This window comes from Streptomyces daqingensis, from assembly GCF_014645895.1.
Classification (GTDB): Bacteria; Actinomycetota; Actinomycetes; order Streptomycetales; family Streptomycetaceae; genus Streptomyces; species Streptomyces daqingensis.
In genome coordinates this window covers 115,344-345,085 of sequence record NZ_BMMP01000005.1, presented here as the reverse complement: position 1 = coordinate 345,085, position 229,742 = coordinate 115,344, and the positions used below count along the sequence as shown (strand labels likewise).

The 229,742-nt window shown below is 71.4% G+C and carries 184 protein-coding genes, 5 tRNA genes and 1 pseudogene (1 of these 190 only partly in view); 72 read left to right on the top strand and 118 right to left on the bottom strand.

Going from position 1 to position 229,742, the window contains the following annotated elements; translation table 11 throughout:
- Positions 1-136: 136 nt before the first annotated feature.
- From era to IEY56_RS10110, 11 genes are all read right to left on the bottom strand, one after another.
- Positions 137-1,105 carry a GTPase Era gene (era, locus tag IEY56_RS10160; protein WP_189036790.1) on the bottom strand — a complete coding sequence of 323 codons (969 nt, stop codon included), beginning with the start codon at positions 1,103-1,105 and terminating at the stop codon, positions 137-139.
- 40 nt (positions 1,106-1,145) lie between these two features.
- Complete coding sequence (locus IEY56_RS10155) at positions 1,146-1,517, bottom strand: cytidine deaminase-like protein (RefSeq protein ID WP_373292056.1); 372 nt, start codon at positions 1,515-1,517, stop codon at positions 1,146-1,148.
- Positions 1,518-1,599: 82 nt separating this feature from the next.
- Positions 1,600-1,962 carry an MmcQ/YjbR family DNA-binding protein gene (locus IEY56_RS10150; protein WP_189036788.1) on the bottom strand — a complete coding sequence of 121 codons (363 nt, stop codon included), beginning with the start codon at positions 1,960-1,962 and terminating at the stop codon, positions 1,600-1,602.
- A gap of 72 nt (positions 1,963-2,034) precedes the next feature.
- Positions 2,035-3,372 carry a hemolysin family protein gene (locus IEY56_RS10145; protein WP_189036787.1) on the bottom strand — a complete coding sequence of 446 codons (1,338 nt, stop codon included), beginning with the start codon at positions 3,370-3,372 and terminating at the stop codon, positions 2,035-2,037.
- Positions 3,369-3,869, bottom strand: coding sequence for an rRNA maturation RNase YbeY (gene ybeY / locus IEY56_RS10140; protein ID WP_189036786.1), 501 nt, complete (start codon positions 3,867-3,869; stop codon positions 3,369-3,371). Before ybeY ends, IEY56_RS10145 begins: the two co-directional genes overlap by 4 nt.
- Before the next feature lie 12 nt (positions 3,870-3,881).
- A complete protein-coding gene (locus IEY56_RS10135) occupies positions 3,882-4,967 on the bottom strand; it encodes a PhoH family protein (protein WP_189036785.1) in 1,086 nt (361 codons plus the stop codon).
- A 150-nt stretch (positions 4,968-5,117) separates the two neighbouring features.
- Positions 5,118-6,257 (bottom strand): carbohydrate kinase family protein, encoded by a 1,140-nt coding sequence (locus IEY56_RS10130; protein ID WP_229711760.1) that lies wholly within the window; start codon positions 6,255-6,257, stop codon positions 5,118-5,120.
- 251 nt (positions 6,258-6,508) lie between these two features.
- The gene (locus IEY56_RS10125) at positions 6,509-7,882 is read right to left on the bottom strand and encodes a cation:proton antiporter (protein ID WP_229711759.1); all 1,374 of its coding nucleotides are present in this window, start codon (positions 7,880-7,882) and stop codon (positions 6,509-6,511) included.
- Positions 7,883-8,325: 443 nt separating this feature from the next.
- Positions 8,326-9,855, bottom strand: coding sequence for a potassium/proton antiporter (locus IEY56_RS10120; protein ID WP_189036784.1), 1,530 nt, complete (start codon positions 9,853-9,855; stop codon positions 8,326-8,328).
- Between the two features lie 43 nt (positions 9,856-9,898).
- Positions 9,899-10,294 (bottom strand): hypothetical protein, encoded by a 396-nt coding sequence (locus tag IEY56_RS10115; RefSeq protein WP_189036783.1) that lies wholly within the window; start codon positions 10,292-10,294, stop codon positions 9,899-9,901.
- 158 nt (positions 10,295-10,452) lie between these two features.
- Positions 10,453-11,751, bottom strand: a complete 1,299-nt coding sequence (locus tag IEY56_RS10110) for an ArsB/NhaD family transporter (protein ID WP_189036782.1) — start codon at positions 11,749-11,751, stop codon at positions 10,453-10,455.
- A gap of 380 nt (positions 11,752-12,131) precedes the next feature.
- Between IEY56_RS10110 and IEY56_RS10105 the strand changes: the two genes are divergently transcribed.
- Both IEY56_RS10105 and IEY56_RS10100 read left to right on the top strand, forming a co-directional pair.
- A complete protein-coding gene (locus tag IEY56_RS10105) occupies positions 12,132-13,085 on the top strand; it encodes a HAMP domain-containing sensor histidine kinase (RefSeq protein WP_189036781.1) in 954 nt (317 codons plus the stop codon).
- Positions 13,082-13,750 (top strand): response regulator, encoded by a 669-nt coding sequence (locus tag IEY56_RS10100; protein WP_189036780.1) that lies wholly within the window; start codon positions 13,082-13,084, stop codon positions 13,748-13,750. The genes IEY56_RS10105 and IEY56_RS10100 overlap by 4 nt, the downstream gene beginning before the upstream one ends.
- A gap of 80 nt (positions 13,751-13,830) precedes the next feature.
- Here the strand turns inward: IEY56_RS10100 and IEY56_RS10095 are convergent, their stop codons facing one another.
- Positions 13,831-14,919, bottom strand: a complete 1,089-nt coding sequence (locus IEY56_RS10095; protein ID WP_189036779.1) for an S-(hydroxymethyl)mycothiol dehydrogenase — start codon at positions 14,917-14,919, stop codon at positions 13,831-13,833.
- 252 nt (positions 14,920-15,171) lie between these two features.
- Between IEY56_RS10095 and IEY56_RS10090 the strand changes: the two genes are divergently transcribed.
- Both IEY56_RS10090 and IEY56_RS10085 read left to right on the top strand, forming a co-directional pair.
- Positions 15,172-16,059, top strand: a complete 888-nt coding sequence (locus IEY56_RS10090; protein WP_189036778.1) for an HAD family acid phosphatase — start codon at positions 15,172-15,174, stop codon at positions 16,057-16,059.
- A 132-nt stretch (positions 16,060-16,191) separates the two neighbouring features.
- Positions 16,192-17,184, top strand: coding sequence for a threonine ammonia-lyase (locus IEY56_RS10085; protein WP_189036777.1), 993 nt, complete (start codon positions 16,192-16,194; stop codon positions 17,182-17,184).
- Positions 17,185-17,372: 188 nt separating this feature from the next.
- Here the strand turns inward: IEY56_RS10085 and IEY56_RS10080 are convergent, their stop codons facing one another.
- The 8 genes from IEY56_RS10080 to hrcA all read right to left on the bottom strand — a co-directional run bounded on the left by IEY56_RS10080 (position 17,373) and on the right by hrcA (position 24,355).
- Positions 17,373-17,642: a hypothetical protein gene (locus IEY56_RS10080; protein WP_199810807.1), complete on the bottom strand. Its 270-nt coding sequence runs from the start codon at positions 17,640-17,642 to the stop codon at positions 17,373-17,375.
- Positions 17,643-17,835: 193 nt separating this feature from the next.
- Positions 17,836-18,696 carry an alpha/beta fold hydrolase gene (locus IEY56_RS10075; protein ID WP_229711758.1) on the bottom strand — a complete coding sequence of 287 codons (861 nt, stop codon included), beginning with the start codon at positions 18,694-18,696 and terminating at the stop codon, positions 17,836-17,838.
- Between the two features lie 30 nt (positions 18,697-18,726).
- Positions 18,727-19,683 carry a ribonuclease Z gene (locus tag IEY56_RS10070; protein ID WP_189036776.1) on the bottom strand — a complete coding sequence of 319 codons (957 nt, stop codon included), beginning with the start codon at positions 19,681-19,683 and terminating at the stop codon, positions 18,727-18,729.
- Between the two features lie 12 nt (positions 19,684-19,695).
- Complete coding sequence (locus IEY56_RS10065; protein ID WP_045863322.1) at positions 19,696-20,073, bottom strand: histidine triad nucleotide-binding protein; 378 nt, start codon at positions 20,071-20,073, stop codon at positions 19,696-19,698.
- A 122-nt stretch (positions 20,074-20,195) separates the two neighbouring features.
- Entirely contained in the window at positions 20,196-20,951 is a 756-nt protein-coding gene (locus IEY56_RS10060; RefSeq protein WP_189036775.1) for a 16S rRNA (uracil(1498)-N(3))-methyltransferase, read from the bottom strand.
- A complete protein-coding gene (locus IEY56_RS10055; RefSeq protein WP_189036774.1) occupies positions 20,948-22,048 on the bottom strand; it encodes a nitronate monooxygenase in 1,101 nt (366 codons plus the stop codon). The genes IEY56_RS10060 and IEY56_RS10055 overlap by 4 nt, the downstream gene beginning before the upstream one ends.
- Positions 22,049-22,204: 156 nt before the next feature.
- Entirely contained in the window at positions 22,205-23,338 is a 1,134-nt protein-coding gene (gene dnaJ / locus IEY56_RS10050) for a molecular chaperone DnaJ (protein WP_189036773.1), read from the bottom strand.
- Positions 23,339-24,355: a heat-inducible transcriptional repressor HrcA gene (gene hrcA / locus IEY56_RS10045; protein WP_189036772.1), complete on the bottom strand. Its 1,017-nt coding sequence runs from the start codon at positions 24,353-24,355 to the stop codon at positions 23,339-23,341.
- 209 nt (positions 24,356-24,564) lie between these two features.
- Between hrcA and IEY56_RS10040 the strand changes: the two genes are divergently transcribed.
- The 3 genes from IEY56_RS10040 (at position 24,565) to hemW (ending at position 27,573) form a co-directional block, all read left to right on the top strand.
- Complete coding sequence (locus tag IEY56_RS10040; RefSeq protein ID WP_189036771.1) at positions 24,565-25,338, top strand: MBL fold metallo-hydrolase; 774 nt, start codon at positions 24,565-24,567, stop codon at positions 25,336-25,338.
- A gap of 11 nt (positions 25,339-25,349) precedes the next feature.
- The gene (locus IEY56_RS10035; protein WP_189036770.1) at positions 25,350-26,204 is read left to right on the top strand and encodes a DUF3097 domain-containing protein; all 855 of its coding nucleotides are present in this window, start codon (positions 25,350-25,352) and stop codon (positions 26,202-26,204) included.
- A 130-nt stretch (positions 26,205-26,334) separates the two neighbouring features.
- Positions 26,335-27,573, top strand: a complete 1,239-nt coding sequence (gene hemW / locus IEY56_RS10030; RefSeq protein ID WP_189036769.1) for a radical SAM family heme chaperone HemW — start codon at positions 26,335-26,337, stop codon at positions 27,571-27,573.
- 57 nt (positions 27,574-27,630) lie between these two features.
- On the opposite strand, the gene IEY56_RS10025 is transcribed toward hemW, so the two are convergent.
- The gene (locus IEY56_RS10025) at positions 27,631-29,571 is read right to left on the bottom strand and encodes a SpoIIE family protein phosphatase (protein ID WP_189036768.1); all 1,941 of its coding nucleotides are present in this window, start codon (positions 29,569-29,571) and stop codon (positions 27,631-27,633) included.
- 179 nt (positions 29,572-29,750) lie between these two features.
- Between IEY56_RS10025 and IEY56_RS10020 the strand changes: the two genes are divergently transcribed.
- Positions 29,751-32,408, top strand: coding sequence for a hybrid sensor histidine kinase/response regulator (locus IEY56_RS10020; protein WP_444544888.1), 2,658 nt, complete (start codon positions 29,751-29,753; stop codon positions 32,406-32,408).
- Positions 32,405-32,944, top strand: a pseudogene (locus IEY56_RS10010) (response regulator); the annotation flags it as partial. The gene IEY56_RS10020 and the pseudogene IEY56_RS10010, both read left to right, overlap by 4 nt.
- A gap of 281 nt (positions 32,945-33,225) precedes the next feature.
- Here IEY56_RS10010 and IEY56_RS10005 read toward each other — a convergent pair.
- Positions 33,226-35,145 (bottom strand): AMP-dependent synthetase/ligase, encoded by a 1,920-nt coding sequence (locus IEY56_RS10005; RefSeq protein WP_189036766.1) that lies wholly within the window; start codon positions 35,143-35,145, stop codon positions 33,226-33,228.
- Positions 35,146-35,391: 246 nt separating this feature from the next.
- The gene (gene lepA / locus IEY56_RS10000) at positions 35,392-37,263 is read right to left on the bottom strand and encodes a translation elongation factor 4 (protein WP_189036765.1); all 1,872 of its coding nucleotides are present in this window, start codon (positions 37,261-37,263) and stop codon (positions 35,392-35,394) included.
- 218 nt (positions 37,264-37,481) lie between these two features.
- On the opposite strand from lepA, the gene rpsT reads away from it, so the two are divergent.
- Positions 37,482-37,748: a 30S ribosomal protein S20 gene (gene rpsT / locus IEY56_RS09995; protein ID WP_189036764.1), complete on the top strand. Its 267-nt coding sequence runs from the start codon at positions 37,482-37,484 to the stop codon at positions 37,746-37,748.
- A 432-nt stretch (positions 37,749-38,180) separates the two neighbouring features.
- Here the strand turns inward: rpsT and holA are convergent, their stop codons facing one another.
- Positions 38,181-39,170: a DNA polymerase III subunit delta gene (gene holA / locus IEY56_RS09990; RefSeq protein ID WP_189036763.1), complete on the bottom strand. Its 990-nt coding sequence runs from the start codon at positions 39,168-39,170 to the stop codon at positions 38,181-38,183.
- Between the two features lie 55 nt (positions 39,171-39,225).
- On the opposite strand from holA, the gene IEY56_RS09985 reads away from it, so the two are divergent.
- Together IEY56_RS09985 and IEY56_RS09980 are read left to right on the top strand one after the other, a co-directional pair.
- Positions 39,226-39,474, top strand: a complete 249-nt coding sequence (locus IEY56_RS09985) for a hypothetical protein (protein WP_189036762.1) — start codon at positions 39,226-39,228, stop codon at positions 39,472-39,474.
- Between the two features lie 453 nt (positions 39,475-39,927).
- Positions 39,928-40,611 carry a TetR/AcrR family transcriptional regulator gene (locus tag IEY56_RS09980; protein ID WP_189036761.1) on the top strand — a complete coding sequence of 228 codons (684 nt, stop codon included), beginning with the start codon at positions 39,928-39,930 and terminating at the stop codon, positions 40,609-40,611.
- Between the two features lie 64 nt (positions 40,612-40,675).
- Here IEY56_RS09980 and IEY56_RS09975 read toward each other — a convergent pair whose 3' ends face one another.
- The 6 genes from IEY56_RS09975 to IEY56_RS09950 all read right to left on the bottom strand — a co-directional run bounded on the left by IEY56_RS09975 (position 40,676) and on the right by IEY56_RS09950 (position 50,253).
- Complete coding sequence (locus tag IEY56_RS09975) at positions 40,676-43,216, bottom strand: ComEC/Rec2 family competence protein (protein ID WP_373292059.1); 2,541 nt, start codon at positions 43,214-43,216, stop codon at positions 40,676-40,678.
- A 68-nt stretch (positions 43,217-43,284) separates the two neighbouring features.
- Positions 43,285-44,100, bottom strand: a complete 816-nt coding sequence (locus tag IEY56_RS28390; RefSeq protein WP_308424132.1) for a ComEA family DNA-binding protein — start codon at positions 44,098-44,100, stop codon at positions 43,285-43,287.
- A gap of 982 nt (positions 44,101-45,082) precedes the next feature.
- A complete protein-coding gene (locus IEY56_RS09965) occupies positions 45,083-45,952 on the bottom strand; it encodes a DegV family protein (protein WP_189036759.1) in 870 nt (289 codons plus the stop codon).
- A gap of 20 nt (positions 45,953-45,972) precedes the next feature.
- On the bottom strand, positions 45,973-46,608 hold the full coding sequence (locus IEY56_RS09960; RefSeq protein ID WP_189036758.1) for a hypothetical protein: 636 nt from the start codon (positions 46,606-46,608) through the stop codon (positions 45,973-45,975).
- A 139-nt stretch (positions 46,609-46,747) separates the two neighbouring features.
- Positions 46,748-49,621: a leucine--tRNA ligase gene (gene leuS / locus IEY56_RS09955; RefSeq protein WP_189036757.1), complete on the bottom strand. Its 2,874-nt coding sequence runs from the start codon at positions 49,619-49,621 to the stop codon at positions 46,748-46,750.
- 559 nt (positions 49,622-50,180) lie between these two features.
- Positions 50,181-50,253 (bottom strand) — tRNA-Ala (locus IEY56_RS09950).
- A gap of 167 nt (positions 50,254-50,420) precedes the next feature.
- On the opposite strand from IEY56_RS09950, the gene IEY56_RS09945 reads away from it, so the two are divergent.
- On the top strand, positions 50,421-51,749 hold the full coding sequence (locus tag IEY56_RS09945) for a glycosyltransferase 87 family protein (RefSeq protein ID WP_229711755.1): 1,329 nt from the start codon (positions 50,421-50,423) through the stop codon (positions 51,747-51,749).
- Between the two features lie 54 nt (positions 51,750-51,803).
- Here the strand turns inward: IEY56_RS09945 and IEY56_RS09940 are convergent, their stop codons facing one another.
- From IEY56_RS09940 to IEY56_RS09910, 8 genes are all read right to left on the bottom strand, one after another.
- The gene (locus IEY56_RS09940; RefSeq protein WP_045863337.1) at positions 51,804-52,037 is read right to left on the bottom strand and encodes a hypothetical protein; all 234 of its coding nucleotides are present in this window, start codon (positions 52,035-52,037) and stop codon (positions 51,804-51,806) included.
- Positions 52,038-52,043: 6 nt separating this feature from the next.
- Positions 52,044-52,238, bottom strand: coding sequence for a hypothetical protein (locus tag IEY56_RS28385; RefSeq protein ID WP_229711754.1), 195 nt, complete (start codon positions 52,236-52,238; stop codon positions 52,044-52,046).
- A gap of 508 nt (positions 52,239-52,746) precedes the next feature.
- Positions 52,747-52,819: transfer RNA gene (locus tag IEY56_RS09935), tRNA-Ala, on the bottom strand.
- A 144-nt stretch (positions 52,820-52,963) separates the two neighbouring features.
- Positions 52,964-53,638 carry a histidine phosphatase family protein gene (locus tag IEY56_RS09930; protein WP_189036756.1) on the bottom strand — a complete coding sequence of 225 codons (675 nt, stop codon included), beginning with the start codon at positions 53,636-53,638 and terminating at the stop codon, positions 52,964-52,966.
- A complete protein-coding gene (gene rsfS / locus IEY56_RS09925; protein ID WP_189036755.1) occupies positions 53,635-54,093 on the bottom strand; it encodes a ribosome silencing factor in 459 nt (152 codons plus the stop codon). Before rsfS ends, IEY56_RS09930 begins: the two co-directional genes overlap by 4 nt.
- Before the next feature lie 141 nt (positions 54,094-54,234).
- Entirely contained in the window at positions 54,235-55,980 is a 1,746-nt protein-coding gene (locus IEY56_RS09920; RefSeq protein ID WP_189036754.1) for an LCP family protein, read from the bottom strand.
- Complete coding sequence (nadD, locus tag IEY56_RS09915) at positions 55,977-56,603, bottom strand: nicotinate-nucleotide adenylyltransferase (protein WP_045863341.1); 627 nt, start codon at positions 56,601-56,603, stop codon at positions 55,977-55,979. The genes IEY56_RS09920 and nadD overlap by 4 nt, the downstream gene beginning before the upstream one ends.
- A gap of 159 nt (positions 56,604-56,762) precedes the next feature.
- Entirely contained in the window at positions 56,763-56,930 is a 168-nt protein-coding gene (locus IEY56_RS09910) for a hypothetical protein (RefSeq protein WP_045863342.1), read from the bottom strand.
- Positions 56,931-57,174: 244 nt separating this feature from the next.
- Here IEY56_RS09910 and IEY56_RS09905 point away from each other — a divergent pair, with 244 nt between their 5' ends.
- Positions 57,175-58,260 (top strand): M48 family metallopeptidase, encoded by a 1,086-nt coding sequence (locus IEY56_RS09905; protein ID WP_189036753.1) that lies wholly within the window; start codon positions 57,175-57,177, stop codon positions 58,258-58,260.
- 291 nt (positions 58,261-58,551) lie between these two features.
- On the opposite strand, the gene IEY56_RS09900 is transcribed toward IEY56_RS09905, so the two are convergent.
- The 4 genes from IEY56_RS09900 to IEY56_RS09885 form a co-directional block, all read right to left on the bottom strand.
- Positions 58,552-59,718, bottom strand: a complete 1,167-nt coding sequence (locus tag IEY56_RS09900) for an SCO2583 family membrane protein (RefSeq protein ID WP_189036752.1) — start codon at positions 59,716-59,718, stop codon at positions 58,552-58,554.
- Positions 59,719-59,867: 149 nt separating this feature from the next.
- Entirely contained in the window at positions 59,868-60,698 is an 831-nt protein-coding gene (locus IEY56_RS28380) for an SCO2584 family spore wall biosynthesis protein (protein WP_308424131.1), read from the bottom strand.
- Positions 60,699-60,811: 113 nt separating this feature from the next.
- Complete coding sequence (locus IEY56_RS09890) at positions 60,812-62,071, bottom strand: glutamate-5-semialdehyde dehydrogenase (protein WP_189036751.1); 1,260 nt, start codon at positions 62,069-62,071, stop codon at positions 60,812-60,814.
- A 209-nt stretch (positions 62,072-62,280) separates the two neighbouring features.
- On the bottom strand, positions 62,281-62,850 hold the full coding sequence (locus IEY56_RS09885) for a YceI family protein (RefSeq protein ID WP_229711753.1): 570 nt from the start codon (positions 62,848-62,850) through the stop codon (positions 62,281-62,283).
- Positions 62,851-63,029: 179 nt separating this feature from the next.
- Between IEY56_RS09885 and IEY56_RS09880 the strand changes: the two genes are divergently transcribed.
- The gene (locus tag IEY56_RS09880; RefSeq protein WP_189036750.1) at positions 63,030-64,265 is read left to right on the top strand and encodes a sensor histidine kinase; all 1,236 of its coding nucleotides are present in this window, start codon (positions 63,030-63,032) and stop codon (positions 64,263-64,265) included.
- 1 nt (position 64,266) lies between these two features.
- Positions 64,267-64,926, top strand: coding sequence for a response regulator (locus IEY56_RS09875; RefSeq protein ID WP_189036749.1), 660 nt, complete (start codon positions 64,267-64,269; stop codon positions 64,924-64,926).
- A 46-nt stretch (positions 64,927-64,972) separates the two neighbouring features.
- On the opposite strand, the gene IEY56_RS09870 is transcribed toward IEY56_RS09875, so the two are convergent.
- A complete protein-coding gene (locus IEY56_RS09870) occupies positions 64,973-65,389 on the bottom strand; it encodes a DUF8830 family protein (RefSeq protein WP_189036748.1) in 417 nt (138 codons plus the stop codon).
- Between the two features lie 312 nt (positions 65,390-65,701).
- Positions 65,702-66,841, bottom strand: a complete 1,140-nt coding sequence (gene proB, locus IEY56_RS09865; protein WP_189036815.1) for a glutamate 5-kinase — start codon at positions 66,839-66,841, stop codon at positions 65,702-65,704.
- A 465-nt stretch (positions 66,842-67,306) separates the two neighbouring features.
- Here proB and IEY56_RS09860 point away from each other — a divergent pair, with 465 nt between their 5' ends.
- Both IEY56_RS09860 and IEY56_RS09855 read left to right on the top strand, forming a co-directional pair.
- Positions 67,307-69,415, top strand: a complete 2,109-nt coding sequence (locus tag IEY56_RS09860; protein WP_189036747.1) for a CDP-glycerol glycerophosphotransferase family protein — start codon at positions 67,307-67,309, stop codon at positions 69,413-69,415.
- A 440-nt stretch (positions 69,416-69,855) separates the two neighbouring features.
- On the top strand, positions 69,856-70,158 hold the full coding sequence (locus IEY56_RS09855; RefSeq protein ID WP_189036746.1) for an SCO0607 family lipoprotein: 303 nt from the start codon (positions 69,856-69,858) through the stop codon (positions 70,156-70,158).
- Positions 70,159-70,252: 94 nt separating this feature from the next.
- Here the strand turns inward: IEY56_RS09855 and IEY56_RS09850 are convergent, their stop codons facing one another.
- Positions 70,253-71,035: a response regulator gene (locus IEY56_RS09850; RefSeq protein ID WP_373292058.1), complete on the bottom strand. Its 783-nt coding sequence runs from the start codon at positions 71,033-71,035 to the stop codon at positions 70,253-70,255.
- A 5-nt stretch (positions 71,036-71,040) separates the two neighbouring features.
- On the bottom strand, positions 71,041-72,072 hold the full coding sequence (locus tag IEY56_RS09845) for a HAMP domain-containing sensor histidine kinase (protein ID WP_189036745.1): 1,032 nt from the start codon (positions 72,070-72,072) through the stop codon (positions 71,041-71,043).
- Between the two features lie 289 nt (positions 72,073-72,361).
- On the opposite strand from IEY56_RS09845, the gene IEY56_RS09840 reads away from it, so the two are divergent.
- The 4 genes from IEY56_RS09840 (at position 72,362) to IEY56_RS09825 (ending at position 74,913) form a co-directional block, all read left to right on the top strand.
- Complete coding sequence (locus IEY56_RS09840) at positions 72,362-72,688, top strand: TraR/DksA family transcriptional regulator (protein ID WP_189036744.1); 327 nt, start codon at positions 72,362-72,364, stop codon at positions 72,686-72,688.
- Positions 72,689-72,755: 67 nt separating this feature from the next.
- Positions 72,756-73,223, top strand: a complete 468-nt coding sequence (locus IEY56_RS09835) for a TraR/DksA family transcriptional regulator (RefSeq protein WP_189036813.1) — start codon at positions 72,756-72,758, stop codon at positions 73,221-73,223.
- Entirely contained in the window at positions 73,220-74,041 is an 822-nt protein-coding gene (locus tag IEY56_RS09830) for an acetate and sugar kinases/Hsc70/actin family protein (protein ID WP_189036743.1), read from the top strand. The genes IEY56_RS09835 and IEY56_RS09830 overlap by 4 nt, the downstream gene beginning before the upstream one ends.
- 251 nt (positions 74,042-74,292) lie before the next feature.
- On the top strand, positions 74,293-74,913 hold the full coding sequence (locus IEY56_RS09825; protein WP_189036742.1) for an Rv1733c family protein: 621 nt from the start codon (positions 74,293-74,295) through the stop codon (positions 74,911-74,913).
- A gap of 70 nt (positions 74,914-74,983) precedes the next feature.
- Here IEY56_RS09825 and IEY56_RS09820 read toward each other — a convergent pair whose 3' ends face one another.
- The 3 genes from IEY56_RS09820 to IEY56_RS09810 all read right to left on the bottom strand — a co-directional run bounded on the left by IEY56_RS09820 (position 74,984) and on the right by IEY56_RS09810 (position 77,467).
- Positions 74,984-75,829, bottom strand: coding sequence for a DUF1206 domain-containing protein (locus IEY56_RS09820; RefSeq protein WP_229711751.1), 846 nt, complete (start codon positions 75,827-75,829; stop codon positions 74,984-74,986).
- Between the two features lie 224 nt (positions 75,830-76,053).
- Positions 76,054-76,986, bottom strand: a complete 933-nt coding sequence (locus IEY56_RS09815; RefSeq protein ID WP_189036741.1) for an aminoglycoside phosphotransferase family protein — start codon at positions 76,984-76,986, stop codon at positions 76,054-76,056.
- Positions 76,987-77,041: 55 nt separating this feature from the next.
- Positions 77,042-77,467 (bottom strand): hypothetical protein, encoded by a 426-nt coding sequence (locus IEY56_RS09810; protein ID WP_189036740.1) that lies wholly within the window; start codon positions 77,465-77,467, stop codon positions 77,042-77,044.
- A 205-nt stretch (positions 77,468-77,672) separates the two neighbouring features.
- Between IEY56_RS09810 and IEY56_RS09805 the strand changes: the two genes are divergently transcribed.
- Both IEY56_RS09805 and IEY56_RS09800 read left to right on the top strand, forming a co-directional pair.
- Positions 77,673-78,437, top strand: coding sequence for an ArsR/SmtB family transcription factor (locus tag IEY56_RS09805; RefSeq protein WP_189036811.1), 765 nt, complete (start codon positions 77,673-77,675; stop codon positions 78,435-78,437).
- Between the two features lie 136 nt (positions 78,438-78,573).
- On the top strand, positions 78,574-79,632 hold the full coding sequence (locus IEY56_RS09800) for an aldo/keto reductase (RefSeq protein WP_189036739.1): 1,059 nt from the start codon (positions 78,574-78,576) through the stop codon (positions 79,630-79,632).
- 38 nt (positions 79,633-79,670) lie between these two features.
- Here IEY56_RS09800 and obgE read toward each other — a convergent pair whose 3' ends face one another.
- From obgE to IEY56_RS09760, 8 genes are all read right to left on the bottom strand, one after another.
- Positions 79,671-81,113: a GTPase ObgE gene (gene obgE, locus IEY56_RS09795; RefSeq protein WP_189036738.1), complete on the bottom strand. Its 1,443-nt coding sequence runs from the start codon at positions 81,111-81,113 to the stop codon at positions 79,671-79,673.
- A 237-nt stretch (positions 81,114-81,350) separates the two neighbouring features.
- Positions 81,351-81,608, bottom strand: a complete 258-nt coding sequence (rpmA, locus tag IEY56_RS09790; RefSeq protein WP_045863360.1) for a 50S ribosomal protein L27 — start codon at positions 81,606-81,608, stop codon at positions 81,351-81,353.
- Positions 81,609-81,621: 13 nt separating this feature from the next.
- The gene (rplU, locus tag IEY56_RS09785) at positions 81,622-81,948 is read right to left on the bottom strand and encodes a 50S ribosomal protein L21 (protein WP_189036737.1); all 327 of its coding nucleotides are present in this window, start codon (positions 81,946-81,948) and stop codon (positions 81,622-81,624) included.
- Positions 81,949-82,321: 373 nt separating this feature from the next.
- On the bottom strand, positions 82,322-86,803 hold the full coding sequence (locus tag IEY56_RS09780) for an Rne/Rng family ribonuclease (protein WP_189036736.1): 4,482 nt from the start codon (positions 86,801-86,803) through the stop codon (positions 82,322-82,324).
- 265 nt (positions 86,804-87,068) lie between these two features.
- Positions 87,069-87,827: a TIGR03936 family radical SAM-associated protein gene (locus tag IEY56_RS09775; RefSeq protein ID WP_189036735.1), complete on the bottom strand. Its 759-nt coding sequence runs from the start codon at positions 87,825-87,827 to the stop codon at positions 87,069-87,071.
- A 123-nt stretch (positions 87,828-87,950) separates the two neighbouring features.
- On the bottom strand, positions 87,951-89,186 hold the full coding sequence (locus IEY56_RS09770; RefSeq protein ID WP_189036734.1) for a hypothetical protein: 1,236 nt from the start codon (positions 89,184-89,186) through the stop codon (positions 87,951-87,953).
- A gap of 77 nt (positions 89,187-89,263) precedes the next feature.
- Positions 89,264-91,186: a TIGR03960 family B12-binding radical SAM protein gene (locus IEY56_RS09765; RefSeq protein WP_189036733.1), complete on the bottom strand. Its 1,923-nt coding sequence runs from the start codon at positions 91,184-91,186 to the stop codon at positions 89,264-89,266.
- Between the two features lie 84 nt (positions 91,187-91,270).
- Entirely contained in the window at positions 91,271-91,738 is a 468-nt protein-coding gene (locus IEY56_RS09760; protein WP_189036732.1) for a MarR family winged helix-turn-helix transcriptional regulator, read from the bottom strand.
- 57 nt (positions 91,739-91,795) lie between these two features.
- Here IEY56_RS09760 and IEY56_RS09755 point away from each other — a divergent pair, with 57 nt between their 5' ends.
- Positions 91,796-92,383: an SgcJ/EcaC family oxidoreductase gene (locus IEY56_RS09755; RefSeq protein WP_189036731.1), complete on the top strand. Its 588-nt coding sequence runs from the start codon at positions 91,796-91,798 to the stop codon at positions 92,381-92,383.
- Here IEY56_RS09755 and rodA read toward each other — a convergent pair.
- From rodA to IEY56_RS09710, 9 genes are all read right to left on the bottom strand, one after another.
- Positions 92,355-93,554, bottom strand: a complete 1,200-nt coding sequence (gene rodA / locus IEY56_RS09750) for a rod shape-determining protein RodA (protein ID WP_189036730.1) — start codon at positions 93,552-93,554, stop codon at positions 92,355-92,357. The genes IEY56_RS09755 and rodA overlap by 29 nt on opposite strands.
- On the bottom strand, positions 93,551-95,713 hold the full coding sequence (gene mrdA, locus IEY56_RS09745; RefSeq protein ID WP_189036729.1) for a penicillin-binding protein 2: 2,163 nt from the start codon (positions 95,711-95,713) through the stop codon (positions 93,551-93,553). Before mrdA ends, rodA begins: the two co-directional genes overlap by 4 nt.
- On the bottom strand, positions 95,710-96,468 hold the full coding sequence (mreD, locus tag IEY56_RS09740) for a rod shape-determining protein MreD (RefSeq protein WP_189036728.1): 759 nt from the start codon (positions 96,466-96,468) through the stop codon (positions 95,710-95,712). The genes mrdA and mreD overlap by 4 nt, the downstream gene beginning before the upstream one ends.
- Positions 96,469-96,471: 3 nt before the next feature.
- A complete protein-coding gene (gene mreC / locus IEY56_RS09735) occupies positions 96,472-97,410 on the bottom strand; it encodes a rod shape-determining protein MreC (RefSeq protein WP_189036727.1) in 939 nt (312 codons plus the stop codon).
- Between the two features lie 147 nt (positions 97,411-97,557).
- On the bottom strand, positions 97,558-98,577 hold the full coding sequence (locus tag IEY56_RS09730; protein WP_045863550.1) for a rod shape-determining protein: 1,020 nt from the start codon (positions 98,575-98,577) through the stop codon (positions 97,558-97,560).
- A 303-nt stretch (positions 98,578-98,880) separates the two neighbouring features.
- Complete coding sequence (ndk, locus tag IEY56_RS09725) at positions 98,881-99,294, bottom strand: nucleoside-diphosphate kinase (protein ID WP_189036726.1); 414 nt, start codon at positions 99,292-99,294, stop codon at positions 98,881-98,883.
- Between the two features lie 90 nt (positions 99,295-99,384).
- The gene (locus IEY56_RS09720) at positions 99,385-99,735 is read right to left on the bottom strand and encodes a DUF4233 domain-containing protein (protein ID WP_189036725.1); all 351 of its coding nucleotides are present in this window, start codon (positions 99,733-99,735) and stop codon (positions 99,385-99,387) included.
- Positions 99,735-101,282 carry a bifunctional tetrahydrofolate synthase/dihydrofolate synthase gene (gene folC, locus IEY56_RS09715; protein ID WP_189036810.1) on the bottom strand — a complete coding sequence of 516 codons (1,548 nt, stop codon included), beginning with the start codon at positions 101,280-101,282 and terminating at the stop codon, positions 99,735-99,737. Before folC ends, IEY56_RS09720 begins: the two co-directional genes overlap by 1 nt.
- Before the next feature lie 210 nt (positions 101,283-101,492).
- Positions 101,493-104,135: a valine--tRNA ligase gene (locus tag IEY56_RS09710; RefSeq protein WP_189036724.1), complete on the bottom strand. Its 2,643-nt coding sequence runs from the start codon at positions 104,133-104,135 to the stop codon at positions 101,493-101,495.
- 161 nt (positions 104,136-104,296) lie between these two features.
- On the opposite strand from IEY56_RS09710, the gene IEY56_RS09705 reads away from it, so the two are divergent.
- Together IEY56_RS09705 and IEY56_RS09700 are read left to right on the top strand one after the other, a co-directional pair.
- The gene (locus IEY56_RS09705) at positions 104,297-105,232 is read left to right on the top strand and encodes a hypothetical protein (protein ID WP_189036723.1); all 936 of its coding nucleotides are present in this window, start codon (positions 104,297-104,299) and stop codon (positions 105,230-105,232) included.
- A 78-nt stretch (positions 105,233-105,310) separates the two neighbouring features.
- Positions 105,311-106,045 (top strand): hypothetical protein, encoded by a 735-nt coding sequence (locus IEY56_RS09700; RefSeq protein WP_189036722.1) that lies wholly within the window; start codon positions 105,311-105,313, stop codon positions 106,043-106,045.
- Between the two features lie 120 nt (positions 106,046-106,165).
- On the opposite strand, the gene clpX is transcribed toward IEY56_RS09700, so the two are convergent.
- The 6 genes from clpX to IEY56_RS09670 all read right to left on the bottom strand — a co-directional run bounded on the left by clpX (position 106,166) and on the right by IEY56_RS09670 (position 111,744).
- Positions 106,166-107,452 (bottom strand): ATP-dependent Clp protease ATP-binding subunit ClpX, encoded by a 1,287-nt coding sequence (clpX, locus tag IEY56_RS09695; RefSeq protein WP_189036721.1) that lies wholly within the window; start codon positions 107,450-107,452, stop codon positions 106,166-106,168.
- 151 nt (positions 107,453-107,603) lie between these two features.
- Positions 107,604-108,320: an ATP-dependent Clp protease proteolytic subunit gene (locus IEY56_RS09690; protein WP_229711750.1), complete on the bottom strand. Its 717-nt coding sequence runs from the start codon at positions 108,318-108,320 to the stop codon at positions 107,604-107,606.
- A gap of 67 nt (positions 108,321-108,387) precedes the next feature.
- Complete coding sequence (locus IEY56_RS09685) at positions 108,388-108,990, bottom strand: ATP-dependent Clp protease proteolytic subunit (RefSeq protein ID WP_107068703.1); 603 nt, start codon at positions 108,988-108,990, stop codon at positions 108,388-108,390.
- Positions 108,991-109,222: 232 nt separating this feature from the next.
- A complete protein-coding gene (gene tig, locus IEY56_RS09680; RefSeq protein WP_189036720.1) occupies positions 109,223-110,668 on the bottom strand; it encodes a trigger factor in 1,446 nt (481 codons plus the stop codon).
- A 107-nt stretch (positions 110,669-110,775) separates the two neighbouring features.
- A tRNA-Pro gene (locus tag IEY56_RS09675) sits at positions 110,776-110,852 on the bottom strand.
- A gap of 262 nt (positions 110,853-111,114) precedes the next feature.
- Positions 111,115-111,744, bottom strand: coding sequence for a DUF4232 domain-containing protein (locus tag IEY56_RS09670; RefSeq protein WP_189036719.1), 630 nt, complete (start codon positions 111,742-111,744; stop codon positions 111,115-111,117).
- Between the two features lie 866 nt (positions 111,745-112,610).
- Here IEY56_RS09670 and IEY56_RS09665 point away from each other — a divergent pair.
- Positions 112,611-112,684 (top strand) — tRNA-Gly (locus IEY56_RS09665).
- 92 nt (positions 112,685-112,776) lie between these two features.
- On the opposite strand, the gene IEY56_RS09660 is transcribed toward IEY56_RS09665, so the two are convergent.
- Positions 112,777-112,971: a hypothetical protein gene (locus IEY56_RS09660; protein WP_189036718.1), complete on the bottom strand. Its 195-nt coding sequence runs from the start codon at positions 112,969-112,971 to the stop codon at positions 112,777-112,779.
- 623 nt (positions 112,972-113,594) lie between these two features.
- Here IEY56_RS09660 and IEY56_RS09655 point away from each other — a divergent pair.
- Positions 113,595-114,965, top strand: a complete 1,371-nt coding sequence (locus IEY56_RS09655; RefSeq protein ID WP_189036717.1) for an acyltransferase family protein — start codon at positions 113,595-113,597, stop codon at positions 114,963-114,965.
- Positions 114,966-115,208: 243 nt separating this feature from the next.
- On the opposite strand, the gene IEY56_RS09650 is transcribed toward IEY56_RS09655, so the two are convergent.
- Positions 115,209-116,366 (bottom strand): PP2C family protein-serine/threonine phosphatase, encoded by a 1,158-nt coding sequence (locus IEY56_RS09650; RefSeq protein ID WP_189036716.1) that lies wholly within the window; start codon positions 116,364-116,366, stop codon positions 115,209-115,211.
- 148 nt (positions 116,367-116,514) lie between these two features.
- On the opposite strand from IEY56_RS09650, the gene IEY56_RS09645 reads away from it, so the two are divergent.
- Complete coding sequence (locus tag IEY56_RS09645; protein WP_189036715.1) at positions 116,515-117,753, top strand: GNAT family N-acetyltransferase; 1,239 nt, start codon at positions 116,515-116,517, stop codon at positions 117,751-117,753.
- Positions 117,754-117,835: 82 nt separating this feature from the next.
- On the opposite strand, the gene IEY56_RS09640 is transcribed toward IEY56_RS09645, so the two are convergent.
- The 3 genes from IEY56_RS09640 to IEY56_RS09630 all read right to left on the bottom strand — a co-directional run bounded on the left by IEY56_RS09640 (position 117,836) and on the right by IEY56_RS09630 (position 119,953).
- Positions 117,836-118,732 carry an Fpg/Nei family DNA glycosylase gene (locus IEY56_RS09640; RefSeq protein WP_189036714.1) on the bottom strand — a complete coding sequence of 299 codons (897 nt, stop codon included), beginning with the start codon at positions 118,730-118,732 and terminating at the stop codon, positions 117,836-117,838.
- A 5-nt stretch (positions 118,733-118,737) separates the two neighbouring features.
- A complete protein-coding gene (locus IEY56_RS09635; protein WP_189036713.1) occupies positions 118,738-119,223 on the bottom strand; it encodes a ribose-5-phosphate isomerase in 486 nt (161 codons plus the stop codon).
- A gap of 112 nt (positions 119,224-119,335) precedes the next feature.
- Positions 119,336-119,953: a biotin transporter BioY gene (locus tag IEY56_RS09630; protein ID WP_189036712.1), complete on the bottom strand. Its 618-nt coding sequence runs from the start codon at positions 119,951-119,953 to the stop codon at positions 119,336-119,338.
- Positions 119,954-120,264: 311 nt separating this feature from the next.
- Between IEY56_RS09630 and IEY56_RS09625 the strand changes: the two genes are divergently transcribed.
- Complete coding sequence (locus IEY56_RS09625) at positions 120,265-121,734, top strand: amino acid permease (protein ID WP_189036711.1); 1,470 nt, start codon at positions 120,265-120,267, stop codon at positions 121,732-121,734.
- Between the two features lie 134 nt (positions 121,735-121,868).
- Positions 121,869-122,510, top strand: a complete 642-nt coding sequence (locus IEY56_RS09620; RefSeq protein ID WP_189036710.1) for a superoxide dismutase — start codon at positions 121,869-121,871, stop codon at positions 122,508-122,510.
- A gap of 169 nt (positions 122,511-122,679) precedes the next feature.
- Here IEY56_RS09620 and IEY56_RS09615 read toward each other — a convergent pair whose 3' ends face one another.
- Positions 122,680-123,312, bottom strand: coding sequence for a mycothiol-dependent nitroreductase Rv2466c family protein (locus IEY56_RS09615; RefSeq protein ID WP_189036709.1), 633 nt, complete (start codon positions 123,310-123,312; stop codon positions 122,680-122,682).
- Positions 123,313-123,468: 156 nt separating this feature from the next.
- Here IEY56_RS09615 and pepN (IEY56_RS09610) point away from each other — a divergent pair, with 156 nt between their 5' ends.
- Positions 123,469-126,144 (top strand): aminopeptidase N, encoded by a 2,676-nt coding sequence (gene pepN / locus IEY56_RS09610; RefSeq protein ID WP_189036708.1) that lies wholly within the window; start codon positions 123,469-123,471, stop codon positions 126,142-126,144.
- 77 nt (positions 126,145-126,221) lie between these two features.
- Here pepN (IEY56_RS09610) and IEY56_RS09605 read toward each other — a convergent pair whose 3' ends face one another.
- Positions 126,222-127,229 carry a LysR family transcriptional regulator gene (locus tag IEY56_RS09605; protein WP_189036707.1) on the bottom strand — a complete coding sequence of 336 codons (1,008 nt, stop codon included), beginning with the start codon at positions 127,227-127,229 and terminating at the stop codon, positions 126,222-126,224.
- Between the two features lie 190 nt (positions 127,230-127,419).
- Between IEY56_RS09605 and snpA the strand changes: the two genes are divergently transcribed.
- Positions 127,420-128,079: a snapalysin gene (gene snpA, locus IEY56_RS09600; RefSeq protein WP_189036706.1), complete on the top strand. Its 660-nt coding sequence runs from the start codon at positions 127,420-127,422 to the stop codon at positions 128,077-128,079.
- A gap of 322 nt (positions 128,080-128,401) precedes the next feature.
- Here snpA and pepN (IEY56_RS09595) read toward each other — a convergent pair whose 3' ends face one another.
- Together pepN (IEY56_RS09595) and IEY56_RS09590 are read right to left on the bottom strand one after the other, a co-directional pair.
- A complete protein-coding gene (gene pepN, locus IEY56_RS09595; RefSeq protein WP_189036705.1) occupies positions 128,402-130,993 on the bottom strand; it encodes an aminopeptidase N in 2,592 nt (863 codons plus the stop codon).
- 245 nt (positions 130,994-131,238) lie between these two features.
- Positions 131,239-132,219, bottom strand: a complete 981-nt coding sequence (locus tag IEY56_RS09590; protein ID WP_189036704.1) for a LysR family transcriptional regulator — start codon at positions 132,217-132,219, stop codon at positions 131,239-131,241.
- A 106-nt stretch (positions 132,220-132,325) separates the two neighbouring features.
- Between IEY56_RS09590 and IEY56_RS09585 the strand changes: the two genes are divergently transcribed.
- A complete protein-coding gene (locus IEY56_RS09585; protein ID WP_308424130.1) occupies positions 132,326-133,378 on the top strand; it encodes a DMT family transporter in 1,053 nt (350 codons plus the stop codon).
- A 9-nt stretch (positions 133,379-133,387) separates the two neighbouring features.
- Entirely contained in the window at positions 133,388-134,512 is a 1,125-nt protein-coding gene (locus tag IEY56_RS09580; protein ID WP_189036703.1) for a serine hydrolase domain-containing protein, read from the top strand.
- Positions 134,513-134,594: 82 nt separating this feature from the next.
- On the opposite strand, the gene IEY56_RS09575 is transcribed toward IEY56_RS09580, so the two are convergent.
- The 3 genes from IEY56_RS09575 to IEY56_RS09565 all read right to left on the bottom strand — a co-directional run bounded on the left by IEY56_RS09575 (position 134,595) and on the right by IEY56_RS09565 (position 136,627).
- On the bottom strand, positions 134,595-135,722 hold the full coding sequence (locus IEY56_RS09575) for an amino acid adenylation domain-containing protein (protein WP_189036702.1): 1,128 nt from the start codon (positions 135,720-135,722) through the stop codon (positions 134,595-134,597).
- Between the two features lie 270 nt (positions 135,723-135,992).
- Entirely contained in the window at positions 135,993-136,172 is a 180-nt protein-coding gene (locus IEY56_RS09570; protein WP_229711767.1) for a hypothetical protein, read from the bottom strand.
- A 146-nt stretch (positions 136,173-136,318) separates the two neighbouring features.
- Positions 136,319-136,627 carry a hypothetical protein gene (locus IEY56_RS09565; RefSeq protein WP_045863390.1) on the bottom strand — a complete coding sequence of 103 codons (309 nt, stop codon included), beginning with the start codon at positions 136,625-136,627 and terminating at the stop codon, positions 136,319-136,321.
- Positions 136,628-137,390: 763 nt separating this feature from the next.
- Between IEY56_RS09565 and IEY56_RS09560 the strand changes: the two genes are divergently transcribed.
- Complete coding sequence (locus tag IEY56_RS09560) at positions 137,391-140,660, top strand: glycoside hydrolase family 84 protein (RefSeq protein ID WP_189036700.1); 3,270 nt, start codon at positions 137,391-137,393, stop codon at positions 140,658-140,660.
- Between the two features lie 161 nt (positions 140,661-140,821).
- On the opposite strand, the gene IEY56_RS09555 is transcribed toward IEY56_RS09560, so the two are convergent.
- Positions 140,822-141,361 (bottom strand): HNH endonuclease, encoded by a 540-nt coding sequence (locus IEY56_RS09555; RefSeq protein WP_045863392.1) that lies wholly within the window; start codon positions 141,359-141,361, stop codon positions 140,822-140,824.
- 380 nt (positions 141,362-141,741) lie between these two features.
- On the opposite strand from IEY56_RS09555, the gene IEY56_RS09550 reads away from it, so the two are divergent.
- The 5 genes from IEY56_RS09550 (at position 141,742) to IEY56_RS09530 (ending at position 148,200) form a co-directional block, all read left to right on the top strand.
- The gene (locus IEY56_RS09550) at positions 141,742-142,773 is read left to right on the top strand and encodes a mechanosensitive ion channel family protein (protein ID WP_189036699.1); all 1,032 of its coding nucleotides are present in this window, start codon (positions 141,742-141,744) and stop codon (positions 142,771-142,773) included.
- A 270-nt stretch (positions 142,774-143,043) separates the two neighbouring features.
- Positions 143,044-144,336: an ROK family transcriptional regulator gene (locus tag IEY56_RS09545; RefSeq protein WP_189036698.1), complete on the top strand. Its 1,293-nt coding sequence runs from the start codon at positions 143,044-143,046 to the stop codon at positions 144,334-144,336.
- A gap of 103 nt (positions 144,337-144,439) precedes the next feature.
- Complete coding sequence (locus IEY56_RS09540) at positions 144,440-145,720, top strand: 6-phospho-beta-glucosidase (protein ID WP_189036697.1); 1,281 nt, start codon at positions 144,440-144,442, stop codon at positions 145,718-145,720.
- Positions 145,711-146,742, top strand: a complete 1,032-nt coding sequence (locus IEY56_RS09535) for an N-acetylglucosamine kinase (protein WP_189036696.1) — start codon at positions 145,711-145,713, stop codon at positions 146,740-146,742. Before IEY56_RS09540 ends, IEY56_RS09535 begins: the two co-directional genes overlap by 10 nt.
- 42 nt (positions 146,743-146,784) lie before the next feature.
- The gene (locus IEY56_RS09530) at positions 146,785-148,200 is read left to right on the top strand and encodes a serine hydrolase domain-containing protein (protein WP_229711749.1); all 1,416 of its coding nucleotides are present in this window, start codon (positions 146,785-146,787) and stop codon (positions 148,198-148,200) included.
- Positions 148,201-148,255: 55 nt separating this feature from the next.
- Here the strand turns inward: IEY56_RS09530 and IEY56_RS29205 are convergent, their stop codons facing one another.
- From IEY56_RS29205 to IEY56_RS09500, 6 genes are all read right to left on the bottom strand, one after another.
- A complete protein-coding gene (locus tag IEY56_RS29205; RefSeq protein WP_189036695.1) occupies positions 148,256-149,776 on the bottom strand; it encodes an FHA domain-containing protein in 1,521 nt (506 codons plus the stop codon).
- 63 nt (positions 149,777-149,839) lie between these two features.
- Positions 149,840-151,204 carry a vWA domain-containing protein gene (locus IEY56_RS09520; protein WP_189036694.1) on the bottom strand — a complete coding sequence of 455 codons (1,365 nt, stop codon included), beginning with the start codon at positions 151,202-151,204 and terminating at the stop codon, positions 149,840-149,842.
- Between the two features lie 413 nt (positions 151,205-151,617).
- Positions 151,618-153,324 (bottom strand): PP2C family protein-serine/threonine phosphatase, encoded by a 1,707-nt coding sequence (locus tag IEY56_RS09515; protein WP_189036806.1) that lies wholly within the window; start codon positions 153,322-153,324, stop codon positions 151,618-151,620.
- 667 nt (positions 153,325-153,991) lie between these two features.
- Positions 153,992-155,317, bottom strand: a complete 1,326-nt coding sequence (locus IEY56_RS09510) for a coiled-coil domain-containing protein (protein WP_189036693.1) — start codon at positions 155,315-155,317, stop codon at positions 153,992-153,994.
- Between the two features lie 781 nt (positions 155,318-156,098).
- Entirely contained in the window at positions 156,099-156,836 is a 738-nt protein-coding gene (locus IEY56_RS09505; protein WP_189036692.1) for a sulfite exporter TauE/SafE family protein, read from the bottom strand.
- A 120-nt stretch (positions 156,837-156,956) separates the two neighbouring features.
- Positions 156,957-157,901, bottom strand: coding sequence for a methyltransferase domain-containing protein (locus tag IEY56_RS09500; protein ID WP_189036691.1), 945 nt, complete (start codon positions 157,899-157,901; stop codon positions 156,957-156,959).
- Positions 157,902-157,972: 71 nt separating this feature from the next.
- On the opposite strand from IEY56_RS09500, the gene IEY56_RS09495 reads away from it, so the two are divergent.
- The 3 genes from IEY56_RS09495 to IEY56_RS09485 all read left to right on the top strand — a co-directional run bounded on the left by IEY56_RS09495 (position 157,973) and on the right by IEY56_RS09485 (position 160,345).
- A complete protein-coding gene (locus IEY56_RS09495) occupies positions 157,973-158,701 on the top strand; it encodes an ABC transporter ATP-binding protein (RefSeq protein ID WP_189036690.1) in 729 nt (242 codons plus the stop codon).
- Positions 158,698-159,777, top strand: coding sequence for an ABC transporter permease (locus IEY56_RS09490; protein WP_189036689.1), 1,080 nt, complete (start codon positions 158,698-158,700; stop codon positions 159,775-159,777). Before IEY56_RS09495 ends, IEY56_RS09490 begins: the two co-directional genes overlap by 4 nt.
- A gap of 166 nt (positions 159,778-159,943) precedes the next feature.
- Complete coding sequence (locus IEY56_RS09485; RefSeq protein ID WP_189036688.1) at positions 159,944-160,345, top strand: globin; 402 nt, start codon at positions 159,944-159,946, stop codon at positions 160,343-160,345.
- A 270-nt stretch (positions 160,346-160,615) separates the two neighbouring features.
- Here IEY56_RS09485 and IEY56_RS09480 read toward each other — a convergent pair whose 3' ends face one another.
- From IEY56_RS09480 to IEY56_RS09450, 7 genes are all read right to left on the bottom strand, one after another.
- Positions 160,616-161,278: a DUF8185 domain-containing protein gene (locus IEY56_RS09480; RefSeq protein ID WP_189036687.1), complete on the bottom strand. Its 663-nt coding sequence runs from the start codon at positions 161,276-161,278 to the stop codon at positions 160,616-160,618.
- Complete coding sequence (locus IEY56_RS09475; RefSeq protein ID WP_189036686.1) at positions 161,247-161,696, bottom strand: acyl-CoA thioesterase; 450 nt, start codon at positions 161,694-161,696, stop codon at positions 161,247-161,249. Before IEY56_RS09475 ends, IEY56_RS09480 begins: the two co-directional genes overlap by 32 nt.
- 17 nt (positions 161,697-161,713) lie before the next feature.
- The gene (ettA, locus tag IEY56_RS09470) at positions 161,714-163,378 is read right to left on the bottom strand and encodes an energy-dependent translational throttle protein EttA (protein ID WP_189036685.1); all 1,665 of its coding nucleotides are present in this window, start codon (positions 163,376-163,378) and stop codon (positions 161,714-161,716) included.
- Between the two features lie 137 nt (positions 163,379-163,515).
- Entirely contained in the window at positions 163,516-165,015 is a 1,500-nt protein-coding gene (locus IEY56_RS09465) for a thioester domain-containing protein (protein ID WP_189036684.1), read from the bottom strand.
- Positions 165,016-165,223: 208 nt separating this feature from the next.
- Positions 165,224-165,700 (bottom strand): single-stranded DNA-binding protein, encoded by a 477-nt coding sequence (locus IEY56_RS09460; protein ID WP_189036683.1) that lies wholly within the window; start codon positions 165,698-165,700, stop codon positions 165,224-165,226.
- Between the two features lie 176 nt (positions 165,701-165,876).
- On the bottom strand, positions 165,877-168,186 hold the full coding sequence (locus IEY56_RS09455; protein WP_229711747.1) for a GTPase: 2,310 nt from the start codon (positions 168,184-168,186) through the stop codon (positions 165,877-165,879).
- A gap of 5 nt (positions 168,187-168,191) precedes the next feature.
- Positions 168,192-169,952, bottom strand: a complete 1,761-nt coding sequence (locus tag IEY56_RS09450) for a dynamin family protein (protein WP_189036682.1) — start codon at positions 169,950-169,952, stop codon at positions 168,192-168,194.
- A 338-nt stretch (positions 169,953-170,290) separates the two neighbouring features.
- Here IEY56_RS09450 and IEY56_RS09445 point away from each other — a divergent pair.
- Positions 170,291-170,363: transfer RNA gene (locus IEY56_RS09445), tRNA-Arg, on the top strand.
- A gap of 201 nt (positions 170,364-170,564) precedes the next feature.
- Here IEY56_RS09445 and IEY56_RS09440 read toward each other — a convergent pair.
- The 9 genes from IEY56_RS09440 to IEY56_RS09400 all read right to left on the bottom strand — a co-directional run bounded on the left by IEY56_RS09440 (position 170,565) and on the right by IEY56_RS09400 (position 182,638).
- Positions 170,565-171,524, bottom strand: coding sequence for an LLM class flavin-dependent oxidoreductase (locus IEY56_RS09440; RefSeq protein WP_189036681.1), 960 nt, complete (start codon positions 171,522-171,524; stop codon positions 170,565-170,567).
- 70 nt (positions 171,525-171,594) lie between these two features.
- A complete protein-coding gene (locus IEY56_RS09435; RefSeq protein WP_189036680.1) occupies positions 171,595-171,759 on the bottom strand; it encodes a hypothetical protein in 165 nt (54 codons plus the stop codon).
- On the bottom strand, positions 171,756-174,605 hold the full coding sequence (gene lanM, locus IEY56_RS09430; protein ID WP_189036679.1) for a type 2 lanthipeptide synthetase LanM: 2,850 nt from the start codon (positions 174,603-174,605) through the stop codon (positions 171,756-171,758). The genes IEY56_RS09435 and lanM overlap by 4 nt, the downstream gene beginning before the upstream one ends.
- A 2-nt stretch (positions 174,606-174,607) precedes the next feature.
- Positions 174,608-176,794: a peptidase domain-containing ABC transporter gene (locus IEY56_RS09425; protein ID WP_189036678.1), complete on the bottom strand. Its 2,187-nt coding sequence runs from the start codon at positions 176,792-176,794 to the stop codon at positions 174,608-174,610.
- 1 nt (position 176,795) lies between these two features.
- Complete coding sequence (locus IEY56_RS09420) at positions 176,796-179,825, bottom strand: type 2 lanthipeptide synthetase LanM family protein (RefSeq protein ID WP_189036677.1); 3,030 nt, start codon at positions 179,823-179,825, stop codon at positions 176,796-176,798.
- 129 nt (positions 179,826-179,954) lie between these two features.
- Entirely contained in the window at positions 179,955-180,107 is a 153-nt protein-coding gene (locus tag IEY56_RS09415; protein WP_189036676.1) for a class II lanthipeptide, LchA2/BrtA2 family, read from the bottom strand.
- 31 nt (positions 180,108-180,138) lie between these two features.
- Complete coding sequence (locus IEY56_RS28370) at positions 180,139-180,303, bottom strand: plantaricin C family lantibiotic (RefSeq protein ID WP_229711746.1); 165 nt, start codon at positions 180,301-180,303, stop codon at positions 180,139-180,141.
- A 644-nt stretch (positions 180,304-180,947) separates the two neighbouring features.
- A complete protein-coding gene (locus IEY56_RS09405; protein ID WP_189036674.1) occupies positions 180,948-181,721 on the bottom strand; it encodes an ABC transporter permease subunit in 774 nt (257 codons plus the stop codon).
- 2 nt (positions 181,722-181,723) lie between these two features.
- On the bottom strand, positions 181,724-182,638 hold the full coding sequence (locus IEY56_RS09400) for an ATP-binding cassette domain-containing protein (protein ID WP_189036673.1): 915 nt from the start codon (positions 182,636-182,638) through the stop codon (positions 181,724-181,726).
- Between the two features lie 538 nt (positions 182,639-183,176).
- Here IEY56_RS09400 and IEY56_RS09395 point away from each other — a divergent pair.
- Both IEY56_RS09395 and IEY56_RS09390 read left to right on the top strand, forming a co-directional pair.
- Positions 183,177-183,881: a hypothetical protein gene (locus tag IEY56_RS09395; RefSeq protein ID WP_189036672.1), complete on the top strand. Its 705-nt coding sequence runs from the start codon at positions 183,177-183,179 to the stop codon at positions 183,879-183,881.
- 5 nt (positions 183,882-183,886) lie between these two features.
- Positions 183,887-184,897 (top strand): SRPBCC family protein, encoded by a 1,011-nt coding sequence (locus IEY56_RS09390; protein WP_189036671.1) that lies wholly within the window; start codon positions 183,887-183,889, stop codon positions 184,895-184,897.
- 168 nt (positions 184,898-185,065) lie between these two features.
- On the opposite strand, the gene IEY56_RS09385 is transcribed toward IEY56_RS09390, so the two are convergent.
- Genes IEY56_RS09385 through IEY56_RS09375 form a run of 3 tightly spaced genes read right to left on the bottom strand, consistent with a single transcriptional unit; the run spans position 185,066 to position 186,985 of the window.
- Positions 185,066-185,749, bottom strand: a complete 684-nt coding sequence (locus IEY56_RS09385) for a hypothetical protein (protein WP_229711745.1) — start codon at positions 185,747-185,749, stop codon at positions 185,066-185,068.
- 58 nt (positions 185,750-185,807) lie between these two features.
- Positions 185,808-186,374, bottom strand: coding sequence for a DUF6114 domain-containing protein (locus tag IEY56_RS28365; protein WP_229711744.1), 567 nt, complete (start codon positions 186,372-186,374; stop codon positions 185,808-185,810).
- Positions 186,365-186,985 (bottom strand): DUF6230 family protein, encoded by a 621-nt coding sequence (locus IEY56_RS09375; protein ID WP_189036669.1) that lies wholly within the window; start codon positions 186,983-186,985, stop codon positions 186,365-186,367. Before IEY56_RS09375 ends, IEY56_RS28365 begins: the two co-directional genes overlap by 10 nt.
- Positions 186,986-187,632: 647 nt before the next feature.
- On the opposite strand from IEY56_RS09375, the gene IEY56_RS09370 reads away from it, so the two are divergent.
- From IEY56_RS09370 to IEY56_RS09330, 9 genes are all read left to right on the top strand, one after another.
- Positions 187,633-188,733 (top strand): LacI family DNA-binding transcriptional regulator, encoded by a 1,101-nt coding sequence (locus IEY56_RS09370; RefSeq protein ID WP_229711743.1) that lies wholly within the window; start codon positions 187,633-187,635, stop codon positions 188,731-188,733.
- Between the two features lie 153 nt (positions 188,734-188,886).
- Positions 188,887-190,137 carry a sugar ABC transporter substrate-binding protein gene (locus IEY56_RS09365; RefSeq protein ID WP_189036667.1) on the top strand — a complete coding sequence of 417 codons (1,251 nt, stop codon included), beginning with the start codon at positions 188,887-188,889 and terminating at the stop codon, positions 190,135-190,137.
- Between the two features lie 4 nt (positions 190,138-190,141).
- Positions 190,142-191,125 (top strand): carbohydrate ABC transporter permease, encoded by a 984-nt coding sequence (locus IEY56_RS09360; protein WP_189036666.1) that lies wholly within the window; start codon positions 190,142-190,144, stop codon positions 191,123-191,125.
- A complete protein-coding gene (locus tag IEY56_RS09355; RefSeq protein WP_189036665.1) occupies positions 191,122-191,991 on the top strand; it encodes a carbohydrate ABC transporter permease in 870 nt (289 codons plus the stop codon). Before IEY56_RS09360 ends, IEY56_RS09355 begins: the two co-directional genes overlap by 4 nt.
- Before the next feature lie 191 nt (positions 191,992-192,182).
- Entirely contained in the window at positions 192,183-194,033 is a 1,851-nt protein-coding gene (locus IEY56_RS09350) for a GH39 family glycosyl hydrolase (RefSeq protein WP_189036664.1), read from the top strand.
- A gap of 91 nt (positions 194,034-194,124) precedes the next feature.
- On the top strand, positions 194,125-195,555 hold the full coding sequence (locus IEY56_RS09345; RefSeq protein WP_189036663.1) for a glucoamylase family protein: 1,431 nt from the start codon (positions 194,125-194,127) through the stop codon (positions 195,553-195,555).
- Positions 195,556-195,647: 92 nt separating this feature from the next.
- Positions 195,648-197,105, top strand: a complete 1,458-nt coding sequence (locus IEY56_RS09340; RefSeq protein ID WP_189036662.1) for a sulfatase family protein — start codon at positions 195,648-195,650, stop codon at positions 197,103-197,105.
- 7 nt (positions 197,106-197,112) lie between these two features.
- The gene (locus IEY56_RS09335; protein ID WP_189036661.1) at positions 197,113-198,108 is read left to right on the top strand and encodes a formylglycine-generating enzyme family protein; all 996 of its coding nucleotides are present in this window, start codon (positions 197,113-197,115) and stop codon (positions 198,106-198,108) included.
- A 137-nt stretch (positions 198,109-198,245) separates the two neighbouring features.
- Positions 198,246-200,786, top strand: coding sequence for a beta-galactosidase (locus tag IEY56_RS09330; RefSeq protein WP_189036660.1), 2,541 nt, complete (start codon positions 198,246-198,248; stop codon positions 200,784-200,786).
- 69 nt (positions 200,787-200,855) lie between these two features.
- Here IEY56_RS09330 and IEY56_RS09325 read toward each other — a convergent pair whose 3' ends face one another.
- Positions 200,856-201,998 (bottom strand): glycoside hydrolase family 15 protein, encoded by a 1,143-nt coding sequence (locus IEY56_RS09325; protein WP_189036659.1) that lies wholly within the window; start codon positions 201,996-201,998, stop codon positions 200,856-200,858.
- Positions 201,999-202,175: 177 nt separating this feature from the next.
- Between IEY56_RS09325 and IEY56_RS09320 the strand changes: the two genes are divergently transcribed.
- Positions 202,176-203,060, top strand: a complete 885-nt coding sequence (locus IEY56_RS09320) for an SDR family oxidoreductase (RefSeq protein WP_189036658.1) — start codon at positions 202,176-202,178, stop codon at positions 203,058-203,060.
- A 30-nt stretch (positions 203,061-203,090) separates the two neighbouring features.
- On the opposite strand, the gene IEY56_RS09315 is transcribed toward IEY56_RS09320, so the two are convergent.
- The 4 genes from IEY56_RS09315 to IEY56_RS09300 form a co-directional block, all read right to left on the bottom strand.
- The gene (locus tag IEY56_RS09315; RefSeq protein ID WP_189036657.1) at positions 203,091-203,705 is read right to left on the bottom strand and encodes an SAM-dependent methyltransferase; all 615 of its coding nucleotides are present in this window, start codon (positions 203,703-203,705) and stop codon (positions 203,091-203,093) included.
- 155 nt (positions 203,706-203,860) lie between these two features.
- Entirely contained in the window at positions 203,861-204,988 is a 1,128-nt protein-coding gene (gene ku / locus IEY56_RS09310) for a non-homologous end joining protein Ku (protein WP_189036656.1), read from the bottom strand.
- Positions 204,989-205,208: 220 nt separating this feature from the next.
- Positions 205,209-206,633: a glutamate decarboxylase gene (gad, locus tag IEY56_RS09305; RefSeq protein ID WP_189036655.1), complete on the bottom strand. Its 1,425-nt coding sequence runs from the start codon at positions 206,631-206,633 to the stop codon at positions 205,209-205,211.
- Between the two features lie 194 nt (positions 206,634-206,827).
- Entirely contained in the window at positions 206,828-207,676 is an 849-nt protein-coding gene (locus IEY56_RS09300) for an SAM-dependent methyltransferase (RefSeq protein WP_189036654.1), read from the bottom strand.
- Between the two features lie 327 nt (positions 207,677-208,003).
- Here IEY56_RS09300 and IEY56_RS09295 point away from each other — a divergent pair, with 327 nt between their 5' ends.
- The 8 genes from IEY56_RS09295 to IEY56_RS09260 all read left to right on the top strand — a co-directional run bounded on the left by IEY56_RS09295 (position 208,004) and on the right by IEY56_RS09260 (position 220,935).
- The gene (locus IEY56_RS09295) at positions 208,004-208,525 is read left to right on the top strand and encodes a (2Fe-2S)-binding protein (RefSeq protein WP_189036653.1); all 522 of its coding nucleotides are present in this window, start codon (positions 208,004-208,006) and stop codon (positions 208,523-208,525) included.
- Between the two features lie 107 nt (positions 208,526-208,632).
- The gene (locus IEY56_RS09290; RefSeq protein ID WP_189036652.1) at positions 208,633-209,628 is read left to right on the top strand and encodes an FAD binding domain-containing protein; all 996 of its coding nucleotides are present in this window, start codon (positions 208,633-208,635) and stop codon (positions 209,626-209,628) included.
- On the top strand, positions 209,625-211,865 hold the full coding sequence (locus IEY56_RS09285; RefSeq protein WP_189036651.1) for a xanthine dehydrogenase family protein molybdopterin-binding subunit: 2,241 nt from the start codon (positions 209,625-209,627) through the stop codon (positions 211,863-211,865). The genes IEY56_RS09290 and IEY56_RS09285 overlap by 4 nt, the downstream gene beginning before the upstream one ends.
- A 430-nt stretch (positions 211,866-212,295) precedes the next feature.
- Positions 212,296-212,769 carry a helix-turn-helix transcriptional regulator gene (locus tag IEY56_RS09280; RefSeq protein ID WP_229711742.1) on the top strand — a complete coding sequence of 158 codons (474 nt, stop codon included), beginning with the start codon at positions 212,296-212,298 and terminating at the stop codon, positions 212,767-212,769.
- Between the two features lie 130 nt (positions 212,770-212,899).
- A complete protein-coding gene (locus tag IEY56_RS09275) occupies positions 212,900-216,337 on the top strand; it encodes a GH92 family glycosyl hydrolase (protein ID WP_189036649.1) in 3,438 nt (1,145 codons plus the stop codon).
- A gap of 322 nt (positions 216,338-216,659) precedes the next feature.
- Complete coding sequence (locus IEY56_RS09270) at positions 216,660-217,628, top strand: ArsR/SmtB family transcription factor (RefSeq protein ID WP_189036648.1); 969 nt, start codon at positions 216,660-216,662, stop codon at positions 217,626-217,628.
- 227 nt (positions 217,629-217,855) lie between these two features.
- Positions 217,856-218,593, top strand: a complete 738-nt coding sequence (locus tag IEY56_RS09265; RefSeq protein WP_189036647.1) for an HAD family hydrolase — start codon at positions 217,856-217,858, stop codon at positions 218,591-218,593.
- The gene (locus IEY56_RS09260) at positions 218,590-220,935 is read left to right on the top strand and encodes a glycoside hydrolase family 65 protein (protein WP_189036646.1); all 2,346 of its coding nucleotides are present in this window, start codon (positions 218,590-218,592) and stop codon (positions 220,933-220,935) included. Before IEY56_RS09265 ends, IEY56_RS09260 begins: the two co-directional genes overlap by 4 nt.
- A gap of 201 nt (positions 220,936-221,136) precedes the next feature.
- Here the strand turns inward: IEY56_RS09260 and IEY56_RS09255 are convergent, their stop codons facing one another.
- A complete protein-coding gene (locus IEY56_RS09255) occupies positions 221,137-221,577 on the bottom strand; it encodes a GNAT family N-acetyltransferase (RefSeq protein ID WP_189036645.1) in 441 nt (146 codons plus the stop codon).
- A gap of 533 nt (positions 221,578-222,110) precedes the next feature.
- Here IEY56_RS09255 and IEY56_RS09250 point away from each other — a divergent pair.
- Entirely contained in the window at positions 222,111-222,878 is a 768-nt protein-coding gene (locus IEY56_RS09250; protein WP_189036644.1) for a snapalysin family zinc-dependent metalloprotease, read from the top strand.
- 54 nt (positions 222,879-222,932) lie between these two features.
- Here IEY56_RS09250 and IEY56_RS09245 read toward each other — a convergent pair whose 3' ends face one another.
- The gene (locus IEY56_RS09245) at positions 222,933-223,643 is read right to left on the bottom strand and encodes a GNAT family N-acetyltransferase (protein ID WP_229711741.1); all 711 of its coding nucleotides are present in this window, start codon (positions 223,641-223,643) and stop codon (positions 222,933-222,935) included.
- Between the two features lie 299 nt (positions 223,644-223,942).
- On the opposite strand from IEY56_RS09245, the gene IEY56_RS09240 reads away from it, so the two are divergent.
- The 5 genes from IEY56_RS09240 to IEY56_RS09225 all read left to right on the top strand — a co-directional run bounded on the left by IEY56_RS09240 (position 223,943) and on the right by IEY56_RS09225 (position 229,072).
- Positions 223,943-224,605 (top strand): TetR/AcrR family transcriptional regulator, encoded by a 663-nt coding sequence (locus IEY56_RS09240; protein ID WP_189036642.1) that lies wholly within the window; start codon positions 223,943-223,945, stop codon positions 224,603-224,605.
- Between the two features lie 153 nt (positions 224,606-224,758).
- A complete protein-coding gene (locus tag IEY56_RS09235; protein ID WP_189036804.1) occupies positions 224,759-225,547 on the top strand; it encodes an ABC transporter ATP-binding protein in 789 nt (262 codons plus the stop codon).
- A 6-nt stretch (positions 225,548-225,553) separates the two neighbouring features.
- The gene (locus tag IEY56_RS09230; protein ID WP_189036641.1) at positions 225,554-227,923 is read left to right on the top strand and encodes an FtsX-like permease family protein; all 2,370 of its coding nucleotides are present in this window, start codon (positions 225,554-225,556) and stop codon (positions 227,921-227,923) included.
- 65 nt (positions 227,924-227,988) lie between these two features.
- A complete protein-coding gene (locus tag IEY56_RS28820) occupies positions 227,989-228,117 on the top strand; it encodes a hypothetical protein (protein WP_268241320.1) in 129 nt (42 codons plus the stop codon).
- Between the two features lie 334 nt (positions 228,118-228,451).
- Positions 228,452-229,072 (top strand): LysM peptidoglycan-binding domain-containing protein, encoded by a 621-nt coding sequence (locus IEY56_RS09225; RefSeq protein WP_189036640.1) that lies wholly within the window; start codon positions 228,452-228,454, stop codon positions 229,070-229,072.
- A gap of 640 nt (positions 229,073-229,712) precedes the next feature.
- On the opposite strand, the gene IEY56_RS09220 is transcribed toward IEY56_RS09225, so the two are convergent.
- Positions 229,713-229,742: the 3' end of a PucR family transcriptional regulator gene (locus IEY56_RS09220; protein ID WP_189036639.1), read on the bottom strand. It continues 1,164 nt past the right edge of the window; 30 of the gene's 1,194 nt are visible here — the last part of the coding sequence; its start codon lies beyond the right edge, outside the window; it ends in the stop codon at positions 229,713-229,715.

Sequence of the window (229,742 nt, the reverse complement as noted above, 5' to 3'; positions counted from 1 at the left end):
CTGGACAAAGACCGCAGACGAAATCCTCGACAAAGTCGCCGCCTACTGCCAACGAATCTCCGACTCAGGTCACTAGGCTCTGTCTGACAAATCCCGCCTGGTTGACGGACGTACGACGCTATTTGTCAGACAGAACCTAGAAGCCCAGCCGCCGCAGCGCCTTCGGGTCGCGCTGCCAGTCCTTCGCGACCTTCACATGCAGGTCGAGGTAGACGGGCGTGCCCAGGAGCGCCTCGATGTGGGCGCGTGAGGCCGTGCCGACCTCCTTGAGGCGCTTGCCCTTCGGGCCGATGACGATGCCCTTCTGGCTGGGCCGCTCCAGGAAGATGTTGGCGTGGATGTCCAGCAGCGGCCGGTCGGCCGGCCGGTCCTCCCTGGGCAGCATCTCCTCGACGACGACGGCGATGGAGTGCGGCAGTTCGTCGCGCACGCCCTCGAGCGCCGCCTCGCGGATGAGCTCGGCGACCATGACCTGCTCCGGCTCGTCCGTCAGGTCGCCGTCCGGGTAGAGCGGCGGGCCCTCGGGCAGCAGCGGCACGAGCAGGTCGGCCAGGAGCGGCACCTGCCGGTCCTCGACCGCGGAGACCGGGACGATCTCCGCCCACTCGAAGCCGGCCTCCTTGCCCAGCCGGTCGACGGCGATCAACTGCTCGGCGAGCGACTTGGAGTCGACGAGGTCGGACTTGGTGACGACGGCGATCTTCGGCGTCCGCTTGAGGCCGGCCAGTTCAGCCGCGATGAAGCGGTCCCCGGGACCGATCTTCTGGTCGGCGGGGAGGCAGAACCCGATGACGTCGACCTCGGCCCACGTCGTGCGGACGACGTCGTTGAGCCGCTCCCCCAGCAGCGTGCGCGGCTTGTGCAGTCCGGGGGTGTCGACGAGGACGAGCTGCGCCTCGGGCCTGTGCACGATGCCGCGCACCGTGTGCCTCGTGGTCTGCGGCCGGTTGGAGGTGATCGCGACCTTCGTCCCCACCAGCGCGTTCGTGAGCGTCGACTTGCCGGCGTTGGGGCGCCCTACGAAGCAGGCGAAGCCGGAGCGGTGCGGCGCCGTAGCGGTCTCGTCCGCAGGCGAATCGGGGGAGGGTGCATCCATGGCGACCATTGTCCCCGATCGGGTGAGTGCCCCCGACCGGCCGGTGCGCTCAGCCCGCCGCGACCGTCGCCCGCAGCTTCCCGTCGGGGCCCGCCAGCAGCACTGTCGTGGCTTCGCCCGACAGGTCGTGCACTGCTGAGAGGTCCGCCGCGGGGATCACCTCGGCCTCCGTCACCACGGCCGCCGCCTCCAGCGACGCCGCGCCCGAGGCGACGGCCATGGCGATCGCCGTCTGCAGGGCGCTCAGTTTCAGCGAGGCCAGAGCGACCGTGCCCGCCACGTACGTGCGGCCCGTCTCGTCGCGCACCGCCGCTCCCTCCGGAACGCCGTTGCGGGCGCGGGCGCTGCGCGCCAGCGTGAGGAGCTTGCGGTCCTCCGGGTCCAGCGCCTGGTCACTCTGGTCACTCATGCGTCCGAGCATATGACGCGGCACCGGCCGGCTCCGGCGGGGGCCCGGAGGCCGGTGGGGCCGGGACCCCGGGGGCGCCGGGACAGCCGTGCGCTCAGGGCCGGTCGAGCCGTAGCCGCTGCGTACGCGGCAGCCCGGCGACCACCAGGTCGTAGGAGTCCTCGACCATGTCCTCGATCATCCGCCGGGGCAGGGAGCCGTCGACCGTGACGGTGTTCCAGTGCCGCTTGTCGAGGTGATAGCCGGGATTCACGGCCCGGTGGGCGGCACGGAGCTGCACCGCGAGGTCCGGCTCGCACTTCAGGCTCACCCGCAGCGGAACCCCTTCCAGCACGGAGAACGCGAAGATCTTGCCGCCCACCCTGAAGGCGGACAGCCCGGGACTGCGGGGGAAGGGGTGGTCCTCGCTCGCCCCGTCGAACCCCAGGCAGTAGCCGCGCAGCTCCTCCGGCGTCATACGTCCAGCCTCCCACCGCGGGGCTTCCCCGGCGCCTCGGACGGGCCCGCCGCGTCACCGCCCCGCCGCCGCTCAGGCGTTGGCGGCCTCGTCCGCGGAGCGGCCGTCCGCGCCCTCCTCGGAGCGCACCGGCTCCACGAGCACCGTGACGATCCGGTTCCGGCGCCCGGCCGGAGCCTCCGCGGTCAGCCGCAGCGCCGTGAGCGTCGGGTCGGAGCGGTCCTCCGTGACGTCGACCGTCGCCTTCGCTCCGGCGATGGGCACCCGCCCCAGCGACTTCGCGAGCAGGCCGCCGACCGTCTCCACGTCCTCGTCGTCCAGGCCGACCAGGTCGTACAGTTCGCCCAGGTCCCCGATGTCGAGCCGGGCCGTGACGCGGTACCGCCCCTCCCCCAGCTCCTCCACGGGCGGCAGCTCGCGGTCGTACTCGTCGGTGATCTCTCCGACGATCTCCTCCAGGATGTCCTCGATGGTCACGATGCCCGCCGTGCCGCCGTATTCGTCGATGACGACCGCGACGTGGATGCGGTCCTGCTGCATCTCGCGGAGCAGGTCGCCCGCGTTCTTCGTGTCCGGGACGAACGTGGCGGGACGCATCGCCGTGGAGACGAGCTCGGTCTCCGCCTCACGGCTGATGTGCACCCTGCGGGCCAGGTCCTTGAGATAGACGATGCCGACGATGTCGTCCTCGCTCTCCCCCACCACCGGGATGCGGGAGAAGCCCGACCGGAGCGCCAGCGTGAGCGCCTGCCTTATCGTCTTGAACCGCTCGATCGTGATCAGGTCCGTGCGCGGGACCATCACCTCGCGCACGATCGTGTCGCCGAGCTGGAAGACGGAGTGCACCATCTTCCGCTCCTCGGCCTCGATCAGCGACTCCTGCTCGGCGAGGTCCACCATCGCCCGCAGCTCCGCCTCGCTCGCGAACGGGCCCTTGCGGAAGCCCTTTCCGGGCGTCAGCGCGTTGCCCAGCAGGATCAGCAGCTGCGGCACGGGGCCCAGGATGCGCACCAGCGGCACCAGAATGTACGACGCGGCGGTGGCCGTGTTCAGCGGATGCTGGCGGCCGATGGTGCGCGGTGAGACGCCGATCGCGACGTAGCTGACCAGCACCATCACGCCCATCGCGACCACGAGGGCCTGCCACGTCTCCTCGAAGACGCGCAGGCACGTGTAGGCCACGAGGACACCCGAGGCGACCTCGCAGGCGACGCGGACCAGCAGCGCCAGATTCAGATAGCGCGTCGGGTCCGCCGCGACCACGGCCAAGCGCTCCGCTCCGCGCCGTCCCTGCCGCACCGCTTCCTCCGCGCGGAAGCTGGTCGTCCGCGCCAGGCCGGCCTCCGCGCAGGCGGCGAGCCAGGCCAGGACGACCAGCAGCGCCGCCGCGGCGACGAACTGCGCGGTCACGACGTGGTGGTGGGGGCCGGGGAGGGGCCGGTGAGGCCCTGCTCCGCACGCCAGCCGTCCAGGATCGCGGACTGCAGGCTGAACATCTCCGCCCTCTCCGGTGGCTCCTCGTGGTCGTACCCCAGCAGGTGCAGCACACCGTGGACGGTGAGCAGCTGGAGCTCCTCGTCCATGGAGTGCTGCGTCGGGGCGTCGGCTCCCTGCCGTTCGGCGACCTCCGGGCACAGGACGATGTCACCGAGCAGGCCCTGCGGCGGATCCTCCTCGTCCCGGACCGGCGGACGCAGCTCGTCCATCGGGAAGGACATCACGTCCGTCGGGCCGGGCAGGTCCATCCACTGCAGGTGGAGCTGCTCCATGGCGTCGGAGTCCACGACGATGACGGAGAGCTCCGAGAGCGGGTGGATGCGCATCCGGCCCAGGGCGTAGCGGGCGATGTCGAGCAGCGCCGCCTCGTCGACCTTGCGGCCGGATTCGTTGTTGACGTCGATCGTCATGACGCGTCGGTCTCAGCGCTTTCCGTTGGGGCTGCGGTCACCGGCTCTGGCGGGGCCGTCGTGACCGTGCCCTCTGCCGGACTCGGTCTCGTTGCGGTCGTCGTAGCGGGCGTAGGCGTCGACGATGCGCCCGACGAGCTTGTGGCGCACCACGTCCGAGCTGTCGAGCTCGGCGAAGTGCACGTCCGGGACGCCGCCGAGGATCTCGCGGACCTGCCGCAGACCGCTCTTCGTGCCGCCGGGGAGGTCGACCTGCGTGACGTCTCCTGTGATGACGATCTGCGAGTCGAAGCCGAGCCGGGTGAGGAACATCTTCATCTGCTCGGGGTTCGTGTTCTGCGCCTCGTCGAGGATGATGAAGGCGTCGTTCAGGGTCCGGCCCCTCATGTACGCCAGAGGCGCGACCTCGATCGTCCCGGCGGCCATCAGGCGCGGGATGGAGTCCGGGTCGAGCATGTCGTGCAGGGCGTCGTAGAGCGGGCGCAGATACGGGTCGATCTTCTCGTAGAGCGTGCCCGGCAGGAAGCCCAGGCGCTCCCCCGCCTCGACCGCCGGCCGCGTCAGGATGATGCGGTTGACCTGCTTGGACTGCAGGGCCTGCACGGCCTTGGCCATCGCGAGGTAGGTCTTGCCGGTGCCCGCCGGACCGATGCCGAAGACGACCGTGTGCTTGTCGATCGCGTCGACGTAGCGCTTCTGGTTGAGCGTCTTGGGGCGGATCGTTCGGCCGCGGTTGGAGAGGATGTTCTGCGTGAGCACCTCGGCGGGCGTCTCGGTGGCGGTCCCCGTGCCGTCCCGCTGGTCCCGCAGCATCGCGATGGTGCGCTCCACCGCGTCCTCCGTCATGGGCTGGCCGGTGCGCAGGACCAGCATCATCTCGTCGAAGAGGCGCTGGATGAGGGCGACCTCCGCGGGTTCTCCCGTGGCGCTGATCTCGTTGCCGCGCACGTGGATGTCGGCGGCGGGGAAGGCCTGCTCGATCACGCGGAGCAGGGAGTCGCCGGAGCCCAGCACCGTCACCATGGGGTGCTTGGCCGGAACGGTGAAGCGGGCCGTCTCCTGCGGGGAGCCCGCCTGATTCGTCGTTGTCTGCGTCATGGGTGACCCGTTCGGGCCTTCCTCATCCCTCTCTGCATCAGCCGGCACTTGGCTTCCAACAATACGACGGGCGACTGACAAGCCAGAACGGTTTACCCGCTCCCGACGGCGCCCGGGGAGGCCCGGGGGCCGCGGGGGCGCCCCGCGACGCTACGCCGTCGGCCTGCCGCGGCCGAAGCCGATGGTGGGGACGGCCCGGCGCAGCGCCGTCGGCCGGCCGCACCCCGTCAGGAGCGGGTCGAGGAAGGCGTAGGTGCCGGCGGCGTCGTACGGGCGGACCCGGCGCCACCAGGCGGCGATCTCCGCCCAGCCCGGCGCCGACAGCGAACCTCCGAACTCCTGCACGGAGAGCGCGGCCGTCAGGCCCGCGAAGGCCAGCCGGTCCGGAAGCGGCCAGCCCGCGAGGGAGCCCGTCACGAAGCCGGCGGCGAAGACGTCGCCGGCGCCCGTGGTGTCCAGGGCGTCGACGGGGACGGCCGGCAGCTCCGCGGTCTCGCCGGACGCCGAGTCCACGGCGTAGGCGCCCTGGGCTCCGAGGGTGACGACCGCCAGCGGCACCCGCTCGGCCAGCGCCCGGGCGGCGGCGCGCGGGCAGTCGCGTCCCGTGTAGCGCATCGCCTCCTCGGCGTTGGGCAGGAAGGCCTCGCAGTGCGCCAGGTCCGGCAGGGAGGAGAGGTCCCAGCGGCCGGTGTCGTCCCAGCCGGTGTCGGCGAAGACGCGGCTGCCGTGGCGGGCGGCTGCGGCGATCCAGTCCTGGCCGTCGCCGGGGGCGAGGGACGTCACGCACGCCCGGGACGGTGGCGGGCAGCCCGGGGCCTCCGGGTCGTTGGGGGCTCCGCCCAGGCCGGTGCCCGGGGACGCGGCCGCCCGCTCCGGCCTGGGCGGGGCCTCGTGCCCGTGCGAGATCATCGTCCGTTCGCCCTCGTAGGCCATGGAGACCGTCACCGGCGAGTGCCAGCCCGGGACGGTGTGGGAGAAGGCGAGGTCGATGCCCTCCCCCTTCTCCAGCGACTCGCGACAGTAGTCGCCGTACACGTCGTCGCCGAAGGCGGCGGCCAGGGAGGTGCGCAGGCCGAGGCGGGCCAGCGCCGTCGCCATGTTCGCCACGCCGCCGGGGCTGGAGCCCATGCCGCGGGCCCAGGACTCGGTGCCTCGTACGGGGGCGGAGTCGAGGCCGGTGAAGACGATGTCCAGGAAGACGGTGCCGGTCAGGTAGACGTCGCAGGCGGGGTCCGCGGGGGTGCGGAGCGGAGCGAGCGGGTCGAAGTGGTGGCCGTGCACTGTCGTCACGCCGGGCGCGTGTGCCGTTCCGGGCAAGCGGTCCGGACGGCCGGCTCCGTCCCGGGCGCCGTCTGTCTCCTTCCCAGCAGCCGAACTCACCTGGCTCCTCCGCTCCGTACCGTCCCCGCATCGAGTGGTGTCTCCGGTGTACCGCGCGACCGCGGCATCGGGCCAACTCGGCGCACGGAGCGCGCCGCGCTCCGCCGGACGGCGGTGCGCCGGTGCCCGGGGGCTTGGCGCGCCGCCGCCGCGGCGGGCGGTCATCGGTAGCTGCTGGCGGCTCCGTCGGCCGAATCGGCCAGGTCGTCCTCGGCGGCGGGTTCCTGGTCGCCGTCCGCCTTGCCCGGGCGATCCGCCTCGCCGCAGACGCAGCCGGTTCCCGTGCCGCCTTCGGCGTCCTCCGCTTCCGGTGCCTTCTCCCCCTCCGCTGCCGCGTTCTCCCCGCCCGACGCCTCCTCGCGAGTCCCCTTCGCGGGGCGGGCCGGCGAGAGCCCCAGGCGCCGCGCCAGGGGCTCCGCCCAGCGCGCGGTGAGCGGGCCGAGCACCACGAGGATCAGGACGTAGGCCGTCGCGAGGGGGCCGACCTGCGGTTCGGCAGCCGTCGCCAGGCCCGCGATGACGATGGAGAACTCGCCCCGTGCGACGAGCGTCCCGCCGGCGCGCCAGCGCCCGGGGGACCTGATTCCGGCGCGGCGTGCGGCGTACCAGCCGGTGGCGATCTTCGTCAGTGCCGTGACGGCGGCGAGGATCAGCGCGGGCAGCAGGACCGGCGGGATCTCCGAGGGTTCCGTGGAGAGCCCGAAGAAGACGAAGAAGACGGCGGCGAACAGGTCGCGCAGCGGCGTCAGCAGGTTGTACGCGCCCTCGGCGACCTCGTCCGACAGGGCGATGCCCACGAGGAACGCGCCGACGGCGGCCGACACCTGGAGCTCCTGCGCGATGCCGGCGACCAGCAGCGTCAGGCCGAGCACGACGAGGAGCAGCATCTCGGCGTTGTCGGAGGAGACCACGCGGCTGATCAGCCGGCCGTGGCGCAGCGCGACGTAGAGCACGGCTCCGACGGTGCCCAGCGAGATCAGCAGCGTGAGCGAGCCGCCCGCGAAGCTGACGCCTGCCAGGAGCGCGGTGAGGATCGGCAGGTAGACGGCCATGGCGAGATCTTCGAGGACGAGCACGCCGAGGACGACCGGCGTCTCCCGGTTGCCGAGCCGTCCCAGGTCGCCGAGGACCTTCGCGATGACCCCGGAGGACGAGATCCACGTCACGCCGGCGAGGACGACGGCCGCCACCGGGCCCCAGCCGAGGATGAGGGCCGCCGCAGCGCCCGGCAGCGCGTTGAGCAGGAAGTCCACGGCGCCGGACGGGTACTGGGTCTTCAGCGTCGTGACGAGTTCCGACGCGCTGTACTCCAGGCCGAGCAGGAGCAGCAGCAGGATGACGCCGATCTCGGCGCCGGTCGCGACGAATTCCTCACTGGCCTGCAGCGGGAGGATGCCGCCGTGGCCGAAGGCGAGCCCGGCGAGCAGGTAGAGCGGGATAGGCGAGAAGCCCACGCGTCCTGCGAAGCGTCCGAGGAGGCCGAGGGCGAGGATGATCGCCCCGAGTTCGATGAGCATGGCTGTGGTGTTGTGCACGGGCGTCTGCCCTCCGGTGATCGGTCGGCGGCGGCGTACGTGCCTTCCCGTTGCTCCGACGGCGACGAGGCGGCGTCGAGACGGAAGCCGGGTGCGGCGTGGTCGGGCGACCGGTGCTGGGGGCTGAGCCCGGAAGGCACCGGCCGCTCGGCTCGCCGGTGCCGTTTGTGGCGCCCGCGCGAGCGCGGTCGGGAGCGTCCGCGCATGCGGCTGCGGGGGTGCGCGATGCCGGAGAGGCGAGGTGGAATTGACGAGGAGTCAGCCGTGGATCGGCTGCGTCGATACATGGCTGGGCCCCCCTCGCGGTGAGATCAGGACCGGCGTACGTGCCGGTCCTTGCATCTGGCAATCACCACACCAGGGTAATCGGTCGGTAAAGGGGGGTTCCTTCCAGGGCAAAACTAAGCGGGTTCATCCCTGCGTGGAGGGCCTGGAGCGCGGGTTCAGCGCGGGTCCCCCACAGCATCGGCCGCCGGTTCCGGATCGCCCTGCTCGCCGAACCAGCGGGCGAGCCTCCCCCGCCGGCCGACCGCCCGCAGCCGCCGTTCCGCGGCGTCCCGCGTGGCGGGCGTGGTGACGAGGAGGAGTTCGTCACCCACGCACAGCACGGTGTCCTGCCGGGGCACGATCACGGTGCCGTCCCGCACGGCGAGGGTGACGACCGTGGGCGGTGGCAGGCGCAGCTCGGCAACGGAGACTCCGTGCAGCCTCGATCCCGGCGGCACGGACACCGTGAGCAGATCGGCGTCGAGTACGTCGAGCGGTGCCGCCTCCACCTGCACGTCCCGCAGCGCTCCGGCCTGGATCAGCCCGAGACGGCGCGCGATGACCGGCAGGAGCGGGCCCTGCACCAGCGTGAAGATGACGACGAGCACGAAGACGATGTTCAGCAGCTCCCGCGCTCCGTCCACTCCCCCGACGATCGGGAACGTGGCGAGGACGATCGGTACGGCGCCGCGCAGCCCCGCCCAGGAGACGAACGCCTGCTCCCGCCACGGCACGCGGAACGGCAGGAGGCACAGCAGCACGGACACGGGCCGGGCGACCAGCAGCAGCACCAGCCCGACGCCGACGGCGGTGAGAGCCACCGCCGGGAGTTCGCTCGGCGTGACCAGCAGGCCCAGCATGACGAACAGCCCGATCTGGGCGAGCCAGCCGGCGCCCTCGGCGAAGGAGCGCGTGGCGGCCCGGTGGGGGAGCTTCGAGTTGCCGAGGACGAGCCCCGAGAGGTAGGCGGCGATGATGCCGCTGGCGTTGACGGCTCCGCCCGCGGCGAAGGCGATGATGCCGAACCCCACGGTGGCCAGCGGGTACAGCCCGGTCGCCGGGAGCGCGATGTGCCGCAGCGCAGCGGCGCCCAGCCGCCCGACGAGCAGGCCGATCGCGCCGCCCGCCGACAGCTGGTACAGGACGCTGCCGGCGACGGAGCCGGCGCCGGGCAGGCCGTCGGCGGCGGTGCTGAAGGCCAGTACGAGGATGATCGTCGGGGCGTCGTTGAAGCCGGACTCGGCCTCCAGGAGGCCTTTGATCCGCTGCGGCAGCGGCAGCGTCCGCAGCACGGCGAACGTGGCCGCGGCGTCGGTGGAGGAGATGATCGCGCCGAGAAGCAGCGCCAGTTGCCAGTCCAGTCCCAGCAGCAGGTGTGCTCCCGTCGCGGTGACGCCCACCGACAGCGCCACACCGAAGAGCGCGAGCACCCCCGCGGGTGCGAGGAGCTTCTTGACGTCCTCCCAGGCCGTGGTCAGGCCGCCCTCGACGAGGATGACCGCCAGCGCCGCCGTGCCCAGCGCCTGGGCGAGCTGCGCGTCGTCGAAGTCCAGGCCGAGTCCGTCCTCGCCGACGACGACGCCGACGGCCAGGAAGAGCAGCAGGCTCGGCAGGCCGAGCCTGCCGGCTGCTCGCGCGCAGGCGATGCTGGCCAGCAGGACGCCGCCGCCGACGAGAAGCGTCAGATACAGCTGCTGCAGGGTCACTGGGGACGTCTCCTGACTGGTCGCGGCGGGACGGCGTGCGGCGTCACGGCGCGGGTGGCCGGGGGCGCCGGGGCCCGGCGGGGTCCTCGGCCCGCTCGGACGGCTCGGACCGGTCAGGCCGGTCAGGCCGGTCAGGCCGCTCAGGCACCACCGGGGGCCGGGACCGCGCGGGTCGCTGCCGCGTGTACTCGGGTGTGGCGAGGTGGCCGGCGACGCCCCCGAGGATCAGGCCCGTCGCGAGGAGGAGCCCGTCTCCGACGACGACGCCCGCGAAGAGCGCCGCCGCCCCCGCGATCGCGCACACCCAGGCCGCCGTGCGCCAGGTCCGGGGGGACGCCCCGGTGGGGGCCGCCGGACCGTCGCCCGGCCCCGCGGGCGGCCTGCTGGACGCCGGGCCCTCGTGGCCGGCGGGTCGTCGTCCGTCTTCGAAGTCAGCCATCGTCCTGCCTCCTGCCGGCGTCTGTGCGGTCTGCCGTGACCTCCACGGGGGAGGTGCGGGCTGTGGACGTCAGAGGCGCCTCCTCGGAGTCGGCGTCGGATCGGGGGTCGGTGTCGGGTCGGGGGCGGGCTTCGGATCGGGGACAGGCGGCTTCGGGGTCAGGCGAAGGCGAAGTAGCGCAGCCAGACGTAGACGGCCGCGACGCAGACGGTCATGGCAGTGACGAGCAGGCCGTACCGGGAGAACTTCCAGAAGGAGATGTGGTGGCCGCTGCGGTCGGCGATGCCGACGACGACCACGTTGGCCGAGGAGGCGATGATCGTCGCGTTGCCGGCGAGGTCCGCGCCGAGGGCGAAGGCCCACCACAGCACGCCCGCCTCGGCGGTGCCGCCGGAGGCGCCCACGATCTCGGAGACGATGGGGCTGACGGAGGCGACGAACGGGATGTTGTCGATGACCGCCGAGGGGACCACGGAGCCGAAGAGCAGCGTCATCGCCGTACCGAACAGTTGGCCCTCGGTCGCCTCCGCCGCCATCTTGCCGAGGTCGCCGATGATGCCGGTCTGCACCATCGCGCCGACCATCACGAACAGCCCGGTGAAGAACGCCAGCGTCTCCCACTCCACGTCGCGCGCCACTTCGCCCGCGTCGAGCCTGGAGACCGCCAGCAGCACCAGTCCGCCGGAGATGGCGACCACCGCAGGCTCGATGTGCAGAGCGGTGTGCAGCACGAAGCAGGCCATCACCGCGGCGACCACCACGCCGCTGATGATGAGCAGCCTCGGGTTCGTGATGGCCTCCCGCTCGTCCATCTCCATGACCGTCTTGGCGCGTTCGGCGTCGTAGCGGAAGGCGGAGCGGAACATCCACCGGCTCACGAGGGCGAAGAGCAGCACCAGGACCACGGCGATGGGCGCCATGTGCACCAGGAAGTCGTTGAACGACAGTCCCGCGCGGGAGCCGATGATGATGTTGGGCGGGTCCCCGATGAGCGTGGCGGCGCCGCCGATGTTGCAGGCCATGACCTCCGCGATCAGGTACGGCACCACGGGGACGCCGAGGCGGCGGCAGACGACGATCGTCACGGGTGCGATCAGCAGGACCGTGGTGACGTTGTCGAGCCAGGCCGAGAGGAACGCGGTCGCCAGGATCAGCAGCACCATCAGCCGGTACGGCCTGCCCTTGGCCTTCTTGGCAGCCCAGATGGCGACGTACTCGAAGATGCCGGTCCTCTTCAGCACCGCGACTATCAGCATCATCCCGAGCAGCAGGAAGATGACGTTCCAGTCGATTCCCGCGTGCGCGGAGAAGAAGGCGTGCTCGGAGTCGGTGGCGCCGATGGCCAGCATGGCGACCGCTCCCCCGAGCGCGGCTGCGACGCGGTGCACCCGTTCCGTGGCGATCAGGACGTAGGTGACCGTGAAGACCCCTACGGCGAGCCAGGCGGTGACGGACATCGACGTTCCCCTCTTGACGTGGACGTGGCGGCCCCGCCGGCCGGCATGCACCTACCGAGATCCCGCCTGCCCCGGAGCGTCCGCCGCCGCAGGGCGCGTAAGCGCCGGGCGGATGGGACGGGGGCTGGACTGGTGTCCATGATCTTCTGGGGCCCCTTCGCGGGACCATCCGTCGCGCCACCCATTTCCGGAGGTGGCAGACGTGTAAGGAGCTACGGGCCCACCGGGTGAAAATGGGTGCCGGTCCCGATGGACGGAACGTGAGCGGAACCCGCAGGGTTGGAGTACGGCCAGCGGAACCCTCCGTCACGCGAGCCGCCCGGCCAGGCCCAGGACCGGGCCGGAGGGCGCCGGGGCCGATGTGAGGAGGCCGTTGAGCTGTGTCCCTTTTCTGGCGGATCTTTTCGCTCAACGCCGCGGTGCTCACCGTGGCCACCGCCATGCTGCTGCTCGGTCCCGTCACGGTCTCGACCCCGGTGCTGCTCACCGAGGCGCTGGTCCTCAGCGCGGGCCTCGGGTCGATGCTCGTCGCCAACGGGGTCCTGCTCCGGCTCGGTCTCGCCCCGCTGCAGCGCCTCACCCGCGCCATGACCACGACCGACCTGCTCCGGCCCAGGCCACGTCCGGCGGTCGCGGGGCAGGGCGAGATCCCCGACCTGATCAGGACGTTCAACACGATGCTCGACCGGCTGGAGGCCGAACGCGCGGCCAGCGCGGCCCGCGCCCTGTCCGCTCAGGAGGCCGAACGCCGCCGCATCGCGCAGGAGTTGCACGACGAGATCGGGCAGACGCTCACGGCCGTCCTGCTCGAGATGAAAAGGGTGGCGGACCACGCTCCCCCGCCGGTGCGGGCCGAGCTCCACAGCGTCCAGGAGAGCACCCGTGACAGCCTCGACGAGATCCGCCGCATCGCGCGCAGGCTCCGCCCCGGGGTACTGGAGGAACTGGGGCTCGTCAGCGCACTGAAGTCGCTGACCGCCGAGATCCCCGCGCACAGCAGGATCAGCGCGCGGAACCGCCTGGAGAAGGACCTGCCCGCCCTGGAGGAGGAGACGGAACTGGTTCTCTACCGAGTCGCACAGGAGAGTCTCACCAACACTCTCCGCCACGCCGACGCCCGCAACGTGGAACTGTCCCTGTGCCGCACCCCCTCCGGCCTCCAGCTCCGCGTCCGCGACGACGGCCGGGGGCTGCGGGGAGCGCCGGAGGGCGCCGGCATCCGCGGCATGCGCGAGAGGGCGCTGCTGGTCGGCGCCGAACTCACGGTCGGCGGCGCCCCGGGCGGCGGCACCGAGGTGCGCCTCGACGTACCGCTGAGAGGCCAGGCCCGATGACCACGGCCACTCCGGCGGCGAAGACCCGCATCCTGCTCGCCGACGACCACGCGCTCGTGCGGCGCGGTGTCAGGCTCATCCTCGACAGCGAACCGGACCTGACGGTGGTCGCCGAGGCCGGCGACGGAGCCGAGGCCATCGAGAGGGCCCGTGCCGAGCGGCCCGACCTCGCCATCCTCGACATCGCCATGCCGCGCCTGACGGGGCTGCAGGCGGCTCGCGAACTCTCCCGGCTCCTGCCGGAAATGCGCATCCTCATCCTGACGATGTACGACAGCGAGCAGTACTTCTTCGAAGCCCTCAAGTCGGGCGCCGCCGGCTACGTGCTGAAGTCCGTCGCCGACCGGGACCTCGTCGAGGCGTGCCGTGCCGCGATGCGCGACGAGCCGTTCCTCTACCCCGGGGCGGTCACCGCCCTGATCCGCAACTACCTGGACCGGGCGCGGGACGGCGACAAGCTGCCCGCCCGTGCCATCACGGACCGCGAGGAGGAGATCCTCAAGCTCGTCGCCGAGGGGCACACGTCCAAGGAGATCGCGGACCTGCTCCTGATCAGCGCGAAGACCGTCGAGCGGCACCGGGCCAACCTGCTGCAGAAACTGGGCCTGAGGGACCGGCTGGAGCTGACCCGGTACGCGATCAGGGCCGGTCTCATCGAACCGTAGTGCTGTGAGGGTGCCTGAGCGGCCAGGGCCCCCTCACGTCCCGTCGGCGGGCCGGGTCCGCCCCGGCCCGCCGGCGCGGGTCAGAACACCACGACCGAGCGCAGCACGTCTCCCGCCTCCATGCGCGAGAACGCCTCCTCCACGTCGTCCAGGGCGACGCGCTCGGTGACGAACTTGGCCAGGTCCAGGCGGCCCTGCTGGTGGAGGTCGATCAGCATGGGGAAGTCGCGGGACGGCAGGCAGTCGCCGTACCAGGAGGACTTCAGCGAACCGCCGCGGCCGAAGACGTCCAGCAGCGGCAGCTCCAGGCGCATCTCCGGAGTGGGCACGCCGACCAGCACCACGGTCCCGGCCAGGTCGCGGGCGTAGAAGGCCTGTTCGTAGGTCTCGGGCCGGCCGACCGCCTCGATGACGACGTCCGCGCCGAAGCCGCCCGTCAGCTCCCTGACGGCCTCGACCGGGTCGCTCGTGCGGGAGTTCACGGTGTGCGTGGCCCCCATGGACTCGGCCAGGGCGAGCTTGCGGTCCTCGATGTCGACGGCGATGATGCGGGACGCCCCGGCCAGCCGGGCCCCCGCGATCGCCGCGTCGCCCACTCCGCCGCAGCCGATGACGGCGACGGTGTCGCCCCGTCCCACCGCCCCGGTGTTGATCGCCGCGCCGATGCCGGCCATCACGCCGCAGCCCAGCAGCCCGGCCACGGCGGGCGACACCTCAGGATCCACCTTGGTGCACTGCCCGGCGGCGACCAGCGTCTTCTCGGCGAAGGCCCCGATGCCGAGGGCGGGCGAGAGCGGCGTTCCCGAGCCGGCGAGGGTCATCTGGCGGCTCGCGTTGTGCGTGTCGAAGCAGTACCAGGGCCGCCCGCGGCTGCAGGCGCGGCACTGCCCGCACACCGCGCGCCAGTTGAGGATCACGAAGTCGCCGGGCTCCACCTCGGTGACGTTCTCCCCCACTGACTCGACGACTCCGGCGGCCTCGTGACCGAGCAGGAACGGGAAGTCGTCGTTGATCCCTCCCTGCTTGTAGTGCAGATCGGTGTGGCAGACACCGCATGCCTGCACCTGGACCACGGCGTCGCCGGGGCCGGGGTCCGGCACCGTCACGGTCTCCACGCGCACGGGCTCGTTCTTGCCCGGCGCGACGACTCCACGCACCTGTTGTGCCATCAGGCCCTCCGCAATCCGTCCGCCGCGCCACCTCGTCGTGGCGCGGCTCCCGTCTGTCTTCGCCCGTACGACCGGGTGTTACGGCCCAACTCTGCCGTCCGCCGGGCGGACCGTCGACCATGCGGCCGGGTGTCGCCGTTGGGCAAAGTTCTCCCCTCGTACGTGGAGAAGGGCCGCGGGCCTCTGTTAGCTTCCCCTCGCCCGACGCCGGAACCGGCGTCCCACCAGCCCGAAGTACCTGGAGCCCCCCACATGTCCAGCAACGACGACCGTTCGAAGCACGTCGAGAACCCCCGTCCCCTGCGTGCGCTGACGGCCACTCGCGGCGCGCGCGTCGCCGCCCTCACCGTCGCCGCCGCTCTGGCGGGGAGCGCCCTGTTCGGAGCCGGCCAGGCGACGGCGGACAACTCCGGCCGGTCCGGGGCCGAGCCGCCGGTGACGGACCGCGACATCCCCAACATCGACAAGGTCAAGGAGCAGATCGCGGACTACTACGGGGACATCGAGACCCCGGACGGCGAGCACTACGCCTCCCCGAAGAGCGACTACGCCAAGCAGGTGCGCGGCATAGCGGCGAGCGCCCAGCGCGACCTGAAGAAGGCCCTCGCCAAGGCGAGCGAGGGCGAGAGCGAGGATGGCGGCGGACGGCACGGGAAGAAGCCGGCGGTGGTCTTCGACGTCGACGACACCACCCTCCTCACCTACAACTTCGAGCAGCAGATCGGCTACGACTTCGACGAGAAGGCCCAGGACGAGTACCTGCGCACCACCGACATGGACGCGGTCTTCGGGATGAAGAAGCTCGTCAACTGGGCTCACGAGAAGGGCATCACGGTCTTCTTCCTCACCGGGCGCGCCGAGCACCAGCGGGACTGGAGCGTCCGCAACCTGGAGAACGTGGGCTACGAGGCTCCCGTCGACCGCAAGCACTTCTTCCTGAAGAACAAGGAGAACCCGCCGCCGTACCTGGAGTGCGGTGCGGACTGCACGACCGTCGAGTACAAGTCGGGGACGCGCAAGCACATCGAGTCCCAGGGCTACCGGATCCTCGGCAACTTCGGCGACCAGTTCAGCGACCTCAAGGGCGGCCACGCGGAGCGGAAGTACAAGATGCCCAACCCCATGTACTTCCTGCCGTAGCGCGAGCGCAGCCGCAGGTGAGGGGCGAAGGGGCAGCCGGCTGCCGCTTTTGCGACGGCCTGGGTGAGGATGGGGGTCTCCGGCCCGCGGCAGCCGGAGCGCCCCATCCGCATCCCGGCAGAGGAGCACCGCATGAGCAGCAGTCCGCCCACCGGCCCCGTCACCCTGCAGGACGTCCGCGAGGCCGCCGCCCGGCTGGAGGGGGTGGCGCACCGTACGCCCGTGCTCCACTCCCGCACGCTGGACCGGCTCGTGGGCGCGGAGACCTACCTGAAATGCGAGAACTTCCAGCGGATAGGGGCGTTCAAGTTCCGCGGCGCCTACAACGCGATCGTGCGGCTGTCGCCGGAGCAGCTGTCGCGCGGCGTGGCGGCCTACTCCTCCGGCAACCACGCGCAGGCAGTGGCACTGGCGGCCCGGGAGCTGGGCAGCAAAGCCGTCATCGTCATGCCGGAGGACAGCCCCCAGTCCAAGCTGGACGCCACCGCCGCGTACGGCGCCGAGATCGTCACGTACGACCGCTACACGCAGGACCGCGTCGAGCTGGGCGAGCAGCTCGCCGAGGAGCGCGGGCTGACGCTCGTGCCTCCCTACGAGAGCCCGCACATCATCGCCGGGCAGGGCACCGCCGCCCTCGAACTGCTCGACAAGACCGGTGAGTTGGACGCCATCTTGGTTCCCGTCGGAGGCGGCGGGCTGGCCGCGGGCACCTCGGTCGCGGCGACCGCGCTGCATCCGCGGATACGCGTGATCGGCATCGAGCCAGAGGCGGGGGACGACACGCACCGCTCCCTCGCGGCCGGACGCCGGGTCGAGCTGGACGCCGTTCCGCGCACCATCGCCGACGGGCAGGGCGCCGTCACACCGGGCGAACTGACCTTCTCCGTCAACCAGCGGCTGCTCGACAGCGTGGAGTTGGTGAGCGAGAAGGAGATCCTCGCGGCGATGCGGTTCGCCTTCGAGCGTCTGAAGATCGTCGTGGAGCCGAGCGGGGCGACGGGCCTGGCCGCGCTGCTCGCCGGGCGCGTCGACCCGCTTCCGTCCCGCGTCGGCGTCGTCATCTCCGGCGGCAACGTGGGCATGCACCGCTTCATGGAGCTCATGGAGGCCGGCGAGCCGGCCTGAACGCCGCCCCGCGGGGGCCTTAAACGGGCGAAGGGCGAGAGCCGCAAGGGCGTCGCCGCACATGGAGAACGGCCGGTACCTGGGTTCGGTACCGGCCGTTCCGCTCGACGGGCATCCCCTGGCCCCCCGAGTTCACGGGTCACCCCCCGCGATTCACTAAGGTCGGCTCCTCGCCGCCCGCGCCGCGCTCACTGGCAGCCGGCGGCCTGCCTGCGCTGCTGGATGAGGTCGATGACGGCCTGCCGGTTGGCGATTCGTGCCTCCGACTGCGCGTCGGGGTTCGCCTTCTGGGCGGCGATGAAGTTCTGGTTGTTCTGCAGGGCCTGATCGAGTCCGGCGCACGCCTCCGCCGCCTGGCTCGTGCTCACCGTCACGGCGGCGATCCCCGCCACCATGGCGACGGCGCTCACGCCCGCGACGACCTTGTGCTTCCTGCTCATCCTCCGCTTACGGGACATGACTGCTCCAGTTCTGAAGTCGAACGGATTCGGTGTGCCCCCACGGCCCTTCGAAAGTACGGATACGGCGCGGCCGTCGCGGAGTTGTTGTCAGAGCCCAGCAAGGAACTTGACGCGGGGTCCGTGTTGTACGTGGCGTCCGTCGTGCTCCCGGGACCCTGGGACCGGACGTATGCGGCGGCCCGTCCCCCGCTCATCGCGCGAGGAAGTCCGCGATGGCCTCCGCCACGCCTTCCGCGTCGTCGTCGTGGACCCAGTGGCCCGCGCCGGGGAACTCCACGAGCCGGGTGCGGCTTCTGCGCCGGCACATCTCCCGGGCCGCTGCCGCGCTCAGCATCGGGCTCTCACCGCCGCGGAGCAGCAGCGCGGGGCAGCTGGAGCCGAGCCAGTCCGCCCACCAGTCGCCCATGCCGCTGTCCTGCACGGCCATCATGTCGTCCCAGTCGAACAGCAGCTCCCAGCGCGTCCCTTCGGGCGTCCGCCGCCGTACGGCGCTCTGCAGGAAGTAGCCGCCGTCCGGGACCCCGGCCGCTTCGATCGCCGCACCCAGCTCCTCGCGGGACGCGGCCGAGCGGGGCCACCCGCGCACGTCCAGTACGGGGTGGGCGACCTCCGGGCGGCGCAGGACCGCGCCGACGTCCTCGACGATCAGCGAGGAGACCGTCTCGGGGTACGCGGCAGCCAGTTGGAAGGCCACGACGCCTCCCCGGGAGTGGCCGAGCACCGGCAGCGGGCCGAGGCCCAGGTGTTCGACGAAGGCCGCCGCGTCGGCGACGAACGCCCGCGCGCCGTAGTCCTCCGCGCGTGCGCTGTGCCCGTGCCCCCGCAGATCGGGCGCGATGATGCGGAAACGGCCCTCCGCACACCGCGCGAGTGGTGCGAAGACCGAGCCCCGGCCGAAGGTGCCGTGCAGTGCGAGCAGCGGCGGGCCGCACCCGCCGAAGTCCACCCACGCCACGGTGCGGCCCGCGATGTCGCTCGCGTGATGCGCCGGGGAAGCACCCCGCGGCGGCGTCCCGCTCTCCCCTCCACGCGGGGAACCCTCCTCGTTCACGTCCGCGACCGTAACCCGCGGGAGGCGGGGTCAGCTGCGCCTTTTCGGCACGGGGACCCGCATCAGGTCCTCCGCCACCGTCAACTCCCCCTCGAAACCGGCCTTCCTGGCCTGCTCGGCGAAGAGCGAGGGGTCGGTGTAGCGCTGCGAGAAGTGCGTGAGGACGAGGCTGCGCACGCCCGCCTCCGCGGCCGCCCGGCCTGCCTGCCCCGCCGTGAGGTGGCCGTGCTCCTCGGCCAGCGACACGTCGTCGTCGAGGAACGTGGACTCGATGACGAGCAGGTCGCAGTCCTGGGCGAGAGCGTGCACCCCGTCGCACATCCGGGTGTCCATGACGAAGGCGAAACGCTGGCCGCGCCGGGTGACGCTGACGTCCTCCAGCCGCACGCCCCTCAGTTCGCCCTCGCGCTGGAGTCTCGCGACGTCGGGGCCGCGGATGCCCTCCGCCGCGAGCCGTTCCGGCAGCATGCGGCGGCCCTCGGGCTCCACCAGCCGGTAGCCGTACGACTCGACGGGATGGGACAGCCTGTGCGCGGTGAGGGCGAAGGGCGGGGCCTCCCCGGCCGCCTCGGCCCGCTCCCCGGAGGAGCCCGGGGCCGGCGTCACCTCCACCCTGCCCGGTCCGTCGACGGGCCGCTCGTCCAGACGCACGGTCTCCCGGTACGCGGTCGCGTGGCGCAGCCTGTCGAAGAAGCGCTGCCCGCTCGCGGGGTAGTGCGCCGTGACGGTGTGCGGCACCCGGTCGAGGTTGATGCGCTGGATGACTCCGGCGAGACCCAGCGAATGGTCACCGTGGAAGTGCGTGACGCAGATGCGCGTCAGGTCGTGGGCCGCCACGCCGGCGCGCAGCATCTGCCGCTGGGTGCCCTCGCCCGGATCGAAGAGGATGCCGTGCCCGTCCCACAGCAGGACGTAGCCGTTGTGGTTGCGGTGCCGGGTGGGGACCTGGCTGGCGGTGCCCAGCACTACCAGTTCACGCTGCGACATGCAGGTCCGGCCTCAGCCGGGCGGCCAGTTCAGGCCGCGCCCGCCGAGTACGTGGGCGTGCGCGTGGAAGACCGTCTGGCCCGCGCCGGCGCCCGTGTTGAACACGATGCGGTAGCCGGAGCCCGGGCCCGTCTCCGAGGGGACGATGTTCTCGTCCTCGGCCACCGCGCCCGCCTCGGCCAGCACCTCGGCGGCGAGCTGCGGCTCGGCCGCGGCGAGGGAGGCGGCGTCCGCGTAGTGCGCCTTGGGGATCACGAGGACGTGGGTGGGCGCCTGGGGGTTGATGTCGCGGAACGCGATGATCCTCTGCGACTCGCGCACGACGGTCGCCGGGACGTCACCCGCCACGATCTTGCAGAACAGGCAGTCCGCCTGGGGTTCTCCAGCCATGCAGGGATGCTACCTGTGCGGGCCGGAAGGGCACCCCGCGCGAACCCCTCGGTCCGCGGCCACGGCCGGGCCCGGCGCCGGCCAGGACGAACAGCCCCGGAACGCCGCCCGGGAGCCGCGGGTCAGGACCAGCGCCCGGAACGTGCCATCAGCAGCGCCGTCGCCGCCGTCCCGGCGGTGGAGGTGCGCAGCACCGTCGGCCCCAGCCGGCAGGGCCGCGCCCCGGCCTCCGCGAAGGACGCCAACTCCTCCGGGGCGACGCCCCCTTCGGGGCCCACGACCAGCACGATGCCGCCGTCCGCGGGGAGTTCGGCCGCGGAGAGCGACTCACTGCCCTCCTCGTGCAGCACGACGCCCAGCCCGGCGTCGCGCAGCACCTGGGCGACCTGCGCCGTCGTCGCGAGGTCCGCGACCTCCGGGAACCTCAGCCTGCGAGCCTGCTTGCCCGCCTCCCGCGCCGCGGACTGCCACTTGCGCAGCGACTTCGCACCGCGTTCCCCGCGCCACTGCGTCACGCAGCGCGAAGCGGCCCACGGCACGATCCGGTCCACCCCGGTCTCCGTCAGCATCTCCACGGCCAGCTCGCCGCGGTCGCCCTTCGGCAGCGCCTGCACGACGGTGATCAGCGGCCTGGGCTCCGCCTCCGCCAGCACGGAGGTGACCGCCACCTCCAGGCGGTCCTTGCCCGAGACGTTCCCTACGGTGCCCGCGACGCCTGTCCCCGCGCCGTCCGTGAGGACGACCTCCTCGCCCGGCCGCAGCCGCTTCACCGACACCGCGTGCCGCCCCTCCGGGCCCTCCAGCACGACGGTGCCGCCGCCGGAACGCACGGCGTCCGCCAGTTCCCCGCCGTCCGCCAGGAAGACCGGGGCCGTCATGCCCCGCTCCCCGGGACGCCGCGCTTCAGCAGCGCCTCGCGGGCCACGGTCAGCTCCGTCACCAGGACGTCCATGAGCTGCGCTGCCGGAAGATCCCGCGCGAGCCGGTGGCCCTGCCCCGCCCACAGCGCCATCCCCTGGGGGTCCTTCGCCTTGGCCGCCGCCTTCCGCACGCTCGCCGTCAGATGGTGCACGTGGGGGTAGGCGGCCGGGGCGTACCGGCCGTGCTCCCTCAGGAAGCGGTTGACCAGTGCGCGCGCGGGACGTCCCGTGAACGCGCGTGTCATCGCGGTGCGGTTGAAGAGCGGGTTCGTCATGGCCTCCTTGTGCACCGGGTCGGCACCCGACTCCGGGCACACCAGGAAGGCCGTGCCGAGCTGCGCGGCGACCGCCCCCGCCGCGAGAACGGCGGCGATCTGCCGGCCGCGCATGACACCGCCCGCCGCGATGACGGGCAGCCGCACCGCCTCCTTGACGTGCGCCACGAGCGAGAGCAGGCCGAGGGCGCTGCCGGTGCCGTCCTCCTGCGGGTCGTCGCGGTGGGTGGCCTGGTGGCCTCCCGCCTCGGTGCCCTGCACGCAGACGGCGTCGGCCCCCGACCACTCCGCGACCTGCGCCTCGGCAACGGAGGTGACGGTCACCACCGTGTACGTGCCGCGCTTGTTGAAGCGCTCCAGCACGCCCCGCGTGGGGCAGCCGAAGGTGAAGGAGACGACGGGGACGGGGTCGTCGAAGAGGATCGCGAGCTTCGCCTCGTAGGCGTCGTCGGTGGCGTGGTCGGTGTCGCCGAGCTCCGTCTCGTACCACATCGCCTCGCCGCCGAGCTGGGCGCGGTAGCGCTCCAGCGACCCCGCGTCGGCGTGGTCGGGCTGCGGCATGAACAGGTTGACGCCGAACGGGCGTTGGGTGAGCCCGCGCAGCTGCTTGATGTCCTCGTACATGGCTTCCGGCGTCTTGTAGCCGGCGGCGAGGAAGCCCAGTCCGCCCGATTCGCTGACCTTGCCCGCTAGTTCCGGACAGGACACGCCGCCCGCCATGGGCGCCTGCACTATCGGATGCTCCGTGAAGTCGGAGAGCGCGCTCAGCGGGATGGACATGCGCTCATCCTGCCACGCGGCGCCTCCACGCCTCGCGGGTACCGCCCCGCCCGGGAGCCCGCCGCCGCGGGAGAGCCCGCCACCCGCCGCGGCGGCACGGGCCGGGCGGGCGCGGCGGGACGGTCCGTATCCGCGCGGACGTCAACCCGCCGCCGCTCAGCGGCCGTTGAACGCGTCCTTGAGGCGGGAGAAGAGCCCCTGCTGGCCGGGCTGGAACTGCCCGGTGGGCCGCTCCTCGCCGCGCAGCTTCGCCAGCCGCCGCAGCAGCTCCTCCTGCTCCGGCTCCAGGTTGCTCGGCGTCGTCACCTCGACGTGGACGATCAGCTGGCCGCGCCCGCCGCCCCGCAGATGCGTGATGCCGCGCTCGTGCAGCGGGATCGACTGGCCGGACTGCGTGCCCGGCCGGATGTCGACCTCTTCCACGCCGTCCAGCGTCTCCAGCGGCACCTTCGTGCCGAGCGCCGCCGCCGTCATGGGGATGGTCACCGTGCAGTGCAGGTCGTCGCCGCGCCGCTGGAACGTCGAGTGCGACTTCTCGTGGATCTCGACGTACAGGTCGCCCGCCGGGCCGCCGCCCGGACCGACCTCGCCCTCGCCCGCGAGCTGGATGCGGGTGCCGTTGTCGACGCCCGCGGGGATCTTCACCGTCAGGCTGCGGCGCGAGCGGATGCGGCCGTCCCCGGCGCACTCGGGGCAGGGCGTCGGCACGACCGTGCCGAACCCCTGGCACTGCGGGCACGGGCGCGACGTCATGACCTGGCCCAGGAAGGAGCGGGTCACCTGGGAGACCTCGCCCCGCCCTCGGCACATGTCGCAGGTCTGCGCCGAGGTGCCCGGCGCCGCACCTTCGCCGCTGCAGGTGTTGCAGACGACCGCGGTGTCGACCTGGATCTCCTTCGTCGTGCCGAAGGCCGACTCCTCCAGGTCGATGTCGAGCCGGATCATGGCGTCCTGGCCGCGCCGCGTACGGGACCTGGGGCCCCGCTGCGAGGCCGTCCCGAAGAACGCGTCCATGATGTCGGAGAAGTTGCCGAAGCCCGCGCCGCCGAAGCCGCCGCCACCACCGCCGGCGCCGCCCGTCGGGTCGCCGCCGAGGTCGTAGACCTGCTTCTTCTGCGGGTCCGAGAGGATCTCGTAAGCGGTGTTGATCTCCTTGAACCGCTCCTGCGTCTTCGGGTCCGGATTGACGTCCGGGTGCAGCTCGCGCGCCAGCCTGCGGAAGGCCTTCTTGATCTCGTCCTGCGAGGCGTCGCGCTGCACGCCGAGGACCGCGTAGTAGTCCGCCGCCACTTACGACTCCGCGAGGATCTGTCCGACGTACCGTGCCACTGCGCGTACAGCTCCCATCGTTCCGGGGTAGTCCATGCGGGTCGGTCCGACCACGCCGAGCTTGGCGACTGCTTCGTCGCCCGAACCGTAGCCGACCGAAACCACCGACGTGGAACTCAGCCCTTCGTGGGCATTCTCATGCCCGATTCTTACGGTCATTCCGGGGTCTTTCGCCTCTCCGAGCAGCTTCAGCAGCACGACCTGCTCCTCCAGCGCCTCCAGCACCGGCCGGATCGTCAGGGGGAAGTCGTGCCCGAAGCGGGTGAGGTTGGAGGTGCCGCCGATGATCAGCCGCTCCTCCGTCTCCTCGACCAGGGTCTCCAGCAGGGTCGCGAGGACGGTCGAGACCGTGCCCCGGTCGTCGCCGTCGAAGGCCTCCGGAAGGTCCTGCACCAGGGAGGGTACGTCCGTGAAGCGCTGACCCACGACCCGGCTGTTCAGCCGTGCGCGAAGATCGGCGAGGGCGTCCTCGCCCATCGGGGCCGGGGTGTCGATGAGGCGCTGCTCGACACGGCCGGTGTCGGTGATCAGCACCAGCATCAGCCGGGCCGGAGCGAGCGACAGCAGCTCGACGTGCCGCACCGTGGAGCGGGTCAGCGACGGGTACTGCACGACGGCGACCTGCCTGGTCAGCTGCGCCAGCAGACGCACCGTGCGCCCCACCACGTCGTCGAGGTCGACGGCGCCCTCGAGGAAGTTCTGGATCGCCTTGCGCTCCGGGGAGGACAACGGCTTCACGCCGGCCAGCTTGTCGACGAAGAGGCGGTAGCCCTTGTCCGTGGGAATACGGCCCGCGCTGGTGTGGGGCTGCGCGATGTACCCCTCGTCCTCCAGGACCGCCATGTCGTTGCGCACCGTCGCCGGCGAGACCTGGAGGTTGTGCCGCTCCGTCAGCGCCTTGGAACCCACGGGTTCCTCCGTGCCCACGTAGTCCTGGACGATCGCGCGCAGAACTTCGAGCCTGCGTTCACTGAGCAACGCGCACACCTCCCGTCCAGCCTTGCCGCGCTCGCACTGGGGGCGCAGAGCCTCCGGCCTCCGGCCGTCTCCTGCGCCTTGGCACTCTCCCCGACGGAGTGCCAAATCCCCTGGGTCAGTGTACGGCCGGTAGCCGTGGCCGGGGCAAGAGCCGCCCGATTGAAGGTACCGCGCGCACGGATTCCGGGAACTCCCGTTAGCGTCACCGCATGGCCGCAGAAAGGGAAGACGCGGGAGGGCCCGCGGCCCGCGAGCGCTCCGCGAGCGGCTGGGAGGAGCTGGCGCCGGGTGTGGTGCGGCGCAGGCTCCCCCGCTGGGACGCGACGGTGGGCGCGGTGCGCGGCACGTCGGGGCTGCTGCTGGTGGACGCCGGAGCGAGCGTCGAGGAGGGCGCGCGCGTCCGCGACGAGCTGCTCGGCATGTTCGGGCTGCCCGTGACCCGGGTGGTGCTCACGCACCCCCACTTCGACCACGTACTGGGGGCGGCGTCGTTCACCGCGGCGCGGGTCTACGCGGCCGCCGGCATGGACGTCCGTCTGGCCGGTGCCGGCGAGGAGTTGCGGCGGGACGCGGAGCACCACGGAATGCCCGGGGACGAGGCGGCGGCGTCGGCGGAGTCCCTGGCCGTGCCCGGGCACGCTGTCCGCGGCGAGCTCACGCTGTCGCCGGGCGGGCGGGAGGTGGTCCTGGTGGACCTGGGCGCCGCGCACAGCCCGCACGATCTGGCGGTCGTGGTGCGGGGCACCGGCGAGGGCGGCGCGGACGGCAGGACGGTCGTCTTCTGCGGAGACCTCGTCGAGGAGTCCGGTGAGCCGCAGGCCGGCCCCGACGCCTCGCCCGCACTGTGGCCCGCCGCCCTGGACCGGCTGCTGTCGCTCGGCGGGCAGGACGCGCTGTACGTGCCGGGGCACGGCGCCGTCGTCGACGCGGCGTTCGTACGCGCGCAACGGGACGGCCTGGCGCGGCGCTTCGCGCAGTCGTGAAGAATGCCGTCATGCGCAGCCGTTCCTATGACTCCGACCTGACCCCGCCGTGGAAGAAGCGGCAGCCCGTGCCGGAGGTCCCGGCGGACCCCGGGCTCGTGGTGGAGGAGATCACCACGGGCTACTGCGGCGCGGTGATCCGCACGGAGAAGACGGCGGAGGGGCCGACCGTCACCCTCGAGGACCGGTTCGGCAAGCACCGCGTCTTCCCCATGGAACCGCGCGGCTTCCTGCTGGAGGGCAGGACGGTCACGCTCGTCAGGCCGCAGCGGCCTTCCGTCGGCGACCGTGCCGGAGGCGGGGGCGCTGCGGCGCCGCAGCGCACCGCGTCGGGATCGCTGGCGGTGCCGGGGGCCCGGGCCCGTGTGGCGCGTGCGGGCCGCATCTACGTCGAGGGACGGCACGACGCGGAGCTGGTCGAGAAGGTCTGGGGCGACGATCTGCGCATCGAGGGCGTGGTGGTCGAGTACCTGGAGGGCGTCGACGATCTTCCCGCCGTCGTGCGGGAGTTCGGGCCGGGCCCGGACGCGCGCCTCGGCGTGCTGGTCGACCACCTCGTGCCGGGTTCGAAGGAGTCCCGCATCGCGGCGGAGGTCACCGGCGACGACGTCCTGGTCGTCGGCCACCCGTACATCGACATCTGGGAGGCCGTGAAGCCGTCGTCCGTGGGGATCGACGCCTGGCCGCGGGTGCCGCACGGGCAGGACTGGAAGACGGGCGTGTGCCGGGCGCTTGGCTGGCCCGAGAACACGGGGGCGGCGTGGCAGCGCATCCTCGGCCGCGTGCAGACCTACCGCGATTTGGAGCCGGCTCTGCTCGGCAGGGTCGAGCAGCTCATCGACCACGTGACGGTCGGCTTCTCCTGAGCCGCGGGCCCGCCCGCCGGCCGTCGCGGCGCCCGCCGGGCCCGGCCGCCCCCGCTCGCCGGACGGTCCGCCGCGGCGGATCACCCGCCCGTCGTCGTGGACCGTCCGCCCGTCACGGACAATGGGACGCATGCCCTCCGCACTGCCCGACGGCGAGCCCGTGCCCGAGAGCGGCGCACTGCCGCCGGAAGCCCTGGCCGGCCGCGAAGACCGGCCCCTGGGCTTCTACCTGCACGTCCCGTACTGCGCCACCCGCTGCGGCTACTGCGACTTCAACACCTACACCGCGGGCGAGCTGCGCGGCGCCGGGGGCGTCCTCGCCTCCCGCGAGAACTACGCGGCGACCCTGACGGACGAGATCCGCCTCGCCCGCAAGGTGCTCGGGGACGATCCGCGCCCCGTGGAGACGGTCTTCGTCGGCGGCGGCACACCGACCCTCCTCCCGGCCGGCGACCTCGCGCGGATGCTCTCCGCCGTGCGGGACGAGTTCGGGCTGGCGCCCGGCGCCGAGGTGACGACCGAGGCGAACCCCGAATCGGTGGACGCCCGCTACCTGGCGGAGCTGCGGGCCGCGGGGTTCAACCGGATCTCCTTCGGCATGCAGAGCGCACGCCCCCACGTCCTGGAGGTTCTGGACCGCACACACACCCCCGGGCGCCCGCAGGCATGCGTGGAGGAGGCTCGAGCCGCCGGCTTCACGCACGTCAACCTCGACCTGATCTACGGGACGCCCGGCGAGACGGACGACGACTGGCGCGCCTCCCTCGACGCCGCTCTCGCCGCCTCCCCCGACCACGTCTCGGCCTACGCCCTGATCGTCGAGGAGGGCACGCAGCTCGCCCGCCGCATCCGCCGCGGCGAGGTCCCCATGACGGACGACGACGTGCACGCGGACCGCTACCTCATCGCCGACGAGACGCTTACCGCCGCGGGTCTGACCTGGTACGAGGTCTCCAACTGGGCTGCCGCGGACGACCCTTCCGCCCCCTGCCGGCACAACGAGCTGTACTGGACGGGCGCGGACTGGTGGGGCGGCGGACCTGGAGCCCACAGCCATGTGGGCGGGGTGCGCTGGTGGAACGTCAAACACCCGGCGGCCTACGCGCAGGCCCTGGCCGGGGGCCGCTCCCCCGGCGCGGGCCGAGAGGTCCTCGGCCCGGAGGACCGGCGCGTGGAGCGGATCCTCCTGGAGCTGCGCCTCAAGGCCGGCTGCCCGCTGGACCTGCTCGCTCCGGACGGCACGTCCGCCGCGCGGCGGGCGCTCGCCGACGGCCTGCTCGAAGCAGGACCGTACAAGCGGGGGCGGGCGGTGCTCACACTGCGGGGGCGGCTGCTGGCCGACGCCGTCGTGCGCGACCTGGTCGACTGACCCTCACGCGGCCGGGCGGGGGCGCGCGTGCGGCACGAGCCGGGGCGGCAGCCCGGATCAGCCCTCTTCGCGTGCCTGAGGTTCGTGTGCCGGTTCGCACGTCTGCCGTTCGCGTGCCTGCAGTACGAGCATCGCCAGGTCGTCCACGGGGGCTCCGTCCCCGAAGTCGTGCACCGCGCGGCGGACCCGCTCGGCCGTCGCCCCGGCGGACAGTCCGCCGCAACCGGCCAGCGCCGCGGACAGGCCGTCGCCGTCGTCGAACTGCCGTGCGCCGGACCGCCGTTCTGTGACTCCGTCCGTCACGCACAGCAGCGTCTCGCCCGGCCGCAGCACCACGCTCTGGCTCTCGTAGCCGACGTCCTCCACGACGCCGAGCAGCAGTTGCGGCTCCGCCGCCGCCCGCACCTCGCCCGAGAGCGTCCGCACCAGGGGGAGCGGATGCCCCGCACACACCAGCGTGCACTCCACGCCGCCGTCCGGGAGGGGCGCCAGCTCGCCGTAGACGAGTGACAGGAAGCGGGTCTGCTCGCCCACCTCCCGGTTGAGGCGGTCCATGACCTGCCGCACGTCGTACCCCTCGCGTGCCAGCAGCCGCAGCACCGGCCGCGCCAGACCGGTGACGACGGCGGCCTCGGGGCCGTTTCCGCACACGTCGCCGAGCGCGAACCGCCAGCGTCCGTCGCCCACTTCGAAGAAGTCGTAGAAATCGCCCCCGGCCCACGAGCCCTCACCCGCCGGTTCGTAGACGACCGACGTCGCCACGCCGGGGATGGCCACGTCGCCGGTCGGCAGCAGCCCGCGCTGGAGCACCCGGCTGATGGTCGCCTGCCGGGTGTAGCGCCGCGCGGAGAGCACGGCGAGAGCGACGCGGCGGGCGAAGTCCTCGACGATGCCGATCACTTCGTCGGGGAGGCGCACGAGGCCCGCACGCCCTATGACGAGGCTGCCCACCGTGCGTCCGCCCACGGCGAGACGGCAGCCCGCAGCGGCGCCGCCCGGCCCGTACGCGGACGCCTGCCCGGGCCACGGCAGGGGGACGGCCTGCCCGGAGAGCGTCCGTTTCGACAGCGCGGGAGGCGACTTCTCGAGTTCCGCACGGAGTTCGTCCATGCGGTCCTCCTGGGAGTGCCACACGCGCGCCAGCCGGGGCGGAGCGGGCGTGTCGGCGTCGGCGAGCCACACGGCGCACCAGTCGGCGAAGCGCGGCACCAGCAACTGCCCTGCCAGGGACGCCACTCGGTCCTCGTCCGTCTGCCCGGCGAGCAGGTCGGACGCCTCCGCCAGGAAGGAGAGGATGCCGTGGTTGACCCAGTCCGGGCCCCACTGGGCGCACTGCGCGGGACGCAGCGAGCTCGGTGCGAGCCTGCCCGTCAGGTTCAGCTCCTGGCCCGGCGAGGCGGGCGCCGCCACGTCGCTGTCCGGCCGGTCCGGTCCGCCGGCGGGACGCGCGGCGTCCGCCCGGTCAACGGTGCCGTCCGCCTGCCTGGGCAGCGTGAGGGTGGCCGGAGCGCCGTCCGCGCCACCGCCCGGGCGGTCAGCCGGCTGTTCCGCGGCGCGGCCGGCCGGCATGCCCTCCTCCGGGGCCTCCCCGGGCTGCCAGGGCAGCCGGAACCAGACCGTCTTGCCGCTCCTGCGGTAGCTGACGCCCCACTCCTCCGCGAGCGCGGCGACCAGGCGCAGCCCGAAGCCGGGGACGCTGCCGCCGCCCGCCTCGGGGTCGGCGGGCGCACGGGTCTCCACCGCACGCGTGGGGTGCCTGTCCTCGACCTCGACGACCAGGGCCTCGCCCTCGTGGCGGCACTCCAGGCGCACTCCCGTACCGGCGTGCACCACCGCGTTCGTCACCAACTCGCTCGCCAGCAGCACCGCGTCGGCGGAGGGGGCGTCGGGCATCCCCCACGCGCGCACTGCGCGGCCCACGAACGTACGGGCGGCCCAGGGCGACGTGGTCTCGCCCGGCAGTACGACCTCGGCCGTGAAGGAGTCCGGATCGGGCATGAGTTCCGACAAGCCGGACATGAGGCCGGTCGCGATGCCGGCCGGCGGCCCGTCATCCGGTACCACCCCTCCGGTTTCCCCCCACCACATCGCCATCGCCCCCACAGTGCCGCACCTCGACAGTTCTCCGATTAAAACCCGCACGGATACCGCAAGGGTGACAGACTGACCTGATTCATATGCGTCGAGTGACGAAACTGATGGGCGCAAAGATGAGTGGCGATGTCCACGGGCCAATGGACGGCCCCCCGGTTGCAGACAGCGGTCTGCGCCACGTCCTGCATGCTCTCCGGACCCTGCGCGACGGGGACTTCACCGCCCGCGTACATGTGGACGGCGACGCACCGCCGGGGCTGCACACGGAGATCGCGGAGACGGTGAACGAGCTCGCGGCGCGTACCGAGCACCTCTCCTCGGAGCTGGTCCGCCTACGCAACGACGTCGTCCGGCGTGGCCGGATTGACGAGCGGATGAGTGCGAGTCCCGGCCAGGGAGCGTGGACGGACACCGTACGCGCGGTCGATTCCCTTCTCGACACGGTGCTCGGCTCCCGTGCGGAGGCCACTCGCGTACTGCACGCCGTGGCCGACGGCGATCTCTCCCGCCGCGTCGAACTGCACGCGCGCGGCACGCCGCTGCGCGGCGAACTCCGCCGGCTCGGGCGCACGGTGAACCGCATGACCGACCAACTCGCCCTGTTCACCACCGAGGTGACCCGGGCCGCGCTCGACGAGGACGGGGAGGGCGGACGCGGTCAGGGCGGCAAGCACCACGGCCCGGTCACGCCGCACACCACCGTCCGCGGCCTGTCCGGCAGTTGGCGGGACGCCGCCGAAGCCGTCAACAGGATGGTCACCGACCTCCGCGAGACGACCCGCGCGAAGGAGTGGCTGGAGTCCAACCTGACGCGGCTCGCCTCCCTGATGCAGGGCCGCCGCGACATACGCGAGATCGCCGAACCGATCATGCGCGAGCTTCCGCCGCTCGTCGGGGCCCAGTTCGGCGCGTTCTTCCTCGCCAGGCGCTCGGAGGCCGGGACCGCACCGGGCGCGGAGGACCTGCGCTACGTCGCGGGGTACGGCACGGCGGCGTACGAACCGGGCGCACGGCCGCGCGGCGGCGTCACGGGGCACAGCCTGGTCGCCCAGGTCGCGGCGGAGAAGCGCCGGCTGGTGCTGACGGACCTGCCGCCGGACTACCTGCCGATCGGCTCCGGGCTCGGCGAGGCCCGTCCCGCGTGCGTGGTGATCCTTCCCGTGCTGTACGAGGACCGGCTGCTGGGCGTGCTGGAACTCGCCTCGTTCCAGGCGTTCAGCGACATCCACCTGGCCTTCTTCGACCAGTTCGTCCACACCATGGGCGTGGCCCTCCAGACCATCAGGGCGAACACGGAGCTGTCGGAGAAGGCGGCGCTGCTGGCGGCGTCCTCGCAGTACAAGACGCAGTTCCTCGCGAACATGTCGCACGAGCTGCGCACTCCGCTCAACTCCCTGCTCGTCCTGTCGCAGTTGCTCGCCGACAACGCGGGGGGCCGTCTGTCGTCCGAGGAAGTCCGCTTCGCCGAGACGATCCACCGCTCGGGCACGGACCTCCTGCTGCTGATCAACGACGTGCTGGACCTGGCGAAGATCGAGGCGGGCCGCATGGAGGCGCGTCCCCGGCGCCTCACGCTGCGCAAGCTGCTCACCTACGTCGAGGACACCTTCAGACCGCTCGCGCTCGACCGGGGGCTGGGCTTCTCGGTCAGCGCGGCGGAGGACGCCCCCGAGGAACTGCACGCGGACGAGCGCCGGTTGCAGCAGATCCTGCGCAACCTGCTGTCCAACGCCCTGAAGTTCACCTCCGAGGGCAGCATCAGCCTGCACGCCGCACCCGCCGCGGAGCCGGACGGCGACGGCGAGGCGCTGATCACCTTCACCGTCACCGACACCGGGATCGGCATCGCGACGGAGCAACTGCCCCGCATCTTCGAGGCGTTCCAGCAGGGCGACGGCTCCACGCACCGCACCTACGGCGGCACGGGCCTCGGGCTCGCCATCAGCCGTGAGCTGGCCGGGCTGCTGGGCGGCAGCATCACCGTGGAGAGCGTCCAGGGCAGCGGCAGCACGTTCACGCTGTGGGTGCCGGTGCACCGTGCGGCCGTCCCGCAGGCCGGGCAGGCCGGACAGCCCGCGCATCAGGGGCAGAAGGGGCTGCCGGGGCGGCCCGCCGAGCTGCCGGTGCCCCGCGACGGCAACGGCCAGGTCCCCCCGGACCCGGGGCGTGCGGCAGCGGGGCCCGGGACGGGCGGCGGCTCGGCACACGCGGGCACGGGCACGGGCGACGGCGCACGCGGCACGCCCCGGCCGTCCGGGACCGGGCTCCGCGCCGACCTGCGCGAGGAGGACGTCCTGGCCGCCTCCGCTCTCACGGAATGGCAGAACGGCCGCGCCGCCGAGGTCCTCCGGGGGACGCGGGTGCTGATCGCCGACGACGACATCCGCAACGTCTTCGCCCTCACGCACCTGCTCGGCCGGGTCGGCATGTCCGTGCGCTACGCGGAGAACGGCGTCGAGGCGCTGGCGTCCCTGGCACGCGAACCCGCCCCCGACCTGGTCCTGATGGACATCATGATGCCGGAGATGGACGGCTACGAGGCCATCCGCAGGCTCCGCGCCGATCCCCGCACCGCACACCTGCCGGTGATCGCCCTCACCGCGCAGGCCATGCCCGGCGACAGCGAGCAGTCGATGGCCGCCGGAGCGTCCGCGTACGTGCCCAAGCCGGTCGTCATCGAACAGCTCCTGGGCACCGTGCTCTCCCTGCTGGACCCTCACCACCCCACGAGGCAGCGATGACCACCGACTACTCGGCGCACATACCGCACAGCGCGTACCCCGGACCGACCGGCGAGGCCGGGGTGCTGCTGGTCGACGACAGGGAGGACAACCTCGTCGCGCTCGAAGCCGTGCTCGGCACGCTGGAGGTCCCTCTGGTCAGGGCCACTTCCGGCGAGGAGGCGATGAAGGCCCTGCTCCGCCAGGAGTTCGCGGTCGTCCTCCTCGACGTCCTGATGCCCGGCATGGACGGCTTCGAGACCGCCGCTCACATCAAGCGCCTCGACCAGACGCGGGACGTGCCGATCATCTTCCTCAGCGGCGCCGAGTCCGCCTCCGAGGCCGGGTACGCGTTCCGGGGCTACGCCACCGGTGCGGCGGACTACCTCACCAAGCCCTTCGACCCGTGGATGCTGCGCGCGAAGGTCTCCGTCTTCCTCGAACTCCACCGCAAGAACCGGCAGTTGCATGCGCTCCTGAGCTGCCAGCGCGACAGGCTCGGCGAGTTCGCACAGCGCCTGGAGGCGGTCGAGCGCCATCTGAGCCCGGACGGCCCCGCCGTCTTGGACGCGGGGACCGCTGCCGCGGGGGCCGCGGACCCAGGGGACGCCGGCACGGACGCCGCGGGCACCGGCGGAGCCTCCGCGGAGGAGCGGGCAGCGCACCGGATCGCGGACCTGCACGGACTCGCCGCCCGCGTCGCCGAGTTGGCGAAGGCCATGGAGGAGCTCCGGAACGACATGGCGTAGCGGCCGCGCGGAGAGCCGGCGGGCAGCCCGCACGCACAGCGGTGCCGGGCAGTCGCCCGACCACCCGGCACCGCTGACGGTCCTGCGTTCTACGCCTCGCGCGTTCCGGCGTACATCTCCTCGATGAGGTGCCCGAACTCCCGCTCCACGACGGGGCGCTTGAGCTTGAGGCTGGGCGTCAGCTCACCGTGCTCGATGTCCAGGTCGCGCGGAAGGACCCGGAACTTCTTGATGGTCTGCCAGCGCTGGAGACCGCTGTTCAGCTCCTCGACGTAGCCGTCCACCATGGCCCGGACCTCGTCGCTGGTGATGATCTCCGCATAGGGCTTGCCCTTGAGCGTCTCCTGCTCCTCCGCCCATGCCGTGAGGCTGACCTCGTCCAGGGCGATGAGGGCGGTGCAGAAGTTGCGGTCCGCTCCGTGCACCAGGATGTTCGAGACGTACGGGCAGAGGGCCTTGAACTGGCCTTCCACCTCGGCGGGGGCGATGTACTTGCCGCCCGACGTCTTGATCAGGTCCTTCTTCCGGTCGGTGATCCGCAGGTAGCCGTCCTCGGAGAGCTCACCGATGTCGCCGGTGTGGAACCAGCCGTCGTCCTCGAGGACTTCGGCCGTCTTGTCGGGCAGCCCGTGGTAGCCCTGCATGATGCCCGGACCGCGCAGCAGGATCTCGCCGTCCTCCGCGATGCGCACCTCGGTGCCGGGCAGCGGCTTGCCGACGGTGCCCGTGCGGTAGGCCTCGCCCGGGTTGACGAAGCTCGCGGCGGACGACTCGGTGAGGCCGTAGCCCTCCAGGATGTGGATGCCGGCGCCGGAGAAGAAGAAGCCGATGTCGGGGGCGAGCGCGGCGGAGCCCGATACGCAGGCGCGCAGCCGTCCGCCGAAGGCATCGCGGAGCTTGGCGTAGACGAGCCGGTCGGCCACGGCGTGCTTGGCCTTGAGACCCGCCGGAGCGGTGGCGTTGCCGGTGCGCCGGAAGTTCTCCTGGGTGACCTTGGCGTATTCGCGGGCGACTCCGGCCGCCCACTGGAAGATCTTGTACTTGGCGGCGCCGCCGGCCTTCGCCTTGGTCGCCACGCCGTTGTAGACCTTCTCGAATATCCGCGGCACGGCGGCCATGTACGTCGGCTGCACGACGGGGAGGTTCTCGATGATCTTGTCGATGCGCCCGTCGACGGCGGTCACGTGTCCGGCCTCGAGCTGGCCTGCGGTGAGCACCTTCCCGAACACGTGGGCCAGCGGCAGCCAGAGGTACTGCACGTCCTCGTCGGTCACCAGCCCGGACTGCGCGATGGCCTTGGCCATGTACGACCAGCAGTCGTGCGGCAGCCGCACGCCCTTGGGCTTGCCGGTGGTCCCGGAGGTGTAGATGAGCGTGGCCAGCTGGTCGGAGCGGAGCGCACCGATCGTGTCCGTGATGGCCTGCGGGTGCTTCTCCAGGTAGTCGCTGCCGCGGGAGATCAGCTCGTCGAGGGTGAGGACCCAGCCCTCGGGGTCACCGTGGTCCGGGCCCGAGGCGGCAGGGGCGCCCTCGGGGGTGGTGTCGCCCGGCTCGATGAGGACGACGTGCTTGAGGTTCGGCAGCTCTCCGCGGCGCTCGCGCACCTTCGCCAGCTGCTCGGCGTCCTCGGCGATCAGCACGCGGCTGTCGGAGTCCGCGAGGATGAACGCCGTCTCCTCGACGTTGGTGCTGGGGTAGATGGTCGTCGTCGCCGCGCCCGCGCACAGGATGCCCAGGTCGGAGAGGATCCAGTCGACTCGCGTCGCGGAGGCGATGGCGACGCGCTCCTCGGGTTGGACGCCCAGCGACATCAGGCCCGCGGCGATGCCGAACACGCGCTTCGAGGCCCCCGCCCAGGTGTAGCTGCGCCACTCGTCGGGTCCCTCACCGGACGCAGACGGGACGGGATAGCGGTAGGCCTCCGCGTCCGGGGCGGTCTCCACCCTTTCCAGGAAGAGCGTCGCCACGGAGGGCGGCCGGTTCTCGATCAGGGGTTGTGTGTCGCTCACGACATCCTCCGCTGGCCAGCGCTTCTGCTTGGTGACTTGCGCGATGAGCCTTGTTGACTCACGAGTAACTATGGGGGCGGGGGCCAGCCTAGAGGGCCGTGCCTCCTTACGTAAGGGGGTGCCGGTCCGCATTGACCTGATCGCCGCCCGATCGTCACAGGCCCCTCAGACGCGCGAGGGACGGACCGCGCCGGTCCGTCCCTCCATGATTCCGCGTCGCACCGCCGACCGGTGAGGCCCCGGCGGTTACTTTTTCGCCTTGCTCCCCTCGGCGGGGCCGCTGTCCGTGGAGAGCGCCGCGATGAAAGCCTCCTGCGGGACCTCGACCCGCCCGACGACCTTCATCCGCTTCTTGCCCTCCTTCTGCTTCTCCAGCAGCTTCCGCTTACGGGAGATGTCGCCGCCGTAGCACTTCGCCAGGACGTCCTTGCGGATCGCCCGGACCGTCTCACGCGCGATGACCCGGGCGCCGATCGCCGCCTGGATGGGCACCTCGAACTGCTGGCGCGGGATGAGCTCACGCAGCTTGTTCGCCATACGGGAGCCGTAGGAGTACGCCTTCTCCTTGTGGACGATCGCCGAGAAGGCGTCCACCTGGTCCCCCTGGAGCAGGATGTCGACCTTGACGAGGTCGGCGCTCTGCTCGCCCGTGGGCTCGTAGTCGAGCGACGCGTAGCCGCGGGTGCGGGACTTCAGGGCGTCGAAGAAGTCGAAGACGATCTCCGCGAGCGGCAGCGTGTAGCGCAGCTCGACACGGTCCTCGGAGAGGTAGTCCATGCCCTGCAGCGCCCCGCGGCGCGACTGGCACAGCTCCATGATCGCCCCGACGAACTCGCTCGGAGCGATGAGCGTCGCCCGTACGACCGGCTCGTGCACCTTGTCGATCTTGCCGCTCGGGAACTCGCTCGGGTTGGTGACGATGTGCTCGGTGCCGTCCTCCATCTCCACGCGGTAGACAACGTTGGGAGCCGTGGCGATCAGATCCAGCCCGAACTCCCGCTCCAGCCGCGCCCTGATCACCTCCAGGTGCAGCAGGCCGAGGAAGCCGACCCGGAAACCGAAGCCGAGGGCCACGGAGTTCTCCGGCTCGTACGTCAGCGCCGCGTCGTTGAGCTGGAGCTTGTCCAGTGCGTCGCGCAGCTCCGGGTAGTCGGAGCCGTCCAGCGGGTACAGGCCCGAGAAGACCATCGGCTTCGGGTCCTTGTATCCCGGGAGAGCCTGCTCGGCGCCCTTGTTCAGGTGGGTGACGGTGTCACCGACCTTGGACTGGCGGACGTCCTTCACACCCGTGATCAGATATCCGACCTCGCCGACGCCGAGACCGTCGGCGACCGTCATCTCGGGCGAGTTCGTGCCGATCTCCAGCAGCTCGTGGGTGGCGCCCGTGGACATCATCCTGATGCGCTCGCGCTTGCCCAGCTGGCCGTCGACGACCTTGATGTAGGTGACCACGCCGCGGTACGCGTCGTAGACCGAGTCGAAGATCATCGCGCGGGGCGGCGCGTCCGCTTCGCCCACCGGCTGAGGGACCTGCTTGACGACCTCGTCCAGCAGCTCCTCCACGCCCTCACCGGTCTTCGCGGAGACCTTCAGGACGTCGTCCACTTCGCAGCCGATGAGGTGCGCGAGCTCCGCCGCGAACTTCTCGGGCTGCGCCGCCGGCAGATCGATCTTGTTGAGCACCGGGATGATCGTGAGGTCGTGCTCCATCGCCAGGTAGAGGTTGGCGAGGGTCTGCGCCTCGATGCCCTGCGCCGCGTCGACCAGCAGCAGGCACCCCTCGCAGGCGGCGAGTGAGCGGGAGACCTCGTAGGTGAAGTCCACGTGCCCGGGGGTGTCGATCATGTTCAGGATGTGCGGGGAGTCCTTGGCGCCGGTCGGCGCCCAGGGCATACGCACGGCCTGGGACTTGATCGTGATGCCGCGCTCGCGCTCGATGTCCATCCGATCGAGGTACTGGGCACGCATCTGCCGGTCCTCGACGATGCCGGTCAGCTGAAGCATCCGGTCGGCGAGCGTCGACTTGCCGTGGTCGATGTGCGCGATGATGCAGAAATTACGGATCAGCGCCGGGTCGGTGCGGCTCGGCTCCGGCACGTTCGATGGGGTGGCGGGCACGCAGTGTCCTGTCGGGTCTGTCGGTCTGGCGGAGGAAGCTCCCGGAGGAGGCGTTCTGGCGATTCGCAGCCTCCATCGTCCCATGAGCGAGGGGGCGGAACCGGATTGGGAGGCCAGAGAGCCTGCTGGTAGCCTGGCCCACTGTGCCTCGTGCGCTCTGGCAGGAGTCCACGGTGGTATGGAACGCATCATCACCGAACCCGTAAAGGCATTTCTTCGTGGCGAACATCAAGTCCCAGATGAAGCGGATCAAGACCAACGAGAAGGCGCGTCAGCGCAACAAGGCGGTCAAGTCCGAGCTCAAGACGGCGATCCGCCGTACTCACGCGGCCGTTGCCGCCGGTGACGCGCAGAAGGCCGACGAGGCCCAGCGCGTAGCGAGCCGCAAGCTCGACAAGGCCGTCAGCAAGGGCGTGCTGCACAAGAACAACGCGGCGAACAAGAAGTCCGCGCTCGCGCAGCGGGTCTCGTCCCTCAAGGGCTGAGACCGCTCCCTGCCGGTGCGATCCGACGGGCCCTCTCACTCCGTCCCGTACCGGCCGCCACACAGCGTGATGTCTCACACGTGAATACGCGCCGCACGCGGCCTGCGTTCGCCACGCGGGTGCGGCGCAGGAGATCGCCAAAGGATCTCTGAAGGAACCGACGAAGGTCCCGCAACGCTTTCCCCAAGCGCTGCGGGACCTTTCGCGTGCGCGCTGGAGGGGAAGTGGCGTTGGGGTGGGCGAGGGGGCGGGGCAGGGGCGGCGCGGGCCTGGAGAGTGCGCGCGGGGGCAGGGGCTCGGGACGGCCGGGCGGACGGAGTGCGTCCCTCGGGCTGTGCGGGGCTGGGACCGGCGGAGGCAAGGCTGAGCCTTGAACGGCCGGCCAGGGGCCGGGTCGGGCTGGGGCGGCGCCAGACCGATGATCGATCGCGGTCAGCGGGGGCGGGCGGACCTCGCCACAGTGATCACGGCCTGTTCGAGTGCGTACTCCGGATTCTCCCCGCCGCCCTTGACGGCCTCGTCCGCGGCGGCGACCGCGCGGAGGGCAGTCGAGACGCCGTCCGCCGACCAGCCGCGCATCTGCTGCCGCACCCTGTCGATCTTCCACGGCGGCATGCCCAGTTCACGGGCGAGATCACCGGGGCGCATGCCGCGCGGCGCCGACGCGAGCTTGCCGATGCTCCGCACGCCCTGGGCCAGAGCGCTCGTGATCAGTACAGGCGCGACCCCCGTGTGCAGGGCCCAGCGCAGCGTCTCCAGCGCCTCCGCCGCCCTGCCCTCCACCGCGCGGTCCGCGACGGCGAAGCTCGATGCCTCGGCACGGCCGGTGTAGTAGCGCGCCACGACCGCGTCGTCGATGACGCCCTCGACGTCCGCCGTCAACTGGACGCAGGCCGAGGCCAGTTCGCGCAGATCGCTGCCGACGGAGTCGATCAGGGCCTGTGACGCCTCCGGCGTCGCGGAGCGGCCCAGCCTGCGGAACTCGCCCCGTACGAAAGCGAGCCGGTCGGCCGGCTTCGTCAGCTTCGCGCAGGCCACCTCACGCGCCCCCGCCTTGCGCGCCGCGTCCAGCAGCCCCTTGCCCTTGGGGCCTCCCGCATGGAGCAGCACGAGGGTGATCTCCTCGGCGGGTGCTCCTATGTACGCCTTCACGTCCTTGACGGTGTCCGCCGAGAGGTCGTGGGCGTTCCGCACGGCGACGACCTTGCGCTCGGCGAAGAGCGAGGGACTCGTCAGCTCGGCGAGGGTGCCCGGCTGGAGTTCCGCCGCCGCGAGTTCCCGCACGTCGGTGTCGGCGTCGACCGCCCGCGCGGCCGCCACCACCTCCCGCAGCGCACGGTCCAGCAGCAGTTCCTCCTGGCCCACCGCGAGTGTCACGGGGGCCAGCAGGTCGTCAGTCGTCTTCTTGCGCGTACCAGCCATCGCCGAACAGCATCCCACGGCGCACCGACACCTCCGCCTGCCGCAGAATGCGGGGGTGACTGACGTACGACACATCCTGGTCCTGCCCGACCGGGACGCGGCCGAGGAGGTCGCCGAAGAGGTGAAGCACCGCTTCGAGGGACCGCACGACGAACCGCAGCTGGTCCGCGAAGAGCTCGCCGGCGAGGACGACGCCGAGGACGCGCAGTGGCTCGTCGTCCTCGAGTCGCCCCGCGGACGGTACGACCCGGATCTGCTGGAGAGGCTCGCGGACGAGTACGAGGGCTGGCTGGAGAAGGACTGACGGCGACGCGGGCTCCTTGCCCGAAATGCGACCAGAAGCCGCCTGCCGGCATGGAGTTGGGGCTGACCTGGCAGCGCGGCTGGCTGGGTGCCGGTCTGTCACGTGACGTGGCCCCGAAGGACGAGATGCCCGACTGCGGCACCCGGTAGGACCGGCTCCCGTCGTCGACGCGGACCACGGGAGTGGCGTCGACTCCCTTGACGTTGGTCGAGGTTGGTCGACGTCGGCGAGAGGACCGACGGCACGTTTCCCGAGGACGACGCGTTCCCGGAGAACGGCGCGCTCGCGTCCCGGCGGGCCGGGCGCGGGCTCCAACTCGCGTCGGTGGCCCGGCCGGATCGCGCCATCCAGTCCAGGTCTGGAGTGCCGGATGCGGATTCCGTCAACCCCCGGGCCCCGGCCTGGGCCGCTCATACACATTGACACCAGCGTCAACGCACATATGCTCCCCGCGTGGCACCACGACGACAACAGCCCTGGGCGACCAGGACCAAACACGACCGGCGGGACGCGTATACGCGCGCGGTTCTTCTCAGGGCCGCGGGGCACGTCTTCGCGCAGCGGGGTTACGGGCCGACGACCATAGCCGCGATCACCGCAGAGGCAGGGCTCTCACGGGCGGCCTTCTACGTCTACTTCGCCTCCAAGGCCGAGGTCTTCCGCGTTCTCGCATGGCAAGTGCGCGACGCCTTCCTCACCGCGCAGGAGGTCCCGGGAACGGACCCGGACGACCCCTACGCAGTGGCGCGGGCCTCCGTCGGTGCCTTCATCGCCGCCTACGCCCGGCATCTGCCGCTGCTGGGCCTCTTCGAACAGCGAGCGCTCGCCGACGAGGAGGTCGCGGGGCTGTGGGCGGAACTCCAGCGCCGCCCGCTGCACCGGCACGCCCGGTACGTACGGAGACTGGCGGAGGCCGGGCAGGCCGATCCCGTCGTCGATCCCCTCTCCCTGGCCCGGGCCGTCGGGTCGATGTCGGCGACCTGGGCCGCCCTCGTGGCCGCCGACCCGGACGCGTACGAGGACGCCGTGCACGACGTCACCACCATGTACCTCCACCTGCTCCGCGTCAGGCCGGATACGGCGCTGTGTACGTCTCGGGCGACGCGCGAGGGCCGTGAGCGGTCGGGGACGCCGTGAGTGGCTGAGGCGCCGCCTGCCGTTGCCCGAACTGCCCATCGAGCACGCGTTCTTGGAGGCTTCGTCAGTCGCCGTGCCCCTCCTCCCGTTGTCGGTCCTCACGCTGCACCACGACGGCCAGTGCTGCGCCCGCGCCCTGCCTCTCACCCGCCCGTATCCGCGAGCCCGTGACGGCCAGCGCGCCGTTGCGGTCGGTGCGCCTCACGAGGGCACCGGCCGAGCGGAGCGCGGCGAGTGTCCGCGGCGCCGGATGCCCGTACGGGTTGTCCGCACCCGCGGAGATCAGGGCGATGCGCGGCCGGACCCGCGCGAGGAGAGGCGGGTACTGGTAGGCGGAGCCGTGGTGAGCCACCTTCAGGACGTCGACGGGCGGCAGCCGGGGGTAGGTCGTCAACAGCCGCCGCTGCGCGTCCGGTTCGAGGTCCCCGGGTAGTAGCAGCCGTATCCCGCGAGTACGGAAGAGCAGGGTGATGCTTGCGTCGTTGGCACCGCCCGGCTCGACTCCACGGGCCGTTGGCGGGAGCGGCCACAGCGCCTGCCACGTCAGCTCTCCCGCGCGCCGGCGCTCACCCGCTGTCGCACCGATGACGGGCACACCCCTCTGCCGTGCCGTGCGACGAACGAACTCGGCCTGGCCTGGCGGCTCTTCGTGCGAAGTCGTCTGGATGGCTCCCACTTCCCTTCCTTTCAGCACACCTGGCAGACCGGCGACGTGGTCAGCGTGGAAGTGCGTGAGCACGAGCAGCGGCACGGCGGAAACATCGAGCGCACGCAGGCAGTCGTCGACCGCTCCCGGGTCCGGGCCCGCGTCGACGACAACGGCCGTGCCCCTCTGCCCTGTGGCCAGAGCGAGCGCATCACCCTGCCCGACATCGCACGCCACGACCCGCCAGCCGGGCGGCGGCCATCCCGTGAACGGCCGCACCAGGGGCACGGGCCGCGTCAGTGCCATCAGCAGAAGCAGGACGCAGAGCGCACACAGCCACGGCCGGCGGGGCAGGTCGACGCGTCTGACGAGGAGCGCCGCCGCCACCAGCAGAGCCGCGAGTATCAGCGCGCCGCCCCAGTCGCCCGGCCAGCCGATCTCCGCTCCGGGCACGTCGGCGCCAGTGCGGGCCAGCGCGGCGATACCTTCCGTGGGCCAACTGGCCAGCCAGGCCACCCCCTTGGCGAACGGCATGGCCAGCGGAGCCGTGGCGAGAGCAGCGAAACCGAGCACCGTCGCGGGGGCAACGGCGAACTCGGCCAGCAGATTGCACGGCACGGCCACCAGGCTGACGTGCGCCGCGAGTACGGCCACCACCGGCGCGCAGACGGCCTGGGCCGCACCGGCCGCCGCGAGAGCTTCGGCGAGGCGCGGGTTGCAGCCTCTCTCCCGCAGCGCCGCACTCCAGCGAGGGGCGAGCGTGAGCAGCGCTCCGGTCGCGAGGACGGACAGCAGGAACCCGAAGTCGACGGCCAGCCAGGGGTCGATCAGCACGAGCAGCAGGGCTGCGGCAGCGAGTGCGGGCAGCAGGGAGCGCCGCCGCCCCGTGACCAGGGCGAGCAGGGTGATCAGCCCGCAGGCGGCGGCCCGTATGACGCTCGGTTCAGGACGGCAGACCACCACGAAGCCCAGCGTGAGCAGCGCCCCGAGCACCGCCGTCCCGCGCAGCGAGATACCCAGCCGTGGGGCGATCCCGCGCCGTTCAGTGAGCTGGGCCGTGCCGGGCGGACCGACGAGGACGGCCAGCATGATCGTCAGGTTCGCTCCGCTGACCGCCAGCAGGTGCGTCATGTCGGTGGTGCGGAAGGCCGCCTGAAGGTCGGGCGCCAGGCGTGAGGTGTCGCCGACGACCAGGCCCGGCAGCAGACCGCGGGCGTCCCCGTCGAGTTCCCCGGTCGCCTCCCGGAGCCCCGCGCGCAGGCCGCCGGCGGTGCGCTGTACGGCGGAGGGCTCCCTGAACACCCGCGGAGGCCTGTCGGCGTCGGCACGGACCACCCCCGCGATGTCCTGCCCTCGCCCGGTGCGGGAGGGCGGGAGGAGGCGGCCGTCGAGGCGCAGCCCCGTGGAGGGGAGCAGCCGCCGCCATCCCGCCGCGCCGGGGCCGTCCCGCTGCCTGACGATGACGAGCACCGGCGTCCGGACGGCGCGGGCGCGTGCCGCTCCCTTCTCCGTCTCCGCCGCCGGGCCGGGTCCGTCCGGCCGTGCAGTGCGTGTCACCCTGCTCCGTTCAGTGACACGTGTGGCTTCGGCCTCGAACAGCAGGGCTGCCGGGGCCTGCTGGGCGCCGTGCACGCGAGGGCGCATGGGGCGTGGATCGCCCTTGACTGTCAGGTCGAGCGTCACGCGGGCGTGCTCGTCGGCAAGGCGGGGCAGCGGACCGCGACGCAGATCCGCGGCGTGCAGGGCGGCGACAGCACCACCGGCCGCGGCGCACAGCAACGTCAGGGCCGCTGTGGCGGCCAGAACGGGTGCTCGCTCGCTCCGTGCCGGTCCTGGTGTGCGGCCTGCCTTCGCCAGGACGGACAGGAGCCCGGCCCCTGCCGCGCAAGCGGTCACCCCTGTCGCAGCCGCCGTCCCAGAGAACCCCAGAGCCAGCGCGGCCGCTGCCCACGCGGCCAGAGCGGGCGGCACCAGCCGCAGGTCCGCAGGGCCCTCCCGCAGAAGGACCGGAGCCGCCCGCGTTCCGTTCACGGGCTGACCTTCGGCTCGATGTCGGCGAAGCGCCGTTCGCCGATTCCGTTGACGTCCTGGAGCTGGTCGACGGACGTGAAGCCGCCGTGTGCCTCCCTGTATTCGATGATGTGCTGCGCGAGAACGGGACCCACACCGGGCAGGGTCTCCAGCTGTTCGGCAGTGGCCGAGTTGAGGCTCACAGGCTGCCCCTGCGCCCCACCGCTCCCGCCGTCCGCGGCGCCACCGCCCGGCGCGGCGCCGGCCCCGGCGCCCTTGCCCGGTCCGCCCGCCGCCGGCGCACCGCCCGCGACGATCTGCTCGCCGTCGACGAGGCGCCGGGCCCGGTTGAGGCCGCTGACGTCCGTGCCGGGCTTCACTCCGCCCGCCGATTCGAGTGCGTCGGCCACCCGGGAACCGTCCGGGAGCCGGTAGATGCCCGGCTTGCGGACCTTCCCGCCGACGTCCACCACGAGCCGCTTGCCCGGTGCTCCCGTGCCTCCGGCACCCTTTCCCCGCGGGCCGCCCTCAGCGGCAGGCCCGGCTCCCGAGGCCGCCGGACCGCTGACGCTCCTGGCCTCCGGCGCCCGTACTTCGTCAGGACGCCCAGCGAGGAAGTGCCGTACACCGAAGAGGACGGCCACGGCCAGGACGACCCCCAGAACGATCAGCGTGCGCAGCTCGATCCCACACCGCAGCTGAACCCACAGCGGCAGACGTTCACGGACGGCGAGCAAGAACCCGTCACGACGGGGGCCGGCCGTGCCTGCCCCGGATTCCCGGCGCTCCCCCGCTCCGCTCCTCCCGCCGGAGGGTGTCTCTGTCCGGGCCATCTCCGCGCCTCCCCCACCGACCCGGGGGTGCCCGCCACCAGACAGCGCCGCCGAGGTCCGAGTCATGGCCGTGAGGGCGTCCGAGACCCCCTCCGACCGCTTCCGTCCGTGCGCGGCGGCTGCTCGCCGCGCCCTCCCCCGTCGCACGGCCGCCCGAGCCGACGCCACGGCTGCGGACCGGGGCAGAACCCCTGCGCCGGGGCCCGCCGCTCCGCCGGATGGCTCTCCCGGCGGGGCACCCTCCACCGGTGGGTCGAGCCCGGCGACCGATCGAGCCTGCGTGCCCAGCGCCACTGACGCAGCGCGGTCCGGGGCCGGTCCCCGGGATCTCGGCTGTGACGGCGCAGCTGGCCCTCCGGCTCCCCGGCCACCGTCGCGCCCTTGCTGGGCGGTCCCTCGATCCGCCCCGTCCCCAGCGGCCGGCTGACGCCGTCGTACGGGCAGGGGCAGGCGGTGAACCGCCTCCCCGACGCCTGCGCCTCCTGGCGCTCTGTCCCCCGGAACCTCCCGGTCCGTCCTTCCCGCCGGTCTCGCCCCGGGAGGGGCCGGGGCAGCGGGAGGCGAGGCGCTACGAGCGGCTTCGTCCAGGAGCGCCGCAGCCCGCGTTCCCGGCCCGTCCGGCCGCGCCCCCTCCCCCTTCGGGGCGGCTGACCCACGGGAGCGGCAGGCCCTGGAGACGAACCGCCGCCGGACGGGCCGCGCGCGCCCCGGCGGCGCCGTGCCACCCCGGCGCCGCTCCAGGGCTCCAGCTGGACGAGGGGACGGGATGCCGCCCTCGCCCGCAGGCGACGCCGGCCGCGAGTGGAGCCGCGACCGGGTGCGCGAGCGCGCCGACGGCCCCCGAGGCGGATGCGTAGGGCGGGAAGAGCGAGAGGAACGAGATCGGATGCTCATGCCGACGGACAGTAGACATTCGATCGCGATCTAAGTGATCTTGGTCAATTCCCGTGGGTAACCGACCAGTTGTGGATAAGTCCGCCACTCACCTGAGTGACACCACGGCCCCCAGGAGGCCGGGCCCGGTATGCGCTCCGATCACAGCGCCCACTTCGCTCACGTGCAGTTCGCCGAGCCCTGGCACGCGGTCCCGCAACCGCTCCGCGAGATCGTCCGCACGCTGCTGCGCAGCGAGATGGTGCACCGCGATGTCGACACGAGAGTCGCCCGCCCGCTCCACCACGAGCTCCTCCAGGCGCCCGATGGCCTTCGACGCCGTACGCACCTTCTCCAGCATCGCGATGCGCCCGTCCACCAGCTCCAGCAGGGGCTTGACGGCCAGCGCGGAGCCGAGCAGCTTCGCCGCCGCGCCGATGCGCCCGCCCCGCCGCAGATAGTCGAGAGTGTCGACATAGAAGTATGCGGACATTCCCTCTGCCCGCTTCTCCGCGGCCGCCACGGCCTCGTCCAGCGAACCGCCGCTCGCGGCCGTCTCGGCGGCCTCCAGCGCGCAGAACCCCAGCGCCATGGCGACCAGGCCGCTGTCCACGACCCGCACGGGCACCGGTGCTTCCCGTGCGGCCACCACCGCCGCGTCGTACGTTCCCGAGATCTCACCGGACAGATGCAGCGAGACGATTCCCTCCGCTCCTGCCTCGGCGGCGGCCCTGTAAGCCTCGGCGAAGACCGCGGGGCTCGGACGGGAGGTCGTCACCGCACGCCGCTCCCGCAGGGCTTCCTCAAGGGAGCGCGCCGAGATCTCGGTGCCCTCCTCCAGGGCCTGACCACCGAGCACCACCGTCAGCGGCACGACGTCGATGTGGTGACGGGCCAGCGCCGCCTGCGGCAGATAGGCCGTGGAGTCGGTGACGATCGCCACCCGGCGGGACCCGTGACGAGACGTGGTGCGGGACATAAAGGGAGGCTACCGCCGTCTCACGAGGCGCTTTGCGGACGGCCCTTGTCGAGACGGGGACGCTCTGCGCGCTCTTCATCGAGCTGTTCGGCTGCGTGGGCCTGCTGTTCCATTCCCTGCCAGTGACGGAGGGCGCCCGACTCGACCTCGATCTGCTGCCGTAGCGCGTCCAGCCCCTCCACGTCGTACTGCCGCGCGCGGTCCTGCGCGGCGAAACGCAGCGAGTCGGCCGATTCCTTGATCCGGGAGACCCGTTCTACGACGTCGGGCATCAGAGCCGCAGTCCGCGTCTTGTCGGGCTCCTTCTCCATCAGCAGGCGCAGTTCGCCGTCCAGCTGCCTGGCGTGGTCGTGCAGCCTGTTCAGCAGGCCGAGGGCCTCCTGGAGCGACGGGTCCCTGCTGACGTCGGACTCCAGCGCACGGCGCGTGCTGTCGATGGACGCGCGCAGTTCGAGGCGCTTGCGGGCGATCTCGCCCACCGGACCGGGATGGGCGCTCTTCGCGCGGAGCGTCGTCTCCTCGACCGTCCGGCGGACCTGCACGCCGGTGCGCTCGACACCACGCTGCACGGCTCGCGTGACACGCACCGCCGCGATGATGCCGAATGTCACGAACAGCACGGACAGCAGCACCACCATGCTGATGACGAATTCCACGAGCGCTCCTTCGTCCGTCCGCGACAGGCCGTCCTCTCCCAAGCGTAAACGGGCGGGGCCGCCCCGGCGTTCCTCAGAACCCGGACCGGCCCCTCACCGAACCCGTAGGGGGCGCCCTCCGCGGACGGACGCCCAGGAGCTACGCGGGTACGACGTTCACCAGCTTCGGAGCCCGGACGATCACCCTCCGGATCCCGGCGTCGCCCAGCGCCGCGACGATCGCCGGCTCGGCCAGCGCCTGCGCCTCCAGGTCCGCTTCCGAAATGGACGGCGAGACCTCCAGCCGCGCCTTGACCTTGCCCTTCACCTGCACGACGCAGGTCACTGTCTCGTCTACGAGGTAGGCCGGGTCGGCCACCGGGAAGTCCCGGTAGACGATGGTCTCTTCGTGGCCCAGCTTCCGCCACAGTTCCTCGGCGATGTGCGGAGCCAGCGGAGCGATCAGCAGCAGCAGCCGCTCGGCGACCGTCCGCGGCACCGCGGGCAACTTGGTGACGTGGTTGTTCAGCTCCGTGATCTTGGCGATGGCGGTGTTGAAGCGCAGCGCGGTCAGATCCTGGCGGACGCCGTCGATGGTCTTGTGCAGGGCACGCAGCGTGTCCTCGTCCGGTTCCCCGTCGACGACGCGCACCTCTCCGGTGGACTCGTCGACCACGTTCCGCCACAGTCGCTGCAGCAGCCTGTACTGACCGACGACCGCGCGGGTGTCCCACGGCCGGGAGACGTCCAGGGGGCCCATCGCCATCTCGTACAGACGCAGCGTGTCCGCGCCGTACTCCGCGCAGATCTCGTCCGGAGTGACGGCGTTCTTCAGGGACTTGCCCATCTTTCCGAGCACCCTGCTGACGCGCTCGCCCTGGTAGAAGTACGCGCCGTCCTGCTCATCGACCTCGGCGGCCGGTACGGCGATCCCGCGGCTGTCCCTGTAGACGTATGCCTGGATCATGCCCTGGTTGTACAGCTTGTGGAACGGCTCGACGGACGAGACGTGGCCCAGGTCGTGCAGCACCATCGACCAGAACCGGGCGTACAGCAGGTGCAGAACCGCGTGCTCCGCACCGCCCACGTACAGGTCGACACCGCCGTGCGGCATCCCCTCACGCGGACCCATCCAGTAGCGCTCCACCTCCGGGTCGACCAGCCGCTCGCTGTTGTGCGGGTCCAGGTACCGCATCTCGTACCAGCACGAACCGGCCCAGTTGGGCATGGTGTTGGTCTCACGCCTGAACGGCCGCGGGCCCTTGCCGTCGCCCAGGTCCAGGGTGACGTTCACCCATTCCTCGTTCCGCGAGAGGGGCGTCTCGGGCACCGTGTCGGAGTCGTCCGGCGCGAACGTGCGCGGCGAGTAGTCGTCCACCTCCGGCAGTTGCAGCGGCAGCATCGACTCGGGCAGCGAGTGGGCGACGCCCTCCTCGTCGTAGACGATCGGGAACGGCTCGCCCCAGTAGCGCTGCCGGCTGAACAGCCAGTCGCGCAGCCGGTAGTTGACCGTTCCGGAGCCGATGCCCCGCTCCTGCAGCCACTCGGTCATGCGGGCCTTCGCCTCGGCGACGCCCAGGCCGTCCAGGGAGACGCCCTCACCGGCGGAGTTGACGATCTTCGCCTCGTACGAGACGAACGCGTCGTCCCACTGGCCGGGGTCCGTGCCGCGGCCGTCCGAGGGCTCGACCACGCAGCGCATGGGGAGCTCGAAGGCGCGCGCGAAGGCGAAGTCGCGGTGGTCGTGCGCGGGGACGGCCATGATGGCGCCGGTGCCGTAACCCATCAGCACGTAGTCCGCGATGAAGACGGGGACGCGCTCGCCGCTGACGGGGTTCGTGGCGTAGGCGCCCGTGAAGACCCCCGTCTTGTCCTTGGCTTCGGCCTGGCGCTCCACGTCCGACTTGGAGGCGGCCTGCGTACGGTACGCGGCCACCGCGGACGCGGGATCCGCGTGCCCGCCCGTCCACACGTCCCGCGTGCCCTCCGGCCACTGAACGGGCACGACGCTGTCGACCAGCGGGTGTTCGGGGGCGAGCACCATGTAGGTGGCGCCGAACAGGGTGTCCTGCCGGGTCGTGAAGACCTCGATCTTGCCGTCGCCCAGCGGGAAGTCGATACGGGCGCCCTCGCTCCGCCCGATCCAGTTGCGCTGCTGCAGTTTGATGGCCTCGGGCCAGTCCAGAGCGTCCAGGCCGGACAGCAGACGGTCCGCGTACGCGGTGATGCGCATGTTCCACTGGCGCAGTTCGGCCTTGAACACGGGGTAGTTGCCCCGTTCCGAGCGGCCCTCCGCGGTGACTTCCTCGTTCGCCAGGACAGTGCCCAGACCGGGGCACCAGTTGACGGGTGCGTCGGAGGCGTACGCCAGGCGGTATTCGCCCAGCACCTCGGCGCGCTGCACGCTGTTCAGCTCGTCCCAGCGCCCGAAGCCCTCCGGCGTCTCACGTGCACCGGACTCGAACTGCTCGACGAGCTCCGCGATGGGACGTGCCGTCTCCGCCTCGTCGTCGTACCAGGAGTTGAAGATCTGCAGGAAGATCCACTGCGTCCACTTGTAGTACTCCGGGTCGATCGTCGAGACGGACCGGCGCTGGTCGTGGCCGAGGCCCAGGCGGCGCAGCTGCGCCTTCATCTGGACGATGTTCGCCTCGGTGGAGATGCGCGGATGGGTGCCGGTCTGCACGGCGTACTGCTCCGCGGGCAGGCCGAACGCGTCGAAACCGAGGGTGTGCAGGACGTTGTGGCCCGTCATCCGCTGGTAGCGGGCGTACACGTCCGTGGCGATGTATCCCAGCGGATGCCCCACGTGCAGGCCCGCGCCCGAGGGGTAGGGAAACATGTCCATGATGAACTTCTTGGGCCGGGCCGCCGCCTCGGGGTCGCCGCCCAGATCTCCGTCACCGGGGTTGGGGGCCTCGTAGGTGCCCTGCTTCTCCCAGAAGTCCTGCCAGCGTGCCTCGATGTCGGCGGCCAGCGCCGCCGTGTAGCGATGGACGGCCGGGGTTTCTGCGGCAGTCGTCGTCTCGGTCATCGTCGTCAAAGCTCCATCGGTCGTCCCTGCCAGCACAAATGAAAAATCCCCTCGCACAGGAGGGGACGCCGCGCCGATTCCGGCTCTTCCGGCCGTTCGGGCCGGGACCGGGACTGATCAGCGCGGCCGGCTAAGCAGAAGGCGTACGGCACGCATGCGGTCAGGGTACCGCAAGCCGGAGAGGCCCCTCACCCCGGTTCCACCGGACGCCGGCCCTCCCCCGACAAGGCAGCGCCCCGTCGCGCTGCAGACCCGCATCACAGACCACACCCGCACAACCCAGGGACCGCAGGGGAGGCGGCCCCGCCAGGAGTGTCACCGAGAACCCACCAGCACAACCCGGGGACCGCCGGCGAACCCACCGAGAGCCGCACCCCAGACCACGCCCGCACCACAAGGGGGCCGCAGGGGGCGAAGTCCCCGCCAAGGGGGTGCCGGGGGCGAAGCCCCCGCTGGGGGTGCGGGTGGCGAAGCCCCGCACCGCGAGGCGAAGCCGAGCACAAACGACGAGGGCGAAGCCGTCCGCGCTTACCGCGGACACACTTCGCCCTCGCACTCGTGGAGCTAAGGAGAATCGAACTCCTGACCTCTTGCATGCCATGCAAGCGCTCTACCAACTGAGCTATAGCCCCGCAGAACAGTCCGCCGGGGGCTTGCCCCGCAGCGGCGTCGCCAACCTTACACGGCCTCTGCCGCGTTCCGCCAAATCCAATTCCGGCTCTCTGTGCGGGCCTGTCTGTCCACCGCACGGCAGGTAGTGTCGTCCAGCCCAGGGAGCACTACTCGGGAGCCGCACGCTGTGAGCACTTTGCAGCATTCCGCAGAGAGCCGGTCCCAGGCCTTCGTCAGGGCGTATCTGCTGCGACGTCCGGCAGTGCTCGCGTCGCTTCTCTGTCTGGGCTCTTTCGCCGCGTTCTGGACGGCACAGCGTGTGACCGGCGTCTCCATGATCGACCTCATGGTGTACCGCGCCGAGGGCTGGACGGTGCGCACCGGCGGTGATCTGTACGCGATGCGCGCCACCTACGCCCAGCTGCCGAACACCTATCCGCCGTTCGCTTCGCTGCTGTTCATGCCGCTGACGCTGCTCGACGTCGCGCCGATGCGTACCGCAGCCACTGCCGCGAACCTCGCGCTGCTGGTGGCGTCGGTCCACCTGTCGCTGAAGTTGGCCGGCCATCCCGCACGTGCGGCGCGCCCTGCGGCCACGCTGCTGATCGCCTCACTCGCCGTGTGGTGCGAACCGGTGTGGACGACGCTGCGCTACGGGCAGATCAATCTGCTGCTGGTGACGTTCGTCCTGTGGGATCTGTCCCGGCGCAGCGGCCACCGCTGGGCGGGAGCGGGGATCGGCGTCGCCGCAGGCATCAAGCTCACCCCCGCACTGTTCGTGGTCTTTCTCGCGCTGTGGGGCATCGTGCACTGGCGGCGGCGCCGGCCGCGCGGGCGCAACGGGGCCTGGTGGAATCCGCCGATGCGGCGAGCGGCAGTCGCCACCGGGACGTTCCTCACAACGGTGCTGCTCGGAGCGGTGGTTCTGCCCCACGACTCGCGTCGCTTCTGGTTCGGCGTTCTCTTCCAGTCGGACCGCGCGGGCCATACGGACATCACCGACAACCAGTCGCTGCGCGGCGTCGTAGCCCGGCTGTTGCACACACCCGACCCGGGCTGGCCGTGGGTGGCGGCGGTCTGCGTCGTGACGCTGATCGGACTGGGCGCGGCGGTCGCCGCCGCGTCGGCCGGTGAGCGGCGGCTGCCGTTCGCCTCGGCGTGGGCCGCTGTGGCCTGCGCCTTCACGGCACTGCTGGTGAGCCCTGTCTCCTGGTCGCATCACTGGGTGTGGTGCATCCCGCTGGCCGTCCTGCTGGGCGCCGAGACGCTGCGGCGCCGCGGGGCCCTTGCGTGGCGGACTCTGACGGGAGCGGCGGCCCTCGTCTTCTGTTCGTACGCGCTCTGGCTGGTGCCGCACGGCGTCACCGGACCGGATCGGCCCGAACTGGACCAGAACGCCGGGGAGATGATGCTTTCGGCGTTGTATCCAGCCGCGGGACTCGGCGTCATCGCTCTGACCGCCGTGCTCGCCGTACGCGCACTGCGCAAGCCCGCGCCGTACGAACCCGCCCGCTGAGCCGGGACGTCGCACGTCTGACAGGTGAGCGCCGGGAGCCGCTTTCCTGCGTGGCTAGGCGGTGGCGAAGGAGTAGAAGCGCTTGAGCGTGCAGTGCTCGTCGAGCAGCCGGCCGTAGATCGGCTCACCGTCCAGTTCGCGGTACGTCTCGATCGGGTCGCCCTTTATGATCAGCGCCCGCGCGCAGTCCTCACACCAGTACTGGAATTCGGGGTTGACCGGCTCCATGTCCCGCACGATGGGCGTTCCGCTGCCGCACCAGTCGCACTTCCGGCTGTGTGCACCCATCAGGCATCAGCTCCAGCTGTGGCCGCAGGCGGTGCACACGTAGGACACTCCTCCATTGTCGCCGAGCATCTGGGCAACGTTCGATGAACCACGAGCCGGACACAGCAGGGTTCTTGAGGATCTTTCGGAGGCACTGCCGAGAAAACGGGTGTGCAGTCGAATCGTCCGCCGACCGCCCTCTGCGAGGACTCCTGCAGACATCGCACACGTCCCTCCCCTCGGACCTCCCCCCTTCCGGCCGTCACGATTCTGCCACGTTCTCCGAGGTGTCTGGAGTCCCACTCGATGATCCCGGCCGGGGAGCTGCGCGGAGGTGACTGCTGGATACCCGCGTTCACCAGGCACGGAGCTTGGAATCTGACAAAGGGCGACGGTGATTGTCAATTCCGTACAAGCAACGGCGCCGACCCGGGGGCCACTTGCTCAGGCGCGGTACGCGCAGCCCGCACAACGGCCGCGCCGCGCAACGCGCATGCACACTCCGGACTACACGACTCGAACGGAACAAGCTCCGTAGCTAGGCACAACCGGGAACACCAGGGAGAGCCGCACCCCAGAACGCACCGGCACACCCCAGGGGCCGCAGGGGGCGAAGCCCCCGCTGGGGGTGCGGGTGGCGAAGCCCCCGCCCCGCGAGGCGAAGCCGAGCACAAACGACGAGGGCGAAGCCGTCCGCGCTTTCCGCGGACACACTTCGCCCTCGCACTCGTGGAGCTAAGGAGAATCGAACTCCTGACCTCTTGCATGCCATGCAAGCGCTCTACCAACTGAGCTATAGCCCCGAGTCGTTCGCGCCCCCAGGGGGTTGCCGTGAACGAGAGGAATCCTAACCACTGACCAGCCCGGATGGGAAATCGAGGTGATCAGCGCGGGGTTCGCCGTGTGCCGGCAGGAGCGTCACTAGGACGGCGATCTGCCCCGACCAGTCAGTCGTCGTCGCCGAGGACAGGCTGGGGCAGCGTCCCGGCGTTGTGCTCCAGGAGACGCCAGCCGCGGACGCCCTCCCCGAGCACCGACCAGCAGCAGTTGGAGAGGCCGCCCAGCGCCTCCCATGTACGGGGTTCGAGACCGAGCAGCCGGCCGATGGTGGTCCGGATGGTGCCGCCGTGGCTGACCACCACGAGCGTGCCTCCGGGCGGCAGCTTCTCCAGGTTGCGCTCCACCACGGGCGCGGCCCGCTCCGCGACCTCCGTCTCGAGTTCGCCGCCTCCGCGGCGCACGGGCTCGCCGCGCTTCCAGGCGGCGTACTCGTCGCCGTACCGCTCGACGATCTCCTCGTGCGTGAGGCCCTGCCACTTCCCGGCATACGTCTCGCGCAGCGCCTCGTCGTGCGTCACCTCGAGGCCTGTGAGTACGGCGAGCTCGGCCGCCGTCTCGGCGGTCCGCTGCAGGTCGGAGGCGATGATGGCGTCGGGGCGCAGCGCGGCCAGCAGGCGGGCCGCCCGCCGGGCCTGATCACGGCCGGCGTCCGTCAGCTCAATGTCGGTGGACCCCTGGAAGCGCCTCTCCAGGTTCCATGCCGTCTGCCCGTGCCGCCAGAGGACGACCCTCCTGTCCCCGCGGACCGGGGCGGCCCCGCCCGGTGGCTGCGCCTGCGTCATCGGGCGCCTTCGCTTCCGCCCCGTTCCGCCGCCTCGTAGGTCGTGTCCCCCTCACGCTCGGCGTGCTCGCGCGCCCGGCCGTGGGAGGCCTTCGCGTCGTCGGGGAGGTCGAGCTGCGGGCAGTCCTTCCAGAGCCGCTCGAGGCCGTAGAAGACCCGCTCCTCGCTGTGCTGCACGTGCACCACGATGTCGACGAAGTCCAGCAGCACCCACCGGCCGTCCCGCTCGCCCTCGCGGCGTACGGGCTTGGCGCCCAGCTCCTTGAGCAGCCGTTCCTCGACCTCGTCGACGATGGCCTTCACCTGCCGGTCGTTCGGGGCGGAGGCCAGCAGGAAGGCGTCGGTGATGGCGAGTACGTCGCTGACGTCGTAGGCGACGATGTCGTGCGCCAGCTTGTCGGCGGCTGCCTGGGCGGCGGCGTTGATCAGCTCGGTGGAACGGTCCGTAGCGGTCACAGGCGATGCTTTCGAATCGGTGAGGGCAGGTAACAGGAGGGATCGCGAAGCCGGAGGATTCGCGACGACGGGGAACTGGTCAGGTACGCGGCAGTGCTGCGTGCGTACCGTCCCCCAGGGTCTCACGGCGGGCGGAGGCTCTCACCCCTTGTAGTCCTGGCCCAGCACCACCGTCACATCGGCGTTCGCCGCGTTCTTGCCCTTGCCGACCGCGCTGCCCGGCAGCCCGAGGGTCTTCGCGACCTCCTCGGCCTTGTCCTTCTGGCCGGCCTCGGCGTAGGTCACTGTGGAGCGCTTCCGGGCGGCGTCTCCGGCACCGCCGTCCACGACCGTGAATCCGCCGTTGACGAGCGCCGCGGACGCCGCGTCGTCGCTGCCGCGGTCACCGCTGGCGTTGACCACCTTGACCCTGGGTGTGGCGTCCGGATCGGTGTTCTTGACCGTGCCGCCGAGCACCTGTTTCACCAGGCCGTCGCTCGTGCGCTCGCTGAGCGTGCCGTTGGCCTGTACGGGCAGCAGCTGCGTCTTGTACTCGCCGACCTTGGCCTGCTTCGCCAGCTTGGCCAGAGACGCTCCCAGCTCGGGCTCCGGCAGGGAGGGGTCGGGGATCTGGCCGAGGGTCTCGACCGTCCTCGTCGCGGCCTCGGAGTCGCTGGAGAGCTTCCGCAGCGTCTGGTGCATGACCTCGCCGAAGCGCTGCAGCTGACGCGTCTGCTGCTCGCCCCTGCCGCGGTGGGTCGCATAGGCGACCGCCGCCTGCCCGTCGAGCCTCTGGGCCTTGCCGCGCTCGACCAGCGGCTCGTCGCCCTTCTTCTCGCCGGGGACGGTCGCGTTCGCGTCGAGTTTGATCCCGCCCACCAGCTCGACGAGGTTCTCCAGGTAGGGGGTGTCCAGCCGCCAGCTTCCCTTGATGTCGGCGCCGAGCAGCGTGCCGAGGGACTCGCGGGTGGGCGCCGCGCCCTCGTCCTCCACCGACTTGCCCAGGGTGGTCGTCGTGCCGCTCTCTCCGGAGACGGCGAGGGTGTTCGGCAGCAGCACCGTGTTGCCGCGCTGGGCGTCGGCGTTGTCCACGAGGAGCGCCGTCGAGCTGCCGCCGCCGTCGAGCGACCGGAGGTGCACCACGATGACGTCGCGCTGCTGCCCCGCCGCGGTGGCGCCGCCGCCGCTCTCGCCGCCCAGGCCGGGCAGCTTCCCGGCGTACGCGAGGTATCCGACGCCGCCCGCCGCGGCCACGACGAGCGTGACGACGAGGGCGACGACCCGGTTGCGGCCGCGGCGCTTGGCCTCCTCGCGGCGCTCGGTGCGGCTCTCGCTGAACTTCAGCCAGTCGATGACGTCCTCGGAGTCGTCCGCGTCCTCCTCGATGAACGCGAACTGCTCCGTCTGGTACCCGGGGCCCTGGGCGGACGCCTTTCCGGCGCCTGCGGGGGCAGCGGACGGGCCAGGGGCAGCGGGGCCGGGGGCATTGGACGGGCCGGGGGCGGCGGACGCGGTTGCGTCGTACTGTCCGGTCGCCTCGTACTGCTGGGAGGCGTACCCGCTGCCGCCGTCGTACTCCTGGGACGGGACCTGCTGTCCGTGCGTCTGCTGTTCGTGCGGGGCCCGCGACTGCTGCTGGGGGATCCACTCCTGCTGTGCCTGCTGCTGCGGATACTGCTGCGTCTGCTGCCCGGGCTGCTGTCCGTACGGGTCGTACTGGTATCCCTGCTGCTGTGCGGCCTGGGCGGAGTGCGGGTCGTGGTGCCCGCCCTGGGCGTCCGCCTGCGTCCCGTACGGGTCCTGGTCGCCGTAGCCGTAGACGGGCTGGCCGTACTCGTCGTACCCGAGGAAGCGGGGCTGCTGTTCGGACTGCTGCCCGTACGGGTCGTATCCGTAGCGCTCGCTCATGCCTGCGGCCCCTCCTCCCCGTACAGTCCCCGCTTGTTGATGTACCGCACGACGCCGTCCGGGACCAGATACCAGACCGGGTCGCCCCGGCGCACCCTGGCACGGCAGTCGGTCGAGGAGATAGCCAGCGCCGGGACCTCGACGAGGGAGACCCCGCCGTCCGGCAGTCCCGGGTCCGTGAGGGCGTGCCCGGGGCGGGTGACCCCGATGAAGTGGGCGAGCGAGAAGAGCTCGTCGGCGTCCCGCCAGCCGAGGATCTGGGCGAGGGCGTCGGCGCCTGTGATGAAGAACAGGTCGGTGTCCGGGTTCGCTTCCCGCAGGTCACGCAACGTGTCGATGGTGTACGTGCGGCCGCCCCGGTCGATGTCGGTGCGGCTGACCGAGAACTGCGGGTTGGAGGCGGTGGCGATGACCGTCATCAGATAGCGGTCCTCGGCGGGCGAGACCTTCTGGTGGCTCTTCTGCCACGGCTGCCCGGTCGGCACGAAGACGACCTCGTCGAGGTGGAATCTCGTCGCCACCTCGCTCGCGGCCACGAGGTGCCCGTGGTGGATCGGGTCGAACGTCCCGCCCATCACCCCGAGCCGCCGCTTGCCGGTCCCGGGCACTATGTGCTCTCCCATGCGAGCCGACCTTATCTGCTGACAGCGCGGTCCGCTGCTCCGCCCGCGCTCCGGGAAAACGGCTCCGGAGTGCGCTCCGCGGGGGCGTTCCGGGGCCCGCCCCTCACCGTCGCCGCTCCGTCCGGCCGTACCTGGTGCGATGCACCGGAGCGACCGGGGTCAGCGGTCCCTGTTGAAGCGGGTGGTGATCCACAGCAGCAGGAGCAGGGCCAGGAGCGCGCCGCCGCCGGTCAGGTAGGGAAGGACGGGGTCGTGCTCGCCGCCGTGCCCACCACCCTCGGAGGCCAGGATGCTGAGGGCGTTGTGTGCGGTACTGGAAAGGGACATCGTCGGCAGGACCTATCCGCGTGTGGGCCGGGCAGTTCAACGTGTGCAGCCCACATCGTAAGCAAGGCCTCCCGGGCGTCTTACGCCGACTCGTCCTTCACGCAACCCTCGGAGGGTTCCGGAACGTCTCCCTCCCGTCCGGGCTTTGTGCCGGACGCGTTCGGCCGGGGCTTTCCGGAACCGGGCGCCCTAGGCTGACAACCAACCGCCGCCGACGGCGAACAGCGACAGGGGGAAGTACGCGATGAGCGACAACACAGGTGGCACCGAGCGGCTGCCCGGCCGTGACCGGCGCCGCTTCCCGGGAATCTCCTCCCGGGCCTACGAGCATCCCTCGGACCGCTCGGCGCTCGTCGCCCTGCGCAAGCTGAGCGGATTCGACACGGTCTTCAAAGCGCTGAGCGGCCTGCTGACGGAGCGCAGTCTGCGACTGCTCTACCTGGCCAACTCGGTGCGTGTGAGCGACGAGCAGTTCGCGCATCTCAACGCGATGCTGCGCGACGCCTGTTACATACTGGACCTGGAGCGGGTCCCTCCGATGTACGTCAGTCAGGACCCGAACCCGAACGCGATGTGCATCGGCCTCGACAAGCCGATCATCGTGGTGACCACGGGTCTCGTCGAGTTGCTGGACGAGGAGGAGATGCGGGCGGTCGTCGGCCACGAGGTGGGTCACGCACTGTCCGGGCACTCCGTCTACCGCACGATCCTGCTCTTCCTGACCAACCTCGCCCTCAAAGTCGCGTGGATCCCGCTGGGCAACGTCGCGATCATGGCCGTGGTGACGGCACTGCGCGAGTGGTTCCGCAAGTCCGAGCTCTCGGCCGACCGGGCCGGGCTGCTCGTAGGACAGGACCTGCAGGCGTCCATGCGCGGCCTGATGAAGCTGGCGGGCGGCAACCACCTGCACCAGATGAACGTCGACGCGTTCCTCGCGCAGGCCGAGGAGTACGAGTCCGGGGGCGACCTGCGCGACTCCGTCCTGAAGATCATGAACGTGCTGCCGCGCAGCCACCCCTTCACCACCGTGCGCGCGGCGGAGCTGAAGAAGTGGGCCGAGAGCCGCGACTACCAGCGCATCATGGACGGCCACTACCCGCGCCGCGAGGACGACAGGGACACCTCGGTCAGCGATTCGATCCGCGAGTCGGCGAACCACTACACGGAGTCGGTCAAGAGCAGCAAGGACCCGCTCATGGGTCTCGTCCGTGACATCGCCGGAGGCGCGGGCGACCTGGGCGGCCGGCTGCGTGACACGTTCACCGGCAAGGGCGGGTCGGGCGGTTCCGGCGGCTCGAACGGCGCCAACGGAAGCGACAGTTCCAGCTGACGCGGACGCGGACCGGTACGCGGACGGTCCGTACGCAGTCGGCGGCGGGGTCCGGAATGGACTGCCCCGGCCGGGGATCACAACCGCTGGGCACTGTCCGGTCCGGGCCCCGTTCTCCTGCCGGACGCCGGGCGCCCGGACGCCCGGACACGCACTCGTGCCGCGGCCGTGCAGAGAAAGCGAGACGGGCCGTGCCGTAACCGTGTGCAGTGGGAAGCGAGCCGAGCGGCTGTCAGGGAGCGGCCCGAGGGCCCGGCGGGACTCCGGGACCCGTCCGCCGGGCCCGCCGGCTCACTCCGCGGGCTTCTCGGGGCTCGGCTGCGCGCTGGTCGCCAGGACCCCGCACATGGAAGCGGCCTCACGGCCCCGCGCGTACGGATCGGTGCCTGCGCCTCCGTCGTCCTTGGCCTTCTCCCCCACGAGAAGCGGCCTCAGCGTGGCCGACATGTCGGCAGAGCACGGCAGCGGACCCGCCCGCATCGCGACCTGCCGGACGGCGAGCTGCTGGCGGCGCAGGTCCTCGCGGTCGATCTGGAAGCGCACTTCGCGGCGGACGGTGAAGAGGGACGAGCGCTCGTCGGCGTCATCGCCCTCACCGACATCGGGTGCCCGTACCGCGTAGACGAAGACGTGGTCCGCCACGACCTCAAGGGCGTCCGGGCCGGACTCCTGCACGGCCAGCGTGCCCTGGACCCGCACCCGGGGATCGGCGAGGACCGTCTTCGACGGGTCGAAGCGGATCATCCAACCTGTCGCCGAGTGCCGTCCGTCGTTCCGCGGGTTGTCCATGCTCTGGTCGAACTGCGCCTGCTGCGCCGGGTCGAGCAGGATCCGCACCGTGCGGTCCGAGTTCCCGGTGAGCACCGCCGGGTCGAGCGAACTCTCGACCACGTACTCCTTGGCGGCCGTGAGCGCCGACAGCACCTGGCTCTCCGAGAAGTGCGCCGTGCGGCGTGCAGGCGGGAGATTGACCCCGTCGGCGCCCGTGCGGAACCGGGCGGCGGGGCTGTGCTCGTACAGGTCGGAGGGCGTGGCGCCGGGGACCTCGTCCCGGGGGGCCAGCGGCAGCAGGGAGGCACGCATCGGTTCGACGGCAGGCTCCGCTGGAGCCTGGTACGGGTTGCGGATGCCCATGTAAATCGCGGTGCCGAAGGCCAGCACGATCAGCAGGACGAGCACGATGCCCTGCCGGGAGGCGGTGATGGTGCTCCGCTCGTAGCCGGTGTCCGTGCCGTCCTCGGTCCCGTCGTCGTCCCCGGTGGCGGAGGACATGGAGGCGCGCTGACGGACGGCTGCGTGCTCCTCGTCCTCCATGCGCTCGCGCGCGGAGAACTCCTGCAGCTGCGCAGCCTTGACGAAGGACTCGTCGAAGACGACTGAGCGGTACTCGTCGCGGTACTCGTCGTCGCCCCCGGAGGCGTCGTCGGGTCCCTCTGGGGGGTTGCCTCGCCCGGCCATAGGAACAGAGTAGGTCCGCCCGGGCCGTGGTAAACGCTTCCGTGCGCCGACAACCCGGCAGATTCGTCAGGTGCGCAGGGACCGCGGCCGACTCGTGACAGCTCTGTGACCGACGGGCGCCGCATCGGCGTTCGGCCCCCGCTCCCCTCTCACCCGCCGCGCGGCCGCGCGGAGAGATTCGGCGCTCCCTGCGGGGTGTGCGACCCGCCGTGTTCGCTCATGTACGAGTCGACGCCGCTCGTCGCGGGGGGCGGAGCAGGGTCCTGGCGCTGGTGCGAAGTTCCGCGGTAGATCGCGCTGAGCGCGAGGGCGACCATGCCGATCCCCATGACGACCGCGAGCACCCACGCGACGGGCCGCTGCCACCGCACGTGCCCGCGGTACGTGCGGGCGGACGCGCTGTGCTTCCCCGGTCTGCCGTGCGGACGGCGGTAGTCGGAGCCGTGCTCGTCGCCGAGTTCGAGCCGCGGGTCGTAGCGGCGGTACATGCCGAACTGGCTGTACTGCTCGAACTGGTTGTACTGCCTGAACTGCTGGTCGAACTGTGCGGTGTCCCCGAAAGTGCTGTACGGGCCGTACGAGGTGTAGGTGTCGTACTGGCCGTACGGCGGGTACGGCTCGTGGTCCTCGCCGTCGGCGAGATCCACGTACTCCGAGTAGTCGGAGCTGTCGAACCGGCCCTCGTCGTCGGGATCTTCGTCCGCGTCCTCGTCGAGGTCGTCCGCATCGAGGTCGAACTCGCTCTCGGCGCCCGGCGCGTACCCGTAGCCGTCCTCGAAGCCGCGTGCAGTCTCACTCTCCGCGTGGGACTGCGCGGCGGCCAATATGCGTTCGGCTGCGGTGGGCTCATGGACCACGGCTGACCGCACGAAGTCCTCGTCGAACACCACGGAGGCGAACTCATCGTCCGCGGCCCCGTGGTGGCGGTACTCGGGCTCCTCGCCGTTCGGGAACGGCTGGCCCCCCACGTCGTCCGGCACGCTGTTCAGCGTAGACCTATGCGGTCAATATGGGCAGGGAGTAGCCGGATTCCATCAAATCGGTGGACCGGCGCCTTCTGTTGTGCGCCGAGTCACCGGCCGGCGTACCGCGTTCAGCGGATGTGCCCGTCCCCGGTGACGACGTACTTCGTGGAGGTGAGCTCCGGCAGCCCCATCGGGCCGCGCGCGTGCAGCTTCTGCGTGGAGATGCCGATCTCGGCGCCGAAGCCGAACTGGCCTCCGTCGGTGAAGCGCGTGGAGGCGTTGACCATCACCGCTGTCGAGTCGACGAGTGCGGTGAAACGGCGGGCGGCCGCGGTGTCGCGGGTGACGATCGCCTCCGTGTGGCCCGAAGTCCACTGCCGGATGTGCTGCACGGCCGCCTCCAGGGACGGTACGACCGCGGCGGCGATGTCGTACGAGAGGTACTCGGTGCCCCAGTCCTCCTCGGTGGCCGGTACGACATCCGCACCGGCCTTCTGCCACGTCTCGTCGCCGTGCACCGTGACGCCCGCCTCCCCGAGCGCCCGGAGGGCGCGCGGGAGGAAGTCGTCGGCGATCCCGGCGTGCACGAGCACCGTCTCCGCGGCGTTGCAGACGCTGGGGCGCTGCGCCTTGGAGTTGACGAGGATCTCGACCGCGGTGTCCAGGTCGGCCGCTTCGTCGACGTACACGTGGCAGTTGCCGACGCCCGTCTCGATGACGGGGACCGTCGACTCCTCGACCACGGAGCGGATGAGGGAGGCACCGCCGCGCGGGATGAGGACGTCCACGAGGCCGCGGGCGCGCATCAGCTCCCTGACGCTCTCCCGGCTCTCACCGGGGACCAGCTGCACGGCGTCGGCGGGGAGCCCGGCCCCGGCCACGGCGTCGCGCAGCACGCCGACAAGGGCGGTGTTGGACGCGTAGGCCGAGGAGGAGCCCCTGAGCAGTACGGCGTTGCCGGACTTCAGGCACAGCGCGGCGGCGTCGACGGTCACGTTGGGCCGCGCCTCGTACACGATGCCGACGACGCCGAGGGGGACGCGGACCTGCCGCAGCTCCAGCCCGTTGGGCAGCGTCGAGCCCCGCACGACCTCTCCGACGGGGTCGGGAAGGGCGACCACTTCGCGTACGTCGGCGGCGATGGCCTCGACGCGCTGCGGGGTGAGCGTCAGCCTGTCCACGATCGACTCGGGGCTGCCGGCCGACCGGGCCCTGTCGACGTCCGCCGCGTTGGCGGCGACGATCTCCCCGGAACGGGCGACGAGCGCGTCCGCCACAGCCAGCAGTGCGGCGTCACGCACCGTGCGCGGCAGCGGGGCGAGCCCGGCCGCCGCCTCCTTCGCGCGGCGGGCGGTGCGGACGACTGGCGAATCCTGGGTTGCGCTCATGCTCCCGAGCTTAGCCAGGGGCGATGTGTGCTGCCGGGCCGTCCCGCCGTCCGAGACGCCGGGACACAGAGACGCCGGGACGGCGGGACGGCACCGGCAGTGGGCGGACCGGTCCGTCGTGCTCCCCCGCGGCACGGCGGAACCGGTCTCCCTGGCGGTGAGCGCTCCCCCCTGGGCGCCCACCGCCGGTCATGGCGGTGCGGACGGCGTCACGTCCGTACGCACCTGACTTCCGCTGTCACGTCGAGGTAGCGGCCAGTCATGCCGCGTGAGCCGGTCACGCCGAACTCCGTCCGGTCGATCCGCGTGGAGGCGCGGACAGTGAACTCCCGCCTCGACACGGCGATCAGCTCGACGGAGAGTTCGACCGGCCGGTCGATCCCGCGAACAGTGAGGGTGCCGACGACTGCCGCGTCGTGCACACGTTCAGCCCGGAAGGTCATCAGCGGGTACCTGGGAGCGTCGAGGAAGCGCCCGGACCGCACGGTGTCGTCGCGCGCCCTGTTGCCCGTGCCGAAGCTCGCCGTCTCCACCTCTACGCGTACGGCGGACTCCGCGAGCGGCTCGGTGACGTCGACAGTGCCGCGCTTGAGCGCGAACGTGCCGTGTACGGGCGCCAGTCCGAAGAGGTGCCGGGTGGTGAACCTGACGGCCGACCCCGCCGGGTCGATCGCGTAGCGGCCCAGGGCGGGGCGGGTCATGGCCGCCGTCCCGCCGTCTCCGTTGTCTGCGTGGCCCGTGCGGCCGGGCTGGTCGGCGTGGTCCCGTTGCGTTCTCATGCCGAACAGTTGACGCCACGGGGCACCGCCCCGGGCAGAGCCGGCAGTCGCGTACCGCAGCGACGAACGGCGGTCCGGACGGGCTCCGTGCGACTTTCGTAGGGTCGCCGGGCCGACGTAAGTGTGCTTTCCCGTGCGAGCCGGCGGAGCAACGACGCTGCTGGCATACCGTGTTGCGCATGACCGACAGACCGTGGCACCGGCGTCACAGAGTGGCTCTGGATGTGATGATCGCCGTCGCCTTCACGCTCGTCGACACGGCGGCCACGGTGCTGGGCGCCACGTGGTGGCCCGAGCAACCCGGCACGCTCGCCTGGGTCTTGCTCGGCCTGCAGGCGCTCGCCTGCCTCTCGCTGGCGTTCCGCCGCCGCACCCCCCTCACCGTGGTGGTGGTGCTGGGCGCGTTCACACTGGCGGTGTCACTGCTGGCCTGGCCCGCCGGTGCGCTCGAACCCGCTGACGACGGGCAGGTGTGGGCGCCCTTCTCCACGGTCCTGGCAGCCTACGGCCCGCTCTTCTACCAGGGCGGCTGCCGCAGCATCCAGCAGAACCGGCGAACGGCCGTCATCGCTCTCGTGCTCTTCACCGTGGTCGTCGCCCGGCCGTGGCAGCCCTCGGTGGTCGTCATCAGCATCGGGCTGCTCCGTACCGCTGTCGGACCGCTGCTGGCGATGTACTTCGACGCCCGCAAACGGCTCGTCCAAGCGCTCACGGAACGCGCGGAACGCGCCGAGCGGGAGCGCCACCTGCTCGCCGAACGCGCACGGGCCGAGGAGCGGACGCGTCTTGCGGGTGAGATGCACGACGTCGTGACCCACCGCGTGAGCCTCATGGCCCTGCAGGCCGGGGCGCTGCGGATGACGGCCAAGGACGAGGCGACCCGGCAGGCGGCGGAGGAGTTGCGCGCCGCGGGCTGCCAGGCGCTGGAGGAGCTGCGGGACCTCGTCGGCATCCTGCGGACGGAACCGGCGGGGGACGACGACCCCGCCTATCGGACACCGTCGGAGACAGGGCTGGCCGAACTCGTCGCCGAGTCCTCGTCGGTGGGCGTCCCGACGGAGCTGATCGAGGACGGCGACCCGGCACTCGCCTCGCCGGTGGTGGGGCGTACCGCGTACCGGCTCGTCCGCGAGGCACTGACGAACGTGCGGAAGCACGCGCCGGGAGCGCGCGTCGTCGTGCACGTCTCCTACGGCGAGGCCCAAGTGCACGTCGCTGTACGGAACACGGCGCCGGCGGCGGGAGAGACCGGCGGCCCGCTCGCCGCGACGGGTTCCGGCCTGGGCATCCCCAACCTGCTCCGGCGCATAGAGCTGGTGCACGGCACCATGCGGGCAGGGCACGCGCCCGACGGCGGATTCAGCATCGAGGCGACACTGCCCTCGTACGTACCGACAGCGGAAACGGCGGTGTGAGGTGAGCGACTCCGTACGGGTCGTGGTCGTCGACGACGAACCGATGGTCTGCCGCTTCCTGCGGACGATCCTCGGTTCGGCCGACGACATAGAAGTGGTCGGCGAGGCGCACGACGGGGCCGCCGGGGTCGAAGCAGTGCAGCGGCACAGGCCGGACGTCGTCCTCATGGACCTGCGGATGCCCGGAGTCGACGGGCTGACCGCGATCGAGCGCATCGGCGAGATCGCCGACCCGCCGGCCGTCGTGGTGCTCACGACGTTCGACGCCGACCAGTACGTGCTGCGGGCGCTGCGCGCGGGAGCGGTCGGCTTCCTGGTGAAGTCCACACCGCCGGAGGACCTCATCGGTCTCGTACGGGTGGCGTCCGAGGGCCACACCGTCCTGTCGGCGGCGGCCGCGCGCCGGCTGGTCACCGCGTCCGTGGACAGCCACTCGGCACGCGACCGCGCGGCGGCACTCGTCGAGTCGCTCACCGAACGGGAGGCCGAGGTGCTCGCGTGCCTGGGAGAGGGGCTCTCCAACGCGCAGATCGCCGCGCGCCTCTACCTCTCCGAGGCCACGATCAAGGGCTACGTCTCCCGGATGCTCGACAAGCTGGGGTGCGCGAACCGCACCCAGGCCGGTCTGATCGCGCACGACGCGGGCGTGGTGAACCCGTAGAACCGGATCCCGGGGACGGGGGCGGCGGGCTCTCGGGCGGGCGGCCTCAGAAGGGGTGCACGCCTATCGAGGTGGCGGAGGGCGGCCCGTAGCCCTCGGCCATGCGCTGCTGGTACGTCTCTCGTCCGACGACCTCCAGCCCGACGATCTCCCAGGGCGGCAGCTTGGCGGACGCCCGGTGCTCGCCCCACAGCCGCAGCGCCACGGCGGCGGCGTCGTGGAGGTCCCGCGCCTCTTCCCAGTAGCGGATCTCGGCGTGGTCGTTCGCGTACCGGCTGTTCAGGAGGAACGGGTGGTCGTACGCGAGCTGTTCGAGAGCGCGGCGTACTTCCTTGATCGGGGCCTCGGCACCCGCGACGCTCAGCGTGATGTGCCAGAGGCGGGACTGCTCGCGGCGCTCGGCGCCCGCGTCCGGACGCGGGTCGGCCCGCTGTTCGGTGTCGACGCTTGCAAGTCGTCTCACGGGCGGCCTCCTCGTCCGGTGGGGCGCTGCTGCTTCCGGCTGTTCCGGGCGTCGCTCCCCGCCGCACGACCCCCAGGAGAAAGTTGACCAGTCCGAAGCCGGTCGCGGGGCCGTTTTCCGGAAGGTGTCCGTGGAAAGGCTGGTCTTTTGCTCAAGGCGGTGACCTTTTCGGCACCGGCCGTCCGCCGTCTGCACAATCCGTTCACGTGGCACCCGAACGTACGGACGGGGCCGCGCGCCGTCCCCGGGCCGTCCGCCACGCTCCCCGGCCGCGGGGCCTCGGACCGGCCGTCGGACTGCCGGACCGCCGAGCTAGCTGTCGAGCAGCACGAGATCGTCCCGGTGCACGATCTCCCGCTCGTACGCGGGGCCCAGCTCCCGCGCCAGCTCCGGCGTCGACCTCCCCAGAAGCTGCGGGATCTCCTTCGCGTCGAAGTTGACGAGACCGCGCGCGACCGCGACCCCCTGCTCGTCCCGCAGCTCGACCGGATCCCCGGCAGAGAAGTCGCCCTCGACGCGGGCGACCCCCGCAGCCAGCAGCGAGGTCCGCCGCTGGACCACGGCCCGCACGGCGCCCGCGTCGAGCGTGAGCGCCCCCCGCGGGGTCGACGCGTGTGCCAGCCACAGCAGCCGGCCCGCGGCGCGGCGGCCCGTCCTGTGGAAGTACGTGCCGGTGGCGGCGCCCGCGAGCGCGTCGGCCGCGTACGTCGCGGAGGTCAGCACCACGGGCACCCCGGCCGCCGCGGCGATACGGGCGGCCTCGACCTTCGTCACCATGCCGCCCGTGCCGACGCCGGCCTTCCCGGCGCTGCCGATGTCGACGCCGTCGAGGTCCCGGGGCCCGGTGACCTCGCTGATGCGCGAGGTGCCCGGGCTGGACGGGTTCCCGTCGTACAGGCCGTCCACGTCGGAGAGCAGGACCAGCAGATCCGCCCGTACGAGGTGGGCGACGAGCGCCGCGAGCCGGTCGTTGTCGCCGAAGCGGATCTCCTCGGTGGCCACGGTGTCGTTCTCGTTGACGACGGGGACGGCGCCCATGGCCAGAAGCTGCTCCAGCGTGCGGTAGGCGTTGCGGTAGTGGGCGCGGCGGCTGGTGTCGTCGGACGTCAGCAGAACCTGGCCCACCCTGCGGCCGTAGCGCGCGAAGGAGGCGGTGTAGCGGGCGACGAGCAGACCCTGTCCGACGCTGGCCGCGGCCTGCTGGCGTGCCAGGTCGCGGGGCCTCCTGGGCAGGCCGAGCGGTGCCAGCCCGGCCGCGATCGCTCCCGAGGAGACCAGGACGATCTCCTTCTGCAGCGCTTCACCCTGCTCCGCGCCCGGCCGGCCGCCCGGGCCGGTGTACTTGGCCAGTACGTCCACGAGGGCGTCGACCCGGTCGGCGTCGAGTCCGCCCGCCGCCGTGGTGAGCGAGGACGAGCCGACCTTCACGACGATGCGCCTGGCGTCCGCCACCTCGTCCCGCGCTCCGCCTGCCGCGCTCGCACCGTCTGCTGTCGCCCTGCTCACGTCCGCTGCCCGCCTGTTCCCTGTGCTGTGCCGTCTGTGCTGTGCCGCGCCGAGCCGCCTGGAGCCCCCGGCTCCGCGCCCGGCGCCCGTTCCCGCCCCTCGGCGCCCGGCTCGACATGCCGTCGCGCCGGTGCGTGAGCCGCGCCACGGCCGCGCCTGCGCCGGCGGCTCCCGGGGCCGTCGGCAATCTACGGCAGCCCTGATCAGCGATGCGCGTGCGTTCCGGCCAGTGGACGGATGGGGATAATGACCTTTGTCATTGCAATGTCCCGGTATCGCCGCGGAACACTCTGCCGCAGATTGTCACCGGCCCGGTGCCCGGCATACGGTCAGTGGTCACCCACGGCCGCCACCTTCCCCACCGGCCGGTTTCCATCGCCGACCCACGACCTCCTGCCAGGAGCCCAGCCCGTGCCCTCTGCCGGTCTCTCTTCCCGTCGCGCCGTCCAGCTGACGGCGCTGCTCGCGTTGACGGTCTTCTACGCCGCCCAGCTCGCGGGCGCGCTGCTGCCCAACGTGCCCGTCTTCATCGTCGCGTCTGTGGCGGGTCTCACGCTCGACATGTACCTCACATATCAGCAGCCCGGCCTGCTCGCCCTGCTCGGCAAGGTCCGCTTCGACGTCACGACGCGGCAGTTGCTCCGCGACATGCTCATCGTCATCGGGCTGGTGCGCATCCCCGACGTGCCGCCGGACATCGAGCGCCCCCTGACGCTCCTACTCCTCGCCGCATACGCCGCGCACTTCCTGTGCCAGGCCGTCGCCCAGCTGGTACGCCGCAGCCGCACGCTGCCGATCCTCACCCGCAACATCGACGCCTCCGCCCTGCGGCTGACGATCGCCCCGCCGCGGCTGCTGGCCCGCCAGCCCAGCCGGCGCCTGCTCCGCTTCTCCATCCCCGGGACGGCGGGGCTGATGCTGAGCGCCGGACTGGCGTCCGAGGTCTGGGGCATCCTCGGTGTCGGCCTGAGCATCGCGCTCTCCCTCGGCGGCGCCGTCTACCTGGGCACGTGGATGCTGCCGAAGAAGCGGCACGCCAACGAGCAGCGGGCCCTGGAGTGGCTGGACAAGTGGCTGGCTAAGTACAAGCCGACCGTCGGCATGTATTTCTCCGGCGGCACCACCTCCGCGTACCAGGCGAACATGTGGCTCTCCACGCTCGCCGAGCTCGACGGCAACCCGATCATCGTGCTCCGTGAGCGCTTCATGGTGCAGAAGATCGAGGCGACGGACGTGCCGATCATCTGCATCCCGAAGGTCGCGCACCTGATGCACCTGGAGCACTCCACGCTCAAGGTGATGCTGCACCCGGCGAACTCCGGCAAGACCTCGCAGGTGCTGCGCATCCCGACGATCAAGCACGCCTTCATCAACCACGGCGAGAGCGACAAGCTCTCCTCCTGCAATCCCTACGCCAAGGCCTACGACGAGGTGTGGGTCGCCGGTCCCGCCGCCCGCGAGCGCTACCAGCTCGCCGACATCGGCGTGGACGACCGCGACGTCGTCGAGGTCGGACGTCCGCAGCTCTCCCCCATCGAGCCGTCCAAGGGCGCACCGCAGGGCACGTACACGACCGTGCTGTACGCCCCCACCTGGGAGGGCTGGACCAACGACCCGGGCAACACCTCGGTCATCCTCGCGGGAGAGAACATCGTGCGCGCGCTGCTCGCGGACCCGGGCGTGCGGCTGCTGTACAAGCCGCACCCGATGACGGGTTCCGTCGACCTCCGTGCGGGCGCCGCCAACGCCCGGATCCAGGCGATGATCGTCGAGGCCAACGCCAAGCGCTCCGGCGCCCGCCCCGGCCCCGAGGCCGCGGCCGAGCTGGAGCGGCGTACGCGGGAGCTGGACGAGCTGACCACCACGGCGTTCCGGAGCGGAGCGGACGAGGTGGAGAAGATGATGCTGCAGTCCACTCCGGAGAAGGGCCGCGCCGAGCGCGTGACCGCGGCGACGGCCGCGTGGGAGGCCGCCTTCTGGGCCTCGTTCCCCGAATGGGAGCACCAGATCGTCACCGGACCGCGCCCCGCGATCTACTCCTGCTTCAACCAGGCGGATCTGCTCATCTCGGACGTCTCCTCGGTCGTCTCGGACTACCTGACGAGTGAGAAGCCCTACGCGGTGGCCAACACCAGCGGGCTGGGCGAGGACGAATTCAGGGCGGGCTTCCCGACTGTGCGGGCGGCGACCATCCTCTCCCCCGACGCGGCGGAGATCCCCGCGCTGCTGGAGTCGGTGCGCGACCCGGCGAAGGACACCCTCGCAGCCGCCCGCAGCGAGCTGAAGGTGCATCTGCTCGGCCCGGCCGACCCGCCGTCCATGGCGCGCTTCAACCAGGCCGCGATCGACCTGTGCGAGTCGACGGACGCCCGCAACGAGCGGGTCGCCCGCCGTACGAACGAGATCCCGGGCCAGCGCGAGACGGAGGCCCAGGAGGCAGCAGAGGAGGCCGAGTTGGAGGCCCCGCCGAACGGCGGCGCGCTCTCCGACACGGAGGAGGCCGACCAGGTCACGGCCTGACCAGCACTGCCCGCGGCCGGTACACGCGGGGGGCCCGGCTGCCCGCGCGACACGGGAGCCTCGCACCGGCTGAAGCGCAGCGAACGGCCCGGAAGGCACCACGCCTTCCGGGCCGTTCGCTGTCCCACCGGGCTAAACGGCGCCGCTGAGCGGGGCGCGCGCCCGGCGCGGTCACCGCACCATGTCGTCGATCGGGACGGGGTCGCCGTCCAGCAGGCCCGCATCGCGGTACGCGTCCTGAGTGCGTCCGGCCTGCGCGGGCTTCACAGGCGCGTCAGCCCTACCCCGGGCCCTTCCGCGCCGCATCCGTGCGTGTCCCCCGGCACCGCCCGCGGCCACCGACCGCCGTCCGCCTGCCTGCCTGCCTGCCGCCCGAACTCTTGGACAGCGCTGACTTCTTGGACAGACTGACCGCCCCCACAGGAGATTGGCCACACACCATGCAGAAGAAGAAGACGGCGTTCCGGAACTTCCCGGGCGCTCTCGCGGCCGCCGGTGTCCTCGCGGCCTTCCTTGCCGCCGGCTGCACGCTGCAGGACCGCGTCTGCCGGTCCGAGGAGTACCCGGTCAAGGCCGTGGGCGGCACCACGGGCAAGACCTGCGTACCCGACGGCGAGGAACCGCCCGACGGCTACGTGCGCTACCCGAAGGGCAAGGTGCCCCAGTACGTCGACGACAAGTGGGACACGTACTGGAGCACCGTGGTGGTCGACGAGAACGGCGACATCGTCGACAAGAAGTAGGCGCCGCCGAATTGCTGCGCGGGCGGCGCCGGGCCGGGGCTCCCTGCGCGGTGCCCGGCTTGCCCCGCGTCCCCGACCTCACAGGGCAATACAGCTAGGGCTCGATCAGGCCCGCCCTGATGGCATAGCGGGTGAGTTCGAGGCGGTCGCGGAGACCGAGCTTGTGCAGCAGGTTCGCGCGGTGCCGCTGGACGGTCTTGACGCTGATGACCAGCATCCCGGCGATCTCCTTGGAGGAATGGCCTTCCGCGACGAGTTTGAGCACTTCCTCCTCGCGGTGGGTCAGGAGCCGGTCCGGGCCCTCATCGCCGTTGCGGGCGCGCTCCAGGAAGTTGCGGATGAGAGCCGTGACCGCGCCGGGGTACACGAACGGCTCGCCGCGCATGGCCGCCCGGCACGCGGCGACCAGGTCGCGGTCGGCGACGGACTTCAGGACGTAGCCGGAGGCTCCCGCCTTCAGCGCCTGAAAGAAGTACTGCTCGTTGTCGTACATCGTGAGCATCAGAATGCGCAGTCCCGGTCTGAGCGAGGCCAGTTCACGGGCCGCCTGCAGTCCGGTCAGACGAGGCATGGCGATGTCGAGGACGGCGAGGTCGATCTCCTGCGCGCGGGCCGCCGCCACCGCTTCCGCGCCGTCGCCCGCCTCGGCGACGACCTGCAGGTCCGGTTCGCCGTCGAGGATGAGCCGCACACCGCGCCGCACCAGCGCGTGGTCGTCGGCCAGCAGGATGCGGATCCTGGACTGGGACTGAGACTGGGAGTCGGGCTGGGGCTGGGAGTCGGGCCGCGGCTCGGACTGGGGCGCGCGAGCCGGGTCCGGGGCGGAGGCGGGCCGCGGATCGGGGGGCGGCTGCGACCTGGGGGTCATGTCGTGCATCGTCATCATCGGTCCTTCTCGGTAGTGGGCACGGACAGCAGGACCCGGGTGCCGGGGCGCGGGCCGGCTTCCGGGCACGTCCCGGATGCCGGGCCCGGCGCGGGGTCCGGTTCGGGGCGGTGGCCGGGTTCGGGGCGGGGGCCGGGTTCGACGTCCAGCGTCCCGCCGACGAGCAGCGCACGTTCCCGCATCCCGCGGATGCCGGCGCCTTCGTGGGAGAGCCCGACGCCCCGGCCGTCGTCGCTGACGCACAGCACCACGGCGTCTCCGTCCCGGCTCAGGCTCACCTGTACCTGATCGGCTCCCGCGTGGCGGGCGACGTTGGTCAGCCCCTCCTGAGCCACGCGGTAGAGCACCAGTTCCGCCTGCGGGCCCAGCGGCGGCAGCTCCGACTCGAAGCAGCGCCGCACCCGCAGACCGGTGTGAGTGGCGAAGTCCGACGTCAGCGAGGTCAGTGCGCTGACCAGCCCCAGGTCCTCCAGCACGCCGGGACGCAGCCTGCGGGCGAGCCGGCGCACCTCGTCGAGGCTCTCCCGGGTGATCTCCTGTGCCTGCCGCAGCTCGCCCCGCAGGGGTTCCGCGGCGTGGTCGGCGGCGCGTTTCAGCTCCAGCAGGACGGCGGTCATGCTCTGCCCCACCTCGTCGTGGAGCTCCTGCGCGATGCGCTGCCGTTCCGACTCCTGCGCGGACAGCGCCCGGGCGCCGGCGACGGCACGTTCGGCCTCGAGACGGTCGAGCATGGCGTTGAACGTCCGGATCAGCTCGGATATCTCGCCGTGTCCTCCGGCCGGCAGCCGCTGGCCGGGCCTCAACAGGTCGACCTTCCTCATGAGCCGCGTGAGCCGGTCCAGCGGGGAGAGCCCGACCCGCAGGAGCGCGGCGTTGGCGACGAGCATCACGGCGAGTCCCCCGACGAGGATGGCCGCCTCCGTGAGCAGGACGGGCACGGACACGGTCACCGGCGCCCACAGAAGCAGCGCCGTCGCCAAGCCGAGCACGAGGGCGTTGAGAGCGAAGATCCGCCAGAACAGGGACACCGCGTGGAGCCTCCTCTACTCGTGACGTCCGCCACCACTATGTGCCACGGCCGTCGCGGGGAGGCACCAGGGTTGCGAGGCGCACGGGGCCGGGCCCGGCGGATGCGGCGGGACCTGCGGCGCGCTCGGGCCCGTACATCCTCGGACCCCCCGGAAATGGGTACTGGGACCGATGGTGTGCACCGGGCAGACCGGCCAGTGTGGGAGATACCACGTCGCAATGGTGCGACGGGACAGGTTGGGCTGCCGCCCCTCAGGGCGGCCGCTTCCTGAAAGGAAATGGCATCAGATGTCGCTCGCCCTCTCACGCCCCGAGCCGCGCCCGGAACGCCTCACGGCACACGAAGCCCGTCAGCGCCTGGAGCACGAACGCAACTCGCGGCTGACGCAGCTCAACGCGATCGAAGAAGCCGAGCACGGCACCGCGGACCATTTCGTGACGGCGCAGAAGGACTCCGTCCGGCGCGTCATGAAAGAGATCGACGCCGCGTTCGCCCGCATCGACGACGGCAGTTACGGCACATGCACGGACTGCTCCAGGCCGATTCCGCCGGAACGTCTGGAGATCCTTCCGCACGCGCGGTGCTGCGTGGCCTGCCAGCGCCGTACCGCCTGACAGAAGACACGCCCGACAGGAAACACGTCCGCGTGTCCGCGTCCTGCTCCGTCGAGGGGTGAAGTTCGTGAACGACCAGGTCGTCCGCAACGACGATGCCGGCCTGTCCGCCGGGGTCCTCGCCGCGCTCCGCGAGAACCTGGAGGACCAGCGCCGCTTCCGCCGGGAGCAGCTCCAGCAGATCGCCGAGGCAGCGCAGTCCCGGCATGAAGGGGAGCACCGTCCCGCGCGGAACGAGCGCCCGCACCCGCGCGCCGGGCTGGACGGTCGCGCGCAGCGGGACCGCGGCGACGACACCCTCGATGCCCGGGACCGTGCAGCGCATTCGGCGTCCGTGACCGAGGTCAGCGTCAAACTTGCCGCTTCCGCACGGATGGTGCTCGCCGACGTGGAGGCGGCACTGGAGCGGATGGCCCACGGCCAGTACGGCTCGTGCCACCGCTGCACCGGCCCCATATCCCTGGACCGTCTGACGATCGTGCCGCAGGCCCGCTACTGCGCCCGCTGCCACCGAGTCAGGGAGACCAGGCCATGACAGTGCTCCGCCCCTCAGCAGGAAACTCCACGCGGAACAGGAACTTTCCGTCCCGCCAACTGGCAGGTCTGGCCATCGACTTGGGCCATGCCCGTACGCGCGCCTGGGCACCCGGCCGGGGACTGGTCCTCGACACGCGGACCGTGACCTTCCCCGGTCCCGGCTCGCCTGGCGGCCCCAGCGTGTCCTATCCCCTGCAGCGCGGCTCCTTCGTCGATCCCGATGGCGCGGCCCGGATGCTGGACCGCCTGCTGGGACGCCGCGTCCCCCGCCTCTCGGGCCTCGTGATCGCCCTGACGACGCCCGTCCTCGGCGGCATCGCCTACCGGGAGGCGGCGCGCACGGCACTGCGGGTGCTGCGTCCCCGTACCGTCCTGACCATTCCGACCGCCAAGGCCATCGCGCTCGGAGTGGACGCCGAGCCGTCCCGTCCTCTGCTCATCGTGGACGTCGGCGCCCGTCTCACCGAGGTGTTCCTGCTCGCGGACGGCGCGGTCGCCGACGCGCACCGCACTCCCCTGGGCACCGACGACCTCGGCCACGTTCCGCACCGCGAGCTGACCGGCTTCGTCGTGAACGTGGTGGGCGACATGCTGCGGCGGGACTGCTCGTCGCAGACGCTCGACGCGCTGCACGACGGCGTGCTGGTGGCGGGCGGCGGCGCCCTGCGCCCCGAGATCGTCCGCGACCTGTGCAGGCAGCTGCGCGTGCCCGTACGGCCCGCCCCCGCGCCGCACACCGCCGCGGTGCGCGGTGCGGCGAAGTACCTGCAGACGGTGCGCGCGCAGCCGCCGGAGGCAGAGGCCCCGCCGGGCTGAGACCGCGGGACACGGCCGCCGGCCGCCCCAGATGCGCCGCTTGGCTCCCACGGCCCGACTTCCACCGCTCGATCGGGCCGCCCGGATCCCGTCGCTCGGAAACCCCGCTCGAAGCACGCCGCACGGATCCCGTCGCTCGGACCCGCCCGGCACCCGCGAACCGGGCGGGTCCGCCGTGCTGCTCCGGCCGTGTCACCGGCCACCGGAGTCCCACCCCACTTCCCCGGAAGACCCCGAAACGGAGAGACCTCATGAGGGACGAGATCCCGCTTGCCCAGCCACCGCCCGAACCGCGTCCCGACAAGCTGTGGCGCTGGCGGGTCAACCCGCTGCGCCGTCCCCTCGACGTGCTGCAGGCCTGGATCGGTGTGATCGTCGCGGCGTCCGTGCTCGCCGCGGCCCCCGCCGCCATGACACTGGCCGGTCACGCCGTGAACCGCTCACTGCGTACGGCCGCCGACGAGCAGGCGCACTCCCGCCACCGCGCGACGGCCGAAGTCCTGCACGACGTACCGCAGCATCCCGAACCGGGATCGGACGAGGCCGACCACGCCCGCTATCCGGCCGACGTCCGCTACACCGACGCGTCCGGCCGGACGCGCACCGCCAGGACCGACGTACCGCCCGGCCTGCCCGCCGGAGGCACCGTCCAGGTCTGGGTCGACGGCAAGGGAGCAGTCACCGACCCGCCCATGTCCGCCGGTGAGATCCGCGGCCTCACCACAGGGTGGATCGCGGCCGCCGGCGCGGCCGTGACGGTCACAGGCATCACCGTCTACGCCGCCGCCGGGTACGCCCTGGAACGGCGGAACCTCGCGGACTGGGAGAGGGAATGGGCCGAGACCGCGCCACGCTGGACCAGGTCCACATGACCGCTCACCGGGTCCCGGTGAGCGCGGACCAGATCCACGTGACCGTCCCGGCCCCTGCTCGCACCCGGCCTCACACGCGACGCCAGCGGGCCAGCGCGAACGAGAACAACCCGTAGAGGGCCACGCCGACGGCGACCGCCACGAGCAGCCACGGGCCCGCGGGGGTGTCCGCGAAGGACCTCAACGCGCCGTCCATTCCCTTGGCTTCGTCCGCGTCGGACGACCACGCCGCCTCCATCGCGAAGATCCCGAGGGCCACGAGGACGGCGCCGCGCGACACACCGCCCGTCACGCCCAGCACGTCGATCCACATGCGGCTGCGGCGCGGGACGGACGAAATCCTCAACTGGTCGTGGAACTTCCGCCGCAACGCCTGCACGGCAGCCCAGGCGCCCGCCGCGGCGATGGCCAGCCCGACGGCGCCCACGAGGAACTGCCCTGCGGGCACGGCGAGAGCGCGCGCGGTGATGTCCTCGGACTTCGCGTCGCTGGAGCCGCTGCCCTGCGCCCCGGTCGCGTAGGAGATCACCGAGTAGGCGAGGACCGCGTACAGCACGCAGAAGCCCGCTGCCAGCAGCCGCTTGCGCGTCTTGTGTCCGCCCTTCTCCGCCGCGCCGAACAGCGCTTCGGACAGCCGCCACACCGCCAGCCCCGCCAGGCCGACCCCCACCGCCCACACGAGAAGCTGCCCGAAGGGCTGCGCCGCCAACTGCCGCAGAGCACCGCTCTGATCGGCCTGCTCACCGCCGCCGCTGCCTCCGAAGGCGATACGGAGAGCCAGCAGCCCGACGAGGATGAACAGCACGCCCTGCGCGACCATGCCCACTCGCGCGACGGACTCGACGACCGTGCTGCGTGCTGCCCGGCGGGCGTTCCTCCGCCCTCTCGCTCTCCAGATGGCCGGCGTTGCGTTCACGGATACCGCCTCCCCTTGATCGCGCCGGAGCCGTACCCCGGCGCACCTCGCAGGTCAGCGGTTGCCCCGGAAGGGGCGATGAAAACGAAGAATCGGACTACCGGCCGGGGGCGGCAGCCCGGACGGGACGCGCGAACGAGGCGACGGGGAAGGTCAGATGCCCTCGCCGGGGCCCTCCGGGTCCCGCACGGCCACAGCGCCGACGGCGTCGCCGGCAGCCCCCGTCATCGCGCCTCTCGCTCGAAGTCGTCCAGGACGTTCGCCAGGCTCCTCCGAGCCCACTCGGCGTGCGCCGAGTCGGGAGCCGCGAGGATGATCAGGGCTTTCCACAGCGTCCAGCCGCGTCCTCGTGCCCAGGTGGCTTCGTCGACGCCGAGTGCGTCGCGGAAGGCCCGGCGGCTCTCCCCGTGCAGCAGCGTCCAGGCGATGGTCGTGTCGCAGGCCGGGTCTCCGACGCCCGAGCAGCCGAAGTCGAGGACGGCGGAGAGCCGCCCGTCCCGAACGAGGAGGTTCCCCACCGCGACGTCGCCGTGGAACCATACGGGCCGGCCGAGCCAGGCGGCGTCGAGTGCCGCCTCCCAGACGGCGGTCGCCGTCTCCACCGGGACACGGTCGCGCAGCGCGGCGAGAGCCCGCCGCGTCTCCTCGTCGTACGTCTTCAGGGACGCGCCCCGAAAGGCGCTGTGCTCCCCGGCCAGTGGTCCGCCCGCGGTGTCGGCACGCTGCAGGGAGGAGAGGAAGCGGGCCAGATCGTCGGCGAACCCGGTGAGGTCTCCGATGTGCCCGTTCGCCGCGGTGTCGCCCTCCAGCCATCGCATCACCGACCAGCTGAATGGGTACCCGGCTCCGGGCCGCCCCTGGGCCACCGGAACGGGTACGGGAAGCGGCAGTTGCGGCGCCAGCACCGGCAACCACCGCTGCTCCTTCTCCACTTGGGCGGCATAGCCGGCCGCGCTCGGGAGCCTGACCGTCAGGCTGTCGCCGAGATGGAACGTGCGGTTGTCGTGACCGTCGAACCGGACTGACCGGACCGGCAGTCGGGCCCACTGCGGGAACTGCTCCGCCACCAGGCGCCGTACGAGCCCGGCGTCGATCACCGGGGCGGCAGGTTCGCCGGGCGGACCGGTTTCGTCTGAGCGACGCGCGTCGTTGTCCATCCCGTGAAGGATCGCCGCCGTGCAAGCCGCGGACAAACCGATTTCCGGCGCGCGCTCACGGGAGCCCTACGCGCCCGCCCCCAGCCGGCCGAGGCGGCCCGCCCCGCATCAGCGTCAGATCCTCACCCCACGATGCGAGTACCGGATCGTGGCCGACGGCGCGAGCACGGGGTTCCAGCTCGACGAACAACTGCCGTGCGGTGCAGGCGACTTCTCCCGAGAGCAGCTCGCCGAGCAGCCCCAGGAGGTGACCGTGGCGTGCCTGCGGCCAGTCGAGCGGGTGGTGGCGCAGTTCCCAGCCGAGGTACTTGTTGTACGGCCGCACTCGTCCCTCCAGCGCGAACACGTAGCCCAGGTAGAAGGGGACGCCCTCCGCAGCGTCCATCCGTGCGGCGAGCGCGTCGCCGTCGCGGTCGTTCTTCAGGCAGCGGTAGAGGCTGTTGAGAAAGGCGTCCAGCAGGACGGGGGCGCTTTCGGCCACCTCCTCCTCCGTCAACCTGCTCTTCCGGCACAGGAGTTGGCCGACCATCCCGTCGCGGGAGTCCTTCAGCAGCTCTGCGTGGACGAACGCGTCAGCGGTTCCATTCGGTACCGGAACCGGGAAGGGCGTGCGTCCGGAACTCCGCCCGGATTGACATGCAAGCATTTGCTTGCATTATTGAGGGGTGAGCACCGACAGCGGCGAGATGGACAAGGTCTTCAAGGCGCTGGCCGACCGGACCAGGCGGCTCCTGCTGGACCGGCTGCACGAGCACAACGGCCAGACACTGAACGAGCTGTGCGAGCACCAGGAGATGTCGCGCCAGGCCACGACGCAGCATCTGGCGGTGCTCGAGGCAGCGAACCTGGTCAGCACGGTGCGGCGCGGCCGGGAGAAGCTCCACTACCTCAATCCCGTCCCCCTCCACCGCGTCCAGGAGCGGTGGATCGACAAGTTCGAGCATCCACGCCTCCGTGCGCTCAGTCACCTGAAACAACGAGCGGAGAACGCCATGGCCGAGAAGCCCTCCTTCGTGTACGTCATCTACATCGAGAGCACCCCGCAGAAGGTGTGGGACGCCCTCACCGACGCCGAGGCCACCGCCACCTACTGGGGACACAGCAACGTCTCCGACTGGCAGCCCGGCTCCTCCTGGGAACACCGCCGTACGGACGGGTCGTCCATCGCGGACGTCGTCGGCACGGTCGCGGAGAGCGACCCGCCGAACCGCCTGGTCACCACCTGGGCCGAACCCGGGGCCGGATCGAGCGCGGAGTCGTCCCGCGTCACCTTCGACATCCGGCCGTACGAGCAGATCGTCCGGCTCACCGTCACGCACGAGGACCTCCGTGACGACGCCGAGCGGGCCGAGGCCGCGCAGGGCTGGGCTGCGGTGCTGTCCAACCTGAAGACGTACCTGGAGACGGGCAGCCCCCTGTCACGTGAGCCGTGGAAGGTCCCGAACCGGTGAGGAAGCAGCCGAGCGGGGCGGGCCTCTGCCCGCGGTCTTGCCTTGGAGCGGACTCGAGTTCTTAGCGTGTGCCTGTCGGACCACCCGCCGGGCCGGGCCGACCGCCGGCGGGGCCCGGCCGACGGGAGAGGACTCCATGCGCTACACACTGTTCGGCAGGACCGGCCTCCGCGTGAGCGAACTGAGCCTGGGAGCCATGACGTTCGGGGACGGCTCGGGCGGCAACGCCGACAAGAGGGCGAGCGGCCGGATGCTCGACGCCTACGCCGACGCCGGCGGCAACTTCATCGACACCGCGAACAACTACGCGGGCGGCGTGTCCGAGACCGTCCTCGGGGAGCTGCTCGAAGGCCGGCGCGACGACTTCGTCCTCGCCACGAAGTACACGTGCGCGCCCCGTCCGGGCGACGTGAACAGGTACGGGAACCACCGCAAGAACCTCGTCCAGTCCGTCGAGGCGAGTCTCGCCCGGCTGCGTACCGACCGCGTGGACGTGTTGTGGGTGCACGCGCGGGACAACTTCACCCCGGTCGAGGAGGTCATGCGGGCACTCGACGATCTGGTGCGCTCCGGAAAGGTGCTCTACACGGGAGTGTCCGACTGGCCGGCCTGGGAGATCGCGCAGGCCTCCACCCTCGCCGAGCTGCGGGGCTGGACGTCCTTCGCCGGCTCGCAGTTCCAGTACAGCCTCCTGGAACGCACGCCGGAGCGTGAACTGCTGCCGCAGGCCCGCGCGTTCGACCAGGCCGTGCTGGCGTGGAGCCCGCTCGCCGGCGGCAGACTCACGGGGAAGTACCGCCACGGCGGCACCGGAAGGCTGGCCGGCGGACAGGCTGCGGACGGCGCCGGCTCCCGCGAGGAGGAGATCGTCACCGCCGTCCTGGAGACCGCCGGGCAAGGGGGCTGGAGCCCTTCGCAGGTGGCGCTGGCGTGGCTGCGGCAGCGCCCGGGGAACGTCGTGCCCATCATCGGCGCTACCGGGGAGGAGCAGCTCGCCGACAACCTCGGCTGCCTCGACGTGACCCTCGACGCCGACGCGCTCGCCCGCCTCGACGAGGTCAGCGCGGTGCCGCTCGGTTTCCCGCACGACTTCCTGACGGGTGACGGGGTCAAGGCCGTCGTCTACGGAGAGGAGTGGCGCTCCATCGAGGACCGGCGCTCGGCCTCGCGGCGCACCACGGACGGGCCCGGCTGAGGCGCAGCACCGGACAGGCCCGGCCGGCCCCCGCCGCGTCAGCCCTCGAAGGGATCGAAGTCCTCGTACTCCCCCAGCGCCTCGTCGCGCTCCGCTTCGCGGTCGCGGCGGCGCTGGGCGGCGGGCCGCGGCGCCTCCATGCGGTGGTCCTCACCGCGGCGGCCCAGCATCTCCGCTCCCGCGGCCATGGTGGGCTCCCAGTCGAAGACGACCGCGTCGTCCTCGCCGCCGATGGCGACCCCGTCGCCCTCGCGTGCCCCCGCCTTCATCAACTCGTCCTCGACGCCGAGGCGGTTGAGCCGGTCGGCCAGGTAACCCACGGCCTCGTCGTTGTTGAAGTCGGTCTGCCGCACCCAGCGTTCGGGCTTCTCGCCCCGGACGCGGTACAGGCCGTCGGCCTCCCGTGTGACGGTGAAGCCCGCGTCGTCCACGGCCTTGGGACGGATCACGACACGAGTCGACTCCGTCTCGGGACGGGCCGCACGCGCCTCGCTCACCGACTTGGCGAGGGCGTAGGAGAGCTCCTTGAGGCCCTGCCGCGAGACGGCCGACACCTCGAAGACCGGGAAGCCGCGGGCCTCCAGGTCCGGCCTGATGATGTCGGCGAGGTCCTGGCCGTCGGGGATGTCGACCTTGTTGAGGACGACGACGCGGGGACGGTCGTCCAGACCGCCGTACTGCGTCAGCTCCGACTCGATCGTGTCCAGGTCGCTGACCGGGTCGCGCTGCGACTCGAGCGTCGCGCAGTCCAGTACGTGCACGAGGACGGAGCAGCGCTCCACGTGCCGCAGGAAGTCCAGCCCGAGACCCTTGCCCTGGCTCGCGCCAGGGATCAGCCCCGGGACGTCCGCGATGGTGTAGACGGTCGAACCGGCCGTCACCACACCCAGGTTGGGGACGAGCGTGGTGAACGGATAGTCGGCGATCTTCGGCTTGGCCGCGGAGAGCACCGAGATGAGCGACGACTTCCCCGCCGACGGGTAGCCGACGAGGGCGACGTCCGCGACGGTCTTCAGCTCCAGCACGATGTCGCGCGCCTCGCCCGGCTCGCCCAGCAGCGCGAACCCGGGGGCCTTGCGCCGCGGAGAGGCGAGCGCCGCGTTGCCCAGACCGCCGCGACCGCCCTGCCCGGCCACGAAGACGGTGCCCTTGCCGACCATGTCGGCCAGCACCTCGCCGTCACGGCCGAGGACGACCGTTCCGTCCGGCACGGGCAGCACGAGGTCCTTGCCGTCGGCTCCGGACCGGTGCCCGCCCTCGCCGGGCCTGCCGTTGGTGGCCTTGCGGTGCGGGCTGTGGTGGTAGTCGAGCAGCGTCGTCACGTCCGGGTCGACGACGAGGACGACGTCTCCGCCGCGTCCGCCGTTCCCCCCGTCGGGGCCGCCGAGCGGCTTGAACTTCTCCCGGTGAACGGAGGCACAGCCGTGGCCCCCGTTACCCGCGGCGACGTACAGCTCGACGCGGTCCACGAAGGTGGTCATGCGAGGTGCCTCCAGGCGGCGTGACGATGAAAGTGCTCCTGCTTCGCTGCGTGCGTCCCGCAAGGGGGTGCCTACGCAGCGAGGGCGGACCCGTCCCGTACGTACGACCGATGCGTACGCGAGGGAGCGGCGGTCCGCCCTCGATGACTATGCGCGATGTGACGCGGTGGACGGCACCCTGCCGGGCCGATCACTCAACCGTGTTCAGCGACCCGGCACAGCGCCTCCCGGCGGTGGTTACTCGCCCGCCGGGACGATGTTCACGACGCGACGGCCGCGGCGGGTGCCGAACTGCACCGCACCGGCGTCGAGAGCGAACAGCGTGTCGTCGCCGCCACGGCCGACGCCCGCGCCCGGGTGGAAGTGGGTGCCGCGCTGACGGACCAGGATCTCACCGGCGTTGACGAGCTGACCGCCGAAGCGCTTCACGCCGAGGTACTGGGCATTGGAGTCGCGACCGTTCCGGGTGGACGATGCGCCCTTCTTGTGTGCCATCTCTGCTCAGTCCTTACTTCTTCTTCGCCGGGGTCGGGATGTCGGTGATCTTCAGCGCGGTGTGCAGCTGACGGTGGCCGATCCGCTTCTTGTAGCCGGTCTTGTTCTTGTACTTCTGGATGCGGATCTTGTTGCCCTTGTGGTGGTCGACGACCTCGGCCGCGACCTTCACGCCGTCCAGCACCCACGGGTCGCTCGTGACCGTGTCGCCGTCCACAACGAGCAGGGTCGAGAGCTCGACGCTGTCGCCGGCCTTGCTCTCGCTGATGCGGTCTACCTCGATGACGTCGCCCACAGCCACACGCTGCTGACGGCCGCCGGTGCGCACGATTGCGTACACGCGGAACTCTCTCTCGCTCGCTACGGGACTCCTGACGCCAGCCGCCCGGCGCGGTACGGACACGGGCACAGGCCCGGCATCCGAACTCACGATCTGATCCGAATGGATTGAGCGGCCTCTCCCGGACCTCAGCCGCGGGAGGGAGTTGCTCAGGAGCGCGGCGCATCCCGATGACACGCCGACGGTCAAGATTACGGGGCGCCGCACACGCTGGTCAAACCAGGTCCGGGGGCGGCCGGGCCCGTGAGGACCGGCCGGAGCACCTCCCAGCGGCCTGCCGCTGCCGCGGGACGGACGGCGAAGTCCCCGACCCGTCGAAAGGGCCGGGGACTTCCCGTACTGCTCCGCTCCCAGCGGCGCCGGTCCCGCCGGGTCAGCCTTCGGACGCGGCGCCGTCCTGCTCCTGCGTGCCGGGCTGCTCCTGCGTGCCGGACGCCTCCGACGGCTCCTCGGCGGACGCCGAGACGGAGGAGGGCGCGTCCTGCTCGGCAGCGGCCGTCTTCTTCGCAGCAGCCGACTTCCGCGTCGAAGCGGCCTTCTTCGCCGTCTTCTTCGCGGCCGCCTTCTTCGCCGGGGCCTTCTTCGCGGCCGCCTTCTTCACCGGAGCGTCCGCGCCGTCGGCAGCCTGTCCGCCACCGGCAGCGCCCTCGTCCTCCGCGGACTCCGGGGAACCCGCCGGGGCCGACACGCTCCGCGTGGCACGGCGCCGCGGACGCACCGGAACGGGCTCCGAGACGACCTTCGCCACCGACTCGTCCACAGGCTGCGTGCCGGACGCGGCCTCGGACGCGCGGAGCACGATGGCTCCCGCCTCGTCGGACGCCGACGGTGAACCCGCCGGAGCCGAGGCCTTGCGGCTCGCCCGGCGGCGCGATCGGGCCGGAGCGGCGTCCGCCGTCGCCGTCTGCTCGGGAGCGGCAGACGCGGCAGTCGCGGACTCGTCCGCCACCGCCCCGGCCTGCGTACCGGAATCCGGCTGTGCCGACTGCTCATCGGCGTTCGCGGCGACGACGGTGACGACGCCCTCGTCCGAGGCGGGCGGCGAACCCGCCGGAGCGGACGCCTTGCGGCTCGCCCGGCGCCGCGTACGCGCGGCGGGGGCGGCTGTCCCGGAAGCGGCTTCGCCGGTGGATGCCGGCGAAGCCTCCGCGCCGGAACCGGCCGTGGTCTTCAGGCCGCCCGCGTCGGTCGCCTCAGCGGCGGCGTCCCCGCCACCAGCTGCGGAACCGGTCCGCGAACGGCCTCGGCCGTTTCCCGGGTCGGCGGCCCCCTTCGGGGTGCTCTCACCCGACGACGGTGCCTGCTCCGCCGCCTCTCCCGCGCGGCTGCCCTCGGGCTGCTTCCGGTCGGGCTCTCTCCGATCGGCGGCCGCCTCGCCGGCCTGCGCCTGCGCGGCCTCCTGCTTGGCGCCGCTGTCCTGCGGTGCTCCCTGCGGGGCGCTCGCCTTGCGGCTGCCCCGGCGCCGGGACCGTCCGCCCCGGCCTCCGGCGGACGCCTCGGCCTCGTTGACGGAGCTGTACAGATCGTCGTCGGGCGTGAACTCCACCGGCGCCGACGCCGCCGCCTTCGCCTCCTTCGCCGCCGAACGGCCGCCGCCCTGCGACGTGTCGCCGCCCTGCTCGGGCTCGTTCAGCGGTACGGGATGCGGCTGCGCCGGGACCTGGGACTGCTGGCCGTTCCCCTTTCCGCCCTTCTTCTTGCCCTTCTTGCCACCCTGCGCGGAAGGCTGCTCCATGTGCACGAGCACGCCGCGCCCGTTGCAGTGCACGCACTGCTCGGAGAAGGACTCCAGGAGTCCCTGCCCGACCCGCTTGCGCGTCATCTGCACCAGGCCGAGCGACGTCACCTCGGCGACCTGGTGCTTGGTGCGGTCCCTGCCGAGGCACTCCAGCAGGCGCCGCAGCACCAGGTCCCGGTTGGACTCCAGCACCATGTCGATGAAGTCGATCACGATGATGCCGCCGAGGTCCCGCAGCCGGAGCTGGCGCACGATCTCCTCGGCCGCCTCCAGGTTGTTCCTGGTGACCGTCTCCTCCAGGTTGCCGCCCTGGCCGGTGAACTTGCCGGTGTTGACGTCGACCACGATCATCGCCTCGGTCCGGTCGATGACCAGCGAACCGCCGCTCGGCAGCCACACCTTGCGGTCCAGCGCCTTCATCAGCTGCTCGTCGATGCGGTACGTGGCGAAGACGTCGACGTCCGAGGACCACTTCTTCAGCCGCTCCGACAGGTCCGGCGCGACGTGCGAGACGTAGCCGTGGATCGTCTCCCACGCCTCGTCGCCGCTGACGATGACCTTCGAGAAGTCCTCGTTGAAGATGTCGCGCACGACGCGCACGGTCATGTCCGGCTCGCCGTACAGCAGCGTCGGGGCGTTCCCCTTCTGCGCCTTGCGCTGGATGTCCTCCCACTGCGCCTGCAGGCGCTCGACGTCGCGGCGCAGCTCGTCCTCGCTGGCACCCTCGGCGGCCGTGCGCACGATGACTCCGGCGTCCTCGGGGACGACCTTCTTCAGAATCTGCTTCAGCCGCGACCGCTCGGTGTCGGGCAGCTTGCGGCTGATACCCGTCATCGACCCCTCGGGGACGTACACCAGGTAGCGGCCGGGCAGCGAGACCTGACTGGTCAGGCGGGCGCCCTTGTGGCCCATCGGGTCCTTGGTGACCTGCACCAGCACCGACTGGCCGGACTTGAGCGCGGTCTCGATCCGGCGCGGGCCGTTGGCCATGCCCAGCGCCTCGAAGTTGACCTCGCCCGCGTAGAGGACGGCGTTGCGGCCCTTGCCGATGTCGACGAAGGCGGCCTCCATGGACGGCAGGACGTTCTGCACCTTGCCCAGGTAGACGTTGCCGACGTACGACGTCGACTGCTCCTTGTTGACGAAGTGCTCGACCAGCACGTCGTCCTCGAGCACGGCGATCTGCGTACGCTCACCGCTCTGCCGGACGATCATCTCCCGCTTGACGGCTTCGCGCCGCGCCAGGAACTCGGCCTCGGTGATGATCGGCACCCGGCGGCGGCCCTGCTCGCGGCCCTCCCGGCGGCGCTGCTTCTTGGCCTCGAGGCGCGTCGATCCCTTGATCGCCTGCACCTCGTCGACGGGCTCGTCCTTCTTGCGGCGGGGCTCCCGGATCTTGACGACCGTGCGCTCGGGGTCGTCTCCACCGGACTCGCCCGCGGCCTCACCCGAGTCGCCGCCGCGGCGGCGACGCCGGCGGCGACGGCGGGAACTGCTGGTGGAACCCGCGCCGGAACCGCCCTCGTCCTCATCGCTCTCCTCGGCGGATCCGGCCGAGCCCTCCGCCTCGTCTCCCTCGCCGTCGGTGCCGGCGTCGGCGTCGGCGGAGCGCCCGCCGCGGGAGCGGCCCTGACCGCCCCGGCCCTCCTCGCCCTCATCGGGCGATTCGTCCTGGCCCGCGTCGCTGCTGTCACCGCGGCGACGGCGGCGGCCGCCCCTGCGGCGACGGCGTGCGGGACGCTCGTCCTGACCCTCGGCAGGCTCCTCGTCGCCTTCGTGGGACTCCTCGCCGGCCTCGGCGGAGTCCTCTTCCTGCTCGGCCGTCTCGCGGCGGCCGTCGCCCTTGCCTTCCTGCCCGCTGCCGGAGGAGTCACCGCGGCGGCGGCGAGACCGGCGGCGCGGGCCTTCGGCCTGCGGGGTCTCCTCCTCTTCCGCGGTCTCGTCGAACTCGTCCTCGTCGACGTCCTCTACGGCACCCGCCGCGGCCTCAGCGGCCGCGGTCTGCGGGGTCTGGAACGCGGGCTCCGTGAAGACCGGCGCCTGGAACACGGCGACCGGCGCCACGGCAGGCTTCCTCGCCGATCCCGATTCGCCGGCCTTCCCGGACCGGGAGTCGTCGTGGACGGCGGGCGGCGCGGTGAAGGAGGCGCTCTTGCGAGTCGGGCGGCGCGGGGCACGGCCGCCGTTCTCCTCACCGGCGCTCTCGTCCCCGGACTTCCCCGCGGAGGCGGCGCCGCCCTCGGCGGACGCCGCATCTCCCGCGGGCGCCTCGGCCGTCGCGTCGCCCTGGTTCTTCGAAGAGGCGCGCGTCCTGCGGGTCCGCCGGGGCGGTTCGCCGGAGTCCGCGGACTTATTGGCGGCGCTGTCGCTCCCCTGCTCGCCGGACGTGCTCGCGCCTTCCGTGCCCTCGGACTCGCTCGCCGACGGCGAGGTCGACTTCCTGGTGGTCCGCCGCCTCGTACGGGAAGCGGAACCGGCGCCCGCCTCGGTGGCGGTGCTCTCCTCGCCCTCCGCGCGGGCTGGCTCCGCGGCAGCCGGTTCGTCCGCGGCGATCTCCGCTGCCACGGGCGTGCCCGCGGGCGCGCTGGCCCGGCGCGCGCGGCGGCGCGGGGCGGCCTGTGCCGCAGGCTCCGCGGCGGGAACGGATCCGGTGTCCGCGGCAGCGTCCGCCTCGGCCGGCTGCGCCGCCTGGGGCGTGACGACCTGCTCCGCGGCTGCTGCCGGTTCGTCCACGCTCGGTGTTCCCGCGGGGGCGCTGGCCCTGCGGGTGGCGCGGCGCCTGCGCGGGGCGGGCGGCGCGCTCTCCACGCGGCTCTCGTTGCCGGCGGCGGCGCTCGACGCGGCCGGGGCGTCGCCCCCCGCGTCCGCGGCACCTGCCTCGACCGTCGTCCCGGTCGTGGTGGTCACCTCGGAGGCGGCCGTCGGCTCAGGGGGACCCGCGGGGCGGGTCGCCGCGCGGCGGCGCCGCGGCGGAAGGGTGTCGCTGGGCGATGCGGAGCCCTGCCCGGGAGTCTGCGCCGCGGCGTCTCCCGTCCCGGGAGTCTGAAGCGGTTCCGCCGGCTGGGGGGACTGTCCGGCGTTCTCCTCGGCTGCGCTTTCGTTGTTCGGTTCGAGCATGCGGGCGGTTCTCCCGTCACGCTCCCGGGCGCCGCGCCTCTTCTTGTCCGGTCACGGCCCACACCACCGGGCGGGGCCGCGCTCCGGGGCGCGGGCGCCACACGGGAGCTGTTGTCTCAACGCCGGTCCCGGGTCCTGTCTGCGGCCCGGCTCCGGCGAAAGTCTGCTGGTCGGTGCGCCTGCCTGCCGTCACGCGGACCCGGGTGGCTCCCTGGTGCCTGCGTCAGCGGTGGCGCTTTCAACGGTGATCCTCCAGGCCCCTGGCCTACGCGCTGCCGCCCGGCGCCGTCGCAACGAGGGGTGCGTCGCGGTCGGGCGCCAACGGGTCGGTCACCGTGCCGGTCTCCTCATCGAGCGGCCCCTGCGCCAGCCTGGTCACCGCTGCCGGGACCGGCGGCGCCAGGTCGGCCGTAGCTCGGAGGCCGGACAGGACGTCGTCGGGTCGTACAGCGGGTGTCAGGTGCCGTACCACCAAGCGCAGTATCGCACAGGGTTCGCCGCGCGGACCATCGGCCCCTTCACCGGCCGGTGCTTCCGCTGAGGTCAGCGAGGTGACGGCGGCCCGGGCGTCGAAGGTGCGGATGCCCTTCTTCGTACGCCGCTCGACCTCGACCGACTCCGCCGCGAGGAACTTCCCGACGGCCTCGGCCGCCTCTCCGGCCTCCACTCCGGGGAGCCGGAGCTCCCACTCGGACGCCTCCAGGCGGTCGGTGAAGTCGGACGTGCGGACCTCCACGGCGTCGACGATGTCGAGACCGGTCGGCATGCACGTGTCCAGCATGGAGCGCAGCTCCTGCGGCTCACGCCGCTCGGTGAGGGCGATCTCCAGAAATTCGGCCTCGCTGCCCGTGCCGGTGGGTGCGGCATTGGCGTAGGAGACCTTCGGGTGCGGTGTGAAGCCGGCGGAGTACGCCATGGGCACGTCCGCTCGGCGCAGCGCACGTTCGAACGCGCGCTGGAAGTCTCTATGGCTGGTGAACCGGAGGCGGCCGCGCTTGGTGTAACGCAGGCGCACGCGCTGCACGGCGAGTGCGGGCGGCGGGCCTTCGGGCTGTCGCTTGCCCAGTGGTTCTCTCCTCGGTACCTGGTGCGGGGCGGCAGCGCGTGGGAGACGGCCGCCCTTCGCATGTACGGATGTCAAGCGTGTTCAAAGGGTGCGGAAGTCCGCATCGTCGGGCTGCCGGGCCGGTGTCTTCGACGCCGACGCACGGCTGTGCGGTGATCCTGCGCCCCAGGGTACGCGCCCGTTGCCGGGCAGGGGCTGCCGCTCCGGCTCGGACGGCGCACCGAACAGGGCCCTGCGCAGTTCGGCCCGGGTCTGCCGTACGGAGTCCCGCGCGGCGGCGAACGCCGCCCGTACGCCGCGGCCGGCTTCGCGTACCGCCCGCGCGACCGGCCGCCACACGTGGTCGCGGAGGCCGCGCCCGAGGGGCCGGACTGCGTTCCGCCACACCCACACGACCGGGTCGACGACGAGGAAGCGGAGCACCGCACCGATGAACCGGAACACCGCCCGCGAGATGCGTCCGGCCACCCGCCACGCATGGCCGAGGGCGTCCGCGATCTCTCTCGCGACGACGGCCGCCGCCCGGCCCACCGGCGCGAGGATCCAGCGGTACACGAAGCCGCAGGGCGCGAGGACCGCGTACCGCCAGAGCCACGCCAGGGCGGCCACCGCCGCACGGACGGCCGCGATCACGCCGTGCCCCAACGGGGTCAGCACCCAGCGGTACAGGAACACGGCAGGAACGACGACGAGCAGCCCCACCAGCCATACGGCCGCCGCCCAGAGCGCCTTGCCGGGTACGAGCAGCCCGTACCGGCCCAGCCACGCGAGCCCCGAGCCCGCACCCCGCAGAACGGCGAGGATCCCGTGCCCAACGGGTGTCAGCACCTGCCTGTAGAGCCAGGTGGCCGGGATGACGAGAAGCGTCCGCCCCAGCCAGGACAGCGCTGCGCCGATCCCCCGCGCCGCGGCCGCGATCCCGCTGCCCACGAGCGCCGCGAGCCACGCGGCGCCGCGGCCGACGGGGGCGAGGACGTAGCGCCACAGCGCTGTCCACGGCCAGACGAAGACGGCGTAGAGCACCGGCGCGAGGACGGCGTCCCAAAGCCGGCTCATCGCGCGGGCGAACGGCACCCACAGGGTGCGCTTCAGCGCCCGCCCGCACACGATCAGGGCGTCCCACAGCATCCGTACGGGGAGGACGAGCAGCAGCGTCACGATCCGCACCGGGATGCGGATCACGACCGCCAGGCAGCCCTCCGGCGCCGGGGCGGCGGGAGCGGCGGGGCCGGCGGGACGAGCGCCGCCGGAGGCCGTGCCCCCGGCGGCAGGGTCCTTGGCCAGGGAGACCGGCAGGCGTTCCTGGGCGTCACTCATGCCTGGCAGGACGCGCGCCCGACTCCCGCCGGTTCGCCGGACTGGGCCCGAACTCTCCTCCGTGGCCCTTTCGTTGCCTACTTGACCGTCAGCGGCAGCAGCTTCTTGCCCGTCGGCCCGATCTGGATCTCGGTGTCCATCTGCGGGCACACGCCGCAGTCGAAGCACGGCGTCCAGCGGCAGTCCTCGACCTCGGTCTCGTCGAGGGCGTCCTGCCAGTCCTCCCAGAGCCAGTCCTTGTCGAGGCCGGAGTCGAGGTGGTCCCAGGGCAGGACCTCCTCGTAGGTGCGCTCCCGCGTCGTGTACCAGTCGACGTCGACGCCGTACGCCGGGAGCGCGTGTGCGGCGCTGTCCATCCACAGCTGGTAGCTGAAGTACTCGCGCCAGCCGTCGAACCGTCCGCCCCGCTCGAAGACCTCACGGATGACGGCGCCGACGCGGCGGTCTCCGCGGGAGAGCAGGCCCTCGACGATGCCGGGCTTGCCGTCGTGGTACCGGAAGCCGATGGAGCGGCCGTACTTCTTGTCGCCGCGGATCTTCTCGCGCAGCTTGCCGAGCCGTTCGTCCGTCTCCTCGGCGGACAGCTGCGGGGCCCACTGGAAGGGCGTGTGCGGCTTGGGGACGAAGCCGCCGATGGAGACGGTGCAGCGGATGTCGTTGGACTTCGCGACCTCGCGGCCCTTGGCGATGACGTTGACGGCCATGTCGCCGATCTGCAGCACGTCCTCGTCGGTCTCGGTGGGGAGCCCGCACATGAAGTACAGCTTCACCTGGCGCCAGCCGTTGCCGTAGGCCGTGGCGACGGTCCGGATCAGGTCCTCCTCCGAGACCATCTTGTTGATGACCTTGCGGATGCGCTCGCTGCCGCCCTCGGGGGCGAAGGTGAGGCCGGAGCGGCGGCCGTTGCGCGTCAGCTCGTTGGCGAGGTCGATGTTGAAGGCGTCCACACGGGTCGAGGGCAGGGAGAGGCCGATCTTGTCCTCTTCGTACCGGTCGGCCAGCCCCTTGGCCACGTCGCCGATCTCGCTGTGGTCGGCCGAGGAGAGCGAGAGCAGGCCGACCTCTTCGAAGCCGGTGCTCTTCAGGCCCTTCTCCACCATGTCGCCGATCCCGGTGATGGAGCGCTCACGGACCGGCCGGGTGATCATCCCCGCCTGGCAGAACCGGCAGCCGCGCGTGCAGCCGCGGAAGATCTCCACGGACATGCGCTCGTGGACCGTCTCGGCCAGAGGCACCAACGGCTGCTTCGGGTACGGCCATTCGTCCAAATCCATCACGGTGCGCTTGGCGACGCGCCACGGGACGCCCGTCCGGTTCGGGACGACGCGGGCGATGCGCCCGTCGGGCAGGTACTCCACGTCGTAGAACTTGGGGACGTAGACCTCTCCGGTCTTCGCGAGCCGCAGCAGCAGTTCGTCCCGCCCGCCCGGACGCCCTTCCTGCTTCCAGGCGCGGATGATCTCGCTGATCTCGAGCACGGCCTGCTCGCCGTCGCCCACGACCGCGCAGTCGATGAAGTCCGCGATGGGCTCGGGGTTGAAGGCGGCATGGCCGCCCGCCAGCACGATCGGGTGCTCGTCGCCGCGGTCCGCGGTCTCCAGCGGGATGCCCGACAGTTCGAGGGCCGTGAGCAGGTTGGTGTACCCGAGCTCGGTGGCGAAGGACACGCCCAGCACGTCGAACTCGCCGACCGGACGGTGCGCGTCGACCGTGAACTGCGGGACCTCCTGCTCCCGCATCAGCTTCTCCAGGTCGGGCCACACGCTGTAGGTGCGCTCCGCCAGTACGCCCTCGCGCTCGTTGAGCACCTCGTAGAGGATCATGACGCCCTGGTTCGGCAGCCCCACCTCGTAGGCGTCGGGGTACATCAGCGCCCAGCGGACGTCGCAGCTGTCCCAGTCCTTGACGGTGGAGTTCAGCTCACCGCCGACGTACTGGATCGGCTTCTGGACATGGGGAAGGAGGGCCTCCAGGCGCGGGAAGACCGACTCGACTGGCATGGGGGTTCCTCGACTCAGGGCGCGTTCGCGGTGCAGGTGACCATTCAGCGTAACGCGGACGGGGAGGCTGGGATCGCGCCCGCCTCAGGCCCGCCCCTTCAGGCGGGCCGTCTGCTCCTCCTGGACGCGGCGGGCAGTCTCCAGGAATTCGCCGATGAGCGCGAGTTGGTCCGCGTCGTAGTCACGCAGCGCCGACCTCCCGGCCTCGCCGACCGGTCCGTACACCTCGCGCTCAGCAGTGCGGGCGGCCTCGGTCGCGGCGACGAGGACGCGGCGGCGGTTGGCCCCGTCCCGGCTGCGGGTGACATAGCCGACGCGCTCGAGGCGGTCGATCACGGACGTCGTCGCGGCGGGGCTGAGCCGTGCCGCGACGCTCAACTCCCCCGCGGACAACGACCCCCCGGCCAGGATCAGATCGAGGCAGCGCAGGTCGGTGCGGTTCACTCCCAGACGGGCGGCCGCGGCTTCGTCGAAGACGTCGAAGCTCTGCTGCAGCAGCCTCATCCGCCTGGCCACATCACGGGCCGCCTCGTCCGACGCATATTTCTGCATTCGAATCTTTCTGTTATCGTAAATTTCGGTGAGCGAAACAATAACGGAAGGGACCTCATGCCTACCAGCGAAGAAGAGATCACTCAGCTGTTCCGGCGCTTCATGCAGGCTTGGACAGACAACGACGCCGCCGCGTTCGGTGCCTGCTTCACCGCGGATGCCGACTACGTCTCCTACGACGGCACCCGCGCGTGCGGCCGGAAGGCGCTGCAGGACAACCACGACCGGCTCTTCCGCGGCGTGCTGGCCGGCTCCGCGCTCGTCGGCGACCTGGAGTCCGTCCGCCACCTCACGGAAGACGTCGCCGTCGTCCACGGAACGGCGTCGGTACTGATGCCCTGGCGGTCGCGGCTGCCGAGGCGACGGCTGTCGCGCCAGACGCTCACCGTCGTGCGGACAGAGCAGGGGTGGCGGATCTCGGCCCTCCACAACGGGCGCGTACGCCCGGTGACCATCCCCGGGCCCCGTGCCTTCCCGTCGCGCATGTCCCACGCTATGAGCCGGACAGGCCGCTGGCTGGGGACGGGCACCGGAAGCCGCGCAAAGGACGGCGGCGGCGCCACCCCCACACCACGGGGGACCACAGCCGGAACGTCCGCGGGGACGGCGGCCGCCGCTATGCCGAGACGGGACGCTGCACTCTGATCGACTGCAGCAGCCCCAGCGCGATCCACACCGCGAACATCGACGTACCGCCGTAGGAGACGAACGGCAGCGGCAGCCCCGCGACCGGCATGATGCCCAGCGTCATCCCGATGTTCTCGAACGACTGGAACGCGAACCAGGCGATCACGCCCGCGGCGACGATCGTGCTGTACAGCTCCGTCGACTCCCGCGCGATGCGGCAGGCCCTCCAGATCAGCACGCCCAGCAGGAAGATGATCAACGCGCCGCCCAGGAAGCCCAGTTCCTCCCCCGCGACGGTGAAGACGAAGTCGGTCTGCTGCTCGGGGACGAACTGGCCGGTCGTCTGCGAGCCCTTGAAGAGGCCCTTGCCGGTGAGCCCGCCGGAACCGATGGCGATACGCGCCTGATTGGTGTTGTACCCGACACCCGCCGGGTCGAGCGCGGGGTTGGCGAAGGCGGCGAAGCGGTTGATCTGGTACTGGTCGAGCAGCCCGAGCGCCCACACCAGAACGGCCCCGCTCGCGCCCGCCACGCACAGTCCGACGATCCAGCGGTTGGACGCCCCGGACGCGAGCAGCACGCCCAGCACGATCATCACCAGGACCATCACCGAACCGAGGTCCGGCATCAGCACGATGATCAGGATTGGTGCGGCCGCCAGACCCAGCGCCTGGAGCACGGTGCGGTGGTCGGGATGCTCCCTGTCCCCCGCGTCCACCTTCGCGGCCAGGAGCATCGCCATGCCCAGGACCATCGTGATCTTGATGAACTCCGCGGGCTGCAGCGAGAACCCGCCGCCCAGGTGGAGCCACGCGCGCTGTCCGTTGATCGTCGCGCCCAGCGGGGTGAGCACCAGCAGGGCCAGCAGGACCGAGGCCCCGTAGAGGAACGGCACGGCCCCCCGCAGGCGCCTGTGCCCGACCCACACCGTCAGCGCCATCAGCAGCACGCCGACGACAAGGCTGAGGGCGTGCCGGGTCAGAAAGTAGTACGGGTCCCCGTGGTTGAGGTCGGTGCGGTTGCGCGTGGCGGACCACACCAGCAGCGAACCCACGACGGACAGCGCCACCCCGGACAGCACCATCACCCAGTCCAGCCGCCAGACCGCGGAGTCGCGGGCGGTCAGCTTGACCCATGCCGAACGCTTCTGCGGGCCGTATCCCCCGAGGGAGTACGAGTGCGTGCTCATCCAGCGGCTCCCGCGTCCGGTGCGCCGGCGACGGCCCGCTTCGCACGCTCCTTGAACTTGTCGTCGTGCCGGGCCTCGATGTTGCCGTGCTCGTCGACCTTCGGAAGGTCCTTCTCCGGGTGGGGCAGCAGCGCGCTGTCCTTGTCGATCTCACCCTTCGAGTCGACGCCGTAGATCGCGTTGTAGATGTTGCGCACGGCCGGACCGGAGGCCCCGGAGCCCGTACCGCCCTGGGAGATCGTCATCACGATCGTGTAGTCCTTGGTGTACGTCGAGAACCAGGACGTCGTCTGTTTGCCGGCGACCTCGGCCGTACCCGTCTTGGCGTGCATCTTGATCTTGTCCTGGGGCCATCCGGCGTCGCCGAACCGCCAGGCCGCCGTGCCGCGTTCGGCGACACCGGCGAGTGCCGCGTCCATCTTCTTCAGCGTCTTCTTGCTCACCGGCAGCTTGCCGTGCGACTTCGGCTCGATCTCCTTTATGGCCTTGCCGTCCGGGCTCATCGTGGCCTTGCCGAGCGTCGGGTCGAGCAGCGTGCCGCCGTTGGCGATCGCCGCGTAGATGGTCGCCATCTGGATCGGCGTGACGAGGGTGTCGCCCTGCCCGATCGAGTAGTTGACGCTGTCGCCGGCGCGCATCTTCATGCCGGAGACGCAGTTCTCCTTGGCGATCTTGTCGGCGTAGGACTTGGGGTTCTTGGCCTGCTTGCACCAGGCGTCCTTGTTCGCCTCCCAGTAGTCCTTCTTCCACTGGCGGTCGGGAACGCGGCCGGTGACCTCGTTGGGAAGGTCGACGCCGGTCTCCTTGCCGAGGCCGAACTCGTGCGCGATCTTGTAGAACCAGTCCTTGGTGTCCTTCTTCGGCTTGTTCCCGCCGTCCTTCAGCCACTGCTTGTAGGCCAGGTCGTAGAAGACGGTGTCGCAGGAGACCTCGAGCGCCCGCCCCAGGTTGATCGTGCCGTGGCTCTCGGACTCGTAGTTCTTGAAGACCTGACCGCCGACGCTGTACGAGGACGAGCAGTCGTAGTTGCCGTCGAACTTGTTGCCCGCCTTCACCGCGGCGGCAGTGGAGATCACCTTGAAGACCGAACCAGGGGCCGACAGCCCCTGGATGGAGCGGTTCAGCAGCGGATAGTTCGACTTCTTGCCGGTGAGCTTCTTGTACTGGCCGCCGGAGATCCCGCCAACCCACGCGTTGGGGTCGTAGTCGGGGTTGGACGCCATCGCGACCACGCGGCCGGTCTTGTTCTCCATGACGACGGCAGCGCCTGCGTCGGCCTTGTAGTTCCTGTTCGTGTTGTCGTCGTGCTGCTTGCGGGCGTTCTTCATCGCCGTCAGCAGCTCCCGCTCGGTGACCGCCTGCACCCGGGAGTCGATGCTCGTCACCAGACTCGAACCGGGCTTCGCCTTGTCGCTCTTGGCCCGGCCCATGACGCGTCCGAGGTTGTCCACCTCGTAGCGCGTCACACCGGAACTGCCGCGCAGCATGCTGTCGTAGGTGCGCTCGAGACCGGAGCGGCCGATCTCGTCCGAGGAGAGGAACGGCGAATCGGTGTCCTTCGCCTTCTCGATCTCCTCGTCGGTGACCGGCGAGAGGTAGCCGAGCACCTGTGACGTGCCCGCCCCGTAGGGAGCGGGATACCGGCGTACCGCGGTGGGTTCGGCGGTGATGCCCGGGAAGTCCTCCGCGCGCTCGCGGATCTGGAGGGCCTGCTGCGTGGTCGCTTCGTCGGTGACCGGGATGGGCTGGTAGGGCGAACCGTTCCAGCACGGCTGCGGCGTCTCCGCGTCACACAGCCGCACCTTCTCCTGCACCGTCTTCGGGCTCATGTCGAGGACGCCGGCGAGCCGGGTGAGCACGGCCTTCCCACTGTCGTCCATCTTCATCAGCTCGGTGCGGGAGGCGGAGACCACCAGACGCGTCTCGTTGTCGGCGATGGGCACGCCCCTGGCGTCCAGGATGGAGCCGCGCGTGGCGGGCTGCACGACCTGCTGGACGTGGTTGCCCGCCGCCTCCTTCTGGTACTCCTCGCCGTTGCGGACCTGGAGATACCACAGGCGTCCGCCGAGAGTGAGCAGCAGCGACATGACGAGGATCTGGATGGCGACGAGCCGGATGTTCACGCGGTGAGTGCGCCCGGTCTCCGGAAGGTTGCTCACAGCCGTTTGACCCCCTTGATCTTTCCGCCCTTGCCCTTCCGTCCCGGCCGGTCCAGCAGGCTGCCCCGCTGGATCCCCATCCGGACCGCCTTGCCGTTGCGTGCGTTGCGTACCGTGCCGCCGTTGCGGCCCTTGCCGAAGAGGCTGCCGCTGCCGCCGATCTGCAGTCCGGTTCCCGAACTGAGCCAGCCGTAGGCCGCCTTGTCGCCTCTGCCCATGCTTCCCACGCCCGACGCGTCGGACGTGATCGGTGCCCGCTCGGTGCGCCGGGCCAGCCACATGAGGGCCGGGACGACGAACGGCGCGAGCAGCAGGTCGTAGAGAGTGGCGGTCAGCAGCAGCGGGAGGAGCCCGACCCGGCCGGCGGCGGTGTCGCCGACGAGCGTGCCGACGCCCGCGTACAGCAGCGTGGAACTGACCGCGGCGCTGGCGACGACGAGCATCGGCACCGTCGCCGAGCGGTGCTGTCCGTTGTCCGGCTTGGTCAGGCCGGCGGCGTAGCCGATGACGCACAGCACGAGCGCGTAGCGCCCCACGGCGTGCTCGGCGGGAGGCGCGAGGTCGGCGAGGAGCCCGCCCGCGAAGCCCGTGAGCGCGCCCGCCGTGTGGCCGTACACCATCGCGAGCCCCAGCACGACCAGCAGCAGCAGATCGGGTACGGCGCCAGGCAGTTGCAGCCTCGCGAGCACACTCACCTGGACGATCAGTGCGCCGGCGACGAGGACGGCCGAGAGCAGAATCCGGTTGAGGTGCATCGGTCAGCTCCTGGATGCCGAGGCGCTGGGGCTCGGGGTCTTGGTGACGGTCACCGTGGGGGCGGGCTTGGGCTTGGCGGGCTTGTTGGCGTCCAGCACCTCGTCACGCGGGTCCTCGCGCGGAGGCTTGACGACCACGCCGACGATGTCGAGCTTGCTGAAGCCGACGAACGGCCGGACGCTGACGCTCCGGGTGAGGTCGCCGCCGGTCCGGTCCACCTTGGTGACCTCGCCCACCGGCACGCCGGGGACGAACGGCTTGTTGTCGCGGGAGCCGAAAGTCACTATCCGGTCGCCCTTCTTCACCTCCGACTTGCCGTTGAGGAGCTGCACGCTCATCTGGTCGCCCCCGCGACCGGTGGCGAAGCCCAGTTCGCTGCTCTTCTCCATCCGCGTACCGACGGAGAAATCGGGGTCGTTGGCGAGGAGCACGGTCGCCGTGGACGGGCCCACCGTGGTCACGCGGCCCACCAGACCGTCGCCGTTGATGACCGTCATGTCGCGGACGAGCCCGTCGGAACGGCCGGCGTCGATTGTGACGGTCCACGAGAAGCCCTGCGCGGCACCGATGCCGATGACCTGGGCGCCCTTGATGCCGTAGCCGCCGGCGCCGGCCGTCTTCAGCAGCCTGTCGAGCTCCTTGGAACGCGCACGGTGCCGGTCGTCCGAGCCCAGCTCCTGCTTCAGCCGCGCGTTCTCCGCCTCGAGACGGCTTATACGGTCGTGCCGCACACCGGAGTCGCGGACCGCGGCGATGGAGTTTCCCACGGGGTCGACGGCCGCCGACACTCCGTTCTCCACAGGCCCGAACGCTGAGGCGGCGACTCGCCGCGCGCTGTCCATCGGAGACTGCTCGCCCTTCCTGATGTCCACCGTGATCAGCGCGAACGCGATGGCGATCAGAAGGACGAGCAGCAGCCGGCTCTCTCGGGTGTCCCTCACGTGCGGCGGCCGTGCCTTTCCCTCAGTCAGTCGGACCGGTTCTCGTACCGGAGCCGTCGAACTCCGGCCCCGGTACGTTCAACGATCCGCTGTGCGGACTGGTGGTGCTTCATGCGGAGGACCGCACGGCAGACCGTTGTGTTCAGCTCATCGCCGCGGCTGGGAGTCGAGCACCTGCTGCAGCGCCTCGAACTCCTCGACGCACTTGCCGGAGCCCAGAGCGACGGAGTCCAGCGGGTCCTCGGCGATGTGGATCGGCATGCCCGTCTCGCTGCGGAGCCGTTCGTCCAGACCGCGCAGCAGCGCACCGCCGCCGGTGAGCACGATCCCGCGGTCCATGACGTCTCCGGACAGCTCCGGCGGGCACTTGTCGAGCGTGGTCTTCACCGCGTCGACGATGGCGTTGACCGGCTCCTCCATGGCCTTGCGCACCTCCGCGGCCGAGATGACGACCGTCTTGGGGAGGCCACTGACCAGGTCGCGCCCGCGGATCTCGGTGTGCTCGTCCTTCTCCAGCGAGTGCGCGGAGCCGATGGTGATCTTGATGCTCTCGGCGGTGCGCTCGCCGAGCAGGAGGCTGTACTCCTTCTTGATGTGCTGGATGATCGCGTTGTCCAGCTCGTCACCCGCGACGCGGATCGACTGCGCCGTGACGATGCCGCCGAGCGAGATCACAGCCACCTCGGTGGTGCCGCCGCCGATGTCGACGACCATGTTGCCGGTGGCCTCGTGCACGGGGAGCCCGGAACCGATCGCCGCGGCCATCGGCTCCTCGATGATGTGCACCTGCCGGGCGCCCGCCTGCGTGGACGCCTCGATCACGGCACGGCGCTCGACGCCGGTGATACCGGAGGGCACGCAGATGACGACGCGCGGACGCGCGAGATAACGGCGCTTGTGGATCTTGAGAATGAAGTAACGGAGCATCCGCTCCGTGATCTCGAAGTCGGCGATGACGCCGTCCTTCAGGGGACGCACAGCCACGATGTTGCCGGGGGTGCGGCCGATCATCTTCTTCGCCTCGGCGCCGACCGCCAGGATGCCCCCGGTGTTGGTGTTGATGGCGACGACCGACGGCTCGTTGAGGACGATCCCGCGACCCCTGACGTACACCAGCGTGTTGGCGGTCCCGAGGTCGACAGCCATATCACGGCCGATGAACGACATGTTGTTCGCCATAGGATGCGTCTGGCCTTCCAACTGGAGCGATGTATGTGGGAGGACGGCAGGAGAGGGTGTCCGCGCTAACGCTGTGGAGACGCGAGGTTCCATCGTAGACGCGGTCACTCGAACACGTAGCAAGGGTGTCCCGCCATTGTCGGCGCAACAGCCGTCGTCCCTGTAATCAGTGACGTCGTGTCGGGGTGATGCGTTCCCAGCAACACCGCCGCATATGCCGAAGGGCGACCGGAAATTGTCGGTCGCCCCAGGTCATCAGGGCATTGACGACTGATGATGCGTCAGCAGAGGTTAGCTAAAGTCCGGGAAAAAAATCTTCAACTCGCGCTCCGCGGACTCTTCGGAGTCGGAGGCGTGAATCAGATTTTCCCGCACGATCGTGCCGAAGTCGCCCCGAATGGAGCCCGGTGCTGCGGCAATCGGGTCCGTCGGCCCCGCCAGCGCCCGCACGCCCTCGATGACGCGCTCGCCCTCGACCACGAGCACGACGGAGGGACCGGACTGCATGAACTCCACGAGCGGCTCGTAGAAGGGCTTGCCGACGTGCTCCGCGTAGTGCTGCTCCAGGGTCTCCTTCTCCAGAGTGCGCAGTTCCAGCGCCGCGACCTTCCAGCCGGCTTTGCTCTCGATACGGCCCAGAAGTTCACCGATGAGGCCACGGCGTACGGCGTCGGGCTTGAAAAGGACGAGTGTGCGCTGGCTCATGGCGGGGGCTCCTTGAGAAAGCGGTACTGCGGAGATGCGGTACAGCGGTTTGCGGGTGAGCAGAGGTTACACGGACGGCGACGGGGACCGTCACGCAGTGTCAGGTTCGCTGCCGAGACCGGCGCGGGCCGCCTTCGCCTCGTCCACTTTTCTTCCGAAATGCACGGACGCCCACCACAGTCCGGCGAAGCAGGCGCCGAGGAAGAACATCGTCGGAACGACGAATCCCGAGATCACGAGAGTCAGTTGCAGCGCCCAGCCGAGCTGCACACCACCCTTTCGGGTCAGCATTCCGCACAGCAGGAGGCACAGGAGCATCGCTGTGCCCGAGACCGACCAGACAGTCGCAGCGGTCAGATCGCTCGTACGCATCGCGACGAGACCGGCGAAGCCGATCACGAAGAACTCGCCCAGCAGCGTGCTCGCGCAGAGAGTGCGCACTAGCGGTCCCTCCCCAGCAGGAGCCGGGCCTCGCCGGCGGTGATGACCGACCCCGTGACCAGCACGCCCGCCCCGGCGTACTCGCCCTCGCCCTCCGCGAGGGTGATCGCCTCCTCCAGCGCGCTGTCGAGTCGCGGCTCGACCTGCACGCGGTCCTCGCCGAAGACCTCGACGGCGACGGCGGCCAGGGCGTCGACGTCCATCGCCCGATGGGTGGAGTTGCGGGTCACGACGACCTCGGCGAAGACCGGTTCGAAGGCCTCCAGCAGGCCCTTCACGTCCTTGTCGTTGCTCGGCCCCACGACACCCACGAGGTGGCTGAAACTGAACGCCTCACCGACGGCCTCGGCGGCGGCCCGCGCACCGGCCGGGTTGTGGGCGGCGTCGAGGACGATGGTGGGGCTCGTACGGACGACCTCGAGACGGCCGGGCGAGGAGACGGAGGCGAACGCCTGGCGGACGATGTCCGCGTCGAGCGTGCGGCCCCCGCCCTCCCGGGCGCCGACGCCGAAGAACGCCTCGACCGCGGCCAGCGCGACGGCCGCGTTGTGCGCCATGTGCGCGCCGTGCATCGGCAGGAACAGCTCCGGATACTCGCCGCCCAGACCGCGCAGCGTGATCAGCTGCCCGCCGACGGCCACCTCACGTGAGACCACACCGAACTCGAGACCCTCGCGGGCCACCGTGGCGTCCACCTCGACGGCGCGCTTCAGCACCACCGAAGCCGCCTCGACGGGCTGCTGGGCAAGCACCACCGTCGCGCCCTGCTTGACGATCCCGGACTTCTCCCCCGCGATCTTCTCCGGGGTGTCGCCGAGACGGGCCACGTGGTCGAGGGAGATGGGCGTGACGACGGAGACACCGGCGTCGATGACGTTCGTGGCGTCCCAGGTGCCGCCCATGCCCACCTCGACGACCGCGACGTCCACAGGGGCGTCGGCGAAGGCCGCGTAGGCCATGCCGGTCAGGACCTCGAAGAAGGACAGGCGGTACGACTGCTGCGTGTCGACCATGTCGACGAACGGCTTCACGTCCTGGTACGTCTCGACGAAGCGCTCGGCGGGGAGGGGCGCCCCGTCCACGCTGATGCGCTCGGTGATCGACTGGACGTGCGGCGAGGTGTAGCGGCCCGTACGCAGGTCGAAGGCGCTCAGCAGGGCCTCGATCATCCGCGCGGTACTGGTCTTGCCGTTGGTGCCGGTGATGTGGATGGACGGGTAGGTGCGCTGCGGCTCGCCCATGACGTCCATCAGCGCCGCGATGCGCTGCACCGAGGGGTCGAGTTTGGTCTCCGGCCAGCGAGTGGCCAGTTCGGCCTCGACCTCGCGCAGCTCCCGGTCCGTCTCGGGGTCCTCGGGACGCCCGGGGACGACGTCGGCCTGCGGCGGACCCGCCTGCGCGCGGAGGGTGCGGCTGCCCGCCTCGATGACGGCGAGATCCGGGTCCCGGTCCGTCTCCGCCCCGACGATCTCCTCGAAATCGGAGGGCTCGGACGGGTCTGGCTGCTCGGACGGCTCGCTGCCCGGGAGTCCGGGGAAGCCGGGGATGCCGGGAGCCTCCCGGTCGGGGTCGTCGCCGGGGCCGTTCTCGGGGGGCTGGGGCTGGTCACTCACGCGGCCAGTCTACGTAGGGCCCGCGGGCGCCCCGAACCGCGGCCGGTGCCGCCCCGCCGCCTGGAGCGGAGGGGACGGCACCGTGGCTGCCCCGGGCACGAAGGCCGGGGCAGCGATGCCCCCGCCGCGCCCCGGCCGCGGGCGTCAGGACGCCGGGAGCTGCTCCAGCTGCCGCTGGAGGCGGGCGATGTCGGACTCGGCCGTGCTGCGGCGCTCGCGGATCTTGGCGACCACCTGCTCCGGGGCCTTCGCGAGGAAGCCCTCGTTCTCCAGCTTGGCCGTCGTCTGGCGCAGCTCCTTCTCGGCGGCACCGAGGTCCTTCGTCAGCCGCTTGCGTTCCGCTTCGACGTCGATGACGCCCGAGAGGTCCAGCTCCACCGTGGCGCCCGCGACCGGGAGCGAAGCCGTGGCGTGGAAGCCCTCGCCGGGCGGCTGCAGCCGCAGCAGCTGCCGGATCGCGGCCTCGTGCGGCCCCAGGGCCGTGCCGTCCAGCGACAGCCTGGCCGGGACGCGCTGCCCCGGCTGGAGGCCCTGGTCGGCGCGGAAGCGCCGGACCTCCGTGACCGTCTGCTGGAGCGTGGCGATCTCGCGCTCGGCCTCCGCGTCACGGAAGCCCGAGTCGGACGGCCAGGACGCGACGACGACGGACTCCCCGCCCGTCAGCGTCGTCCACAGCGACTCGGTGACGAACGGGACCACCGGGTGCAGCAGGCGCAGCATGACGTCCAGGACCTCGCCCAGGACGCGGCGCGAGACCTCCGCCGGGCGGCCGCCGGCGGCGAAGGTCGTCTTGGACAGCTCGACGTACCAGTCGAAGACCTCGTCCCACGCGAAGTGGTAGAGGGTGTCGGAGAGTTTGGCGAACTGGTAGTCGTCGTAGTACCCGTCGGCCTCGGTGACGACCGAGTTGAGGCGGGAGAGGATCCAGCGGTCGGTGGCCGACATCTCCGAGGCGTCCGGCAGCGGGCCCTCGACGGTGGCGCCGTTCATCAGCGCGAAGCGCGTGGCGTTCCAGATCTTGTTGGCGAAGTTGCGGGACGCCTTGACCCAGTCCTCGCCGATCGGCACGTCCGTACCGGGGTTGGCGCCGTTGGCGAGGGTGAAGCGGAGGGCGTCCGAGCCGTACTCCTCCATCCAGTCCAGCGGGTCCACGACGTTGCCGAAGGACTTCGACATCTTCTTGCCGTGGGCGTCGCGGACCAGGCCGGTGAGCGCGATGGTGTGGAACGGGGCGACGCCGTCCATCGCGTAGAGGCCGAACATCATCATCCGGGCGACCCAGAAGAAGATGATGTCGTGGCCCGTCAGCAGCACGTCCGTCGGGTAGAACTTCGCCAGGTCCTGGGTCTGTTCGGGCCAGCCGAGCGTGGAGAAGGGCCACAGGCCCGAGGAGAACCACGTGTCGAGGACGTCCGGGTCCTGTGTCCAGCCCTCGCCCGCCGGGGGCTGCTCGTCGGGCCCGAGGCAGCGGACCTCGCCGTCCGGGCCGTACCAGACCGGGATGCGGTGGCCCCACCACAGCTGCCGGGAGATGCACCAGTCGTGCATGTTGTCGACCCAGTCGAAGTAGCGGGCCGACATCTCCGCGGGGTGGATCTTGACGCGTCCGTCCCGGACCGCGTCGCCCGCGGCCTGCGCCAGCGGGCCGACCTTGACCCACCACTGCATGGACAGCCGCGGCTCGACGGTGGTGCTGCAGCGGGAGCAGTGGCCGACGCTGTGCGTGTACGGGCGCTTCTCCGCCGTGATGCGGCCCTGCTCCCGGAGCGCGGCGACGATCGACGAGCGCGCCTCGAAGCGGTCCAGGCCCTGGAAGGGGCCGTGGGCGGTGATCACGCCGCGTTCGTCCATGACGGTCAGCGAGGGGAGATCGTGCCGCTGCCCGATCGCGAAGTCGTTCGGGTCGTGCGCCGGGGTGACCTTGACGGCGCCGGAGCCGAACTCCGGGTCGACGTGCTCGTCGGCGACGACGGGGATGGCGCGGTCCGTGAGCGGGAGCTTGACCGTCCGGCCGAGCAGGTGTGCGTACCGCTCGTCGTCCGGGTGCACGGCCACGGCGGTGTCGCCGAGCATCGTCTCGGCGCGGGTGGTCGCCACGACCACGGAGTCCTCGCCCTCGCCGTAGCGGATCGAGACCAACTCGCCGTCGTCGTCCTGGTGTTCCACCTCGATGTCGGAGATGGCGGTGAGGCACCGGGGACACCAGTTGATGATGCGCTCGGCGCGGTAGATCAGCCCGTCCTCGTACATGCGCTTGAAGACGGTCTGGACCGCGCGGGAGAGGCCCTCGTCCATCGTGAAGCGCTCGCGCGTCCAGTCGACGCCGTCGCCGAGGCGGCGCATCTGGCCGAGGATCTTGCCGCCGTACTCCTCTTTCCACTGCCAGACGCGCTCGACGAACGCCTCACGCCCCAAGTCCTGCCGGGACTTGCCCTCTTCGCCGAGCTGCTGCTCCACCTTGTTCTGGGTGGCGATGCCCGCATGGTCCATGCCGGGCAGCCACAGCGACTCGTAGCCCTGCATGCGCTTCCTGCGCGTGAGGGCGTCCATCAGCGTGTGCTGGAAGGCGTGGCCGAGGTGGAGGGAGCCCGTGACGTTCGGAGGCGGGATGACGATCGTGTACGGCTGCTTCTCGCTCTTCGGGTCCGCCTCGAAGTAACCGCGCGCTACCCAGCGCTCGTACAGCTCCCCTTCCACCTCGGCCGGTGCGTACTGCGTCGGCAGGTCTGCTGGGGCTGCTGCGTTGGGCCCGCGGGAGTCCGGGCGCTGCTGAGGGTTCTCGGTCACGGCGGCAGTCTACGGGCGCCAATGTCCCAGTCTCGAATCGGTTTGGGGTCCGGTGGGAGCACTGTCGGCGGCGTCCGCGAGGATGTAGCCAGCGCCGCGTAAGTGCGTCCACAGCAAAGAACATCGGTGCGACGCACATCACAACGGAGGGGATGCGCCGCATGAGTTTCAACCAGCCCGGCCCTTACGGGCAGCAGCCGCCACCGCCCGGCCCGTACGGCCAGCCGCCGCAGGGCCCGAACCCGTACGCCCAGGGCGGTCCCGCCGCGCCGGGGCAGCCCGGTCCCGGCTACCCGCAGCAACCGCCGGGCCAGCAGGGGCCGTACGGCCAGCCCGGCCCCTACGGTCAGCCCGGCGCTTACGGCCAGCAGGGCATCCCGGGGATGCCCATGCCCCCGGAGGGCGGCAGCAAGACGGGCAGGACCGTGGCCATCGTGGTGGGCTCCCTCGTCGTCGTGGGCGCGGTCATCGGAGGCTTCGTGCTGTTCGGGACGGGCGGCGGCTCCGTCGGCGGCGACGGGAAGAAGTACAAGCTGACGTCGCCCGCGACGGTGGCGACCGAGTACCAGAAGCAATCGCTGGCGGGCGGCACGGACGACCTCAGCGCCTCGGACCTCTCCGAGTTCGAGAAGGCCGGCGTCGCCAAGCCGCAGAGCGCTCACGGCTCGTACAAGGCGGGCAGCGGCACGGCCGTGAAACAGCTCAACTTCCGCGGCGTATGGGGCGATATCGAGGACCCCGAGGCGACCGTCGACACGGCCTTCGCGATGATGGCCGAGGAGTCCGAGAAGGACTCCGAGAGCTCCGGCAACAAGGCCGAACTGGAGGGCGAGCCCGAGACGCTGGAGCCCGCCGGCCTCGAAGACGCCGTCATGAAGTGCCAGATGGTCAAGGTCTCGCTGGGCTCCGGCACCTCCAGCCCGAGTGGCGTGTCCGACCTCGAGGCCCCGCTGTGCATGTGGGGGGACAACAGCACGGTGGCGATGGTCTCCGCACAGGACTCGGCGGCGGTGCTGACGGGCAAGGGCATGACGTTGGAAGAGGCCGCGGAGCTGGCCACGAAGCTGCGCGACGACGCGCGCGTCGAGATCAGGTAATTCTCAGGTCAGGTGGAACGGGGCGCCCGGCAAGACTCCGCCGGGCGCCCTTCGCAGGAATGATGGAGGCCCCCCACGATGAGTGACAGCCGTACCGGCGCGAACGGCGAGCCGGTCGACCCCGCACAGCCGGACCAGCCCGACCGGCCCGCGGCCCGACAGCCGGAGCCCCAAGGGCAGCCGGGCGCACCGGATTCAGGCGCGAAGCGCGGCAACGGCCGGATCATGGCCATCGCCGCGGGTGCGCTGGTACTGGTGGGCGCAGCGATCGGCGGTGTCGTCCTGTTCAACCCGGGTGCCGACACCAAGTACGAACTGACGACGCCCAAGACGCTCGCCGGGGAGTACGAGCGCGACGGCGAGGGCCAGAAGGGCGACGGCAGGGCCTTCGGGAAGAAGAAGGTCCCGGGGATGGAGAGCAGCGCGGACGTCAGCGCCGAGTACAAGGCGGGCACGACGAAGAAGCTCCAGCTCGGCGGCGCGTACGGCTCGGTCCAGAACCCGGAGAAGGCCGTCGACTGGGTCTTCGAGCAGTCCGGCAAGTCGCTGAAGACCGAGACCGGCGCCAAGACCAAGGGCAAGCTCGAGACGTTCAGCCCCGCCGGCTTCGACGGTGACGTGCTCAAGTGCCGCGAGTACAGGATCTCCAGCATGAGCCTGGCCATGTGCGGCTGGGCGGACGCGAGCACCGTGGGCACGGTGACGTCGATGAACCTGACGAGCGACGGCACTTCGACCCTCCCGGTGAACCTGGAGAAGTCCGCGGAGCTGGTCGCGGAGGTGCGCAAGGAGGCGCTCGTCGAGCAGAAGTGAGCGCCGGGCGCGACCGGGCCGGGTCCGTCGTCGTGATCGCGCCGCTACGGAAGCGAGGAGGGGTGGGCGGCGGTCTGCCGGTCACCCCTCCTCGCTGTAGCGGACATTCGCCGCGGACGGTCAGGCGCTCTTCTCGTGCCGCTCCTGGTCGTTGTTGCGGGCGCGCGGCACCAGAGTCGGGTTCACGTTCGAGTGGACGACCTCTTCGGTGATCACGACGCGCTCCACGTCCTTGCGTGAAGGCACCTCGTACATCACCGACATCAGGACCTCTTCCATGATGGCGCGGAGACCGCGCGCACCCGTGCCCCGCAGGATCGCCTGGTCGGCGATGGCCTCCAGCGCGGGACGGTCGAACTCCAGCTCCACGCCGTCGAGTTCGAAGAGGCGCTGGTACTGCTTGACGAGCGCGTTGCGCGGCTCCATCAGGATCTGCAGGAGCGCCTCGCGGTCGAGGTTGTGGACGCTCGTCATCACCGGGAGCCGGCCGATGAACTCCGGGATCATCCCGAACTTCACCAGGTCCTCCGGCATGACGTCCTCGAACTGGTTGCTGTTCTCGAGCTCGCGCTTGGAGCGGATCGTGGCGCCGAAGCCGATGCCCTTCGCTCCCGCACGGGACTCGATGATCTTCTCCAGGCCGGCGAAGGCGCCGCCGACGATGAACAGCACGTTCGTGGTGTCGATCTGGATGAACTCCTGGTGGGGGTGCTTCCGTCCGCCCTGCGGCGGGACCGAGGCGGTGGTGCCCTCCAGGATCTTCAGCAGGGCCTGCTGGACACCCTCGCCGGAAACGTCGCGAGTGATCGACGGGTTCTCGCTCTTACGGGCGACCTTGTCGATCTCGTCGATGTAGATGATCCCGGTCTCGGCCTTCTTGACGTCGTAGTCCGCCGCCTGGATCAGCTTGAGCAGGATGTTCTCGACGTCCTCGCCGACGTACCCCGCCTCCGTCAGCGCCGTCGCGTCCGCGATGGCGAAGGGGACGTTGAGCATGCGGGCGAGCGTCTGCGCGAGCAGCGTCTTGCCGGAGCCGGTCGGGCCGAGAAGGAGGATGTTGGACTTCGCCAGCTCGATGCCGTCGTCCCGGCCCTGGGAGCCGCCGTTCTCGCCCGCCTGGACGCGCTTGTAGTGGTTGTACACCGCCACCGAGAGGGCCTTCTTGGCGGCCTCCTGGCCGACCACGTACCCCTCGAGGAACTCCGAGATCTCACGCGGCTTGGGAAGCTCGTCCCAGCGCACCTCGGAGGACTCGGCGAGCTCCTCCTCGATGATCTCGTTGCACAGGTCGATGCACTCATCGCAGATGTACACGCCTGGGCCTGCGATCAGCTTCTTGACTTGCTTCTGGCTCTTTCCGCAGAACGAGCACTTGAGCAGATCGCCGCCATCACCGATGCGTGCCACGAGGTGCTTCCCCTTCGCCTGGGACCGGACCGTCAGCTATGACGGTCCGTGGTACGTGCTCTACGACGGTACCTTGCCGGGCCGCCGAATTGGGCCCCCCTCGGACCGACAGGTGGACGCGGCCCGAGGGGGTGGGTGACGCGGGGACGGGTCAGACGCCCATCCCGACCGAGGACTTGCGGGTGGAGACGATCTGGTCGATCAGTCCGTACTCCAGCGACTCCTCAGCGGTGAGGATCTTGTCCCGCTCGATGTCGTCGCGGATCTTCTCGATCTCCTTGGTGGAGTGCTTCGCCAGCATCTCCTCCAGCTGCACGCGCATCCGCTGGATCTCGTTCGCCGCGATCTCCAGGTCGGAGACCTGGCCCCGGCCCGTCTCGCTGTAGGGCTGGTGGATCAGGATGCGGGCGTTGGGCAGCGCCATCCGCTTACCGGGCGTACCGGCGGCGAGCAGCACGGCGGCGGCGGAGGCCGCCTGGCCCATGCAGACCGTCTGGATGTCGGGCTTCACGAACTGCATCGTGTCGTAGATCGCGGTCAGCGCCGTGAAGGAGCCGCCCGGGGAGTTGATGTAGAGCGAGATGTCCCGGTCGGGGTCCATCGACTCCAGGCACAGCAGCTGCGCCATGATGTCGTTCGCCGAGGCGTCGTCGATCTGGACGCCCAGGAAGATGACCCGCTCCTCGAAGAGCTTCGCGTATGGGTCGTACTCGCGGACGCCCTGGGACGTGCGCTCCACGAAGCGGGGGACGATGTAACGGGAGTCGGGGGTGGGGCCCGTGTAGCGGCCTTCGGAGGCGTAAGCGCTCTCCGCGCCGGTGAGTCCGCTGCGGCCGGGCAGCCCGGGCAGTCCGGGAAGATTGGTCATCGAAGCCTCCTGGTGATGGGCTGACTGCGGTAGTGCTGTTGAGCCTGCGGTCGTCGTGCGGCGCGGCTCACGCGCCCGTACCGCCGCCGCCCGGAAGCTGGGCCGCCCTGCCGTACACCTCGTCGATCAGGCCGTACTCCTTGGCCTCCTCGGCGGAGAACCAGCGGTCGCGGTCGGCGTCCCGGGTCCACTGCTCGATCGTCTGGCCGGTGTGCTGTGCGGACAGCTCCGCCATCTTCTTCTTCGTACGCAGAAGCTGCTCGGCGTGGATCTTGATGTCCGAAGCGGAACCGGCCAGCCCCGCGGAGGGCTGGTGGATGAGGATGTCCGCGTTCGGAAGCGCGAAACGCTTGCCCGGGGTGCCGGCGCTCAGCAAGAACTGGCCCATCGAGGCGGCGAGGCCCATGGCGATGGTGACCACGTCGTTCTTGATGTACTGCATGGTGTCGTAGATCGCCATGCCCGCCTGGATCGATCCGCCGGGGCTGTTGATGTAAAGGAAGATGTCCTTGTCCGGGTCGGCGGCAAGGAGCAGCAACTGAGCGGTGATCTGGTTGGCGATCTCGTCGTCCACGGGCTGCCCGAGGAAGATGATCCGCTCGTTGAGCAGCCGGTTGTAGACCTGGTCGCCGAGGCCACCACCAAGGTGCTCAGCGGCGGCGGAAGGCATCGGAAGCGTCACGTGTCCACCTGCTCGTGTCCGGACGGCCGCACGAGGCGTGCCGTCACTGGGGTCTTCGTGTACTTGGGACCCTAACGCGCACCACCGGCAGCGCCATCCCGCAGCTGGAGCTGTTCGCTGTGAGCGCAGGTCCGTGGGGCTGTGGGGCGCCGGTGCGGCGCGGGCGAGGGGCCGCCCCCGTTGCCGTGGGACGGCCCCTCAGAAGTGCTGCGCGGCAGGCTCAGTCCTCGGACTTCGCCGGCTTCTCCGAGCTCTCCCCGGAGGCCTCAGCGGCCTCCTCCGACGAGCCTTCCGACGCCTCGGCGGGAGCGTCCTCGGAGCCGCTCTCGGCGTCCACCGTCTCGGCCGTCTCGTCCTCGTCGTCGAGGTCGACGGTCTCGCCGTTGGTGTCCGTGACCGTGACGGCCTCGACCACGTGCGCCAGCGCCTTGCCGCGGGCGACCTCGCCGACGAGCATCGGCACCTGGCCGCCCTCGACGACCGCCTGGGCGAACTGGTCGGGGCTCATGCCGGAGGACTGGGCACGGCGCATCAGATGCTCCGTCAGCTCTTCCTGACTGACGTTGAGCTTCTCGGTGCTGACGAGCTCGTCGAGGACGAACTGCGTGCGGATGCCCTTCTCCGCCTGCTCCTTGAGCTCGGCGTCGAAGTCCTCCTCCGTCTTGTCCTGCATCTGCAGGTACGTCGCCAGGTCGAGGCCCATCTGACCGAGCTGGTGGTTGATCAGGTTGTGCTTGCGGGTGCTGACCTCCTCCTCGAGGAGCTTGTCCGGCACCGGCACGTCACAGAGGGCGAGGAGGGCGTCGAGCACCTTCTCCTGCGCCTCGGTGGCCTGCTCGTACTTCTTCTGCTGGCCGAGGCGCTTGCGGCTGTCCTCGCGGAGCTCGCCGATGGTGTCGAACTCGCTGGCCATCTGCGCGAAGTCGTCGTCCAGCTCGGGCAGTTCGCGGGCGGAGACGCTCTCGACCTTCACCGAGACCTCGGCCTCGCTGCCGGCGGCGGAGCCGCCCTTGAGCTCGGAGGTGAAGGTGGCGGTGCCGCCGGCCTCCAGGCCCGTGACGGCGTCGTCGATGCCGTCGAGGAGCTCGCCGGAGCCGATCGTGTAGTCGACGCCCTGCGCCACGCCGTCCTCGAGGACCTCGCCGTCGACCTTGGCCTCCAGGTCGACCTTCACCACGTCGCCCTCGGCGGCTGCGCGCTCGACGACGGAGGTGGAGGCGAAGCGCTCACGGAGCTGCTCGACGGCCTTGTCCACCTCTTCGTCGCTGACCTCGACAGCATCGACCTCGACCTCGATGCCCGAGTAGTCCGGGATCTCGATCTCGGGACGGATGTCGACCTCGGCGGTGAAGGCGAGCAGCTCGTTGTCCTTGAGGTCGGTGATGTCGACCTCGGGCTGGCCGAGCGGATTCAGCTCCCCCTCCTCGACAGCCGACTGGTACAGCTTCGGAAGCGCGTCGTTGACGGCCTCCTCCAGCACAGCGCCGCGGCCGAAGCGCTGGTCGATCACCCGGGCCGGGATCTTGCCCTTGCGGAAACCGGGCACGGTCACCTGCTGGTTGATCTTCTTGTACGCCGCGTCGAGGCTGTCCTTGAGCTCCTCGAAGGGCACCTCGACTGTGAGCCGAACCCGGGTGGGGTTCAGGGTCTCCACGGCGCTCTTCACGGTCGGTCTCCTTGGGGCTGACTGCTGGGATTGACGATCTACTGGGGCGCCCCGTATACGACTCGGGATCCGGACAGGACACAGGCACGCGCGGGATTCATAGTACGTGGTCGGGGTGGCCGGATTCGAACCGACGACCTTCCGCTCCCAAAGCGGACGCGCTACCAAGCTGCGCCACACCCCGTCGGTGCGACACGTAGGGTACATGGACTTCTCCGCCGCCCCGGCCAGTTCTCGCGCGAGGCCGAGGTCAGAGCGGGTTCGCGCGAGACCCCGTGCTCAAAGCGGCAGGGGCCTCGTGCTCGCCGGGGCAGGGCGAGCCGACGCGGCAGCCGGTCAAGGCGGACATCGGCGCACAGGACGGGCCCCGCCGCCGGCGCGACGGGGCCCGATTCCCTGATCCCGGGTCCGGGACCGTACTGCTGGAGTCCGCTGACGTGTGCGGGTCAGCCGCCCTGGCCGATGCCGCCGGGCTTTCCGACCGTCACCGCAGAGCCGGAGCCGTCGGTGACGGGAAGGGTGCCGCCGCCGGGCCAGTCGAGGTTCACCGACTTCGTCTCGTTCGGCGGGGTCACCACCAGCCCCGTGATGCTGACGCCCGAGCCGCCCGAGTCGTTGACCGGGTAGTCGACGGCGAAGAACGTCGACTTGCCGTCCTTGAGGACGAAGGAGTCGGCCCCCTCGCCGGCGCGCTTCGCGGACAGCGTTCCCTCGCTGGTCTTCAGGTCGACGCCCGCGTAGCCGGAGATCGCGCAGTCCCGGCCCCCGCCGTTCTTCAGCTCGACCGCGACGGTGCCCTTGGAGTTGCTGGAGTCGGTGACGTCCTTAGCCGTGATCTCCAGCTCGTCGGTGCGGCACTTGCCCGCCTCGCCGCTGTCGCCGGAGCCGGACGCTGACGCGCTCGAGCTGTCCTCTCCCGCGCCCTTCCCCCCGTCCGACGCCGACGAGCCGGACGAGCCGGCGGACGAGGAGTCCTGCGCGGCGTCCGGTGCAGGGTCCTCGCACGCCGTCATCAGCGCGGCGCAGCCGACGAGGACTGCGGAGACGAGGAATGCCTTGCGGCGGTGTACGGACATGGTTCCCCCTGGTGTTCGGCGGCCGAAGCTACAGCCGCCCGGGTCTCGGTGATTGCGTGATCACCATGGCAGGGCCGCGCCCCCCCGGAGACAGCCCAGTCGTCGTTCCACGACACCGTTGTCACCGCCCGGTGACACGGTCACGGGGAGACGGTCACGAGGAAACGGACAGCGGCCGCGCGGTACGTCCCGTTCGGTTCTCCGGCAGGTCCAGGGGCCGCCGCCCCATGCCGTCAGCGGCCAGCCGTCTCCTCGTCTTCCGTCCGGTCCGCGACGTCCGGCTGCTCACGCGTGAGCCAGGCGCAGAGGCCTGCGGCGCCCGTACGATTCAGGCACCTCGGCCGGTCGCTCCTCCTCGCTGGCCCCGGACATCGCGAAGTGGAGAAGTTTGGGGCGATTCGATGCGCGGGGGCGCGCAGCCGGGCAGGGAGTCGCAGCGCTGATAGAGGATGAAGGAGTCGCCCCTCTCACCACGGTGAGGCCGAGGGCGACCGGGCCGGACGCACCAAGCGCCAGCGGGACCAGCCAACGTCGGTGGCGGATCGAGGAAGAAGACCTGCACCGTCACGTCCGGATCGGGAAGTACAGCGCGCCGAACGCCGAAGCCGAGAGGAACAGCGGCCCCGAGCGCGTCCGGCGGACCCGGCCGGCTCGGAGCCCGTGCCGGCTCCGGACACCCTCCGCTCCCTGTTCGGGCAGGTCACAGCGCGCTTCAACTGCGTGAGCAGCAGGTCAGAATAGTGCGCCGGGTGAACATGCATTACGATGCAGTCCGTGCCGCTCTGACGGATGCCCCGGCTTCGCCCGGGCCGCCCGGATCGCCCCTTCCAGGGCGTATGATCACCGGGTCTCCGTAAGAGGCGCTCGCGGGCGTAGCTCAATGGTAGAGCCCTGGTCTTCCAAACCAGCTACGCGGGTTCGATTCCCGTCGCCCGCTCCACACATGCCGAACGGCCCGTCCCCCGAGTGGGGCCGGGCCGTTCGGCATGTCCGGGACGTGCCACGACGGAACCGCCGCGGCACAGGCGACCGCTAGAAGTTGATCTGGTTGACCATGTCCGCCAACGAGTTCATGAACCGGTTGATGGACGGCGCCATGCCGGTCGAAGCCAGGAAGAAGCCGAAGAGCACCGCGACGACGGCGGGTCCCGCTTTCATCGAGCCACCCCTGATCATCACCACCAGGATGACTGCCAACAGCAGCACCACAGACAGTGAAATGGCCACAACTGATCACACCCTTGCGGTCGGAAAGCTTCACCGGCCAAGGGGCACATCGCCACCACCGCCCCCGCCGCTCACCATCGTGCCACCAAGTCACCAGCGGGTGGAGCCGAGTGACGAATCATCGGCCAACGCCCTTGCCGGGTCACTGCGTTCCTCCCCCGTGCACACATCGCCTACACACGGACGGAACGCCCACGCCCAGGGCGCCCGGCGACGCGGACCGCATTACGCACGGTAATTCCGGACCCCACGGGCCGATCAATGCGGTGCGCAGGGAAAATCCAACATGTGCAAGAGAAGGGGGCTTCGGGCGGCACGTCGGGGCTGAATTTCGGCGAGCGCGCACGGCACTGTGGAGTCGATCACAGAACAGCCTTCACAGGGGTTCCACATGCATGGTGAACAAGCCCCGCACGGGCACTGAAACAAGCCCCGAGGAGCCCCGCAAGCCCCCTTCGGAGAGGGTTCATATCGGACATAGTGCATCAAAAGCACACCCCTGGGCGGGGGTTGACGGTGATCGTCCCTGCTCGGCGGCGTGTGTCGAAAACGCTTCCGGGTAGGCGTGTTGGAAACCCGACAAGAATTTACGGCTCATAGGTTTGAGCACTAAGGTGCGGCAGATGTTGCACGCTGGTTATGAGCGGGCACCGCTCCCCCCGGTCCGCCAGGAGTCCCCCTCCGCGGCGCGTGATGCGTCCGTGGAGCCGCCGGCCAAGGTCAGGAAACAACCCGCCGAGCAGCGGGACCCGTTTCTCGACAATGCGAAGTACCTCACGATCGTGCTCGTCGCCATCGGGCACGTGTGGGATCCGCTGCGCGACGACAGCCGTGCCGCCAGCGCGCTCTACTTCGTTCTCTACGCCTTCCACATGCCGGCGTTCATCATCATCTCCGGCTATCTCTCGCGGAGCTTCGAGGGCAAGCCGCGGCAGATCAAGCGGCTCATCACGGGTGTGCTGGTGCCGTACGTGGTCTTCCAGACCGTCTACACGTTCTTCATGCGGTGGGCGAGCGACAATCCCGACCGCGAATTCCACTACCAGGAACCGGGCTTCGCGCTGTGGTTCCTCGTCGCGCTGTTCCTGTGGCGGCTGACGACGCCGCTGTGGAAGAGCATGCGGTGGCCCGTGCCGGTGGCGCTGGCGATCGCCGTGGCGGCGGGCGTCACACCGAGCATCAGCAACGACCTCAACCTCATGCGGGTCGCGACCTTCCTCCCGTTCTTCGTCCTGGGCCTGCAACTGAAGCCCGAGCACTTCCAGATCGTCACACGACGCAAGTTCCGGATGCTGGCGCTGCCGGTCTTCGCCGCGGCGGTGCTGTTCGCGTACTGGGCGGTGCCGAGGATGTCCAAGGGCTGGTTCCTGCACGACAAGGCCTCCCAGGACCTGGGCGCGCCCGCGTGGGTCGGCGGTGTGATGACCCTGGCCACGTTCGGCTGCGGACTGGTGCTCACCGCCGCCTTCCTCGCCCTGGTCCCCCGCCGCCACATGTGGTTCACCGCGCTGGGCGCCGGGACGCTGTACGCCTACCTGCTGCACGTCTACCCGATCAAGATCTCGCGAGAGTTCGAGTGGTACGACATGGAGTGGGTCGACCATCCGCTCAGCCGCGTGGGCATCACGCTGCTGGCGGCGGTCATGATGACCGTCCTGTGCACGTCGCCGTTCCGGCGGGTCTTCCGCTTCGCGATGGAGCCGAAGATGGAGTGGTTCTTCAAGCAGGACGCCGGTGCTCAGGCGCGTGCGCGGGAGAACGGGCACGGGAACGGGAAGTCGGCGGGTGAGGCGCCGCAGCACGCCACGCCTGCCGCCCCGGACCCTGGCCGCGGCACAGGTGACGGGACACGGGGAGGGGGCGGCCGGCCCTCCGAGAAGTACGCCGCTTCCCCGTCGTACTCCTACTCGGGCCATTCCTCCTCCGGCGCCTCCTCGTCCGGACCGGCGTACCGCTCGTCCGGCGGGGACGACCGGGGCGGCCACGCCCGGTAAGCCGGACCCTGCGGCCGGAGGCCGCGCAGTGCGCAACAGCTCCACGGGAACGGGGCGGCCGGACAGGCCGCCCCGTTCCCGTCTCCGTACGCGGAGCCCCAGGGCGCCGTCCGCCGTACGCGGAGGCGCGGAACGGCGCTGTGAGGACGTCACAGGGAACGCGTAAGGGCGTGGGCCCGAGAGACGGCCCGTGAGGCCCGAGGGGTGGGCGCGCGTGGACCCGGGGGGTGGCCGCCTGCGTGCTCAGTCGCGGCAGAGGAGGAGCAGGGCGCGGTCGTCGTTGACGTCGCGGGCCACGGTGTCTATCAGGTGCCACGCGGCCCCGTGGAAGCCGGAGGCGACGTGCCGGTCGGCTTCGCCGGTGAGCCGGTCCAGTCCGTCGGCGAGGTCGCGTTCCGCGGTCTCGACCAGCCCGTCGGTGAAGAGCATCAGCACGTCGCCGTGCTGCAGGGTCCCCTTGACCGGGTCGAACTGGGCGCCCGCGTAGACGCCGAGCAGCGGGCCCTCGCCCGACTTCTGCTCCCACTTCCCCGTTCCCGCTCCGCGCTGCAGGACGGGGACGTGGCCCGCGGAGAAGAGTTCGTAGTCGCCGCTGTCCAGGTCGAGGACGAGGTGGACGGAGGTGGCGAAACCCTCGTCCCAGTCCTGGCGGAGGAGGTAGCCGTTGGCGGCGGGCAGGAAGGCGTGCGGCGGCAGGGAGCCCAGCAGCCCGCCGAAGGCCCCGGAGAGCAGCAGCGCGCGCGAACCGGCGTCCATGCCCTTGCCGGAGACGTCGGTGAGGACGACTTCGAGGATGCGCTCGTCGGGGCCGGTGCGCGCGGCGACGACGAAGTCGCCGGAGAAGGACTGCCCGCCCGCGGGACGCAGCGCCATCTCGCGGTGCCAGCCGCGCGGAAGCCGCGGCAACTTGCTCTGTACGCGGATCCGTTCACGGAGATCGAAGAGCATGGTGCCGCCGCGGCGCCACGGCACTCCGACGCGGCTGCGGAACTGCGCGATGAGCAGACCGGAGAGCCCGGCCGCGGCGACGACCAGGATGGTGCCGGGTGTCACGCGTCCCGCGCCGTCCTGGTACGGGCCGAGCAGGGCCGACTCCACGATCAGCGCGACGGCGGCGCAGGCGTACAGCGTGAGGAGGCTCGCTGGGCGGAGCAGCAGTCCCCCCGCGATCAGGGGCAGCACCAGCGCCTCGGGAGCCGCCCAGAGCGGCATCAGCACGGTCAGTCCCGTGAGCACGGGGATCGTCAGCAGCAGCGCGCCGAGCGCGAGCCAGTCGGAGACGCCGCCCCGGAAGTAGTCGACCGCCGAGCGGCGCAGCGATGTCCGGGCCCGGTGCAGCGCCTTGCGCGCCTTCAGCAACCGGGCCTTGGGAGGTGCCAGGCTCGGACGACGTACCGCCATGCCGATGGACCTTATCCATGCTTCTACCAGTGCGTCGATTCCGCTCGCGACGTGCACGGACAACGGAACGTGCATACGCACGTGCATCTGCTCGCCGTGGAAGTGGAAGGGGCTCGCCGATTTGCGAAAGCCCTGCTAGAGATGCCGCATGAGCACAGAGCTACGGGTGTTGCGCGCGTCCGAATGGGACAAGTGGTACGAGGGAATTTCTCGGGCTTTCGGAGGCTTCGACACCGAAGAACGCGAGATCTACCGGGAGTTGACCGAAATCGATCGGTCCCTGGCCGCGTGGGACCGCGACGAGGTCGTGGGCTCCGCCGGCCTGTTCTCCTTCCGGATGACGGTGCCCGGCGGTGCGGCGGTTCCCACCGCGGGGGTCACGATGGTGAGCGTGGCGCCCACGCACCGCAGGCGCGGCGTCCTGCGGGCGCTCATGCGGCGGCAGTTGGAGGACGTACGGGAAGCCGGCACGGAGCCGCTGGCAGTGCTCACCGCCTCCGAACCGACCATCTACGGACGCTTCGGGTACGGCCTCGCGGCCCGCCAGCTCGACGCCGACATCGACACCGCCAGGGTGCGGCTCACGGTGCCGCCCGAGTCGGACGCCCTGCGCCTGAGGATCGTCGACGACGCGGCGTCCGCCGTAACGGCCTGCGAGGCCGTCTACGAGCAGCGGGTTCCGGCTCGGCCCGGGATGCTCCGCCACGGCCCGGGCTGGGAGCGCTACCCCCTGCTGGACCCGCCCGCCGGACGGGAGGGGGCCACTCCCCTCGCCTGCGTACTGGCCGAGGACGCGCACGGCGAGGTGCGGGGGTACGCGCGCTACGCGCTCAAGAGCGAGTGGGACGAGCACGGCGTGCCGAGCGGCAGCGTGCTGCTCCGCGATCTGGAGGCGCTGGATCCGGCCGCGTACGGGGCGCTGTGGCGCTTCCTCTTCGGCATCGACCTGAAGCCGGTGCTGCGCGTCCGCAACCGCCCTGTGGACGACGCGTGGCTGCACATGATCGATGACGACGTGCGGCTGTGCAGGCCGCGCTGGCGCGACGCGCTGTTCGCACGCCCGGTGGATGTGGGCGCGGCCCTCGCCGCCCGTACGTACAGCCGCCCCGTGGACGTAATCCTGGAGGTGGCGGACGAGTTCTGCCCCTGGAACGCGGGCCGCTGGCACCTGGCGGGGGACGAGAAGGGCGCGACGTGCGAGCGCACCTCGGAGCCCGCCGATCTCTCGCTGTCCGTACGGGAGTTGAGCGCCGCCTACCTCGGTTGCACGGCGCTGCGCACGCTCGGATGCGCCGGCCTGGTGCGCGAGTCGCGCGCGGGGGCGCTCGGCGCGGCCTCAGGCGCCTTCGCCACGGACGTCGCGCCGTGGCTGCCGCACGGGTTCTGAGGGGACTGCGCGTCCGGCGGCCACGGGACGGCGGTGCGGGTGGTTCGGGCGGTGCCAGTGGTACGGGCGGTACAGGTGCCGTTCAGGCCGGCTGGCAGCGCGGGCACCAGAAGAGGTTGCGCGCCGCCAGACCGGCGGTGCGCACCTCCCCACCGCAGATGTGGCAGGGCCGTCCCGCGCGCCGGTACACATAGACCTCGCCGCCGTGGTCGTCGACGCGCGGGGCGCGTCCCATGGCCTCAGGAGTGTGCTGGGGGCGCACGGTGTCGATGCGGTTGTTCCGCACTCCCTCGCGCATCAACTCGACGAGATCGGCCCACAGTCCGTCCCACTCGTCGCGGCTGAGGCCGCTCCCGGGACGGTACGGGTCGATGCCCTGCCGGAAGAGCACCTCGGCACGGTAGACGTTGCCGACCCCCGCGACGACCTTCTGGTCCATCAGCAGGGCGGCGACGGTGGTCCGGCTGCGCGAGACGCGCGACCAGGCAGCACCGGCATCGGCGTCCTTCCGCAAGGGGTCCGGTCCCAGGCGGCCTTCGACTGCCTGCTTCTCGTCCTCGGTGATCAGCTCGCAGCGTGTGGGGCCGCGCAGGTCGGCGTAGACCGCACCCGTCACGGCGCTGACCACCGGGCCCGCACCGTCCCGTCGCGAAACTTCGGGCAGGGCTTCTCCGGCGACGTCCGCCGGGGCCTCCCCGGCGGCGAGCCGGAGCCGCACCTGCCCGACCGGAGCGGGTGGCGGGCCCTCACCGAAGGTGAACTTGCCGTACAGGCCCAGGTGTACGTGCACCCAGCCCGCGCCCCCGAAGCCGAGGAAGAGGTGCTTGCCGTGCGCGTCGGTGTCCGTCAGGACCCTGCCGTCGACGAGTGCCGCGCCGCCGGCGAACTTGCCCTGCGGGCTGGCGGTGCGGACGGCCCGTCCGCCGAACCGCCCCAGCACGTCCTCGGCGAGCCGGTGGATCGTGTGCCCCTCGGGCATCCGCGTCAGGACTCCGGGTGGTGGGCCGGAATCGGAGGCAGTTCGCCCGTGGTCTCGTACGCGGAGAGCATGTCGATGCGGCGCTCGTGCCGCTCGTCCTGCGAGAAGGGCGTGTCGAGGAACTTACGGACGAACGTCACCGCCTCGTCGGTGGTGTGCATCCGGGCGCCGATGCTGACGACGTTGGCGTTGTTGTGCTCGCGGGCGAGCGAGGCGGTCTCCTCGCTCCAGGCGAGCGCGCAGCGCACGCCGCTGACCTTGTTGGCGGCCATCTGCTCGCCGTTGCCGGAGCCGCCGACCACGATGCCCAGCGCCTCGCTCTCCTGGGCGGTGCGTTCGGCTGCGCGCAGGCAGAAGGGCGGGTAGTCGTCGGCCGCGTCGTAGATGTGCGGGCCGCAGTCGACGGGGTCGTGCCCGTTGGCCTTCAGCCACTCGACGAGGTGGTTCTTCAGTTCGTAGCCCGCATGATCGGAGCCGAGGTACACGCGCATGCCGCGAGTCTATGCGGCGCGGTTCCGGCGCGGCGGACCGGGCGTGGCCCCGGCGCCCACGGGCGGCGGAGCCACGCCTCGCAGGCCGCCGGGTACGTCAGACGCCGGTACGTCAGCCGCGCCGGCCGACCAGCTTCCACGCGGCCGGCAGCACCCCCATGGCGAGGAGCGCCTTCAGCATGTCGCCCACGAGGAACGGCACGAGTCCCGCCGCGACGGCTTCGGACAGCGACATCCCGGTGGCCACGGCGAGGTAGGGCACGCCCACCGCGTAGGTCACCGCCATGCCGGCGGCCATCGTGCCGGCGGTCCGCAGCACGTCCCGGTCGCCGCCGCGCCGGGCCAGCGCACCGACGACGGTCGCCGCGAGCAGCATCCCCAGCACGTAGCCGAAGGACGGCATCGCCGCCCCGGACGAGGCCTCGGCGAACCAGGGCATGCCGGCGACACCGGCGAGCGTGTAGAGCGCCATGGACAGGAAGCCCCGCCGTGCGCCCAGTCCGGCCCCGACGAGCAGGGCGGCGAAGGTCTGCCCGGTGACGGGGACGGGCGATCCCGGTACGGGGACGGCGAGTTGAGCGGCGATGCCGGTGAGGGCGGCGCCGCCGGCGACCAGGGCCGCGTCCCGGGCGTACGCCCGGGCGCCGGGGGCCCCGGTCCGGGTGGAGGTGAGCACGTCGGCGAGCACGTGGCCGGGGCGCGGGTCGGCGGCGGGGGTGAGGGCACTCATCGGGCTGCTCCGGGTCTCTGAAGGTCGTGTCCGGGGTGCGCCGCACGGCTGGACGTGCGGCGCGCACGGCCGGCGTGTGCGAACTGTCCGACGCCGGCCGACAGACGTTCCTACCCCTGAGGAGGCGGGCCGCAAAACAGCGGCAGCCCGCCTGAGGGGCAACTCACATCCGTCGGGTGATCACCGCGCGTGCACGCCCGGTCGTCGTTCGCGAAGCGTCCGGGGGCCGTTGAAGCGCGGGCGGAGCCCGCTGCCACACTGAGTTCGCGCTACAACGAACCATTGCAGTCTCTCCAAGAACGGCCTGTTCCATGACGCGTACCGAGCTGTCCGACGCGCCGCCTCCGAGCCCGGGAGGCTCCGGAGGAGCCCGGGGGGAGCACGCGCTCTCCCACGGGCTCAAGCAGCGGCACCTTTCCATGATCGCGCTGGGGGGTGTGATCGGCGCCGGCCTGTTCGTGGGGTCGGGCGCGGGGATCGCCGCCGCCGGCCCGTCCATCGTCCTCGCCTACGCGGCGTCCGGTCTGCTTGTCATGCTCGTGATGCGCATGCTCGGTGAGATGTCGGCGGCGAACCCGGCCTCCGGCTCCTTCTCGGTGCACGCGGAGCGCGCCCTCGGCCCCTGGGCCGGCTTCACCGCGGGGTGGATCTACTGGACGCTGCTGTGCGTCGCCATCGCGACGGAGGCGACCGCCGCGGCGGACATCATGGTCGGCTGGCTGCCCGGCAGCGAGCCGTGGATGTGGGTGGCGCTGTTCATGGCGCTCTTCTGCCTCTCCAACCTCGTCGCCGTGCGGAACTTCGGTGAGACCGAGTTCTGGTTCGCGGCCCTGAAGGTGTTCGCGATCACGGCGTTCCTGCTGCTGGGCCTGTTCGCGATCGTCGGCCTCATGCCCGGCGTCGACGCCCCCGGCACGTCCAACCTCACCGGCTCCGGCGGCTTCCTGCCCGAGGGCGCCAACGGGCTGGTCATCGGGCTGCTCGCCTCCGTCTTCGCGTACGGCGGGCTGGAGACGGTGACGATCGCCGCCGCCGAGTCGGAGGACCCCGTGCGCGGTGTCGCCAAGGCGGTGCGTACCGCGATGTGGCGCATCGCGGTCTTCTACGTCGGCTCGATGCTGGTGATCGTGACGCTGATCCCGTGGGACGACAAGTCGGTCGTCTCCGGCCCGTACACCGCCGTGCTCGACCACCTGGGCATTCCCGCCGCCGCGCAGGTGATGAACACCGTCGTCCTCGTCGCGCTGCTGTCGGCCATGAACGCGAACATCTACGGCGCCTCCCGCATGGCCTTCTCCCTCATCGCCCGCGGTCAGGGGCCGCGCTTCCTGGGCAGGGTCAGCGCGAGCGGGGTGCCGCGCCCGGCGGTGATCGCGTCCTCCGTCTTCGGTTTCGTGGCCGTGCTGCTGAACTTCTGGTGGCCTCAGACGGTGTTCCAGTGGCTGCTGAACATGGTCGGCGCCGCGACTCTCGTGGTGTGGGGCTTCATCTCGGTCTCGCAGCTCGTCAGCAGGCGCCGTCTGGAGCGCGAGGCGCCGGAGAAGCTCGTCGTACGGATGTGGGCCTTCCCCGTGCTGACCTGGGTGGCGATCCTCGGCATCCTCACGGTTCTGGGCCTGATGCTGCGCGAGGGCGACACCCGCACCCAACTCGCCTTCACCGCCTGCCTGACGATGGTCCTGATCGTCGTCGGCCTGTTCCGGCAGAAGTACCTGCCGCGCGACGACGGCCACGACGCCGGCCCGGTGGAAGCGGGCGGATCGGCCCGCCGCGGCGGCTGACCGGCGAACCCTCCGAGGCACGCAGAGCGGAGCGCCCCCGCATGCCGGGGGCGCTCCGCTTTCTGTCGCGCTATTGCTGCTAGCGTCTTCTTGCAACTAATGTGCAATAAGAGGTGCAGAGGAGACGTCCGCCCATGGCCCTGTATTCGCTTCCAGAGCTCCCTTACGACTACGCCTCGCTGGAACCGGTCATCAGCGGGGAGATCATCGAGCTGCACCACGACAAGCACCACGCCGGATACGTGAAGGGCGCCAACGACACCCTCGAACAGCTGGCCGAGGCACGCGAGAAGGATCAGTGGGCGACGGTCAACGGCCTGGAGAAGAACCTCGCCTTCCACCTGTCCGGCCACATCCTGCACAGCATCTACTGGCAGAACATGACCGGCGACGGCGGCGGTGAGCCGCTGGAGAAGGACGGGACGGGCGAGCTGGCGGACGCCATCGCCGAGTCCTTCGGCTCCTTCGCGAGGTTCAAGGCCCACCTGTCGAAGGCCGCCGCCACGACGCAGGGCTCGGGCTGGGGCGTCCTCGCCTACGAGCCGCTCACCGGGCGTCTGATCGTGGAGCAGGTCTACGACCACCAGGGCAACGTCGGGCAGGGCAGCGTGCCGATCCTCGTCTTCGACGCCTGGGAGCACGCCTTCTACCTGCAGTACCGCAACCAGAAGGTCGACTTCGTCGAGGCCATGTGGCGCGTCGTGAACTGGCAGGACGTCAGCAGGCGTTACACGGCGGCGAAGGCCCGAGAGAACGACCTGCTGCTGGCGCCCTGACGGCGCCGGGAAAGACCCCTGCCCCTCGTGATCGTCTTCTCACCTTTCACAGGGCAGGCGCATAGAGGGAGGGCCCCGTACGGACGGGACGTACGGGGCCCTCCTGCACTTGCTCCGCCGGGCCGGCGGGCCGCGGCGGCCGCCCCGGATCGTACGGGCCGGGTGCGACTCAGTCGTCGAACACCGGTTCCTTGTCGCGGGTGCGCTTGATCTCGAAGAAGCCGGGCGTGGAGGCCACCATCAGCGTGCCGTCCCACAGCCGGGCCGCGTCCTCCCCCTTGGGCGCCGGTGTGACGACCGGGCCGAAGAAGGCGATGCGCTCCCCGTCCGAGCCGGGAACGGCGATGACCGGGGTGCCCACGTCCTGCCCGACCAGGTCGATGCCCTCCTTGTGCGAGGCGCGCAGGGCCTCGTCGTACTCCGTGGAGTCCGCGGCGTCGACGAGGGACGCCGGCAGACCCGCCTCCTCGACGGACTCCGCGAGCAGCTCGCGCGACAGCTCGCGGCCGCGGTTGTGCAGGCGGGTGCCCATCGCCGTGTAGAGCGCGGCGAGGACCTCCGGGCCGTGCTGCTGCTCGGCGGCGATGCACACGCGCACCGGGCCCCAGGCGGCGGCCAGCATCTCCCGATACCCCTCGGGCAGTTCGTCCAGCTTGTTCTCGTTGAGGACGGCCAGGCTCATCACGTGCCAGCGCACCTCCACCGGCCGCACCTTCTCCACCTCCAGCATCCAGCGGGAGGTCAGCCAGGCCCACGGGCACCTGGGGTCGAACCAGAAGTCGGCAACGGTCTTCTCGGGCATGGCCACGTCTCCTCGGCAACGGTGAAAGCTCTGCGCTGAGGCAACGCGGCCCCGGGCGCCGCAATTCCCGCGGCGGACGGCCCCGTGAAATGCTGAGCCGCGCCGTCCCGGATCAGCGGAGCCGGCCGAGAACCGCGATGAACAGGAGCGATGCCCGTGTCCGGAGAGAACCTGACCCGTGACGAAGCTCGGCGACGGGCCCGGCTGCTGTCCGTGGACGGATACGAGGTGGCGCTCGACCTGCGCTCGGCGGTGGGTCCCCCGCCCGCGGACGGCCCGCGCACCTTCCGGTCGACGACGACGGTCCGCTTCGCCTGCTCCGAACCGGGCGCCTCCACCTTCGCCGACCTCATCGCGCCCAAGGTGCACTCGGTGACCCTCAACGGCCGCTCGCTGCCCGTGGACACGGTGTACGACGGCGCGCGCATCGCCCTCGACGGGCTGGCCGCGGACAACGAACTCACCGTCGACGCCGCCTGCGCGTACAGCCGGACGGGCGAAGGACTCCACCACTTCCTCGACCCCGAGGACGGCGAGGTCTACCTCTACACCCAGTACGAACCGGCCGACTGCCGCCGGGTGTTCGCGAACTTCGAGCAGCCCGACCTCAAGGCGCCCTTCGACTTCACCGTCACCGCGCCCGCGGAATGGACCGTACTGAGCAACGGCGTCCAGGAGGGCGAACCGCAGATCCTCGACGAGGGCGCGGCGTCCACACGGCGCTTCGCACGCACCAAGCCGATCTCGACGTACATCACCGCCGTCGTCGCCGGCCCCTACCACTACGTCACCGACACCTACCGGCGCACCCTGGGATCGGGCGCGGAGCGCACGGAGCTCGAGATCCCGCTCGGGGCGCTGTGCCGCAAGGGGCTGGCCAGGCACTTCGACCCGGAGGACGTCTTCACCGTCACCAAGCAGGGCCTGGACTTCTTCCACGACCACTTCGCCTTCCCCTACCCCTTCGGGAAGTACGACCAGGCGTTCGTGCCGGAGTACAACCTGGGCGCGATGGAGAACCCCGGAATGGTCACCTTCCGCGAGGAGTTCGTCTTCCGCGGCAAGGTCACCGAGGCCTCCTACGAGGGCCGGGCGAACGTGATCCTGCACGAGATGGCGCACATGTGGTTCGGCGACCTCGTCACCATGGAGTGGTGGGACGACCTGTGGCTGAAGGAGTCCTTCGCCGACTTCATGGGGGCGCTCGCGCTCGTGGAGGCCACCCGCTTCGAGGACGGCTGGATCACCTTCGCCAACCGCCGCAAGTCCTGGGCGTACCGCGCGGACCAGCTCCCCTCGACGCATCCGATCACGGCCGACATCCGTGACCTGGAGGACGCCAAGCTCAACTTCGACGGCATCACGTACGCCAAGGGCGCCTCCGTGCTCAAGCAGCTCGTCGCGTACGTGGGCCGCGACACCTTCCTCGAGGGCGCCCGGCGGTACTTCCAGCGGCACGCCTGGGGGAACACCACGCTCCGAGACCTGCTGTCGGTGCTGAGCGAGACCTCGGGCCGGGACATGGAGGCCTGGTCGCGCGGCTGGCTGCAGACCCAGGGCGTGAACTCCCTGACCCCGCAGGTCACTTGTGACGCCGACGGGCGCGTCACGGAGCTCGCCGTCCTGCAGGAGGGGCAGGGGGACCGACCCGTGCTGCGCCCGCACCGCGTCGCCGTCGGGCTCTACCGGCACGATGTCGCGGAGAGCCGCCTGGTCCGCTACGCGCGGGCGGAGACGGACGTCACCGGCGCCCGTACGGTCGTGGCCGACCTCGCGGGCCAGGAGCGGCCCGATCTCGTACTCGTCAACGACGACGACCTGACGTACTGCAAGACGCGCCTCGACGAGGTCTCCCTGGCCACGCTCCGTGCGCACCTCGGCGAACTCACCCCGCCGCGCGCCGGCAGGCGCCCCGCGGCCGCCGAGGAAGGCCACAACGCGGCGCTGTCCAGGGCTCTGTGCTGGTCGGCCATGTGGAACCTCACGCGGGACGGGCTGATGCCCGCGCGGGACTTCATCGGTCTCGTGGTCGACTTCGCGGGGGACGAGTCCGAGATCGGCGTGCTGCAGATGCTGCACGTCTGGAGCCGTACCGCCGTCACCTACTACGCGGCTCCCGAATGGCGCGAGCAGGGGCGGCGGGCGCTGGCCGAACGCGCCCTGAGCCGTCTCCGGCTGGCGGAGCCCGGCAGCGGGCACCAGCTGGCGTGGGCACGGCACTTCGCCGCACTGGCGACGGACGAGAAGGACCTGCGGCTGCTGCAGGGGCTGCTGGCGGGCACGGCCCGCATCGACGGCCTGGACGTCGACCAGGAGCTGCGCTGGACGTTCCTGGAGACGCTCGCGGCGCGCGGTGAGGCCGGAGCCGACGCCATGGACGCCGAACTCGAGCGGGACGACACCGCCTCCGGCAAGCGCCACCACGTGCGGTGCCTGGCCGCCCGTCCCTCCGCGGAGGTGAAGGCGGAGGCGTGGAAGGCCGTCATCGAGTCGGACAAGCTCTCCAACGCCCTCGTCGACGCGACCATCGCGGGGTTCGCGCAGCCCGGCCAGGAGGAGCTGACCGCCCCGTACACCGGGCCGTACTTCGAGGCGCTGGAGGAGATCTGGCGTACGCGCTCCATCGAGATCGCCATGGCCGTCGTACGCGGCCTCTACCCCGGTCTGCAGACCGGCCAGGCCACGCTGGACGCGACCGACGCCTGGCTGACCGCCCACGAGGACGCGGCGCCGGCCCTGCGCCGCCTCGTCCTGGAGGCCCGTGACGACCTGGCTCGCGCCCTGCGAGCACAGCGCTGCGACGCGGCTTCGGCGGGCGGGCCCACGGGCTGAGCCGCGCGCGGACGGACGTCCGCGGGGCGCGGGCGGGAGGCGGCGGCTTCGCGTGCCTTCCGCCCGTGCTCAGCCGGCTACGCGACTACCGAGAACGGCAGCGAGGCGGCGTCGTCGTGGCGCAGGAGCCAGTGCCTGTAGGGCTCGCTCGCCCACGCCACCTCGCGGTACGCCGACTCCAGATCGCCGAGCAGCGTCTCCGGCTCGATCACCGGCTTGGTTCCGGGCCTCGGCTCGGGCGTGGCCAGCAGCAGCCGCACGGCGAGCGGGTCGCCCAGCAGCGGCCGTACGACCCAGCCGGGACGGGCCGGCGACGTGGGCTGGCAGGGGGCGACGACCTCGCCCGCGGCGACCAGGTCGGCGGCGGCCATGTTGTCGCCGTGGACCACCCGGGGGCTGATGCCCGCGTCGGCGAAGACCCGCCGCAGGCCCGTCCATTCGCCGTCGGCCGTGGGGTCGACCATCCAGCGTTCGCGGGCCAGCTCCTGGAGGCTCAGCACGGGACGCTCGGCGGCCGGGTGCGTCGCGGAGATGGCCACGAACTGCGGTTCGCGCTCGACGAGTACGTGCAGGTCCACGCCGTCCGGCACGTGCAGCGGGGTGCCTTCGACCTCGTGCACGAAGACGGCGTCGAGCTGGTGGGAGGCGACCATCCGCAGCAGCTCGTGCGCCCGTACGTCCATGTGGAACGTCGTGTCGGCCTCCGGCAGCCGGCTGCGCAGCCGGCGGAGCCAGCCGGGGACGGCCGGGCTGCCGGTGCTGCCGATGCGCAGGGACTCGCCTCCGGAGCGGCCGGCGGCGGCCCGCGTCTCGCTGACCAGGGCGCTCATCTCGGCGACGAGGGGGCGGGCCCGGCAGAGGAGGAACCGGCCGAGCGGCGTGGGTCTGCTGCCGGTACGCTCCCGCGTGAAGAGCTGTCCTCCGACGGCCTGCTCGATGCGGCGGAGCTGCGTGGTCAAGGAGGGCTGGGTCATGCCGAGTTGACGGGCGGCCTTGTGCACGCTGCCCGTGTCGGCGATGGCGCACAGCGCACGAAGATGCCTCACTTCGAGCTCCACACCCGGAGCATATCCATGCGTGCGCATGACACACCAGATGCCGAGGTGCCCGCTGAAGCCTCCGTATACCGGGTGATGCCTCGAAGCTATCGCCACCTGCCATCATCCGCTGAGCGCGAGACTCCAACAGACTCTGCGTCGGCAGGAGTTCTTTCCGGCAGTGCGGCCGCGCCCCACCTAGAAGCGGCCGGCACTACGGACCAGGAGGAGACCCCCCATGAAGCGACGCACTACGGCACTCTCCGCGACACTCGGCCTCGGTCTGGCCCTGGGTCTGGGTGCGATGCCAGCCTCGGCAGCGACGCCGGACGACGGCGCCGCCAAGAGCAGCGTCACCAGGACCGGCTTCGTCGGTGAGTCCAACAAGGCGAACGAGGCGTTCTTCAACGCCGTCGTCAAGGACGCGCTGAAGAAGCAGGCCGCGAAGCCCGGCATCCAGGCCGTCACCGTCAACTACGACGCCAGCGGCGCTCCCACGTTCGCCAGCGAGATCGCGCAGTCCACGGCGACCTGGAACGCGGCCGTCTCCAACGTGCAGCTGGCCGAGGGAGGCAGCGCCAGCTTCGACTACCGCGAGGGCGACGACCCGCGTGGTTCGTACGCTTCGACGGACGGCCACGGCAACGGCTACATCTTCCTCGACTACGCCCAGAACCAGGAGTACGACAGCAACCGCGTCGTCGCTCACGAGACCGGTCACGTCCTCGGCCTCCCGGACACCTACGAGGGTCCCTGCAGCCAGCTGATGTCCGGTGGCGGCCCCGGCCCCTCCTGCACCAACGCCAAGCCGGACGCCAACGAGGCCGCCCAGGTCCAGTCCCTGTGGGCCAACGGTGTGGCGAACGCCGCGTTCGACCAGGCTGCCTTCGCCAAGTAACCGCGCAAGGCCGCGAGTCGAAGAACCAGCACGGCAGGCAACACCCGCACAGCCAGCACCACGCCTGAAGCACAGAACGCACCACGCCTGAGGTGGAACCCGCATTTCCCCCACACGGAGGCCCCCGGTATCGCCGGGGGCCTTCGCGGTGTCAGAGGGGGGGGTTCCGGAGAGCCGGTGGCCGGTTCGCAGAGCCGGACGGGTTCCGGAGAGGCCGGGAGCCGACAGAGCGGGTGCGCCGCGTTCTCGCGCGGCGCACCCGCTCCGCTGCGAGGACGGCCGGCAGCCGGCCGTCCTCGCGGGCGGTCTCCCGCCCGCACGGTCAGCTCCCGGCGCCCGCCTCGGCGTCGGCGCGCTGCGCGCGCAGCGCACGCTCCACGCCCGCGCGCGACTCGGTGACCAGCCTGCGCAGGGCAGCACCCGGCTGCGCCCGCTCCAGCCAGGCGTCCGTGGCGTCGAGGGTCTGCTGCGAGACCTGCAGCGTCGGGTAGAGGCCGACCGCGATCTGCTGGGCCATCTCGTGGCTGCGCGTCTCCCAGATGTCCTTGACGGCCTCGAAGTACCTCTCGCTGTACGGGGCGAGCAGCTCCCGCTGGTCGGTCTGGAGGAAGCCGCCGATGACGGCCTCCTGCACCGCGTTGGGCAGACCCGTCTCCGCGTCCCCCGCCCCGCTGCCGACCACCGAGGCCCATGCCTCGGCCTTGGCCTCCTCGGTCGGGCGCGCGGCCCGCGCCATCGCGGCGTGCCGTTCGCCCGCCGAGGTCGCGTCACGCTCCAGCTCGGCGGCGATCTCCTTCTCGCCCGCACGCCCGGTCGCGGCCAGCCGCTGCAGCAGCGCCCACCGCAGCTCCGTGTCGACGCTCAGCCCCTCGACGGTCTCCGTACCGTCCAGCAGGCCCGCCAGAAGGTTCAGCTGCTCCTCGGTACGTGCCGTGGAGGCGAACGCGCGTGCCCAGGCGAGCTGGTGGTCGCTGCCCGGAGCCGCCGCGCGGAGCTGCTCCAGTGTGGCGTCGGACCAGCGGGTGAGACCCGTCTCGCGCCACTCCGGGTCGGCGTACAGGTCGAGGGCGAGCTTGACCTGCCGCTGGAGCGACTGCACGACGCCGATGTCCGACTCCTTGGTGATGCCGGAGAGGACGAGGTCGAGGTAGTCGCGTGCGGCCAGTTCGCCGTCGCGCGTCATGTCCCAGGCCGAGGCCCAGCACAGCGCGCGCGGCAGGGACTCGGTGAAGTCGCCGAGGTGCCGGGTGACGGCCGCCAGGGACTCCGCGTCGAGCCTCACCTTGGCGTAGGACAGGTCGTCGTCGTTGAGCAGTACGACGGCCGGACGGGGACGGCCGGCGAGCTCGGGAACCTCCGTCAGCGCGCCGTCGACGTCCAGCTCGACGCGGTCGGTGCGGACGAGCTTGCCGCCCTGCAGTTCGTACAGGCCGACGGCGATGCGGTGCGGCCGCAGCGTCGGCTCGCCCGTGGCGCCCGCCGGGAGCGCCGGTGCCTCCTGGCGGACGGCGAAGGAGGTGATGTCGCCCTCGGCGTCCGTGGCCAGCTCGGGGCGGAGGATGTTGATGCCCGCCGTCTCCAGCCACGCCTTCGACCAGGCGGCCAGGTCCCGTCCGGAGGTCTCCTCCAGGGCGGTGAGCAGGTCGCTGAGGCGGGTGTTGCCCCACTCGTGCCGCTTGAAGTACGTCTGCACGCCGCGGAAGAACTCGTCCATGCCGACGTAGGCGACGAGCTGCTTCAGTACGGACGCGCCCTTGGCGTAGGTGATCCCGTCGAAGTTGACGAGGACGTCGTCCAGGTCGCCGATCTCCGCCATGATCGGGTGCGTGGACGGCAGCTGGTCCTGCCGGTACGCCCAGGTCTTCATCTGGTTGGCGAAGCTCGTCCAGGCGTGCGGCCAGCGCGAACCGGGGGCGTGGGCCTGGCACGCGATGGAGGTGTAGGTGGCGAACGACTCGTTCAGCCACAGGTCGTTCCACCACTCCATGGTGACGAGGTCGCCGAACCACATGTGCGCGAGCTCGTGCAGCACCGTCTCGGCGCGCGTCTCGTAGGCGGCGTCGGTGACCTTGGAGCGGAAGACGTACTGGTCGCGGATGGTGACGGCGCCCGCGTTCTCCATCGCGCCCGCGTTGAACTCCGGGACGAAGAGCTGGTCGTACTTGGCGAACGGGTACGGGTAGTCGAACTTCTCCTGGAACCAGTCGAATCCCTGCCGGGTCACCTCGAACAGGGCCTCGGCGTCGAGGTGTTCGGCCAGCGAGGGACGGCAGTAGATGCCCAGCGGCACCGTGCGCCCGCCGCCCTCCCAGGTGCTGTGCACCGAGTGGTAGGGGCCCACGATGAGCGCCGTGATGTACGAGGAGATGCGCGGGGTCGCCTCGAACCGCCAGGTGTCGCCGTCGGGTTCGGGCGTAGGCGAGTTGGAGATCACCGTCCAGCCCTCGGGGGCCCTGACGGTGAACTGGAACGTGGCCTTGAGGTCCGGCTGTTCGAAGCTGGCGAATACGCGGCGCGCGTCCGGCACCTCGAACTGCGTGTAGAGGTACGCCTGCTGGTCGACGGGGTCGACGAAGCGGTGCAGCCCCTCGCCCGTGTTGGTGTAGGCGCAGTCAGCGACGACCAGCAGCTCGTTCCGGCCCTCGGCGAGGCCGGGCAGGGCGATGCGTGAGTCCGCGAAGACCTCGTCCGGGTCCAGCGGCGCGCCGTTCAGGGTGATCTCGCGCACCGCCGGGGCGACCAGGTCGATGAAGCTGGTCCCCGCCTCCGCGGCATCGAAGCGGACGAGCGTACGGGAGCTGTACGTACCCCCTTCCTGCGCTCCCCTGAGATCCAGCTCGATCTCGTAGGAGTCCACGGTGAGCAGTCGTGCTCGCTCGCGAGCCTCCCCGCGTGTCAGATTCGTGCCAGGCACCTGGTGCTCTCCCCTGCTCTAGCGGTCTCACGATGTCGTCGTTCGGCCATCCTTCCACGCGTGGGGTACGAGCGGGCGCGCCCAGTCCGCTCTGCATGATCCGGCCACGGCCCGCCCGCGGAGGCGGGGTCCGGCGGGCCGGGGCGAGAAGTCGCTGCCGAAACCCGAACGGGCGTCGCCTGGACGCCCGTTGCCCGCCTGTCACCCTCACGCCCGGACGGGGGCCCGGCCCCTTCTCCGTCCCCTCACAAGGCGCTCGGGCTGCTCCACTCCACCCGGCTCAGCGCCTCCACGCACGCCCGTACGGCAGGACTCGCTGTCGGCCGGGGGAGCCGGCGAGCCCCGCCGTCACGGGCTGCGGGAAGCGGCGAGGGCCTGCGCCCGGCGAGGCCCGGCGCCCGCCACGCCGCGAGCACCTCCCGCCGCATGCGGGGGCGCACGGGCACGAAACGCACGCCCGGCGGTGCGGGGCTCTGGCCCATCTCGGGGAACAGCGCGACCGCCAGGTCGCGTGCCACGAGGGCGAGTTGTGTCGCGAACTCGGTCACGGTGTAGCGGATCTCGGGTTCGCGGCCCACCGCCCTGAGAGCCTGCACCAGAGCCTCGTACGGTTCCGTCCCGGCAGGGCACGTCGCCCACACCTGCCCGTCCAGGTCTCCGAGGTCCACGCACTCCCGGTCCGCCAGCGGGTGCCCCTCCCCGAGCGCCAGATGTACGTCCTCCACGGCGAGCGTCCGCGTCGCCAGCCCCGCGGGCAGCGCCAGCGGCCGGTTCGCCCAGCTCTCCACCAGGAGGAGGTCGAGGTCGCCGCGGGCCAGCAGCGGCACCATCCCGACCGCCTCCCCGTCCACCAGCGTGGGCACCAGCCGCGGGTGGGCGCGGGTCAGCTCGGCGAGGACGTCAGGGAGAAGGGCGCGCAGCGAACTGCCGACACCGCCGAGCCGGAGAGGCCCGATGATCTCCGCGCTCAGGTCGGCCAGGTCGGACTCGGCCCCCGCCGCCTCGGCGACGACCCGTGCCGCGTACCCGGCGAGCGTCCGGCCGGCATGCGTGAGCCGGACGGTGCGGCCGTGCGGCTCCAGCAGCCGGTGGCCCGACTCGCGCTCCAGCTTCGCGAGTTGCTGGGAGACGCCGGAGGGCGTGACGTGCAGCGCCGCCGCGGCCCCGGCGACGGAGCCGTGTACGGCGACGGCGTGCAGGACACGTAGCCGCTCCAGGTTCAGCACGGTCGGGACGCTACACCGGGACAGCGTGACCGTGAAGCGGAGCTACCGGGTACAGGCGAGGAATGCTCGCTGTTGCTTCAGCGTCCGGCAAGGCAGAGTGATCCGCATGGGGACCAGGAAGACGAGCGGCGGAGAACCTCCCGCGCCCCGGCAGCAGGGGGCGGGGGCCGGCAGCGGCACAGACGCCCCCGGCGGCGAGCCGGAGCGGACGCGGGGACCGGAGCAAGCCGGCAGGGGCGGACGCGCGCGTGCACGGTTCGGGAGGCCGGGCCCGGCGCTGATGATCGTCATGGGGGCGGCGAGCACGTCGTCCTCGGGCATGTTCATCAAGCTGTCCGCCGTGAACGCGGGCACCGCCGCGTTCCTCCGGTGCGCGCTCGCGATGGCCGTGCTGGCGCCCCTGGCGTTCGCCGAGTGCCGCCGCCTGGGAGCGCGACCGTGGCGCCTGCTCAGGCTCGACCTGGCCGCGGGAGCCCTGCTCGGCGTCGACTACGTGTGCTGGGTGCACAGCATCCACGACCTCGGCGCCTCCATCGCGACGGTGCTGCTCAACGTGCAGCTGATCGTCTTCCCCCTGCTGGCGAGGGTGCTGACCGGCATACGCCTGGAGCGCCGTTTCTGGCTCACCGCGCCCGTCATGCTGGCGGGAGTGGCACTCGCGGGCGGCACCCTCGGCAGTCCCGAGCCCGGCAGCGACCCTCTCTCCGGCGTTCTGTTCGGCTCGGCGGCGGGCGTCGCCTTCGCCGGCTACCTCTTCCTCATCCGGCTCGGCGGAGACGGCGGCCGCAGCCGCTCCGAAGGCCGCGCGAGCGGGGAGCCGCACACCGTCACGCCCGTGGCCGCCGCGACGCTGTCGGCAGCCGCATCCTCCGGCCTGCTGGGCGCGGCGTGGACGGGCGTCGACCTCGATCCCGGCTGGCCGGCGTGGGGCTGGCTCATCCCCATGGCGCTGCTCGGCCAGGTCCTCGCGTGGCTGCTGATCAATCCGGCGCTGCCGCGGCTGGCACCCTCACGAGGCGCCGCGCTGCTGCTTCTGCAGCCGGTACTCGCCGTCGCCTTCGGGGTGTGCTTTCTGGCGGAACGCCCCACCCTCACCCAGTACGCGGGGTGCGCCCTGGTCGTCTTCGCGGTGTGGCGCTCGAATCGCACCGGTCATTAGAGTCGGCGCATGTCCGTCCGCTCCACCGTCGTCGCCGTGGTGGTCGGCGCTGTGACGGTCTTCGCCGTCAGCGCCTCCGCGGCGGCCGACCAGGGGCACAGCGCGACGCAGGAGGCGATGGACGAGCAGGTCGCGAAGGGGGCCGCCCCGGGCGTGCTGGCGCAGGCGGAGGACGGCGGCGGCGTCTGGAAAGGCGCCTCCGGGACTGCCGAACGCACCACGCTGCGCCCGCCGTTGGCCGGCGACAGGTTCCGCATCGGCAGTCTGACCAAGCCCTTCGTGGCGGCCGTGGTGCTCCAGCTCGCGGCGGAGGGGAAGGTCGGCCTGGACGATCCCGTCGAACGCTGGCTGCCCGGCACTCTGAAGGGCCACGGGCACGACGGCCGCCGCGTCACCGTCCGTCAACTGCTGGGCCACACCAGCGGGGTGTACGACTTCACCGCCGATCCCGCCGTGCGGCGCGACTACTTCGGCCCCGGCTTCCTCCGCAGCCGCTACGAGGCCCGCGAACCGGCCGCGCAGGTGCGGACGGCCATGCGGCACGCCCCGTCCTTCGCTCCCGGCGCGGGCTGGGAGTACTCGAACACCAACTACGTCCTCGTCGGAATGGTCGTCGAGAGGGTCACCGGACGCTCCTACGCGGAAGAGGTCGAGCGCAGGATCACTCGTCCGCTCGGGCTGGACGACACCTCGCTGCCGGGCGGCTCCCCGCGCATCGCGGGCCCGCACGGACGCTCCTACTCCACACTCTCCCGCTCCGGCCCGCACGCGCCCGTGTACGACGTCACCGGGCTCGATCCGTCCCTCGCCGGTGCCGCCGGGGAGATGATCTCCTCGACGGACGACCTGATCCGGTTCATGCGCGCACTGCTGGGCGGGGACGTGCTGCCGCCGCGCCAGCTGCGGGAGATGAAGTCCGCGGTGCCGACCGGGGACGGCAGCCGCTACGGACTCGGCCTGACCGTGCGGCGCCTGTCCTGCGGCACGGAGGTATGGGGCCACGAAGGGACGATCCAGGGTTCGCGTTCGACTGCCGTGACCACCGCGGACGGTGCGCACAGCGCGGCGTTCAACATCAACGGCGACTGGTCGGACGGCACGGACGCCCTACTTGAAGCGGAGTACTGCGGCTGACCGCGTCGCGCGGCGAGCCGGGTGCGCGTGAGGCGCCGCCGCGGCACGCTCCTGTTGCGCCCGGCTCCTGGCGGTCGCCTTCTCAACGGGGCAGCACCGTCACGTACTCCGCCGGTTCGCGTTCGACCGCGGTCATCAGCGCCGTACGCACGATCGCCGCCTGCTGCTCCAGCGAGGCCCGCAGCTTCGCCGGGGTGACGTGCACGACCGTGATGCCCAGCCCCTCCAGCGCCTCGCGCTTGCGGGCGTACTCGCACCACCTGGCGTCCTCCCCGTGCCGCGGCACTCGGGTGTCCAGCTCCACGGCGACGGCCTGTTCGGGCCAGTAGGCGTCGACGCCGCCGAGGTGCGTCCCGCCGGGAAGGCGCAAGTCGACGTTCCAGCACGGCTCGGGAAGCCGGTACCGGAAGACCATGTCGTACAGCAGCCCCTCCGCGAGTGCGCGTCCCTCCGCCAGCAGGGTGTCGACGGCGTCGACGACGTGCGGTCGCCCGAGCAGCCTGGCCTGCGTCAGTTCACGCACGACCGCGGTCGCCTCGCAGTGGCCTCCGCGTACCGCTTCGACGAGCAGCCGCCGCACGACTCCCGCGTCGGTCATCTGCGCGACGGCGTCGGCGAGGGCTCGCGTCGCGGGCGCCACGGGAAGACCGGTGATCTCGACGGGTTCGGGCAACTGCTGTGCGCGCACGACGTGTACGCACCCGGTGGAGCGCAGGCGTCTGCCGCGCGGGACGAGCACGTCGATGCGGTCCAGCGTCCGGAGCGAGGGAGCGCCGGTGAAGCCGTGCAGCGTCAGAGCGGCGAGTCCTGTGATCATCGCCTCCTCTGCCGGCGCGGCGGTTGCGCAGTGCCCGGTGGCGGGGACCGGTACGACGGCGGCCGGACCGGTGGCGGCGGATGCCCCCGGGGGGAGAGCGGAAAGTGGCGACTGTGACGGCGGCGGTGCGTGCTGGGCGGGAATCCGTGGGGAGTCCGCGCCCGCGTACAGCAGCACCGCGTGCAGCCGTTCGTCACTGGTGGGCGGGCCGGCGTGGAGCAGGCAGACGCCGGGGAGCAGCAGTTGCCAGGGGCCGCCGGGGCGGCAGCGATCGCTGACGGCGGCGGCGGAGACACCGTGCTCGCGCAGTTCGCGAAGGCTCATCACCCGCCGCTGCGGGGCTTCGCTGAGGTGGCTGAGAGGGCGAGGGGAAAGCGGGGTGTTGTGCGTCATGCCGGGGCGATTCCCACCCTGGCACCGCCATCCAACCTCTGTTACGAGGCCGTCGACAAAGCCGGACAACTCTGCCCTAAAGTACGCACGTTCGAGAGTCGACCAGAGTGACCGACCTGGCGCCGAACAGCGCGGGGAGCACCCGCCGGGAAAAGCCGAACCCCGCGTGCACGCGCCGCCGCTGAGGCAGGGCACGGACGCAGGGATCCGGGACGGCGGCGGGTACGGAGAGGCCGCGGAGCGGTCCCGTCACGCTCCGCGGGCGCCGGCTCAGCTGTGCTTCTTGCTCCCCCGGGAGCCGACCATCACCAGTCCCGCGATCAGCAGGTAGAGGACGACGGGGGCGGCGACGAACAGGCCGAGGGTCTCCACGACGCTCAGTCCGGGCCCCGGCTGCTCGCCGTCGTCAAGGCCGCCCGCCGCGAAGGCGGGGGACGACAGCATCATCATCAGCGTCGCACCGGCGGCGACTGTGCCGGCGCGCAGTGTGTTCTTCTTGACCTCGCTCACCCCGTCAACATAGCCGACGGCCCACAGCACCGTTCCTCCGGGTCTGCCGGGGCACGGCGCTGCCGGCGCGGCGAGGGGCCTCGGAGTCAGATGTCGGAGTTGTCCGTGCCGAATCCGGTGCCGGTCGGCTCGCTCGTCAGCGGCAGTTCGGCGAGGGGCGGTTCGCTCGTGAGAGGAGCGACGTCCGCCAGGGGCGGTTCAGAGGTGAGCGGCGCCTCGAAGCAGCCGCATGAGCACGAGCCGTCCAGTCCGGAATCGGGGTCGGACACTCCGGACAGGTCTACCGGCTCGTGCCCCTGTTTGGAGAGCGCCTGCTGCTTCGAAAGCACCTGTTTCGTGAGCACCTGTTTCGGCAGCGGGGTCAGTACGGCGAGAAGTTCAGCGGACGCGGCCACGGCGGGCCTCCGTTCGTTGACGTCGGATGGTCAGAAATTGGCCCTACCCAGTCGAGCCGTGCGCAGACGTCTCGGGGGCCGGAACGTGGCGGAGGTCACTCTCCAGCGACAGGCGATTTGCCCGTGCGGGCCGCCACTGGAAGAAGGGAAGCCTGGTCATCGGCGGTTACGGCACAAAATTTTACAGGTCCCCCGCCGACGTTCACCACTCGAAGGCTTGCGGAGTGGGCCTTGTCTCGTTCCACCGCAAGGGCGCGATCACGCCAGCTCACTGTGCGTGCAGACCGTGTGACCGGCGCCACGCCGTGGCGCAACTGAACGGTCACTGTGCGCCGTCCGGAGAAGTACCGGATGAAGATGCGAGAGGCATCCGCACTCCCGCGCCGCACCGGCTCTCCGTACGACCGCGGGACCCTACAGCCGGCGACTCCCCTACTACTGCGGGGGGAACCGGCCGGACAGTGGAACGCGTCCAGCGGGGGTGTGGCATCAACGAGTCGCGACACGGCCTCACTTCGGGCACTTCGCGTTGACACGCCGAGCGCGACGGTGATGGGCTCTCCTTCCGAAGTGTGCCCCGCGGACCGCTTGTTCAGCTCCGGTGAGCGATGTGACGGCGTCGGGCCGGACGGGCGGCAGCAGCGCGGCGGGCTCTCGGATGCGGCGGACGGACGTGACGGACCTGAGGCGCGCGGCGAGGAACGGCGCGTCGGGGGAGGAAGTGGTGGGCGCAGCGGCGCACGGAGACAGAGCACGGCGGCGCATGGGCGCGACAGCGCTCACCGCGGCAGTCGTGGGCGGACTTCTCGGCCTGCCCTCGGCGCAGGCCGCCCCGCCGCCCGACGCTGACGGTGCCCCTTCACAGAGCGCCGGCGACGCGGAGGAAGCGCAGGGCGGCGCACCGTCCGTGTGGCCGCGTCCGCAGTCGCTGAAGCAGCAGGGCTCGTTCGTGCCGGTCGGGCGCGACGTGACGATCGTCTCGGACGACGAGACCGACGACGCGGCTCTCGACGTCCTGCGCAGCGCTCTCCAGGAGGCGGGCGCAAGGACAGTCAACGAGGTACGTCCTGGCCAGCCGCTGCCCGGACGCGGGCTGGTCGTGCGAGCGGACAGCGCGTCGGCTGCTGCCGCGCTGCGCGAGATGAAGGCACCGCCGCGGGGCGACCTGCCGCGCGGCGGGTACCGGCTGTCCGTCGGGAGGGCGGGCGACCGGGACACCGTGGCGCTCGAGGGAGCAGACGGCGCCGGTCTCTTCCACGCTGTGCAGACACTGCGGCAGTTGACGGTCCGCGGAGAGCGCGAAGACGGGGACGAAGCGTCGGACCGGAAGGAGTCCCGGGAGGGAGTCCTGGGGTTCGCCGGCGTGACCGTGCGGGACTGGCCGGCGGCCGCCGTCCGCGGCGTGACCGAGGGCTTCTACGGCAAGTCGTGGTCGCATCAGGAGCGTCTGGGGCAGCTGGACTTCCTCGGCCGCACCAAGCAGAACCGCTACCTCTACGCCTCGACCGAGGACCCGTACCGCCAGGCGGCGCACTGGCGCGACCCCTACCCGGCGGCGCAGCGCGAGGAGTTCCGCGAGCTCGCGAAGCGCGCACAGCGCAACCACGTGACGCTGGGCTGGGCGGTCTCACCGGGGCAGGGCCTGTGCTTCTCCTCCGACGAGGACCGCAGGAAGCTGCTGCGGAAGCTGGACTCGATGCGGGCGCTTGGATTCGGGGCGTTCCAGCTGAGCTTCGAGGACGTGAGCTACAGCGAGTGGCACTGCGACGAGGACGCCCGCAAGTACGGCTCGGGCCCGGAGGCGGCGGCCCGGGCGCAGGCCGAGCTGGCCAACGAGGTCGCCCGCCATCTCGCCGGCCGGCACCCCGGCCTCGCCCCGCTGTCCGTCATGCCGACGGAGTTCTACCAGGACGGTGACACCGCGTACCGCACGGCGCTGTCCCGGAAGCTCTCCCCCGGCGTCGAGGTGGCGTGGACGGGCGTCGGCGTGGTGCCCCGCACGATCACCGGCCGTGAACTGACCACGGCGCGCTCCGCGTTCGGCCACCATCCGCTCGTCACGATGGACAACTACCCCGTCAACGACTACGCGAAGGACCGCCTCTTCCTCGGCCCCTACCGCGGCAGAGAGCCCGCGGTGGCCTCCGGTTCGGCGGCGCTGCTGACGACGGCGATGAAGCAGCCGACCGCTTCCCGCATCCCGCTGTTCACCGCCGCGGACTACGCGTGGAACGCGAAGGGCTACGAGGCGCAGGAGTCCTGGCGGGCCGCCGTGGACGACGTGGCCGGCGGCGGGTCCACTCCGGACGGCCGCGACGAGGCGGCCCGCGAAGCCGTGCACGCGCTCGCCGGCAACGACGCGTCGTCGGTGCTCGGCGGCGAGGAGTCGGCGTACCTGCGGCCGCTGCTGGCGGAGTTCTGGGACGCCTACGCGTCCGGCACCCGCAAGAGCGAGAAGGACGGCGAGCGGCTGCAGCGCGCGGCGGACAAGCTACGCGGCCACTTCCGCACGATGCGCACAGCCCGCGAGCGGGTCCCCGGTGCGCTGGCGCGTGAGGTTCCGGCCTGGCTGGAGGAGCTGGCCCGGCACGGCGAGGCGGGCGAGCAGGCCGTCGCGATGCTGACGGCGCTGGCGCGGGGCGACGGCGGGGCCGCCTGGGACGCGCGGCTGGCTCTGAAGAAGCTCGTGGCCGAGGGCGAGAAGGCTTCGGCCGTCGTCGGCAAGGGTGTGCTGGAGGAGTTCGAGAGGCGGGCCCTGAAGACCTCCGACAGCTGGGCGGGCGTACGGCGGAAGGCCTTCGGCGACCACACGGCGCTGGGCGGCCCCAAGGCCCGCCCCGGCTCCCCGGCGGACGCCGCTGTCGACGGCGACCCGGACACCGCGTACCGCGCCGAAGCAGCCCCCGCCGCGGGGTACTTCGCTCCGGGCTCGGCGGCACCGGGAGCGTCGCTCCCGGGCGGCCTCCGTCAGGACGCCCCCGCCGGCACGCCCGGCGGCTCCGGCGCGGACGACGACGCGGGCAGCGGCGGCAGCGCCGCCCGGCAGGGCACTCCGGCGCTGACCGTGCAACTGCCCGAGAGCCGCCCGCTGGAGGCCGTCACCGTGCAGACGGGGCCGGGCTCCGGCACCCGTGCCCGCGTGGAGGTCCACGTGCCGGGCAAGGGCTGGCAGCGGCTCGGGACGCTCTCCGGCAGCGGCTGGACTCAGCAGGATGCCGGCGGGCTGCGGGCGGACGCGCTGCGGCTGGCATGGTCCGAGGGCTCGGACGAACCCGTCGTGCACGAGATCACGCCGTGGTACGCCGACAGTCCGGACGCGTCGCTCTCCCTCTCCAAGGACGAGATCTACGCGCCGATCGGCGGCGGCAAGGGCGAGGCCACGGTCGAACTGCGCGCGCAGAGTCCGTCCGACGTACGGGGCCGCGTCACTGCCAAGGCCCCGGAGGGTTTCACCGTCCGCGCCCCGGACCGCACAGTCGTACCGCGCGGCGGCACTGCTGAGATCCCCTTGGAGATCGAGGCCGACGACTCGGTGAAGTCGGGCACCTACGAGATCCCGGTGACCTTCGGGGACGAGCGGCGCACCCTCACGGTGCGGGCCTTCCCGGGGACGGGAGGCCCTGATCTGGCGCGCGGCGCCGAGGCGGAGTCGTCCGGGGACGAGACGTCCGACTTCCCGGCCTCCGCCGCCAACGACGGGCGGAAGGACACCCGTTGGTCGTCGCGGGCCGAGGACGGCGAGTGGCTGCAGCTGAAGCTGCGGGAGCCCACCCGGATCGGCGAGGTGGTGCTGCACTGGCAGGACGCCCACGCGGAGCGCTACCGCGTACAGGTCTCGCCGGACGGCAAGCGGTGGCGTACCGCGGCGACCGTCCGGGACGGCAGAGGGGGCCGTGAGACGGTCCGCATGGACGCTCCGGACGACACCCGGTACGTGCGCGTGCAGGGAGACAAGCGGGCGACCCGCTTCGGGTACTCGCTGTGGAGCATCGAGGCGTACGCGGTGCGGGAGGAAGGCCGGAGCGGCGGCTGAGACGGCCGCCGGGCGCGGGCGGAGCGGGACGGCAGCCGCCGTGCCGCCGCGCGGGAGCGCGGCGGGACCCCGTCCCGGACGAGCGGTCCGGGACCCCGCCGGAGCGCCGGATCGTCCCGGGACGGCCGGCCCGAGACGCCCGGATACAACAGAACCCGGTCTCAGGCAGTCGCTCTGCCTTCGATCCGGGCTAGGGCGTCGTCCGCGCCGTATGGCTGTAGGTACGGCATCCAGCGCGGATCACGATGACCCGTGCCGATGATCCGCCAGGCCAGTCCGGAGGGCGGCGCGGGCTGATGCCGCAGTCTCCATCCGATCTCGGCCACATGGCGGTCCGCTTTGACGTGGTTGCAGCGGCGGCAGGCCGCCACGACGTTCTCCCAGGTGTGCTGTCCGCCGCGGCTTCGCGGGATGACGTGGTCGACGCTGGTTGCGACTCCACCGCAGTACGCGCACCGGCCGCCGTCCCGGGCGAAGAGCGCCCGGCGGGTGAGCGGGACCGCACCGCGAAAGGGGACCCGTACGAAGCGCTTCAGCCTCACTACGCTCGGTGCGGGTATCACGCGGGTTGCGCTGTGCATCAGGGCGCCGGATTCCTCGATGCTGACGGCTTTGTCGTTCAGCACGAGGATGAGCGCGCGACGTAGCGGTACGACGCCCAGCGGCTCGTACGACGCGTTGAGGACCAGGACATGCGGCACGGTGCCTCCTTGTACGTCTGCGGCGCGTGGCTCGCGCCGGGACGATCTGTTCTCAGTGTGTCCCGTGCCCTGGCCGATCCGCCACCACGACCAGGTAACGCACTGAGCGTGTTTTCAACCACACCTCTCACCTCTCCAGGAATTCCCCGCCCCTCCCGCGAACAGTCACGTTGGTGCGGGACAGGTCATCGAGGGGCCGGGCGGGCGGCTGGAAAACACCCGTCCTCCACCCGGCCGCGAGTTGTGAACGTCCTGCGCCGTTAGTGTGGTTGGCGCGCCCGCGCGTCTGTGGCGGCGAGCGAAAACGACCCTGTACGGAAGGTTCTGCTGTGTACCGGCTGATCGGCTCCGCCCCGTCGTTCTCACTCCGCTCGGCCCCCTTGGACGGGAGAGACGGAGGCGCACCGGAACCGCCCGCCTCGCTGGAGGACGCCCAGGACTCGGCCCTCGGCTTCGCCGGGTGGATCGGCGACAACTGGACGTCGTGGCTGGCCGCGGGCCTGCGCATACTCCTCATCGCGGTCATCGCGATCACGCTCCGTTACGTCATACGACGCTCCATCACACGGCTCATCAAGCGCGTCAACCGCAGGGCCGAGGCCGCGGACAGCGCCAACGCCCTGCGCGGCCTGCTCGTCAGCGGTGAGCGGCGCCGGCAGCGCTCCCAGGCGATCGGGTCCGTGCTGCGCAGCATCGCCTCCTTCGTGATCATCGGCACGGCGCTGCTGATGGTCCTCTCCGACCTGGGCATCAACCTGGCGCCGCTGCTGGCCAGCGCCGGCGTGGCGGGTGTGGCCCTCGGATTCGGGGCGCGGGACATCGTCACGGACCTGCTGGCCGGGATCTTCATGCTGCTGGAGGACCAGTACGGCGTGGGCGACCGCGTCGACGTCGGCGAGATCTCCGGAATCGTCCTGGAGATCGGGCTGCGGGTGACGCAGCTGCGCGGCGACGGGGGCGAGATCTGGTACATCAGGAACGGCGAGATCAAGCGGGTCGGCAACCTCAGTCAGGGCTGGGCCACCGCCGCGGTGGACGTGCAGGTGCGGGCCGGGGAAGACCTCGACGAGGTGCGCTCGGCGATCGCCTCCGCGGGCCAGGAGCTGGGCAAGAGCGCGCCCTGGGACGAACTGCTGTGGGAGCCCGTCGAGGTGCTGGGCCTGGACTCGGTGACGCTCGACTCGATGGTCGTCCGGGTCTCCGCCAAGACCATGCCGGGCAAGGCGCTCGGGGTGGAGCGCGAGCTGCGCTGGCGCATCAAACGGGCGCTGGACAGCAGGGGCATCCAGAGCGTCGACGAGGAGTCGCTGGCCCTGGAGGCGGCGCGGGCGGACGCGGACGCGGACGCCGTGTTCACCGGGGAGAGCGGCAAGAACGGCGGACAGGTGCCGTTGCAGAAGGCCGCCAAGTAGCCGCGGCCCTCGTCCTCGCCCGGCCGCCGGCAGCGGACGCCGGCCGCGGAGGACCGTTCACGCGTGACAGCACCCGAGCACAGCCTCGCGTCCCCGTCGCGCCGTCTCGCCGTCTCGCCGTCTCGCCGTCTCGCCGTCGCCGTCTCGCTACGACTGTTCATTGACGCGGCGAGACAGTGGGCCCTACTGTCCCGGAATTGGAAACACTCCTAACAGTGCCCTGTCCCGGTGCCTGCGCACCCGGTGTGTGCCAGGGCGGAGGCGGCACAGATGGCCGGAATGACACCCGGGACCCCGCGCGTGCTGCGCGCGATGAACGACCGCGCGGCGCTCGACCTGCTGCTGTCCGAGGGCCCGCTCTCGCGGGGACGCATCGGCAAGCTGACCGGACTGTCCAAGCCGACGGCCTCCCAGTTGCTTGCGCGTCTCGAAGCCGCCGGCCTCGTCGTCGTCACCGGCCGGAGCGAGGGCCGGCCCGGCCCCAACGCGCAGTTGTACGCCGTCAATCCGCGTGCCGCGTACGTCGCCGGCGTGGACGTCACCACCACCCGCGTCCTCGCCGGGGTAGCGGACATCACCGGACGCGTCGCGGGCGTCTTCGAAGTGCCCACGCCCCCGCGCCGGACGCAGCGGAAGGGGGAGGGAGGCGGGCGGCCCGTGCGGAGCGCGGCGGACTCCGTCGTGCAGGCCGTGGAGGGCGCCGCCAAGGCAGCCGGCGTGCACAAGTCCGAGCTGCACCGGCTCGTCGTCGGCACACCGGGAGCGTTCGACCCGAGCACCGGCAGGCTGCGCTACGCCTCGCACCTTCCCGGCTGGCACTCCCCCACCCTGCTGGAGGAGCTGGCCGCCGCGCTGCCCATGCCGCTCGACTACGACAACGACGTCAACCTCGTCGCTGTCGCCGAGCAGCAGAGCGGATCGGCGCGGGGCCACGAGGACTTCGTCCTGCTCTGGAACGAGCAGGGCATCGGTGCCGCGCTCGTCATCGGCGGACGGCTGCACCGCGGGCGCACCGGCGGCGCCGGGGAGGTGGGCTTCCTCCCCGTCCCGGGCACGCCTCTCGTACGGGACCCCGTGCACGTCAACAGCGGCGGGTTCCAAGCGCTCGCCGGCGCCGGAGCGGTGCTGCGCTGGGCGCACGAGCTCGGCCTGCCCTGCGACCCGGACGCCTCGTCGCACGACCGGGCGGCGGACCTCGTCTCCCGCGCAGCCGTGGCGGCCGACGGCGAATCCGACGTCCCCCGCCCGGGAACCGGCGACGGCCGCCTCGGCCCCCACAGCGAACTGCTGCGCCGTTTCGCGAGCGGTACCGCCGTCGGGCTCGCGGCCATGGTCTCCGTCCTCGATCCGCAGTTGATCGTTCTGTCCGGGGGTCTCCTCAACGCCGGGGGCGAGCCGCTGCGCGCGCTGATCCAGGCTGAGCTGGACGAACTCACCGTGCCGAGGCCGCCGCTGCTGCTGGGCACCGTCACGGAACATCCCGTCCTGCACGGAGCGCTCCAGAGCGCGCTCCTCACCACCCGCGACGAGGTGTTCGACACCACGGCCGCCCGCGCACCCTGAGGCCCGGCACGCTGCACGGCCCCGAGCGCTTCACCGCCCCGACCGCCGGCTGCCTCCGGCCCGGCCGCCCTCGCTCCCGTCCCGGAAAGGAACACACAGACGCATGAAGATCGCAGTGGTCGGTGGCGGATCCACCTACACGCCTGAACTCATCGACGGTTTCGCACGGTTGCGCGACACGCTGCCGGTCGGCGAGCTGGTCCTGATCGACCCCGCCGCGGAGCGGCTGGACGTGATCGGGGGACTCGCGCGAAGAATCTTCCGCAGAGCCGGACACGACGCGGCTGTCACGACCACGGCGGACCTGGACGCGGGGATCGAGGGCGCTGACGCCGTACTGCTGCAGCTGCGGGTCGGTGGACAGGCCGCACGTCTGCAGGACGAGACGTGGCCGCTGGAGTGCGGCTGCGTCGGCCAGGAGACGACAGGCGCCGGCGGACTCGCGAAGGCCCTTCGCACTGTCCCTGTGGTGCTCGACATAGCCGAACGCGTGCGCCGTACGAACCCCGGCGCCTGGATCATCGACTTCACCAATCCGGTCGGCATCGTGACCCGCGCGCTGCTGCAGGCAGGGCACAAGGCGATCGGACTGTGCAACGCGGCCATCCACATGCAGCGCAAGGCCGCGGGTCTTCTGGGGGTCCCGCCCGAAGAGGTCCACCTCGACCACTACGGGCTCAACCACCTCACCTGGGAACTCGGCGTCCGGCTCGGCGGCCCCGACGGCAAGGACGTACTGCCGCGGCTGCTCGCCGAGCACGGTGCGGCGCTCGCGGAGTTCCTGCAGATGCCGCTGAACCTCCTGGAGAGGCTCGGCGCAGTCCCCTCCTCCTACCTGCGGTACTACTACCGGCACGACGAAGTGGTCGGCGAACTCGGCTCGAAGCCCTCGCGGGCAGCGGAAGTCGCCGCTATCGAGCGGGAGTTGCTGGAGATGTACCGCGACCCGTCGCTGGACACGAAACCCGACCTGCTGAGCCGCAGGGGCGGTGCGTTCTACTCCGAGGCCGCCGTCGCTCTGGCCGCGTCGCTGCTGGGCACGGGGTCCGCGGAGGGCCGGTCCGCCGACGTGCAGGTCGTGAACGTCCGCAACAGCGGCACCCTTCCTTTTCTTCCCGACGACGCCGTGGTCGAGGTGCCGGCCGCCGTCAGCCGCGCGGGCGCCGAACCGCTCCCCGCGCCGCCGGTCAGACCGCTCATGGCGGGCCTGATCGCCCACGTCACCGCCTACGAGGACCTGGCGCTGGACGCAGCCCTGCACGGAGGGCGCGACAGGGTCTTCGACGCGCTGCTGGCGCACCCCCTCGTCGGCCAGTACCGCGAGGCCGAGGCGCTGACCGACCGTCTGCTCGCACACAACAGGGAGCATCTGGCGTGGCTCTGACCTCCGCGTGCCTGGCCATCGACGCGGGCAACAGCAAGACGGACGTGGCGGTCGTATCGGCCGGCGGAGAGGTGCTGGGCAGCGCACGCGGCGGCGGTTTCCAGCCGCCGGCCGTGGGCGTCCGCGCGGCCGTCGACGCGCTGTCGGCGACGGTCGGCCAGGCGCTGGCCGAGGCGGGAGCACCGCCGGCAGGCACCGCTGAGCCCGGCAGGGACGAGCCTGACACCGCGGAACCGCCCGTCGCGCACGTCTCGGCCTGCCTCGCCAACGCCGACCTGCCGCGCGAGGAGAAGGAACTGGCGGCGGCTCTCGCGGCACGGCGCTGGGGACGCACCACCCACGTCGCGAACGACACCTTCGCCATCCTCCGCGCCGGGCTCCCCGACGACGGATCGGTGGAGCACGGAGTGGCCGTCGTCTGCGGTGCGGGCATCAACTGCGTCGGCCAGGACGGCAGCGGCAACACCCACCGCTTCCCCGCACTCGGCCGCCTCTCCGGCGACTTCGGCGGCGGAGGCGGCCTGTCGGACGAGGCGATCTGGTACGCGGCCAGGTCGGAGGACGGCCGCGGCGAGCCCACTCAGCTCGCCAGGGCGCTGCCGGGGCACTTCGGCCTCCCCTCCGTGTACGCCCTCATCGAGGCCTTCCACATGGGCGACCTGCCTCGGACGCGCATGCACGAGATCACGCCGCTCCTGTTCACCGTGGCCTCCGCGGGCGATCCGGTGGCCCGGGCGCTCGTGCACCGGCAGGCCGAGGAGATCGTCGCCATGGTCTCCGTGACGCTGTCCCGGCTGGACCTGCTGACGACCGAGACCCCGGTCTTCCTCGGCGGCAGCGTCGCCGCCGCACGCCATCCGCTGCTGCACGACCGCCTCACGCGCGAACTCGCCGCAGCCGCACCACTGGCCGCACCCCGTGTGGTCGCCGTCCCGCCCGTACTGGGCTCCGCCCTGCTGGCCCTGGACCGTGCGGGAGCACCGCCCGGGGCGCACGCGAAGCTCCGGGCGCACTACGCCTGATACTCGAAGTCGCCTACTCCGCCCGGCGATTGGAGACAGGACATGGACGACGACGGCCCCGGAACGGCAGGCGCGCCGCTCAGCACACGGCGCATGGACGAACTGTGCGCCGCCGCACTCGAGGAGCACGGCTGCCCGTCTGTCTCGGTCGCCGTCGCCGAGCACGGCGAGATCACCTTCGCGCAGGCCTACGGATGGGCCGACGTCGAGTCCCGTGTCGCCGCGGCCCCCGGCACTCCGTACGCCCTCGCCTCCGTGACCAAGCCGTTCACCGCCACCGCCGTACTCCTGGCCGCCGACGAGCAGCTGCTCCAGCTCGACGCGCCGGTCCCCCTGCCCGCCGCGGACCTCCGGGACGGGCATGCGGCGCCCACTGTGCGGCAGCTTCTGCAGCACCGGGGAGGCCTGGCCCCGCACTACGACTTCCACTACGGCACGACCGGCAGGCGCCGCATCGACGCCGACCGGTACACGCGTACGCACCGCCGCCCAGGCAGCGCGTTCGAGTACGCGAACCTCGGCTACCGGCTCCTGGGGCAGGTGCTGGAGTCGGCCACGGGGCAGTCGCTGGGGCGGTTCCTGGAGGAACACGTCTGCGGGCCCCTCGGTCTCACGGGCTTCCGCCTGGGCTCCTGCTACCCGTCCGGCCAGACGGAGACGTCCAGCCCGCCGGCCGGTACGCAGCGGGCGGCGGTGCGGTACACGGCCGACGGCCGTGCCTACCCGGAGCGGTGCGACTCCAGCCATCCCGGGGCGTCGATGGGGTGGGCGACGGCGTCCGAAGTCGCCCTGTTCGCCCAAGCCTTCGGCAGCCTGCTGCAACCGGCGACGAGGGAGGCGGCGTCCGAGGCCCACCCGGTCCACTCGCGGCTGGGCTACGGCCTCGGCTGGTGCGTCTCCCGAGGCGGTGGCCCCGTCGTCCGCAGCCACGGCGGAAGCATGGGCGGAACGGCCGTGATGGCGGCCGCGGTGCCCGCGCAAGGTCTCTCCGTCGCCGTGCTCACCAACTCCACGCGCAAGGCGGCGCGCGACCAGATCGTGGAGTACGTACTGCGCACGCTCGTCCCCGGATTCGAGCCCGCGCAGATCACTCCGGCCCTCGCACCGTCCAGCCGTACGACGCAACTGCCGCACGGCTCGTGGACGGGCACGATCCGCACCCCCGACGCGGATCTTCCGACAGTTCTGCGCGTACTGCCGGACAGCCGCGCCGAGTTGGAGGTGGCAGGCGAACGCGCCGCATGCCGGACGGCCGCCTCCGACCTCGTCGAACTGCAGGGCGTCTTCCCCCTGCAGCTCCCCACCGCCGACGCACGGCTCAACAGCCCCCTGCTGGCGCTGGACCTGCGCGGCGGGAACGGGCCGCTGACCGGAACCGCCCGCTCCTTCAAGGACGGCGACAGCACAGGGTGGCTGGGCAACCTGCTCAGCCACCGCTGCGAGCTGACACCGGCATGAGACCGCCCGGCCCGCACGCGGCGGGCCGGGCGGTAACGGCATGTCACCGGTGCGGTCAGGTGCGGTGCACGGTGATGGTCGTCCAGGCGCCGACGTGGACGCGGTCGCCGCTCTTCAGCGGGACGGGCACGAACGGCTGGATCGGATCCTCGGCCCCGTTGATCGTGGTGCCGTTCGTGGAGTCCTGGTCGACGACCGACCAGCTGCCGTCCGGCTGCTGCACCAGCACGGCGTGCTGGTGGGAGACGCCCGGGTCCTCGGGCGTGCGCGCCAGATCGATGTCCGGCGACTCGCCTGTCGAATGGCGGCGGCGGCCGATGGTGATCTGGTGACCGGTCATCGGGAGCTGCTGCTCGGGCGAGTACGCGGGCAGGTTGAGACTCGACGCCTCCGGCCCGCTGCGGTCCATCATCGCCGCGAAGTACTCGCGGTCGGGCGCGATGACCGCCACCCACGAGGCGTTGCCGGGCTGCTGCATCGGCTGCCCCGGACCGGGCTGGCCCTGCTGCTGGGCCGGACCCGGCTGGCCCTGCTGACCCTGGTGCTGGCCCTGCTGCTGCGGCGGACCCGGCGGCTGGTGCTGGAACTGCTGCGGCGGTCCGGGCTGCTGCCCCTGCTCCCCCGGGCCTCCGGGAGGCGGCGGAATCGTCCAGTCACCGCTCGGAGCACCCGGCTGCTGCGGTCCGCCGGGCGCGGGCGGTGCCATCGGCTGGCCCCCCAGGGACTGCACCGGTGTCGCCTGCTGGAAGCCCGGCCCGGGCTGGCCCGGACCCTGCGGGTAACCGCCGGGGGCCTGCTGGGAGTCCGGAGCCGGCTGCTCACCCGTGCGGTTCATCTGGTGCGAGGGCTGCCCGTTGTCGAAGTCGAACGACCGGTCCTGACCGCCCTGCGACGGCCCCGCACCGGGGAACGGCGGGGGCGGCGGCCCCTGCTGGCCGCCCTGCGTGCCGGGAGCGCCCTGCGGCGGCGCCTGCTGGCCGAACGGGCCGCCGGGCTGACCCTGTGGTCCCGGAACATGCTGACCCGGGCCGGGCTGTCCGGGCTGGCCGGGTGGCGGGAAGCCTCCCGGCTGCTGCTGGTTCGAGGGAGCGAACGCCGTCGGGGAGTGCGTCAGGAAGTTGTAGCTGCACCCGTTGCAGAAGGGCGCCTGGCCGTCGCGGGGCCTGCCGCACTGCGGACAGGCCTCACCCGGGCCGCTCTGGCCGGGGCCGCCGGGACCAGGACCGGGCCCCCCTTGCGACGGTGGGCCGCCCGGAGCACCGGGCCCGCCCGGCCCGGGGTACCCGTAGCCCTGCGGCGGCTGTTGCTGCTGCGGCGGTCCGGGAGGCGCCGACGCGCCAGGGGGCACGGGAGCACCGGGAGGCACCGGTGCGCCGGGGGGCACGGGAGCACCGGGCGCGGACTGCGGGCCGGGGTAGCCGTACCCGCCCCCGGGCGCCGACGGAGCGGACGGCCCGGGCGGGGAGGGCGGCTGCGGGGCACCGGTGGGTGCGCCGGCCGCGTCGGCCATGCGGTGACCGCATACCTCGCACCAGTCGTCGGCCGCCGACTGGTGTCCGTTCGGGCAAGTCGGCATGGTGAGTGCCTCCCCCTTGTGCTCCTGGACTTCCGTACCCGAGGTACGTCCCTCGCGGGTCTGCTAAATCTTCACGCGGACCGTCTTCGTGGACCGCGCCTCCAGCGTCATCTCGTCGGCGTCTGCAACCTTCGCCTTCAGCCGAACAGTACCGGTCGGGGCGTCGACCACGTCCACCACCTTCGAAAGCAACTTCGAAGTATCCCCATTTCCGGAATCGTGCGCCAACTGGACCGCACGGCCGAGTTTTGCCGTCGCGCCCCTTTCGTCCCCTGCCTTCCGCAGGTCAAGCCCGTCCTGGATCGCCTGGGCGAGCTCGACCTGCCCTGTGTAGTGCGCGACCTGGGCGTTGATGGAGGTAGCGGCGGCCGGGTCGTCCGTCCACACCGCGCGCAGGAGGCCCTGAGCGAGGGTCTGCGGAGTGCCGCCGCCGGCCTCCGGGACGATCAGCGCGGCCCTGCCGGCCAGCATCTCCTGCCCGATCTCGGCCGCCGGGACCTCGATGCAGACGTGGTAGTCGCGGGACTCGTCCCCCCAGGACCCGGTGGGGTAGTCGCCCGAGCGCGGTCCCGCGTCGGTGCGGCGGTCCGTCAGGTCCTCCACCGTGGGCGCGACCTGCTTGACGAGCTTCACCGAGGAGCCCTGCGGGGTCCACAGGCGGAGCGCCACGTCGGCGACCTCCTTGCCCATGGCGTTCCGCATCATCTCCTCGAAGTCGGCGGTGAGGCCCTCGGGTTCGGCCACGATGTCGGCGGAGCCGAGGAGGGCCGAGGCGATTCCGGTGACCTCCTTGACCTCCCAGTCGGTCCCCACCCCCCGCGCGTCGCACGTGAAGCGGCCGGCACAGGCGTCGAGCGCCTCCCGCAGGCGTTCCGGTTCCTCGTGCTCGTTGCGCCCGTCGGTGAGCAGGACGGCATGCCGGACGGTGGCGTCCGACCCGGAGAGCAGCTTGTCCGCCAGCCGCAGCCAGGTGCCGATCGCCGTGCCCCCGTCCGCGCGGAGCTTGCGCAGCGCCTTGCCCGCCTCTTCGCGGGTCTCCGGACCCGCGACGGCCATGGTCCCGCCCCCGGGGTAGATCTCCTCGGCCTCGTGGGTTCCGGCGACCACGGCGAAGGAGACGCCGTCGCGCAGTGTGGCTATCGCCGCCGCAGTGGCGTCGCGGGCGTTGCGCATCTTGCTGGGCGGGTAGTCCATCGAGCCGGACGCATCGATCATGATCACGACCGCGGCGTCCGTGTGGCCCGGTGCTCCTCCCGCGGAGGGCGCCCCTGTGCCCGCGCCGGCCGCCGGGTAGCCGCGTGCGGTGCCTCCCGGTCGCGACGTGACGGTGACGATCGCGTCGACCTCCCGGGCGCCCTCCGGCAGGTACTCGTTCTGGTAGACGTCCACGGAGAACCGCGGTGCGCCGAACTCGGCGAAACTGGCCATCTGGTGGACTCCTGATCCGTAGCTGGGGCGGGCGGGGTGAAGGGTGCCGGGGCGCGCGGTTCTCGCTTGCGCACCCGGATGCGAGGACCCTCTCCCCCGTCACTCCGGTTTCGTTCCGGATCCAGTCGTGATGGTTTCGTTCCGGCGCCTTCCTCAGGTCGTTGTCACCGCTCCGTGCTCATGCCACCAACTTGCCGCTGCAGAACGCCGTTCCGGGGACGGGCGCGCCTCCCCGACGCCACCTCACCGCGGCCACGTCACCTCAGGCATGTCACCGCACGCCTGTCTCCGCAGGCATGGCAGCGCAGGCATGGCAGGCACGTCTCCGCACGGATGTCATCGCGGTCACGCACCGCCGCCACCCGCCGACGTCACACCAGTGCGATCAAATCGGCCGGGTCACCCCGCGGCCGTCAGGAGGCGTCCGATCCGCCGGCCGTCATCCGGAAGGGGACGACGGCCACCGTCACGTTGTCGTGACCGCCCCCGTCGAGGGCGTAGCCCACGAGGCGCTGGGCGCTCTGCAGGGGACGCCGGCCGGCGTCGGCCGGCAGCACCGCCGCCATCTGCTCGGCGGACTCCGCGTAGTTCCACAGCCCGTCCGTGCAGACGATCACGACGCCGGGGCCGTCCGGCTTGAACGACGCGGTGTGCGGGTCGATCTCGTACGCGTCCGCCCCGAGCCAGCCGGTGATCGCGTGCGCCCGGGCGTCCGCGTACGCCTCGTCCTCGCTCATCAGGCCGGCGGCGACCATCTGCGCCGCCCAGGAGTCGTCCTCGGTCAGCCGCGCGGGCGGTGCTGCACGGTCTTCCGGCACCCAGTAGGCGCGGCTGTCGCCGATCCAGCCGATGGTGAGGATGCCGTCCGCCGTGAGCGAGCTGACGATCGTGCACGCCGGGGCGTTCTTCGAGGGTTCGTTCGGGCCTTCCGCCGCAAGGGCGTTGACGGCTTCCGCCGCCGCCACAAGCGCACTGTGCATCGCCTGCTGGGGCGCCGCGCCCTTGAGGAGGCCCTCGCGCAGGGACGCGCTCGCCGCACGTGCGGCGGCGGCCGACGCGTCGTCGGGCCGGGTGGCCGAGGAGACACCGTCGCAGACCACGGCGATGGTCGCGGGCGAGCCCTGCGACGTCGCCGACTCGTGCAGCTCGAAGAAGTCCTCGTTGCGGTGGTGGCGGAGCCCGCGGTCGCTCGCCGCCGCGGCGGACGGCAACTCACGCTCCATGTGGTCGCGTTCGCGCGGCTGCTTGTGGCCGCAGTGCTCGCAGTAGCCGTCCGCGTCGACGGCGCCCGTACCGCAGGCGACGCAGCGGGGCATCGCCGCCGAGAGGGTGTCGCCCTCGCCGTTCGAGGAGCCTCCGGCGGCCGGCTGCGGTGAGTCGTCGAGCAGGGCGCGCGGGTCGGCGGAGCGCTCGTCGGCCGCGTCCGGAGACAGCGGCTCCGGCCCCGCGCCCGGCTCGCCCGTCGCGGAAGGACCGGGGTGTTCGGGATGCGGCTGGCCGGACGGGTGCTGCTGGCCGGACGGGTGCTGCTCGGGAGGCTGCTGCGCGTACGAGGGCGGCCCCTGCGGCTGCTCGTAGCCTCGCTCGGGCTGCGGCCCGCCTTGGGGAGGCCGGCCGAACGCCGCTCCGGCAGGCGGCGGGCCGCCCGGCTGCCCGCCCGCGGGCGGCAGCGTGAAGTCCTCCTCGCCCGGGGCGGCCGGGGGAACCGCCGGCGGCGCCGGGGGCTTGGCGGCGGACGGCCCGGGAGACGTGTGCGGACCCTCCGGAGCGAGCGGCGGAACGGGAGGCACGGCCGACGGACCCGCCGGGCCGGGCGGGAGCACCGCGGGCGGTGCCGGCGGCGCGCCCGGAGCGTTGGCCGGCGGTGTCGCCGGATTGCGGAACTCCGGCAGCGGCGGAACGGGAGGCGCGGGTGGCGGTGGCGGAACGGGCCCCGTGAACGAGGTGGTCGCGGGCACGGGTTGCGGGGCATGGCCGCTCCCGGACGGAGGCAGCTGCGCCCCGGTGCCGGGCACCGCACGCCCCGCCGCCGTCAGGTCGGCACCGCATGCGCCGCAGAAGCGGTCGCCTTCCTCCAGCGGCTCTGCGCAGCTGGGGCATGCGGACAGTTGATCAAGCATCGTCACACCCACGTCCTGGGGTGGAACGGGTTTCCCGTTTCCACCGGTTCGATCCTCTCGGTGCCGGACTGCACGAGCATTGGCGAGCAGGCGGTACGAGCCTCATATCCGGGGACGCAGACCTGCCCCGTCCCGGTTGCCGCCCGGAGCCGTTCCGTGCCCGGGCGGCGCTCACCACCCTCCGCCCTGCCCCGCGCCCGTCGCGGCGGGCGCGGTCGCGCCGACGGCACGCCGCGGGAAACCCCCGGCGTACGGTCCGGCGCGGCGGCCGACCAGGCGAAGGCCGGCACCTGGTTCAACGGCACGCCGGACCCGGCGCCCCGTGACCGCCCGGTGTCCTGCCCCGCGGGGCGTGGACCGTCGAGCGGTGGTTCATGCGGTGCGCACCGCGAAGGCCGGACGCGCACGGCATCCGCGTGCACGCTTCGGCCGCGAGCGGTGCGTACGCCGGCGCGCCGTCCGCGAGCCGCCGGCACCGCAGCGGTGCGTACTCCAGCGGTACGCACCTCAGCAGTGCGCACGGAAGCCCGGCGGTGCGGGCGTCCGCTCGGAGCGTTCCTGGACGCGGGGAGCGGGCACCACCCGGACAGCGCCACCGCTGACCGGGCGGGCCGCGGTGCCGGTCCACCGGCCGCCGCCCGCGGACCCGCCTCCTCCCGCGCCGCGCTCACGACTCCGCCACCCCCTCGGCGGGCGCCGGGTCGTCCCGCCGCGGCGCCAGGAGCTCCTGGGCCGCGTACTGGTAGCGCAGCACGGCGTCCTCCGCGGCGCGCAGATCGCACGGCGCGCTCCACAGCATCCGGCGGGCCGCGTCGTACCGCTCCATCAGCATCCGGTCCTCGGCCAGGCCGTGCTGGGCCACCTTCGCCTTGTACGCGTCCAGCCGTCCGCGCAGCTCCGCCCGTACGGCGAGCGGGGCGGTCACGGCCGAGAGCTGGGCCCGCGCACGCTCCAGCTCGTCCTCCGCCCGCTGTTCGAGACCCTCCAGCAGCGGTGAGAGACGGTGCCACTGGGAGTGCCGCCGGTACTCGGCCGCAGCCGAGAGCTGCTCCTGCAGTGCCGTCGGGGGCCCGCTGACGGCGGGGACCTCGGAGGCCGCGATCTTCGCCAGCACCTCGCCGCGCGCCGCGCGCGCTTCGGCGAGCGTGCGGTCGGCCCGGGACAGGACGTCGCGCAGCCGCATGAGCCGCTGCTCGGAGTCCTGCCGGACGTTCAGGACGGCGTCGATCTCCCGGCGGATGTCCTCCAGGGCGCGGGCCGCGCGGTCGTAGCGGTCGGTGTCGGGCCTTCCGCCGCCCGGGGCGCTGCTGCCGCCGGCGGGAACCCAGAAGGCGAGCGGATCGGCGACGACCTCCGCCCTCAGCGCGGTCAGTTCCTCGGTCGTCTGCTCCAGGTCGTCGCCCGACGGATGCTCACCGGGGCGTACGCCCACGGAGTGCGCCAGCGACTGCACCCGCCGCAGTTCGGCGGCGAGCAGGTCTATCCGGGCGGGCAGGGCCGACCAGACCGAGTCGGCCGCCGCCACCACGTCGAGAGCCCGCGCGTACCAGGTGTTCATCCACTCGACGAGACCGCTCAGCGTCACGTCCTCCGTGAGCCTCGCGCTCTCCACGGAGTCCGGGCCCGCACCGGAGCCGCCCGCGTTGAGGGCGCTCCCCGGCACGGTGTGCGTTCCGCGCAGCAGCCGGGTGAGCTCGACGAGGTCCTCCCGGCTGGGCCAGCGGCGCCGCTCGCGGATTTCCTGCGCCTTACCGAGGGCCGCGCTGTAGGTCTCGAAGACGTTCCAGAGCTGGGTGATGGCGGCCTCGGCCTGCGCCCACCGGTGAGCGGTCGTTCCGGTGAGCCGCGCGCCCTCCAGGAGGCGGCGCCCCGCGTGGTCCTGAAGCGCGAGCAGCGACGACTCGACTGCCTCGTGTTCGGCGGTCAGCCGTTCCAGAGCACGGTCGACCTCCTCCCGGCTCATCACCGGGCCGGTGGGTCCAGCGGGCCCCATCGATCACCTCACCGCTTCCGTCGTGGTCTGCTGCCGGTCGCCCTCCGGACGCCGGCCGGTTCCAGCCACCGTCCCCGTCGGTCCAGGTGCCGTGGTTCCGGCGGCGAGGGTTACTTCCCTCATGCCGCCCGGTTGATGTCGCCGGCAGGCGACTCGTCGTCCCGCGTGCTGGGCCGTCCGCCCGCCCGGGAGCACCGGACGGCCGTCGCGCCGCCCGCCCCGCCGGCTGCCGCACCGCCCCGGGGAAGCCGCCCCCTCTGGCCGCACGGACGCGAACAGCGGTCGTCCGGCCGTACGTTCGCAGGATCGGACCGCACCGTTGTGCCCCGGGCGGCCGCCGATGCGGGACGCGGGGCAGGACAGCCGTGCCGGCTGCGTGAGCGGCTGTGTCACGGCTCGTCACCCTCCCCCTGTTCGCTGCCGGCCCTTCCCCGCGCCTACTTTGTGCGACGCGGCTGTCGCTGCGGGTCCGGAACCACCCGCCAGAGTATGGCCGCGAGGGTCCCGGGCCACACCGTTTCGGCAGGGATCTTGTTCGGATCGGGATCTGCCCGTGGCCGGTGCGCCGTCATCCCGTCATCACGCGCACGGAGGGGTGCCGGTTTCCTCGCGGGGAGCATCGCCGGCGTGCGGAGCGGCGGCGGGGAGCGAGCGGGAGCCCGCACGCGGTACGGCCGCGGCCCGCGCCCGGTCCGGGGGACGGTCCACGCCCCGCCCGCGCCCGGTCCGGGGGACGGTCCACGCCCCGCCCGCGCCCGGTCCGGGTGCGGGCGCCCGACCCTCATGCCGCCAGCTGCCAGAGCCCCTTCGCCAGAGTGGCCACGCCTCCCGCGAGCGCCAGCCCCAGGATGAGACGCCTGACCCCGTTCTCCGGCGTACGGGCGGCGAGCGCGCTGCCCAGCAGGATGCCTGCGCCCATGGTGAGGGCGACCAGCAGCCAGGCGGGACGGGCCAGGTGGGGAACCCCCTTGGCGAGGGCGGAGAGAAGATTGACGAACAGTCCGTAGAACTGCGCGTTGGGCACGAACTCCCGGGCGGACCAGCCCGCGTTGACCGCGTACAGGGAGAGCGCCGGCCCGCCGGTGCCCGCCGCGGAGTTCATGAAGCCGCTCGCGGCACCGGCCGCCACCGCGCCGCCCGTCCCGCGCAGCGCCCGTACCCGTGCGCCCAGGACCACGAGCAGCACCGCTCCCGTGATGAGACCACCGAGCACGGTCAGCAGCACGGGCTCCGGCAGCCGCAGCGCGAACCACGCCCCGAGCGGCACCGTGACCGCCGCCGCGGCGACCAGCGGCACCATGGTGCGCAGCCGCACCTGCCGCCATGTCGTGGCGAGCCCGGCGACTCCGATGACGACGCCCGCGCAGTTGACGAGCGCGACCCCGTCCACCGGCCCCATGAGCAGTACGAGCGCGGGTGAGGCCAGGAGTCCGAAGCCGATGCCGCTCATCCGCTGCACCGACGAGCCGAGCAGCACGACTCCGCCGAGCAGGGAGAGGAAGGGCAGTCCGCTGAGCATCCTCCCGAAGCTAGCCCCGCGACCGCCCCGCTGGGGAGGGGCCGGAGCTGTCCGGATGAGCGGCAGAGCACTGCCCGGACGCTCCGCCGGACGCTGCGGCCCGGCTGAGCGCGGGACCGTTCAGCTACCCGCCAGCGGCCAGGTGCAGGGGCCGTCGGGACTGTCCAGCCACGCCCACTGCTCGCCCTTGCGCAGCGTCACCCCGTAGCGCTCCCGGCCGGGGCGTCCCGCCGTGCGCCACAGCTCGTACACCTCGTGCGGTTCCATCGAGCCCGCCGTCAGGCCGAACAGGAACTGGAAGGAGTCGTGCCGCTGCGCGTGCCGTGGGATGTCCCGCCTCGCCTGCGTTCTCCGCTGCGCCGGCTCGGCGCCGCGCAGCGGTACGAAGAAGACGGGGAGCTCGTGGAAGCGTCCGCTGGCGTGCTGCTCGTCCGTCACGCGGAGGCTGACGAGCCCCGTGCCGAGCGGTGCCAGGACGAGAGCCCCGGTCGTGCACTGGCTCAGCCAGACGCTGGGCACAAAGGACAGCTCGCACGTGGCGATGATCCGGTCGTACGGGCCGTGGGCGGGAGCACCCCGTGTGCCGTCGCCGGTGACGACGCGCGGCCGGTGGCCCGCCGCGGCGAGGTGCTCGCGGGCGGCGCTGGTGATGGCGGGGTCGACGTCGACGGTGGTCACGAGGGCGTCGCCCAGGCGGTGCGCGAGGAGCGCCGCGTTGTAGCCGGAGCCGGCGCCGATCTCCAGCACGTTCATGCCGTCGTGCACCTGCAGCGCCTCCAGCATGCGCGCCATGAGCGACGGCTGGCTGCTGGAGGAGACCAGTTCACCGTCGCGGACTCGCGTGGCCAGTGGAACGTCGTCGTACACACCCGCCAGCCAGCGGGAGCGGAGCTCGGGATCGGGATCGTCACGCCACAGCCGCTGCGGGGCGCCGTCCGGGCCGGTCACGTAGTAGTACGGCACGAACAGCTCGCGCCGTACTGCGGCGAAGGCGGCCTTCCACTCCGGGTCGGTCAGAGCGCCGCTCGCCTCGATCTGCCTCAGAAGCTCCGGAGCACCAGGCATGTCTCCACTGTGCTGCGCGCTCGCGCCTCACGCGAGGCCGGAAGGTGATGTTCAGCGCCTAGCCTCCGCACATGACAGGAAACGCGATCACCGCGGAAGGGCTGCGCAAGCGCTACGGCGAGACTCAAGCCGTCGACGGCGCGACCTTCGAGGTGAGGCACGGGGAGTTCTACGGGATCCTCGGGCCCAACGGGGCAGGAAAGACGACGACTCTGGAGATCGTCGAAGGGCTGCGTGAGCCCGACGAGGGCACGGCGACGCTGCTGGGCGAGCCGTCCTGGCCTCGCAACAAGACGCTGCTGCGGCGAATAGGCGTGCAGTTGCAGGCGTCCGCCTTCTTCGAACGGCTCAGCGCACGCGAGCAGATACACACGTTCGCCTCCATCTACGGCGTCCCCACCGCCCGGGCGGACGAGATGCTCGAGACGGTGGGTCTGGCGGAGAAGAGCCGCACGCGGGAGAACAAGCTCTCAGGGGGTCAGGCACAGCGGCTCTCCATCGCCTGCGCCCTCGTCCACGACCCGGAGCTCGTCTTCCTCGACGAGCCCACGACCGGCCTCGACCCGCAGGCGCGGCGGAACCTGTGGGACCTGCTGCGCACGATCAACTCCGAAGGCCGCACGGTCGTACTGACCACGCACTACATGGACGAGGCCGAGGTGCTGTGCGACCGCGTCGCGATCATGGACGAGGGCCGGGTCCTGCGCGTGGGCGCTCCCGCGCAGCTGATCGAGGAGTTGGGGGTGCGGTCGCTGGAGGACGTCTTCCTCCAGCTGACGGGGAGGGAGTACCGCGAGTGAAGAGTTTCCTCAGCCTCTCCCGGGCGATGGCGCTCGGACTGCTGCGCGACCGTGCGGCGGTCTTCTTCATGCTGATCTTCCCGCTGATGTTCCTGGCCATGTTCGGGGCGCTGTTCGACAGCGACTCGACGCCCCGGGCGGAGGTGGTCCAGATCGGGAACGTCAAGGTGTTCGACGCCATGCCGGACAGCCAGCGCTCCGCCCTGCGCGGCGTGTTGAAGATCGAGAAGACCGGCGGCTCCGCGGCTGCCCGCCGTGACGCCCTGGCACAGGTGCGGAAGGGAGACGTCGACGCCGCCGTCTTCCAGGGCGACGGGAAGGCAGTCGAACTGCGCTACTCCGCCGCCGACTCGGCAAGCGCCGGCAACGTGCGCGCCGTGGTGAACTCGGTGCTGCAGCAGGCAAACCAGGCAGCCACGGGGCAGCCTCCCGCCTACCGGCTGGCCACGAAGCAGGTCGAGGACGAGTCGGTCAAACCCATCCAGTTCCTCACGCCGGGGCTGCTGAGCTGGGCAGTCGCCATGGGTGGCGTCTTCGGTTCGGCCCTGAACCTGGTGAGCTGGCGGAAGAAGCGCATCCTGAGGCGGCTGTGGCTCTCGCCCGTGACCGCGGGGTCGGTCGTCGGGGCGAGAGTCGGGGTGAACCTCGCTCTGGCGTTCGCGCAGACAGCGATCTTCATCGGACTGGCGACGCTGCCCATGTACGGACTGCGGCTGACGGGCCACTGGTGGCTCAGCCTGCCGCTGGTCGCCTGCGGGACGCTCGCGTTCATGTCGATGGGGCTGCTCATCGGCTCCTGGGCGAAGACCGAGGAGGCGGCGAACGGGCTGGCGCAGCTGATCGTCCTGCCCATGGCCTTCCTCTCCGGCTCGTTCTTCCCGCTGGAGATCGCGCCGGCGTGGGTGCGCACCGTCTCCGACTTCCTCCCGCTGACGCACCTCGCGGAGGCCATGCAGTCCGTGATGACAAGGGGGGAGAGCTGGGGTGCGGCACTGCCGGTGATGGGCGGACTGCTGCTGTTCGCGGCCGTGGTCACGCTGATCGCCTCCCGCTTCTTCCGCTGGGACGACGCCTGAGCAGGCCCGGGAACGGGAGCGCGTGAGACAGCGCGGCGGCAGGGGAGCCCCTGCCGCCGCGCGGGCGCCGCACGCGGGCACCCGCGCCTGCGTTCCCCCGCCGGTGGGACTGCGGGGACGTAGGACCAGCGGCCTCGGCCGGAGCATCTGACACCATGGAGGCGTGATGGAGATTCGGCGCGGCAGCTTGCAGACGGAGACCTTTTACGAGCAGGTCGGCGGCGAGGAGACGTTCCGGCGCCTCGTGCACCGCTTCTACGAGGGTGTCGCCGAGGACCCGGTGCTTCGCCCCATGTACCCGGAGGAGGACCTCGGCCCGGCCGAGGAGAGGCTCACGCTCTTCCTGATCCAGTACTGGGGCGGACCCCGCACGTACAGCGATTCGCGCGGCCATCCGCGGCTGCGCATGCGCCACATGCCCTTCAAGGTCGACAGGGCGGCCCACGACGCGTGGCTCAAGCACATGCGGGACGCCGTCGACAGCCTGGAGCTCGCTCCCGAGCACGAGCGCCAGCTGTGGGACTACCTCGTGTACGCCGCCAACTCCATGATCAACACGGCGGAATAGCGCGGCGAGCGCGTCCCGGACAGCGACGGCAGGGCAGGCTCACCGGACACCACGCGGTGCGGCGGAGTCGGGGCGTGACGCGCGCGGGCGGCGTCCCGAGGTCGTGGTTCACAGGGACGGCCGGCCGCCGCGCGTCCGGCCGCCGGTCCCGCCGTCCTGCTCGACACGAACGCTTCGAGGCTTGGCGCGAAAGCCCCCGGACGGCAGAGCGTGCGCACGCCCTGGCGGAGAAGCACGAAACGGCGGCGGCAGAGGCGCTTCCGTCCGGCGTCACACGGGCGTGACGCTCAGCCCCCGCCCCTTCCCGCCTCCGTTCCGCACCACGACCGAACCGGCCGGTGTGCGCAGGCGCAGCCAGGAACCGGTCCTCAGCAGGCCCAGAGGCTCCTCGCCCGCGAGGAAACCGAGGGCGTAGGCGGCGTGCGCGGCACGCAGAGGCAGAGGGGTGCGGCCCAGCGGCCGGGACCAGATCTCCTCGGCCAGCGCGTCCAGCTTCGCGCGGGTACGGTCCCGCTGCTGCAACTGCTCGGCCCGCTCCCGGAATTCGGCCACAGCGGCCCCGGCCACCGCGCGCACGGCGTCCGCCGGCACCTCGCCGAGGGCCTCCCAGCCGCCACGCGGCGGCAGGACGCCCGTCCACGGCGGGCCGGTGACCGGAGCGGGGACGGTGAAGGCCTCCGCCTGTTCGTCCAGCCCCTCGAGGAGCTCACCGGCGGAGACGGTGGCGTCCGTCTCCGCGGACTCCAGCAACCGGGCCGTGCGCACGGCCACCACCTCGAACCGGGCGGGTTTCGCGAAGATCCCGACGACGCCGCCGCCCGCCTGGATACGGACGGCGGCGTTCTTCTCCCAGCGCAGCAGACGCCCGAGAAACGCTTCGAGCCCCGCTGCCTCACCGGGGTCAGCGAAGACGAGACGCTGACGCACTGTCATCCAAATAGCCTTCCAGGAACGCCCGTTCACCGGCGGTCATCCGCCGCGGGCGCTCCTCCTTCAGGTCGTAGGGAACGATGACGGTCGTCGCCCGCGCGTGCACCGTGCCCGCGTCGCTTATCTCGTACGCGAGAGTGGCGGAGGCCGCGTTGAGCTTCGTCACCCAGGTCTCGACCGTCACCGGCTCATGCCGGTGGAAGAGCGGACGCAGGTAGTCGATCTCGTGCCTGGCCACCACACAGCCGCCGCGGAACGGCACGTCCGCTGCCGCGTCCGCGTCGCGCACCGACTCCTCCGCCACCCGGAACATGAAGTCGATCCGCGCCTCCTCCAGGTAGCGGAGGTAGACGACGTTGTTGACGTGCCCGTAGGCGTCCATGTCCGACCAGCGCAGAGGGCACTGATATGTATGCCGCACGTGTCAGACCGCCTGCCTCAGCCCCTGGTGAGCTTCTTGTAGGTCGCGCGGTGCGGACGAGCCGCGTCCGGACCCAGCCTCTCGATCTTGTTCTTCTCGTACGACTCGAAGTTCCCCTCGAACCAGAACCACTTGGACTCGCCCTCGTAGGCCAGGATGTGCGTGGCCACGCGGTCGAGGAACCAGCGGTCGTGGGAGACGACCACGGCGCAGCCCGGGAAGTCCAGCAGCGCGTTCTCCAACGACGAGAGCGTCTCGACGTCGAGGTCGTTGGTCGGTTCGTCGAGCAGCAGCAGGTTGCCGCCCTGCTTCAGGGTGAGTGCCAGGTTGAGCCTGTTGCGCTCACCGCCGGAGAGCACACCGGCCGGCTTCTGCTGGTCCGGCCCCTTGAAACCGAACGCGGACACGTAGGCCCGGGAGGGCATCTCGACCTGGCCGACGTTGATGTAGTCGAGTTCGTCGGAGACCACGGCCCACAGGGTCTTCTTGGAGTCGATGTTCTCGCGGCTCTGGTCGACGTAGGAGATCTTGACCGTGTCGCCGACCTTGATGCTGCCCGCGTCGGGCTCCTCGATCCCCTGGATCATCTTGAACAGCGTGGTCTTGCCCGCGCCGTTGGGGCCGATCACGCCGACGATGCCGTTGCGCGGCAGGGTGAAGGAGAGGTCGTCGATGAGGACCTTGTCGCCGAACGCCTTGCTGAGGTTCTCCACCTCCACGACGATGTTGCCCAGTCGCGGGCCCGGCGGGATCTGGATCTCCTCGAAGTCCAGCTTCCGGGTCTTCTCCGCCTCGGCTGCCATCTCCTCGTAACGCGTCAGCCGCGCCCGGGACTTGGCCTGACGGCCCTTGGCGTTGGAGCGCACCCAGTCCAGCTCGTCCTTGAGCCGCTTCTGGCGCTTGGCGTCCTTCTGGCCCTCGACCTTCAGACGCGACTGCTTCTTCTCCAGGTACGTGGAGTAGTTGCCCTCGTAGCCGATGGCACGGCCGCGGTCCAGCTCCATGATCCAGCCGGCGACGTTGTCCAGGAAGTACCTGTCGTGAGTGATCGCGACGACGGTGCCGGGGTACTGCGCCAGGTGCTGCTCCAGCCACTGGACGGACTCGGCGTCCAGGTGGTTGGTCGGCTCGTCGAGGAGGAGCAGGTCGGGCTGCTCCAGCAGGAGCTTGCAGAGGGCGACGCGGCGCTTCTCACCGCCGGACAGGTTCGTGACCGGCCAGTCCCCGGGCGGGCAGCCCAGCGCGTCCATGGCCTGCTCGAGCTGCGACTCCAGGTCCCAGGCGTTGGAGTGGTCCAGCTGCTCCTGCAGCTTACCCATCTCCTCCATCAGCTCGTCGGTGTACTCGGTCGCCATCTGCTCGGCGATCTCGTTGAACCGGTCCAGCTTGCCCTTGGTCTCCGCGACGCCGGCCTCGACGTTCTCCAGGACCGTCTTCGACTCGTCCAGCGGCGGCTCCTGCAGCAGGATGCCGACGCTGTAGCCCGGGGAGAGCTGGGCGTCTCCGTTGGAGGGCTGGTCGAGCCCGGCCATGATGCGCAGCACCGTGGACTTACCGGCGCCGTTCGGTCCCACGACACCGATCTTCGCGCCCGGCAGGAAGCTCAAGGTGACGTCGTCGAGGATCACCTTGTCGCCATGCGCCTTGCGCGCCTTGCGAAGGGTGTAGATGTACTCAGCCAAGAGGAACCGTCCGGCAATCAGTAGGTGTCGAAGTGCGGCCGCGCCGCATGGGCAGACAGCACCCATCTTGCCGCACGTCACCGCTCAGCCCGAAACGGGGCGGTCGCGGCCCTTCACGTCGCGGTGTGAACTGCTCGCTACGAAGTGTGCTGCTCGGCTTCCTCCGGCTCTCCGTCCTCTTCCGGCCCGCGGCGGCGCACCGCGAGGACCGCGACGGCACCCACGACGACGAGTCCCACCGCGACGCCGACGAGGACCGGGGTGTTGCTCGCACCCGTCTCCGCCAGGTCCCCGCCCTCCTGAGCGGAGCCGCCCGAATCGCTCCCGCCGACGGTGGCCGGCTGGGACTGCGTCGTCATCCCGCTCATGTCGGGCCTGGCGGCCTCGCTCCTGGTGACGCAGTCCAGTACGCCGGTGAATGCCTTCCGCACGCCCGGCGCGCTGACGGGGATGCGGTACGCCTGGTCCTCGCCCACGGGCACCGTGATCTTCTTGTTGCGCTTCGCCGGTACGGCGTGGGTCTCGCCCGCGGCACGGAAGCGGAACGGCCGGTCACCGGAGTTGACCACGGTGAGGCGCACGCCGCCCTCCCGGCAGTCCTTCACCGCGCCGACGCCGGGTATCACGCCATGCTCGTCCCAGCTGACGTCGGCCGCCGCCGAGACCGTGGACCGGCTGGAGCCCGCGAGTATCTGCGTCTGACTGCCGGCCTGTCCTCCCACTGCTGCGAAGGCCCGGCCGACCGGGACCTTCGTTGCGGCCTGCACGGTCAGCGAGGCCGTCCCCGTCCGGCGCTTCGACGGCACGTCGAGGTACAGCCGCCCGCCGTCCCGGACGGAGGCCGCGTTCCTGCCGCCGTCTCCCACGACCCGTACGTCGCGGAGCGCGGAGCGGGAAGCCGGGGCGATCGCCGCGCTCGGTGCGCCGGTACGCACCTTCAGCGGACCGAACCGGCCCTCCGCCTTCTCGGCGACCCCGGCGGAGTCGAGGGAGATCGAGGCCCTGGGCTCGGCCAGCGTGCGGGCCTGGCGGTGCAGGTGGTCGGCGAGCTTCTCCGCGGCGCGGTCGACCGCCTCGACCTCGACGTCTCCCCCGGCGTCCGAGTACCTCCAGATGGCCACCTGGGTGCCCGCGGCCGCCGTCTCAGGGGTGAGCTTGCCCGCCCCTGACGATTTCGCCAGTGCCTGCAGATCGTTGACCTGCGGGTACGAGTGCCGGAGTATCCAGAGGATCTTCCCCGCGTTCCGGTTGCCGTGCAGCGAGGTCTGGTCCCAGTCGGTCTCGCCGTACCGCGCCTGGTCCTGCGTGGCACTGTCGACGTCCGTGCCGTACGTCTGCAGGGTCCCGCCGCCGTCGACGGCCATCTCGAACAGGCCGGCGCTCGTGGTCAGTTCCTCGCCGTCCTCGCGGACGACCGCCTCATCGTGCGTCTCCAGCCCTTCCAGCGTGGCCAGGGCACCGCCCTGCCAGGTGGGCTGCTCCCCGGGTGCCGCCTGCTCTGCGGCCGCGGGGGTGGCGGCGGCCGTCAGACCGCCCGCCAGCAGTGCCGGCACGAACAGCGCCGCGGCCAGCAGCCGCCGCCTCCGTGCGGTCGCGCATCCGCCCACGACAGTCACAGCGGTGCGGACAAAGCTCATGGATTTCCCCTCCGGGCGAGACGGACACGACATCGGCGGTCACTCGGTGACCGGTGGTCGGGACGGTCTTGTCTCGCCGCACAGCACTGAACCCCCGTCAGCCATGCGGAGGATCGTAAGGAGCGGGCGCGACCCGCTTCCCCTCGAACGGGTCGAGCAAGCGTTCTGATCCACAATCGTTATCAGCGAATCCGGCGGACCGGGACGATCACGGCGCGGCACCCTGACGCGGAATGACAGCCTCCACGTCGCCGCCGGTCACGGCCTCGGAAGTCCCGCCGGGCGCCTGCGCGTTGCGGCCCGGATCAGCACGCGGGCCGGTCCGCGAGGGAGTACGGACGAACGCCGACGTACCCCGGGAGAGATCGTGGCCCACCGCCGTGGCCGTCAGATCCGCAGAGGCGAACTGCCGTCCGTCCCGTTCCGCCTGACGGATCCGCAAGTGCCCCGTCACGACGAGCGGCTCCCCCACCGTCACCGACGAAGCGAGGTTGGCGGCCAGCGATCTCCAGGCCCAGACGGTGTAGAAGTTCGTGAACGCGTCCGCCCAGCCTCCCGACCTCTGGTCGTAGCGCCGCACCGTACTGGCCAGGCGGAACCGCGCTGTCGGCAGGCCCGCGGCCGACCTCCGGAACTCGACCGCCGTCGCGACGTTGCCCACGACAGTCACCTGCGACTCGTTCATACGCACCCCCTGACACCCCGGCAGCACCACCCCGCGCCGCTCACGGCCCTCAGAATGCCTCCGTTTCAGGAATCCCGCTCAGAGCTGGGGATAACCGAACACCTGTGGACAACCAGCTCACACCTGAGGGGGCCGGAGCGCGATTCGACGCGCTCCGGCCCCCTCGGGGCAGACGGTTACAGCTGTCCCGCCTCGCCCGACACGATCACGTACTGCTCGCGCACCTCCCGGTAGCGCAGCAGCTCCGCGGCCACCGGCTCCAGCACCCTGACCTGCCCGCACGACGCCACGAGGCGGCGCAGCCGCCACTCCTCGCGCTGCCCGTACACCGCCGCGGGCCCGCGCGCCGCGAAGCGGCAGCCCCACGAGAGCAGCGAACCGCCGAGAACGCCCCCGAGCAGCAGGGCGACCCCCATCCACTCCTCGCCGACACCCGCACCCAGCGCTGTCGCGGCCACCCATCCGGCACCGACGAGCTGGAGGAGCAGCAGCACCAGCTGCCCCGTGAAGGCCAGCGCCCACCATGCCGGACGCCGCGGCGCCGCCGCCCGGGTACGTCCGCCGCGCGTGGTCCCGCCGTCGGACTGCCCGTCCCTTTCCGCGCCGTCCGCGGCGCCCTCGGGGGCGTCGTCCTCCCGCAGCGCCCTGTCCAGGGCCTCCGGCAGCCCCGCTGCGCCGCGCCAGGCCGCGTCCCGTACGGAGCGGTGCCACGCCTCGGGCAGCCCGGCGCCCGCCTGCTCGACCACTGTGCGAACGGCGTGGGCGACAGCCGGCCGCGACACTCTGGGCAGCCTGTCGCCGGCCGGACGTGCCGCAGCGGAGGCGGCCGGCACGTCGGGCAGCTCGCCTCCGGCGCCTCCTTCGCCCGCACCGGCCTGCCCGCCCTCCTCGGAGAAGGCGTACGCCTCGGCCTCGGCCGAGGCGGCTTCCGCGTCGCCGAGTTCCGCGGCGGCGGGCTCCTCCTTCGCGGAACGACGGTCGTCGTACCAGTGCTGGAGGCGGGCCCACGGCGTCCCGCACGCGCGGTCGGCCAGCCGCAGCCAGGCGCGCTCGGCTGCCTGCCCCGCGGAGACGGCGCCCGCCGCGCGGGCCAGCCTGTCGGCGAAGTCGTCGCGGACCTCCTCCGTCAGGCCGGACAGCGCGTCCGCCGAGGCCGCCGCCGGGACGTGGCCGGGAGGCACGTACACCGCGCGCAGCCGGCCCACGACGCCGTCCAGGTCGGCGTTGAGCCGCAACCCCGCAGCACGGCGCAGGGCGACGAACTGCGCGAGGTCCGTGCGGAGTTCGTCCACGCCCTCACCCCCGAGCGCGGAGGTGGCCAGCACCCGCGCGCCGGGCTCTCCGTGATCGCCCAGCGCCATGCCGTCCTCGTCGAGCAGCCGCCGCAGATCGTTGAGCACGGCGTCCTTCGCCTCGCCGGGGAGGCGGTCGGTCTGGTTGAGCACGATGAAGGTCACCTCGGCGTACCCGGCCAGCGGACGCAGATACCGCTCGTGGAGCACGGCGTCGGCGTACTTCTCGGGGTCGACGACCCACACCACCGCGTCCACGAGCCGCAGCAGCCGGTCCACCTGTGCGCGGTGGCCGTCCGCGGCGGAGTCGTGGTCCGGGAGGTCGATGAGGACGAGCCCCTCCAGTTCGTGGCGGGCCGAGTCGTCGATGCGTCCCCGCCAGTCCGACTCGGGACGCATGAGCCTGCGCGTCGACTGCGGGATCGCGAGCCGGTCGAGGAGCCCGTCGGCCGGACCCGCGCCCGGCACCTCCCACGAGCAGGCGACGGGCGTGGCGGTGGTGGGGCGGCGCATGCCTGCCTGCGAAAGCCGCGTCCCCGCAAGGGCGTTGAAGAGGGACGACTTGCCGCTGCCCGTCGCTCCGGCGATCGCCACGGTCGTGTAGGCGCTCGGGAGCTGCTTGCGGGCGCCCGCGGCGTCCAGGACGCGCTGGGCCTCCGCGAGGACGCCCGAGGGGATCCGGGAGCGGGAAAGGTCGAGGAGCCTGCTCAGCGCGGCGAGCCGCTGGGACAGCGAGGTCTCCGCGCCGCGCGGGCCGGCCCCGTGCGCACGCTGCGCGTACTCCTCGTGGCCGTCGAAGTCCTCGTACGGCTGTACGGGGGACGCCTCGTCGGACGACCAGCCGGGCATCTGCCTTCCGGGCGCCGCCGCGACGCCGGGACCTCCGGAGTCCGGCGGTTCCGGGTCGGGGTCCGTGCCCCACAGCGCGGCGGCCCTCGACCAGGCAGGGCGCTCGCCCGGCGCCGACGCGGCGTGCGCGCGCCTCGCGATCAGCCCGTCGTCCCACGCTCCCGCTTCGCCGTCAGCGGCGGTCCCTTCGCCCTGCTCGGCGGCGGCACCGCCTTCCGTCGCGGCTGCCTGCCGCTCCCGGTTCCCGCCGCTCACGGCAGGAGGACCGCCGCTGCCCGCGGCGGCGTCCGGCGCGGCCTGCTTCTCGTCGGACGAGCCGTCGATACGAACATCCGTTGTGGACACTGCCGTCACCTCTCCGTCTGGGACTGCGACTCCGTCAACTTCCGGGCTCCCGGCCCCGGGAGAGCCGCCGACTCCGCCTTGCGCAGCACCGACAGCGCCGCGATCAGGTCGACCTGCGGGCCGGGCGCCGTCTCCAGGGCCTCCAGCGGGGCCAGGCGGCGGTCCCGCTCCCCGTACAGCGCTCTCTCCACGTACGTCGCGAGCAGCCGCACTCCGCACTCCCTCAGCTTCCGCGCGCTCACCTCGCCGAACGCCGCCGCCAGCGACCGGTAGGCGCCCGCCGCGTGGCCACCGCCCACGAGTGCCGTCGCAAGCAGCGCCGCCGCCTCCTCGGCGTCCCGGCCGAAGCCGTGGTCGACCGCGCGCGCCTCCTCGTCGGCGAGCTCCTCCATGCACCGCCGCCAGCGGCGCACGAGCAGGTTCATGCGCCCCCGCCCGTCGGATCCGCGGACACCTTCCGGCAGGCCGCGGCCGCGCCGCTCCCCGGTCGCGTCCGCCGACTCCCCGCCGGGCACGGCCGGTTCGCGGCGCCAGGACTCCGCGATGCGCTCGTCGGCTGCGGCGACGGCGGAGGCGAGCAGCGTGGTCAGCCCCTCCTCGAAGGCGTCCAGCACCTCCTCGCCCCGGCTGTCGACGGGGAAGCCGCGCCACAGCGCGTCGGCGTCGCCCGCGAGGAGTTCGCCGACGGCGATGTGCCGCCGTACGCGTACGCGGGCCTCCTCGAAGGCGTCCTCGACGTGGCCCGTCAGCCGCGTCGCCGCGGCGTGCTGTGCGGCCGAGGCGTTGGCGAGCGAGGCGACGCGCGGGCGGAGCGACGCGAGGGCCCCGACGGCGGTACGGCGGCCTGCCACCGCCCGCGCCGCGGGATCCAAGGCCCGCTGCGCGAGCCAATTGCGCAGGCCCGCGACGGCTGTTGCGGGCAGCAGCCCCGATCCCCCGGCGGACTCCGGCAGTTCGGGGACGGTGAAGCGCGGCACGTCGGCCAGCCCTTCACGGATCATCAGGGCGCCGTACTGCCTCGCCACGTCCGGGGCGATCTGGTGCGGCACCCTGTCGAGGACGGTGACGAGCGTGACGTCGTACTCCTTGGCGGTGCGCAGCAGGTTCCACGGCACTGCGTCCGCGTAGCGCGCGGCGGTCGTGACGAGTACCCAGATGTCCGCGGCGCACAGGAGTTCCGCGGCGAGGTCGCGGTTGCGGGCGACCAGGGAGTCGATGTCGGGTGCGTCGAGCAGGGCCAGACCGGCGGGCAGCGCGGAGTCGGTCTCGATCCGCAGAGGGCGGCTGCCGTCGTCCTCGGTGTCCGTCTCCTCGGCGCCGAGGAGCTCGTCGCCGGCCGTGTCCCCGCGTGCGCCGGAGCCGAACTGGCCCTGGGCGGCGTCCTGGCGGGGAACCCACACCCGCTCCAGCCGCGGCAGGATGCGCCGTCCGGCAAACCACTCGCGGTCGTCGGGATGGCACACGAGCACAGGCGTACGCGTCGTCGGACGAAGCACCCCCGCCTCGCTGACTCTGCGCCCCACGAGCGAGTTGACGAGTGTCGACTTGCCCGCTCCCGTCGAACCCCCGACCACGGCGAGCAGCGGCGCGTCCGGAACGCGCAGCCGCGGCATGAGGTAGTCGTCGAGCTGGGCGAGCAGTTCGTCGCGCGAACGCCGGGCGCGCTCGGCGCCCGGAAGGGGCAGCGGAAAGCGTGCAGCGGCGACGCCTTCGCGCAGCGCGGTAAGTGCATCGATCAGTTCTGGCCGTACGTTCAAGATCGCCACATGCGCAGAATGCCCAAATTTGCTGCCTTTTTGAAGCCTATCCACGGCACTGCGCAGGGAAAACAATCGGTTTCGGATGCGAATGGGCCATTCGCCCCATGTGACCCGCCACTCGTCGCCACCACTGCCGACGCACCCATAACGACTGCGCAACACCCGTACGGCACACGGCGAAAACCGCTGCACGAATCGCACCGGCCTGCGATTATCGGGAGCGCTTCACCGAACCTCCACATGGTGTCGCGGACGTGAAGCAAACAGCGCCAGCCACGGGGCCCCCTATCCTTGACCTCGCCACGGTCACCCGGAGGCACGCCCGCACTCCGCGACCGAGACCGGCCCCCGTAGCTCAGTGGATAGAGCAGGCGCCTTCTAAGCGCTTGGCCGCAGGTTCGAGTCCTGCCGGGGGCGCGCGCGAACGCCGCGTTCTACATGCGTAGAGCGCGGCGTTTCCGGTTTTGGAGGTACGTGCGCGCGGCGCGCGGGATGTCCTTCTCCAGCCGCGTCCTGCCGCGGCCCGCGCACGCGGCGAGAGGAAAGCCCCGGCCAGCAGGGGGGTTGCTGACCGGGGCGGCGGGGTGGAGCGGGGTAGGGCTCCTGGCGGCGCCGGCGTCAGGACGCCGCGTCGAGGATCTCCAGGAGGTCGGTGGCGGCCGCGCGGGGGCCCGCGATGTTGCCGACGCCGGTGGCGTTCAGGACGACCTCGTCGACGCCGATCTTCCGGTACTCGTCCAGCCGCTTGTGGATCTCCTCGGCCGTGCCGTACAGGAAGACCCCGCCGTCGACGAGCTTCACGGCGTCCCCGGGGCTTCCGTCTCCGGAGATATCGACACCGGCCTTGCGCAGGGCGTCCTTGTAGTGCGGCGCCTGGATGTGCTGCCCGCAGGCCGCGGCGGCCAGATCGGCGACCTTGCGGTCGGGACCGGAGAGGGCGACGGGCACGATGGCCGTCACCTTGGCCGGGTCGCCGGACCGGCGCTCCCGCGCACCCTCCTCCATCGCCGGCATCAGCGTCTCGTGGAGGTAGTGCGCGGAGCCGAGCCAGGTGATGGCCACGTCGGCGATCTCACCGGCCAGGGCGGCCATCTTCTCCCGCAGGACGCCCAGGCCGACGGAGACGGGCGCCGGCTTGAACTCCACCAGGCGCGAGACGGACGAGTAGTGGTCCCCGTGGACCTCCGTGACCTCGCCGGACAGCAGGCCCCGCACCGTGCTGACGTACTCGCGGCTCGCCGCGAGCGGGCTGGCGTACGGCTTGCCCATGAAGCTGCGCTGGGCCGCGACTCCCCCGGGGCCGAACCCGGCCACGACGGAATGCCCCGTGTTGAGAGCCACGGAACGCGCTTCCAGCGCGGCCTGGTACGGAGAGCGGAGCGGCATCAGGGAGACACCGAACCCGGAAGGGACCCTGATGCCGATTCCGGCGAGCCAATTGATCAGATGATGACTGTCCAGGAGCATTCCGTGGCCCTGCCACAACCTGTGCGCACACGTCCAGTGCACCAGGTTCGCAAAAGGGACGACCTGCTCCGGACGGACAGGACCGAAGGGGAGGAGTATCGAGAGCCGCACCCCGGGAATTCCTTTCTACGGGCTTTTCCGCATCGAGGTGTGCGCGATGCGCTCCCCTGGTCCCGATTCTTCAGGACTGCTTGCGGTCGAATTTCATGAACGTGGCCACTGCGACGACGACGGTCAGCACTCCGACCACTCCGGCGAGCACGGTGTTTCCGCTGTACGCGCTCGTGATCGCGATGGCGCCGCCGATAGCGACGACGACACCCCAAGTGCCGCGGCTCTTCTTCATTGTGAACCTCCTGCTGCTGTCCGTCGGTCGAGAACACCACTGGAAAGCGCGACCGGAAGGTGACAATCGCCGACGCCTTTTCCAGGACTCTTTCCGGCAGACTGGAGAATGACGTCGGTGTCACCGATACCGGACCACCCGAACATGTATCCCAACAGGGATGTCCGGCCTCCAGCACCTGTATAAAATCCGGTCCTCCGGATTCTGTCAAGAACGAGTTCCTGATACTCATGGGCTCTGGTAAAGAGGGATTCCTCTCCGAGAAGGCGTCCGGCGGCGACGAGCGACTGGACGACGCCGCTGCTGCCGTGGCAGACGGAGAGGTCGAACGCCCTGTCCTCCGGAAGGGCCGTCGCCTTGTCGACCAGGCTTTGCAGTCGCGCACCCGTGAGCCAGTCTGTGCGGCCTGCGGCGCCGAGGATCTCCGCCGAGGTCAGGAGCTGACCCGCGGCGCCGTTGCACCAGCCCGCGTAGGGGGTCTGTTCGTCCGAGGAGGACCGTGCGACGAGCCAGTCGGCCGACTGTTCCACCAGGGCCGGATCCTCGAGCATTTTTCCCATACGCGAACAAGCCCAGCGCAGCCCCAGTTCGCCGTGCGCGACGTCGAACCACTTCGCCGTTCTGTCCGCCGAGAGGTGCTCGAGGGTGAGATCGCGCAGCTTCCCGAGCTGTTTCTCGTCGCAGAGAACGCTTTCTCCGCTCGCTCCGCTTTCCCCGGCGCGTGACAGCAGAACCATCAGCAGACCGGCCGGGCCATTCGCCAGGTCTTTTTCGAGTTCGTTCGAGATCGCCCGCTCTTCGATTCTCTCGAAAACCTTCGCCAACCATTCACGGTCGACGTCCGCGGGTCTCGTCAGCAGCATCGAGGCGGCGCCGGTGAAGACGGATTCCGGTGTCTGCATCAGCAGGTCGCCGTACTTCGCGAGCAGACTTCTCAGACCCCGGTCGGCTCCGGCGTGGACGGAACGCAGTGCGCTGTCGTGGCGCGACGCCCTCTCGAGAAAGGTGACTATCCCGCCGGAGTCATGGAACGAGACGAAGTTGCCGGGCGTGATGGTCGAGACGTTCCGCTCCGGGCCAATGCCGCAGACCCAGCCGGTTTCGGTTCCTTCCGGCCCTTCGAAGCGCACGCCGATTTCGTCGATCCGGCGCGCGATCTCGGGCCACCAGGCGCCGGGGCGTGCGCTGTCGAGGACCGGTCTCCCGAACAGGCTCTCCGAGGAGAGTCCTTCCGGCCGCTCCTCGCCGACGACCTCGCTGAAACACTCCTCCAGCAGGAAATGGTGGTAGAGGTCGCTGCGTTCGGAGTTCATGGCGATCCCGCGGTGCGCCATGTCGAGCGGAGAGGCCTTGTACACCCCCGGATAGGCGGTCTTGAGCGTGGACAGCTCCTTCGAGTCCGCCCGCGTCATGAAGTACGGGACGTTCCCCGTCGACAGCGACGCGCGTTCCTCCTCCGCCACGTAGTCGGCCGCCTCGGGCGAGAGGTAGTCCGGCATGCGGGCGAGCAGCCCGAACAGCCGTGCCGCCTCGGCGGGGTCGCGCAGGTAGTCGGGGTGCGTGGAGGCGTCCAGGAACCGGCCGTAGACCATGGTCGAGCGCATCAGGCTGCGGACCGGCATGCCGGGATAGGCGTCGACGACCTTCGAGATCCCGCCGTCGCGCACGAAGGCGAGGCCGTCGGAGTACCCGGCGAGGATGTCGCTGAAGTAGTCGGGGGCCGACAGCCGTTCGTCCCCGAGGCGGGGCACGTTCCCGTGGTGCTTGTACGTGACGGGTTCCCAGGTGACGGAGATCCTGTCCGTGGTTCCGTCGCGGACCGCCGCGCGCTTCAGCTTCGACTTCTGGTCGCCGGCGACTCCCACGCCCGCCATGACGACGTCGATGGGCGACGTCGGGTTCACCACGGGGACGAGCATCGTGGAGACCACCGAGAGCTTCATGTGGTTCACGAGCACGTGCGGAAGGGAGTCGTTGTCGACGCCGGCATCGGCACGGAGCATCGTCTCGGTGTCGATGACGCTCGGGGTCTCGCCGCACGCCAGCAGGTTCTCGTCGTGCATGTCCGAGGCGCCGAGGGTGCCGAAGACCGCGCAGAGGGCGCCGAACCGGTAGAAGTAGCGCGCCGGCTGGTCCGGCGAGTCCATCGGTGCGGAGGCGACGTACTGCTGCCACCCGTGCGTGCCCGTGGAGACGGAGAGCGGTATGCAGTCGCGCAGCGAGTGCTTGAGGTAAGGGTCCGCCGCGTCGTAGAGGTCCTTCACGAAGCGGTCGGAGACCAGGGCGCGCGGCTTGAAGACCAGCCGTGTCCCGCCCGTCAGCCGGAGCTGGATCACCTGGCGGTTGTCGTTGTGCGGGTCGGAGCCGGTGAGGAAGATCTTCTCGATCAGCGCTTCGGAGTCCCCCGCCGGGAGCAGCCCGGCGGCCTTCAGCTCCGCACGGTCCGCGGTGTAGGCCGCGAAGAGGTCCGTGTACGCGTCGAGCAGGTTCCGCCGGATCGTGGCGAGCCGCTGCCGGAGCACCGGGTATCTGCCGATCAGCTCGCGGCAGTTGCCGTCGGTGCCCAGGTGGGCGCGGAACTTCCGCAGCGCCTCGTCGCCCTCGGCGTCCATGGGGAGTCCGTGGTACTCCCGAAAGGCGTGGAACTCCCCGATCAGTGCCCGGAAGGACTGCCCCTCGACGGCGGTGAGCATTCCGCTCCACACCTGGTCCAGCACCTCTTCGAGGCGTTCGGGCGCGGTGACCGGTGCGGCGAGGTCGCGCAGCGCGTCCTCGACCGCGCTTCTGGGAGCCAGGTGCGCGTAGAAGGGGAGGAACGCCGGTATGGAGACGTCCGGTTCAGCCACGTTCACTCGCCTCCGACCACGACGTCGAGGTCCGGGGACCTGTCCGCGTACAGGTCCGTGTAGACCGCGCCTCCGTGCAGCAGCTGCGTGTGGCTTCCCTGTTCGACCACGCGGCCGTTGTCGAGCACGTAGATGTGGTCGGCGGCTTTGATGGTCGCCAGACGGTGGGCGATGATCACCTGGGTGGCGCCGATGTGCTCGATGATCTCGCCGACACGGCGCTCGTTGACGGTGTCCAGGGCCGACGTCGCCTCGTCGAGCACGAGGATGGGCGGGTTCTGCAGCAGCGCCCGCACGATGGCGAGGCGCTGGCGCTGACCGCCGGAGAAGTTCGCGCCCATCTCCGAGACGAGGGTCTTGAGGCCCATGGGCAGGTCCTCGAGGAAGTCGAGGATGCCGACGCCGGCGCAGTACTCGCGCACCTTGTCCGCGGGGATGTCCTGGCCGAGCGTCAGGTTCTCCAGGATGGTGCGGTTGTGGAGATGGATCTCCTGCGGGATGTAGCCGATCTGCCGCCGCAGGGCGTTCTTGTCGTAGTGCCGCGTGTCGACGTCGCCGAACCTGACGTGGCCTCTTGTCGGCTCGTACAGCCCGCAGATGATGCGGCCCAGGGTGCTCTTGCCCGAACCCGAGGCGCCTACGAGGGCGACCCTGGAGCCGGCCGGGATGTCCAGGGACACGTTCCGGATCACCAGGTCGCTGTGTTTCGTGTACTGGAAGCTGACGTCCTCCAGCTGGATGGACGTCGAGAGCAGGCCGGTGAGGGTGCCGCCCGGGTCCTCCGGCTCCGACTTGACGATGTCGCTCAGCCTGGCCATGTAGCGGGACGCCTCGGTGAACTCGGTGTAGGTCGAGAACACCGACGTCGACAGGGAGAAGTAGGTGGCCGAGACCGCCTGCACGGCGATGGCCGCGCCCAGCGATATGTAGCCGTGGCTGACGAAGTAGAGGCTGGAGAGCAGCAGGATCATCGGACCGAACATCTGGGTCGTCGTCGTGACACCCGAGATGCGGCCCTGCTGCATGCGCATCCGGTCCTTCATCGCCTCCAGCGAGGAGCCGTAGACCTTGCCCCAGCTCTCGAGGAACTCGTCCGCGTAGCCGCCCATCTTGATCGTGGGGATCGACACGATCGCGTCCAGCTGTGTGGACTGGCTCTTGCTCAGCTGGCTGATCTCCGAGTCGACGAACTCCATCAGCTTCGGCCGCGTACGGGCCAGGTAGAACGCGTTGAGCAGGAACAGCACGACGGCCATCAGGCCCAGGCGCCACTCGACGTAGAACAGGTAGCCGGTGACGCACAGCAGCGTCCCCACGTCGAGGATTCCCTGCGCCACTCTCGACGACAGCAGATCCCTGATCATGTTGACGCTGTTCAGCCGGAACAGCAGCTCACCGGGTTGCCGCACGGTAAAGAACCTGTACGGCAGGGACAGCATCTTGCTGAACGTATGGGTCATCAGATGCTTGCCCAGCATCGCCACGACGGTCGAGAGGACCATGACTCTGACCACGTGCAGGGCCAGGTAGGCGGCCGCCACGCCCAGCACGACGGCGATGACGGTGCCCAGGTCGTCGAGCCCTTTCCACCTCGCCTGCTGGTCGACGGCCCATTCCGTCAGCATGGGGATGCCCAGCACCGCGCCGTAGCCGCTGAAGGAGAGCAGGCCGACGAGGGCGATCCGCTTGCGCGAACCCTCGGCGAAGAGCGGGATGTTGCGCCACTCCGTCATCGGCTTCTGGCGCGTCTTCTCGAAGTCCGGGCCGACGTCCGCGGAGACGACGATGCCGCTGAAGCCCTCTTCCAGCTCCTCGCGGCTCAGCCGACGGCGCCCCATGGCCGGGTCCATGACGATCGCCTTCTGACCGTCGAACTTCTCGAGGACGACGAAGTGGTACTCCTCCCAGTAGAGGATCACCGGCGAGGTGAACTTCTCCAGCGCGGTGACGCTCTTGGCGCGGAAGAGCTTCGCGTCCATCCCGCGCGTGCGCAGGTAGCGGGCGAGCTGACCGGCGCTCAGGCCGTCGCGGCCGGCGTCCATCACGGCGCGTGCGCTGGAGAGGTCCTCCGCACGCCCGTAGTAGCGCAGCAGTGCGACGGTGCAGCACAGTCCGCACTCTGTCTGCGTCACCTGCGTGAGCGTGGGCACGCGGCGGGCGTGCTTGCGGCTGCGGAGTGTGAGGCTCATGTCATCGGCTCTCAAAGGTAAGGGTGACCGGTGAGATGTGAACGCTCGGATCGAGACGGTTGACGAGGTGCAGGACGATGCCGGCGGTGCCCACCATGAGGCTGTTCGTGTGCGCGTACCGGCTCTGGTTGTCGTTGATCTTCCGTGTGAGGACGTCCGGCTGGAGCCACCGCTGCTCGATCCTGGCGACCTCCTCGCGCAGGCTCTCGTCGTCCGCCGCGAGCCCGGTGAGCACGTCGTGGTTGCCCAGGTCTCCGTGGCACCACGTCAGGTTCCGCCCGAAGCCGTGGCGTACGAGGTTGCCGATCGCGACGTCGCGCATGCAGTTCACGACGTCGTCCTCCGCGACGTTCCCGTACGAGGACAGTGCGAGGGCGATGCCGGTCGCACCGTGGCACCAGCCGGTCGAGAACGACTGAGGCGTGGCCACGTTGGAGAACCAGTTGCCCTGCTCACTGTCGTAGAACTTCTGCAGCCGGCCGACGAGGTCCTTCAGGGTGTCCCGCACGACGTCCTGCTGCCCGGACGGCACCCGCGGCAGAGCGCCGCTCAGCGCGTGCAGGAGCCCGCTGACGCCGTGTGCGAAGCCGGACTGGGCGAAGACGCTGCCGTGCCCCCCGTCCCGGACGGCGTCGGTCAGCATCCCCGTCAGTGTCGCCAGGGCACCGTCGGCGTGCGGGCCGCCGATCGCGGTGACGCAGCCCATGACACCGGCCACGCCGTTGACCACGTCGATGGGGAGCACCCGCGGATCGATGTCGCGTATCTGGTCGAGGACCAGCGGAAGCGCGCCCTGCGCGGCTTCGACCCACTCGTCGTTCTCCAGGAGCCGGCCCGTGGTGGCCAGCGCGAACAGGATGCCGGCCATGCCGGTGTAGCCGCCGAAGCCGGCCTGCTGGACGCTGCGCCTCTCGTACCGGTGCTCGGCGAGGATGTCCGCCATCGTGGAGAAGATCTGCCCGGCCAGGTCCCGGTAGTCGCCGCGGTCCAGGAACCGGCCGGCGGCGGCCAGGGCCAGTGCGGGGCCGACCCTGCCGGTGTAGAGGTCGTATCCGAGCACTCCCGGCGGCCAGGGCCTGTTGGCCGCGGCCGAGGCGAGGGGGCCGATCCAGGTGCGCGGCAGGTGCGCGAACTTGTCGGGCAGCGACGTCTCTACCAGGTTGCCGGCGAGGCGCTCGACGAGTCCGACGAGCTCGCCGTGGGAGTCACCGCCCGTCTCGTGGTCCGACGGCGCGTGGAACGCTCCGCCGTCCGCGGTGCCGGAGGCGGCGAGGTGGTTGTCGGGGAAGCGCGAGGAGAAGGCCGAGTAGACGAGCCGGAGCTGCTCGCGCAGGTCGGTCTCCGTCATGTGCGCCGTCTTCGCGAGGGCGCGGTCGACCGGGGTCTCGTCGAAGAAGGCTCCGACCTCGCGGCCGTCCCCGTCCTCCAGGGCGACGCCCGTCGCGGAGACCGTGAAGTAGGGGATGTCGCGCTCGGCCAGCTGACGGATCTCGGAGCGGACGATCTGCCGGGACGAGGTCTTGCTGGCGATCGCGATGCGCTTCAGCAGCGCGATGTAGGGCGAGACGTCGTCGAGGGCGCCGGCGCTGGACGTCATCCGCAGCGTCTGCGCGTACAGCGCGGTCGGGTTGTGCACGTAGCGCACGCGCATGCCCGACGCCGCTTTCCGCAGCAGCTCCGCCCAGCGCTCCTGGGAAGACATCATCGTGCGGAAGACGCGGGAGAAACCCTCGGCCATCCGGTCGCCCAGGACGCGGACCTCGTCCTCGCCCAGGGAGTTGACGACGGTACGGCGGCCCTGCGCCTCCTGGGCGCGGATCACCAGGCTGATGCGGTCCGTGTAGGGGTTCTCGAAGAAGATCGACTTGAACGGCGAGGAGCCCCGCCCCTGGTCGCCGAGGAATCCGAGGTCGACGTGGCCCGCGTCCTCGCCCTTCCCGACCATCACGAGCGGCAGGATGCCGATGCCGTAGATGGACTGCCCGATCGTCTCGTAGGCGTTCCCCACGGCTTCCGGCGTGGGGCCTTCGTGGATGCGGGCCGGGTGCAGAATCGTCTCGAGGTCGATGGGCACGGGGCCGCGACGGGTCGGCAGGATGTTCTCGAAGTGCATGTCCCGCGCGTTGAGGAGGTAGAGCACCGCGGCGAGTTCGCCGCTGGCGCGCATGAACTCCCCGGACATGTCCGAGACGTCCTCGGTCTCGATGAACTCGACGTATCCGTAGTGGTTCCGCTCGAGGACCTGGGCCGCGGCCAGTGAGGTCCCGATCTCCTTGTTGAGTTCCGCGGCGATGTGCTCGTACGCGGCTTCACAGGAGACGTCGCGGGGCTTGTAGACGAGCTTCTTGCCGGACTCGAATTCGAGCACGGAGACGCTGCGTCCGTGGTTGTGGGCGTCTCCCTCGGAGAAACCGCAGGAGACGATCCGGTCCGTGACCTCGATGCCGAACGTCCCGGCGATGGCCTCGCGGTCCGCGACGAGCCGGCGGCAGAGTTCGGTGACGCTCTCCGCACCGTTGGCGAGCAGGATCCGGGTGATGTCGCGCAGCACGGGGAAGGACAGTCCGCTCACCTCCTCGAAGGACGTGAGCCTCGCCTGGTCGACGAAGTACCGGTAGCGCTCCTCGGGGGTCTCCCCGACGAGCCGTCCCTCCTCGCGCGCGTGGTTGATCGCGGCGACCAGCGGACGGCTGTAGACCTCGCGCACCCTGCTCTCAGTACGTTCGAGCAGCTGCACCAGCATGGCGTCCGGGTCGCTGAAGAGCTTCCCGAACGGGGCGACGGGGTCGGTGCCGGCGACACCGGCGGCGATACCCCTGATGACGCTCTGGAACGGGTACTGCTCAGGCCGGCCGAGCCACTCCCGTACCGTCGCGCGCGTCTTCTCGCCCGGCGAGGGAGGCTCGTCCGCGCTCTCACCGCCTGCCCGGAGCACGCCGGTGAACTGGTCGTCGAACTGCGACAGCGGAACGATTGTTTCTTCGACTTCGGCGCTGTCGAACTCCGGGTAGTACTTGGCTGGAGATATCACGGTGTTGCTGCTCCCGTTTTCGCGAGATGTCGTAAGACGGCCGAAGTCGAGGCCGCGGAATGGAGGCCCGAATGGGCCTCCATTCCGCTTCGCACTGCTACATGACCACCGAGAGAGGTGAAGTCACATTCAGCACTGGCTGGTGCACTTCGTGGTGGGGCAGATGGCCGCGGTGGCCAGCGTGACGGTGGCGCAGACCCACGCCGTGCCGCCGTAGGCGTCGGCGTCGCTCAGCTCGACGAGCTCGGCCTCGTCGTAACCACCCAGAATGTCCTCGCTCATGATCTCTCTCTTCTCTTTTCTGTTTTTCTGGTCAGTTGCAGTTCGGCTGGCACTCGACGGTCAGGGTGCACCAGCCGCCGGTGTTGCCCAGCACGTCGGAGAGGGAGAAGGTGTTGGTGGTGCAAGCACCGTAGGCAACACCGTCGAAGTCCTGCTCCGCGATCTCTTCAACCAGCGAAACGTCGCCCTTGTACACGATGGAACTCCATTCTGTTCTGCGAGTACAGACATGAATTGCTCTTGCGCACCGATGGCGCTCCGACCGCGTACTTCTGAATTTCTTTACGATCCGCGCCCCCCAGCGGTGCGGGCTAGACAGTATTTGCTTCATGGTTTCGCCACAACAATTTTCCACACGTGATCCACATCACATGACATGTGTCAGTTGACTGGCGTCACCACGGGGCGGAATGAAGAATTCCGGATGTTACGGACCACACCCCGCAGCCCTGCTCCGGACTCCGGGGCGGCACGGAAAATGGCAGCTCAAGGCCCCTGGAAAAGGGTTCCGGACGTCGCAGAACAGGGGGCTGAAATCACGGAGCTCGCGATTCCGGATGTTATGAGCGAGGACCTCGTCGACGGACTCCGCCCACCCCGCGGGTCCTCTCCCCCGACATGAACGGAATCCTCCGCTCCGAATGTGTTCGGAATTCCCGGACTTTTCCCCGCCCCCTGTGGGGATTCATTGCGGTCCGGGGCTTACTCCGACTAGAAGGCGTTGTGCCCGAAATGACGGGCGGCCACCGGCGGCTCCTCCGGAAAAGACCGGAGGAGCCTGCCCGGCGGCCGCGCCGGAATGTCGCGATTCTCCGTCGGACAAGGCGCTCTGACGGCTGGTCAGGCGTCCCGCCGACGCATCGCGAAGTACCCCGCTGCCACTGCCAGCACGGCCCAGGCCGCCAGTACGGCCATGCCCGTCCAGGCGGTCAGCACCCCGTCGCCGTGCGGCTCCTTGCTGCGCAGGATGAGGCTGCCGGCCAGGTCGGGCAGGAACTGCGCGACCTTCTGGACTCCCGGGATGCTGTTGAGGATCGTCGAGATCATGAAGAAGAGCGGCACGAGGATGCCCATGGTCAGCGCCGAACTGCGCAGCACGCTCGCGAGGCCCATGGAGAAGGCGCAGATCAGCGTCATGTAGAGCACTCCCCCGATGAGGGCGCGCAGCACGCCGTCGTCGGAGAGGGAGACGCTCGCCGGAGAGCCCAGCATCGTCTGCGCGGCGAAGAAGCTGAGCGTCACCACGACGGCCGAGACGACCAGCGCCGTCGCCGTGCCGGTGAGCAGCTTCGCCGCGTAGAAGACGCCCCGGCGCGGTACCGCCGCCAGTGAGCTGCGGATGGACCCCGTCGAGTACTCACTGCTCACGGTCAGCACGCCGAAGACGACCAGTGCGATCATCCCGAGTTTCATCCCGCTGAAGCCGGAGGCGACCGGGTCGAACCGGGCCTGGGCCGCCGCGTCCAGGTCCGCGTAGGTACCGCGCATGACGTAACCGAAGAGGAGAGCCACGACCACGCTCGCGGCGGAGAAGAGAGCGAGGCTCCAGACCGTGGACCGCAGTGTGCGGATCTTCGTCCATTCGAACGCGACTGCCGCGCCGGTGTCCGACATCGTCACCGCACCTCCAGGTCCGCGCGGAAGTCCACCGCGTCCGCGGTGAGCTGCATGAACGCCTCTTCGAGCGAGGCCGTACGGGGGCTGATCTCGTAGACCGTCACCTGGTGCTTCGAGGCCAGCTTGCCCACCGTCTCCAAGGTGGTGCCGAGTGCTTCGAGCACGCCTTCGGGCCCCTTCTCCGTCCGGATGCCGTCGCCGGCCAGGACATCGCGCATGCGCTCGGGTTCGGGCGTGCGGATGTGGATGTAGGAGCGCGAGTTGCGGGCGATGAAGTCCTCGACCGTGGTGTCGGCCAGGAGGCGCCCCTGCCCGATGACGATCAGGTGCTCGGCGGTCAGGGCCATCTCGCTCATCAGGTGGCTGGAGACGAAGACCGTACGTCCCTCGCCCGCCAGCTTCTTCATCAACTCCCGGATCCACAGGATGCCTTCGGGATCGAGACCGTTGACGGGCTCGTCGAACAGCAGCACCTCCGGATCGCCCAGCAGCGCGGCCGCGACGCCGAGCCGCTGCGCCATGCCCAGGGAGAACCCGCCGGCCCGCTTCTTCGCGGTGGCGGACAGCCCGACCGTCTCCAGCACCTCACCCACCCGCGACGGGGGGATGCGGTTGCTGCGGGCGAGGCCGAGCAGGTGCCCGTACGCGGTACGTCCGCCGTGCAGGGCCTTGGCCTCCAGCAGCGCGCCCACCTTCCGCAGGGGCTGAGCGATCTGCTCGTAGCGCTTGCCGTCGATGAGCACCTGGCCGGACGAGGGCCGGTCCAGGCCGATCATCGCCCGCATCGTCGTGGACTTGCCGGCGCCGTTGGGCCCGAGGAAGCCCGTGACCCGGCCGGGCCTCACCTGGAAGGAGAGCCCGTCGACGGCGAGCGTCTCCCCGTAACGTTTGGTCAGTTTCTGAACCTCGATCATTCGACCCCGTTCCCCCTTGCGTAGACCGGCAACTGAGCGCGCTTGGCCCGGGAGCGACCTCCCCGAGGCCGACGCTGCTGCGGTGGGATGAGTGAAGGCGGCGGAGAGGATCTCTGAATCCGCCGCGTGTTGGCGCCGGACATCTTCGCACGGCCTTCACGTTCGCGGGACGGATTCACAGGACGTGCCGATCTTGACGGTTCCAGGCGATATGCACGACTGGTCGTGAGAAAGACCGCTTCCGCGAGAGAGCCGGTCCTCGCGCTGCCCGGCCGCGCGGAGCCCCCGCTTCCGGGCCGGATGTCCTCCCAGCGTGGCGCCCGAACCCGTACGGCGGAGCAGATGGCGCGGTCCGCCCGTCGCCGTGACCACGATGGAGCCATGTCGTCTCACGAACCTGTCCGTCCGCCCTGGCCGGCACCGCCGTGCGCCAGGTGCCGGAAACCGCATGGCGGACCGCGAGGCGTCCCGCTGTCAGCAGACGACCAGGCGGGCAGTGCGGAAGCCGCCGGATCGAGGAGAAGGATGGGATGTGCGCATGAGTGACAGCCCGAAGGCCGCACTGGCGGCGAGCGTCGTCGCTGGATACCTCCTCGGACGGAGTCGCAAGGGAAAGCTCGCCATCGCCGTCGCCACCTTCGTGGCCAGCGGGAAGCTGCAGTCCAAACCGCAGGAGCTGCTCGCTTCGGGGTTGGGCAAGCTCGGCGACTCCCCGCAGTTCGCCCAGCTCGCCGACCAGGTGCGTGACGAACTGCTGACGGTGGGACGCGAGGCGCTCAAGGCGGCCGTCGACCACCGTCTCGGCACGTTTGCGGACTCGCTGGCCGAGCGCACGACGTCTCTCAACGGTATTGGTCGTGGAAACGGCGGCGCGGAGAACGGCGAGGACCAGGAGTCCGGCGAGGACCAGGAGTCCGGCGAGGACCAGGAGTCCGGCGAAGACGAGGAGTCCGGCGAAGACCAGGCCTCGGACGAGCGTGAGGAACCCGGCGACGAGCAGGAAGAGGAAGCAGAGGAAGGGAGGGGGCGCAGCGAGGAAGGCCGCCGCAGGCCGGAGAGGCCCCCGCGTGAGAGCCGGGACGAGCAGGCCGCGGCACCGCGGAAGCCCGCGAAGAAGGCGGCGGGCAGGCCCGCCGCGAAGAAGACCCCCGCCAAGAAGGCGCCGCCGAAGAAGGCCGCCAAGAAGTCAGGCGGACGGAAGACCGCCAGCAATTCACCCGCCGAGCAGCGCCGCCGGAGGTAGGAGCCATGCCGCAGAACGAGTCAGGCAAGGACGCCGCGAACAACGGCGGTTCGGGCCTGGACCGAGTACGCGAGGAATTCTCCAACTACCTGACCGCGAAGACAAGCAAACTCGTCAGTTCGGCAGGCGGCAAGGTCTCGGGGCTGGCTCAGAAGGTCGCCGAGGGCGGCGCTCCGGGCGGCGGCGACCTGCCGGAGATGGGGGCGAAGCTGCTGAAGGGCGAGTCGCCGGCGAAGGCCGTCGGCGGCCAGGTGGCGAAGAAGGTGAAGGACAAGACCGTCGGCAAGGTGAAGGAACTCTTCGGCGGCGGGGGCGAGGCTGGCGACAAGAAGGTGACGAACATCGTCGAGGTGCTCGACATCGGTCTCCCTCTGCGCAGGGTCTACGACCACTGGACGGAGTTCGAGGAGTTCAGCGGCTTCATGAAGGGCGTCGTCGAGGCGTCACGGGGCGACGACGAGATCACCTCCGATTGGACGGGCAAGGTCGGCCCCTCGAAGCGCACTTGGAAGGCCGAAGTCCTGGAGCAGGTACCCGACAACCGCATCGTGTGGAAGTCGTCGGGCGAGGCCACTACGCACGGCAGCATCTCGTTCCACGAGCTGGCGCCGAACCTGACGCGGATCGTGGTCGTCGTCGAGTACACCCCCGGCGGGTTCCTCGAGAAGACGGCCAACATCTGGCGCGCGCAGGGGCGCCGGCTCCGCCTCGACCTCAAGCATTTCCTCCGCTACGTCTCGCTCGGCGCCCAGGAGGTCCCGGAGGGCTGGCGGGGAGAGATCCGGGAGGGCGAGGTCGTGCGCAGCCACGAGGACGTGCTCGCCGAGGACGAGGAAGACGGAGGAGACGGCGGGGACGGCGCGGAGGAAGACGGGAACGGCGAGGACGAAGAGGACGAGGACGAAGAAGACGAGAACGGCGAGGACTTCGAAGACGAGGAAGACGAGGAAGACGAGGAAGACGAGGAAGACGAGGACTTCGAAGACGAGGACGAACGCGAGTACGAGACCCGGTGACGCGCGGGGCGGCCGAGCCGTTCAGCGTCGGCGAACGGGCCCGGCACCGGGAACACCTGGGTCCTCTCCGCTCTGACGAGGAAGCGGAGAGGACCGGCTGCCGGGTCGGGTGACCGTCTCCACGCGTGCCGCGGCGCGGTGGCGGGCGTGCGCGGCGGCGGGCGTGGATCAGGAGGTGACGGTCACGTCCGCGCCGGGGTCTGTGGTGTCGGTGATCTCGTAGGTGGCGCTGAAGGCGGAGCTGGTGGCGCTCGTCGGGCAGCCGAAGCCGCCTTCGACCTTCACGGGGACGGCGGCTTCGTCGAAGGTCAGAGTCGACGGCGAGCCGTTGGCCCATGTGCCGGTCGCCGTCGCCGCCTCGGTGGGAGCGGCGGTCACGGTGCACTCGGCGAGGCCGCTGGTCTTCAGCACGAACCCTGCGGTCGGCATGGTGAGTCCGGCGGTCGCGGGCGCGCCGTTCTGCATAGAGACCGTCCAGTCGCCGGTGGTCTCCACGGTGGCGTCGACGCCCGGCAGACTCGCCGTGCAGGAGTCGTAGGTGGGCGCGTTGATGCCCGACTCGACGGGTCCGGCGTCGTTGTGGTTGCCGGGCGCGGCCGGGATCTGGCCGGTGGCCTCCGAGACGGTGCAGGACACGGTCACCGATCCGGCGGTGAACGTCGCTTCACCGGTGAGCTTGGCGGCGTACTCGTCCCCGGCCGGTGTGACGGTGGTCGATTCGGCGGCGGCCGTGCCGGCGGCACCGCTGAGCGGGGCGGCGTTCGCGGCGCCGGCCGCCAGGAGTGCGGCGGCGGCGACGATACCGGTCACGACGACCCGTAACGACCGGGCGTGCTGGTGGCGCGTGCTCATCATTCGGCTCCTTGTAGTTCGACTCGCGGAAACAGAAGGGGCGATGGCACTCGTTCGCTCAGTTTTTCTCTGGGTTCCGGCTCGTTTCGCTGTTCCTCGACGGGGTGCCTGGGGATTCGGGGGGCGGTGGCTGCTGCGGGACGGAGAAGGCCGAGGCCAGCGAGGAGAGCGTGTCCTCCTTCGAGGCGTCCGCGGCCGCTCCTGACGGATGGCCGACGTGGGCCGCCGAGCCGTCGGCTGGCTCCGCGTCCGGCTGCCCCTCAGGCGGCGGCCCGGCCGGGACCGGCCGCCAAGCGAAGATCAGGGCACCGCCGACCACGCCCAGCAGCGTGCCGATCATGAAACCGCCCAGGTTGGACAGCACCAGCGCGGCCGCAGCGAGCAGCACGGTCAGCACGCCCGCGAGTCCCCTGTACTGGGGGCCGAACCAGGCGCTCAGCCCGAGCACCACCATGACCAGCCCCAGTACGACGGTCGGAAGCCCGGCCGTTCCCTGATGCAGCATCACCTTCAGCGGGGCCAGGGGGATGACCGCGATCTCCGTACCGGCGAGGACGGTCAGCAGACCGCCCCAGAAAGGCCGGCCGCGGCGCCACCCGCGCCACCGGCGCCAGATCAGAAGCATTCCTTCGTGCCCTTGTTCACTTTCATGTGCAGGCCGGACAGCTTGAACTTGCCCGCGTTCGTGGCCCAAGCGGTCTGCTTGAGGCTGGAGATGTGGACGTCGTCCGCCTGCTGGCCGAAGAGGTCCTGGAGGCCCTGGCCGCCCTTGGGGCCCTTGTCGAGGGTCGAGGCGTCCCGGCCGATCTCGATCTTGTTGAAGCCGGCGTCGCCGGAGAGCTGCGTCGCGTCGACGAAGAGGTCGGTGGCCTCCACCGGCTTGCTGCCGGTACCCGCGGTCAGGTTCAGCGAGATGCTGCCGATCATGGGCAGCTTGGTGACGACGGACTGGCAGAGGTCGCGCATCTCGGCGGACTTGATCCCGGTGACCGCCACGGGGATCAGCTCGCCCCTGGCGTTCTTGTCGATGCTGCCGTACTGGACGAAACCGTCGCCGTCCAGGCTCTTCGCGGACACTTTGAACTGCTGTCCCGACACGGCGAACGACGCGGCGAGCGCTCCGTTGGCCAGTGCGATGGCGAGGGCCGCCGTCGCCGCGAAGCCCGGCACGCACAGGACGGCGAACTTCCGCCAACTCGTGCGTCCTGTCAGCGGTCTGCCGTGCGCATCCTTCATGGTGTGTCCCCTTGAGTGCAGTTGACGATCGTGACCGTGGTGTGGGGGATGTGGAGCACGTGCGAGGTACCAGGGGGGAACGCACAGAAGGCGACCCTGCTGTGCGGAAGAGTTACTGGCGAGTCAGGTTATGGACACCGGCGATTCCCGGCAAGGTTTCTCGCAGTCGACTTTCCGCCGAAGCTCTGGCCATGAATGTGAACGCATGGCGCCCGGCGGCCAGTTGAAGCCCGCCATCCGACCCTCCCCCGCGCCCACCAGGTACGTACCGAGCTGGAGTTACCTGAAGTAGCAGGCGGTCGGCGCGAGTTCGGGCCCACCGGGGGCCGCCGAGCGGGAGCATGGCGGGCGCTCAGACGGTTGGATCAGTGGCCGAAAGCAGTGCATCGGCTGCGGGCCAGGAGTGCGCCGAGGCACCGGCGGGAGCGGGAAGCCGCGAGGATCGGTGCCGCGGACGGGGCAAGCGATTGCGGATCGCCCTCCGCGGCGGGCGGCTCGGACGCCGGACGCCGCTGGGGAATCGGCTACCGCCGGGCCGCGTGCTCCTCGTCGCCTTCTTGCCGACGCCTTCGGGGGCGGCGTACGATGAATGCGCTTTCAATCCATCGGCCGGCACGGCCGCAGCAAGGCAGGAGAGCATCGGTCGCGTGAGTGCTCCCACCGTGTACGACGTCGCCGGACAGGCGGGCGTCTCGATCGCGACGGTCTCGCGAGTCTATCGCGCACCGGACTCCGTCCGAGCGGGTACGCGGGAGCGCGTGCTGGAGGCGGCACGCGAACTCGGCTACGTACCGAGCGGCAACGCCCGGGGCCTCGCCAGCCGCAACACGCGCGTCCTCGGCCTGTGCTTCCCCGACTACGCGGACCCGGACGCGGAGGACCCCGACGGGGACTACGGCGACGCCGAGTTGATGCTCTACTCCGACGAGATAATCCGCGGCATGGAGCGGGCGGCCCGCCGCCACGGCTACGCGCTGCTCATCGCCGCGTCTCTCTCGGAGGGCCCCAAGAGCCTCGTGGCCGACGTGGCCGGACGGGTCGACGGCTTCGCCGTACTGGCCCGCACGGTCCCCACCGAGGAACTCGAAGTGATCTCGCGGCGGCTGCCCGTGGTGATGCTGGCCGGTCCGCGCGAGGACGCGCCGCTCGACCACCTCGACCACGTGGAAGTGGCGAACTTCGACGGCGAACTGGCCCTGACGAGGCACCTCATCGCCGATCACGGCATCACTCGGCTGGCCTTCGTCGGGAGCGCGGAGGACTCCCCCGACGGCGAGGCCCGCTTCCGCGGCTTCCAGGCCGCCCATCTGGAGGCCGGGCTGCCGGTGCCCGAGCGCCCTGACGTACGGACGAGGCTGACGCAGGCCGAGGGGCGCCAGGCCGTCGCTGAGCTGCTCGACGGCGGGGCGGAGCTCCCGGGCGGAGTCGTGTTCGCCAACGACCAGATGGCGGTCGGGGCGCTCTCCGAACTGAACCGGCGCGGCGTGCGGGTGCCCGAGGACCTCGCCGTGGCGGGGTTCGACGGCATCCCGCTCGGACGCCTGGTCACCCCCGCGCTGACGACCGTGCGGCAGCCGATGCGCCGGCTCGGCGAGGAGGCGGTGGACCTGCTGGTCTCACGGCTGGAGGACCGCGACCGCGAGCCCGAGTCGCGGGTGCTGCCGGTCTCCGTGATCCGGCGTTCCAGCTGCGGATGCGCGAACGGCCACGACGCGGTGCCCGACGCGGCTTCCGTTACACAGTCGTAATACCCCCGGGCCTTGCACGCCCGGGCGGTCGCTTCCAGAGTATGTATGCGCTTACAGACTCTCTTACGGCCACGCGGCCGCCCGAGTCACCCGGCCTCGGCCTACGAACGTCCGGCGCCCCATCACGCTCCGCTAACGAGGAGGAGCCCCTCCATGCAGCCCATACCCCGCATCGCCGCCGCCACAGCGGCCACGACCGCTCTCGCGCTGCTGCTCACCGGCTGCGGCAGCGGGGGGAGCGAACAGGCCTCCGCCAAGGACAAGCAGACCCTCACCGTCTGGGGCATGGGAGAGGAGGGCAAGCACCTGGCGAAGCTCGGCAAGGAGTTCAACGAGAAGCACTCGAACATCACCGTGAAGGTCACTCCGGTCGGCTGGGACGTCGTCCACCAGAAGCTGACCTCCGCCGTGGCCGCCGGAGAGCTCCCCGACATGGCCCAGATGGGCAGCACCATGATGGGCGAGTTCATCGAGCTACAGGCCCTCGAGCCCGTCGACGAGAAGACCTTCGACAAGGGCGACTACTTCCCCGCGGCCTGGAACAGCGGCGTGAAGGACGGCAAGGCGTACGGCGTCCCCTGGTACGTCGACACCCGCGCGCTCTACTACCGCACCGACCTCGCCGAGAAGGCCGGAGTGGACGAGCCCCCGGCCACCTGGGACGACCAGCGCAAGCTCGCGAAGGCCTACAAGGACGAGGCGAAGGCGGAGTGGGGCACCTACCACCAGCCCGCCAACGTCGGCACCTGGCAGACGTGGCTGCCCTTCCTCTACTCGGCCGGCGGCCAGCTCCTCGACAAGTCGGGCAAGCCCGCTCTGGACTCGCCGGAGTCCGTCAAGGCGCTGGAGGAGTACGCGCACTACTTCGACAAGGGCCTCTCCAGGAAGAGCTCGCCGCCGGACTACGACGTGGTCAAGGACTTCGGCTCCGGCGACGCCCCGATGTTCATCTCCGGCCCCTGGATCGTGAACAACATCAAGGACCAGCAGCCGCAGCTCAAGGGCAAGTACGCCACCGCCCCGCTCCCGGCGGACGAGTCCAGCACCTCGTGGGTGGGCGGCGCCAGCCTCGTCACCTTCGAGGACAGCGAGCACAAGGCCGCGGCGAAGGAGTTCCAGAAGTTCCTCACCGAGACCGAGCAGCAGGGCCGCTGGTACGAGATGGCCAAATCGCTGCCCGCCAAGAAGGCGGCGTGGGACGAGCCGGCGCTGAAGAACGCCCCGGAGCAGCTCGACGCGTTCGAGGAGCAGCTCAAGACGGCCAAGACCGTTCCGCCGCTCGCCAAGTGGGAGGAGTTCGCCTCCAAGATCGACGAGGGCGTCGCGCGCATCTCGCAGAAGGGCGAGTCCCCGGAGAAGGCCGCCGCCTGGATGCAGAAGGCGACCCAGGGCCTGGTGGACTGACCGGATGACCACGACCACCGACTCCCGGAGGGGAGCCCCGGGCAGCACCGGCAAGGTGCGGCCCGGGGCCGGGACGGGCAAGGGCGCGGGGCCGCGCCGCCGGGACCGGCTCAGCGTGCAGAACCTCCCGGGGTGGATGTTCTCCTCCCCGTTCCTGGTGCTGTTCCTGACGTTCATGGCCGTGCCCATCGTCGCCACGCTGGTCATGAGCTTCACCGACTTCGGGCTGGCGAACGTCCGCGACCCGTTCTCCACGGAGTTCACCGGCCTCGAGAACTACACCCGCCTCTTCGAGGACGAACGCTTCCTGACGGCCCTGTTCAACACCGGCTACTTCGTGGTCCTGGGCGTGCCGCTGACCGTCGGCGCCGGACTCGTCGCGGCTGTGCTGCTCAACTCCGGCGTCGGCAGGCTGCGGACCTTCTTCCGGGTCGGCTTCTACGCGCCCGTCGTCACCAGCATCGTCGCGGTGGCCGTGGTGTGGCGCTTCGTGCTCGACCCGGCCGACGGCCTCATCTCCGGACTGGCGGCCGAAGTCGGCCTGACGTCCCCGGACTTCCTCGGCTCCAAGGCCCTGGCGATGCCCTCGCTGATCGTGATGGCGGTGTGGCGGAACATGGGCACGGCGATGGTCCTCTTCCTCGCCGGGCTGCAGGGCATCCCCACCGAGGTGCGGGAGGCCGCGCGGCTCGACGGCGCGAGCATGTGGCAGGAGTTCCGCAGCGTCACCGTGCCCCTGCTGCGTCCGACGATGCTCTACGTCAGCGTGATGACGACCATCGGCTTCCTCAACGTCTTCGAGGAGCCGTTCGTGATGACGGAGGGCGGTCCGGACAACAGCACCCTGACCGTCTCGCTCGACATGTACCGCGAGGGCTTCGACTTCTTCCACATGGGCTACGCCAGCGCGATGGCCTACGTGCTCTTCACCGTCATCCTCGCGATCACCCTGCTCCAGCTCCGTCTGCTGAAGGACAAGACCCGATGACCGCCCAGGTGAGCGATACGGCCAGTCGTCCGCTGCACAAGGGCGAGCGGACCGGCAGAAGGCTGAGGGTGGCCACCCTGTGGGCAGGCGTCCTGGTGATGACGACGCCGTTCCTGTGGATGGTGCTCTCCTCCTTCAAGTCGGAGCGCGACCTGGGCGCCACGCCCACGGTGTGGATCCCGGACGAGTGGACGCTCGTCCACTTCGACAAGCTGCTCGACCTGCTCGACATGGGGTCGCACTTCTTCAACTCGACGCTGGTCGCCGTTGCCGTCACCGGCTGCAACCTCGTCTTCTGCTCCATGCTGGGCTACGCCCTGGCGAAGCTGAACTTCGCCGGCAAGCGCCCGGTGTTCGGGCTCGTGCTGGGCGCCCTGATGGTGCCGCACAACCTGATGCTGATGCCGATGTTCGTGATGGTCAGCAAGATGGGCCTGATCGACTCCTACGCGGCGCTCATCCTGCCGTTCGCGGCCGGTGCCTTCGGCGTCTTCCTGATGCGGCAGTTCATGTCGGCCATCCCGGACGAGCTCCTGGAGGCGGCCCGCATCGACGGAGCGGGCGAGTGGTTCATCTTCTGGCGGATCGCGATGCCGCTGGTCAAACCGGCCCTGGCCACGCTGGCGATCTTCACGTTCCTGCAGTCCTGGAACAACTTCCTCTGGCCCCTGGTGGCCACCAACGACCCCGACAAGTACACCCTTCCGGTCGCGCTGGCCACCTTCGCCATCGACCCCACGAAGACCAACGGCTCCAACGGCGTGCTGATGGCGGGCGCCTTCCTCGTCGTGCTGCCGGTGCTGCTGGTCTTCATCGTCCTGCAGCGCTACTTCACGCAGGGCATCGCCACCGCCGGGCTCAAGTAAGCAGGCCCGGCCCCGCCGCCCACCGACCGCCACCGACGTCCCCGCCCGACTCCGGTGCCCCCGCGCTCCGTTCGCAAGCCGCACCACGCCGGACTCCGCACTCACCGCGGTCCTCCCGCCCGCCGGGCAGGCCCGGCCCCCGCCTCCGGCGGCCCGCAGTGTATGCGCATCCATGAAAGGTGAACCACACGATGACCGAGAAGAACGCCGCTCGCCTCGACTGGGAGCAGCGCATCGGCCTCCCCAGCGACCAGCCGCTCACCGGCACCGCCGACCTTCCCCCGCCGGCCGGGCTCCGCTCGGAGGACGGGACCGGTCACGTGCTCCTCGACTGGCAGCCGGTCGAGGGCGCCCTGGGGTATCTGGTCCACCGCGCGGACACCGTCGACGGGCCGTACGAACCGCTGGACCACCGCGGCGGCGACGTGCTGGCAGTGCCCGCGCCTCCGTACGCCGACTCGCTCGTCGAGGCGGGCCGCGGCTACTGGTACAAGGTGGCCTCCTGGACGGACGCGGGTCCCGGCCCGCTCTCCGGCGAAGCCGTGCGCGGCTGCCCGAAGGCGCCCGGCTCGCAGCCCGCCGGGGTGACCGTCTCCGTCGACGCCTCCGCCGCGCCGGTACAGATGCCGCCCGTGTGGAACCGGATGATCGGCGCCGAGCACCTGTCGATGCTGATCTGGGACGAGCCGGGTCCCGGCGGCGCCGACGTCGCCAGGGAGTACGCCGACGCGCTGGGCATCGTCCGCGACGAACTCGGCGTACGCACCGTGCGCGCGCACGGCACCTTCCTGCCCGAGATGGTGAGCGTGCGTCCGGACGGGTCCTTCGACTTCTCCGGCATGGACGAGGTCTACGACCGCTTCCTGGCGCTGGGTCTCAAGCCCGTCGTCGAACTCTCCTTCATGCCGGCGGAGTTGGCGCTGGACCCCGAGTACACGATCTTCGACTACAAGGGGATCGCGTCCGTCCCCCGCAGCTGGGAGCGGTGGGGCGAGCTGTGCCGCGCGGCGACCGAGCACCTGCGGGAGCGCTACGGCGCGGACGAGGTGGCCGGCTGGGAGTTCGAGATCTGGAACGAGGCCAACCTGGAGGTGTTCTGGAACGGCACCCAGGCCCAGTACCACCTGCTGTACGAGACGGCCGTCCGCGCGATCAAGGACGTCGACCCCCGCATCCCCGTCGGCGGCCCCGGCTCCGCGGCGGCCAAGTGGGTCGGCCCGCTGCTGGAGCACTGCCGCGAGAACGACGTCCCCATCGACTTCATCTCCACCCACACCTACGGCAACGCGCCGCTCGACTTCCGCCCCCAGACCCGCTCGTTCGCGGAGGCGACGGGCAAGCCGGAGCCGGAGATCCTGTGGACCGAGTGGGGCGTGACGCCCACGCACTTCCACCGAGTCAGCGACTCCGTCTTCTCCGCACCGTTCGTGCTGCGCGGCATGAAGAGCGCGCTGGAGTCCACCGACTGCCTCGCGTACTGGGTCGCCACCGACCACTTCGAGGAGCTCGGCAGGCCGCCGAAGCTCTTCCACGGCGGTTTCGGGCTGCTGACGGTCGGCAACCTGCGCAAGCCGCGCTTCTGGGCGCTGCGGATGCTCTCACAGCTGGAGGGCGGACGCGTCCCGGCCTCGGTGTCCGGTGACGGCGCGGAGGCGCTGGTCGAGTCGCTCGCCACACGCGGCGACGACTTCTCGACCGTCGACGTCCTGTGCTGGAACGGCACGCTCGACCAGACGAAGATCGACGGCGCTCCCGCGCTGAACCGCGGGGCGACCGTCGTCGTGAACGGCCTCCCGGCGGACGCCCGTTACGCCGTGACGCTGCGCAGCGTCGACGAGGAGCACTCCAACATTCAGTCGGTCTGGGACGAGTTGGGCGGCGGTGACTGGCCCGACGAGCAGCAGTGGGCCCGGCTCCGCGACGCGGACCGGCTGTTCGAGGAGGAACTGGAGACGGTGACCACGGGCCCCTGCGGTTCCGTCTCCCTCACGGTCGACCTGCCGATGCCCGGCATCCGCGCGCTGCGGCTCACCAGGGTCTGACCACCGGCGGGGCCCCCGGCTCGGGGCCCCGCCGCTTCCGTCTCCGGCTTCCTGTCTTCCGAACCGAACGAACGAAGGAGTCGCAACCACCATGAACCGACGGACAATCCTCACGGCGGGCGCCGGCGCAACGGCCGCTCTCGCCCTCGGCGCCGGAGCGGCCCCCGCCTCGGCTCTCGGCCGCACCGGAAGCGGCAAGGCCGCCGGCGGTACCAGGACGGCTGCGCTGCTGCACCGCTGGTTCGCCGACACCTACCGCTCCATCGAGGCCATGCACACCGACTTCGGTCTCGCGACCGACAAGGTCGACGTCAGCGGCTCGAAGCCCGAGCGGAGCGTGCAGACCTCCCCCACCAACATCGGCTGCGGCATGTGGTCCACCGTGGCCGCCGCCGGCCTCGGGGTGATCAGCCGCCGCACGATGCACAACCGGCTCGCGGGTGCCGTCTCCGCCGTGGAGAAGCTGCACCGGGCGCACGGCTTCTGGCTCAACTGGTACGACGCCTCCACCGGCGACGTGCTCACCGAATGGCCCGAAACAGGCGACGAGGTACGGCCGTTCCTGTCGTCCGTGGACAACGCCTGGCTCGTGACGGGGCTTCGCATCGCCGCCGACGCGGACCCCTCGCTGCGTCCCCGCGTCAAGAAGCTGCTGGCGGACGCCGACTGGTCCTTCTTCTACACGCCCTTCGACGAGGACGACCCGGCGCAGAACCCCGGCCAGCTGCACGGCGGCTACTGGACGGACGACGACACCTTCACCAGCCACTGGTACGGGTCGCTCAACACCGAGCCTCGCATGGCCAGTTACCTCGGCATCGGGGACGGCAGCCTGCCCGGCGAGCACTACTGGCACACGTTCCGCACGATGGTGCCGGAGAACGAGCAGGAGCAGAAGCCCGAGGGCGAGTACGTGACGGTCGACGGCGTGCGCCTCTTCCGCGGCCACTACACCTACCGCGGACGGAAGCTCGTCCCCAGCTGGGGCGGTTCGATGTTCGAGGCGCTGATGGTCCCGCTGTTCGTGCCGGAGGCCGAGTGGTCGCCGAAGGCGTGGGGCCTCACGCACAAGCGCTACATCCGCAGCCACATCGAGCACGGCCTGGAGGAGGAGAAGTACGGCTACTGGGGCTTCTCCCCCGCGAACATCCCCGCGGGCGGCTACAGCGAGTACGGCGTGGACGCGATCGGCATGACCGTCGACGGCTACGAGTCCAAGGGCGTCGTCACACCGCACGCCTCCTTCCTCGCGATGCAGTACGAGCCCGCCGAGTCCGTCTCCAACCTGCTGAAGATCGCTGAGGACTTCGGGGCGTACCACAAGGGGCTCGGCTTCCGGGACTCCGTGGACGTGCGGAAGGGGACCGTCAGCGACTACATGCTCGCCCTGGACCAGGGCATGGTCGCCGCCGGACTGGCGCAGGTGCTCCGCCCCGGACTGCTGCAACGTCCGTTCCGCACGGGCGGGTTCGACCGCCGGGTCAGGCCGCTGCTGGCGAAGGAGGACTTCGGCATAGCCTGACCGTCGCCGGTCACCCCATCGACGGCCGGCGGGCGCCCGGTGCGGTCCCCCGCACCGCACCGTGCCCCCGCCGGTCCCGCAGGAAGGACGTCATGACTCCGACGAGCGACGAGCGCCCGGCCGACGAGCGCCCCAACATCGTGCTGTTCATGACGGACGACCACGCCGTCCCGGCCATCGGCGCGTACGGCAGCGTCATCAACCGGACTCCGGCCGTCGACGAGTTGGCCGCCGGGGGCATGCGGTTCGACAACACCTTCTGCACGAACGCGATCTGCTCGCCCGCCCGGGCCACTCTGCTGACCGGCGCCTACAGCCACGTCAACGGCATGACCTCGCTCCAGGGCCCGGACCACACCTTCGACGCCACGCAGCCGAGCTTCCCGGAGATGCTGCAGGCGGCCGGCTACCAGACAGCGATCATCGGCAAGTGGCACCTCGGGCACGGCGGCGACAGCGACCCCCGCGGTTTCGACCACTGGGAGATCCTGCCCGAGCACGGCGTCTACCACGATCCGACGTTCCTGACCGCCGAGGGCGAACGCCGGTACCAGGGCTACGTCACCGACATCATCACCGATCTGGCACTGGGCTGGCTCGACAAGCGCGACCCCGGCCGTCCGTTCGCCCTGCTGATCCAGCACAAGGCGCCGCACCGCTCGTTCGAACCCGCAGACCGTCACCGCAACCTGTACGCGGGCGAGGAGATCCCGGCGCCCCCGACGCTCCACGACGACCTGCGGGGCCGCGCGTCCGCCGCGTCGGAGGCGCGGCTCGCCATGTCCGACCTGGAGGCGCACGACCTCAAGGAGCCCGTGCCGGAGGGGCTTTCGGAGCGTGAGGAGCGCGAGTGGCGGTACCAGCGCTACATCAAGGACTACCTGCGTGTGGTCGCCTCCCTCGACGAGAACGTCGGGAGGGTTCTGCACTGGCTGGAGACGGCCGGGCTGTCGGAGGGGACCGCCGTCGCCTACACCTCCGACCACGGCTTCTTCCTCGGTGAACACGGCTGGTTCGACAAGCGGTTCATGTACGACCCGGCCATGCGCATCCCGCTCGTCATGCGCTGGCCGGGGGTCGTCGCGCCGGGATCCGTCAACGAGGACCTCGTGGCTAACGTCGACTTCGCCCCCACGCTGCTCGACCTCGCGGGCGTGGAGCCGCCCGCGCGGATGCAGGGCCGCAGCCTGCTGCCGCTGCTGCGCGGCTCCACGCCGGAGGACTGGCGGACGGGCGTGTACTACCGCTACTACATGCATCTGGACGGCGACCACCACGTCCAGGCCAGCTACGGCATCCGGACGCGCACCCACAAGCTCATCCACTACCCGGGTCACGGCTCCGGCGCCTCCGGTGCGAGCGACGAGCGCAGGGAGCCGGAGTGGGAGCTGTTCGACCTCGCAGCCGACCCCGAGGAACTTCACAACCGCTACGACGACCCCGAATACGCCTCCGTCGTCGCGGAGTTGAAGGAGCAGCTGGCAGGCCTGCAGCAGCAGTACGGGGACACGCCGGAGGGCGTGCTGCCGCCGGAACGCGGCCGGGGGTGAGCCGCCCATGTCCTCTCCTCCCGGCGACACCGGTCCGCGGCCCGCGTGCTGCGCTCCGTCCCGGCCGCCCGCGCCGGCCGCGCCCTCGCCGTCGCCGAGAGGCCGCGGCGCGGACCGCGGGCCGGGGCGGCGGGGCCCGGACGCTCCGGAGGGCCACGAGCCGCATGGCGGCTGGCGGCGGCTGAACGGGGGCCGCTTCCGCATGGGCTGCGAGGACGGGCCGTACCCGGCCGACGGCGAAGGGCCCGTGCGCGAGGTGACGCTCTCCCCGTTCTCCCTCGCCGCGACGACCGTGAGCAACGCGGAGTTCGCCGCGTTCGCCCACGCCACGGGCTACCGCACCGACGCCGAACGCTTCGGCTGGTCCTTCGTCTTCGGCGGCTTCCTGCCGCGGGACTTCCCGCCCACCCGCGCGGCCGCGTCCGCCCCCTGGTGGCGGCAGGTGTTCGGCGCCGACTGGCGCCACCCGGAGGGCCCCGCCTCGGACGTGGACAGCCGCCAGGACCATCCGGTGGTGCACGTCTCGCACGGCGACGCCCTGGCGTACTGCGACTGGGCGGGAGTGCGGCTGCCCACCGAAGCCGAGTGGGAGTACGGGGCACGCGGCGGCCTCGCCGGCATGCCCTTCCCGTGGGGCGAACGGCGCGACCCGGGCGGCACGTACCGGATGAACATCTGGCGGGGCACGTTCCCCGAGACCAACACCGCGGCCGACGGCTACGCCGGAACCTGCCCCGTCGACGCCTTCCCGGCGAACGGCTACGGCCTGTTCAACATGACGGGCAACGTGTGGGAGTGGTGCGCGGACCGCTTCAGCACGGATTACCACGTCGACGGCCCGCGAACGGACCCCGCGGGGCCCCCGGAGGGCGGCACCCGCGTGCTGCGCGGAGGTTCGCACCTGTGCCACGAGTCGTACTGCGTGCGCTACCGGACCTCCGCCCGGATGGCCAACACCCCTGACAGCACCTCCGGCAACACCGGGTTCAGGGTGGCCCGCTGACCTCTCATGCCCGGACGTCACAGGTTTCCCCCAGACCTCTTGTATGCGCTTCCTGTAAGCGCATACGGTCACGGCGCACCGTCGTCGGCCAGTACAGGGACCCGTCCCGACCCCACGACCCCACGGAGAAACCAGACATGACGTCCCAGCCCTCAACTCCGCGCCGCCGCACCGTACTCGGCGGCGCGGGGGCAGTCGCCGCCGTCGCGACCGGCATGAACACCGCCCCGGCCGCCGCTGCCGCCCCCGCCGCCGGCGGTGTCCTCGGCGACAAGGGGACGCCGTCCGTCACGTACCGCAGGAAGCGGCTGCTGATCGACGGCGAACCCGTCCTGGTCCTCGCAGGCGAGATCCACTACTTCCGGCTGAAGCGCTCCGACTGGCAGTCGCGCCTCGACCTGGCGAAGGAGGCGGGACTCAACACGATCGCCACCTACATCCCGTGGATGTGGCACGAGACGTCCGGCGGGTCCATCGACGTCACCGGCCGCACCCGCGAGGAGCGCGACCTCGGCGCCTTCCTGGACCTGTGCCTCGACAACGGCTTCCACGTCATCGCCCGCCCCGGCCCGTTCACCATGGCGGAGCTGAAGGGCGAGGGGATCCCGGCCCGCGTGCGCGAGGAGCACCCGGAGATCGTCGCGAAGGGCTGGGACGGGCAGAAGGACACCGCCCAGACCGTCGACTACCTCGCGCCCGCCTACCTCAAGGAGGTGCGGCGCTGGTACGACGCGGTGATCCCGGTGATCGCGAAGCGCAAGCACCGCAAGGGACGCCCCGGAGTCATCGCCTGCCAGCTCGACAACGAGATCGGCATGCTCAACTGGGTCAGCAACCACCCCTCCCTCTCCGACGGCGCCCTGAAGGACTTCAACGCCTGGCTCGACGAGACGTACGGCGGCAAGCTCTCCGACCGCTACCCGTTCGCGGACGCCCCCGCCGGCGAACGCGACAAGGCGATCCGTGCTCCCAAGGACGCCTACTCCCCCGCCCTCATGCACGACCTGGGCAAGTTCATGCGGGGCCGCTTCGCCCGGTACGTGAGGGCACTGCGCAAGTCGGCCGAGGGCAACGGGCTCACGGGCGTGCCGTTCCTGATCAACATCCACGGCACGAGCGACGGCGGCGCGAGGAAGTTCCCCATCGGCATCAGCCAGTTGATGGAGACGTGGTCGGGAGAGCCGGGCGTCTTCTCCGGCTCGGACTTCTACCTCGGCGGGCTCACCGTCAAGAACGTCACCGACCTCTACCTCATCAACGCCTTCACGGAGTCCGTGCAGGACGGCGACCAGCCGCTGAGCGCCCTGGAGTTCGACGCCGGGCACGCCGACTACGGCGACAACCTGGACAACCAGGAGGACGCGGAGAGCGGGGACCTCAAGACGCGGCTCTGCCTCGCCCAGGGCGTCAAGATGATCAACTACTACCTCTTCTCAGGGGGGTTCAACCCGAAGCTCGACAAGCCCGCCGGCGACGGCAACGACCGCATCGGCATCACGGGTGAGCGCCACGGCTTCTCCGCGCCGGTCGACCCCGAGGGCAGGAAGAACCTCAGCTACGAGCCGCTGAAGGAGACCGTCCACGCCGTGAACGGCCTGGCCGGCGCCCTGGCGGGGATGGTCCCGACGTACGACGACGTCGCGCTCGGCTTCGTCCCCGACCACTACCTGACCGAGTACCACCCGCCGGAGCGCGAGAGCGCCGACGCGATCCTCGCCGACATCGAGGAGATCAGGGGCTTCGGCCCGCGCGGCGCGCTCTCCCGGGCGATGCTGCTGGGCGGGTTCCGCTACCGCGCCCTCGACGTCCAGTCGGCGGAGCTGGACCCGGACCGTACGCCCGTACTCGCACTGGCCACCGGTGAGAACCTCGCGACAGGCGTGCAGCGCAAGCTCGTCCGGTACCTGAAGGCCGGCGGCAAGCTGCTGCTGTCCGGCAAGCTCCCCGTCGCCGACATGGCGGGCCGCAAGAGCACGGAGCTCGCGGACGCGCTCGGGCTGAAGGCCGGGAAGACGATGACCGACGCCGACCGCTTCTGGCTGTCGGCGACCTCGCACGGCTGGGCCGCCCCGCGTGCCGAAGTCCGCATCGCCAAGGCCCAGTTGTGCACGCCGTCCAGGGGCGAGACGGTGCTGAAGGAGCTGAGCACCGGCAAGGGCTGCGGATTCGACATCCCGGTGGGCAAGGGCCGCGCCGTGGTCGTCACCACCGACTACCGCTGCGACCTGGACTTCTGGATGAGCGCGCTGAAGGCACTGGGCGCCTCTCCCACGCTGACCCACAGCCCCACCGACCCGGGGCTCTTCCTTCTGACGACGCGCGACGCCGACGGAGGGCGCCTGCTGCACGCCCTGAACGTCACCTCGGGCCTGGACCAGGTCTTCACCGTCTCCGAGAAGGGCAGGGCGCTCTTCGGCGGCGAGAAGCTGCGGATCCCCGGCCGCAGCGGGGCGATGCTCCCGCTGGACCTCGAGGCCGGCGGCGGGCGGATCGCGTACGCCACCGCCGAGATCACCGGCATCCGCAAGGGCGAGGTCACGTTCCGCGCGGTGGGCGGCGGCGAGTCCGTCGTGGCCGTGGAGGGCGGCGCCCGGTGCGAGGGCGCCAAGTCCTCGCGGGAGGGCGGCCGTACGGTGCTGCGCGTGCGCCGCCCCGAGTTCACCGTCCGGCTGGGATAGACGCGGCCCGGGCCCTCGGCGTACGGCGGTGAGGCCGTACGCCGAGGGCCCGGCGCGTACTGCGGCTCCCTACGCCTGCGGGCCCCGCGTGGGCGCCGAGTCGAGCTCGCCCAGCTCGTCGGCGAGGATCAGGTACATCGCGTGCGACCAGAGCAGCGGAGTGGCGTTCGGGCCCCAGCGGTCCAGCCACTCGGCTTCGCGCCCGGGCGCCAGCCGCTGGCCTTCGGGGGCCTGTTCGGGCAGCAGCCCGTCCCGCGTGAACTGCCCGTCGATCCAGTGCAGCAGCGCCCGTGCTTCCTCGGTGCGACCGGTCCTCGCGTAGTGCCAGCCGAGCAGCGCGGAGAGCACCGGCCAGCGGCCGCCGCCGTAGAAGGTGTCGTCCAGGTAGCGGTACACGCCGCCCTCGTGCAGCAGGTCGCGTTCGACCGCGGCCAGCGTCCTCTCCGCCAGCTCGCCCTCGGCCAGGCCGAAGGGGGTGAGGGCGCTGAGCAGGCTGGCGTCCACCGCGCCGCCTTCCCCCATCCACTTGACGAGATGCCCGTCGCGTACGCCCTCCCGCCGTACCGTCGCCGCGACGTCGTCCGCCGCCGCGAGCGCTCGCTCCGCCGTCCCGCCCTCGACGAGTCCCGCCGCCGGTGCGGCGCGCAGCCCCGCTTCGATGGACGCCAGCGTCGCGCCGTGCCTGCGGTGGCTGTCCTCCTCCCACCAGTCGAAGCACGGCGTGTTCCAGGAAGCGCCCAGATAGTCGCAGGCCAGGCGTGCGGCCTCCCGGTACGGCGCGGGGTCGGCCGAGCGGCGCCGCAGATGTGCGGCGAGGAGGTGCAGCCAGGTGCCGTACCCGTCGAGCTGGAAGTTCCACCAGCCGGTGTCGCCCTCGTCGTCCCCCTCCAGCGTGTACCGGGCGGGCAGCCAGTCGCCGGAGGCGGGTGTGCCACCGGAACGCAACGTGCCGACGAGGGCCTCGATACGCCCGGTGCGCGAGGTCAGGACGCGGGCGCACCACTGGTGGAACGCACGGGCGCTGTCCGGCGCCCCGGCACGGTCGGCTCCCTCGGCGATGAACGCGCCGTCACGGAACCAGGAGTACCCGTAGACCTCGAAGGCAGGGCAGGCCGGATAGCCGCCGCCGGGGTGCTGGTGGCGCAGGATCACGTCCACCGCGGCGCGGCGGGTGCCGGGGGCGGCCTCTGTGGTGGGCGGGTCGGCAGCCATCGTCATCTCCTGTGTATGCGCTTACATCGTGCAGCCGCGACCCTACCGAAGGACGGGCGGACCAGGAAGGGCGCAGCCTGCGACGGCCGCGGACCGGGCTTCCCCGGCGCCGTTAGCGTCCGCCCCGTGCGGGTACCAGGGGCGACGCGATCGTTCCGCCAGATCCAGGAGGCACGCATGTCCGAGTCCGGTACGGAGCACCCCAAGCACCAGCAGCCCGAGCCCCCCTTCCCCTCGCAGGACGACGAGCACCCCGGCTACACCGACCGCATGGAGCCCCGTCCGGACCACGGCGAGGACAGCTACCGCGGCAGCGGCCGCCTGCAGGACCGCAAGACCGTCATCACCGGCGGGGACTCCGGCATCGGCCGCGCGGTGGCCCTCGCCTTCGCACGCGAGGGCGCCGACGTACTGCTGACGTACCTGCCGGAGGAGGAGGGCGAGGCGCGGGAGACGGTGCGCCTCGTGGAGGAGGCTGGACGCAAGGCCGTACCGGTGCCGACCGACATCAGGGAGGAGTCGGAGTGCCGGCGGATCGTCGACAAGGCCGTCGACGAGTTCGGGCGCATCGACGTGCTCGTCAACAACGCCGCCTACCAGATGTCACGGCCCGACGGCCTGGACGCGATCCCCACCGAGCAGTTCGACAGGGTCGTCCGAACGAACCTCTACGGCATGTTCTGGCTGTGCAAGATGGCGCTTCCGCACATCCCGGAGGGCGGGAGCATCATCAACACGACCTCCGTCCAGGCGTACAAGCCGAGCCCGCACCTGCTGGACTACGCGATGACGAAGGGCGCGATCGTCACCTTCACCCAGGGCCTCGCCGGCAACCTCGCCGAGCGCGGCGTCCGCGTCAACGCCGTCGCGCCCGGCCCCGTCTGGACGCCGCTCATTCCGGCGACGCTCCCCGACACCGAGGAGTTCGGCAAGCAGAGCCCCCTGGGACGCGCCGCGCAGCCCGCCGAGATGGCGCCCGCGTTCGTGTTCCTGGCGTCGCAGGAGGCCGGCTACATCACCGCTGAGATCGTCAACGCGACCGGCGGCACGCCGCTCCCGTAGGGGCCGCCGGGACCGCTGGCCGCGCCGGGATCACAGCAGCCCCTCGCGTGCCGCGGTCGAGAGCATGCGGCCTCCTCCGTCGGGACGGCCGAGGACGTGCAGCGTGAAGTCGGGGTCGCGGCAGTCGGTCAGCAGGGTCAGACCGGGGATCGCGCTGAGCACGGGTGCGAGGGTGCGGCCGGTGCGGTGGTGCTCGGGCGCCGGATGGTTCCAGTGCACGGAGACGAGCGTGCCGCCCGGCTCCAGCGAGGCGACGGTGCGGGTCAGCACCTCCCGCAGCGTCAAGTCGTCGAAGTAGTAGAGGAGTTCGGAGAGCACTATCAGCTCGAAGCGCCCGTCGGGCCACTCCTCCGGGACGGTGAGCTGGGAGACCCTCACGTGCGGCAGGTGCCTGGTGCGGGCGGCGGTCAGCTCGGCGGCCGCCGCGACCCGGTCCGTGGCCAGGAGGCTGTCGCAGCGCTCGGCCAGCCGCCCGGTGAGGACGCCCACCGAGCAGCCGGGCTCGAACGCGGTCCGGTACCGGCGCTGCGGCAGGGCGGCGAGAGTGTGGTCGTACTTGCGCTGCGCGTACCACTGCTCCGTGACGCTCCACGGATCGTGCGAGTCGGTGTACAACTGCTCGAAGTAGGCGTTGGGCGTGTTCATCTACGACCACCTCGCGTGCTGCGCGTCCGGTGCCCCGCCGCGGAGTCGCAGCGGGGCTCCCCAGAGCTTCGCATCGCGTGACGAAGGTCGCATCTCCGGCGTGCGGGTATGATCCGGCCCCGGCGCCACCCCTCAGGAGGCACCTGCGCTTCCCGTCACGAGGCCGCCTTCGCGGCGGACCGCTGCGAGCCGGCCACGGCCTCGGCCAGCTCGGAGCGGTTCATCTTCGAGCGCCCGGGGATCTCCAGCTCGCCGGCGCGTTCGTACAGCTCCTGCTTGCTCAGACCCTCCAGCTCACCGCGGGCCGGCCCCTTCCCGGATCCCGCCTTCGAACCGCGAGACGCGCCGCCGCGGCCCTTCCCCCCTGTGCCGCCTGCCTTCGAGCCGCCCGTCCTGCCGCTTCCGGCCCTGCCCCCGCCGGACCCGCGCCCGGCCGCTCCGGCCCCCCGGCGGGAGGCGCCCGATCCCTTGGACGCGCGCTTGCCGCCCCGGGAGCCCCGTCCGGTGCCCGCCTGGTCGACGCTCCGCCTGAGCGCCTCCTCCAGGTCCACCACGTTGGTCGCCTCGGGCGGCGCCTCCTCCGACACGACCTCCCGGCCCTGGTGCTTGGCCTCGACGAGTTCGCGCACCTTCTTCTCGTAGGTGTCCTCGTAGTCCTCGGGCCGCCAGTCGATCGCCATGGCGTCGATGAGCTGCTTCGCGCTCCGCAGCTCGTTGCCGCGGGTCCGCTCGCGCTCCGGGAGCCTCGGCAGTTCCTCCAGGGGGTCGCGCACCTCGTCCGCCCAGTGCAGCGTGTGCAGCTCCAGCACCTCGCCCTGGGCGCGCAGCGCCACCAGGTACTCCTTCGCGTGCATCACGAAGGTCGCGACGCCGGCCTTGCCCGTCTCGGCGAGCGCGCTGCGCAGCAGCCGGTAGACCTTGCCGTACTCCTCGCCGCGCGGCGCCAGGTAGTACGTGCGGTCGAAGTAGGCGGGCTCCACCTCTTCCAGGTCGACGAAGCCGCTGACCTCGATTACCTGCGACTTTCCGGGAGCGATCTCGTCCAGCTCCTCGGGTTCGACGACGACGTACTCCCCGTCCCCGAGGTCGTAGCCCTTGACGATGTCCTGGTAGTCGACCTGCTTTCCGGTGCGCTCGTTCACGCGCCGGTTGCGTACGCGGTCGCTCGTGCCGCGCTGGAGCTGGTGGAAGTGGATCGTGTGGTCCCGGACGGCGGCGAACAGCTGCACGGGGACGGTCACCAGACCGAAAGTGATCACTCCGCTCCAGATCGGGCGTGCCATCGCGTCGTCTCCTTACGGCCGTCTGAGTGCCGCCGTGGCGCTGCGGCAGTCCGCCGGGTCCCCGGCTGCGCCCCGGGTACCCCCGCATCGCGCCGCACCACGCATCGCGTCGGGGACGGGACGCGCGCCCGGCGCCCCTGCGGTGGACGGTGCCGCCGTGGACGGCGCCTCTTGGGTGGAAGCCGCTCTGCGCCGGTGGCCGCCTCAGCTGCGGAGCGCGTCAGTGGTGGAACGCCGTCGCGACCGAGGCCGGGCGTCCGAGGGGAGCCTGCTGGGCGCGCAGTTCGGGCAGCAGCGCCCGCAGATCCTCCTCGAACAGTTCGCCGAGGTCCGCGGTGAATCCGTTGCGGCACACCACGCGCAGCACGGCCAGGTCCTCGCGGTGCGGCGGAAGGGTGTACGCGGGGACGAGCCAGCCGCGCTCCCGCATGCGGCGCGAGACGTCGAACACGTCGAAGGCCGTGACGTGGGGGGCGGTGGTGAAGGCGAAGACGGGAAGCTGCTCGCCGCGCGTCAGCATCCTGAAGTCGCCCGTCGCCTCGATCCGTCCGGCGAGCCTCCCGGCGACGTCGCGGGCGCTCTGCTGGACGGCGCGGTAGCCGCTGCGCCCCAGCCGCAGGAAGGTGTAGTACTGCGCGGCGACCTGTGCGCCGGGCCGGGAGAAGTTCAGCGCGAAGGTCGGCATCTCCCCGCCGAGGTAGTTGACGCGGAAGACCAGCTCCTCCGGCAGGGCGTCCGCGTCCCGCCACAGCGCCCACCCCACACCCGGATAGACCAGCCCGTACTTGTGGCCGGACGTGTTGACCGACGCCACGCGCGGCAGCCGGAAGTCCCACACCAGGTCCGCGTCGAGGAAGGGGGCGACCATGCCGCCGGAGGCGGCGTCCACGTGAACCGGCACGTCGACGCCCGTCCGCTCCCGCAGGTCGTCCAGCGCCCGGCACACCTCGGCGACCGGCTCGTACGACCCGTCGAACGTCGAACCGAGCACCGCGACCACGCCGATGGTGTTCTCGTCGCACAGCTCCGCGGCAGCCGACGGATCGATGTGCAGACGCTCGCCCTCCAGGGGCACCTGGCGGGCCTCGACCTCCCAGAAGTTGCAGAACTTCTCCCAGCACACCTGCACGTTGGCGCCCATCACCAGATTGGGCCGGGCGGTCGCCGGGTAGCGGCCGCCCGCGCGCCGCGCCCACCGGCGCTTCAGCGCCATGCCGGCGAGCATGCACGCCTCGCTGGAGCCGGTGGTGGAGCAGCCGACGGCGGACGCCGGGTCCGGCGCGTTCCACAGGTCGGCGAGCATCGCCACGCAGCGGCGCTCCAGTTCGGCGGTGCGCGGGTACTCGTCCTTGTCGACGATGTTCTTGTCACGGCACGCGGCCATGATCCCGTCCGCCTCGGGCTCCATCCAGGTCGTCACGAACGTCGCCAGGTTCAGGCGGGCGTTGCCGTCCAGCATGAGCTCGTCGAGGACGAGGCGGCTCGCCGCGCGCGACGTCATCGGATCGTCGGGGAGCCGGTGGCGCGGCGGCTCCGTCTTCATCCCGGCGACGGGGTCGGCCGCGCCGTAGAGGGGGTTCACCGCCGAGGCGTCCCGTCGCGCGGGTCCCTCGTCGCGGCCGGCCGGGCCCGGGTGCAGCGGCATCGTGGTCAGCGCCTCCCATGCTGCAGCCCGCGTGCGGAGTCTCCGGCGTCGAGAGGCTGCTGCCGCGAACCTACGGCTGCCCCGCGCGCGGGGCCCGCGCTGCTGCTGCGTATGGGGGTGCCCGGGACGGCCGAGTCGTCCCGGGCGGCGACCGGCGGGTGCACCGCCGCCGCGGGCGGCCGGCGCCCCGTCCGTCAGGGTTTGATCGCCACTCCCGCCCAGAGCCCCACGGTCGCGTCGTCGACGGCGTCCTGCTCGGTGCCGATGCGGGCGGCGCCGGGAGCGTCCGGGCGCCACCGGTGCGGGACCTCGATGCCCGGCGCGACCAGGTCGAGCCCCTCGAAGAAGCGGGCGAACTCCTCCTTGCTGCGCGCCTGAGCCGTGGTGCCGCTGCTCTTGTAGACCTGGGCCACCTTCTCCATCGCCTCGCGGTCGAAGTCGCCGGTCCCGTGGGAGAGCACGAGCGCCGACCCCGGGGCCAGCGCGCCGACGAGGCGCGCGACGACGTCGTGGGCGCCCGACTCGTCCGGCACGAAGTGCAGCAGCGCCAGCGCGCTCAGGGCGACGGGCCGGGACAGGTCGAGCGTGCGCGTCAGCTCCGGCGCCCGGAGGACGGTATACGGCCGGGTGACGCTGGCGTGCACGTAGGCCGTGCGGCCCTCGGGCGAACTGTCCATCAGGGCGCGGGCGTGCGCGAGGACGATGGGGTCGTTGTCGACGTACACGACGCGGGCGTGCGGGTTCTCGTCCTGCACGACCTGGTGGAGGTTCGGCTCGGTCGGTATGCCCGTGCCGATGTCCAGGAACTGGTCGATGCCGTACTCGGCCGCCAGCACCCTGCCCGCGCGGTGCATGAAGGCCCTGTTCGTCCGTGCCGCGACCGGTGCGCCCGGCCACACGGCGATGACCCTGTCGCCTGCCTCGCGGTCCGCCTCGTAGTTCGACTTCCCGCCGAGGTAGTAGTCGTAGACGCGCGCCGTGTGCGGCTGATCGACCCGCAGGTCGAGCAGCCCGTCGGGGTCCTCGCCGCTCCCGTCCGTCATGTGCCGGCCCTCCTGCCGCCCAGCCGCGGGGCTTCCGCACCCCGATGTCTTTCCTGCGCCGCGCCGTCACACACCGCCTGCGCAGGGACAGTTGAGCGGGGAAGAGGCGGCCGGGTTCTCCGGGCGGCGCCCGGCTCGCCCTCCGGTGCGCCCCGACCGCACGCGTACGCCGCGCGGGCGGGGCCCTCTCGTCCTGAAGGTCCGGCGGCGTCACGCCCCGGGCCGCCCCCGCATCTCGCGTCCCGTCGGGGCCCGTCGCGGTCCGAGGGATCGCCCGGCGATTGTCCTAGTATGCGAAGAATTCACCGATATTCGGAGGTTGTGCAGATGTCCGTACGCGGCCCGGAGCTCACCGAACACGGCCCCGGTCTCGAGGAGCGCGGCCCCGGGCCGGTGAACGTCACCCTGTCGGTCAACGGAACCGAGCGGCACCTGCACATCGAACCGCGCGTCAGCCTGCTCGACGCCCTGCGCGAGCACCTGGAGCTGACCGGCTCCAAGAAGGGCTGCGACCAGGGCGCCTGCGGCGCCTGCACCGTATGGATCGACGGCCGGCGGGTGCTGGCCTGCCTCACGCTCGCCATGGCCTGCGAAGGCCACGAGGTCACGACCGTCGAGGGGCTCTCCGCCGACGGCGAACTGCACGCCATGCAGAAGGCGTTCATCGCCGAGGACGCCCTGCAGTGCGGCTACTGCACCCCGGGCCAGATCATGGCCGCCGTCGCGCTGCTGGCGGAAGGCCACACCGCCGACGGCGAGATCGGCGAGTGGATGAGCGGCAATCTGTGCCGCTGCGCCGCCTACCCCAACATCCGCGCCGCCGTCCGCGCCGTCCGCGACGGGTCCTGACCGGACGGCCCCGACCGCCGAACCCGGCCGCCGGGCCGTACGGGTCCTCCCGGAAGACCCCGGCCGACGGCTCCTCGACAAGACGCCTCAGAAAGGGAGTACGTCCCGTGCGGCCCATCACCTACTCCCGCGCCGACGACACCGCCGGCGCGGTCACGACCGTCAGCGCCGACCCGACGAGCGACTACCTCGCCGGCGGCACCACCGAGATCGACCTCCTGCGCAGGAACGTCCTCACCCCCCGCCGCCTCGTCGACATCACCGGCCTGCCCCTCACGGGCGTCGAGGAGGCACCGGACGGCGGCCTGCGCATCGGCGCGCTGGCCCGCATGAGCGAGGTGGCCGCCTCCCCCCTCGTACGGGAGCGCTTCCCCGCCGTCGCCGAGGCCCTCGAAGCCGGAGCCTCGCCGCAGCTGCGCCACATGGCGACCATGGGCGGCAACCTGCTGCAGCGGGTGCGCTGCACGTACTACCGGGACGCCGTCTCCCCCTGCAACAAGAGGGACCCCGGGTCGGGCTGCTCCGCTTTGGAAGGCTTCAGCAGGGGCCACGCCGTACTCGGCACCAGCGCGCACTGCATCGCCGCCCACCCCTCCGACGTGGCAGTCGCCCTCGCGGCTCTCGACGCGCGCGTCCACACCCTCGGCCGGAGCGGCGAACAGGTCTACGGCATCGACGACTTCTTCCTGACGCCCGCGCACACGCCCCACCGCGAGCATCCGCTGGAGCACGGCGAACTGATCACCGCGATCGAACTGCCCTCCGCCCCCGTCGCCCGCCGCTCCGTCTACCTCAAGGTCCGCGACCGGGCCAGCTACGAGTTCGCGCTCGCCTCCGCCGCGGGCGCCCTCTCACTGGTGGACGGCACGATCGCGGACGTGCGGCTCGCGCTCGGGGGCGTCGCCACCAAGCCCTGGCGCGCACACCGCGCGGAGGGCGTGCTGCTCGGAGCCCCCGCGACCCGCGACGCGTTCGCCGAGGCCGCGCGCGTGGAACTGGCGGACGCGCATCCGACCCGCGACAACGCCTTCAAGGTCGACCTCGCGCAGCGCGTGGCCGTCCGCGTCCTGGAGACCCTCACGGCGAACGGGAGAACGTCATGACGACGGCGATCGGACAGCCCCTCACCCGCGTCGACGGACGCCCCAAGGTCACCGGAGCGGCGCGCTACCCCACCGAGTTCCCCGCGCCCGGCATGGCCCACGCGTGCCTCGTGGGCGCACGTGTCGCCGGCGGCCGCGTCCTGTCCGTCGACGCCTCGGCCGCCTGGGAGGAGCCAGGCGTGCTGGCCGTCCTCACACACGAGAACCTGCCGCGGATCGCCGGACAGCCGCCCCTCGTGCCCTCCCTCTTCGGGGGTCCCGCCCCCGGGGAGACGTTCTTCCCGATGCAGGACGACGCCGTGCACTACGCGGGCCAGCACGTCGCCCTCGTCGTCGCCGACACCCACGAACGCGCACAGCACGCGGCCTCGCTGCTGCGGATCGAGTACGAGGAGTCGGAACCGCTCACCGGCATCGAGCAGGGGCGCGACCAGGCGTACGAGCCCGAGGCGATCTTCGGCGGCTTCCTTCCCGCCCGCAACTCGCGCGGAGACGTCGCCGCGGGCCTCGCACAGGCATCCGTGCGCGTGGAGGGGACGTACCGGTTCGCCGCCAACCACCACAATCCACTGGAGACTTCGGGCACCACCGCGGTGTGGGACGGCGACGAGCTGCTCCTCCACGACGGCACCCAGGGCGTCACCGCCACCCAGCTGACCGTGGCGGCCCTCCTCGGCGTCCCGCTGTCGAAGGTCCGCGTCGTGAGCCCGTACGTGGGCGGCAGCTTCGGCTGCAAGGCGATGGTCTGGCACCACCCGGCGCTCGCCGCCATGGCCGCCCGCGCCGTCGGACGACCCGTCAAACTCGCCCTCACCCGCGAGCAGATGTTCACCTCCTGCGGCCACCGCGAGGAGCAGGAGCAGCACATCGCGCTCGGCGCGACGCACGACGGGAAGCTCACGGCACTCAGCCACCACAAGCTCTCCCCCACCTCGCCCTTCGACGACTGGGCGGAGCCTTCGCTGCAGACGGCGGCGCAGATGTACGCCTGCCCGAACTACGAGGGCTCCTACCGGCTCTTCCGCGCGAACACCATGACGCCCACGTTCATGCGCGGCCCCGGCGACTCCTCCGGCATGTTCGCCCTGGAGTGCGCCATGGACGAGCTCGCCTGCCGGCTCGGAATCGACCCGGTGGAGCTGCGGCTGCGCAACCTCGCGTCCGCCGACCCCGCCTCGGGACGTCCCTGGTCGAGCAACGGCCTCGAGGAGTGCTTCGAGCGCGGGGCCGCCCGCTTCGGCTGGTACGACCGGGACCCCGAGCCGCGGGTCCGTCGGGAGGGCGCCTGGCTCATCGGTACGGGCATGGCCGCCGCCGGCTACCCGGCACCGGCGCCCGGCACGCCGCAGCGCGCGCGGGCACGGATCTACGCGGACGGCAGCGTCGTCGTACAGGCCGCGACCCCCGAGTTCGGCACCGGCGTGGCTACCGCGATGGCGCAGGTCGCCGCCGACGCCCTGGGGGTGCCCGTCTCACGCTGCCGCTTCGAGAAGGGCGACACCGACTTCCCCGGCATCGCCGCCGCCGTGGGCTCCGCGGGCGCGGGCATGATCAGCGCCGCCGTCCACACGGCGGCGACGGCCCTTCGCGAGCAGCTCGTCGGCGAGGCCGTCGCGGACCCGGGGTCACCCCTGCACGGAGCGGACCCCTCCCAAGTGGCCGTCCACGACGGCCGGATGACGGCCGGCCCCGCCACCGAGCCCTACACGGACCTGCTGCGCCGCAACCACCGTCCGGACGCCGAGGCCTCGGGGACGTGGCATCCGCCGGGCATGGACGCGCCGTACGCGACGACCACCTTCGGCGCCCAGTTCGCGGAGGTCGCGGTGGACCCGGAGCTCGGACTGGTACGGGTGCGCCGTATGACCGGCGCCTTCGCACCGGGGCGCGTCCTCAACGCCAGGACGGCGCGCAGCCAGCTCATGGGCGGGATGCTCTGGGGCCTCGGCCAGGCCCTCCTGGAGGCCAACCACATGGAGCACGGGACGGGCCGCTGGGTCAACGCGAGCCTGGCCGACTACCTGGTGGCGGTGAACGCGGACGCGCCGGACGTCGCGGTGGAACTCGTCGAGGTCGAGGACCGGGAGGTCAATCCGCTGGGCGTCAAGGGCGTCGGCGAGATCGGGCAGGTGGGGGCCAACGCGGCCATCGCCAACGCCGTCCACCACGCTACGGGCAGGCGCGTCCGCAAGATGCCGGTCACCGTCGAGGACCTCATGGAGCTGCCGCTCGCGTGACCGGCCGACGGCGGATCACGTTCCGCTTTGCAGTCTTAAGCATTGCTACTCGCAAACGCGAAGCCCGCTTATCGTTTCCGGCATTCTCGATCTTCACATACGTGTTTCGATTGGTATTGACAACTGAAAGCACGGAAGCGGCCGGAAGTCGTCACTTCTAAAACGGACATAAGGCTGGATCCGCCTTCAGTCGGGCAGCACCGGGGTCAGCACAGGCATTGACCGCTTCATTCAGAATATGAAAACGTACAGGGACGCTGGGCTACTGACCTGTGGGCCTCGACGGGGGACTTTACAAATGAGTACTCGTATTGTTATCGGCGATGAGAGACGTCTGTTTTCGGAAGCTATCGCTGAAACACTCCGGCACGTCCATGACTTCGACGTCGTGGAGATCGTCAATGACAGCCGGGAAATAGTCCCCGCCGTCGTGCGTTTACTCCCCGCGGTCACCGTTCTCGGCTCGGTCTCCTCCAGCAGCGACGAACTCTCCCTCGCGGACGAACTGCGGGCCGTGGCCCCCCAGTGCGGCATCGCCGTCATAGGCACCGATCCGGGCAGGGGCACGATGGAGAAAGTCCCGTCGAACGGCTTTTTCAGCGTCGTTCCGGACAATGCGGGACTGACCCATCTGGTACGTGCGATAAAGGGCCTCGTCGCCGACTGCACCAGCATCGACCAGACCGTCATACGGCAGCCCTCACCCGCGCGGCAGTCCCTCAGCGACAGGGAGCGCGAGGTACTGCGGCTGACAGCGGACGGAGCACCCGTCAGGGAGATCGCCGCGGAGCTTTTCCTCTCCCCCGGCACCGTCCGCAATCTGACCTCCAGTGCGATCAAGAAGCTGGGCGGCCGCAACCGTTTCGACGCCGCCTGCATCGCGAGCAAACGCGGCTGGCTCTGAACTTCCGGGTGGCCCGGCCGTGCCGCTTCCCGGCCGGGCCACCCGGATTCCAACTGCGGATACTTCGGACGCTCTTGACATCCCGCGTCACGCCGACATTACTGTTCCTCTGCACCACTGTCGGACAACGATGTCAAACTCGGGAGAGGGTCACGTGCGGCAGCGCAGCCGAAGACTCAGGGGTCCGGTGAGGCCCACGGCCCTTCTCGCAGCGGCAGTCCTCGTGTTCACCGCGCTCGCGATGGGCGCTCAGGGCCCCGCTGCCGCCGCACCTCCGGAGCCGGGCGCGTCCGACAGCTTCCACTCCTCCTTCGAGCCGGACGATCCGCGTCCCGACTGGCGCGACAGCGTCGAGACCACCCCCGGCGGCGAGAAGAAGACCAACGGCGTCGAGCGGGAGTCCGAACCGGGCACGGAGGGGATGAGCAGCCGCACCGGCACCGGCCCCGCCGAGTCCCCCACCGCGAAGAAGGACGCGGGATTCACCGGCCTGCACGCTCTGCGCTACGCGGGCAAACACACCGCGAAAGGCCCCGGCTACTCCTACAACCGCGTCTTCGACGTGGACGTCCGCGTCACACCGCGCACCACGCTCTCGTACAAGCTCTTCCCGGAGCTGCCCGCGACCGATCTGGACTATCCGGCCACCCATGCCGCCCTCGACCTCGCCTTCACCGACGGCACCTACCTCAGCGACCTCGGCGCCAAGGACCAGCACGGCGCGAAGCTGACGCCGCAGGGCCAGGCGGCGGCCAGGACGCTGTACGCGAACCAGTGGAACAACCGGGAGTCGCACATCGGCGCCGTCGCCGCGGGCAAGACGGTCGACCGGATCCTGGTGGCGTACGACTCCCCGAAGGGCGAGGCCGACTTCAGGGGCTGGGTCGACGACGTCTCCCTCGCGGCGAAGGCACCCGTCAAGAAGCTCACCCACCCGTCCGACTACGTGCGGACCACGCGCGGCACCCTCTCCAGCGGCGACTTCTCCCGCGGCAACACCTTCCCCGCCACCGCCGTTCCCGGCGGCTTCAACTTCTGGACGCCGGTGACCGACGCCGGGTCCACTGACTGGCTCTACGAGTACGCGCGCAAGAACAACGAGGACAACCGGCCGACCCTGCAGGCGTTCAGCGCCAGCCACCAGCCGAGCCCCTGGATGGGCGACCGGCAGACCTTCCAGGTCATGCCCTCCACGGCCGCCGGCAAGCCGGACGCGTCCCGGAAGGCACGCGAGCTGTCCTTCAGCCACGACAACGAGACGGCACGGCCTCACCATTACGGCGTCACCTTCGACAACGGCCTCAGGACGGACGTCACGCCGACCGACCATGCCGCGATGATGCGGTTCGAGTTCCCCGGTGACGACGCGAACCTCGTCTTCGACAACGTCGACGGCCGCGGCGGGCTGACCCTCGACGAGAAGAACGGGACCGTCAGCGGCTTCTCCGACGTCAAGAGCAAGTCGTCGACCGGCGCCACCCGCATGTTCGTGTACGCCGAGTTCGACTCCGCCGTCACCGGCGGCGGCAGGCTGGAGGGCGGCGGCGGCAAGGACGTCACGGGCTATCTGCGCTTCGATCCCGGCGCGGACCGCACCGTCACCATGCGCATCGCGACGTCGCTGATCGGCGTCGAGCAGGCGAAGGCGAACCTGACGCGGGAGATACCGTCCGGCGACTCCTTCTCCCGGACGCGGGACCGCGCGCAGCGCCAGTGGGACGAACTGCTGGGGCGCATCGAGGTCGAGGGCGCCGGCCCGGACCAGCTCACCACGCTCTACTCCAGCCTGTACCGCCTCTACCTCTACCCCAACTCCGGTTCGGAGCGGGTCGGTTCGCGGCTCCGCTACGCAAGTCCGTTCTCGAAGCCCACGGGTGAGGACACCCCGACGCACACCGGCTCGAAGGTCGTCGACGGCGGGATGTACGTCAACAACGGTTTCTGGGACACGTATCGCACGACGTGGCCGGCGTACTCCCTGCTCACACCGCGCCGTGCGGGACGGATGGCCGACGGCTTCGTCCAGCAGTACAAGGACGGCGGGTGGATCTCCCGGTGGTCCTCGCCCGGCTACGCGGACCTGATGACGGGAACCTCCTCCGACGTGGCGTTCGCCGACGCCTACGCCAAGGGTGTCGAGTTCGACGCCGAGGCGGCGTACGAGGCGGCCGTGAAGAACGCCACCGTCGTCCCGCCGGAGTCCGGAGTGGGACGCAAGGGCATGGCGACCTCGCCTTTCCTCGGCTACACGAGCACCGGGACGAAGGAGGGCATGTCCTGGGCGCTGGAGGGATATCTCAACGACTTCGGCATCGCCCGCATGGCGGAGACCCTGTACGAGAAGACCCGCAAAGCGCGCTACAAGGCCGAAGCGGAGTACTTCCTCGGCCGGGCCCGCAACTACGTGAAGCATTTCGACGGCGATGTCGGCTTCTTCCAGGGCAGGGACGCGGACGGCGAATGGCGCCTTCCGCCCGGCGAGTTCGATCCGCGGGTGTGGGGCCACGACTACACCGAGACCAACGCGTGGAGCTTCGCGTTCACGGCTCCCCAGGACACCAAGGGCCTCGCCAATCTCTACGGCGGCAGGAAGGGACTGGCGAAGAAGCTGGACGCCTACTTCTCCACCCCCGAGACCGCGTCGAAGGAGTTCGCCGGATCGTACGGCGACGTCATCCACGAGATGACGGAGGCCCGTGACGTGCGCATGGGCATGTACGGGCACAGCAACCAGCCCTCGCACCACGCCGCGTACACCTACGACGCCGCGGGACAGCCCTGGAAGACGCAGCAGAAGGTCCGGGACGTCCTCTCACGCCTCTACCTGGGCAGCGAGATCGGGCAGGGCTACCCGGGCGACGAGGACAACGGCGAGATGTCGGCGTGGTACGTCTTCAGCGCGCTGGGCTTCTACCCGCTCGTGATGGGCTCCCCCGAATACGCCGTCGGCTCCCCGCTGTTCACCAAGGCCACGGTGCACCTGGAGAACGGCCGGGACCTCGTGGTGAAGGCTCCGCGCAACAGCGCCCGCAACGTCTACGTGCAGGGGCTGCGGGTCAACGGCAAGGCCTGGCACTCCACTTCGCTGCCGCACAAGCTGCTGGCCCGCGGCGGGACGCTGGAGTTCGACATGGGGCCCGAGCCCTCCAGGTGGGGCACCGGCGAGAAGAACGCCCCGTCCTCCATCACGAAGGACGGCAAGGTCCCCTCGCCGCCAAGCGACGTGACGGTACCGGGCAAGGACGACCCTCTCCTCGACGACACGTCGGAGAGCCAGAAGGCGTTCTCCCAGGCAGAGTTCGAGGTCCGGCCCGGGAAGCGGGACGAGCGGGTCGCCTCGTACACGCTCACCTCGGGGACCGACAGGAAGGACGCACCACGCGGCTGGGTCCTGGAGGGCTCCCACGACGGCGAGGAGTGGAAGACGGTCGACCGCCGGAAGGACGAGACGTTCCGCTGGGACCGCCAGACCCGGGTGTTCGCGATCGCCGCCCCGGGGACGTACCGGCACTACAGGCTCGTACCGACCGGCGAAGTGACGCTCTCCGAGGTCGAGATGCTGCGCTGAGGGCGCGCGGGGCCGGCACGGCGCCGGCCCCGCAGCACCCCCACGCATGCGGGACCGGGCCGTCCCCCCTCGCTCGCGCGCCCTGGTGCGGCTCCCGGCCGCTCGTCGGAGACCCGCGGACGCGCTTCCGCCTCCCCCCGGACGTACCGGTACGGCAGTGCACCGCCGTGCAACTGCCCGAGGTCGCGGCTTCGTTGATGGTCTTCGCAGCGGCGGAGAAGTGCGATGCTTTCAACTGAGGCTGAAACGTGCGCCGTTGACCGTACCGCTGCCGTGGACACCACCGCGGGCGGACTCTCCGGCGGAAGGGCCGGGAGGCGGCATGCTGCGGTTGCACTTCACGGTCGAGGATCTGCTGCAGGTCTCCACGGCCGAGGAGCCCTCGCCCCTTCTCGAGACCTGCCTTGCCTTCATGATGCTGCGGCGGGCCGACCCCCGGGCCGGTCTCGGACGCTGGCAGCAGCGGCACAGGGCGTCACTGCCCCGGCACGTGGGTGCGCTGCGTGAACTGCTCTCCGACAGCGGGGCCGGGCCGCATTTCCTCGATCCGCCGGGGTTCGGCATCGAGGACGGCGTCGAGCGGATCATGTCCACTCCCCGGGAGATCGCCCGCTCCGAGCTGCGCCGCGTGTGCGCCGTCGACCGTCCCGTCACCTCGTGGCTGCGCCGGCTGGCCGACAAGGAGCAGGCCGCGTGGGAGGAGCTGGCCGAGGCCATGCGCGGCGCCCACGACCATCTGGTCACCCCTGCCTGGCCGCGGCTGGAGGCCGGGTTCCGCACGGAGATCGCCTGGCGCAGCCGTCGGCTCGTCCACCGCGGCCTCCGGGAGACCCTGACGGGCCTGGCCCCCGGGCTGCGCTGGCGGGGCGCGACGCTGGAGGCCGACTACCCGCGGGATGTGGAGATCCATCTCGGAGGGAGGGGGCTCGTCCTCCAGCCGAGCCTGTACTGGACGGGCCGGCCGCTGGTCGCCTGCCACGAGGGGCAGCCGACGGTCCTCATCTATCCGGCGCTGACGCCGGTCCCCCTGCTGGACGGCCCCACGGAGCGCGACCGCCTGGCGGCCCTGCTCGGCTCGACCCGCGCAGCGGTGCTCCGCCTGCTGACCAGGCAGTTCACCACCACGGAGGCCGCCCGAGAACTGGGGGTCAGCACGGCCTCCGTCTCGACCCACGCGAAAGCGCTCCGAGAAGCCGGGCTCGTCACCAGCCTCCGCGACGGCAAGGCCGTACTGCACTGGTGCACGCCCCTGGGCCTGGACCTCATCGCGCACTCGGCGTCACAGCTCTGACCGGGGGCGGACGGCGGGCTGCGGCGCGGACCCGTGGCTGCGCCTCTCACCACTGAGCCCCTCACCACTGAGCCCCTCATCGCTGCGTCTCCGGCGCGCCGCTCCCCCGGTCGGCCCAGCATGCGGGTGTACCGGCGGGGCCGCGGTGCGCGGTGGCCGTCCGGCGGTCGCGGGAATCGGCGGCCGGGCAGGCATGCAAACACCGCCTGACGGGGACCCGGCCCCGCATGACGACGCCGGGCCTGCCTCAGTCAATCCGCGCCTGCCTGTTCGACCTCGACGGGGTGATCACCAGGACGGCCGTGGTCCACGCCGCCGCGTGGCGGGAGATGTTCGACGACTTCCTCGGGCACCGCGAGGGCGACGCCTTCCGCCCCTTCTCCGACGACGACTACGACCGGTACGTCGACGGCCGTCCCCGCGCCGACGGCGTCCGCACCTTCCTCGCCTCCCGCGGCATCGAGCTGCCCGAGGGCTCGCCGGACGACGGCCCCGGCGAGGAGACCGTCAACGGGCTGGGCAACCGCAAGAACGAACTGCTGCTGGCCAGGATCCACAAGGACGGCGTCGACGCGTACCCCGGCTCCCTCCGGTACCTGGGCACGGTGCGAGACGCCGGGCTGAAGACCGCCGTCGTCTCCTCCAGCGCCAACTGCCGCGACATCCTCGCCGCCGTCCGCATCGAGAACATGTTCGATGCACGGATCGACGGTGTGGTCGCCCGCGAGCGCGGGCTGCCGGGCAAACCCGCCCCCGACACCTTCCTCGCCGCCGCCCGCGACCTCGGTGAGGCCCCGGCCGCCTGCGCCGTCTTCGAGGACGCGCAGGCCGGGATGGACGCGGGCCGCGCGGGCCGCTTCGGCTACGTCGTCGGCGTGGACCGCGTCGGGCAGGCCGAGGCCCTGCGGGCCCACGGCGCCGACACGGTCGTCGAAGACCTCGCCGAGCTGGAGGGACGCTCATGATCAGGCACCGTGCGTACGCCTGCGAACCCTGGCTGCTGCGCGAGACGGGGCTCAACCTGGACGTGCTGCCGCAGAGCGAGTCCGTGTTCGCGCTCTCCAACGGCCACGTCGGCTGGCGGGGGAACCTCGACGAAGGCGAGCCGCACGGCCTGCCCGGCTCATACCTCAACGGCGTGCACGAGCTGCACCCGCTGCCGTACGCCGAGGCGGGCTACGGCTATCCCGAGTCCGGCCAGACCGTCATCAACGTCACCAACGGCAAGATCATCCGCCTGCTCGTCGACGACGAGCCTTTCGACGTCCGCTACGGGCGGCTGCGCTCCCACGAGCGCGTCCTCGACCTCCGCAACGGAGTGCTGAGCCGGACCTGCGAATGGACCTCCCCGGCGGGGAGGACCGTGCGGGTGCACTCCACGCGCCTGGTCTCCTTCACGCAGCGCGCCATCGCCGCCGTCGCCTACGAGGTGGAGCCGCTGGACGAGGAGGTGCGCGTCGTCGTCCAGTCCGAGCTCGTCACCAACGAGCAGCTCCCCCACACGCCCGGCGATCCCCGCACCGCCGCCGCCCTGGAGTCGCCGCTGGCGCCGGAGGAGAACCTCGCGTCGGGACACCGGCTGCGCCTCGTGCACTCCACCCGACGCAGCGGGCTGCGGGTCGCGACGGCGGCCGACCACTTCGTCGACGGGCCCGAATCCACGCGCGCTTCGAGCGAGAGCGGGGAGAACGTCAGCCGCCTGACGGTCACTTCGGTGCTGCGGCCGGGGGAACCGCTGAGGCTGGAGAAGATGGTCTCCTACGGCTGGTCCAGCGTCCGCTCGCTTCCGGCGGTCCGCGACCAGGTCGACGCCGCCCTCGCGGGTGCGCGCAGCACGGGCTGGCAGGGCCTCGCCGACCAGCAGCGTGCGTACCTCGACGAGTTCTGGGCCCGTTCGGACGTCGAGGTGGACGGCGACGCGGAGATCCAGCAGGCGGTGCGCTTCGGCCTCTTCCACGTGCTCCAGGCCGGCGCCCGTGCCGAGCAGCGGGCGATCCCGGCGAAGGGGCTGACCGGGTCCGGCTACGACGGCCACTCCTTCTGGGACACCGAGACGTTCGTGCTCTCCCTGCTGACCTACACCTCGCCCCATTCGGTGGCCGAGGCGCTGCGGTGGCGGTACGACACGCTGCCCGCCGCCCGTGCCCGCGCGGAGCAACTGGGCCTGCGCGGCGCCGTGTTCCCGTGGCGGACTATCGACGGCTCGGAGTGCTCGGCGTACTGGCCCGCCGGAACGGCCGCGTTCCACGTCAACGCCGACATCGCCGACGCCGTGGTCCGGTACGTCGAGGCGACCGGCGACGAGGACTTCCAGCGGGAGACGGGCGTGCCCATCCTGGTGGAGACCGCACGCCTGTGGCACTCCCTCGGACACCACGACCACCAGGGCGCCTTCCACTTCGACGGAGTCACCGGGCCGGACGAGTACAGCGCCGTCGCGGACGACAACGTCTACACGAACCTGATGGCACGGGAGAACCTGCGGCAGGCCGCGAACGTCATCGAGCGGCATCCGGAGGAGGCCGCGGCGTTCGGCGTCGACGACGAGGAGGCGGCCGCGTGGCGCGACGCCGCCGACGCCGTGGCGCTGCCTTTCAACCAGGACCTGGGCGTGCACGAGCAGTCGGCGGGCTTCACCGGGCACCAGGTGTGGGACTTCGCGGGGACGGCGGAGGACGAGTATCCGCTGATGCTGCACTTCCCGTACTTCGACCTGTACCGCAAGCAGGTCGTCAAGCAGGCCGACCTCGTCCTCGCCATGTGCAAGCACGGCGAGATGTTCGACGCCGACCAGAAGGCCCGCAACTTCGAGTACTACGAGCAGCTCACCGTCCGGGACTCCTCCCTGTCGGCGTGCTGGCAGGCGGTGATGGCGGCCGAGGTCGGTCATCTGCGGCTGGCGTACGACTACTTGGGCGAAGCGGCGCTCATGGACCTCTTCGACCTGGAGAACAACACCCGCGACGGACTGCACATCGCCTCGCTCGCGGGCACGTGGATCGCGCTGGTCCAGGGCTTCGGAGGCATGCGCCACTACGACGGCCTCCTCGAGTTCGCGCCGAAGCTGCCGGAGCGGCTCTCCCGGCTCGCCTTCTCGGTGCAGGTCAAGGGCCGGCGGCTGCGAGTGGAGATCGAGGACTCCGCCGCGGTCTACACGCTGGTGCAGGGCTCGCCCATGGAGGTGTGCCACTACGGCGAGCGCTTCACCGTGATCTGCAACGAACCGCGCCGGCGGAAGGTCGAGCGGCCGGCGCGCCGTCCGGGGCCGTCCCAGCCGCCGGGACGGCGGCCCGCCAGCAGGCACTGACGGCCGGGGCGGCGGCAGTTGACGCTCTAGGGGCTGTCTGACAAATGGCGCCGTTCGCCCGGAGGGCGGGGCTCGCGTCGTCTGGTGCGGGCGGATGCAAGGCGGAGGTCCGTCCTCGTAGTGGGCTACTCGGTCGGTCCGACAACGCAGCAGACGTGCGTGCCAGGCGGCGCGAGCCAGGCGGGATTTGTCAGACACGCCCTAAGGGAGGTAGCGGCGGAACCCCTGCGCGAGGGCGGAGAAGCCGCACGCCTCGTAGAAGGCGTGGACGTACTCGTCGTCCGCCGCGAGGAGTTGCACCTTGTAGCACCCCTCCGCCTCGCCCAGCCGCACGGCGGCCTCCAGCAGCCGTCGCCCGACGCCGGTGCGCCGGAAGGCCCCGGCCACCACGACGTTCTCCACGAACATCACGCCACGGCCGCCGCGAGTGAGGTTCGGCATGACGAGGCAGTCCGCCGTCCCGGCCACGGCGCCCAGGGCGTCCGCCACCAGGACGGTGCGCCCGCGCTGCCCCGCGACGGCCTGCCACACGGCTTCGGCGGACGCCCTGGGCAGCGGGGCGTCGTCAGGGTTCAACTCGCCGTAGAGGGCCAGCAGTTCGGGCAGCTCCGCCTCGGAGGCCGGCCGCACGGTGACGTCCATGGGCCGAGCCTATGCGGACGCGGGCCGGACGGATGCGGACGCGCACTCGGACGGATCGCCCTCGGCCGCTCCTCGACCACCCCTGAACCGGCGCTGATCTCCCGCCACGTGCGCAGTGCGCAGTGTGCAGTGCGCAGACCGCCGAACGGCAGCAGTCCCGTGGTGAGTTACTGCTCAGGCGGTTGAGGTTCGCGCGGAGTGAGTGCCGCCCGGCGATCACGCCGCGGATCACGCCACATCCGCTGCCGCCCCCGCTCGTCGGCGACTGCCGCACCGGCACCGGCTTGACCAGCCCCTGACCGGAGGCGGCACCAAGAGTGCCGAACCTCGGTAGTTGTGCGCTCTGACACGAATCCCCCGACAAGAGCGATCCGGCCCGCTAGTAATGTCATGCACATCAATTCCCCGGCGGAAGCGGCCCCGCCCTGCCGGGTGAGTGGCGAACGCCGCGGGACCGCCGTACCGGGCAGCGCCCGGAGCCCCGCGGCAGGCACCCCCTTGACAACGGACTTGACCCTGCAGGGAGATGCACGATGCGTAGCGGACCGAGGAAGTGGGCGACGGCCTGCCTGCCCCTGTCGATGCTGGCCCTCGCGGCCTGCGGCAGCGGGGAGCCCCAGAGCTCGCCCCCTCCGGAGGTGGGGAGCGCCACCTCCATCGACGGCGAACTCGGGGATTCCGCGGGGACACGTTCCGGTGAGGACCCGTCCGGCGTGAGCCGCGACGGCACGGACACGCGCAGGGACGGCGACATCGGGGAGTCGGCCGGTGCCGCGGCCTCGGGCGGGCAGGCCGGCCAGGGCGAGGAAGCCGCGGCGGTCTGGCCCGTGGACGACGTCGTGGGCGCCGTGCCGCGGTCCGCGCCGGCCGGGCAGGGCAAGGGCGCCGTCTCGGTGGTGACCTACGACGCCCGTCCGGCCGGCGAGTACGCGGACGCGGTGAGGGACGCCGCCGCCTCGTGGAACGACCGCGTGCGCAACGTGCGGCTGCGGCCCGCCTCCGACGGTGCGAAGGCGGACATCCGCGTCACCGTCGTCAAGGGATGGCCGGGCGCCGACCCGGCGGGGGCGAACCTGGGACGCGGCACCGTCGAGATCGGCCGCGAGGCCCTCGAACAGGGATACGCACCGGCACGGATCGTGGCCCACGAACTGGGCCATCTGCTGGGGCTGGAGGACAAGCAGCCCGGTTCCTGCTCGAACGTGATGTCCGGCAAGTCGCCGGGCACGCGCTGCACCAACTCGGCCCCCAGCGGCGCGGAGGTCCGTCAGGTCGAGGCGAACTTCGGCGCCGACGGCTGAGCCGGAGCGGCCTCCACGGCACGACGGCGCCCTCCGCGCGGAGCGCTCACCGTCTCAGAAGCCGCCCGGCGTACGGGACGGACCGCCCCCGGAGGCGCCCCGGGTCCCGCCGGGCGGCGGGGCCTGCGGGCTCCAGACCATCGTCTGCTGGTGCACGCGCTTCCCGTGGTGCCGCAGACCGGGGACGACGGGCGCCGGACCGTACTCGGCGAAACCCATTCGTCGGAAGAACCGCACCGCCCGGTCGTTCTCGGCGACGGTCTGCAGATGGCATCCGGGCGAGCCGGTCTCCCGCAGCCGCTCGAACCAGCGGTTCATCAGGCCGTCCGCGGCGCCCGTGCCCCGCGCCGCGGACGCCACGTTGATGTGCAGGTGCGCGGGCCACCGGTCGTCGACGAAGTCCCCCGCGACGGGCTCCCGCCTGATCGCCGCCCGCACCAGATCGCCCGTGCTCCGCACGAAGAAGGCCGCGGGGCGGCGCCGGAAGACCAGCCTGTGCTTGCGGATGGCCTCCGCCATGAGGTGGCTCTGGCCGGGGAACGACGAGGTGTCGAGGCAGCCCGCCAGATAGCCCACCAGTTCGCCGTCGACCTCGGCCACGAACAGCGAGTCCGGCACCAGGTCCATGTACGGGGCGAGGTAGATCGCCGCTTCGGACTCCTCGTGCCCCCACAGCGAGGCGGTCGGAGCGCCCTCGCCGGCCCGGCTGAAGAGCTCGCGCAGCGCCGCCCGGTCGGCCTCAGCGAAAGCACGGATCTCCGTCACGTTGCGACCATCTCCGGCCTCCACCTGTCGGATCAGCTCATTTTGGCACGTCCGGAGGCACCCGCAGTCCGCTGCCGGCTTCCGCGGACGGCGGGGGCTGGCGCTCCGTCGTCCGGCGTGGCTATAGTTTTGGTCGTACGCCCAATGCATTCGTCCAAGGCGAACGGCCAAGGCAGATGTCCAAGCCGTCCTGCGCCGTTGCCGACTGCCCGATCAGTCCGCCCGGACCGGCGGCTCCCCGACACGCGGTTCCGGGGAGCGCTCCGGCGAGCGGACGCCCGAAGTCCCGTGGAGTGGAGATGACCCCGACCTCGTCGGAACGCGGACAGGAAACCCGGCAGCGCCTGCTCGACGCCGCGGCGCAGCTCATCGTCGAGGACGGCTGGGGTGCGGTGACGACGCGGCGCGCGGCCGACCGGGCGGGGCTGCGGCCCGGGCTGGTGCACTACCACTTCCGCACCGTGGAGGACCTGCTCGTGGAGGCCTCGCTGGCAGCCGCACGGCGCGAGGTCGGCTCGGCGGCGGAGCTGCTGGCCTCGACGGGCGACCCGGAAGAGGGCGTCACGCAGGTGTTGGAGCTGATGTCGTCCTACTCCGCCGCCGACCCCTCGACGGTTCTCTTCAGCGAGATGCTGCTCGCCTCGACCCGCGTGGAGCGGCTGCGCGGAGAGCTGGCGGAGCTGCTGGGCGAATGGCGCGGGGCCGTCGCCGACTGGCTCGCCTCCGCCAGTGCCGCGTCCGGCAGTGCCGTCCCAGCCGGGGAACCCGGCAGTGCCGTCCCAGCCGGGGAACCCGGCGGGGCGTCCGCCCGCGAGGACCACGAGGCGACGGCGCTCCTGCTCGGCGCCGCACTCGACGGGCTCGTACTGCACCGGCTGATCGACCCTTCACTCGCCCGGATTCCCGTGACCGACCAACTGGCCCGGCTCGCGGGCGCCAGTAGACGAACCGGCCGCCGCTGACGTTCCCTCGCGCCGCCGGCGTCCCCTGCCGTGGCTGCCGTTCCCTGCCGTGGTCATGCGGCCAGGCGGCCGGGCCGGGACGGCGCGCGGTGCCGCGTCGCCCAGCCCGCGCACCGCACGCACACCCATTCCGAGGAGGTACCCGTGGCACCGATGAGCACCACCGGCGGCGACGCCGCCGTGAACCCCGCAGGCACTGCCGGAGAAGGCTCCGCACCCGGCGCACCGCCGGGGGCCCGCGGAGGCGTCCGGCTGCGCGGCGTGACGAAGACCTACGGGGACGGCGAAGCCGCCGTCCGCGCCCTCGACGGGGTCGACCTGGACGTCGGACCGGGCGAACTGGTCGTCGTGCTGGGCCCGAGCGGCTCGGGCAAGACGACGCTGCTGAACGTGCTCGGCGGGATCGAGGCACCTGACGGCGGCTCGGCCGAGGTGGCGGGAGTGGAGCTGGCGGGGCGCCGCCCGCGGGGGCTCGCCGGCTTCCGGCGTGAACACATCGGGTTCGTCTTCCAGTTCTTCAACCTCGTGCCCACCCTCACGGCCCGGGAGAACGTCGAGGTCATGGTGGAGCTGACCGGCCGCGGCGAACGGCGTGAGGCCGTCGCGCTGCTGGAGTCCGTGGGGCTCGGCGAGCGGCTCGACGCCTTTCCCGCGCAGCTCTCCGGCGGTCAGCAGCAGCGCGTCGCGATAGCCCGGGCCCTCGCCACCGACCCCGACCTGCTCCTCGCCGACGAACCGACGGGAGCGCTCGACGTGGCGACGGGAAAGTCGGTCCTGCGGCTGCTCCAGCGGACCAACCGGCAGGGCAGAGGCGTGCTGATGGTGACGCACAACGCCGCGATCGCGCGGATCGCCCACCGCGTCGTGACGATGCGGGACGGCCGGGTGGAATCCGTCACGACGTGCGACGCACCCGCCGACGTCGCCGCAGTGGAGTGGTGAGCCGCCGTGAACCGGATCCTCCTCGACAAGACCCGGCGTGATCTGCGGCGCCGGCTGCCGCAGTTCGCCGCCGTCGGCGTGACCGTGCTGATCGGCGTCCTCCTCTTCGTCTCCAGCTACGACGCCTACCGCAACCTCGGCTCCAGCTATGAACACACCTACTCCCGCATGCACTTCGCCGACCTGACGGCCTCCGGCGGCGACCCGGCGGAAGTGGCCGCGGCCGCCGGTGCGGAGCGCGGGGTCTCGGAGGTGGCCACCCGTACCCAGGCGCGCGTGCCCGTGCGCTTCGGGAAGGACGAACTGCTGGGCCGCGTGGCGGGATTGCCGGCAGGCGCACAGCCCGCCGTGAACAAGGTCGACGTGACCGAGGGGCACTACCCGAAGCGCGGCGACAGCCGGGGCGTGCTGGTGGAGCGCCACACCGCGAAGACGTTCGGCCTCGCTCCCGGCGACACCGCGAAGGTCTTCGACGGGAAGCGCTGGCGCGCGGTGACCGTACGGGGCGTGGCGGACTCGCCCGAGTACCTCTGGCCGGCCCTGAGCCGCCAGCAAGTGGTCGGCGACCCGCACAACTTCGCGGTCGTCTTCGCGCCCCAGTCCTCTCTGCGAAGCCTCACCGGCAGCGCCCCCGCGACGAGTCAGACGCTGGTGCGCCTGTCCGGCGGAGCCCGTGACGACGGGGGCGCGGCCGAAGAGCGCATCGCCGAGAGGATGCGCGCCGCCGGAGCCACGGAGGTCCAGCCGCGCTCGGAACACCCCTCCCACTCGGCTCTCGACGGCGACCTCGAAGGATTCTCCCAACTCTCCGTCGCTTTCCCGGTGTTGTTCCTCTCCGCGGCGGCCGTCGCCGCGTACGTCCTGATCACCCGGCTGGTGCTCTCCGAACGGAAGGTCATCGCCATGTTCCTCGCCGCCGGGGTCCCGCGCGCCACGGTGGCGCGCCACTACCTCGGCCACGGCGTGCTCGCGGGGACGGCCGGCGCCGTGCTGGGGGTCGCGCTGGGCGCCGCGGTGACACCGGCGATGACGCACGCCTACACCGCGGAGATCGGGATTCCCTACACGCTCGTCGAACACCGTCCGGCCGTGCTGGCGACGGGTGCGCTCTTCGGAGTGCTCGTCGGGCTGGTGGGCGGCGCGGCCCCGGCATGGGCCACGACGAGGACCGCACCGGCCGAGGCCCTGCGCGGCGACGGCGGCACGATGAGCCCGCCCGGGCGGTGGAGCCGGGCGCTGGCGCGGGCCCGGCGGCTGCCGCTGACGCTGCGGCTGTCCCTGCGCGAGCTGGGCCGCAGCAGGCGCCGCACCGTCGCCTCGATGGTGGGCAGCGTGCTCGCGCTGGTGCTCGTGCTCACCTCGGCGGGCATGGCGGGCAGCATGAAGGCGGCGACGGACGTGCAGTTCGGCGAGGTACAGCGCGAGGACGCCACCGTCACCGCCGACCCGCGCGCCCGGGACCCGCGGCCCGCGCTGCGCGGCATCGACGGGGTGGAGGCGGTCGAGGCCGTGGCGACGGCCCAGGTCACCGCCCGGAACGGGGACCGCTCGTACAGCACGGCGCTGACGGGCTACGACCGGCGCACGTCGATGCACGGCTTCCGCACCCCGGACGGCGGGGAGCGGCGGCTGCCCGGGGACGGCGCCGTACTGGCGGGCAAGGGCGCCGCCGAGCGGCTGGGGCTCTCCACCGGCGACCACGTCACGCTGCGCGCCGCCGACGGCCGCGAGGAGCGGGTGCGGCTCGCGGGCCTCGTCGACGAGCCGATGGGCTCGGCTCTGTACGCGACGCGGACGACCGTCGAGGAAGCGACGGGCGCGTCCTCCACCGGATACGCGCTGCGCTTCGCGAAGGGCGCGGACGCACCCGACCCGGACCGGCTACGCCGGGACGCCACAGCGGTCGAGGGCGTCGTCGCCTACGCCGACTCCCGGGCCGTCGCGCGGCAGATCGACCGCTACATGGCGCTGTTCTGGGTGTTCGTCGGGGTGATGATGCTGCTCGGCGGGGTGCTGGCCCTGACCGTCGTCTACGTGACGATGAGCGTCAACGTCGCGGAACGCACTGCAGAGTTGGCGACGCTGCGCGCCTCGGGCGTGTCCCTGCGCCGCATCGCCGCGCTGCTCGCCGCCGAGAATCTGACGGCGACGCTGCTGGCCCTGCCGGCGGGCCTCGCCGCCGGGTTCGCCGCGGCGTGGCAGTTCCTGCGCTCCTTCGACAGCGACATGCTGTCGCTGGAGCTGGAGATCGGATGGCCCGTCGTGCTGGGGGCCTGCCTCGCGGTGGCGGGTGCTTCGCTGCTGTCGCAGATCCCGGCGGTGCGGGCGGTGCGGCGGCTCGACATCGCCGCCGTCGTCCGCGAGCGGGCGGGCTGAGCCGGCCGGCGGCCGCACCGCCGCGAGACCTATAGGTGAAGGCCGGACGGCGCCGCGGCGATTCCGTGGCGTCGTCCGAGGGTCTCCCCGCGTCGATCCAGAACTCCCCTGCGGTTGCAGACGTGATCACACCCGAGGAGGAGTTGGGGCTGCTCGACGAACACCCCGACTCGCTCTTCACTCCGCCCCCGTAGGCCGCCGTCCCGCAACTCGCCGCAGCCCGCAGCCGGAACCCCCCGCCCCCGCTGTAACTCGCCTTACCGGTAAGCGACTTGGCTCGCAGGACGGGGCGGTCCCCCGGAGCGCGGACGATGTGACCCTTCTCTCCGGTGCGCCCCGCCGACGCCCGGTTGTCCGCTTCGCCCCTAACAAGTTGACCTGCACAGATGGCGGTTATTGCTGCCATGCGTCAACTGATGGATCACTCAGGGCCGTTTTGGCCACCCGCGCCTGTGTGCTTACGGTCGCCACCGCTCGAACGTTCGCAACGACCTGTTGCGGACACCGCGATCGTTAGGAACCTTCACGATGATGTTCTCCGGCAAGGGCCGTGACCGTGGGCCCGTCAGGGCCGCACGCCTCGCCGTCCTCACCGGTGTCGCCGGTGCCGCTGTCGCCCTCCCGCTGGTGACCGCGCCCGGCGCGCAGGCTGCCTCCGTCGGCACCTGGGAGAAGGTCGCCGAGTGCGAGTCCAGCGGCGACTGGCAGGCCGACACGGGCAACGGCTACTACGGCGGCCTGCAGTTCTCCGAATCGAGCTGGAAGGCCGCGGGCGGTACGAAGTACGCGCCGCGCGCCGACCAGGCGAGCAAGGAACAGCAGATCGCCACGGCCGAGAAGCTGCTCGACCAGCAGGGCCCGGGCGCCTGGGCCTGCGCCGGTGAGGGCGGCCTGACCTCCGGCGGCGCTCCCGCCGACGTCGACCCCGGCGGCGGCTCCGGCACGGACTCCGGCGGTTCGCAGCAGAGCGAGCCGGCGCACGAGCCGCAGGGCGGCGAGGGCGACTACACCGTGAAGCCCGGTGACACGCTGGCTTCCATCGCGACCGCCCACGACGTCGGCCTCAAGCAGCTCTACGAGGACAACAAGTCCGTCGTCGGCGGCGACGAGGACCTGATCCTTCCGGGTCAGGAGCTGCGGGTCGGCTGAGACCGCCCCGCCCCGCGCAGCCCCGCGCTGCGCTCCGTACGGCCGCAGCCCGCGCTCCCTCCCCCGAGAGCGCGGGCTGCGGCGCGTCCGCTGCCGACGGACCGTCCGCACCCTGCCGGACGGTCCGGGGCACCCCCGTGCATCCGGCCCGCGGAGGCCCACCCCCTGAGCCTCCGCGGAACCAGACGCCGCAACTGCGCCGACCCGGAAACCAGCGCCGGACCGAAAAGCCGGTCCGCACGCCGCCCCCGTACACCCCCCCGCCGGGCCGCGCACCCCCGTCACGCGTTCACCCCGCACACCGGTGCCGATGCCCTCACCCCCGTCGAGGGCATCGGCTCACCCCGTCTCACCAGCACGAAAGCTGGGAACCGAGGTGCGGTCGGCAGTCGGGGAAGAGGAAGCACTGCGGCTCCGTCCACCCTCCCGGCCTTCCTTCCCGGTTGCGGCGTACGGACATGGTGACACCCGAAGTCTCAAGTGCACATTGCCAGAACTCGGCAATCTTCAAGGGGCGTTGATGTCCGGACGGCGCATCGCCCGGACCGGCTTCCGACACGTCCGCGCAGCCCAGCCGCCATGAAAGGCCGCCCCTGCCCCGCGCCGGGCCGTGGGCGCGGCATCCGGCACGACACGGCCGTCACAGCTCGTTCTCGGGCCACCCCAGCAG

What these genes read in the sequence shown, in the direction of transcription:
- IEY56_RS28390 (WP_308424132.1), bottom strand. Translation starts at nt 44,100, where the DNA reads ATGGCCCGGACAGAGACACCCTCCGGCGGGAGGAGCGGAGCGGGGGAG.
- IEY56_RS09730 (WP_045863550.1), bottom strand. Translation starts at nt 98,577, where the DNA reads ATGTCGTTCATCGGCCGTGATATGGCTGTCGACCTCGGGACCGCCAAC.
- IEY56_RS09520 (WP_189036694.1), bottom strand. Translation starts at nt 151,204, where the DNA reads ATGGCCAGTTTCGCCGAGTTCGGCGCACCGCGGTTCTCCGTGGACGTC.
- snpA (WP_189036706.1), top strand. Translation starts at nt 127,420, where the DNA reads ATGAAGCGACGCACTACGGCACTCTCCGCGACACTCGGCCTCGGTCTG.
- IEY56_RS09940 (WP_045863337.1), bottom strand. Translation starts at nt 52,037, where the DNA reads ATGGGTGCACACAGCCGGAAGTGCGACTGGTGCGGCAGCGGAACGCCC.
- IEY56_RS10035 (WP_189036770.1), top strand. Translation starts at nt 25,350, where the DNA reads ATGCGCAGCCGTTCCTATGACTCCGACCTGACCCCGCCGTGGAAGAAG.
- IEY56_RS09560 (WP_189036700.1), top strand. Translation starts at nt 137,391, where the DNA reads ATGGGCGCGACAGCGCTCACCGCGGCAGTCGTGGGCGGACTTCTCGGC.
- IEY56_RS09700 (WP_189036722.1), top strand. Translation starts at nt 105,311, where the DNA reads ATGAGTGACAGCCGTACCGGCGCGAACGGCGAGCCGGTCGACCCCGCA.
- IEY56_RS09405 (WP_189036674.1), bottom strand. Translation starts at nt 181,721, where the DNA reads ATGTCGGACACCGGCGCGGCAGTCGCGTTCGAATGGACGAAGATCCGC.
- IEY56_RS10020 (WP_444544888.1), top strand. Translation starts at nt 29,751, where the DNA reads ATGCGTCGAGTGACGAAACTGATGGGCGCAAAGATGAGTGGCGATGTC.
- IEY56_RS09345 (WP_189036663.1), top strand. Translation starts at nt 194,125, where the DNA reads ATGAACCGACGGACAATCCTCACGGCGGGCGCCGGCGCAACGGCCGCT.
- IEY56_RS09670 (WP_189036719.1), bottom strand. Translation starts at nt 111,744, where the DNA reads ATGTCCGTACACCGCCGCAAGGCATTCCTCGTCTCCGCAGTCCTCGTC.
- IEY56_RS10155 (WP_373292056.1), bottom strand. Translation starts at nt 1,517, where the DNA reads ATGCTCGGACGCATGAGTGACCAGAGTGACCAGGCGCTGGACCCGGAG.
- IEY56_RS09415 (WP_189036676.1), bottom strand. Translation starts at nt 180,107, where the DNA reads ATGAGCGAGGACATTCTGGGTGGTTACGACGAGGCCGAGCTCGTCGAG.
- IEY56_RS09800 (WP_189036739.1), top strand. Translation starts at nt 78,574, where the DNA reads ATGCGCTACACACTGTTCGGCAGGACCGGCCTCCGCGTGAGCGAACTG.
- IEY56_RS09825 (WP_189036742.1), top strand. Translation starts at nt 74,293, where the DNA reads ATGAGGGACGAGATCCCGCTTGCCCAGCCACCGCCCGAACCGCGTCCC.
- IEY56_RS09260 (WP_189036646.1), top strand. Translation starts at nt 218,590, where the DNA reads ATGATCAGGCACCGTGCGTACGCCTGCGAACCCTGGCTGCTGCGCGAG.
- IEY56_RS09830 (WP_189036743.1), top strand. Translation starts at nt 73,220, where the DNA reads ATGACAGTGCTCCGCCCCTCAGCAGGAAACTCCACGCGGAACAGGAAC.
- hemW (WP_189036769.1), top strand. Translation starts at nt 26,335, where the DNA reads ATGCCCTCCGCACTGCCCGACGGCGAGCCCGTGCCCGAGAGCGGCGCA.
- IEY56_RS09585 (WP_308424130.1), top strand. Translation starts at nt 132,326, where the DNA reads ATGGGGACCAGGAAGACGAGCGGCGGAGAACCTCCCGCGCCCCGGCAG.
- ndk (WP_189036726.1), bottom strand. Translation starts at nt 99,294, where the DNA reads ATGAGCCAGCGCACACTCGTCCTTTTCAAGCCCGACGCCGTACGCCGT.
- IEY56_RS09920 (WP_189036754.1), bottom strand. Translation starts at nt 55,980, where the DNA reads ATGAGCGAGCGCTACGGATACGACCCGTACGGGCAGCAGTCCGAACAG.
- IEY56_RS09570 (WP_229711767.1), bottom strand. Translation starts at nt 136,172, where the DNA reads ATGATGATGCTGTCGTCCCCCGCCTTCGCGGCGGGCGGCCTTGACGAC.
- IEY56_RS09930 (WP_189036756.1), bottom strand. Translation starts at nt 53,638, where the DNA reads ATGACGCAGGCGCAGCCACCGGGCGGGGCCGCCCCGGTCCGCGGGGAC.
- IEY56_RS09320 (WP_189036658.1), top strand. Translation starts at nt 202,176, where the DNA reads ATGTCCGAGTCCGGTACGGAGCACCCCAAGCACCAGCAGCCCGAGCCC.
- IEY56_RS09705 (WP_189036723.1), top strand. Translation starts at nt 104,297, where the DNA reads ATGAGTTTCAACCAGCCCGGCCCTTACGGGCAGCAGCCGCCACCGCCC.
- IEY56_RS10065 (WP_045863322.1), bottom strand. Translation starts at nt 20,073, where the DNA reads ATGGCTGGAGAACCCCAGGCGGACTGCCTGTTCTGCAAGATCGTGGCG.
- IEY56_RS09765 (WP_189036733.1), bottom strand. Translation starts at nt 91,186, where the DNA reads ATGCCAGTCGAGTCGGTCTTCCCGCGCCTGGAGGCCCTCCTTCCCCAT.
- IEY56_RS09460 (WP_189036683.1), bottom strand. Translation starts at nt 165,700, where the DNA reads ATGAACGAGTCGCAGGTGACTGTCGTGGGCAACGTCGCGACGGCGGTC.
- IEY56_RS29205 (WP_189036695.1), bottom strand. Translation starts at nt 149,776, where the DNA reads ATGCCGACTTGCCCGAACGGACACCAGTCGGCGGCCGACGACTGGTGC.
- IEY56_RS09965 (WP_189036759.1), bottom strand. Translation starts at nt 45,952, where the DNA reads ATGTCCCGCACCACGTCTCGTCACGGGTCCCGCCGGGTGGCGATCGTC.
- IEY56_RS09300 (WP_189036654.1), bottom strand. Translation starts at nt 207,676, where the DNA reads ATGACGGACGGGAGCGGCGAGGACCCCGACGGGCTGCTCGACCTGCGG.
- IEY56_RS09910 (WP_045863342.1), bottom strand. Translation starts at nt 56,930, where the DNA reads ATGTCCCTTTCCAGTACCGCACACAACGCCCTCAGCATCCTGGCCTCC.
- IEY56_RS09375 (WP_189036669.1), bottom strand. Translation starts at nt 186,985, where the DNA reads ATGAAGGATGCGCACGGCAGACCGCTGACAGGACGCACGAGTTGGCGG.
- mreD (WP_189036728.1), bottom strand. Translation starts at nt 96,468, where the DNA reads ATGCACCTCAACCGGATTCTGCTCTCGGCCGTCCTCGTCGCCGGCGCA.
- IEY56_RS09655 (WP_189036717.1), top strand. Translation starts at nt 113,595, where the DNA reads ATGTTGCACGCTGGTTATGAGCGGGCACCGCTCCCCCCGGTCCGCCAG.
- IEY56_RS09690 (WP_229711750.1), bottom strand. Translation starts at nt 108,320, where the DNA reads ATGACCAATCTTCCCGGACTGCCCGGGCTGCCCGGCCGCAGCGGACTC.
- IEY56_RS28385 (WP_229711754.1), bottom strand. Translation starts at nt 52,238, where the DNA reads ATGTCTGCAGGAGTCCTCGCAGAGGGCGGTCGGCGGACGATTCGACTG.
- IEY56_RS09760 (WP_189036732.1), bottom strand. Translation starts at nt 91,738, where the DNA reads ATGCAGAAATATGCGTCGGACGAGGCGGCCCGTGATGTGGCCAGGCGG.
- IEY56_RS09255 (WP_189036645.1), bottom strand. Translation starts at nt 221,577, where the DNA reads ATGGACGTCACCGTGCGGCCGGCCTCCGAGGCGGAGCTGCCCGAACTG.
- IEY56_RS09630 (WP_189036712.1), bottom strand. Translation starts at nt 119,953, where the DNA reads ATGAGTGCCCTCACCCCCGCCGCCGACCCGCGCCCCGGCCACGTGCTC.
- IEY56_RS09225 (WP_189036640.1), top strand. Translation starts at nt 228,452, where the DNA reads ATGATGTTCTCCGGCAAGGGCCGTGACCGTGGGCCCGTCAGGGCCGCA.
- IEY56_RS09355 (WP_189036665.1), top strand. Translation starts at nt 191,122, where the DNA reads ATGACCGCCCAGGTGAGCGATACGGCCAGTCGTCCGCTGCACAAGGGC.
- IEY56_RS09435 (WP_189036680.1), bottom strand. Translation starts at nt 171,759, where the DNA reads ATGAAGAAGAGCCGCGGCACTTGGGGTGTCGTCGTCGCTATCGGCGGC.
- IEY56_RS09900 (WP_189036752.1), bottom strand. Translation starts at nt 59,718, where the DNA reads ATGGCCGGGCGAGGCAACCCCCCAGAGGGACCCGACGACGCCTCCGGG.
- IEY56_RS09235 (WP_189036804.1), top strand. Translation starts at nt 224,759, where the DNA reads ATGAGCACCACCGGCGGCGACGCCGCCGTGAACCCCGCAGGCACTGCC.
- IEY56_RS09885 (WP_229711753.1), bottom strand. Translation starts at nt 62,850, where the DNA reads ATGAGAACGCAACGGGACCACGCCGACCAGCCCGGCCGCACGGGCCAC.
- IEY56_RS09325 (WP_189036659.1), bottom strand. Translation starts at nt 201,998, where the DNA reads ATGGCTGCCGACCCGCCCACCACAGAGGCCGCCCCCGGCACCCGCCGC.
- IEY56_RS10060 (WP_189036775.1), bottom strand. Translation starts at nt 20,951, where the DNA reads ATGACGGCCCCGGTCTTCCTGGCGGACGGCGGGGAACTGGCGGACGCC.
- IEY56_RS09530 (WP_229711749.1), top strand. Translation starts at nt 146,785, where the DNA reads ATGGACGACGACGGCCCCGGAACGGCAGGCGCGCCGCTCAGCACACGG.
- IEY56_RS09485 (WP_189036688.1), top strand. Translation starts at nt 159,944, where the DNA reads ATGGAGATTCGGCGCGGCAGCTTGCAGACGGAGACCTTTTACGAGCAG.
- IEY56_RS09250 (WP_189036644.1), top strand. Translation starts at nt 222,111, where the DNA reads ATGCGTAGCGGACCGAGGAAGTGGGCGACGGCCTGCCTGCCCCTGTCG.
- IEY56_RS10070 (WP_189036776.1), bottom strand. Translation starts at nt 19,683, where the DNA reads ATGTCGCAGCGTGAACTGGTAGTGCTGGGCACCGCCAGCCAGGTCCCC.
- IEY56_RS09360 (WP_189036666.1), top strand. Translation starts at nt 190,142, where the DNA reads ATGACCACGACCACCGACTCCCGGAGGGGAGCCCCGGGCAGCACCGGC.
- IEY56_RS09840 (WP_189036744.1), top strand. Translation starts at nt 72,362, where the DNA reads ATGTCGCTCGCCCTCTCACGCCCCGAGCCGCGCCCGGAACGCCTCACG.
- IEY56_RS09580 (WP_189036703.1), top strand. Translation starts at nt 133,388, where the DNA reads ATGTCCGTCCGCTCCACCGTCGTCGCCGTGGTGGTCGGCGCTGTGACG.
- IEY56_RS09500 (WP_189036691.1), bottom strand. Translation starts at nt 157,901, where the DNA reads ATGCCTGGTGCTCCGGAGCTTCTGAGGCAGATCGAGGCGAGCGGCGCT.
- IEY56_RS09340 (WP_189036662.1), top strand. Translation starts at nt 195,648, where the DNA reads ATGACTCCGACGAGCGACGAGCGCCCGGCCGACGAGCGCCCCAACATC.
- IEY56_RS09685 (WP_107068703.1), bottom strand. Translation starts at nt 108,990, where the DNA reads ATGCCTTCCGCCGCCGCTGAGCACCTTGGTGGTGGCCTCGGCGACCAG.
- rodA (WP_189036730.1), bottom strand. Translation starts at nt 93,554, where the DNA reads ATGAGCACGCACTCGTACTCCCTCGGGGGATACGGCCCGCAGAAGCGT.
- era (WP_189036790.1), bottom strand. Translation starts at nt 1,105, where the DNA reads ATGGTCGCCATGGATGCACCCTCCCCCGATTCGCCTGCGGACGAGACC.
- IEY56_RS09240 (WP_189036642.1), top strand. Translation starts at nt 223,943, where the DNA reads ATGACCCCGACCTCGTCGGAACGCGGACAGGAAACCCGGCAGCGCCTG.
- IEY56_RS09480 (WP_189036687.1), bottom strand. Translation starts at nt 161,278, where the DNA reads ATGACAGTGCGTCAGCGTCTCGTCTTCGCTGACCCCGGTGAGGCAGCG.
- IEY56_RS09495 (WP_189036690.1), top strand. Translation starts at nt 157,973, where the DNA reads ATGACAGGAAACGCGATCACCGCGGAAGGGCTGCGCAAGCGCTACGGC.
- IEY56_RS09315 (WP_189036657.1), bottom strand. Translation starts at nt 203,705, where the DNA reads ATGAACACGCCCAACGCCTACTTCGAGCAGTTGTACACCGACTCGCAC.
- IEY56_RS09905 (WP_189036753.1), top strand. Translation starts at nt 57,175, where the DNA reads ATGAGCGACAACACAGGTGGCACCGAGCGGCTGCCCGGCCGTGACCGG.
- IEY56_RS10085 (WP_189036777.1), top strand. Translation starts at nt 16,192, where the DNA reads ATGAGCAGCAGTCCGCCCACCGGCCCCGTCACCCTGCAGGACGTCCGC.
- leuS (WP_189036757.1), bottom strand. Translation starts at nt 49,621, where the DNA reads ATGACCGAGACGACGACTGCCGCAGAAACCCCGGCCGTCCATCGCTAC.
- IEY56_RS10055 (WP_189036774.1), bottom strand. Translation starts at nt 22,048, where the DNA reads ATGTCCATCCCGCTGAGCGCGCTCTCCGACTTCACGGAGCATCCGATA.
- IEY56_RS09295 (WP_189036653.1), top strand. Translation starts at nt 208,004, where the DNA reads ATGTCCGTACGCGGCCCGGAGCTCACCGAACACGGCCCCGGTCTCGAG.
- IEY56_RS09510 (WP_189036693.1), bottom strand. Translation starts at nt 155,317, where the DNA reads ATGGGGCCCGCTGGACCCACCGGCCCGGTGATGAGCCGGGAGGAGGTC.
- IEY56_RS09780 (WP_189036736.1), bottom strand. Translation starts at nt 86,803, where the DNA reads ATGCTCGAACCGAACAACGAAAGCGCAGCCGAGGAGAACGCCGGACAG.
- IEY56_RS09890 (WP_189036751.1), bottom strand. Translation starts at nt 62,071, where the DNA reads ATGAGCGCAACCCAGGATTCGCCAGTCGTCCGCACCGCCCGCCGCGCG.
- IEY56_RS10025 (WP_189036768.1), bottom strand. Translation starts at nt 29,571, where the DNA reads ATGCCCGATCCGGACTCCTTCACGGCCGAGGTCGTACTGCCGGGCGAG.
- IEY56_RS09425 (WP_189036678.1), bottom strand. Translation starts at nt 176,794, where the DNA reads ATGAGCCTCACACTCCGCAGCCGCAAGCACGCCCGCCGCGTGCCCACG.
- IEY56_RS09275 (WP_189036649.1), top strand. Translation starts at nt 212,900, where the DNA reads ATGTCAAACTCGGGAGAGGGTCACGTGCGGCAGCGCAGCCGAAGACTC.
- IEY56_RS09505 (WP_189036692.1), bottom strand. Translation starts at nt 156,836, where the DNA reads ATGCTCAGCGGACTGCCCTTCCTCTCCCTGCTCGGCGGAGTCGTGCTG.
- IEY56_RS09400 (WP_189036673.1), bottom strand. Translation starts at nt 182,638, where the DNA reads ATGATCGAGGTTCAGAAACTGACCAAACGTTACGGGGAGACGCTCGCC.
- IEY56_RS09605 (WP_189036707.1), bottom strand. Translation starts at nt 127,229, where the DNA reads ATGCGCACGCATGGATATGCTCCGGGTGTGGAGCTCGAAGTGAGGCAT.
- IEY56_RS09515 (WP_189036806.1), bottom strand. Translation starts at nt 153,324, where the DNA reads ATGCTTGATCAACTGTCCGCATGCCCCAGCTGCGCAGAGCCGCTGGAG.
- IEY56_RS09385 (WP_229711745.1), bottom strand. Translation starts at nt 185,749, where the DNA reads ATGAGCACGCGCCACCAGCACGCCCGGTCGTTACGGGTCGTCGTGACC.
- IEY56_RS10135 (WP_189036785.1), bottom strand. Translation starts at nt 4,967, where the DNA reads ATGACGCAGACAACGACGAATCAGGCGGGCTCCCCGCAGGAGACGGCC.
- IEY56_RS09615 (WP_189036709.1), bottom strand. Translation starts at nt 123,312, where the DNA reads ATGCCCGAGAAGACCGTTGCCGACTTCTGGTTCGACCCCAGGTGCCCG.
- IEY56_RS09265 (WP_189036647.1), top strand. Translation starts at nt 217,856, where the DNA reads ATGACGACGCCGGGCCTGCCTCAGTCAATCCGCGCCTGCCTGTTCGAC.
- rpmA (WP_045863360.1), bottom strand. Translation starts at nt 81,608, where the DNA reads ATGGCACACAAGAAGGGCGCATCGTCCACCCGGAACGGTCGCGACTCC.
- IEY56_RS09880 (WP_189036750.1), top strand. Translation starts at nt 63,030, where the DNA reads ATGACCGACAGACCGTGGCACCGGCGTCACAGAGTGGCTCTGGATGTG.
- ybeY (WP_189036786.1), bottom strand. Translation starts at nt 3,869, where the DNA reads ATGACGATCGACGTCAACAACGAATCCGGCCGCAAGGTCGACGAGGCG.
- IEY56_RS09855 (WP_189036746.1), top strand. Translation starts at nt 69,856, where the DNA reads ATGCAGAAGAAGAAGACGGCGTTCCGGAACTTCCCGGGCGCTCTCGCG.
- gad (WP_189036655.1), bottom strand. Translation starts at nt 206,633, where the DNA reads ATGCCGCTGCACCCGGGCCCGGCCGGCCGCGACGAGGGACCCGCGCGA.
- IEY56_RS09270 (WP_189036648.1), top strand. Translation starts at nt 216,660, where the DNA reads ATGCTGCGGTTGCACTTCACGGTCGAGGATCTGCTGCAGGTCTCCACG.
- IEY56_RS09285 (WP_189036651.1), top strand. Translation starts at nt 209,625, where the DNA reads ATGACGACGGCGATCGGACAGCCCCTCACCCGCGTCGACGGACGCCCC.
- IEY56_RS09850 (WP_373292058.1), bottom strand. Translation starts at nt 71,035, where the DNA reads ATGCACGACATGACCCCCAGGTCGCAGCCGCCCCCCGATCCGCGGCCC.
- IEY56_RS10090 (WP_189036778.1), top strand. Translation starts at nt 15,172, where the DNA reads ATGTCCAGCAACGACGACCGTTCGAAGCACGTCGAGAACCCCCGTCCC.
- IEY56_RS09330 (WP_189036660.1), top strand. Translation starts at nt 198,246, where the DNA reads ATGACGTCCCAGCCCTCAACTCCGCGCCGCCGCACCGTACTCGGCGGC.
- IEY56_RS09545 (WP_189036698.1), top strand. Translation starts at nt 143,044, where the DNA reads ATGGCCGGAATGACACCCGGGACCCCGCGCGTGCTGCGCGCGATGAAC.
- nadD (WP_045863341.1), bottom strand. Translation starts at nt 56,603, where the DNA reads ATGGGAGAGCACATAGTGCCCGGGACCGGCAAGCGGCGGCTCGGGGTG.
- holA (WP_189036763.1), bottom strand. Translation starts at nt 39,170, where the DNA reads ATGGCTGGTACGCGCAAGAAGACGACTGACGACCTGCTGGCCCCCGTG.
- IEY56_RS09350 (WP_189036664.1), top strand. Translation starts at nt 192,183, where the DNA reads ATGACCGAGAAGAACGCCGCTCGCCTCGACTGGGAGCAGCGCATCGGC.
- IEY56_RS09365 (WP_189036667.1), top strand. Translation starts at nt 188,887, where the DNA reads ATGCAGCCCATACCCCGCATCGCCGCCGCCACAGCGGCCACGACCGCT.
- obgE (WP_189036738.1), bottom strand. Translation starts at nt 81,113, where the DNA reads ATGACCACCTTCGTGGACCGCGTCGAGCTGTACGTCGCCGCGGGTAAC.
- IEY56_RS09650 (WP_189036716.1), bottom strand. Translation starts at nt 116,366, where the DNA reads ATGGCGGTACGTCGTCCGAGCCTGGCACCTCCCAAGGCCCGGTTGCTG.
- IEY56_RS09645 (WP_189036715.1), top strand. Translation starts at nt 116,515, where the DNA reads ATGAGCACAGAGCTACGGGTGTTGCGCGCGTCCGAATGGGACAAGTGG.
- ku (WP_189036656.1), bottom strand. Translation starts at nt 204,988, where the DNA reads ATGGCACGCCCGATCTGGAGCGGAGTGATCACTTTCGGTCTGGTGACC.
- IEY56_RS09395 (WP_189036672.1), top strand. Translation starts at nt 183,177, where the DNA reads ATGAGTGACAGCCCGAAGGCCGCACTGGCGGCGAGCGTCGTCGCTGGA.
- IEY56_RS09335 (WP_189036661.1), top strand. Translation starts at nt 197,113, where the DNA reads ATGTCCTCTCCTCCCGGCGACACCGGTCCGCGGCCCGCGTGCTGCGCT.
- IEY56_RS10080 (WP_199810807.1), bottom strand. Translation starts at nt 17,642, where the DNA reads ATGTCCCGTAAGCGGAGGATGAGCAGGAAGCACAAGGTCGTCGCGGGC.
- IEY56_RS10110 (WP_189036782.1), bottom strand. Translation starts at nt 11,751, where the DNA reads ATGTCCGTCACCGCCTGGCTCGCCGTAGGGGTCTTCACGGTCACCTAC.
- IEY56_RS10040 (WP_189036771.1), top strand. Translation starts at nt 24,565, where the DNA reads ATGGCCGCAGAAAGGGAAGACGCGGGAGGGCCCGCGGCCCGCGAGCGC.
- IEY56_RS09625 (WP_189036711.1), top strand. Translation starts at nt 120,265, where the DNA reads ATGACGCGTACCGAGCTGTCCGACGCGCCGCCTCCGAGCCCGGGAGGC.
- IEY56_RS10115 (WP_189036783.1), bottom strand. Translation starts at nt 10,294, where the DNA reads ATGGCTGACTTCGAAGACGGACGACGACCCGCCGGCCACGAGGGCCCG.
- IEY56_RS10150 (WP_189036788.1), bottom strand. Translation starts at nt 1,962, where the DNA reads ATGACGCCGGAGGAGCTGCGCGGCTACTGCCTGGGGTTCGACGGGGCG.
- IEY56_RS09815 (WP_189036741.1), bottom strand. Translation starts at nt 76,986, where the DNA reads ATGGACAACGACGCGCGTCGCTCAGACGAAACCGGTCCGCCCGGCGAA.
- IEY56_RS09540 (WP_189036697.1), top strand. Translation starts at nt 144,440, where the DNA reads ATGAAGATCGCAGTGGTCGGTGGCGGATCCACCTACACGCCTGAACTC.
- IEY56_RS09575 (WP_189036702.1), bottom strand. Translation starts at nt 135,722, where the DNA reads ATGACGCACAACACCCCGCTTTCCCCTCGCCCTCTCAGCCACCTCAGC.
- IEY56_RS10095 (WP_189036779.1), bottom strand. Translation starts at nt 14,919, where the DNA reads ATGGCACAACAGGTGCGTGGAGTCGTCGCGCCGGGCAAGAACGAGCCC.
- IEY56_RS28365 (WP_229711744.1), bottom strand. Translation starts at nt 186,374, where the DNA reads ATGCTTCTGATCTGGCGCCGGTGGCGCGGGTGGCGCCGCGGCCGGCCT.
- IEY56_RS09640 (WP_189036714.1), bottom strand. Translation starts at nt 118,732, where the DNA reads ATGCCCGAGGGGCACACGATCCACCGGCTCGCCGAGGACGTGCTGGGG.
- IEY56_RS09465 (WP_189036684.1), bottom strand. Translation starts at nt 165,015, where the DNA reads ATGAGCTTTGTCCGCACCGCTGTGACTGTCGTGGGCGGATGCGCGACC.
- IEY56_RS09620 (WP_189036710.1), top strand. Translation starts at nt 121,869, where the DNA reads ATGGCCCTGTATTCGCTTCCAGAGCTCCCTTACGACTACGCCTCGCTG.
- IEY56_RS09805 (WP_189036811.1), top strand. Translation starts at nt 77,673, where the DNA reads ATGGACAAGGTCTTCAAGGCGCTGGCCGACCGGACCAGGCGGCTCCTG.
- IEY56_RS09390 (WP_189036671.1), top strand. Translation starts at nt 183,887, where the DNA reads ATGCCGCAGAACGAGTCAGGCAAGGACGCCGCGAACAACGGCGGTTCG.
- IEY56_RS09755 (WP_189036731.1), top strand. Translation starts at nt 91,796, where the DNA reads ATGCCTACCAGCGAAGAAGAGATCACTCAGCTGTTCCGGCGCTTCATG.
- IEY56_RS09635 (WP_189036713.1), bottom strand. Translation starts at nt 119,223, where the DNA reads ATGCGCGTGTACCTCGGCTCCGATCATGCGGGCTACGAACTGAAGAAC.
- IEY56_RS10100 (WP_189036780.1), top strand. Translation starts at nt 13,082, where the DNA reads ATGACCACGGCCACTCCGGCGGCGAAGACCCGCATCCTGCTCGCCGAC.
- IEY56_RS09770 (WP_189036734.1), bottom strand. Translation starts at nt 89,186, where the DNA reads ATGAGTGACGCCCAGGAACGCCTGCCGGTCTCCCTGGCCAAGGACCCT.